This is a genomic window from Anaeromicropila populeti (genome assembly GCF_900112775.1).
GTDB lineage: Bacteria > Bacillota > Clostridia > Lachnospirales > Lachnospiraceae > Anaeromicropila_A > Anaeromicropila_A populeti.
This window is the reverse complement of record NZ_FOYZ01000002.1, coordinates 173,015-403,700: the sequence shown is the minus strand read 5'-3', so window position 1 is coordinate 403,700 and position 230,686 is coordinate 173,015. Positions and strand designations below refer to the sequence as shown.

Sequence of the window (230,686 nt, the reverse complement as noted above, 5' to 3'; positions counted from 1 at the left end):
TACGGTTTTATCATTACTTTTTGTTCACGTCAATTTAATGTATTACTATTTTACCACCCCTGAAGCACCTTCTTATAACTGAAGAGAAGTACCGATGCTGTCACTACCCAGTATATGCACTGGGACACCCACAATCCATGATTTCCTATGTATGGAATCAGAATCGTACCGCTTAGAAAAAAACATGCCATTGCCAGAAACGCGCCATTTCGTATTGGCTTAATATAAGTACATCCACTATAAAATCCTGTTAACACGTCCATAATGCAAGAAGCAACAGGACAAATAAAGATCCAGATTCTATATTCCACCAGTAACGCAAGTACTTCGGAAATATTTGTATACAAATGAAAAACTGGAATACAAAAAATTTCAAAACAAACAGCTAAAAACAGAGCCATGCTCACTCCTGTTTGTATCGCAATCCGCCATAGCTTCTGCAAACTCTTTTTATCTTTGCTTCCCCAGTACTTGCCTGCATAGTATGTAGATGTATTACCCAGTGCCTCTAAAGCATAAATGGTAATTGCATTAATTTGGCTGATAATTCCATTAGCGGCTAAAATGACAGTCCCCAGCCTGCTTCCATAGGCTAAAAATCCATTTCTTACCGTAGTATGAAAAAGAGTTCTCAAGAAAAAGTCAGAATTTAATTTCAAATAAGCAAAGATGTTGTTCCTATTCAAAATCAGCTCTCTATCAAAATCAATTCTTTTAAATTTTCCAAACACAGTCAGATAGATTATTTCTATTAGAATTGCTGTCAGCTGGGCAATAAAGGTTGCCCAGGCTACACCGGCTATCCCTGCATGAAGAACATTTACAAACACAAGATCCAGAACAATATTTAAAAGAGTACATCCTACTTGTATGAACATACATAGCACTGTTTTTCCCTGCCCTAACATCCATCCTCTGATAATATAATCAGCCAGCACAAAAAAACTTGCAAAAATAAGAATATTATAATATAGAGAGGCAGCCCTTGTAACACCTGCCTCTGGTTGAATAAACAGAAGAAAAAGAGAAAAAATCTGATTTCTAAAAAGCACCAGCGCTGCAAAAATAATAATTGCAAAGGCCAAAGGCTGTAAAAGAGCATTTAAACGCTCTTTTGGATTTCCAGTACCAAGTGACTGTGCACTTTGCCCTGAAGCAATATATCGTATGTTACCAAATACCCAATATAAAGTCTCTAGTATTTGGGTTCCGACAGAGACACCTGCAATAAAATCAGCATTGTTTAGATTTCCAATCACAGCTATATCCGCCATTCCTAATAAGGGAATAGAAATTGAAGCCATTATATTGGGAACTGCTTTTTTCAGAAAGCCCCGTTTCGATAAAGGTTCTTCCTCATTCATTTCACAATCACTCCTTTAAAAAAACTTATTCTTTGTATACGTTCAATGCCTCTAAAAAGTCATGAATTAAATCTTCAGCCTTTTCGATTCCCACAGAAATTCTAATAAGACCTAACGTAATCCCCATTTTCGCTCTTTCCTCCTCTGGTGTATCATAATGAGAAGAAGAGACAGGATGAGCTAATGTGGTTCGATAGCCCCCCAGCGTCATAGCATAATGTGCTAAATTCAACTTGCGCATAAACAGATTGATTTTTTCCATACTGTCCGGTAGTACAATACTTAACATTCCTCCACAGCTATATTCATTTCCAAATAATTTCATGGCAAGTTCGTGCTGGGGATGACTCATTAAGCTTGGATGATTTACCTTTAGTACATAAGGAGATTCCTCCAATGCTTTTGCAAGCTTTGCCGCATTTTTCATCTGTTTTTCTATGCGTAGAGACATAGTGCGCATTCCTCTTTGTACAAGCCATGATGTAAAGGCATCGGCTGTATTTCCAAGAAGCACCTGGTACCGGTATGCCTTCTGAATCAATTCCGCCTTTCCTGTAACACTACCGCACACCGCATCACTATGTCCATTGGCAAACTTTGTCAGGCTATTGATTACAAGGTCAGCTCCATGGGCAATTGGCCGAAAGGCAACCGACGTCATAAAGGTATTATCCACTACTAAGATACAATTATTATCATGAGCCAGTTTTGCCGCCCCATCTATATCCACCACAGTAATCATTGGATTAGAAACTGTTTCCGTATACAAAATTTTTGTCTCGGATTTAATGGCCCTTTCCACTTCCTCCAGCTTTGTAAAATCTACAAAGGTAACCTCTACTCCATAAGCTGGCAGCACTTCTTTAAAAATGTCAATGGTTTCCCCGTAAAGAGTCATATCCGACACAATATGATCGCCACACTTTACCTGAGAAAATATAGTAGTTGAGATAGCACCCATTCCAGAGCTGCATATAATAGAATCTTCGCCGCCTTCTGCATATGTCATTAGCTCAATTAAGGCATTTCTGTTTGGATTTCTATTTCTATTATAGCAAAAACCTTTCTTCTCGTAGCGGTCATACAAATCATCCAGATCTTCCACATTAAAGGCTGTTGTCAAATAAATCGGTGCTGTTTCTGGGTTACTTGCCAATGCGTTGATATATGCACCTTGCTTTAAAATTTCTGTTTCAAACGAAAATTCCTTTTCTGTCCTCTTAAATTGTTCCATATCCATCTCTCCTTCTATTGAAATACTTCAAGTGCATACATAAAATCCCTGATTAAATCCTCTCCTTCTTCGATTCCACAAGATACCCGCATAGTTCCATAGCTGATACCCATTTTCTTTCTGTCTTCTTCTGGCACATGATGATGTGAGGAATGAAGAGGATGAGAAAGGGTAGTTCTGATTCCACCTAAGGTTGGTGCATAACGAGCCAGCTTCAATCTGTTCATAAAAGCGTTAATTTTATCTTTATCATCTGGCATATCAAAGCTTAACATTCCTGTCATATGAGTATTATCTTTAAAAATCCGGCCTGCCAGCTCGTGCTGTGGGTTGGATGGAATAGAAGGATGATTTACTTTTAAAACAATGGGATGTTCCTCTAATGCTTTTGCCAGCTTTGCAGCATTTTCCATTTGCTTATTTACCCTTAAATGTACTGTCTGCATACCTCTGAATACAGTCCAAGCTGTATGGGGAGAAGCGGAGGTTCCTGTAAGCATTCTGATTTCATGAATTCTATCATATAAAGCACAGTCATCGACCGTAATCGAACCTGCAAGAGCGTCACTATGCCCATTCATAAATTTTGTCAGACTATTCAGTACAATATCGGCTCCTAACTCCATCGGTTTCACCGCCAGCGGTGTTGTAAAGGTATTATCTACCATAAGCCATGCACCTGCTTCATGGGCAATATCCGCCAGATTTTCAATATCCGCTACGATATCCGTAGGATTCGATACCACCTCCGTATAAAGCATTTTTGTATTTGGCTTTACTGCTGCCCTTACTGATTGCAAATCTGTAAAATCCACAAAATCTACTTCTACAGAGCACTTTTTTAACAACTGGTTAATGGCATCAAAAGTTTCACCATAGATATAGGAATTACAGATAAAATGATCGCCTGGATTTAATAAGGCAAAATAGGTTGTTGTAATTCCTCCCATTCCAGATGAAAAAATCAGCGTTTTCTTTCCATTTTCCAAAAATGAAATTAATTGAGCAAGTGCCTCCCGGTTAGGGTTTCTTGTTCTGACGTAGGTGTAGCCTTTTTCCTCATAGGTCTTGTCCACATCATTTAAATCTCCCATATTAAATGCTGTTGTATTAAACAGTGGAAATGCCTCTGGTGACATACTCATTCCCTTTATGGTGTGTCCCTCATACAATATCCGTGTTGCTTCACTATAATTTTCAAATTCCATTTTTATCCTCCATTCACAACTTTTTTTACTTGATATGTTTCTTTTTATCTATTGTAATATCTATACTAGTCATAGAGTCAATTCCTATATTTATCTGCCTTTCTAATAAACAACTCTCTCTTTTTTCCTGTATCTCCAGGAAACCCTTTCTGATACATTTCTATAACACGCTGGTAACATTCCGCAGTCTTCCTTAATTCAGCTGCTCTGATAAGCTGGCCAAGGCGAAAGCTATAGGCTTCCATGATTTCTCTCTGGTACTCATATTCCGAGAATTGTCCCTGAAATATTTCAAAATCCTTAAATATGGCTTCTTCCCAATGAGCATCATAAGCTTTTCTCAGGTATTTCCTAGCTGTAAGATAATCCTTCTCACATCCACCAAGTCCTTCTAAGCAAACTATCCCCAGTTCATAAAAGGCTCCTCCAAAATTGTCCTCTGCCGCTGTATAAAAACATTGGATAGCTTGATCCATTTCTTTTTTTACACCTATTCCTTCTTTATATAAAGTTCCCAGCCTGTAATAATCTTCTGCTGATTCTTTCTTTTCTCTATAATAAGAAAACACCGTTTTCCGTAACTCCTCAGCTTGTTTTTCTTCTCTGATAGTTTCCTGCTGCCTGGACATTCCCTTAAGATATAAATAGGCGGCTGGCATACTTCCGTTTTTCCATGCTCTTTCGTAATATACCATGGCTTCTTCATAGTCCTTTAACCGTTCCAGATATCTTCCATATTCATACTCTTTTTCTGGCGTATCTATACTTGTACTGTCCCAGTATATTGTTTGTTCCAAAGCACTTTTATGCTCCAAATCCGTATATTTACTCATATTAAAACCCTCTCGTTGCGCAAGGACCTGAACTGCACATGCCACAGCCCTGTTCACTATCACGTATGTTTTTCCCATCTAAGTAAGCATTACAGCGAAAACGGTTAAAGCTTCCATCGTCACTTAACGCTCCTGACGGGCATTTTTCCACACAAACCTTACATTTTCCACTTTTATAATATAAGCAAAATGAATCTTCTCTTGCCTTTGTCGGCTCAATCTCTGCATCAATTACTACGCTCCCAAGTCTTCCCGCAGTTCCCTTTTCTGTGATAAGTAAATGATTCAGCCCAAATGTTCCTATCCCCGCAATAACAGCCGTAGATTTATGAGACCATTTTGCAGAAAGATTAATGCTGTCATAGGTAGCATTGGTATAAGTAGGCGGCTCACTTTTGACTGTAATTCCATTTAACTCTAATTCTTTATGAAGATTTCTCCCAATATTACTTAATATTTCATTTGCATAAGTATATGACCTGGACCACTCCTTGGAAATTGCATTCTTTCCCTGAATGGTTTTTACTGTTTCCCTGGAAAATGGGATGAAGTATACAATTACTGTTTTTGCTGTCTCTAAAAATTCCTTGGGATGTACCTGTGGTCTTCCAATCAGTTCGTCCAGCTTATCATACAAAGGATTCTCTGCTGAGGCAAACCCTACAATAGGCTCTAAAAACATATTACTCTGCGAATGTTCTGCTGCTGTTCTTTTTATTATGTCTTCCACAAATTTCTTTAGCTCCGACACCGTATCACTTCCTTTTCCAAAATTCCAAAATAAAATTATAACAGCTATATACTCTGCTTCCTTACAGAATATATAGCTGTTTCACCTACACTTATCATAATGTCTATAGTAATTATAGAGTCAAGCCCTAAATTATATTATTATTACAAATCTTCATTAATTAAAATCTGTACTTCATAAGGACAGTTATGATACTCGCTTAGATTGTCCTCATGTTCATTTGCAATAATATATGGCGGATACTTTTCTAAATGCTCAAAATATTTTTTTAACAATTCCACGTCCCAGTCTTCCGTACAGATTTTTGCCCGAAAACAAAGATATTCACCTGCTGGTAATTCTCTATATTGTTCCTTTTCCAATCCGGCTGTATCTTTTATATAAATAAAATATTCTTGCCTGGTAAACTTTTTCACTAACAAATCTTTAAAATCCGCAATATAACCAAACTGTCTTAAAAAATGTACCTTTTCCATAGAAGGTCCTGTTTTTAATATTGCCAGTCTTGTTTCTACCGTTTCTACTGTATCTCCCTTTTCAAAAGGAATACTTAAAACAAACCTTTTTTCCAGATGCTTAATATACGGTATATTATCCAGATGATGGGTATCTAAATAGTTGAAATAATTCATATACCACTGGATATCTTCCTTAGTTTCCATTAATTCCTTAATTTCTTTTTCAATTCTTTGTTTTTGTTTGTCCAGATAATAAGACAGCTTATGAATATCGTTGCTTTTAAACACATCTTCAATTTCACTAAGCGATACACCAAGATTCCTTAGATATTTTATACGGTCAATATAATGAAATTGCTTGAACGAATAATACCTATACCCCGTGTTGGGATCGATATACTGCGGTTTTAGCAGTTCAAGATTTGAATAATTCCGCAGTGTTTGTACCGAAATCCCCATAATTCTAGCAGTTTCTCCAATAGAATATAATCCATCCACGTCTTCATACCTCCATTGTAAATTATCTTAAAGCATCAGGCGCATAATTTCAAGGAAATCTTATAGGCTTGCCTCTGTTTCCTGATTCATCTGTAGAATATGAAGTATTTTTTTATCTCTTTCATATTCCTCCTTCAGAGCCGATTCTAATGTATATTCATAGAAACCGCGCCCTGTGGAGATTCCAAGCTCACCATTTTCTGCCCGCTCCTTTAATAACCTGTTTTCCCTCTTTTCATCCGAAAGATCAGGGTAGAGATATTTTGCCACATTATTAAATACCTGGATTCCACCTAAATCTGCAATCCTAAATGGACCAGAGCACATATAACGAAGTCCGTTTCCATATTTCAAAGTTTTATCAATATCTTCTGGTGTTGCAACTCCACTTTCAACCAGATAGGAGGCTTCTCTTAACAGTGCAAACTGAAGTCTGTTTGATAAAAAACCTTTTACATCCTTTTTCAGAATAACTGGCTGTTTATGCATACTTTTATACAAGTCATATAATAATTCTGCCACCTTATCCGACGTGTAATCCCCCTTGGTAATTTCAACAAGAGGAATAATATGTGGCGGATTCAGCCAATGAGATCCACAAAATCGCTCTGGATATTGAACAGCCGTACTCAATTCATTAATAGAAATTGCTGATGTATTCGTTACCAGGATGCATTCGTTTGGAACCAGCCGCGAAATTTCATAGAAAACCTCTTTCTTTAATTCTAGCACCTCTGGTATTGCCTCAATTACTAAATCGGCTTTTGCAAAACAGCTTTTTTCCGTAGTATACACGATACTGTCTTGAACTTTCTTTGATTCTTCTTCCCCTATTACCCCATGTAAAACCAAAGTTTCCTGACAATTTCTGATGATAGTTTTTGCCCTCTCAAACTCTTTTGCATCGTTGCAGTAAATACTTGTATTTGTAACATATTCCGGAAATGATTGAGCAATAGAAGCTCCCATAAGTCCTGCTCCAATTACAACTACTTCTTGAATGTCTTCTTTTGTCATCTGTACGTTCTCCTTTAAAATAATAATTTTGAGTATTATACACTCTGCAACAATTATAGAGTCAATACTATTTTAAAGGGTTATCTTATCACTTTTCCCAGGACTTCATCTCTTTGAATCATACCATATGCCGACTGCCTGCTATCTAGTGAGTTGTCTAAATTATCTCCAATCACAAAATATTCGTCGTTACCTAATGTAACAGGATACGTAATATCACCTGGGTTGCCTACTTCCCTATCAAAATAGTTTTCTTCAAGTAATTCCCCATCAATATATAGTTTTCCATTTTTTAACTCTATTGTTTCCTCAGGAAGACCAATCACTCTTTTAATACTCAGCACATCATTGTGTGAAAAATAAATTATGTCCCCTCTCTTTGGTGAAGAAAATCGATATGACATTCTGTTTATTATAATATCCTGTTTGTCGGAATAAGTTGGTTCCATACTTGTTCCTGCTATTACGGAGATCTGGAATATCTGGGATAATACGATTAGTGCCAGTACAAATGCAGCGCTTACCCCAATCACAATATTTCTTTTTCTCCGCCGGAGCCGGTCCGCTATTTGCTTGATGTTTGCAGTCTCATTACTTATAGCGTTTTTATTATTTGAAACATTCACATTGCCTGCTTCTTTCAGTTCCTTCTTATACTGTCTACATCCTTCACAACCTTCTAAGTGTCCTTCAATAATCTTCTTACTTTCCTCACTTACTGCATTGTCACAATACAAAGGCAATATATCTCTTATTACTGCACATATTTTATTTTCCATAATAGTATCCCTCCAATTTTAATTTTAACATTTCCTTGCCACGATAATAAATTACCTTAGCCGAATTCTCACTGATATTCATGATTCGACCAATTTCGTTAAAATGCATATCAAAATGCAAACGATAAACCAGCACATCTCTATACTTTTTTTTCAATTGCAGAATACTTTTGTTTACAATTTCTATCAGCTCTTGTTTCATAAAATATTCTTCTGGCATATTGCCCCCCTTTCCCAAATTACTATTCTGAAATTCTTCTGTGTCAGTGCTGACTTGAATTGGATTTTTCTTGAAATACTTAAAACATGTGTTCTTTGCTATTTGACAAAGCCAGGTCTTTATTTCGCATTCACCACGGTAACGAGATAAAGAAATAAATGCCTGATAGAATGCTTCCTGGGTTAACTCCTCCGCCAGATCCGTTCTATAGCTAACAAGCTTTAAGACAAACAAGTAAATCTCATGAAAATATTTTTCATAAAGCATCTGAAACTCCTCGTTCATTTTACACCTCCTAATTGTTAGTACAGAAACAGGCAAAAAGGTTACAAAACTTCAAAAATTTACTGTTCTGCCTGCCGCTTTTTTATAGGAACAAGTAAATCCAGTTGTCTTGCCTTTGTTTCACCTTCCTTAATAGTCGTAAAAATATTTAGTACTTCCTCTAGACAGCCTCCCATTCCATAAAATCTTCAAATTTTATACAGTGCGTTAGAAATAAGTCCTCCTTCTATACTGATTCTAAGGTACAGCACGGTATCAAAGTCAAGATATATTATATCATTTCTACCTGTTCTACTGCATCGTTGCGAAATTATGTTCCGTAATCAGATTTACATACCAGTGGTATTACATGTGTCGTTTACAAACTATATTTTATTAAATAGTACTCTAGCATACGAATTCTTCTTTTTCAAAGGGGAAAAAATTTATAAATGTATTGACAAAATGTTTCATCTAACACAATAATAGATACATACTTCAACTTTATACATTCTTACCAATATTTTACCAATTTGTTTGGAGGTTTTAAACATGGACGTTCTTAAGATCGATAAATCTTTTAATAAGAAGAGGCAGTTTTTTGATGAAGGAAAAACAAAAGGCTATGAATTTCGAAAAGAAAATCTAATAAAATTAAAAAATGTAATTAAAAAATATGAATCAGAAATTATGGAGGCTCTTTATTTAGATCTTCATAAACCAGCATTTGAAGCATTTACCTCAGAAATAGGTATTCTATATGAAGAAATACGCTATACATTAAAACATTTAAAGGGATGGATGAAGCCAAAGAGAGTACATACTTCTTTTGTATTGCATCCCTCTTCCAGTTATCTTTACTCCGAACCACTGGGAGTCACTTTAATTATTGGTCCTTGGAATTATCCATTTCAGCTGCTATTTGCTCCCCTTGTTGGTGCAATCGCTGCTGGCAATTGTGCCATACTGAAACCATCTGATCAAACAAAGCATATCAGTAATTTAGTTGCAAAAATAATTCAGGAAACTTATGAGGATAACTACATTAGTGTCGTTCAGGGACCTGGCTCAATCATTGGTTCCCATCTCATACAACGGTTTCCGTTTAATCATATTTTCTTTACTGGAAGCCCCTCTGTTGGGAAAAAAATCTTATCTATGGCAGCAGACACCTTAACACCTGTCACCTTAGAATTAGGTGGAAAGAGTCCCGTTATCGTGCATAAGGATGCTAATATTGACATATCAGCAAGAAAGTTAACTTGGGCAAAGTTTTTTAATGCTGGGCAGACCTGTGTATGTCCAGACTATTTATTAATTCACGAAAGTATTAAGGATGTATTTATTGAAAAAATGATTTATTATATAAAAGATTTTTTTGGTGAAAATCCGATAGAAAGTGAAAATTTTGCAAGAATTATCAACAAAAAAAGATATGAAATTCTAGAAAACTGGCTGCACGAAGGTACTCTGCTGATTGGCGGACAATGTGATAAAAATTCCCTTTTTATTGCTCCAACCATAATAGATCAGATAACTCCCGAGAGCAGTATTATGCAGGATGAAATATTTGGACCTATTCTTCCTGTCATTACTTACAAGGATATCAACGAAATTGTTCCTATTATCCGAAAAAACCGCTATCCACTTTCCTTATATTTGTATACAAGAAACAAGGAACTAGAAAAGTTTGTCATTGAGACTTTTGAATTTGGCGGTGGCTGTATCAATAATGGCATTTTACATCTGGTTAATCCTAATTTGCCTTTTGGAGGAGTTGGCAACAGTGGAATGGGGCGCTATCATGGAAAAAGCAGTTTTGATGCCTTTTCTCATAAAAAAAGTATATTGAAAACAAAGCAATGGATCGATCCTCCTTTGCTCTATGCGCCATACAGTGATGGTAAATTAAAGTTTGTTAGAAAAATTTTTAAATAAACTGTTTTCAAAATAAAATCCGGGATGCGCACGTTTTACACTGTGCCGCATCCCTTTTTTAATTTTTTCTGTTAGTTACTTACTGAATTACTTTCATTATTCTAAATTTCATTTGTCATATCCTTGTAAATTAAATGGAAATGGTTACTTGAATAAAAACCATAATAATCCTTTTTATCCTTTGAATAAATAGAAAACAATGGTAACCACCATTTTGAAAACATTACTGTATTCATCCAGCTATTTGGCTCATTTGAATTACCTGCTACTTGAAAATATCTATCTTTAATATATTTAATTATATCCTTATTAGTATCATTGCCTGTACGGACTAGCATCGATAAAATTAAGGGATTTACCTCACTTTCATTAAAATCAGTTATATAATTGCTTATGTCAAGATTTTCATCGTATTTGCTCAAAATGTAGTAATGCCAGATTTGTAAAATAGAATCATGATATGTATCATTAATAAAACCGCGTTTATTCTTTAATTCATTAATAATTTTCTGATACCCCTCTTGTCCCTTTTGTTTTTCTAATATTTCCGAAATAACCTTATAACTTCTCGATACTAATAGCGGCTCCGTACATGCCAGCTGTATCATATAAAATGCAAGATACACGGCTTCCGATACTATACTTTCTTGATCAAAGACCAGTTTTTCTTGAGAAATTGCGCCTTTGAGCAAAGTAAGAAAGGCTTTAATTTCTGTTTTTTCATCTGCATCATATTTTTCCGAAACATAACTTTTTATACTATAAAAAATATCTTTATCTAACTTGACGTCTTCCGCCGAATCGAAATCAAAAAAAATAAACTTTTCTTTTATGGAATAGCTGTCCACATAAGACGTATTATAAATACTCTTTCTTTCCTGGGTTTTACTATTGTTAATTCGCAGTCTATATTTATTTAAAATCTTTTGAACCATTGGCATTTTAGAATGTATTTTTTCTAATGAATCTGAAAAAAATGTCAAATCATCAACATATCTTATATAACTAGCATTACTTCCAATTGCTTTATTAATATCATAGTCAACACAAAGCATCAATAACTCCGCTGATATTGTAGATGAAAATACTCCTGTAATGATTCCTTTTGTCTGATTATTATTGACTTTCATGTTATAGTAATCTAAAAACTCAAAAAATTCATCACAATTAATCTCTCCCTGAAAAGGTTCCATATCTTTAATCTTCCCTAAATAGTGTGTATAAATGTTAGGATAAAATGATTCTATATCAACTTTTACAGAATACAAATGAGATCCTTGTTTTTCTAAATATCTTGCATTATTTTCTTCATAAGCAAGCTGCCCTGTATTTTTGTTATTTTTAACAGCAAATTCTCCTGATTCTATTTCAACAGTTCCCCCATCATATTCTCTGTGAATATAAAAATTTCTATTAAAAATAATATATGAATTTGAATTTGCGATATATTTCTTAAAATTTTCTTCATTATATATTTTTTTAAACACTTCATCAAATACAGTAATGGAATTCAATACAAATGCACAATAGTATTTTAAATTGGGAATTTGTATTTCTCGTAGTGCACCGTTCTTTTTGAAATTGAAAAAAGTAATAGGTTCTATTCCATCATTAAATATATAAGGTGGCGCAAATGTATTTGAAAATTCTGTAATAACACCGTTAGAATTTTTCACAAAATCAGTATAAACATTGTTATCAATATTACTAATTACTGCCTTTAAACAAGGCAGCATACTCTGTATATCCAATATCGGAGGTAAGTCATCATCCCAATATCCTTCAAATAGTAATTCAATGTTCTTGGCTTGTATTTCATCTGATAAATTTATCATTTTTAAACCACTCCTTTAATTTGCTCAAGACACATCTTGTCCTCTCTACATTTTATTATATTGCCCTATCTTATAATATGTGTATATGTTTATTACGCATGTGATATCACAGAAAACATCCTCTTCTCTGTTTCCACCTGTTCTAAACTTTCTCCTATGATAAATAAAGTGGAATCTTCTACTTTATGTAGCCCGACCTCATACTCATCTTTATTTGTAGGTGTAAACCATAACTTAATCTCTGTTATGTCGCCATTCAGTGATACAGCAAACTGCTCCATATCAATTGCACTTTTGCTTATAATTTGATATACATTCAGTATTCCGGACTTGAAATCCGCAATCACATAGGCTTCTATGTCTGGCAGATAGTACACACTTTCTTTGTACTCTTCTGCCAGACAGAATTGATATAAACCAAGATTATCATACATAGAAAAACTGTCGTTTGGATTATGCTCTTTATTTCCTGCATCGTATTTCTGAATGACCTGGTACAATCTCTCACATGCATTTTGGTCAGATAAATCCACCTTCACTACTTGGTAACCGCTCATTTCTCCATCCGTTACTGCTTCTCTTCTCAATTTGAGGCTATACTCATATTCTTGAATCGGCCGAAATCCAAACTTAGGATAATACTCCAGAACGCTGTCGTTTCCAAATAAATAAAAACCGTCAACCTTTCCCTCATACTCTTCCAGTATTCTCTCCAGTATATATTTGTTAAGCCCCTGGCCGCGGTAATCCGGATCCGTCATAACCGTACCAAGCTGAATATAGTTTTTGATTTCTCCATTCACTTCAAACTTCATGAGATTAACTGATACATTGGATATCACTTTGCCGTTATCGACTAGAACATGTGGTATATATTTATCACTCCAATACCCCTTTTGATACCAGTCAATAAAATTAAACCCATAAACCTTCTGTGTCAGCTCATTGAAACTGGCACGAAGCTGTTCATCTTGTCTTACATTTCTACTATAATTATATTTCATATTTTCAATTTTCCTTTCTACGGAAGAAACGTCTTTAACGCATCGATCGTCTGTTGTATCAATTCGTCCAACGTCCAGCCAAGCATATCTGCCCCCCTTTGAATCACTTCTCGGGAACATCCTGCTGCAAACCCTTTGCTCTTATACTTTTTCTTTACAGACTTTAATTCCAGATCCTGCACACTTTTAGAGGGGCGCATGATAATAACCGCTCCTATCAATCCTGTCAGCTCGTCCACCGCATACAGCACCTTCTCCATCTGGTGTTCTGGTTCAATATCTACTGTAATGCCATATCCATGACTGGCTGTGGCGTGTATAATGCTTTCCCCAATGCCTCGATCACGCATAATCTCCTGGGACTTAATACAGTGCTGTTCAGGGAATTGTTCAAAGTCCAAATCATGAAGTAATCCAACGACTCCCCAAAAATCCTTTTCCTCACCATATCCCAGTTTTTCTGCAAAGTATCTCATCGTCTTCTCAACAACCTCCGCATGTTCCAAGTGAAATGCATCCTGGTTATATTCTGTAAGCAATGCCCACGCTTCGTCTCTTGTCATAATTCAAACATCTCCTATTCTATTCTTCTCTACATAATCTAACACATACCCTAATACACTTTCAGAAAAAATGTGTCTTTCTTCCATCCCCACTACGTTACTGCTAAACTGGAATTTCTCCATTAATGCCTTTGGGGCTAATCCCAAATCTGCCTCACGAAGCATGGAAACGTCAAATTCACTGTCTCCTGCTGCAATTGTCTGATTTGCACTCATGTATTGTTTAAATCTTTGCAATGCAATTCCCTTGCTCAATGCTTTCGGCACTGCATATACTTTTACCCCATTATGAAATACCTCTGTCTGGTTCAGATCTAGTATCTGTTTCAAATCAGCCACAACACTCTCTGGTTCATTGCATTTTGTAAAAATAAACAACTCCTTAATATTACGCACTTCAAATGTCCTTCTTGCATCCTTCTCCAAATATTCTTGTGCCTTTTTCAGTTCACTCTTACACCCCGAAATCATTTCCAAGGATTTATTATACCACTCCTCGTCCTCAATGCCGTCAACCAACAATACACCCCCATTACAAGTCAACGCATACTTAATCTTTCCAATTTGAAAATTAATCCGTTCATACTGTTCTTTTGTTCTGGTCGTAGTAGGTACAAATAAAACCTTCTCTTGAACCTGTTGAAGCAGTTCATATGTCTTTTCTGTTATAAAAGATATTTCTCTCCCTTGATATTGTTCAACATTTCTCTTATGTTCTCCTATATCATGTTTGTATGAAAATATCATGGTATTATCTAAATCAGAATTAAATATTATCATATGTTTCTCCTAAAAAATGTGTGATACAAAATATTGTATCACACATCCTGTAATAACAAAATATATTAGTTTCTACTTCCTATAGCTGCTTTTCTAACAATATCAACTGGTATCATAGTAACAGAAAGAAGTAATATCCAAATCCATCCCTGGATTCCAAACGGAACACAGCTAAACATATTTCCAATCCATTTGAAAGCAGTCAGTGGTACTAATGGTGCGTTAACGATAAATGCCTGTACAACAATAATGGCAAAGAATACTTTCAGGAACCCAGTATTTTGGTTCAAGCCTTTGAAAATACCAAATCCATCATCTCTTACGTTAAATCCATTAAATAAAGCACTTACAATGAATAGTACAAAGTATCCTGTCAAATGCTGCTCTTCATTTTCAAACAGTTCCTTAAAAAATGGTGCTTTTAAATAAATAAAACTGAGCGTGGTAAGCCAAAGACCCATCGTTAATATCTGTGCCATCATCTTTTTACTAATAATATTCTCGTCTCGCCGTCTTGGCTTATCCAGCATATATTTTGCAAGTGCTGGCTCGTTTCCTAGCATAATTGCCCCAAGACCATCCATTACTAAGTTGACAAACAACAGGTGTGTCACCTTTAATGGCTCCTCTACTCCAAAGAATGGAGCTATCGCACTTACAATTACAGCTGTTACATTAATCACAAGTTGGAACTTACAAAACTTTAAAATATTATGATAAATTGTTCTTCCGTATAAAATTGCATCCTTAATGGACTTAAAGTTATCATCCAGAATTACGATTTCACCAGCCTCTTTTGCTGCTTCTGTTCCACTTCCCATTGCAAAACCAACATCGGCTCTTTTCAGTGCTGGAGAGTCGTTAACTCCATCGCCTGTCATACCCACAACCATATTCATTTCTTGACATATTCTGACCATTCTTGATTTATCCGTCGGTAATGCCCTTGCAATTACTTTGATATGAGGTATGATTTTCTTAATCTCATCATCTGACATTTCATTTAACTGAGCTGAAGATAATGCTTTATCGCTTTCATTCTGAAGCAATCCTGCATCCTTTGCAATGGCAACCGCCGTCTCCAGTCTGTCACCCGTAATCATAACTACCTGAATACCAGCATCCTGAACTTCTTTAATTGCTTCCTTGGCTTCCGCCCTGACATCATCACGGATACCAACGAGACCGATAATTACCACATCATCATTAATTGTATTCTCAACCAGTGCTTTTTCAGAATAACCAAATGCAAGAATACGCATTGCTTTTGATGCCAGTTCATCAATTTTCTTATTTAAAGCAGCCATATCAATGGTCTGCAAATTGCCCTTATCATCTATATACTTAGTAGCAGATGCTAACAGCTTTTCTGGTGCACCTTTGTAAAAAGTCTTTCCTAGCTTTTCTATTCTGGCCTGGCTAAATTTATTGGCAGAGTTAAAACCCTGCTGCTCAGTAACAATACAATCTGCGTTTGACTCCAGTGCTTTAAAGGTGGATTCTCCAATAAACTTCATCAGTGCCTGATCCGTTGCATTTCCACCAATTACCCGATGTGAACCATCAAACATTGACTTTGTATTTTTACCAATAGCAAGATCAACTAATCCCTTAACCTTACTATGCTTGCTCAGTTCAGCTATCTCAATAGAACTCCCATCGCCTAAAAAGAAATTTACTACCTCCAGCATACCTTTTGTAATGGTACCTGTTTTATCACTAAAGAGAATATTTAAGGAACCTGCTGTCTCAATACCCTCTGCCTTCCGGACAAGTACATTATGATCCAGCATTTTACTTGTATTCTGCATTAATACAAGTGAAATCATCAGTGGAAGACCTTCAGGAACTGCACATACGATAATTACAATTGCTAATGAAACTGCTTCTACAATATCCTTAATTATGTTATCAGCCCCACTTGCAAAATATGGGGAAATGCCTCCTGCGTGAACAATAAAGTACACAAAATATAAAACAGCAATTACAATGGCTCCGATATAACCAAACGTAGAAATCTGTTTTGCTAATTTAGACAACTTGACCTTTAATGGAGAATCTGGCTCATCTTCCTGCATTTCTTCTGCCATTTTTCCCATCATGGTTTTAAGCCCTACTTTTCTGACATCAAGAACACCTTCTCCATCAAATACGACCGCGCCTCTAAAGAGAGAATGTGCATCCACAAAAGTATCTCCAGTAATGTCTTCCGCTAACTGAAAGCCTTCCTTTGCCTCAGACTTTTTACATTCTTCTGCTTCCCCATTTAACGCTGAGTTGTCTACACTTAATGAGCCCGAGATTAAAACACCATCTGCTGGAATTTTATCTCCTGATTGAAGCAGAACTTTGTCCTCTACAACAACATCATCCACATCAATTATTGTAACAATTCCATTTCTATAAACCTTACACTTATCTTTTTCTGTACTATCCTTCAATTCTCGATATTTTGTATCACTTGCAACTCCTGTTTTAGCCGAAACAAACGCTACGATCAAAACAGCTACGATCGTTCCAAGTGGTTCATATATTTCAGCATAGCCAAAAAAGAACATTACAATCATAAGCAAAGCAATAGCCAGCAATATTTTTATCATCGGATCGCCAAAGGTTTCCTTAAATTCCTCCCAAAACGTAGTTGGTTCCGAATCGGGTATCACATTGGAACCATACTTTGCCCGAGATTCTTCCACTTCTTTATCTACAAGTCCGTTATACTTCATATACCATTAATCTCCTTTATGTGTATATAATAAGGAGAAACCATATACTTTAGTTTCTCCTTATCCAGCTGGTAAACAGAATGTTGTTAGCGGTATCTATTGGTCAATTCTCCCAATCCTGGGTCATTCGTTCCCTGACCAATCGCACTAAACTTCCATTCACCATTATGCTTATATATTTCACCAAAAATCATGGCGGTCATTCCTGAATAATCTTCAGTAAGATTATATTTGCACATTTCTGAATTATTTCTTCCATCTACCAGACGAATAAATGCATTTTGAATCAATCCAAAATGCTGGCGTCTCTGAATGGCCTGATAAATATTCACAACTATAACAATTCTGTCGTAATCTGCTGGTACATTTGCTAAATCAACCACAATCTGCTCATCATCTCCATCTCCAGCGCCTGTCAGATTATCTCCCATATGCTGAACGGTTCTTGATGAGTGCATCAGGTTTCCAAAGTAAATCACATCACCTTTATCACAAAACTTTCCGTTTCTTAACATAATCGCTGAGGCATCACAATCAATTGCCTGTGGTTTTGGTGCAAAAAAACCTCCACGAGCCTGTTTAACCTCATCCCAGCCTAATCCAACAACAACTTTTGAAAGTCCAGCATTATCTTTTGATAAACTTACTTTCTGTCCCTTTTGTAAACTAACAGACATTTCTAATTTCCTCCTTGTTTGCTCTACTCTTTATGATAACTAAAACTATACTTTATCACTTATTCTACATCTACTCCATAATTTGCACAGAGTGCAGCCAGTCCACCTTGAAACCCACTGCCAATTGCATTGAATTTCCATTCATTTCCGTTCTTGTACAATTCACCAAACACTGCTGCTGTTTCAATTGAGAAGTCTTCTCCCAAATCATATCTTAGCAGTTCATCACCTGTTACTTCGTCATATATTCTGATAAATGCATTATTAATCTGGCCAAAGTTCTGTCTTCTCTGCTCGGCTTCATATATGGTAACTGTAAATGCAATCTTTGTAATATTTTCAGGAATGACAGAAAGATTTATTTTCATTTGCTCATCATCTCCATCTCCAGCACCTGTCAGATTATCCCCCATATGCTGTACACTTCCTGAAGGATGATTTAAATTACCAAAAAATACAAAATCTTCACTTCTGGAAACTTTACCTGAATCTGTTAATAAAAATGCTGCTGTATCCAAGTCAAACGATCCACCTGTATCAAACTGATTCACATCCCATCCAAGTCCTACAACTACCTTACTTAAACCTGGATTATCTTTTGTCAGACTTACCTTCTGACCTTTTTGCAAACATACTGGCATATTACTTTCCTCCTTATGCTACCTCAATACCATAATGACCACAAAGTGCCGCAAGACCACCCTGGAATCCGCTTCCAATTGCATTAAACTTCCACTCGCCATTATTTCTATATAATTCTCCAACTACTACAGCTGTTTCAATTGAAAAATCTTCTCCTAAGTCATATCGTATCAGCTCTGTATTGGTTGCTTCATCCACAATGCGGATAAAAGCATTTGAAACCTGTCCAAAATTCTGTCTTCTTGTTTCAGCATCATAAATCGTTACTGCAAAAGCAATTTTTTCAACATTCGCTGGTATCTTACTTAAATCAATCTGGATTTGCTCATCATCACCATCGCCTTCACCAGTCAGATTATCTCCCATATGTTTTACTGCTTCACTTGAATGTATTAAGTTTCCATAGAATACAAATTCTTTTTCTGTTGGACATTTTCCATTTGCTCCTGCCATAAAAGCGGATGCATCTAAGTCAAATGCTGCTCCTGAATCAAACTGGTTTACATCCCAGCCTAATCCAACCATAATATTTTTTAATCCTGGATTTCCCTTTGTCAAATCTACTTTCTGACCTTTTGATAAATTAATTGGCATAATCAATTCCTCCTTTTCTATTTTGCATCTTTATTCGGCATATGATACCTTTTATTGAATTCTTGTTTAATATTTTCCAACCTTGCCTGATCATCAATACGCTGTTTTCTTGCATTCTCCTGAATTTGCTTTGTCTCATCAATGCCGTTAACAATGGTTCTCCATGTTGTTTCCAGCGTTTCAATTTTAACGGAACTGCCTGAAGCTAATCTTGCTGTCATTTTTGATTGTTCTACTGTATTTCTTGCATTCTTGATAAGCAGCTCATTGGTCTTTTCATCTAATGCAGACATAGCTTCTGCCTGAATTTTTTGTCTTTTCAGCATAATGGCTTGGGCAAGTGCCTGTTTAAATACAGGTAATGTAACAATGAAGGCTGAATTAATTTTTCTAACCAGGTTCATGTTACTAAATTCCATTGTTTTAATCATAGGAACTGATTGAATTGCTACATTTTCAGCTGTTCGCAAGTCTTGTGTTCTCTGCTCTAACATCATCAGTGCCTGCTGAAGGCTTGTTAATTCAAACTGAATAGAATTGTCTCCCGTCGCTTCCATATCAGCCTGCCTCTGTGCGATATACTCTTCAATTTCCTTGCATCCCTGCTCACCAGCTAATATATACTTAACTAATTGATGGTAATACGCTACATTGGCATCAAACATTTGATTTAACTTTCTGTTTGACTGCTTAATTTCTGACTCATACTGCTTCAGCTGAACATAAATCTTGTCCACTTCATCTCCCATAGTATGATATTTTTCAAGAATTTTATCAAGCTGTTTTCTAAGATTTCCAAACAGCTTATTAAATAAACCAGGATTCTCTTGAATTTCTTCAATATCAAACTTTGACATGATATTGGCCAGCGTTTTAAGCATTTCACTAGAATCATCCAACTGTGACATACTCATGCTGTTCAATACTACATCGGAAGCCTTTGAAATTTCTTCTGCCGCTTCTGCACCAAATGAAACAATAGTTTCAAGGTTATTTACTTCAATTGTACTTACAAGTGCATCTACTTCAGCAGAATTAACTAGTTCCGCACTCATTTGCTGTCTATCTGCAACAATGTCATACTGTTCCACTACTGCCAGTTCATCCTTCGTTTCTGGCACAGTGGTTGTTGCTGCTTGTTGTGTTGGTGTTTTACTAAAATCTAGTCCCATAGTCATGTACCTCTCTTAAATATTTTTTTTCGCCAGTTTGATAGTGTATTTGATGTAATACTGTCCCAATTAGGAATCTGCAAGTCGTAAACGTATTCTCCAATCTGGTGTTCTTCCATTAACTGTCTGCTAAAATGTTTTTCAACATTTTGATATCCGGTAGGAACAAAAAATGCCACATCAAATCCTACCAGATTCAGGAAAGCAACAAGTATTGAATCCTCTAGGGGAATCATACTTTCTCCTGTATTGATATATATTAATTTAGGATTTTTCTTTGTAAAATCAAACTTTTGAATCATCCTTAATATATCCTTTGGTAAATTCAGAACAGTTGAAACAATTGTGTACTCTGTTCCGTTTTCAAATGTGCCTCTTATTACTTTCTGGTCAATCAGCAGCTGTAATTTATCAAGTATATAGTTTTGTATTTCTTCTCTCAGAAACCCATATTGATAATTAGAATTCCCTTTTATTTTTGCCTTTTGGACTTTTCCATTTTTTAAAAATTCTGTTGTATGTGCCTTCATTGGATTTGCCGCTGTTGGCTCTATAAATGGTACCTTTTTTATTATAAAGGTATTCTCTTCTATTAGTGCTTTTATTCCTGACCAGTATTGGGGAACCACCCCGTCCTTTACGCCAGAAACCTTTGCAAATATCGCTGGAATATTTACTACCTCATCTACAATGCTGAAATGTGGTCTGTATTTTAATTCTTCCTTCCAAAGCAGCGCTATTTCCTCATACATGGTCTGCAATGTTACTGTATTGGCTTTTGTGTACTGTTGATTCCGATACATTCCTGAATCCTGATACATTAATGTATCTAGTTCCCTCTCTGCGTGATATGCTGCTGTGCCAATATGCACATCCGAGTTTTCCTGTGGAAATTTATTCACAACTAGTGTTTGAACAAAATTTTGCTCATATAGAAGTTGATCTTCCAGACAGCACTTGCAATTAAGGTTTGGATTTAAAATTAATACATCCACTGGAAGTCTTGCCAAAAACCTTATAAACATAGCCTCATTTTCATTTTTGCAGCCACCCATATAAATGAAACAACTAATATCTGGCATCTTCCAATTTGAAAATAACATGGACTGGTATCTTTTTATCCAGCATACAAGGTAAACTGCTTTATTGGTAAGCTTGTTCAAATTCATACCTGGTATTTTAGCCTCATCCAGAATAACATCCACAAAGGATTGAATCATTAGCCGCTGAAGCTCTATATTTGCCGTATACTGAATATTGTTTGACAAATCCATCAGCATTTGATCTTGTTTGGAATAATTCTTACGGTTAATAGAATTTATCTCTTCCATTGATGGCTGTGGTATTATTTCATCTACCACAACAACCTTTCTTTTACTGTTTTTCAGTTCTAATTGAAACTGATACAAATCATTCATATAAGTCAGCTTGTCTTCTACACCATTGATACGGCAATAACAATTATAAAACAGTTTAGAATCACTGCCACGATTTGCAATACTTGTTCTAATGTCATCCAGACCTTTGCCTTGAATCCATGCATTAGTACAATTTGAAATCTCGGGCCTTCGTCCATACAGCCTTTCATTATTCATGGCATTTAGAATTTCACTTTGAATCCATTTTAAGTTAAATGTCTCTGGAAAAGCTTTCATATCAGACACAGCTAAATTATTGGAAAGTACTGAATCTGGATCTAACTTCAAATAACTTTGATCCCCGCCATATTGCAGTAATACAACATCGCATCCAGCATTTGATAAAACCGAAATAAGCATCAGTTCGTAGCTGCTTATTTCACCTTCATACAAAATCTTAGGTATTTTCTCTTCACCTAATTGGTTCACTATGCGTTCAAATTTATAATAAAGCCAGCACATAAATTTGATATACGCATTTTTTAACATATTTTCATTTTTTCCTGCTTTTCGCAGTGAGTCTAGTGAATCATAGATAGAACTGGCTACATTATTTCTCTGATAGTCATTCATTCTAGGCAGCCATTTCATTAAACTCGATGTAAAAAAACCTAAACTCATCTGAAAATTCATTCCCATAATCTCATTATAATATGACAAGTTTTTTTCATCTGGATTTGGTATTTTACCTTCAATAATTACACCTGACACCCTTGCTGCCTCATAATACTTCCGAATAAATTGACAAATCTCGTTATTAAAGCCGTTAATTCTATAAAAAAATACACCTTTACTCTGCCTGCTGCTAAGTTCAACAAAAAAGTCATTTAAATTTGATATCTCTTTATGTTCAAACATAGATTTTTCACCCTCAATATCTGCTCATTTTGTTCCTATTCATCATATAGCCAAGACTGGCTCCGACAATCCCGCCAAGTATATGAGTCAGGTTGGAAACATTGTCCATAACAAACAATCCATCATAAACCTGCTTCCCAATGTAAATTACAGCAACAAGAATAAATGTTAATGGTATACGCCCTTCCTTAATACTGGTAAAGGATGACAACAATATTAATGCAAATACAACTCCACTAGCTCCCAACAACTGGACATTTGAAAATAACATGCAATTAGCTATTCCTGTAACCAAAGCCGTTGCTAAAATTACAAATACCATGTTTAATGAGCCATACTTTTCTTCTAAAAGAGGTCCTACCACAAGAATCAACATAATATTTCCAATAAAATGCTCCCAGCCAGCATGTCCAAATATATGTCCCACTAATCTGACATAGGTCAAGGGGCTAAACAAGGAGGAACGATAAACACTAAATATTGCATTATTTGAAGCACCATTTGTAACATAGCTTAATATCAGTGCTGCAAAACATATTAGCGTAAAGCCTAATATTACTGGAGAATTGAATGATATTTTTATTTTTTTACCATTGCTTTTCATTTCATATACCTCCCTTAATGCTTATATTTAAAATCATACCACATTTTATCAGTTTTTTGTTACCCTTTTTATCATATTTCACACAAATCCCTGAATAAACATATTGATACCTTCATAACCCATTGCCAGATTTATATTTTGCCCACTATCAATGCCTGCTGTACTAATACCAATTACCTCTCCCTGCATATTCAGTACGGCTCCTCCTGAGCTTCCATGAGAAATGGGTGCAGTAAACTGAATCATATCAACATTATTAATTGTTCTAAAACCTGAAATAATACCATCTGACACAGAATTGAACAGCCCCAGCGGACTGCCGATTGCAACAACCTTTTGCCCTCTCACTAATTTCATTTTTCCCTTGTAGACTGGTATGGGATTCAATTCTCTGTTTATCCTAAGTATTGCCAAGTCCAGCACCGTATTATATTTTATAACTTCATCTGTGGAATAAATCTGTTGGTCCTCTTCTATACGTATGGAATAAAACCTGCCGCCACTGGCAACATGGCTGTTTGTCAATAAATATCCTTTCTTTCCAACCATAATTCCTGACCCTGTACCAATTACTTCACCGTTCCCGTCATGAATGGAAATCATAACTACGGAAGATGCCAGCAAAGCCAGTTCCTCGAAGCTTTTTTCCATGCTGTCAGGAGGCTTGACTACAGTAGTTCGTTTGGTAACCGTTGCTCTTTCTGGTAATTGCAATTTCACCCTTTCACAAGAAAAGAACTCTGGTGTCTGTAGTTCACCCAATTCTCCCAGCACAAAACCTGACGACAATTTCAGTAATTCTTGTCCCTTTTCCAGATCTTTTTCAGCTTGTATTAAAAGAACATCTGCTCCAGTAAGTGTCAGCATATAATAAAACAGGTATTCCTGCTCATTTGTAACATTATGTGCTACAATCTTAACTACACTTCCCCCGTTCCATTCACAGAATACATCCTTCATTACATAATCATACCAGTAAGTTAATTTTGCAATAAAATTTTTTTCCATTGATTCCGTTATATTTTTCTTTAACTCCATATACTTTTTTAAGACGAAACTGCACGCACTTCCCAATATCTCTGCAAGCCTTTCATCTCTTGAAAACACTTTGGTTTTCATCCTTTTACGGCTTGTTTCCATCCATTGAGCGTAATAACCTGAATATGTATCTGCATCTTCTATTGAACTAAGTCTAGGCAGCCCTTGTATCCGCTTATACCGTATTTTCCCTGTCTGCATAAGGGAACAAGCTTCTTGATCCATCTGTTTTATATCCTGCAACAGGCCATCTTTTCTTCCAATGGCCCTTGCAAAATAGACGTCTTTACAATTGTTATTAAACCCGCCTTTTATGTTTATAAATGCATGTAATGAATGAATCTCCATTACATTGTGTCTAAATATAACCGTTTGTTCGTACATCCTATCATTTCACCTACAATATAATATTTATCAGACCTATCAAGAAGCCGATAGCAAAACCGATTACCACTAGAGAATTTAATTCCTTTCCCATTACCTTCAGAACCACTTTCTCCAGTTCTTCCATTTTCATCTCATTGATACTATTTTCAATAATTCCACTTATATTAATTGTCTCAAATATAGAAACAAATTTTTCTTCTACAATTTCCTTATACTTATTGCGAATAACGGCTTCAAATTCCATGGAATCTATCTTATATCTTTCTAAAACCTCCAAAATCGTTAACTCTGAAACCTCTTTTATTTCCATTTCAACTGCATCGCTAATCTTTCTTTTCCCATCAGTATCTACATATTCTTTTACTCTCTCACCAACAGAATTACAAAAATCTTCCTTCATTTTTTCATTTATTAATCTTGAAAAAATGATATTGCCGCTTATCTTTGCAGTAATGTATGCCTTCAATTCTTCTGAAACTATTTTGTCTATTCGGATACTACAAATAGCACCTGACACAACCTCTCCAATTTTCTCGCTTTGCTGGTCACTCAGACTTACTTTATAATTAAGCACACCCGATACAATTCGGTCAGATACCTCCTGACTGCATAATATTTCTGTTATCTGGCTGATGTCAATTAAATGTTCTGCCACTACTTGGCCAACAGCCCGGGCGATTGTGTTCTTTCTTCTGGATATAATTCCTGGTGTAAAAGGCACCTTTATTTTCCCAATATATTTTTCCTCATATGGTCTAAATAGCATTAATATTGCCAAATAATTTGTAAAACCTCCGATTACTGCACAAATAAGTGGTTCGAATATCCAAGACATATTAGTCCCTCCTATTTCTTCTTGTTATTTATAGTAACACTATAATTTGGTTCCAAAAACATTCGCTAACATAATGGTCTGAAATGCCCAGTTGGTATGAGTTTTGTATTCATTCATACGTTCCCTTGTAATGTTCCCAGCCACCAGAGAATTTGATGTCTGATCCCAGTTTAAAATAGCTTTTGCATCTGCAAGATCTTGTACATCTACCTTGTAGGATTCATTGACAACTTCTATCTGGTTGGGATGAATTACTGTTTTTCCTATAAAACCACATAGCTTATCATCTTCAAGTTCTTTTTCTAAGCCCTGCTGCCAGTTGGTTCCGTTATAATATTCCCAAACCGGACCTGATATGACATATTCCATGCCGTATACGGTTATGATATCTGAGAAAATATTAGATATTGGCTTAATTTGATGTATGGATTCATGATTGTGTCTTCTGAAACCAAATAAATGACACAAATCATTTCCACCAACCCTGATGTTTAAAACCAGCTCCTGAATGGCTTCCAGCTTGTCCTTAAGCTTATAAAGAATTTCATATCTAGAACGTAAATCTACAATAGAAGCGCTTTCATAAATAGGCATAGCGTAAACAGGTTTTGAAAATCTCTCATTTATTTTCATTAAATTTTGTATATAGCTGTCAGCATTTTCGAGAGAAAACTTTGGAATAATAAATCCCGTAATAATGGAAGAGCATGATTTAAGCCGTTCAGACAAATGAAGCATCTGCTCCGCAGTTCTCACTCGAATAAATATCTTTGGAAGATAAAAAGAATATATGTTTCGATTATTATTTATTTGTTCCAGGGTATTAATTAGTTTGTTTTCAGCATCTAGTACACAGTCGTCTTGAATGGTATCTTCAAGGCAAAAAGCGAGCGAATAGTTACATCCAAATTTTTGGTCTAATATAAATTTAACAACTGTTTCGTTATTTGCAGGACAATATAAAAGAGCACCAACACTATAGTAAAGTATTGTATCTTTCATTGTTAAAAACTCCTTTTATTTTGTTAATGTGACATTTCTTTTACTATATCACATGCTAACTTAAAATGGTACAATAACTTACTTGAATTTTTGAATTAACTGTGGCAATTCAATATAGGATACCATTCTTTCAGTTTGATTTATTTCCCAGCTTATATCTCTTCCTATTAGTTTATTCAATGCAATATTAGGAATATTAACCTCTGCCGCCAGACAACTCATCTGCAATCCTCCTGACATCCTTGTATTAATCTCAAGAAAATATGGTATTTCATCTTTGATTTTATACTGAACATTACATGGATACTGTAACTTCGTTTTTTCTAATACAATTCTTGTCATTTCCATTATTTTTTCATCAAAAGCAACCTTTTCATGTCTTGCAGAACCCTTTACCCGGGCTACTGCTATTAAACCATTTGGAGTACTTAAGCAATCAACACTGATTTCATTTCCTGGCAGATAGGGCATTACCATTAAATCATCAAACTGATTTTTCGATTTTAAGGCATCTCTCACTACTTCAAATTCTATTTCCGCTCCTTGATAATATCTCAATCGATTAAACTGATCCACATGGTCTACGATTTTTCTAAAACTCATTCCACCTTCATCTTGTACAAATTTCATACAGATTTGTTCATGATTTTCTTTCAACTTCCCATATGCCGTTTCAAATCCTGCCCAGTCATTGACTATAGCATACTCAGGTATACTGATTCCTTGGCAACCTCTTAAGAACTCATAGGCTGATGCCTTGTCATTTAGAATTTTTAAAATGGAATAGTCATCTACTAACACTTTTACACCAATTGCAGAAAACCGTTCTTTGTTTTTACTTATCTCCACCATTTTTCTTCGTGGAACAAATACATCTACACTATGCTGCCTGCAAAATTCTAAACAGTACGTAATATAGTCTTCTCCGTCCAAATCAGGTTCTTCATACCATTCATCACATACATTTTGAATAATGGCATATCGTTGTCTGTTACTGCCAATCACATAGATTTCTTCGTTTTTATCCTCCTTCATCATTTCAATTATTTTATAAGAAGTACTAAACCAATGATTAAACCATACTCTTAACATATTTTCTCCTTAGGCATCTGCAAGTTTTTTTATAATTCCGCAACATTTGTAATTTTCAAGTGGCGCATATTCTACCGGTACATTTTTTTCTTCCGCCAGCCTAATAACATGGGCAAGTTCACTCTCTTCCCTGTGCCGCTGGTCAATTAATACCTTCCATGGTACTCTTCTTAAAAGAACACGTGTCGTTTCACCTATTCCAGGCTTTATCAGATTAATATCCCTAATATTATATTTTTCAGCAATTCCTTTTACTTCTTCAATGCCAAATCCTTTTCGAGTTTTCTCATTTACATAATACGGCATGTCAAAATAAGCTTCAATTGCATCAATAAACTCATAGGACAAATCAGCCTTTTCTAATTCCCCATAATAGACTGCTCCATGAAAGTCAGTTGTCCCAATAATATCATCTCGTAAAAAGGTTCTGCTGATTAATCCCGATATGGTGCTGTTTAAACAGGAGCTTGGTATTAAAATGTCATCGTGAGTTCCACAAAGCTCCGTCACATTTGCTGGATCTGCCACAACTGCGATTTCCGAAGAAACGCCTTTAAATTCGGCAACATCCTTCCTTAATTCATTTAAAATCGCACCTTTTCCAATCCACCCATCCACAAATAATAATTGTTCTGGCTCATATTGTTCCAGTAAATACTTCATTGCATTTCGGTCAATCCCCCGCCCTCTGATGATGGAAATAGAATAATGAGGTACACTTATCCCATACTTTTTCCTGATATACCGCTTTGCTAAAATTCCGATTGGCGTTCCAGCTCTTGCAAGGGATACCAACACAACCTTACTCCCTTTGGCTTCTATAATCTTGTCCGATAATTTTCCGATGGCATGTGCGGTAGGCAGTGAAAATTTTTCAAGAGCTTCCTTGTATACTGTCATATACTTTTCCGTAGGCACATACTCAATTGGAAGCATTTCGCAGTAATGCTTTCCAGCCTGAATTAGCTTTTCTCGTTCTTCTGTTGGCTGGGGGTCAACCAATCCTGTTATGTCCTTTAATAATAAAATAACATCCTCTTCTTTATATGAACTTCTCACTATTTTCGCCACCTTACCAACTGAATTTTTTTATTTCCTGCCAATTTCAGCCCATTTACTAATGTGTCAATTCCCGTTTTTTCTTCGCTTTGTGAATCTGTAATAATCAGCACATTATCGTACTTCGCCAAATCATATATAAATGTTTTTCTTTCTTTATCATATAAGCTTTTCAATTCGTATCTGCAATGTAAAGGGTATCCTTCTTCCTTACAAACTTCTATCGGGCTTCTTGTTGTAGAATGACATTTCACACAACTTCCTTTTTCTTCTATGCAGGATGCCACGTACAATGCCGGATACATAAATTCTTCTGTTCCTATCACAAGAGTAGAGGCGCTTATCTCCAACTCTTTTTCAATGGCTTTCCATAGGTCGGCACACGCATCCTTGTAACAGGCTGAATCTATCATTCTTCTTGCATCTAGCCAGCCAGAAACTGTCATTTCTTCATAGCTGCCTTCTGCACTTTGCAAATTTGGCTTTTTATATGCTCCATTATTTTCATAATTCTCAGCAATTTGAGTATAGCTTTCATGGTTTGTCTTTACCAGATAGTGAATGTGAATATCTCGCTGCCGATACCGTTCCAAAGCTTCTTCATCCATACCATTCAATAGTGAGGCAATGGAAAAATGTAAGCTTCCTGGATATAGTTTTTCCAGAATATTAATGATATTTAGAATTGTATTTCCCGTTGTAACCTCATCCTCAATAAAAATGATTCTGTCAATGTCCTGTATCGTACCCTCTATATCATCTTTAACTAATTTTTGTTCTGTTGCGTGACTATGTACTTCTGAAAAAAATAAGTACCCCACATCTGGTATCATTTCGCGGGTTGTCTGCATATATTTCCCACCCACGCTAATGGCAACCGCTGCTCCTATGGCAGTTGCTGTTTCCGTAAACCCAATCAGCAACAGCCTTTCCTTTGTATACTCCTGTTTCAGACTATCCGCTAATTCTTCAAACATTTTAAATGCATCCGATGGTTTAACCGGAACGTGCTTGCCTTGTAACTTATTTACTACTAAATATTTTCTCTTATTGTTGTTTTCCCGTCTGGCGATTTTGACTAAATCTTCTTCTCTGTACATATATAATACCTCTTCCCATTTCAGTCTCCATTTTATCTTTTAGCAAATTGTTGACTTGTCCTCTAAACTTAAGTGATTCTATCATAATCTTTTTTGATACGCTGGTCAACAGGTTCCTGGCATCTTGGGTAATCTATAATTGAATTTGATAGATATCCGCTTCTTCATTGTTAAAGGTAATGCTCCTCTCATATTTCCCACCGTTCTGCACAATTGTTTTTATGGAAGAAATATTTTCTTTCTCTACAGAAAGCTGTAGTTTATCAAGCCCTGCCCTTCTGGCAATGTTACAGATATGAAATAGCATTTCTGTTGCATAGCCTTTTCTTCGTTCTGATGGCCGGACACTATATCCACAATTGCCAAAGTCCTTAAGAAAATCGTTAAGCTCATACCGCAAGTCTATCATACCTACTATCTTTTGATCCGTTTTTCTACAGGCAAAATAAGTATCTGTTAATACCCAGTCAGCTGCTACCGTATCTCTCTCAGTATTTTTTATAACCTTTTCCATCCACTCTTCATAACAATCAATTTGATCAAACAACTCACTTCCGTTAATGATTCTTTCTCCACAGGCAAAATGCTCTGCTCTATATGCAAGTGCCTGTTCTTTTAATTCTATTCTTGGTTTTACTAACTCTAATATATTTGTACGATGCATTCGCATTACCTACTTTCTTATGAATTTGTTTTTCTGTAGTTACCAATGTCAGCTAAGTATTTATTATTAATTCTTTTTTCCAGATTGTCTGCTCTTTTCCTTGCCTCTTACATTTTTCAATTCTCCTGCGTCACTGCTATCATCATAATCTCCATACGTATAGGAAACCTTTACACCATCAGTGAACTTGCGGATAGCCTCCAGAAATGCTTCCCCATATTTTTCAAATTTGTAATCACCAAAACCGTTTACTTCCAGCATTTCATTTCTATCCATAGGGACCTTACAGCACATATCAATCAGCGTCTTATCTGAACAAATTATGTACGGAGGTACTGCCTGTTCTCTTGCCATCAAAAGACGTATTTCTCGAAGACAGTCAAATAACTCTAATCCCTTTGAGTTAAGAATATCTGAACTTCTGCTTTTTCGAACACGATTCTGCGTCTGTTCCTGATCCATTGACAAATCTTCCTTGGGAAACTTCATACTAATTTTTTGCTGATTCTCCAAAATCCTTTCACATGCTCTATTTAATTTCATAATCTGATATTTGTCTTTTGTTGCACTGATATATCCCTGTTTCTCCATTTCAAATATAACTGACTTTAAAATAGATCCCGACAACTGCCTGCAACGTCCAAAACAAGATAATTCATTTAGACCATAGCTTCGGATTTTAGCCATAGCTCTTCCTAAAAGCACATCCACAATTACGTTATATCCAAATCTTTGTTTTGTTTCTTCCATACACATAATTACATCTTTAGCCGTATCCGTAACATCTTTTTCTTCAAATTCAGCCTGACAGTTTCCACAATTATCACAATTTGCATTTGCATTTTCCCCAAAATAGCGTAAAATATATTGCCGCAGGCAGTCTCTAGTTAAGCAATAATTCCGCATCTGATTCAAACGCATTTCATCATTCTCTCGCAATATCTGTGCCTCTTCTGGTAGCATTTTCTGCATTTCTATTTTACTGTCAAGTAAGAACCGATTAATCATCAAATCCTGTGCTGAATAGAACAAAATACATTCTGCATTTTCTCCATCACGCCCAGCTCTTCCTGCCTCCTGATAGTAGTTCTCCAGACTCTGAGGCATGTTATAATGCAGCACATAACGAACATTAGACTTGTCAATCCCCATTCCAAAAGCATTGGTAGCTACCATAACTACTATATTATCATAGATAAAATCATCCTGATTCTGATTTCTTTCTTCCGTACCCATTCCCCCATGATATTTCCCCGCTTGAATGCCCTCCTGCCGTAACATCGCCCAAACCGCTTCCACATTTTTTCTAGTTGCACAATAAATAATCCCACTTTCTCTTGCATGACTTTTCACATAAGAAAGTATGTTAACATCTTTTTTGGTTTTTCCCTGTTGATGAATTACTTTGAAAAAAAGATTTTTTCGATCGTATCCCGTCGTAACCTGTTTTGGTTCAACTAACTGCAAAATACACATAATATCTTCTTGTACTGGTCTGGTTGCTGTTGCTGTAAACGCACAAACCACTGGTCGTTTAGGAAGCTTCTTTAAAAACCCAGCAATTTTTACATAACTTGGTCTAAAATCTTGTCCCCACTGTGAAATGCAATGTGCCTCATCTACTGCTACGATTGAAACCTCTGTCTCCATCGCAAATTCCATAAACTTTGCACTTTCTAAGCGTTCTGGTGCCACATAAATAATCTTATACCGCCCCTGCTTTGCATATTCTAAAGCTTTTACAATTTGATTTTCTGTAAGTGCACTATTAATATATGCTGCATGAATTCCTGCTTGATTTAATGATTTCACTTGATCAATCATAAGTGAAACTAGTGGTGAAATTACTACTGTAACCGCTGAAGACATTAATGCTGGAATTTGATAGCAAATAGATTTACCAGCACCAGTTGGCATAATCCCCAAAACATCACGTCCTTGAAGAACTGCATCAATTAGTTCTTCCTGTCCTTCTCTTAGGGAATCATACCCAAAATATTTTTTTAATATTTCATACTTGTTCATGTTATTTAACCTTCCCTATTTTCATTCTTCTATCTGAAATCAATGCTGCCAGCTGCCAATCGTTCCTTTAATAATGTATTGCGCTTTGTAACCGTAACATGGCTTATTGCATAGGCAAGTGCTTTTTTTGTTCCCACCATAACCAGTACTTTCTTCGCTCTGGTGATTCCTGTATAAATAAGATTTCTCTGAAGCATCACATAATGATTCATCAAAATGGGCATTACCACAATGGGATACTCAGACCCCTGCGCTTTATGGATAGTGGTAGCATAGGCATGAACAATTTCATCTAACTCCGTTATATCGTACACAATCTGTCTGCCGTCAAAATCCACTTTTAAGGAACGATCCTCTAGATCTATAGCGGTAATTATTCCAATATCACCATTAAAAACCTCTTTGTCATAGTTGTTTTTGATTTGCATCACCTTGTCATTGGTTCGAAAGACAGAACCACTTCGACGCAGTCCTTCTCCTGTTGAATTCAGTGCTTCCTGCAATGCAAGATTTAGATTTGCTGCTCCCACAACTCCTCGCTGCATGGGTGTTAAGACCTGAATTTGGGAAGACGGTGTTTTATAGTATTGGGGAAGGCTATTTTTGACCAGTTTTACTACTTCTGCAACTACATCCTCTGGTTCGTCCTTCTGAATAAAAAAGAAATCACTTTCCTTTCCATTGGAAATATCAGGCAGGTCACCTCTGTTAATTTTATGAGCATTTGTGATAATACGGCTGGTCTGTGCTTGTCTGAAAATTCTGGTTAGCCGAATTACTGGAAACTGTTCTGATTCAATCATGTCTCTTAATACATTTCCTGCTCCAACGGAAGGCAGCTGGTCAATATCTCCCACCAAAATCAGCCTCATATTAGGCGGTATTGCTTTTAATAGAGAATTCATAAGAATGATATCAATCATCGAACATTCGTCCACAATCAACACATCCCCCTCTAAGGGATTCTCTTCGTTTTTCTGATACCCCTCTGGTGGTTTACATTCTAACAGGCGGTGAATGGTTTTTGCTTCAAGGCCAGTTGCTTCGGTCATCCGTTTTGCAGCCCGCCCTGTAGGTGCTGCCAGCAAAATCTTCAGCCCATACGTGCGATAAGCCGCAATAATTCCCTGGGTGGTTGTCGTCTTTCCTGTTCCTGGACCACCTGTCAGTACCATTACTTTGGCAAGTGCCGCCTGCCTGATCGCATCCGCCTGAACCTCATCGTATTTCATATTAACAGCAGCTTCTATTCTCTCAACATCTACAGACAGTTCATTATTCCCCGTTTCATCTCTTGCCTTGGTAAGACGTACCCACAGCTTATCCCCTCCTGACTGTGCTGCAAGCTTTAACAGTTTATTTGCAGTTCCTGCTTCTGCATAATAAAACGGCGGCAGGTAAATTGCATTCTCTTCTTGAAGTAAATCCTTTTCTTTCAACATCTGATCCATGGTCATAATAATACATTCCTGCCCTGCTTCTAAAAGTGCCTCTGCCTTTTCAATTAATTGCTCTTTCACCGCAAAAACATGGCCTTCATCTGCAAGTTCACTAAGAGTATACATAATTCCGCTTCGTAACCGCACATAGGATTCCTTCCCAAATCCAAGCTTCTCTGCGATGCTGTCTGCTGTCTTAAAGCCAATTCCCCAGATATCGTCTGCAAGCCGAAATGGATTTTCTTTTACCTTATCAATGCTTTCGTTCCCATAAGCCTTGTAAATCTTGGCTGCAAAGGATGTACTAACGCCATGATCCTGCAAAAAGAGCATAATATTTTTTACTTCCTTTTGCCGCTCCCAGCTTTCCTTAATCATTTGCACACGTTTTATCCCAATCCCTTCTACTTCAATCAAGATGTCAGGATTATCTTCCATAATAGCAATTGTGTCCGTTCCATATTTTTGAACAATTCTATTGGCAAATTTAGGTCCTACCCCTTTAATCAGCCCACTCCCCAGATATTTTTCAATTCCATAAATAGTAGCTGGCATAGTTTCTTCCCATTTTTCCGCCACAAACTGCCTGCCATACTTGGTATCAATCTTCCAATTTCCATCAATCAAAAGAACAGAACCAACATTAGCATCCAAAAGGCTTCCTACCACAGTGACCAGTTCATCATAACCTTTGACATTCACTTTAAGAACAGTATAACCGTTCTCTGGATTCTGATAGGTAATTCGTTCTACTACGCATCGAATTTTGACCATCTGGCTCACCTCCACTCTTTTCCTCATCCTTATGAATTTTCTTTATTGATTTTGTCACTCTCTCTTAAATCATACCAATAACCTATTTTAGTATCCAAATCCCCTGCTATATCTGTTTCTTTGCCTGTGGAAAGATCGGTCACCACAACCCCCAATGTTGTTTCCTCTTCTACAGCATCATATTGCTCATATACCCGATACTCATATCCTCCATTTTCAAAGGTCAGGCTATCCTCATCATACCCACTGTTTTCAACACCACCGCCGCGGTGATAATAATCATATTTAAATTGATTCCATGAGTCTTCCTTATCCTCAGGATATTCTAAATCAATCTGATCTTTCGTTCCAAAACGATACACAATATAATCGTTATCCTTAGAAGTACAAATTGACAAAGTCTTTCCTGACTGTTTCGTCCTAAAACTTAGTATAAAATTTTCTGAATTTAGGCACAGCCTGTCGTTATATCGATTGTTTTGCATCACTGCATTATTTCCTGGCACTTCTACCAACATATAATCCCCAATTGCATGACTAATATCAATACTGATAACCAGTGAGTTCTCTGTAACATAAAAATTATCTTCACTTCTAAATATCAACATCCAAACGGTATCCGAATTAATATTCTTCACCTCGTCCAGTAAAATATCTTTGAATTCTGCCGCCTCCTTATCATCTGCAAATTCATCCAGTACTGGGTTTTTAACTGTTTTTGACTGTTTTAATAATTGTATCATTTCGTCGTCAATAGCAGTAAAATCAGAAAGATATAATTTCTTCTTATTTTTCAGGTCTATTGTAATTCCATGAAATACATTATTAGGATGTGCACCGCCCTCCACATAGAAATCTCCCGTATACATAATGCTAAGTATTTCATCTGTACTGCAAGTAACCTGATACTGTAAGTTTATAGTCAATTTGATTTCTTCGCCCTCATAATCTGTCAATACTTCTTGCACTTGACTATCCCAAATCTCCTTTTTAATCAGCTCATTTATTTCCTGTTCTGCTGCGCTATCTCCCCAGCCTTCTATTTGAGGATACGCAATGTTAATACCATCCTGGTCAAACTTAGCTGTATTTATTTGATAGGACAGGTTTTCTGGTGATTTCGTACTTTGTTCCTCTACTGTAGTTGTAGCGGTCTGAGGTGTTTCTTGTATTTCAGCCTGATTATCTTGTGTTTCCGTTACAGGTGGTGGCGTACTTTCCTGTTGATCCGTATCCTTTTTAACTGTATTTCTGCAACCTGTGAAAAGCATAGTAAATAGCATTGCTGACATAATTCCTTTCCACATAGCTGTCTGCTTCTTTTTAAACCTTATTTTCTCATCGCTTTCTTTTTTGTATATCATTCTCATAACGACAACTCCTTTTTAATGGCAATCTTTTAATTCGCTTACAACTATTTTACTACTTGCAAGTCAAAAAAGACAGATGAATTTTATCAACTATCCCTAATACACTTTCATTTTGCTTAACTCATCTATCTGTGTTACAATGCAAATGTATCTGTCAGATATAAAAGTATATGAAACAACAAATCCTATAGGAGACATAACACTATGAATTTTGTAGATCTTATGAATAGTTCAAAATATGACTTCTTGCGCACCCACCCACGCTTAGGTAATAAAATTATTCTTCTTGGTTTAGGTGGCAGCCACGCATATGGAACTAATATCACAACTAGCGACATTGATTTTAGAGGAATTACACTCAATAGCACTTCTGACTTGTTGGGACTTACCTCTTTTGAACAATACGAGGATAATAATACCGATACTGTTATCTATTCCTTTAACAAAATGATTAGACTGCTTTTAGAATGCAATCCCAATACCTGTGAAATTCTTGGTCTTGAGGAAAACCAATATCTGATCAAGACTTCCCTTGGACAGGAACTTATTAATCACACAAGTTTATTTCTAACCAAAAGAGCCGCTAAGTCTTTTGGTGGCTATGCAAGTGCGCAGTTACGCCGACTTCAAAATGCTGTTGCAAGGGATTCTATGCCCCCATCAAATCGAGAACAGCACATTTTCAACTCAGTGAAAAATGCATTAGATGATTTTAATCGAAGATATGATAATTTTGTACAAGGTAGTATACACTTATATATTGACAACGGTGTAACGGAAGGCTTCACAAAAGAAATATTTGTTGATGCAAACTACACTCATGTTCCTCTTCGAGAATATGAAAAAATGTTTTCTACAATGAATGCAGTGATTCGAGAATATGATAAAATTGGCAAACGCAATAAAAAGAAGGATGATAACCACCTGAATAAACATGCCATGCACCTGATCCGACTATTTATGATGGCGATTGATATCCTAGATAACGGAATAATTAAGACTTATCGTGGGAATGACCTTGAATTATTACTTAAAATCAGAAATGGTGGTTTTCAAAATGAAGATCATACATTTTCCACTGAATTTTGTGATATATTGGCACATTATGAAAAGGAATTAGAACGTGCAACAAAAGAAACTTCCTTACCCGATAAGCCTAACATGGAACAGGTAGAGGCATTTGTAGAATATGTAAATAGAAAGGTAATTGATGGTGACTACTCATGAATATGACAACTATAATACAAGAAAATTTAAAAGAAATCGAAACCGTGGAACATGTTAAAATCTTGCTTGCCGTAGAATCTGGTAGCCGCGCTTGGGGTTTTGAATCTCCTGATAGCGATTATGATGTCCGATTTATCTATGTAAGACCACGTTCCGAATACTTACGCTTAGATACCCAAAAAGATATTATTGATTGGCAACTGGATGATGTTCTTGATATAAATGGCTGGGATCTGAATAAGTGCTTGATTCAATTTCGAAAAGGAAATGCTACTCTTTTTGAATGGAGTAATTCTCCTATTGTCTATATTCATACGCCTGAATGGGATGATATTTACAATATTGCAAAATCTTATTTTTCAGCAAAGGCTAGTATTTATCATTACTATGGCACAGCAAAGAACACTTTTTTAAGTTATCTTCAGGGCGAACAAGTGAAGTACAAAAAATACTTTTATGCATTACGTCCACTGCTTGCCTGTAAATATATTGAGGAGTATCATTGTCCCCCACCAGTAGTATTTGATGAACTTTTAAATCTCAATCTTCCTGATAGCCTAAGAACTGGCATTGATGAGCTGCTTAAAATCAAAAAGATTACTGATGAAAAAGATTTAAATCCACAGATACCTGTTATTTATGAATTTATTAAAAATGAGCTTGAAATTCAAAAGGAAATTTCCCAAACTCTTGAGGATGACCATAATAAAGATTGGCAGATGCTAAATACTGTTTTTATGAATACCTTAAATGGTTCTGTGTAAAGCACTTCTTGGTAAAGTTGGAGTTTATCCTTATCTTTTTGACTTGAGTATAATAGCATTTATCTAAAATGACCGAATAAAAATTGTATAAAAAATTGTTGACAATCCAAAGTGTTGACAATCCAGATAGATTGAATGAAAAATCATTTTCTTCTTCAAATTGCTATATGCTAGTAATCTCTGCTTATTATCTGCCTACTCCTTCTGACTGCGCACATCCTCTAGCTGAATGCTACCTAACTTGCAACTATCCATGCCTACAAGTACAAAATCCACTTGCTATTCCATTTTCTCAATTCCTTTCCATGGTTTCATAATATCATTCCTCAAAATGCCACCAAGGTTCTTTGGACAATGCTACACCTCTAAATCATTCTTTAAACTTGGCACTGAATTTCAGTGTTATTCGTAGATATTACTTCCTGCATAAACAGTAAAGTAATGGATTGAATGATGTCTCAGGCATGATTTATACAGGATATATTTGAAATATCTACTAGGAAAATTGAGTACCTATTTAAATTTTCCACAACATTTTTTATATTTCTTCCCTGATCCACATGGGCATGGATCATTGGGATATATTTTTTTCTCCATATTAACTGCTTGTCCATTTAAACCATTTGGATAAAATGACGTCTGAATCGTATCCGCTCCTCCATTCACATCAACTGGAAACCCCATAGCGTGTAGTTGTGGCTCAGCTTCTCGCAACATTGCAGCTGCATTGCTACTGGCTGGTACAATGGTCGGCATTCCTCCTTTGAATACATCCTTACTCAACTCATCTGGTTTATGTCCACGATTCTCTTTCAATCTGGTGCTATTATAAGCATTCATAAGCAATCCAACAAATTCATTTAATATTTTATCACTGCTAAAACTGATGTTTGCTTCTGACAAATGGTTAAGAATATCTGTTGGAGAATTGCCATCATAACTGTTAGCCCAGATTTGTAAACACAATGACACTGCCTGTTCATAATTCAGACTAAATCTCTTCCTTATAAATGATTCCAGTTTCTGATACGCCAGAGAACTTACTTCGTATCCACTTCTGCAAATTTCGTCTATTATTTTTTCAGAAGGTACAAAGAAGTCTTTTTCTGCCTGCTGACGGAGTAAATAACCGAATTCCTTGCTTTCTAATAATGGAATGTGTATCAATAATCCATTTTTTGAATATAACGGTGAGTCCATAGGCCAATCCTGTATTCCAATCATATCCATAGAAAAAATGCATGATTCAATAATATCCATTGGCATTCCTTCCAGTATGCTCACCATTTCATCTAGAGAACACTTTATTTTCTGTTTATACATCTCATAAATAACTTCTACTGGAGCTATTCCATAGTAGTTAATAAAGAAACAGACGCATTTCATCATCCACCCTTTTCTACTATTTTCCTTTTTGAATGCTTCATCATCTATTTTTCGAAATGCATCTGCCACATCGTCAAATACACACAAATTGTCCGTAGGTTCTTCAAAATACCCTAACCAATACCGATTTAACTGTATTGCATCCATAACTTGATTAACTGAAACAGCTGTAGGTGAAATACACGCTTTACGATACAAATCCATTTGTTCTTTTGTTAAGCACGCTAATCTGCTTCGTAACATTTCCTCTGAGCAAAAACAAGTTACAATTCTATCTATTAACTGTTCTTTCCTAAGCCTTGAACACTTTTTCAATTCAAAACTCCTTGCCTGATCCAATAATTCTTGTTTTGTACTATATTCTAATTTTTCTCTTAGCTGCATCATATCTCCTTCTAATACTATTTTTCAAATTCTTACGTCCCAGTTCTTCCCAAAATATTATTCTCTAAAAATCTCTAACCTCATCAAATGTATCTAAGACAGTATTTTTGTTAAATTTTATATCACCCGTTTCCAGCTCATCAATTTCATATTTATCCGGAATCCTAAAAGTACGCGGATCTTCGTTGTGTTCTTCAACAACATTTTCAAGTGTAAAATCGTATTTCATAATCTAATCTCCTTTAGGTTTGCTGATGAAGCATTCCAATAATACTGCAATTCTGACAAATCTCAAAAATAATGTTCCATCGCCGTTACCAAACTTTGTCCAATGAAGTTATGCAAAATACTTCATGGGTTTTCCACAAACAGGGCACGTTAAGTATGTGGGGTCTTGAACCCAATTTGCATACCGCCTATCGTACTAAATGTATCTTCATGACACCCAAAGAAAGGATTTACTTTCTTTGGAGAAAGAACAAATCCATTCGTTTGAAATTCTTCGATATCCTCTTCCGTCATATAGCTTTCGTCAGAGCCTGCTTCGTTTGGTAGAATCTCACTTTCACCGTATATTGTGTATTTGCAGAAATAACTGTCTGACATCATAACACAGTCGGGGCAGACCTTTGCTTTGATTGTGCCTTCTATCTCGAGGAATTTCAGACGCTCATCTCTTCCGTCAATCGTAAGAATATCAAATAGCTTTCCTCCGCATTTTTCACAGGTAAGTTTTAGAATCTCCTGACACTGGTTCATGTTTTTGCAGTCATAGCATATTCCTTCAAAATACAATGTTCTGCCACATTATGGGCAGTTGTAAACTTGAATTGACATTGTCACCCTCCAAAAGTATTTTGACTTGTTCGGTCACTTGATTCCATGATACAGAGTTATTTTCAATGGCTTAGGAAGCATGAATCCTACGAATACGATTATCCCTTCGAAGTCTAGGGTTGTTACTCACATTATCATTTATTGTAAATTTTGCACTACGCTTTCAACGACTATTAATTAAAGTACTTGTACATAATTATATCGTGCAAGTTCATATATTGCCACTCATTTTGAATTATTTTGCAAACGAATTATTGGAAATGCTGTATAATTAAACTAGACAACTTATTCTCGTATGTTTTGATAAATAATAAAGAGAATAAAGAGGTACTCGCATGGCACGCAAACAACGTCAGTATGATACAGACTACAAAATTCAATCAGTAAAATAATCCAAGGAAATTGGACTAACAAAAGCCGCTAAGGAGCTTGGTATTTCAACAAGTACTCTTAATGGCTGGGTCAAAACTTCTAAGGAAGGAAAACTAGTTCTGGGGTTGGGTTCTCAAACTCTAGACAGTGCAATGTCTTTAACAGAAGTATTAATTTCCTTAGAAAGCAACTAAAAGAACAAACTAGAGAAATAGGTAATTACGGCTTTCTTGCTAACTGCAAATCAATTGTATCATATATAGTAATTTGTCCACCAAAAGAATCAATAACAGCTTCGATTTCCGATAAAAAACTCTTTCTGTTTTTTTCTTCTATAGCTATGTGATCTGAATATGTGCCAAGCAATTCAATATATTCTTTTGAAGTAAATGTTCGAGTTCTGTTATATAGCTTATACGAAATATCTACAAAACCATATTTATTCGCAATATTTGCTCTATCCATTGCTTGTTGCTCACTATATTCATCGGGTTCAAGTGACCCTGGCAAATAAACAGCATATACCTCTTGCATTGCCTCGTGCAAACCATTTCTACCTTTATCTTTGAACGGGTGATTTGCAAATCTAGCAAAAACACCACCGCTTTTTAACAAGTTAAAGACTTTTTGATACCCTACGTCTTCAGGTATCCAATGAAATGCTGAAGCAGAATATATCAAATCATATGAATTTTTTTCAAAGCAAGCATCCTCAAATTTACCAACTACAGCTGAAAAATTGGAATAATCCTTAAATTTTTCACAACAAACCTGAGCTAAATTCTCGCCATACTCGACAGCAATTAAGTTACATCCTGTTTTTAATACCGGTAGTGTTGCTTGTCCCCCACCTATACCTATTTCAATTACATTGCTATCTTTGTTAATGTTCATCATATCAAAAATATCATTATATAATTCACCAACATAACCTGGACGCATTTTTTCATATTTTTTAGCCTCGGTATTAAATGTCCATTCCAGTCCTTTTAATATTGACATAGCAAAACCTCCAATAATAAAATATAAATACTTCACTATTCCACAATCCATTCATTCCACAGAATAAGATCTCTTTTCTACAAAAACAATTATACAATACTATTTGTAAAATCGTATCTTTTTTTAAATATTCTTAAATATTCACCACAACGATTCGACGATATTATTATATCGTGCTTCTAAATTTTGCTGACGCAAAAACTGGGAGTCCGCTTATTTAGCGGGCTCCCAGCGTTTCTAGGTTACTCAAACTCTATCGTTGCTGGTGGCTTTCCAGTGCAGTCATACAGCACTCGGTTAACCGACTTCACTTCATTCACAATCCTGTTAGAGCATTTTCCAAGAATATCCCATGGAAGCTCCGCTGCCTCAGCCGTCATAAAATCCGTTGTGGTAACAGCACGAAGCGCAATAGCATAATCATAGGTTCTCTCGTCACCCATAACACCAACAGAGCGCATATTGGTCAGTGCTGCAAAATACTGTCCAATTTCCTTATTCAGCCCTGCATTTTCAAGTTCCTGGCGGTAAATAAAATCCGCATCCTGCAAAATAGCAACCTTTTCTGCTGTAACCTCACCGATAATACGAATTGCCAAGCCTGGCCCAGGGAATGGCTGTCGGTATACCAGATATTCAGGTAACCCAAGTTCAAGTCCTGTCTTACGAACCTCGTCCTTAAATAAAAGACGCAATGGCTCAATAATCTCCTTGAAATCAACATAGTCTGGCAATCCACCCACATTGTGATGGGATTTGATAACCGCAGACTTGCCAAGACCACTTTCAATAACATCTGGATAAATTGTACCTTGCACTAAAAAGTCCACTGTACCAATCTTCTTTGCCTCTTCCTCAAAAACACGGATAAACTCTTCACCAATAATTTTACGCTTTGCCTCTGGCTCTTCCACACCAGCCAGCTTACTATAAAACCGTTCCTGAACATTGACACGAACAAAATTCAAATCAAGAGAACCCTCTGGTCCAAAAACCTTCTCTACCTCATCACCTTCATTCTTACGAAGAAGACCATGATCTACAAAAATACAAGTTAATTGCTTTCCTACTGCCTTTGATAACAGCACTGCCGCAACAGACGAGTCCACACCACCCGATAAGGCACAAAGAACCTTGCCGCTGCCTACCTTATCACGAATCGCCTGAATAGACTCCTCCACGAAGGAAGACATGATCCAGTCTCCTGCACAGCCACATACCTCGTACAAGAAGTTGCGGAGCATTTTTGTTCCCTCCTGGGTATGCACTACTTCAGGATGAAACTGAACTGCATATAAATTCTTTGCTGCATGCTCCATAGCAGCAACTGGACAAGAGTCCGATTTTGCAGAAACAACAAATCCTTCTGGTAATTGCTCAATTCGATCCGTGTGGCTCATCCAACAAATCGAATTCTCCGTAACATCCTTGAAAAGCTTTGAATTTACATTTGCACTAACTTCTGTCTTTCCATACTCCCTTACATCTGCACTTACCACCTGCCCACTTAACAAATGTGTCATAAGCTGTGCACCATAGCATATACCTAGAATAGGAATATTCAACTCAAAAATTTTCTTATCACAATGTGGTGCTTCCTCTGCATAAACACTGGCAGGTCCTCCTGTGAAAATAATTCCTTTTGGGTTCATTTCCTTAATCTTTTCCACACTTAGGTTATAAGGCAGCACTTCACAATAAACGTTACACTCTCTGACTCTTCGTGCAATCAACTGATTGTACTGTCCGCCAAAGTCTAAAACAATAACCATTTCCTTTTTCACAAAATGTCCTCCTGTTCTTGTATATGAAAATTATCATCCGATTCTTCTAAAATCTCTTCGAAAACAGAGACTTCACAACATAACAGCTACATTTTACAACATTTCTTTTTTGAAAACTAGTACTAAAATAAAATATTTCTAAGAAACTCAGCTTAATTCATCCAATGTAAGTGAATAGGATGGCAAAAAAAGTTCTATAAATATCTCTGCTTCTCTGAGATGCATGTCCGAAACAGCCTGCCACAATGCTTTCTCTGCCTTGGCAAACTCACTGTTTCCCGCCTTTCTTTCCTCGATGCATTTAACTAAAGCTGACAGCTTATCTGCGGCCTTCTTTAACTTCCATAGATACTCATCTTCTTCTGCCTGAAAGAATACACTTTCATAAGCCCCTTTCATATCTGCTGGCAGCAAATCCAAAAGCCTATTGGCTGCCAGCTCTTCCATTTGCAAAAATGCCTCCTGCAATTGGGTATTATGATACTTGACCGGAGTTGGCAAATCTCCCGTAATAATCTCAGTACAATCATGGTACATTCCGATCAGAGCCGCTTTTTCAACATTTAATGAATTCCCCATACGGACATTGCTAATTACAGCAAGGGCATGGGTAATCATTGCCACCTCCAGCGAATGCTCACTTATATTTTCATTTACAGAATTACGCATAAGTGACCACCGCTCAATGTACTTCATCCGAGACATCATCGCAAAAAAATGATAATTCATATTTGTCCCCTTTTCCTCAACCTATACCTGAACATCCTTCTCTAACATTTTCTTTATATATGCACCTGTAAAGGATTTCTTATTTTTTGCCACCTCTTCCGGCGTTCCCTTTGCTACAAGAGTGCCGCCCTTATCGCCACCTTCAGGACCGATATCTATAATATAATCTGCCGTTTTTATTACATCCAGATTATGCTCAATTACAACAACAGTATTCCCGCCCTCAGCCAGGCGGTGCAAAATTTCAATTAATTTATGCACATCTGCAAAATGAAGACCTGTTGTCGGCTCATCTAGAATATAAATCGTCTTGCCAGTACTTCTTTTACTTAATTCTGTTGCCAGCTTAATTCTCTGGGCTTCTCCACCTGATAAGGTTGTGGATGGCTGTCCCAGACGAATATAAGAAAGTCCAACATCATACAGTGTTTCTACCTTCTTGCGGATTGTTGGTACATTTTCAAAGAATTTTAGCGCCTCTTCAATAGTCATATCCAGTACTTCATAAATATTCTTTCCCTTATATTTTACCTCTAACGTTTCACGGTTATATCGTTTTCCTCCACAAACCTCACATGGCACATATATATCTGGCAAAAAATTCATTTCTATTTTGATAATTCCATCTCCGCTGCACGCTTCACATCGACCGCCTTTCACATTAAAGCTAAAACGCCCCTTTGCATACCCCTTTGCTTTTGCCTCTGCTGTACTGGCAAACAAATCCCGGATCATATCAAACATCCCTGTATAGGTAGCAGGATTTGATCGGGGTGTTCTTCCAATTGGCGACTGGTCAATAGAAATCACCTTATCTAGCTGCTCCACTCCCAGAATCTCCTTATGCTTTCCAGGAATACATCTTGCCCGGTTCAGCTTTTTAGCCAAAGTCTTATACAAAATCTCATTAATCAGAGAGCTTTTTCCCGAACCAGAAACACCAGTTACACAGGTTAAAACACCTAAAGGAACCTCCACATTAATTCCCTTTAGATTATTCTCTCTAGCACCAGAAATTGTTAAATAACCGCTAGGTATCCTTCTTTTTTCTGGAACTGGAATTCTAATCCTTCCACTTAGATAAGCTCCTGTTATGGAATTCTCATTTTCCATAATCTCCTTTGCCGTTCCTTCTGCTACTACTTGCCCACCTGCTTCTCCAGCCCCTGGACCAATATCCACAATATAATCCGCTGCAAACATGGTGTCCTCGTCATGTTCCACTACAATCAAAGTATTTCCCAAATCCCTTAAATCACACAGGGCATTTAAAAGCTTATCATTATCTCTCTGGTGAAGACCAATACTAGGTTCATCCAAAATATATGCTACACCTACCAGTCCTGAACCAATCTGAGTAGCCAGCCTAATTCGCTGGGCTTCGCCTCCTGATAGAGAACCAGTTGATCTTGCCAAAGTCAGATAATCTAATCCTACATTAACTAAAAAGCCAACTCTTGCCTTAATCTCTTTTAACACCAGTTCACCAATTTTCTTCTGCATTAGACTTAGCTGTAAACCCGAAAGAAACTTTTTCAAGTCAGCAATCGAGTACTCTGTCACTTCGGCAATATTTTTGTCACCTACCGTAACAGCAAGAGCTTCTTTTTTTAACCGTTTTCCTCCACAAGATTTACACGGAATTACTCTCATAAAGGACTCATATTCCTGTCGCTGGCTCTCAGAACCTGTTTCCCGATACCTTCTTTCCATGTTTTTAAGCAATCCTTCAAAGGTCACATCATACACGCCTTCTCCCCGCTGACTCTTATAATAAACCTTTACTGACTTTCCATTTGTTCCATGAATCAGCATGTTCTGTATATCTTCTGGATACTCTTGAAACGGAGTATTTAAATCAAACTTATACTCCTTTGCCAATGCTGTCAGTGTAGCCCCTGCATAACTGGTAGGATCGGTGCAGGACTGCCAGCCATGAGCTGCAATAGCACCCTCCGCAATACTTAATGATTTATCTGGAATCATTAAATCCTCATCAAATTCCATTCTGATTCCAATACCATGACAGTCTGGGCAGGCACCAAAAGGATTGTTAAAGGAAAAGATTCGAGGTTCAATCTCATCTATGCTGATTCCACAATCTGGACAGGAAAAGCTCTGACTGAAATTCATTGGTTCACCACCGATTACATCTACAATGAGCAGTCCCTCCGAAAGCTTCAGCACATTTTCAATAGAATCCGTTAGTCTCTTCTCAATTCCTTCTTTTACAACCAGCCGGTCTACAATCACTTCAATATTATGCTTTTTATTTTTATCCAGTACAATTTCCTCAGAAAGCTCATACAATGCACCATCTGCCATAACCCGGACATAACCGCTCTTTTTCATCTGCTCAAAAAGCTTTGCATGAGTTCCCTTTCGTCCCCGGACCACTGCTGCCAGAAGCTGAATCTTCGTTTTATCTGGTAGTTTCATAATCTCATCTACCATTTGGTCTACTGTCTGCTTTTTAATTTCCTTACCACACTTTGGACAATGTGGTACTCCAATCCGGGCATACAGAAGTCTGAAATAATCATAAATCTCTGTAACAGTCCCCACAGTAGAACGTGGATTTCGGTTAGTAGACTTCTGATCAATGGAAATAGCTGGCGGAAGGCCTTCTATGCTCTCCACATTGGGTTTCTCCATCTGTCCCAGGAATTGTCTTGCATAAGAGGATAAAGACTCCATATACCGACGTTGTCCTTCTGCATAAATGGTATCAAAGGCAAGTGATGATTTCCCCGAACCACTCAGCCCCGTTAACACTACAAATTGATCTCTTGGTACCTTCAGGTTAATATTCTTTAAATTATTTTCTTTGGCACCCCTTATTGTTATATACTTTCTGGTATCGCTCATCTTACATGTCCTTTCTCTCTGCTTATGCTGCAATCTATTGTTCATTTAAATGCTTCTTCAGCACGATTAGCTGATCCCTTAACTGGGCAGCCATCTCAAAATTCAGCTCTGCGGCAGCCGTATGCATCTGCTTGGTAATCTTTGAAATCATCGTTTCTAATTCTTTCTTTGTCATGGATTCTGGATCTTTCTCCATATCAACCGTATTGGTATCTACCTTCTTGGATATACGAATTAAATCTCTTACAGCTTTTTTAATCGTTGTTGGCGTAATTCCATGTTCCTCATTATACTTCTGCTGAATCTCTCTTCTTCGGTTTGTTTCACTAATTGCATGATTCATGGAATCCGTAATTTTATCCGCATACATAATTACCCTTCCTTCCGAATTCCTTGCAGCCCGTCCGATTGTCTGAATCAAGGATGTCTCCGATCGAAGAAACCCTTCCTTATCGGCATCTAAAATGGCAACCAGCGTAATTTCAGGTATATCCAGACCCTCTCTTAGTAAATTAATCCCTATTAAAACATCAAAAACATCTAATCTCATATCCCGGATAATCTCGGATCGCTCTAATGTATCAATATCAGAGTGAAGGTATTTTACACGAATACCGATTTCTTTCATGTAATCGGTCAAGTCCTCCGCCATCCTCTTGGTCAGCGTTGTAATCAGTATTTTATTATGCTTATCAACTTCCTTATTCACCTCTGCCACCAAATCATCTATCTGTCCTTGTACAGGACGTACATTCACTTCTGGATCTAAAAGACCAGTTGGGCGGATAATCTGCTCCACCCGCTTCAGCTCATGCTCCCTTTCATATACATTTGGTGTAGCAGACACAAATAATAATTGGTCAATCTTCCCTTCAAACTCTTCAAAATTTAATGGTCTGTTATCTTTGGCAGAAGGCAGACGGAATCCGTATTCAACCAGTGTTGTTTTTCGGGACTGATCCCCCGAATACATTCCTCTGATTTGCGGTATGGTAATATGAGACTCATCCACAATAATAAGAAAATCATCTGGAAAGAAATCAATTAAAGTATATGGCGGCTTTCCTGCCTCCAACCCAGCTATATGCCTTGCGTAGTTCTCCACCCCTGAACAAAACCCTGTTTCCCGCAGCATTTCAATATCATAATGGGTTCTCTCTGAGATTCTTTGGGCTTCCAATAACTTTTCTTCACTTTTAAAATATTTTAACTGTTCCTCCAGCTCTTCTTCGATTGCATGAATGGCTGTTTCCATATATTCGGGATGAACTACATAATGAGTTGCTGGGTAAATATGTGTATGATCTAACTCGTATAGCACCTTTCCTGTCAGAACATCTATCTCGGTAATCCGTTCTATCTCATCTCCAAAAAACTCTACTCTTACCGCAGTATCTGTTGCACTGCTCATAAAAATCTCCAGTACATCTCCTCTTACACGGAATGTACCACGCTTAAAATCTATATCATTCCTGTTGTATTGAATTTCAATCAACTTAGCAATAATCTCATCTCGATCCCTGATCATTCCCGGACGCAGTGACAATGTCATCTTACTATAAAATTCAGGACTACCTAATCCATAAATGCAGGAAACACTGGATATTACAATAACATCCTTTCGTTCCATCAAAGAAGCTGTTGCTGAATGACGCAGCTTATCAATCTCTTCGTTCACCGCAGAATCCTTTTCTATATAGGTATCTGTGGATGGAACATAAGCTTCTGGCTGATAATAATCATAATAGCTGACAAAATACTCTACTGCATTTTCAGGAAAAAACTCTTTAAACTCTCCATATAGCTGTGCTGCTAATGTTTTATTATGCGCAATAATTAACGTAGGCTTATTCAATGCCTGAATTACATTTGCCATGGTAAATGTTTTTCCAGAACCAGTAACTCCCAATAGTGTCTGGAACTGATTACCATCTTGAAAACCTTGTACCAGTTCTGTAATAGCTTCTGGCTGATCGCCTGTAGGTTGAAATTCTGATACTAACTTAAACTGTTCCATATTTGCCCTTTCTTCTTATACATGTTTTCCCAAATCCGTTCTATTATGTCTAGACATTATATCATAACCATATTTATTATTCAATATTTTTTCGAACTTTTGTTCTTATATTTTGATTAAGAAAAAAAGGTACCTCACAGAGAACTACTCTGCCTGGCACCCTTTACAATTCTTTTATTTCTTTTCATTTATCAATAATTTAATTGCCTCCTGAAGCTGGTTATCTTCCTCTGGCGGAACACTTGTCACAGCTTTCAGACTCTCATCCAATTCAACCTCCACATCAGGTAAAATTCCAATTTCGTGAATATTTCTTCCCTTCGGTGTATAATACTTGGAAGTTGTCAGCTTAATGGCTGATCCATCCTCCAATGGAAAAACTGATTGCACAATTCCTTTCCCAAAAGTCTTTGTTCCAACCAACGTTGCTAATTCATAATCCTGCAATGCTCCCGCAAAAACCTCCGAAGCACTGGCACTATTTCCATTTACAAGTACTACCATGGGAATATCCAGCGATTCTTCCCCTGTAGACTTATATTCTTCGCCTTCTCCATTTTTATCCATCGTGTATACAATCATTCCTTCTGGCAAAATCCGGTCCAGCATACTCACAACAGCCTTTAATGCGCCTCCCCCATTATCTCTTACATCAAAAATAAGGGATGTCATTCCTTCCTTCAGCAGTTCATCTATTGCCTGTTTAAACTGATTCACTGTCGAATCTTTAAAAGAACTGATTCCTATATATCCCACTGAATGTTCTAACATAGAATACGTAATCGTTTCAGCTTCTACCGCCTGCCTTGTTACTACAATTTCTATAGGTTTGCTTTCATCACCCCTCAATACTTCCAGGGTAACCGCTGAATCCTCTTCTCCCTTAATTAAACTAATAACCGCATTCAAATCCATGCCAGATATACTTTCTCCATTCACCTTACTGATGATATCTCCTGGCTGAATGCCAGCATCATAGGCCGGCCCATTTTCATATGGTTTTATAATTGTAATAACACCCGTTTCCGCGTTTTTTGCCACATACGCACCAATTCCCACATAAGTTCCCTGGGTTGATTCCATTACAGACTGATACTCCTCCTGGGAATAATAGGTGGAATAGGGATCGTCCAAACTGCTGACAAGTCCTTTATAAATGCCATTAGCAATATCCTGCTCAGAAATCTCATTTAAATAATACTGATCAATATATTGCTCCAACAGAGTCAGCTTTTCTCCTATCTGTTCCTTTTCTTCTCTTGTAATACTATGCTCTCTAGTTACTGAGCCATTCAAAGAATCTTTTAGTAAGAAAGAGAATTTCTCAATATGAAGTACCGTATAAATTACAACTAAGGCTGCCGTTATTCCTGTTAAGAAACCAACGAGAAATTTTTTATTTTCCATGAATCTCATCCTTTTTTATGGTTTAGAAACATAAGTCAGTGGATTCACATAACTTCCATTCACAGAAATACCAAAATGCAAATGCGGACCTGTAGATACTCCTGTAGAACCTACCGCCGCAATCACTTCCCCTTGGGAAACCTCCTGCCCTACCGATACATATACAGCAGAACAATGCATATACACTGTATAAATGCTGTCTCCATGATATATCATAATATAGTTTCCTGCTGCTGCCTGATAGGCGGATGTTACCACTGTTCCACCTGCTGCCGCTACAATGGAAGTGCCTGATGACACAGCAATATCAATACCCTTGTGATATGTACTGGCTCCAGCAGTTGGTGCTGTCCGATACCCGAATTGCGAAGTTATGGTTCCACTTACATTTAATGGCCATCGAAAACCCTCGGAAGATACTACACCACTATCACTAGTATCGTCCTGATTGGTGCTGTCATTGTTTCCATTATTATTCTGAAGTTCTTCTTGCCTGCGTTTCTCTTCTTCCTGTTTACGTTTTTCTTCTTCCTTTCTTATCTGTTCTTCAATTCTTTTCCGCTCTTCTTCCAGCAGCTTTTCGACTAATTCTTCCTGCTCTGCAATTGCCTTCTCATAGTTATTCACTTCATCCTTTGAAACAGCAATGTTATCTTCAAACTTTTTTAGCTCACTTGTTTTATTAGAAACAAGCTTCTCCACTCCATCCTGCTCAATTTCTAGTTCTTCCTTCATGGCATTCAATGTGTTCAAAGTACTTTCCAGTTCTGATTCCTTCTGCTCTACCAGTTTCTTACTTGCCTGATATTCCTTTAACAGATTATCATCATACTCTGCAATCTTTGATACATATTCAACCCGGTTCAACAAATCTGAAAAGCTGGAGGAATTTAATATAATATCTAAATAGTCTTCAGAACCATGCTCATACATATATTTTATTCTTTTTTTCATGGTTTCATACTGATTACTTTCTGTTTTCCTGGCTTCCTCTAAATCAACTCTGGTATTTTCAAGTTCTGCCTCTGTTCCTGTAATATTTTCCTGCATTTTCTGTATTTCCACCATTAAGCTGTTTAATTCTTTATCTAGCTTTTCAATATACTGAACTACATCTTCCTTTTCCTTTTCCAGCTCAGTAATTCTTTTCTCCATTTCCTCTTTCTTATCAATCAGACTTTCCATTTGCAGTTGGGCATCTTTAATTTCTGTTGCCATTGCACTTCCTGAAAAAAGAATACAAAATGCAGCTATAAAAACAGCTGATACCGTTATTTTTATTTTACGCTTCACACTTTACTCCTTTCAAAAACTACACCTTTAAATGACGCCGTACTGTTATATAGCTTCCAATAAAACCAATCCCTACTCCAATTGCCATTGAAACAGGCGTAAGAGAAGCAAAAACCTCTTTGACTGGTAAAAATGTCAAAAAGCTTCCTAAATCCCCACTCTTCTGAGCAATGTACGAAATAATTTTTTCATATACGGCAAATAATATTAGTAATGGTATAACCGCACCAATCAAACCAACAATTAATCCTTCTACAATAAATGGAGCTTTTACCAGAAAATCGGATGCCCCTACTAAACGCATAATCTTAATCTCATCTTTCCGTGTTGAGATTCCCATTGTAACCGAGGTATGAATCAAAAATACAGCCACAGCAACCAGTATAATAATAATAGCTGCTGAAATATACGCAACCAGCGAATTAAAACTAATTAATCCACGTACTGTTAATTCTGAATTATTCACCTGCCGTACTCCGGCCAGTCCCTCTACATACTTCACAAATTGATCCTGTTTTTCAATATTCTTTAAAAATACTTCATAAGAGGCCGATTCTTTTAATGGGTTATCCTCATTAAATGTGTCCAGCAGCTCCTCCTGTCCCTCAAACACTGTTTCCTTATAGTTCTCCCATGCTTGCTCCGCAGAAATGAAATTCACTTCCTTAACTTCCTCCCTTGCCTTGATTTGATTACCAATCTCATCAATAGCCTCCTGAGAAATCCCTTCATCAAAAAACACAGTTACCCCAACTGAAGTCTCTGCGTTTTTTATCATATATTGAAGATTGCTTATTACAAAATAAAATATTCCAAATAAAAATAAACATGCTGTTATGGTTCCAATGGAGGCCCATGAAAACATTCTATTACGGTTAAAATTTTTTAATCCCTGCACAATAGAATACCATAATAAACTAATTCTTTTCATAGCTGTATCCACCCTTTTTCTCGTCACTTACTACGATTCCTTTTTTCATGGTAACAACCCGTTTTTTCATCCTATCCACAATTTCCCGGTTGTGGGTTACTATAACCACCGTTGTTCCATTCCTGTTAATCTCTTCTAATAAGGACATGATTTCCCATGAATTCTTTGGATCTAGATTTCCTGTTGGCTCATCTGCCAAAAGAATAGATGGCCTGTTTACCAGTGCTCTTGCAAGTGCTACCCTCTGCTGTTCACCGCCTGAAAGCTCCTTAGGGTATGCCTCTGCTTTCTCAATTAGTCCAACTGTGGCTAATATATCTGGAACTTTTTTTAAAATCTCATGCTTACCAGCACCTATTACCTGCTGTGCAAATGCAACGTTTTCAAATACAGTTCTGTCTTTTAATAATCTGAAATCCTGAAATACAATACCTAGAGTTCTCCGAAATGCTGGTACTTGTCCACGTCTCAGCCGGGTCAGTTCCTTTCCATTCACATAAACCTTCCCTATGGTAGGTTCAACCTCTTTTAACATAAGCTTAATCAGAGTTGATTTCCCCGAACCGCTGCTTCCGACTATAAAAACAAATTCACCTTTCAGAATTCTCAAGCTGACATCCTGAAGTGCCTTCGTTTCAGAAGCATATGATTTTGACACATTCTCTAATGCGATAATTGGTAATTCATCTTCGTCATAAATAGTCATTCCGTAACTTCCCTTCTTACCTTACCTCATTATCAGTCCAGCTTTTCCATGTACTTCATGTATTTCACAACCATCAGCGCGATTTTAAAGGTTATGGCATCTTCAAATACACGCAAATCCAGATTTGTGCTCTTTTGAAGCTTATCTAAACGATACACCAGTGTATTTCGGTGAATATACAATTGCCTTGATGTTTCAGAAACATTTAAACTATTTTCAAAAAACTTATTAATCGTTGTTAAAGTCTCTTCATCGAAGCTGTCTGGTGATTTTCCGTCAAAAATTTCTTTAATAAACATTTTACATAGCGGCATTGGAAGCTGGTAAATCAATCGTCCAATTCCTAAATTATTATAGGCAACCACGTTTCGCCCACTATAGAAAATTTTACCTACATCCAGTGCCATCTTTGCTTCCTTATACGAACGGGAAACATCTTTAATTTCGTTTACAACAGTACCAAATGCTACATGAACCTTTGTCATAGCCTCTGTATTCAGCATATCCACAATAACCTTAGCTGTTTTATTTAAATCTTCATAGGTTTCATTCTGTTTTAATTCTTTCACCAGAATAATATTCTTTTCATCTACAGCTGTAATAAAGTCTTTTGTTTTACTTGCAAATAAGCTCCTGACTGTCTCTAGCGCATTGACATCCTTTTCATTCTTGGTTTCAATTAGAAATACAACTCTCCTGATTTCGGTATCAATGTGCAGCTTTTTTGCACGATTGTAAATATCCACTAGCAAAAGATTGTCTAATAGTAAATTTTTAATAAAGTTATCTTTATCGTAACGTTCTTTATAAGCAACTAAAAGGTTTTGTATTTGAAAAGAAGCAATTTTACCAATCATATAAACATCTTCACTATCGCCTTTTGCCAGTATTACATATTCTAACTGATGTTCATCAAACACCTTGAAAAACTGATATCCCTGCAACACCTGACTATCTGCCGGAGATTCCACAAAAGCCATAACTGCTTTTTCATACTCTTCCGCATTGGAAATCGTTGATGCCAATGCTTTTCCTTCTGTATCCATAACACAAATATCTGTTCTGGTAATTGACTTTAACCCCTCGATAGTATTTTGAAGAATTTGATTTGATATCATTCACTACACTCCTTTTAGTTCATTCTTTTATTTCAATTTATGGCTATTTTCCATGTAATTTTATCACTATTTTAGGGAAAAGTAAATAAAAAAAATAGAATCAACAATACTGATTCCACTTAACCTGTTCCTCACAACACATTTAAAGGGGGATACCTTACGGTATCCCCCTTTGTTCTTAATGGCAAATAACCATTTCTGTTTCCTTGTCAAATACATGAATCTTAGATAAATCAAACGCAAGCTTAATAGTATCTCCAGGTCTTGCATTAGTACGTGGATTTACACGAACTGTTAATTCAAACTGATCAATTGAGAAATACAAGAATACTTCTGCACCAAGCATTTCATAAACCTTGATTGTTGCTTCAATAACACCTTCTGGAGTGCTGTTAATGAAGATTTCTTCATCTTTAATATCTTCTGGACGAATTCCAAGTATAACTGTTTTATCCTCATATCCTTTATCCAAAAGAATCTTTCCTTTTGCATCTGGAAGCTTAATGGAATGAGAACCAAACATCAACATTACGTCATTTCCTGATTTTACAACCTTGGATTCAATAAAGTTCATCTGAGGTGAACCGATAAATCCTGCAACGAATAAATTGTTAGGTTTTGTATATAAATCAATTGGAGAATCTACCTGTTGTACAAGACCATCTTTCATAACTACGATTCTAGTACCAAGAGTAAGTGCCTCTGTCTGGTCATGTGTTACGTAGATAATAGTTGTTTCCAGTCTTTGATGTAACTTAGAAATTTCAATACGCATCTGTACACGTAATTTAGCATCCAAGTTAGATAGTGGCTCATCCATAAGGAATACTTTAGGATTACGAACGATTGCACGTCCCATGGCAACACGCTGTCTCTGTCCACCAGATAATGCCTTTGGCTTTCTGTCTAATAAATGTTCAATATCAAGAATTTTTGCTGCTTCATGCACTAACTTGTCAATTTTGTCCTTTGGAGTTTTTCTTAATTTAAGGCCGAATGCCATGTTATCAAAAACTGACATATGTGGGTACAAAGCATAATTTTGGAATACCATGGCGATATCTCTATCTTTAGGTTCTACATCATTTACTAACTTATCTCCAATCCATAACTCACCTGATGAAATTTCTTCCAAACCTGCAATCATACGAAGTGTTGTAGATTTTCCACAACCTGATGGTCCAACGAAAATGATGAATTCTTTATCTGCGATTTCAAGATTGAAATCTTTTACGGCAACAAATCCATTTGGATATGTTTTATTAATATTCTTTAATGATAAGCTTGCCATTATATTTCCTCCCTAAAACTGTATTGTGGTACATCAATACCTTACTATAAACCATATGATACACTATTTGTCTTCTTAAAACCATATCCCAATTAACCAAATAACTTTTTTCCCTTTTGTATATTTTGTATACTATCAAGAATATTTGACCAATTTTATAGTGATTTCACGAGAAACATGACTTATTACTGTTTATATTTTATAAAACCTTCTCCCATAACCTCTCTGGCATCGGTAACAATTAGAAAGGCTTTTTCATCTTCTGCTGCCACAATCTCCTTTAATTTAATAATTTGCTTTTTGGATACTACGCACATCAGCATATTTTTTTCTCTTTTTGTGTAGCCACCTTCTGCACGTATGAGAGTAACCCCCCTGCCCATTTTTTTCATAATGGCATAACTAAGTGCATCATGGTTATCCGATATAATATATGCAAGCTTGGCAAATTTTAGACCTTCCAGAATTCCCTCCATTATCCGGGATGTAAGATAGGCGGCGATTACGGCATACATTGCCTTGCCGGCCCCGAAAACAAATGCACCTGCTGTAATAATGGCACCATCCACCAAAAGCAGCAACTGGGCAACTGAATACCGGTGAACATAATGATTTAAAATGGCTCCCAGCAAATCTGACCCTCCCGTTGAAGTTCCTGTATAAAAAACAAGTCCTAATCCAGTTCCACTAAGCACTCCGCCAAATAATGCCGCCAGTAGATTATCCATCGATTCAATGGAGTAACTAGGCACAACAGCAAGAGCAAACGTATAACTCACCGTTGCGAATAATGTTTTTGCAAAAAATTTTTTACCTTTAATTTTATATGCAAATAAAAAAAGAGGTACATTTATAACCGCAGTAGTAAGCCAAACTGGAACTCCACCAGGTAAAATGCCCTCACTTATTTGTTTGATAACAATTGCTAAGCCTGACACCCCGCCTGGTACCATGTTCATCGGCTCATAAATTATATTTACCGTAGCGCCCATTAAAAATGTACCAATTATTATTAATCCTATATTCTTCCAATTAAATTGCTGACTTAGTAATATTTTAGACACACTATTCACCTTTTTTATTTTTATAGTGTGCTATTTTTCTTTTAAATATTCTGTTTTGCATTAATTTTTTTATTCTTTGTGGAATCCACAAAATAACGTCAAAATAAAATCTCTCCATCTTCATTTTTTTTATCAAAGCAGGAGCACTTTTATGTTTTCCCAGTAATTTATCAATAATTCCACCAATTCCAATGCATAGTTTTGCATTAATGGTTGCAGAATTTTCTATAATCCAGTTTTCCTGCTCTGGTGAATCCAAAATTACTGTTAAAATATCTGGATTTGCTCCATTGATTTCATTAATAACCAGCTCCACATTTATTTCAGGATTAATGCAGTATGCTCCCAAAATCTTTGTTCCTGGGTAAATCATATGGCAGAATTCCATAAATTGCTTTATTTTTTCTTCTGATGAGCCTACCACATACATTGTCTTATGTTCACCTTTAATGCCGTCCAGCAATTGGTACATGCACCTATAGTTGGTTACAATCCCCGTCTCTCGTAAAGCCTCAACATGAAATTCACTGAGCAGTGCTTCCTCACCTGGAATGAGCATATGTGCTTTTGACAAAATATCTTTATATTCCTCAACCTCCATTGCATCATATACCATTTTAGTCGAAAGCAGAAAAATAATATTTAAGTAGTCATTTGTTAAATACTGTTCTATCCTTGATGAAAACGAGTCTGTACTTATCAGATCTACATCCAGCCCCATTATACTTACCTTTGCTTCCATAACTGTCATTCCTTTTCATTTACTAATAATCTTGCGTTTACCAGTAATTAGTTTCCCCCTGAAAGTTGATCCATTGTTCCCAAAACAATTTCTATTTCGACATTTTCTGGCAGCCCACCACTGACTTCTATTGAAGCATCTTTAAAATATGCCAGCAAATCCTTTCCATACTGCGAATCTCTTACATAAATAATTGTATTTGTTAAAATTCCAGAGTTATAGTTTCCAAGCCCTATAACATTATACCCGTCTGCAACCAATTTTTCTTGGTATGCAGCTGCCAAACCTGCAATGTTGCTTCCATTCAAAATTTTAATGGCAAGTCCTTCTGATGTGACATCGTAATCACCAATGTCCTCACGTATTTTTTCTTCCTCTGTACCGTTTTTAATATCTGCCAATAGGGTATTACATTTTTCCACGTCCAGAGAAAAGGAATCCCCCGACTCATTTCCTGGCATCTGATAAAATGACACATTCTCCATCTTGGTTTTGTATAAAGCTGGTGTATATAAAAGCTTATTTTTTAAACTAATGTTTGTAAAACTGTTGCTGTACTGTTCTTTTATATATTGGATTATGTCCTGTTCACTTGACCATTCACGAATCTGTTCTTTAAAACTATCTTTAAATATAAGATATGACTCACCTTTTTTCATTTTGAATAGAGTCTTAAAATCTGTTGTATTCATTACTGTATAATAACTGATATCCAGTTCCAAGGCACTTTCTAAAAACTGAATCACACTGTCATATCGGATATCTTCGTCTAAGTATTCATGTACTTCATTCAGTCTGATTATCTGAGGTATCTCTGGGTTCACGGTGTACAGCTTCTGATAAAAATCTTGTGACAGTGTAATCTCTGAATTTACAGGTATTGTGATATAGCTTAGTGTATATGTATCACTATGAAATATCTCAAGCAGCATATACTTAATAGCTCCTGTTGTGTTATTTACTCCAAATATTAGGTTGTGTGCTACAATATCCACCTGAGCTTCTGTCAAAATTCCCTGTTTATCTGCTGCTGATTTATTTTTCAAATCATCCTTTGTACGATTATAATAAGCCTTAGTCGCCATATAGCTTCCAGAAAACAATGCTACAAAAAGGCTTATATAAATAAACGTTCTAGCAAATCCTCTTAAAAAAATTTTCAAAGGAGTCTTTTTCATATCTGACCTCATTACTCTTTCATACTGTTTCATGTCACAGAATTGACATTATTTTATTGTCTTAGTATAACAGATACATCCAATAAGATCAATTGATTTTGCGTTAAGCTATATAGAAACCCCTATAAAAGGTATTTCACTTCCATAGGGGTTTCTATTATTTTTACTTAGTCTATGCTTTTGTGTATCCAATTAAGTTATCTACATATCTTGTTCCTTGAACAGCAGCATTGTTTGTACACTCTTCTGTTACTGTTCCAACACAATATCCAATAATTCCTCCCACATAAATGTTTCCTGTAACACTTCCGTCATTACTGCAATAGCTTGCTGTGCCACCATAGGTATAACCTGCAATTCCTCCTACATAAGTTCTTCCATTTACAGTAGCAAAAGAATCTCCATTTGTAATAAGTGCAGTCTCATTGTTTTCTTTTATCAGCTCTAATACGTTTCCATCTGCTTCTGCTAGATTACTACAAATTTCTATTGTTGCTCCATTGTTATAGCCTATGATACCGCCTACGTAGCTTTTCCCGTTGACACTGGTAAAACTGTTACAGTCTGCAACCATTCCTAAGTTGCTATAGCCAGCCATGCCGCCCACATAATAAGTTCCAGTAATTGTTGAGATACTTTCACAAGAAATGATTGTTCCTGTGTAATTGTATCCTGCAATACCTCCCGCATAGCTTACTCCATTAATGTCTTGTAAGCTAAAACACTCTTTTACGCTTCCTCTGTTGTTATAGCCGACGATTCCTCCTATATAATTAGAACCACTGACAATACCATCCATGCTGCAATTTTTAATAATACCCTCTGAATAACCAGCTATTCCTCCTACATATGAATCTCCTTCTATTACACTGTCAATCACATCACAGCCTTCTATAACTGTACTGCTTCCCATTACAGCTCCGACAATACCACCAACTTTATTGGCACCGATAATGTGTACATTCTTTAGCACCAGATTTTTAATTTCTGCACTATTTACCACACCAAAGAAACCAACATAATCCGCTGTTTGATTGCTTATAACAAAATTCTCTATTGTATATCCATTTGCATCAAAATATCCAGTAAAAGATTTTGTAGAAGTTCCAATTGTTGTCCATTGTTCGCCTTGAAAATTAATGGAGCTGCCTAGTTTGTAATATCCATCTAATTCATATCTGATGTTGACCAATTCCTTTGTTGTCTTTAAAATATATGGATCTTCTAATGTTCCTCCACCTTCTGGTATTCCATCCGTAATAATTCCATGAATCAGCTCTGGTATCGGAAGTGGTCTTAAATATGGATAACTGGTACCCTCATCTATTGCCCACACACTGGTGAAATCCCATCCTTCATAAGTTGACATTCTCATCATACCGCCAGTCAACTTACAATAATCAATTGCAAGCCCTGGATTTACTCCTGTTAAAATACCATCGTAAAAACTCTTTGTAACTTCAATAAATAATTCTGTGGAGCACAAACCACCGACAAAGGTTCCAGTTGCTGTTATTTTACATGCAACATAGCAGTAGCTGATATAGCTTGTAGATTCTGAAATTCCTATTATACCAGCTACATATTCCTGTCCGCTTATTGAGCCGAGCACATGACACTCTTTTACCAAAACACTCCAGCTATATCCACATATTCCACCTACATAATACGTTCCTGTAATAATTCCAGCAGAATAGCTGATTTCTATCGTAGTATTGCTTGCATATCCTGCAATACCTCCTACATAATAAGCCCCTGTCACATTACCTGTCGTATAACAGCTGCTGATTGTCCCGTCCATGTATCCAATTAATCCACCAATATAATTTTCGGTGACTGACACCTGAACAAACGTAGAGCAGTTTACAACCGTTGCTGTTCCTTCTCCTTCAAGCTTACCAATTAGGCCACCAACATAACTGATACCTGTTACTGTTCCCGTTTTGACATTACAGTTATAAACAGATACCTTTTCTCCTACTGCAAGACCAATTAAACCACCAACATAGCTTCCGCCTGTAATGGTTACTTGTGTAATGGTTACATTTTTTATAACTGCATTCTTTACTACCCCAAAGAAGCCTATGTAACTAGTATTTGTCTGTTGAATTAACAAGTTAGAGATTGTATAGCCATTTCCGTCAAAACTTCCTGTAAATGGAAGTTCAACTCCACCCAAAGGAATCCAGTCAATCCCTTCCAAGTCAATGTCTGCCCCTAATACAAAATATGCGTTTAATTCATATCTTATATTAATCAACTGGGTTGCTGTCATAATTACATATGGATCCTCTTTTGTTCCAGCACCTGTTGGCGAATCTGTGCCATCTGGATTTACAACCCCCTGTGGTTTATCCAGATCTCGCAGATATGGATAGGAACTTCCTTCCTCAATACACCACCATGAGAAATCCCATCCTGTAAAATTCACAGCTTTTTTCATTCCATTTGTAAGCTTACTTGTGTCTGTAGCTGTTTTAGGTAAAATGGTACTTACAATTCCGTCATAATAACAACTTGTAGTTGTAATGTTTTGAATACTTCCATAAATTCCGCCTGCATAGCTTCCTGTGGCTGTTATTTTAGAAGCAGCATAGCTGCTGTATAAATAGGTTGTTTCTCCACTAATTCCGATTATTCCGCCTACATACTCTGCACCAGTGACACTTCCCAGCACAAAGGTATTTATTATTGTAATGCTGTAGCCATATCCAACAAGTCCGCCTACATAATTCACACCTGTCACCTGACTGTCCGAGTAGGACATGCTTATTCCACCGGTTGTATATCCTGCAAGTCCACCAGCATAATCACTAGTTGCTGTAACAGTAACAGAACTGGAGCATTTTACAATAACCGCTTTTATAGCGTCTTCTATTTTACCAACAAATCCTCCTACATAACTAATACCACTGATAGAACCAGAAAGTACCTTACAGTTTTTAATATACGTACTATTGCCTTTTGTTAAGCCAGCAAATGCCCCTACATAACTTCCTGCTTTTATATTAATATTATTCAACGTAATGTTTCTGATTAAAGCATTTTCTGCCACACCAAACAAGCCACAGTAATCCATAGTCGTCTGATTGATTGTTAAATTCGATATGGTAAATCCATTTCCGTTAATATTTCCTGTAAATGGAGTTTCTGCTGTACCGAGAGGTACCCATTCCATACCGCTCAAGTCGATATCATTAACTATTTCATAGTAAGCTGTCAAATCATACTGTATACTTACCAACTGCTGTTTATTTTTAATGATGTAAGGATCTTCTGCTGTACCAGAACCCTCTGGTAAATCATCAGCTACTGGTCCTTCAATTCCCGTAGGAATCTCCATATCTATTAAATATGGATAGCTCTTATACTCATTAATTTTCCAGATTGTATCAAAATCCCAGTCTGTAAAATTAGCCCTTCTCTTTAAAGCACTTGTATAGCGGGCATTTTCCTCCACTACAGTTAATCCTGCATTAATTGTTCGATTATAATAACTGCTTGTGACTACAAGACTTCCTTTTGTTCCATACAGTCCACCTACATAGCTTCCTGTTCCTGTAATCACAGCCGCCGTATAACAGTTTGTAAGATATACCTTTGTAGAAGATACACTTCCTACAATACCACCCACATAGTTTGTTCCTGTAACAGTCCCAAGATTATAACAATTAACAATGGAACCGCTAGTTTTGTATCCAACTAATCCAGCTGTTCTTACTGCGCCAACTACATCTGCCACCGCATAGCTTTGGATAATGTCTCCTGTTTCATCATATCCCGTAAGACCACCAACATAATTAGCACCTTGTATATTACCTTTTACATAGGATTTTGTAATTGTTCCTTCAAAGCACCCTGCAAGACCACCTATCCGATCTCCGCTGCCAATTACCTCTACTTCTGCTGATGACTGAGTCATTGCATTTGGACTTGCATATACTACATATCCCAGCAATCCACCTATGTAACCAACACCTGCAATACGGGAATCTGCAATATGACAGTTCTCTATTGTCCATGCATTTCCTAACAAATAACCAACTAGTCCTCCGACATAGTTTAAGCCTGTAACCTTTGCATTTTCTAACGTTATATTTTTGATACATGCATTATTTGCTATTCCGAAAAATCCCACGTAATTTGTTGTACTTTTACTGATTGAATAATTACTAATGGAACAGCCATTACCATTAAAACTTCCAGTAAATGGTGCGTTTGTGCTTTTACCAATTATATCCCATTCTGTTCCATTTAAATCAATTGAATTTTCCAATACATAGTCTGCCGTAACTTCATATTTTATCATTTGAAGCTGGGCTGCTGTTTGAATCTTGTAAGGATTTTCCTCTGTTCCATTTCCTGATGGTAAGTTTGTGCTAATATCTGCGATTACTCCATCTGGTTTTTCCAGTTCCTTAAAATAAGGATAGGTAACACCTTCTTCTATTGTCCAGACAGCTTCAAAGTCCCATCCTTCATAGGATGCTTTGTGAATCAGCCTGTTAGTTAAGCATGATTTATCATATGCTGTATTCGGTATGATTGTACTGACTGGTCCATCATAATAACTGGCTGTTAGTACAATATTGGAGTTGGAAGTACACAAACCGCCTACAGACGTTCCTGTTGTATGAATTGCTACTGTACTATAACAATTTGTAATGTAAGTCTTTCCACCTACACTTCCTAAAATTCCGCCTATGTAATTAGTTCCTATAATTGAACCTATTGCATAACAATTGGAAATGGTTCCATTTAATTTGTAACCTGCTATTCCTCCCACATAGGTACCATCTGTCACTTTTACATTGGAATAGGATTCTTCAATAACTCCTGCATTGCTGTATCCGACAAGTCCTCCCACATAGCTGACAGCCTCAACTGTACCCTCTGCCCAACATCGCTGAATTCCGCCGTATAAGTATCCGATCAGATTACCTACATATTTATCCGTTCCAATTACCTCTGAATTAGAAGAACACTTTAAAATTGCTGTTGTACCAGCCTTAGCAACATAACCGGCCAACCCACCAACATATGCTGTTCCACTGATTCTTGCATCTTCAACATGACAGTTATCAATTGTATTTCCTGTGCCTAGTACTTCTCCAAATAATCCACCTACATAATTTTTTCCATTTATCTTCAAATTACTAAGAGTCAAATTTTTTACAGATGCATCACTAATTACACCAAAAAAACCAATATAATTAACCGTTCCTCTGCTCACTGAAAAGTTACTAATAACAAAACCCTTACCATCAAATTGTCCTGAAAATGGTTCTGTTGTTGTTCCCAGTGGTTCCCATTCTCCAGCTGTTAAATCAATATCATTGGCTAGTACGTAAGATGCTGATAATTCCCATCTAACTGCCTGTAGCTGCTCTTTGGTTTTTATCACATACGGATTTTCTGTCGTTCCTGTTCCTTCCTCAAAAATATTTTCTGTACTTCCAGTTACCTGTTCTGGCTTTGGCAAGCTTCTTAAAAATGGGTAGGTTACTCCCTCTTCTATATCCCAGGTAGTTTCAAAATCCCATCCAATATAAGTTGCTTTTCTCTTCATAGCATCCGAAACTCTACTCAGACCTGAACTGTTTGAATTAGTTATACCACAGACTACTCCATCGTAAAAACTATTTATTGCCGTTACATTTGTGACTCTTCCTGCCAAACCTCCTACTGTAGTATTTACAGCAGATACAGCAGCAGCCACATAGCTGTTTGAAATAGTCAAAGCTGCATTTGAAATTCCTGCTATTCCTCCTATGTAACTAGTTCCACTTACATTTCCCAGTGTATAGCAGTTAATAATACTGGATGCACTGTAATTATATCCTACAATGCCTCCCACATTTGTAGTACCTGTTACTGATGCAGCGGAATAGCAATTGACTACATTGGATATTGTCGTATGATACCCTGCTATTCCTCCCACACTTGTTACACCCTGCACATTTCCTTTTGTATAACAGCTTGAAATTCCTCCATAAAGATATCCGATAATTCCTCCCACATAACTTCCTGATGCAATAATTTCCGTATTGGAAGAACATTGCTGAATTTCATAGGTACTAATTGACGTTGTATTTCCTACTATACCTCCTACATAGGATGTACCTGTTACAGAACCACCTTCCACATGACAGTTTTGTATCCATAAATCTGCTCCTGTGGCACTACCAGTAAATGTACCTACATAATTTTTTCCTGTGATATAAGCATCTTTTATGGTCAAATTCTTAATACTTGCATTGCTGATTACGCCAAAGAAACCAACATAACTTGCTGTACTTTGGTTTATGGTAAAATTACTTATTGTATAACCATTTCCATCAAATCCACCTGTAAATGGCACTGCACTGGAACCAACTGGTGCCCATTCTGTTCCATTTAAATCAATATTATTTCCTAAAACATAATAAGCAGATAATTCATATTTTATTGTTTCCAAATCTGCAATTGTATTAATAATATATGGATCTTCTAACGTACCTGTTCCCTGTTGCAGGCTGCCCCCGCCACCAGTATTTACATTATCTGGTTTTGGCAGACTTCTTAAATATGGATAGGTAATTCCTTCTTCTATACTCCATATAGTTGTAAAATCCCAGTTTACATAACTTATTTGTTTTTTTAATGCTGTTGTGGTTTTACTTACCTGAATAGTACTAGTAGACACCAGTCCGCTTACTGTCCCATCATAATAACTATCCACAATAGTCAAATAAGAGGTACTACCCGCGATTCCTCCTACCGTTGATGCTTTTGCACTAATTTGTGCAGCCCCATAACAATTAGTTATTGTTGTAGCTGCACCAGCAGCTCCTGTGATTCCGCCTATAATACCATTACCGCGAATAGAGCCTGCAACAAAACTATTGGTAATGGCTCCTTTTCCGCGATAACCTGTCAGACCTCCTGCATAATTATCAGAAGCTGTAATGTCAGCAACGCTATAACACTCTGTTATATCTGTTTGTCCATTGCTGTATCCAGTTAATCCTCCAACATAACTTGTTCCTGAAATAACACCTGCTGTGTAAGAATATTGTATATTTCCATAGCTATTTCCTATTAATCCACCAGTCCTTATTCCCGTTGATACTATGGTTGTATCTGAAGAACAATGGCTAATTGGATTGACACTACCCGCCGCTATCGTTCCTACAAGTCCTCCTACATAAGATGCACCTGTTACTGAACCACTGGCAGCAGCCACATATTCCATATCCCATGTGGTTCCCTGTACAATACCTGCTACTGTTCCTACGTAGGACTTACCTGTAATAACTGCATGATCAAATGTTATATTTTTAATAACTGCATTGTTTACTGCACCAAAAAAACCCACATAATTTGTTGTTGATTTTGTAATAGTAAAATTACTAATACTGTATCCATTTCCATCAAGACTTCCTGTAAATGGGTCTGCTGTAGTTCCAACTGGCTCCCATTCAATTCCACCTAGATTAATGCTGTTTCCCAATTTATAATAATCACCTAAGTTATTATAAATTATAAGAAGCTGCTTTTTAGTTGTTATAATATACGGATCTTCAATGGTTCCTGTTCCTTTCAGTTCTTCCTCAATCGGAGGTCCCGCTACCTGTTCTGGTTTTGGCAATATATTTAAATAAGGATAGCTTTGTCCTTCTTCTATAGACCAGACTGTGGAAAAGTTCCAGTTTTCATAAGTTGCTCCACTTCTCATTTGCATGGTTGTCTTTCCTGCACTACTAGTTGCCTGAGCATCCAGTTCACTTACGCTGATATCAAAAAAGCTGTTGGAAATATCTAAGTTGTCTTCCTTACTACATAATCCTCCCACGTTGCTGTCATTCGCTAATATCAATGCAGAAACATAGCAGTTGGTCAGGTATGTAATTGTTGTACATTGTCCAATCATACCTCCAACAAAACTATTTCCCTGTATATTGGATATAACGTAGGAATTCTCTACAATTCCTCCATTACTTTCCCCCAGTAATCCTCCAATGTAATTATTACCGTTTACACTTTTTAAGCTGTAGCATTGTTCAAGAGTACCCCCACTCATAAATCCGACTAAACCACCAATGTAATTATTTCCTTCTATACTTCCTTTTGTATAACAGGCTTCTATTGTACCTCCTGTACTATGCCCGCTGATTCCACCCACATAGTCAAATCCCGTTACAGCATTTGCTGCATTACTGCCGACAATACCACCTTTTATACTTCCTGCCACTCCACCTGCCTTGTTGCCTGTCGCATTAACATCTGCCGTAACACTACAGTTTCTTATTATGATACTGCTCACTGTGCTTGTACTGTCTGTTGCACCAATTAATCCGCCTACATAATTATTTCCTTTTACTGTTCCAGCCTCTATCCTGCAATTTTCTATGTACTTAGACGAACCCTTTGCAAAACCAGCCAGTGCACCTACATAATCCTTGCCTTCTATAATAGCATTATTAATTGTAACATTTTTAATAGCTGCATTATAAATGACACCAAATACACCTGTGTAATCATTTTCAGATTGTATAATTACATTGCTCATGGTAAAACCATTTCCATCAAATACCCCTTCAAACGGAGCATCTACTGAACCAATTACCGTAAAGTTAATGCTACTAAAATCAATATCATTTCCTAAACGATAGTGTTCTGTAAGATTTTCACGAATAAAGTCAAATTGGTCTGCGTCTGTGATTATGTAATACTGATCTTCTGCCAATTCAGGTATTCCAGATGGTTCCGGAGTTGGCGTTGCTGCCAATTCCGTTTCCGTTGGCTCTGGTGTCGGTGTTACTGCCAATTCCGTCTCGGTTGGCTCTGGTGTCGGTGTTACTGCCAATTCCGTCTCGGTTGGCTCTGGTGTTGGTGTTGTCGCCTGTTCCGCCTCTGTTGGATTTGGCGTTACACTAATTTCTGACTCCACCGTTACACCCGACTCAGGACTATCACCTAGTTCTGCTGCCTGAACATTGGTACACATTGACATGATCATAGTAAAACACACCACATATGCCCAGATTTTTTTAAGTAGCTTTCTGTTCATTCTCATTCCTCCCTCAAAATTTATACATTGCTTCCTGTCATAATACACAATGTATCATCACACTCTGTACAGTTTCCTTCATTGCTATACCCTATTAGTCCACCTAAGTTTTCATTTCCTTCCAAGGTTCCCAGACTCCTACAGCTTTTTAAGTTGCTAAAGTCACAATATCCTGCAATACCCCCTACATAAGAATCTCCTTTTACGGTAGCCAAACTGGTACATTCCGATATTACTGGTATAAATGGCAACCCATCTCTTGTTGCCCCATTGTTATAACCAATAAGACCTCCTACTTTACTGTTTCCCACCAGTGTAGCTATACTCTGGCTGGTTTCTATCCAGTTTCCATCACTATACCCAAGGATACCTCCCACGCAGGTTACTCCGGTAACGGTTGCCGCACTGACACAATCTTTAATTATAATTCCTTTTCCATGTCCAATCAGCCCTCCTACAAAGGTTTTACCATAAATACCAGCCTCACTGGAACAGTTTCCCATGCTTCCTCCTTCCATCATTCCAATTAATCCACCTACTGCAATATTTCCCTCTACATTGACTTCTTCAACCGAGCAGTGAGATATGGACAATGCTTCTCCTTTTGCATAGCCTGCAAGAACACCTACATATTTTCCTCCTAAAACAGATACTCCTGTAAAATTAATTTTGGTTATGGTACTATTTTCTATTACACCAAAAAAACCAATATACTCACTTCCAGCACTATTCATGGTGAAATTGCTTATTGTGCATCCATTTCCATTAAGCCCTCCTGTAAATGGAGTTTTCTCACTTCCTAACCCTATCCATAGTTTACCTCCCAGGTCTATGTTTTCTTCCAGCCTATAATAAGCACTTAAATCATATTTTATACTTTCTATCTGTTCAACACTTCTAATTATGTAAGGTGTGTCTATTGTTCCTTGTCCTTCTGGAAAAATAAATCTTTTGATAATATAATCTGCAATTTCTATAACTGATGCAGCATAATTTCCATTATCTACAAAAATACCGTTCTTATTGTTTTCTGATATAAATTGTAAGGATTGCTGTTGATTTACACTAGTTCCCCATCCTATGTAGTGTGCTCCTGCTGCTTTTGTCTTTGTAACCATTGCAGCTCTTTTTCCTGCATCACTTAAATCCTCCTCCAGCGTATCATTTAAGTTAATAATAAAACGAGCAGAATTATCTGACCAGACTGTTGTATCCAGCACCTCACCAAGTGTCTGAGTATTTTCACATACAATCGTTACATCCTTATACATGGCATCTGGCTGACTAAAGGAGAAGAACCCATAGGATCCTGTTATAATAGGATTGTTATTGTCTGTATAATCAATCAACAGTTCCTCATTCTGATATACCTTAATATTATTTCCCTTAGCAACTAGATGGTATCGGGTCCAGCTATTTCTTTCCCATACGGCACTGACTTCCTGTAGCAAAGTAACAGTCGTATATTCAAATGGCTTGTTCACAATTTTATATAGTCCGCCGCCGCCATATTGGGTTTGAACTCCACCACCATTATCGCCTCTATCCAGGCTAAACACATATGTTGTAACGGTTCCATCTGCATTGCGGTTAAATTTAATCATAGCTCCCATTACATCGTCATCAGCATTAGTAGTATTATTGTAATAGGTAAAATCAATGTCCCTGTAACTAAAATTATTTGGATAATAAAAACCTGTAAAGTTATCTGTATTTTCCGCATTTTTAATTACCTTTTCGACACTGTCAAAACTCCATTGGCCAGTCCATCCTATGCGCCCCCATTTATTAAAAATATCAGCTGCATCTTCCATTTCTGTGGAAACCGTTGTTTGCTGTGTTGTCATAATATTAAAATTAGTCGTATTAATTCCCCTTCTTTGAAGCTCGGCATACAAATCCTCTTTAAAGCTGTCTATGTTGACTGCTGTATCTCCTACTGCTAATTTAATATCAACCTTTGGTTTGATACATTGAATTAACGCAAGACGTTTTAAAAGAGCCAGCTTTACTTCTCCTTCACTTAGTTTACATACCACTAAATAAGCTGCGTCAATGTCTGTCTGGTTTTCACTGAGTTCTGCCTTTTCTACCAAAGAAACCGCAGCCGCTTCCTGCTGATAGGTAAGCTGAAAGGTAAAAGTATACACTTCACTTTCATTTCCCATATTATCAACAGCCTTAAGCTCCAATATATAGGTACCGTCTTCCAACTCAGTCAAGTTAATATTTCCTTTCCATGTTACCCAGTCAGATCCATTTAATCTATATTCATATTGGCTAACACCTGACTCTAAATCCTGACTGGCAATCAGAATTAACTGTTTTTCTATTATCTTTGCTTTTGGCATCGTAGGTGCTGTCAAATCCGACAATTCATAATGAAGTGTTTCAGAAGCATTCCCAGCCTTATCTAAAGCTTTTATATGAATATAACCCTTCTGCGTAAAACTGAAATTTTGAGTAATACTTCCACTACTGCTGTCCACAATATTATCAGGAATTGTATTTGACGATTGATTGATTATGTAAGAATAGCCACTTAATCCACTTTCTAAATAAGCACCTACTTTGGAAGAAGTCAGCACCTGTTGTGTTCCTGGCGCAGTTGCTTCAATATAGTAATGATACTGATCCCCTACATCTGTTGAAGATGCTTGAAAGCTGATTTGTCCACTAGTATTTGCTATAGACAAGTGGGATAATTCTGGTTTGGACGGACCTGTCAAATCCTGTGCCATATGATCTTCCCATGATGTAGTGCTGGTTTTTTGCGCCAGATAAAACAACGTATTCATAATCAGCTTTTGTTCGTCCACCGTTGCTGCACCACTGGAATGTCCTGTCTGTATTAATGCACAGTTATTCCATGTCGTCAAATAGGCATTATATATTAAATTAGTTCCTGTGGGAAAAGTCATCCACACATCCCCCAATGCCTTTTGTCCAACTGTATGCGCATTGGGTATAGTCAGCACAGTTCCAACATCCCCAATCTGGTAAGGATAGTTGGTTAACAGCCCCTTTTTTTGAATAGTAACCGTTGTACCACCACAGGAATATGCCGGCCACGTCCATCCCGAAGTATACGGTGACAATTCTACATTCACATACCCCACAAAGTTATTAAATACCCTTACAGATGCTTTATTTCCAGCGACTGTATCATGTCCAAAAAGCACCCCATATCCCTGTTCAATGTATTGTTTCAATACTGCTGCACTGGATGCTGTAAGATCCTTTTCATTATTAGAATCCCAGAACCCAAATGCAATGACATCATAATTCCAAATCATACTTGGATTTGCATTAAACGCTTCAATGGTTGTTGCCGTACAGGTTATCTTTCCCTGTCCATAAGACCCAACCCATCCTGTCAGAGTTGAAACTTTGGGGTAGATTTCCAGCACCTTAACAACATCCTTTGCAGGAATGCTTTGATAAACCGCATTTTCATCTGCTCCTCTCTGCTGATAAATCATATAAGAATAATTTGTTTCTGCATCGGGAGCTGTCCAGTTTAATGACACACAATTATTAGTCACGTCTGGTGTAGCTGTCAAAATAAAACTATCCGCATAACTTGTTATTGCCGTACCAAATATAACAAGCAACAGCAAAAAAGCAGCAAAAAGAATTTTCTTTTTCATGTTTCTCTCCTTTCCATTACATTATACTTTTTTGCAAGGCATTACTGCACCTTACTATTAAATTAGCAATTAAATGCCTCTCCCCATACTCACTTCACCTCCAATTTTTTATAAATGTGTTCTTATATGTAAAAATTTATCAGTACATATTTATCTTAACATTATAAGGTATAGAAAACCATACAAAGTTGTTTATTTTTTTCAACAAAATACTTTATTTAACTTTTTTAATAAACACCAATTTCTTTTATTCAACAAAATATTCAACCACATTTTCCCTTGACTCCTTTCCACAATTCTTATAAGATAAAAAGTACCATTAAATATTTGGGGAGTGACCGAACAAAATGAGTAATAGAACAGTATTAGTAACTGGCTCTTCCCGTGGAATAGGGAAAGCAATCGCATTGAAATATGCCGAAGAGGGCTATGACGTGATTATTAACTGCAAGAAAAATAAAGAGCAGTTAGAAGTTGTCAGAAAAGATATAGAAGCCTTTGGAGTATCCTGTCTTAGCGTGCTGGCAGACGTATCACAATATCAAGAGGTGAACAGACTATTCCAGTCTATCGAGAACAAGTTTGGAAAACTAGATGTATTAATTAATAATGCAGCAATTTCTCATATTGGATTATTGCAGGATATGACACCCGAACAGTGGAATGAGATTATACAAACCAACCTTTCCTCCGTTTTTTATTGCTCCAGACTGGCTATCCCCTATATGCTTTCTTCCAAATCTGGGAAAATCATAACCATTTCATCCGTATGGGGATTGGCAGGTGCTTCCTGTGAAGTGGCATACTCTGCGGCCAAAGGCGGCATACACGCATTTACAAAAGCACTGGCAAAAGAACTTGCTCCAAGTAATATTCAGGTAAATGCTGTTGCCTGTGGAGCAATTGATACAGAAATGAATCACTTTTTAAGTGAAGAAGAACGAGAAACCTTAAAAGAAGAAATACCAGCCAATCGGCTTGGACAGCCTGAAGAAGTGGCAGAACTGGTATATTCCATTACACAAAAAAATGAGTATTTAACTGGACAGATTATTTCCCTCGACGGAGGCTGGATATAGACCTCTACTTTCTATATCCAGTATCTTATCCTACTCTATCTCCACTGGCTTGCATCCGTCGCCGATTCTAAAATATCAACTGCCCGCTGAATTTTTTCACTTATTTCCTTACTATCCTTACATTCCCTTAGATCCTTATTTAAGTTTCTCAAGTATTGAAAGCGGTTTTTATCTCCAACTCTGACTTCCCAGTCTTTTCCTACAAGTTCAGGCAAATCCCACAGTTCCTTAATTCCTGTCATTTTCATAGTGTACTTGGTTACAGTTCCTTCTTCTATTTTTGTCCGGATAACAGAGCCCTTTTTAAACAAACTGAATTGCTGGGGCACTGGATTGTCACTTTCCATCCTCTTACGTGTGGCCTCTTCATATTCTTGTCTAGCCTGAGCTTTCTTTTCCTCCTGAGCCTGCTTAAACCGCTTTTCCCGTTCCTGTCTTTCTAGCAACGCTGTCATCGCAGAAAGTTCCATTTCCTTAAACTCTTCATAGTCACAAATCCATTCGCCCTGCTCACTCAGCTGTAGTTCTTCAATGCAATACTCCTTTGCAAGCAGCCTGGTTTCCTTATGAACAGAAAGCTGACATTTTTCTTTTAAAATAATAAGATTATTTTCATAATCTATGAAATTTAAAACAGATTTATATTTTGTCATCATATATTCAAATGTTGTGGGTTTTTCCATCTGATATCTTTTGCTGTTTAAAAACCAAATATCTATTATGTTATTTTTTTGGTAACATTCATGCTTATGCTCCCACTCCTCTAGCTTTATTTCATAACTTAAATACTCTAACGCCAACTGCCCTCCTCCATTTGTCGTTACCAGTAAATCTACTGTTATCTTATCTTGTATTTTTTTATTAAACTCAATCACTGCCTCTGGAAAGCTGGATTTCGCAAGATGAAACAACATTCTTCTGGCAGCTATATTTCTTCGGTTGCCAGCCTCACTCCGGTTAATGCACGCCGAGTTTTCATGATGCTTAAAAAATGGCTCCATGATCAGCCCAGCACACAAAATCAGCCGTTCCCCGCAATCAGGACAAATAAATTTATTTTTCTGACTTTCCTTTCTCATAAAAAGCCTGTATTCTTCCTTATAATTTCCCCTTGTATCCTTTAATTCATAAGCACACCACAACTTCCCATTATAGTATGCCGATTCATTTATAACCATTGTCCATCCCCCAATATTCTTACGTAGTATAAATGTATTTTACCGAATACCGTAGCACAGTTCAATAACGATCTACACAATTTCTATTTTCACCCCAGCTGACATATAATTCTTCTATCCCTGTAACTTGCTGAAGCACTTGCAGAAATGTCTTTTTAGTGGCAGACTGTTTTCTCTTATTTTTTATAAATACAATATTTCCCTGTGGTTGATTAAGACAAGTAATTGCTAGTGCTGGTTTTATAGAAAATCCACTGTTTTTCACTCGTTCCAAATCGTTATCCACATTTTCCTTTAACATAGTAACATCCAAATAGGCAAAACGCAGTTTTCCCTGATATTCGTTGGGCTGATTCGTTAAATCAACAATATTTTCATATGGTTTCTCCTTTAATTCACCAGGCAGGGGCCCCGCCCCATGTCTTGTCAAATACGTTCTGGTAACATACACTGCCTCTATTTCAGATATTTCACTTTTTAGTGGTGTCAAAAGTTCCACTACGTTCTCCATACCTGTGTTAGAAGGGGTTACATGAGGAAAATAACGATAGCTTTGATGCAGCATCAGCCCTTGTGCCCCTTCAAATAGTAGTGTATCAAAGTCCTTAACCGCTGTTTCAAAATTAACTACTCTAACTTCATCCACAAATTGTCGCATCTGCTCTAAAGAATCCTCTAACAACCCATCCGATTGTAAAACAGATAATAAATTATCATCCACCATCGTTATTCCCAATTGACAAAAACGCTGTTTTACATAGCTTTGACGGATGAAATCCAGCTTTTTTCTTATTTTGTATCTTCCTTCACTTCCCTTCCTTTTTAGATCCAACAATTCCTGCACCGTAAGCTGGTATTCCGTTTTTTGATTTCGCAAAATTGTTTCGTAAAAACCCAGTCCACAGCTTCCATGACGGCCTGCCCCACGTTGACTTTCTACCACCTGGTTAATCAACATATCATAGGGTGTTGTAACCATACAGTTTTCTGAAACCATAACCTTCGGAAAAACTGGATTCTTTTTTCTGCAAAAACACAATTTTAATTCTTCCCATTCCTTAAAAAATATCAATGGATTCACAGCAAAGAACTGGCTTAGGTAGGTTGGCACTCCCAGGAGACTTCCAGCTCCGAAGTGACTGAACACATGTCTTGTTCCTTGAGTCGTTACTACTGTATGCCCTGCCTGTGCGCCTCCGTTAAACCGGATAACAATTGGATTCTTACTGTTTGCGCCAAAATAATCGGTCATTAATCCTTTTCCCTCATCTCCAAAATTAGCTCCTATCACTACCTTAGCCATCTTCATACTGTTTCCTCCTAAAATTTTATTAGATTTCTAATTCCTTTCTTATTAACCTGCAAGTTCCGGACTGCCTTTTCCAATACCAGAGCAGTAGACTGATCCCAGCTGTTCATTATAGTTTCACAGCTTTCTCCATTCATTATCTGTAAGGTAGAGACAATAAGCTCTGCCATTTTTTCGTGATCTGGAAGCAGCAAGGCGCGCTGTCCTAACACGTTTCTCCATTCCCCCACTACTTTATCCTTCCTTGATGAACAGTAAGAACCTTCTTCTACAATAATATGAAACACTTCATATTGACGGCTCACCAGATTTAGCAGCTTTTCTGTAGAAATTTTTTCAAACTCCGGTTGATATCCCAGCACCCGGAATATCTCTGTTTTTAAAATCTCTTGGGGTGGACATTCATCTCCAATGGTAAAGAGGTATCCCTTTTTCCCTCTTTTTGTGTAATTATCACATTTAGTATGCATAGCTGCAAACCACCACGGCAATGTATAGCTTTCTGAATTATTTCCACCACCTCCCTGCTCCAGGTATATTTTAGTAAGCTGATCCGCAATTCGGATATCTGCCTCAAATTGAGTAATCTGAAGTGGAGCCCTGTCGCATTTTACATCACCTATCCCCATAAACATCAAGTGAGGATCTGGAATTGGCACTCTGTCATAGATTGCTGTTGCCAATTTTTTCAGTCCTTCCCTTGCCATACTCTCTAGAATAAATCCCATAGAACCTGTCACATCCAGTCCTACTATTACAGGGGTTGCACAAGGATTAATCTTGCTATCCACACTTTCCCGGAATACTACCCCTTTGGGATCTAGTTCGGGTGCCAGTGCTGATGCCCTGTAAATGTCCTTTACATTTTTCTTTCCATCAATATTTTTCTTTGCATATACTTCCCAGTCCTTATTTGTCCATCTTCCATATCCCATTTTCCATACCTCCTGCTTTTCTTTCAAATTCTAAGGGCGTGAACTCCATTGAAACAAATCGCCTAGCTCCAAAGCTTGTTGTTAATACTTGTTCCCATTCTTCATACTCTTCCCATGGATTTTCTCCAGCAGTTCCTCTAAGCCATCTTACCATTGGTTCTGGAATGCCCGTTTTATCCACCAGACTAATGCCCGTTTCATCTCCTGCCAGCTGACGTCCTATCCTGCGGACAGATTCCAAATCCAGCTGAATATTACTTAATTTATTCCCCTGCATGGCATAGGGCATAATTTTATAAATTTCCTCACTGACTCCCAACATCCTTTGCTTTTCTTCCCTGCCATACCACCAGCCTCCCAGCAATGCACCATAATGTTTTTCTGGTGAAATAAAATAATTTTCTATTGCAATTCCGTTGTGAGTCATGTTGTTATAGGCCAAAAGACAAATAATATTATACAAACTGCTTAAAATCCAGGCTATGCTTTCTGCGTTCAGACAGCCCCCATAGTACCAGAGAATTTCCTTCAGGCAATATAAATCTGATTGCTTTCTTACTACAATACAATGCTTGTTATTTTGTGACGTAAAATTTGTAATAATATTAGGTAAATACTTGTCAAATTCTGTTTTCATTTCATCATTTACAAACTGTATTTTTCTTCTTGCACATAAATAATTTTGTGCAAATTCTGTCTGTTCTTCTTCTAACGCATAAAGCACTACGTTATTTCCAAAAAACATTTCTCCTAACTCAAAGGAATACTTTCTTTTATAGTTCATTTCATGGACTTTCCCCTCCTTTCCCTTCCATCTGATATAGCCTGGTGCACTCCAGCTTCCCTCCATTAATTGTTTTACAGCCTTTTCATATAACTCTTGAATAACCACTACCACTTCCTTTCTCCTCATATCCTTAGAACTTATATCTGGATGAAATAATTTCAGTAACTGGTTTCTTTTCTCCTTTGCCTGAATTAGATTTCCTTCAAAAAGCTCATAGGGTTCCTTCATATTTAGTATTTCATCAATAGAATACATGTTTTCACCTCCGACTTTATATCAAAATGATACTAAGTATGTTTTTAAATAAGTCTGCTGCAAATATGTTTGCAACAGCCTTTTTTTAAAACTCATGTTCCCAATTTTCATTAAACTTATATACTTGTGCAGGGCGAAATGGCCTTCCTTCTATTATTTCATCCGTTTCCACTATCATATCTCCAATTTTTCTTCTGAAATTAGTAATTTCTCTTCCCAGAATTGCCTCATACACATATTGCAGTTCTTTAACTGTAAACAGCGGTGGAAGCAAATATACTGCGATTGGTGTATACTCCACCTTATTACGCAATCTGCTTATGGCATGATCTAAAATGGAATAATGATCAAATGCCAGTCGATGGGTACTCTCTTCCAGCAATTGATAGGAAACTTCCTTTTCTCGTAAAATAGACTTTTTGATCCTTTCCATAACTTCATATTCCATCACAACTTTATTGTCTTCCGAAATAAGACTTAATTGGTACTTCCGTACAAAGTGGTGGCTGGTTTCGGCCTGCTCCTTCTGTTTCTTTTCCATCCAAAACCAATTAGTTTCATACTTGTTATTTTCCTGTACTACTATATTTTCTTTCGGAACTAGAGCCATGTTTGCCACGGTAATAACCCTGGTTCTTGGATCTCGTTCTACAGTTCCGAAAGTGTACAGCTGTTCAATATAAACATTTTTTATTCCGGTTTCCTCCTGAAGCTTTCGATAAGCCCCTTCCATCAAGCCTTCCTTTACATCCACAAACCCTCCTGGAATAGAATAGCAACCCTTTTCTGGATGCTCCTTCCTCTTCAGCAGTAACACCTGCATTCCCTTTCTTGGAAGCTTCCGTATATTTTCTTCTTCCTTATTCTCTGTGGTAAGTATAATGATATCATTGGTAACACTAGGACGTTCATATTGGGAACTGTCATAGCTTTCAAGAAACTCCTGTTCGGTCATTTCTAATGATTCCTGTTTTTTCTTACTCATTTGCACTATTCCCTCTTACTTAGTATCATTTTGATATTATGTATATAGTATATGCTTTATTTGCTTTTTTGTAAAGAGGTTTTTAAAGATTTTTAGCAAAACATTTTTGGGACACACAAAAATCTAGGCAGCAGAAAATTCGTTTCAAATTTCCTGCTGCCTATCATTCACTTATCTTAATCCAATTCCTTCTTTTCCCAACAAATCAAGTATTTCAGCTGTCATATCATTGATTTCCTGACTTTCCAAAGTACGCTCTTTGGAACCAAATTCAAATCGAACAGTAATACTCTTCTTATCTTTCAGCACATTTGCATCTTCATAAGCTTCTACAAAACTGTACTGAATTAAATTTTTATTTTCATATTGATTTAAATAACTTTGCAGTTCTTGGTATTTCATGGTTTTGTCCACAAGAAAACTCAAATCAACTGTACTTCCAGGGTATTTTGATACCTCATCAAAGGTCATTGCTTTTGGCAGGTACTCTTCAAAATTTTCCAAATCAATTTCAGCAAATACCATCTTTACTTTTTTATCAATTTTTTGCTCAATTTTCGGATGAATACAACCAAAGCATCCTATTTCTATATTATTTAAATAAACATTTACTACATTCACAGGATGGGCATAACTTGGAACAGCTTCACCGCTTATTTCACTATAGTGTAACTGGCTGCTTTTAATATTCATTGTCAGCTGTTCTAATACTTCTTTCATTAAGAAGTAAAGTTCCTTCTCTGACTTTTCTTTACTTGCCAGTAAAATTCCTAAATGCTTTCTTTCATTACATAATCCGTCATTTTTAAGACCTTTTACAACACGTCCAATTTCAAATATTCTTACGTCAGAATAGGTATCCAGGTTCTTACTCGCCCCAATAATAAGACTAGGAATCATGGTAGATTTAATGGTATCGTTATCTGCCATTTCCGAATTCATTATTTTTACATTTCGATCTGTTTCAATTCCAAGCTGCTTATTCAATTTATTATCGTACCAGATGTAGCTGTGAACCTCATTCATTGCATAATGCTCTGCCAAATACATTTTCATTTTGTACTCATTTTCACGCTGATACATTGGTTCAACTGGCTTAAGCATACTTGCGGTTGACTTTAATTCAAAGTTATCATAACCATAGATTCTGGTGATTTCTTCTATAATATCTGCCTTAATGGTTACGTCCTTTGTTACTCTGTAGGATGGTACCACAGCCTTAAAATCATCCTCATTTCTTGTTACATGAAAGCCCAGTGCCGTTAAGGTTTCTTCAATTTGGTCTGCACTAATGTCTATACCAGTATATTTATCTACATATTTTTTGTCAAATTCAATGGTAACCGAATCATACTTTTTCACATAGCAGTCTGTTAATGCTGACGTTACTTTTACATCTGGATCAATGGATACTAACAGCTTTAGAAAACGCTTGATTGCAGGTACCGTTAGTTCTGGATCTAGAATTTTCTCATATCTGGAGCTTGCATCGGTACGAAGTCCTAATTTAACAGCTGATTTTCGGACAGAAACCCCATCAAAATTAGCAGATTCCAGTAAAACGGTTGTGGTATCTTCTGTAATTTGAGAAGACGCTCCTCCCATTATACCAGCAATGGCTACTGGTTCACTTCCATTACAAATCATAACTGTTTCTGGCTCTATCGTCCGCTCAATATCATCTAAGGTAGAAAAAGCAAATGTATTTTCAAAATTCTTTACAACGATTTCTTTTACAATAGAATTATCAAAGGCATGCATTGGCTGACCCAATTCAAGCATAAGATAATTTGTCAAATCTACTAATAAGCTGATTGGACGAATTCCACAATACGTTAAACGAATTTTCATGTTTACTGGTGATACTTTTTTTGTAATATTAGCAATACTTATGCTGGAATAACGATAAACCTTATCGCTTTGTACCTCCACTGAAATTTTATCAAGAGAATCATATTCTTCTGTTTCAAATACATCTAATGGCTTTAACGGGCGTTTTGTTAATACAGAAATTTCTCTTGCAATTCCATAGTGTCCCCAGAGATCGGGTCTGTTAGTTAATGATTTATTATCCACTTCAAAAACTGTATCTTCCAACTGCATAAATGACTTAATATCTGTACCTGGATTATACTCCTTACTTAATATCATAAGGCCAGAATTATCTTCACTAATTCCCAGTTCCTTTTCAGAGCAACACATACCATTACTTAGGCAACCCGCAATTTCCGCACTTTTAATTTCTAAAGTGCCTACCATTCCTCCTACTTTTGCAAATGGAACATAGGCACCCACAAAAACATTTGGTGCTCCACAAACGCAGTCCACAATTTCATCTCCTACATTTACTTTTAATAAATGTAATTTCTTTGACTTAGGATGATCAGCTATTTCCAAAATCTCTCCTACCACTACATTATTGACATTTCTGCCAACTTCATAAATATCTTCTACTTCAGCAGTAGACAATGTAAATCTTCCGATTAATTCTTTATAATCTATTCCAGACAAATCTGTAAAATCTGAAATCCAATTCATTGATATTAGCATAATTAAACCTCCTTATTTCTTCGAAAACTGCTTTAACGCTTTCAGATTTGCACTATTAAATACACGAATATCCTTAATTTCATATTTCATCATTGCTAATCTTGTCAATCCCAGCCCGAACGCAAATCCTGTATATTTATCTGAATCGATTCCACCCATCTCTAATACATTTGGATGAATCATACCGCATGGAAGTAACTCCAGCCATCCTGACTGCTTACACGTAGAACAGCCTTCTCCACCACAAATAAGGCAGTTAACATCTAATTCAAATCCTGGTTCTACAAATGGGAAAAATCCTGGTCTTAAGCGAACCTTTACATCTCTTTGAAAAACCTCTGATAATAAAACCTTCATAAAATATATTAAATTGGATATCGAGATATTTTCTCCAATCATCATTCCTTCCATTTGAAAAAATGTATTTTCATGGCAAGCATCAATATTCTCATTTCTAAAACATCTTCCTGGAAATAGCACCTTTAAGGTTTCCCCTGGCTTTGGTGCCCCATATTTTTTCATAATTGCATTTTGAGCCGCAGAAGTATGTGTCTTTAATAACTGTCCGTTTTCCAAATAATAGGTATCCTGCATATCTCTTGCTGGATGATGCTTTGGAATGTTTACTGCCTCAAAGTTATTGTATTCTGTCTGCACTTCCAATCCATCTTCAATAATAAATCCCATACTCTTAAATATATCTTCAATCTGCCTCTGAATTATAGTAATCGGATGTAATGAGCCTGTGTTCAGTTTAGAAGGTATGGAATAGTCAAACTTCTCTGCTGAGGCAATACTATTTAGCAAAGCTTCCTCTTCAATTCTCTTGCCATTTGTAATCAGTGCTTCCTCAATGGAATTTTTTACAAGATTAACTTCTTTTCCTGCTACCTTCTTCTCTGCTGCATCTAGATTTTTTAAGCCCTTTAAAAGTTCTGTGACAATTCCTTTTTTACCGAGATAATTAATTCTCAGCTGTTCTAACTCATCTTTACTCTGTACTTTTGTAATTGCTTCATCAAAATCAGCCTTGATTTCGTTTAGTTTATTATACATGTTATACCTCCTGTTTCAATTTCAATCTGTACTAGCTGTTCGGAATTTCCCATTGTTATATGGGGTGCCTGTTATTTGCAGATAATTACTCCGTATTTCTTGCAAATAAAAAAACCTCCATCCATAGGGACGAAAGTTCGTGATACCACCCAAGTTTAAACCTGTATTACATAGTTTCTGTAAACAAGCTCCTCAGTACAATAACGGTGTATTCCGACTCATCTTCTATAATAAAAAATTATATTTTATGAGTAACTCCAGTGCCGAATTTCATTCTATACCTGAACCTGTATACACTCTCAGCCGGTGATGTATTTTCCTGTCAGGAAAGCATAGACTACTTAATCACTTTCGCAGTTTTTAACAATTTTTATTTATTTTTCATACTATACTAGTATTTGTTCTTTGTCAAGTTCTTTTTGACTGCAAACTTAAAAAGCTGCTGCACAATAATCCATGTGCAACAGCCTTCTCTCTTTTATTCAATTGCAATATATCTGCTTTCTTCCAGTTTTTCTTTTACTTCCTGTTTAGGAACCACTACTTTTAAAATACCATTTTCAAAACTAGCCTTAATATCCTCTTGGGTAATATGTTCCCCAACATAAAATCTTCTTTGGCATTGTCCTGTATATCTTTCTTGACAAATGTATTTACCATTCTCATTCTTTTCAGTATGCTCCTCTTCCTTCTTTGCACTAATGCTTAAATATCCATTTTTAAGTTCTGCCTTAATGTCTTCCTTTGCATACCCTGGAAGTTCTATATCCAGCTGATACTGATCACCTGTCTCTTTCACATCTGTCTTCATCATACCAGAAAAATTTCCTTTCAGTTTAAAAGGAAAAGAAAAGAAATCCTGAAACACATCATCTACAAAATTATCTTGCAACATACTTGGTAGTAACATAACATATTCCTCCTTTTTACTTTTAAATCTGTTTTACTTGTTATATATGTACTATAACACATATTACTTATAGCGTCAAGTCTTTATTATAAAAATTTATTTACTTTACACCGCATTAAATATTTTTACATAACTAAATAGAAAAAGAGCGCTGCTTCTATAGTTAGCACACGCCCTTTTTCTATTCTACTAATTTCTTTTTCTATACTAGATTTTTTATTCCATCACAAATTCTTTTTGCTACAACAGGGTTGTTCATGGTGAAAATATGAATCCCATCCACATCATGAGCAAGCAGATCCACAATCTGATTGATTGCATATACCATACCTGCATCAAATAGTGCTTCTTTTTTGTCCTCATATTTCTGCATAATTCTTTTAAACTTTTCAGGAAGGGATGCCCCACACAGGGATACCATCCGTTCTATCTGTGCTTTATTCACAACTGGCATAATACCTGCTTCTACAGGAACCTCTATCCCTGCAATTTTACAATTTTCCATATAGGAATAAAATATAGTATTATCAAAAAACAGCTGTGAAATCAAATGATTTGCTCCGCTATCCACCTTTTTCTTCAAATTATGGATATCTTCAATCCGGTTCTTGGATTCTAAATGACATTCTGGATAGCACGCCCCACTAATTGAAAAGTCACCATACTCTTTAATATACTGAATCAGGTCACTGGCATAGCAAAAATCCTGCTTCGGCTCTACATCTGGATTCCGGTCTCCTCGTAGTGCCAGTATATTTTCAATCTCAGCCTCTTGAAGCTGTTGGAGAATCTGTTGTATTTCCGCCTTAGAATGATTTAAACAGGTCAAATGCACCAATGGCTCTATGTGATACTCCTGTTTGATTTTTTTAGCAAGCTCTACTGTTAGGTTATTGGTAACACTTCCACCTGCACCAAATGTTACACTAATAAAATCTGGATTAAGTTCACACAAAATAGCCAATGTCTCATCAATGCTTTGTATTGCCGTATCCCTTTTTGGTGGAAATATTTCAAAAGATAATACAGGTTTTTTCTTTAAAAATATAGAATCTATTTTCATCTTTTACTTCCCCTATCTCATATGTTAGTTACTTTTACTGGTACCATTATACCCTACCCCCAAAAAATTAGCTATAGATTAATGAAAGTTCTTTCCACTTCCCCTGCTTATACCGGATAAAACTAAACAGCCCTGTAATCAACCATGTTAAACCTGAAGTATACCAGATTCCCCATACTCCGATTACTGGAATTGAAACTAAAACAGTTGAAAATACAACTCTTCCAAATACTTCAACTAATCCTACCATCATAGCATAGGAAGCATCTCCCACTCCATTCAGCAGCCCCCTTGCCACGTATATCATTCCAAGTGGGAAATAAAAGCAGCTTGTGATCTTTAAAGCGGTACTGCCAAAATCAATTACTTTTTCTTTATCTACAAACAGCCGCATAATGCCACTGCTTGTAAACTGCATCACAACCAGCATGGCGAAACTAAATACAATCACAATGATAACACTTTTGTGAAAACCTTTGCAAACCCTGTCAACTTTTTTTGCCCCAATATTCTGACCAGAAAAAGTAGAAACAGCTGCACAAAGGGAATTAAACGGCTGCTGAATTAATTGTTCAATCCGAAGGGTTGCCGTATATGCCGCCATTACATCATCCCCAAAGGTATTTACGACTCGCTGTAAAACCACACAGGAAATGGATATAAATGCTGACTGCGCTGCAACTGGAATGCCTATCTTAATACTTTTTAAAATAATATTTTTTTCAAATTTCATGTCCCTTTTGCTAATTTTAAAATATGGATTTTTATATACAGCATAGATAATACAGGTAATTGCCGCTAATGCCTGGGACATCACTGTTGCAATCCCTGCACCAGCTACACCCCAGTGAAGCACGCATACAAACAGTAAATCAAGCAGAATATTTACCAAACTTGCAAAAACCAAAAACATAAGGGGCGTTCTGGAATCCCCCAGTGCCCTTAGAATGGCCGAAACCGCATTATAGGAAGCTACTGCAAGAATACCTCCACATACAATCCTCATATAGATTAGGGCATCCTTTAAAATATTGTCTGGTGTGTTTAACGCAACCAAAATATTTCTAGAAAACAGCACACTCAGACTGCTCATGAGCAAACCCGCTGCCAAGATTAGGTAAATTGAATTGGCAATTGCTTTTCTAATTTCTTTTTCTTGTTTTGCTCCAAAATACTGCGAAATTAATATACCCACCCCAGTTGCCATTCCCATACATAGAGAAAAAAAGAAGAAATGAAGAGAACCAGATGCTCCTACAGCAGCCAAAGCATCTGTTCCCACAAACTTACCCACAATGATAGAATCAGCCATATTATAAAGCTGCTGAAACACATTTCCAATTAACATTGGGTATGCAAATTTCATTAATAAAGGAAACTCTTTTCCCTTTGTCATATCATACACATTATTATTTGCCATTACTGCTCCTTACTGTTCTTTTCTTATGTCCAACTTGGCAATTTATCCAATGTTATTACATACTCATTGTGATATACTTCACGTAAATATTCTGGTGTATTTTGTTCCATAATGTGAATGGTATGCCATGTCATAAACCATGCCCATGGCACTTTAGACTCAGCCAGCTGAACTGGATTGGGAATTGGCCCATTTTCATGGTAGCAAATAGGTACTTCATCCCCAACAATGGCTGCAACCTTCTCATACATCTCTTCCCGAATTCCCTCTTCATAAGCATCCGCACCAATAAAATCCACATACTGGTCTCCTGGATACCATCCGTTATGGACATCTCCACAGTAGCCCAGTACCCATATCAGGTTATTCAAATGGTGATAGTTGGTATAACGCTCATACAGTAAACGCCATAAACGGATAAAGCATTCACTTCCTCCTTTTCCCCACCAGAACCAGGCTCCATCAAATTCATGCAAAGGTCTCCATAATACTGGCACCTTGGCATCCTGTAATACTTTTAATGCTTCTGCTGCCTCATCCATTCTGTCCAGCATCGCCTGATGTAAAGCCGTTCCTTCTGTTAATGCCTCTTCCATATCAATACTTCCCTGACTAGATGGGTATCCTATACCGTTTGGCGGAGTCCCCCAATGCCAGCATATTGTAACAATACCGCCCTCTTTCCACCATTTTATAGCACGCTCATTTACTCCTGCAAAATCATTATGGATATAGTCCAGTCCGCGAATTGCTGGCAGCTTACCCGTTTTTTCCATAATGTACTCCATTTCATTATCATGGCATCCCTCCCTTGGGTCCTCCTGCTGTCCAGAAATAATATGATTTCTGTATGTTCCACAGATATACTCATATACCTGCAATGCCTCTTTACTTATATTGGGGTTTAAAATTCTACACTTTTTCATTATTTAACCCTTTCCAAAATTATTTTTATGTTTTCTTTATTAATAACGATTATATAATTTTATTTTATAATCTGCTATCTACTATTTGCGATACACTGCTCATTTATTGCGTTTATTATTAATAAATTACATGAAATATTTTACTTTTCCCAAAAAATATGCTATGATTTCACTATGTTCCGCAATAATTGATATTAAAAATTTTTTAGAAAGGGTGTGGAAGTTTCAACATGCTAGGAAAAGAATTTTACGAAAATATTACCTTTGCCAACAATTATCCCTTTAATGTTACCATTAAAGGGATGTCTGAAACATTTCCAGCTCACTGGCATAATTATGCCGAAGTACTAATTGTTTTACAAGATTCCATTGAATATAACATAAATAGCATTCCATATAAATTAAATAAAAGAGATTTTCTGCTGGTACATCCTGGAGAACTTCATTCTTTAGTATGCAACCACAAAGATCTTTCTTCCTATATTTTAATTCAATTAGATGCTTCCTTTATTTTTTTACTTCCCGAATTCAAAAAGCATTACTATTGGATTAAAACTTTTCACTACCTTCCTTATGGAGAATGCCCCGCCTTATCTGACTATATGATTGAATTGGCATCTGAAATAAACGACCTGTTCAATAGCAATGCTTTATACAAGGATGCAAAAATATATGCCCGCCTTTTAGAAATGTTTGCGGGGATTGGAGAATATGTAATATCTGATTCTTATATTTCCCGCGCATTAAACCAGCGCTGGCTTTGTCCCTCCCGCCAGTCAGACAAAACCTCTCACCAATCAGAAATAACCCAGAAGATGATTGATGTTTGTTCCTACCTGTCCCAGAATTGCACAAAAGACCTTACACTTTTAATGGCAGCAAATTATGCTGGTTTTAGCAAATATCATTTTTCCAGACTTTTTTCTGAATTTACTGGATCTTCTTTTATTGAATTTCTTACGAATGAACGGCTAAAGCAGGCTGTTGAACTTTTACTAAACGAAAAACTGTCTATTACAGATGTTGCCATGATGTCAGGTTTTTCCAGTATTTCTACCTTTAACCGCTGTTTTCAAAAATACAAACATGACACGCCTTCCAATTTTAGAAAAAAGTATACTCCTATGAAATCTTCATAGGAGTATACTTTCCTGTTAACATTTAGTCACTGGTCTCGCTTCAATATATCCCCGATAACCCATTGGTGCAAGCTGAAAACGTGGAGCCACTTCAGGAGCCCACTGATATCCATATATTTCAGGATTAAATTGTTCAATGTGATTGAAAATTTCAGAAATTTCACTCATAAAATTGTCATCATCATAAGGCTCTCCCTGAAAAATCATCATTGTGCATGGCTCCAACGTGATTATTTCATAGCCCTCTGGAATTTCCTTATCATAATCCATTGGCAGCTCCACTCCCTGAACATATAGAGATGTGTTTTCAGGCATCAGCTTCTTTGGCATCCACATACCAATTGGTTCATAAAGGGCTTCCTTCACACTGGTTAATACACTCCACACATCACAGCCCACTTCTTCACAGTACGCAAAATATTCCTCTGCTTTAGTCCCTCTTTTTATTAAGCATTTTCTTTCTGGCGCTCCATAATTTGTACAAAAACTGATTTCATTCCACTTTCCATCCTTTCCTTTTTGTGAATAGCCCGATAGGTATCGTAAACCTTTTCTGGGAGAAACAGCTTGATGGGAGGAGTTTTCATTCGGTATTTTCCTGGCGTAATACCAAATTCTTTAGAAAATGCCCGGGTAAAGCCTTCTTGGCTGTCAAAAATAAAGTCAAGTGCTACATCCACTACTTTTTTATTTCCTTCCCTTAGTACAAGCGCTGCCTGTGTAAGTCTTCTTGAACGAATATATTCATAAGGTGCTTTTCCCGTAATCTCTTTGAACATTCTTGATACATACCAAGGAGAATACCCTGCAAAATCAGCAAGCTGCTTTAAGGTAATTGGATTTACTAAATGTAATTCAATATATTCCTGCATCCTCTGCACTACAGCCCTGGTTTCCCATTCGCTCATCTCTTTACACCTCATACAATATATTTATCGCCTATGTTTCTCCTGATAAAAGAATACTACATAGCAAAATAAATTTCTTGACCAGAATTGCGCTTATAGTATCCCGCTATGAATTATTTTCTGACACATCCTCTGGAAGGTTCCGAAAGAAAACTACCATAAATGGAATAGCAATAAAAAAAGTAAGAATATCTGATACCGCTTGTGACACTTCTACTCCTGTTAATCCAATACAGCCTGATAATATGAAAATAATCGGAATAAAAAGCAGTCCACTCCGCAATGTTGATAAAAATGTAGCCGCGCCATTTTTCCCAACACTTTGCAGCATCATATTCATACAGACTGATAATGGCTGAAAGAACAATGCTATTAGCTGTGCTCTTAATGCAAATGTTCCAATTAAAATCACCTGGGGATCGCTTCTGAAAAAGCCAACAAGCCTGTAAGATAGCAGCATACCAATAACAGCAAAACCTGCCATAAAAATTTCACCTGCTGCCCAGGTAAAGAAGAAACCTTTTTTTACTCTGGAATACTTTTTGGCTCCATAGTTAAAAGCAGATACTGGCTGAAAACCTTGTCCAATCCCTAGTCCTATGGCAAAAATGAAAAAACAGATCCGGTTTACAATGGTCATAGCGGCCACCGCAGCATCGCCATATATTCTAGCCTGACCATTCATAATCATGGTTGATATACTAGATAATCCTTGTCTGGTCAAACTTGGAAAGCCAGTATTCATAACTTTCAAAATATCACCCATGTCTTTTGACACAAACCGAAAAGAAATCTTGCTTTGTGTCTTACCTGACAAAAATAGATAAAGTAAAATTCCAAAGCTAATGACCTGAGAAATCGCTGTTGATAACCCAGCTCCTTCCATTCCCATGTTACATTTTTTCATAAACACCCAATCACCAAGAATATTCAGTATTCCTCCTGCAATTAAACCAATCATGGCACTGGATGCTCTTCCTTCATATCTTAGAATATTGTTCATTACAAAACTGCTTGTCATAAGAGGAGCCGCAAGTAAGATATAGAAACCATACGTTCGGGCAAAGAGCAGGATAGTGTTGGTGCTGCCAAGCAGCCTCATAAGAGGATTTAGAAAAACCAACCCTGATACACTAATCAGCATTCCAACAACAAAAGACCAAAAAAAGCTGGTGGATGCAAATTTAGTTGCACTATCCGTGTCCTGTTCTCCTAATTTTCTTGAAATAATACTTCCTGCACCATGTCCGAACATAAACCCAAATGCCTGTATGATTGCCATTAATCCGAATACAATTCCGACTGCACCACTGGCACTTGTTCCAATCTGCCCCACAAAATAAGTATCTGCTAAATTATAAATATTTGTTACCAGCATACTAATTGTTGTTGGTATTCCCAGTGTAATAATCAGTCTGGGAACCGGCGTCTCGGTCATTTTTTTATATTGCTTTCCTTCTTTTACTTGCATTTATCCTCAATCCATTCACTTTACTTTTTTAATTTCCTCTAAACGTTGATTAAACTGCTTATAGAAATCAATCTCCCTATTATATTCCTTCACATAAAAGGTATTTAGAATCAAAAGATTTCTATTCTTTATATAGTTCTCATCTTCTGTGCCTCTTATTTCTTGTTCTACTTCATTTAAAAAATAGTGCCAATCTATCAAAAACTTTTTATTTCTTTCAAAGTCAGGTGTGTCAATCCATTTCCCCACTTTTCTTTGTGTCCTTGAATTATTATGGCATTCGTTTACTTGTAAGATGTAGTTAAAATCCCCGTCTTCATAGTACCTGCCAAGAGGAAATATCCTGCATATCCCTGGGCGGAACTTATGAATGCTGCATCTGCCCTGCTCACTTAAAAAAGCACAGCATTCCGCCGAACCATTCATTCTAAGATTCGGCAGAATAATACCATCTACAACATTCAACTGGACTTTATCTACTAGCAATTTCTCAAACGTTGTATTCAAATTTATGGATAAACAGTAGCAATCATAGGGATCCAGTATAATAGAATTTCCCATTCCATGACAGCATGACGCCTTTCCCCCGCATCCATTACAGCTTACCTCTACTAAGTCATTTATTTCATACAGCTTTCCATCTGATATTTCATCTAGGCTACAATTCCGTTTCATTACCCTATCCTTCCTTAAAGAAAATCTACACTTTTCTATTTTACAACTTTACAATCTGAGTGGCAACCTTACTTTCAAAAGATTTATCATGTTCTACAAGAAGCATCGTTGGCTGATATTTTAAAATCAGTTTTTCAATTTGCATTCTTGAAAACACATCAATATAATTAAGGGGTTCATCCCATATATATAAATGTGCCTGCTGCAAAAGACTGCCTGTAATAAGAACCTTCTTTTTCTGGCCTTCTGAATAATCCTCCATATTTTTGTCAAACTGCACCTGTTCAAAATCAAGTTGTCTTAGAATTGCTTTGAATATCCTTTCACTAACCCCTAGTTTTTCAATATAATCTTTTAAACTTCCCGCAATATGAGAGGTATCCTGATTGATGTATGAAATCAGCAGACCACTTGCCACTTCCAAGTTCCCCTGCCTGTGTCTTTTCTCATGTAAGCTGTCTTCTACCAGTTCATTTAATACCCTGGCACCTGTTGCAGTCAGAATTTCTTTTATAATACTTGACTTCCCACATCCATTTTTACCTTCTAAAATAATCCGTTCTCCTCGTTTTAATTCCATATGAAATTCATGTACCACTTCTTTATTTTCATAAAAAATATTTAGGTTCTTACAGCAAATATACATTTCTTTATGGTGCGATAACGGCAATAATTTTAACTCTATAGGGTTTTCTATATTTTTTAACAGTTTAGTTTTGTCTTCAATGGCATTTTGCTGTCTGCGCTCTAGATTTTTTCTTCTCTGTTGCATCCGTCTTGATTTTTCTCCTAAATAGGCTCTTGTATCTAAAAAGCGATCATGCTCTTCTGTGGGATTAAATCCTATTTTGGATTTTTCCGTTTTATCAGCCCACTCTGCTGTTCTTCTGGCGGACTCCTTCAGTTTTCCAATCTCACGTTTTAATTTCTCATTTTCTGATTTTTCAAAATCATCCCTCTTTCTTTTATTTTCCCACCAAGAAGAAAAATTACCTTTTTCCACTTCTATATCACTCCTGTTCAATACCAGAACGTGATCGATACAAGCGTCTAACAGCCATCTGTCATGAGATACCAGAATAAATCCTTTTTTAGATTTTAGATACTCCTTTACAATTTCTCTGGTTGGCATATCCAAATGACTGGTTGGTTCATCTATAAGCAAAAAATAATTTTCTCTAGAAAATAGCATTGCCAGCATTACCTTTGTTCGTTCCCCATGGCTTAATGTTTCAAAGGGTTGATATAAAATTTCTGAATTTGTCTTTAATAAATCCAGTTCCATGCAAACCTTCCATAGTTCATAATCTGGATGAATATACTCCAATACGTCTATTGTATTTTGTTTCATTTGTTTCTTGCCTATTTCATAGGGAAAATAATCAAAGCATACTGGTCTGCTGATACTTCCCTGGTATGCATACTTTCCTAGTAACAGATTTAGAAATGTTGTTTTCCCTTTTCCATTCCTTCCTATAAATCCAAGCTTCCAGTCTGTATCAATACAAAAGGAAACATTTTCAAATACGTTATCATAACTCCCTTCATAGCAGAAGGTTAATCCACATACATTTATTTGAGCCATTCTTTCACTCTCCTATCACATAAAAAAAGAACCGTCAGTTACCAAACGATTCTACTGCGGCTCAAACAAAAAACTATGCTTCTAATATATAGAATAACCCAATTTTTTGAAGTGGCACGAATGTAATCTATCCTTTGGCAACATGACAAACCAACCAATACATAAAATGCACTGGCAATTCGTTTTCTGTTACATGCTTTCAAAAGTAGATTATCTCTTCATCCCTGCACCTCTCTTTCATACTGATTCTAACATAACATACTATTACATAAAATGCAATCCACAATTTTTTTATTACTTTTATTATAACATTCTTAATATTTTATTATTTGTGTTGATTTTTATCTCATTTTGTTGTAGTCTACTGTATTATATTGCAATATAAAAACTTGAAATTGAAAAAGGAGATATGATATGAAAAAAATAGTAAGAAGAATCAATATTATTACATGCTTACTTGGTTTAGTTGCCGCCATTGGATGCTTTGATCAAATTACAATGCTTCCTTCCGTATTTCACTCCAACACAGTTTATGCCGCAACCACGCTGACCTCTGATGATGGCCTATGGACATTTACTGCGGATGGTAAAATACAAAACTATCTGGGTACTGATACTCAGGTGACAATTCCAGCACAGCTTACATCTAACTCTGTTACCTATGATATTACTGAGATTCCATGGACCGCATTAAGTTGGAACACTTCTATTACACAGGTTAACATTGGATCCAATATTTCAAAGATAGATAATTCTTGCTTTATTAAGATGACTAGTCTGGTTTCCATTGAAGTAAGCGATGACAATCCAAACTACTGTGATATAGATGGTATTCTATATAATAAGGCTCAGACAAAACTACTACGATTACCGCAAATGAATACCTGTAATACGCTGAATCTGCCAGATGGCTTTACTGAATCTTCCATCAATGGTATTGAAACCTGTCCTAACATACATATTATTAAAATACCTGCAAGTTACACAGGAAAATCAAGCTATACAGGCGACCCTCTAGAGAAAATTAGCTTTCCAAATCTGGAAGCCGTTGAAGTTTTACCAGGAAACACTTTTTTCTCCAGTGAAAACGGGGTTCTATATAATTTAGATAAAACTGTACTTCTTTGGTATCCTCAAAAAAAGGCTGCAACTGATTTTACAATTCCTAACAGTGTCACTACCATTGGCACATATTCCTTTACAAATGTATCTCTTTTACAAAATCTGAATTTAACAGCAAATATTGAAACCATTGATGCCTCTGCATTTAGAGGCTGTCAAATAACTTCAATTAATAACATTACAACAAGAGCCGATTATGTAAACTGGACTCCTGCTATTAAATCAGTCTTTCAAGATAATATATATGCATTTGAAGATGTACCTGTTGCAATTTCATTAGTTGAGCAAGAGGTGCAATATGCTGTAGATACTTACATAGAAGATGGTATGAATGACTATCAAAAAATAAAAGCCCTCTATACTTATGTTGTAAATAAAGTAGCTTATACCAGTGGCGAAACATCTGATATGAAAAACCATTGCATTAGTTCTATCTTTCTTGGAGACACCACGGTATGTGAAGGTTATGCCTTAGGTATGTCATTATTACTGGATAAAGTGGGTATTACTAACTGTCCCGTTTCCGGTTCAAACCATGCCTGGGTTGTGGTACAGCTAAATGGAATCTGGTTGGAAATTGATCCAACCTGGGATGACTGTGGAAGCTATGCTGGCACAACTTACTTTTTAAAGACAGCTCAAGAATACTCCTCTATTCATCCAGCATATGTGGATTTATGTAATAATTCCTTTACAAAATACAGTTTTGGAGTAAATAAATCGATGTACGCAGTTAATCTGCCTATATGTGATACCATTATAGGTGATCTTAACCATGATGGAGAACTTACCCAATATGATTTAAACTGTATGGCAGATGAAGTACGTGGATATGCTATGTACTCTATAGAAGGCTATTACAATGTTTTAGCAGATATGAACCGAGATGGAGCAATTAATACAGATGATTACAACTTACTTTATGATTTAGTATATTAAACTAGCAAAAAGATGCTGTTACACTGATAATTTAAAATTATAAGCTGGGCAGCATCTTTTAATATATATTAAAATAATTTTTCCGATACTCCTTTGGTGTACACTCAAAGAAACGCTTAAACATTTTTGAAAAATTGCTTGGACTATCAAAACCACATTGAATAGAAATATCAGCAATGCTGTCCTCACTGTTGTTTAACAACATGGAAGCTCCCTGCATGATTCGATATTTAAGCAAATACTGCATTGGTGATGTCTGTATAACCCGCTGAAAACATCGTAGACATTCCCTCTGTCCAATGTCTGCTGCTTCTGCAATCTGTGATAACATCAAATTTTCCATGTAATGTTCATGAATAAAATCTATCATTTTACGGATACGCATTTTATCTGGCTGAGTTTCCACATGACTCCTGTTAATTTCCTTTTCATATTGAAAATACAGTAAAATACAGCTTTGTGACAAATGCTCTCTCACCAAAAACTCGTATCCTGGTTTATCTGAATACATTGCATCAAATGCCAGACTAAAATGTGAAAGAATCTTATTCTGCCACTCCTCTATAGGACTAAGCAGACATCCATCTAACACTGGACACCGGCTTAATGGCTCTATGTACTTTTTAGCAAAAACTGATTTTTCATTTCCTGCTACTAGTGTTGCAGAAAATACAAAGGAATGGATTTCACAGCATGGTTCTGCCACCCCTCGGTGCAAAATACCAGAATTAATAAAAATACCTTCTCCTTCTTTCATGTGAAATGTCTTTCCTGGAATTTGTACCTGCATATTCCCATCCATTATATAAATCATTTCTATTTCTTCGTGATAATGCCATGGAATTTCATCCGCAGTCCGGCTTGTATATTTTGAAGAATAACCTGCACAGGGAAACTCAATTGTTCCATGAGGTCTCAGTTCTCTGCCAGAACGATCCAAATTTAATGTACATTTTTGTAATGCCATACTCATCTCCTTTTGGTCTTTTTTGTTATATTATACGTCCATTTTTGTATTGTTTCAATATATAAATGACGTTATTCTTATAACATAGTTTGCTTTTTGAAAAGGGGAAAAAAATATGACAGCTACGTTATTATTATTAGTCATTTATATTGCATTTATCAGTCTTGGCTTACCTGATTCTCTTCTTGGCTCTGCCTGGCCTTCTATGTATGGAGAATTAAATGTACCTGTTTCTTATGCTGGAATTATTAGTATGATTATTGCGGCTGGAACCATTTTATCCAGTCTGTATAGTGATAAAATCATTCGGAAATTTGGTACAGGAATTGTTACCGCTGCCAGTGTTGCCATGACCTCCGCTGCCTTATTAGGCTTTTCGTTTTCACATTCCTTCTGGCTGTTGTGTCTATGGGGAATTCCATATGGAATGGGGGCGGGGAGTGTAGACGCTGCCTTGAATAATTTTGTAGCATTACATTACAAAGCACGGCATATGAGCTGGTTACATTGTTTCTGGGGTATTGGTGCTACTGCCGGTCCTTATATTATGGGCTTATGTCTGACCAATGGGCTGCGATGGAATTCTGGATATCAGTTTATTGGTCTGATGCAGTTAGGTCTGGTTCTTTGCCTGCTGCTTTCACTTCCTCTATGGAAAAAAAATAGCCCTTCTGAACAATCTGAATCTCAACTAAAAAAGGGGCTTAGCCTAAAAGAAATTATAGAATTGCCTGGTGCGAAAGCAATTTTAACTGCTTTTTTTTGTTACTGTGCCTTAGAAGCCACTACTGGTCTCTGGGCCAGCAGTTACATGGTTCTTCACAAAGGAATTGATGCTAAAACCGCTGCAAAATGGGCATCCTTGTTTTACTTAGGTATTACCCTTGGACGCTTTATCTGTGGTTTTATTGCGGATAGGTTAGGCAATAAGCTTATGATACGTATGGGGCAATGTATGGCCGCCATCGGATTGGTATTATTACTGGCAGCCCCTGGTCAATCTGCTACTTTAGTGGGACTGATTCTTACAGGTATCGGCTGTGCTCCTATTTACCCAAGCTTACTTCACCAGACACCTGGCCATTTTGGTTCCGAAAACTCTCAGGCCATTATGGGGGTACAAATGGCATGTGCCTATGTAGGAACTACCTTTATGCCACCTGTGTTCGGTTTTCTTGCAGAACACATTACCATCCGCCTGTATCCTGTCTACCTGATTCTATTTGTTGTTCTTATGGTAATCATGGTGGAACGAATGAATTCCTACCAAAGAACAAAAAAAAGATAGTTATCTTACTTATTTTAATGACTAAAACTGCTGGGTACTTGTTTCACAATATCCAGCAGTTAGTTAGATTTATTCTATTTATAATATCTATTTTTTCTTCTTCCAGGCAATAATATTGATATAGTAATCATTGTAATCCTTATCTGTTGCAGCTCCAATACAAAAATTATATCCACACGCAATTACATTAGAATTTGTATCTACCATATTATACGAATTAATACTTTGCTTAATGTCTACCCCTCTATCTGGAATATCAATTTCAATACAAAGGTTTGCTTTTCCTTGATAAACTGCTGAGCTTTGAGCTAAAGATACAATCCGTTCATCATCCGTTCCTTTTCTTACAGAAAAATACTCCTTCTTATTGTCTTTTAACGTAATCGTTCCATGTGTCCCCGTCTGAGCAAAAACTGACCAAAACATAATATTTCCATTTTCAAAATTATTTAGTTGGAAAGTTGCTGTATTCGCCATTTACAATCCTCCACCTCAATTTGCATTACAATAAATTATATTCTTAACTATAAAAAATATAGCAAATGCCTGATACCTTTTACCATATAAGACCTATAGATTTATGCAACCTGGTGCTTTTTAAACACTTTGAAAGCCCAAATATTTAATAATACAACTGCTGCTAATGCAAATAAAGGTATGAATATATATGTGGGAACAATAACATTATTTATACCATACATATAATGACAAAAAACATTCCATTCCTGGGTCATGCAAATAGGAAGCAAGCGATAAATGGAATTGAGCATCCGATATTGCTCTGGTATATCCAAAAACATAGGTATAATTATAACCATAAAACAAATGACAATAACCCCAAATGGAGATTTCAACTTGGCTGATAACAAACTAACAATTGCCGTTAAAAATAATACTGCAAGAATGACACATAACACATAAATTCCAATTGCTTCTATTTGGTTAAATGGAAAAACAATTTGTGTTAAGCTCCAGAACTGAATTGGATTTTTCCAGCCATCGGCCCCGTAAATTAACATAATCTCTAGTAATTGAATTCCCAAAAGTACAGTTGTGACGCCAATTGTAAAAGTAACTGCCATAATTAATTTTGCTTGAATCACTTTACTTTTGCCATACTTAGAGGAAAGTATTAATGCATCCATTTTACTGGTATACTCTCCCCCAAAAACAGGTGCCAGGCAAATTGCCAATGCCAGCATCAAAAATACACTGAGCGAATACAATAAAATTTCATATCGCATCCATCCTGCACCATAGTTATATATAAATGGTGTTTTAATTTGTTGTTGATAATCTAATAGTTTGCTCTCTTCTTCTTTGGTTAGGAAAAAGTATTCCTCCCATAATTGCTTCTGCTTCTGCTTTAACGTTTCATAAAATTGATTTCTGTCATCTTCTGTTAAATCTAAAATGAATTCTTGGGAATTATACGAACCTGTATATACTTGAGACAATATTTCCATGATTGGCTCGTATTTTTTTACTGTATCCTCATAAAGCTTTTCCTTTTCCTCTTCATCACTGATTTCCTCTGCCTGTGAAAAATATGACCTATATGCCTCCTGCACCTCCTGTATTAATGCCGCATCAATGGTTCTTCCTCCTAACGCCCTGGCATTCTTTCGTTCCGCCTGCATCTCTTCATACCTGGTTCCAGTTACTTCTCCTTCCATATCATAGGTATTTCCCAAAAGCATTGCAACACTTCCAAGCATGCTCAGTCCGAATAGTCCAGCCAAAATAAACCAAAGAGACTTTTTCTTAAACATTTTATAGTATTCAAATTTTATTAGATTCAACAGTTCTCTCATGGCTGCCCCTCCCCTTCGCTTATCTCATCACTAAAATAATAAAGATATAAATCTTCCAAAGATGCGGTACATATAGATGCTGTTTCATATGGCATATGTTCACAAACCAATCGGAGAAATATCCCCTCTTTTTCATTTCGGATATTAATAACTGGAAATTTCCTTTCCAAATCCAATGCTGTTTTCTCTGGTACTACACATTCCCACACCTTTCCATCGATACTTTTCAATATGTCTTCTCGTGCTCCTTTATGTATAATAGTACCTTTTTTCATAACCATGATATAATCCGCAATATATTCCACGTCTGAAACAATATGGGTAGATAACAAAACAATTCTGTCTTTTCCCAACTCGGAAATCATATTCCGAAACTTAACTCTTTCCTTCGGATCTAATCCAGCGGTAGGTTCATCCAACACAAGCAGATTAGGGTTATTTAATAAAGCCTGTGCAATTCCTAGGCGCTGCTTCATACCACCCGAATAGGTCTTTATTTTTTTCTTTGCCACATCTTTTAAATTCACCTGTTCTAAAAGCATTGCTGTCTTTTCCTTTGCTCTTATTTTGGGAATTCCTTTTAAAGATGCCATATACATGAGAAATTCAAGGGCAGTAAAGTCTGGATAATATCCAAAATCCTGCGGCAGATATCCAAGCACATCACGATACTGCTCTTCTTCCATGCTGATTCCATCTAATGCTATTGTTCCACTATCTGGAACCATTAACCCGCACATCATACGCATTAATGTTGTCTTTCCTGCTCCGTTTGCTCCCAGTAATCCATACACGCCTTCCTTCAGCTTCAGAGATACGTGATCCACTGCTATTTTATTTTTAAACTGCTTCGTTATCCTGTCAATGACAAGTTCCATAGAATACCTCCTGAATTTTTAATTATCTGAACGATTTTTTGAACCAGCACCAACATGAGCACCCCAACTGATAAAAGCCAATACACGTCATACTTTGCACTGTAAATATCTATGACCAAAGCATCCGTAAAAAGACAGCTGACTGACACAATGCCACAAACAAATCCACAAAAATAGGTAATCTCTCTGCTTTTAAACAGACTGGCCAGAATTAGGGTTAAATTGCAAGTTAGTAAAAAGGGAACTAACAAATAAATTCCAATTCGAAAAAGTTTTATATCTGTCTGGAACCGTAGGAAAATGCTGCATCCACTTAGCAAAAGCAGGTTCAAGATTCCCAGCAAGATCATTTTTACCAACAGCAATGTTCCAAAAGAAAACCGGCAGGTCATCTCTAATTCCTTCATTCCATACTGCTTAGAACGTGCTGTTTCTGCAACTGCTGCCAATACAAAAAATGGTACAAACGCAGATGCTGCTTTTATTGCACTAACATTCATATTATAAAAGCTGCTTAATTCTATTATAAACAACGCACTCACAAACAATAGTATGGAGACAAGCCATGTTCTCAGTCTGATATACTGGATTTGCCCAATAAAAAATTCCTTAAAAGACAGCTTGGGGTATTCAGCCTTTTTCAAAAAATCTGGCTTGTTTTTTGGAACCAGAGGTTCATAGCTCTCTTTTACTAGCTTTACTATTTTTCTATTATCTGACAGGTTCATGAAAAATCCTCCTCTCTCAACACTTCTTTTAACCGTTTCAACGCATCTTTGATTCTCCGGTTTACTGCAAAACGAGATAGTTCCATAAATGCTGCAATGTCTTTTACAGGTACTTCATTTACAAAACGCAATAATACAATCTCCTGCAAATCCTTGGGCAGCATCTCAACTGCCTGTCTCACAGTCAGCTTCATATCCGTATCTCCCTCTGTATACGGCACATCGTCCTTTAATTCTTCCCAATATATCTGTTTACTAAAATAATCGTTGCACAAATTTCTTGCAATGGTATACAAATATGCAGTCTGTTTCCCCAGTTCTATGTACGTGCTTTGGCTAAAATAGCGGAGAAAAGTTTCTTGGGTTAAATCTTCTGCAATTGCTGTACGCTTTACCTTTAAACAGCAGTAGCGAAATATTTTGTAATACTGTTCTTCTAAATCCATCTGCTTCTGATTCCTCCCTTTCTGACTTTTCACCGTTCTATTTATTATAACTGTTTTTATGAGCAAAATGTGCGGATTAATTTAATAATTTTTTGCTAGGGATTTATAATGTCCATTCAACGACGTTCTTCCTGTACAAAAAAAGCCAGATACTTTATTTCCAGTACCCAGCTTTTTTCTATTCTTTTTACATAATTCCTTTATTACCCTTTCTTCCTCCAAGCAACAAGATCTATGTAATAATCGTTATAGTCATTATCCGTTGAATCTTCAATACAATAGTTATATCCATATCCAACAATATTGGAACTTGGATCTGTTATATTATACGAATTAATACTTTGCTCAATATCTGCATTTGGATATGTAACTTCAACTTCAAGACGTAGATTGTCTCCTCCTTGATAAATTGCATAGGCTTGCGCTAACGACTGTAAATTCCAATCGTCTGTGTCCTTCTTTGCAGTAAAATATGTCTGCTGATCATCTTTCAGTGTTACAACTCCATGACTGCCACATTGTGTACAAACAGACCAAAACATAATGTTGCCTTTTTCAATATTACCTATTTTATAGGTAGCTGTGTTTGCCATTTAAATTCCTCCATTTCATATTTATTGTATTGCATTGTAAATTATATACATTTTATTCTTGCTTGTCAACTTTTTTTAACCAGTAATTCTTCAGCGCACTCCATAGTATCACTGTCATTCCGCTTCCCAATAAATAAATTCCTCCTATCAGGAAACAAAGCCTTCTATAGTCTTCTATACTAGTAAGTGTTTTTAGAATTCTATACAAACCAATGTCCATACATACCAGGCTAACAGCATGCCCACATAGAAAATAGTATGCATAAGATTTTTTTATAATACATACAGCTCCATAAAAGAATACTATTGCACCGATGCTAATGCCTGCGCATAAAAATTTTGCTACAAATGGGCCCATCTCATAAGCTTGTAGATTAAACGGATATACTTGACTGGCTGTCCAGGAAAATGTTCTATACGTAATAAAAATATTAGTAATTGCAGCTATTCCTACAATTCCCTGTCCTGCCCATAAATCATATTTAACTTTTTTGACTGCCTCAAAATTTTTATAGCAAAGCAATCCTCCCGTTAGTATGGCAAGTGTAAGTATTCCATACGATAAATAAATACTCCTATCCATATTTTTATTATAATTCCATATAATTTTAAGTAGTAATACGGTAATGCATACAAATACAGCCAAGCTAATAACAGCCTTTTTATCTTGTGATTTTCTTATTTTACCCAAATACATTAAATCATTCTTTTCCTGCTTTCTTCTGTTTTTTTCTGCTGTTTTCTCAAATGAAATTTCTTCCTTCAGATCATTATACAGCTTTTTACACCCATCACACTCTTTCAGATGCTCCTGAATATCTTGACTGGTATTTGTGCTTGTTAAGTTTTCAATATAAGCTGGCATTAAATCCTCTACTATGTAACAATTCAATTTCATTTTTAATCACCACTTTCCATATTATCTATATATTCCTGCAATTTCTTTTTGGCTCTAAAATAATTAGTCCTGGACCATGTTTCGCTTTTATTCATTATTTCTCCTATTTCTGAAAATTTTAATTCATCTACAACCCTTAAAATAACTACCTCCTGCATTTCTTTTGTCAATTGTTTTAATGCATTGCAAAAAGTATTTTTTTCTTCCTTTGCAAGATAAGCATTAAGTGGATCAAAAGATTTTTCCTGGGGAATTTGTTCTAGAAGTTTTTCTATGGGATAACACTCCCTTTTCTTTCTTTGATACTGTCTCCATACATTTTTTGCAATCTGGTACAACCAGGTGGAAGCCTTACATTCTCCCCGGAAATTATCATAAGATAGAAAAGCCTGATAAAATGTTTCTTGCGTTAGTTCCTCCGCAAGTTCACGATTTCCAGTCCTAAAATAATGAAAACGATATATCATCTGACTATGTTGCTGGTATAACTTATCTATATTGTCTTTTTGCAACAAACCACCTTCCTTCAGAAACATGTTTCTGTTTAATTAGTGTATTCATAATTGGTTTCGTTACATGTTTTCTTAAAATTAATCCAAAAATAAAGAGCCCTTTCCTATAGGACTCTGTACCTTTAAATGATTTTATCCCTATAAAATGGCACTAATGCCATCTAATTTGCCCAAAATTCCCATTATATTTGTGTAAGATGGTTTAATTACTAAATAGGTATGTTTTGCGATAAGCAGGGGACTTCCTTGTTTATATTTTTTTGTATTAATAAACATGCCAAAAGTGTTGTAAAATCCATCTAGTCCAGTACTATCTGCTTCCGTTAAAACTACAGCACTAAAGTCTTTTTTCCCTTTACTGCCCTGTTTTAATTTTAGATTTTTTTTATATTTGTCATAAATCATATAATACTTAATCCATTCTGCAAACTCATCCTTTTTACTGTCAATAACTGCATTTGGTACTTGCGAGGGATCTGCATTATATGGTTCTGAAGGTTCCTTTAGTGGCACATCTCCTACATTTATCCAATTTCCTAAGGCGTACGCTACTTTTTCAGGATTTACCGTCTTTGATGTTGTTTTGGTTTTCTCACTATTATGTAATGTAGCATTTTTTTTTGCAACATTGGTCAAATCAGTTAATATGTTGATAATCCTGACTTCATTATCAGCTACAACAAATACTTTTTTTGGATTATCTATATCTTTAAATAATGTTTTAAGTCTATTATATATACCAAGCAGTGTGTCCATCTGTGGGTTTATTCCTGCATCTTCTGGTTTTACAGATTCTACATAACCACCATAATCAAATTCATCCGATTTACCAAAATCATCCACACGCAACGTACAGCTTGGTCCGATAAAAATATTTCCATACATCCACTCGCAAAGTGAAGCTTCATCCTTATCCTGCTTCTGCCGCTTATCATCCACAAGGTTTTCAGCTGCGGCATCCTTCCATTTTGTAAATTCGCTGTTAATATTAACTGTCGCATTAGTTGTAAGCCATTTAAAAAAAATGGATAGCATATCATCTGGAATGATATGATGGCAGGTCATTCCAAGTTCTTTTAAATTACCTTTATCGTAATACTTAGCAGGCGATTGTCCAAATGACTGTGGTTCTAGTTTATTATTTTCATGCCGTTCCATTTGTATCACAATCTTGTCATCTTCTTTTCTTTGCACAAATTGGTCCGCAAACGCATTTGGCTGATTTAGCTTTCTAAAAGAACGATACTCTTTTTTTTCTGGCCCATTCACTTTATTCTCCAGTGTTTTTTGGAGTTCCGGGTCCATAGATTGTTGCAGCATTTGGTGCATTTTACCTTCTCCTTTATTTTTTCTTATTCTATAAATTTATTATAATATCCCATTATTTTCATGTCAACAAATGTCAGCATTTTAAATACCAGAAAAAACAGCCTGTCCTAATAGACCAAGCTGTTTTAAAATAAGAATTTCTTTTTTGCTTATCCTTCTGAAACCATTACTTTACACACCAAACTGCTCCATTGCTGTATATGTACCACCACTGATGCTTGACCATATACTACTATTTATAGCAGCTTCAATTGTTCCATTACCCATGCATCTTGAAGTACATCCACAACTGCATGCACAGCTGCATCCAAATGCAAGTACTGTATTTGGTGCTAATTGATTTCTTTTTGATAGTTTTTTCATAATTCACACCTCCTTTTTTAGATTTTTAATTTATATGTAATCATTTTTACAATGAAACATATCTACGAAAAGGTCTCCTCTATATCTTGCGCTACCCTTTCATTACAAATATCCATTTCCTTATAGCTCAATATAACTCCGTCTGTACAAAGTAATTTACTATAATCATAATCTGCTTTATCAGTATTCTGTAAGACTACGGCATCGAAAAAATGTGCCATTTCATCCTCAAGATAAGGCGGCTTTGTATACCAAAAAATAATGTCTGGCTGTGCTGTCCAGCATATCACTTCGCATAAAAGCTTAAAATCCTCTTTTAAAACCGACCGTTTCATCAATTTCCATTTAATACAGGTATTTATTTCCAATTCAACTGCCGTATACTGATTTTGATTAAACCAATCTGCTAATCCACGTATTCTCTCATCTGCAATCACACAGATGTGAATGGGATTGAGAAAATCATTTTTGGATAACAGGTTTTTGTAGTAATTATTATCAAATTTTTCTTTTGTCATGTAGGCAGTTGTTTTCAGCCAATTCTGAACATTTTCCAAGGATACCGTTTCTTTTGTAAATGCGTTGCTGATAAGAGCTGCCATATAAGGAACAGCAAAACTATTACAGGAAGCGACCTGACTCGTTTTGTCTCCTAGATTTTTCAATACTGGATTTACAACAATATTGGTTCCGATTAATTCATTCTCAAGAAAAGCGTATTTTCCAGGAGGCAGTTCATTTTCCTTATCATATCTTACTGCTATGATTCCTTCCTTGCCTGCTGGATATGTTAATCGATTATTGTTGTTGATTGCTGCCACAATAACAGCTTTCCTATCCATTAATTTATTTAATACCGCTTCGTATTTCCAAAATTCATTCACATAGGAAGTGCCCAGGCTTAAAGATATTAGATTCATTTCGTTGTCACAACACCATTCTAATGCAGTCAATAGTTTGTCACTGTTAAGCCTGCCTGCTGAATCATAATCCCCTACTTTTATACTGATACATTGTTTATTATGAGCAATACTGGAATATATGTTGTAGCATTGTGTCCCATGATTAGAAATACATTGCTTGTGATTTATCTGCATTACTGTATTATTTTCGGTGACGCTGTACGAAAGAACACCACTTGCATATACCCCATCATCTACTATTGCAACTTTCAATTTATTCATATGTATTATTATTCCTGCACTTCTTTTTGGTTGGTGCTGCATACTTTTATTATGGCATCCGTCAAATTGGATAATTTCCAGATAGTATAATCATTTTCAGCAAAAATCTCATATAGCCCTTTTCCATATATTTTTTCCAATCTTTCCACTATGTATATTGCATATGCAACAGGATACTTATGATGGCACCCCAGTATATTATCATTTTCATCCTCAATATTTATTCTTAGCACTTGATATACAATGGTTCTTATTGTATTCATTACTTCATTTCTGTCCATGCGTCCTCCTTTATACTAACTCAATATTTTCTTCCAGTTCACATATGATAGAATCTAACATTTGGCTTTTCTTCTCCTCATCTAAGCAATGGCAAAATTTAATATCATCGTCCTTGATTTCTGGAATACTTTTTATACAATACTGCCTGTCCAATTGAAAATACTCTATCTGATGACTTTCTGGTATTCGATACTGCTTGTCAGACATATAAAAATAATCACTGAAGCATCCTATTTTTCCTTTGCAATATTCACGAAATTCTTTCAATTCCTCAACTTTCGCCTGATCATTGTGATATATGCAAATTACATTTATATCAATATTCAGTGCTGATGAGATAATAAACGTAATTTCCCCAAAGTGATTTGATATGTACTGATCAAAGGGCAGGATTCCCCCTGCTCCCCCTATTACGATCACGTCATAGTTATCTTTTAACACTTCTCTGTTTATATAATAATTAAACATATGAATTTTGTTGACTATTGATAAATCCTCTGCCATAAGAAAGGATGGTAATTTCTTAAACCCAAAAAGTTCACAGTAATCCTTTGTACCAAATTGCAATACTTTATATCCCTTTTCCATAAATTTTTTTCTTAGCTCAAGCTGTGCCTCAAACTTATTACAATTCTCTCCTAATGACATAACTGCTGCTACTGGAATGTCAGGCTGTACCAACCTTTTTTTATATACCTGCTGACGAAGTTCCATTTCCAAACTATTATCAAAAATAACAATATTTGAACTATCGCCTATTAATTTCTGACATTCATCGTATATAGTTTGATTCAGCATAATGACCTTGTTTTTTAATAGTGCCGATCCCATTTTTTCAATATAGGTATCTTTGTGTTCCAAAAAATGATACTCTAAAAATAGCACTGCATCACATTTATCCATTTCACCTTCATAGTTTTCTGTAATTAAAATGCCTGCTGACGTATCCTTCTGTACGCCCGCAAATTTTCCATTTTCATTTGCTCCTTTGAGGCATACCAGACTAACAATTTCGTATTGTTCCAACATACTTCTATACTCTGCCAGACAACTGTCACCTTGATTATATGGATAAACCAATACTCTATACATAAAGTTCCTCCTTACCGAATTTATAGCCAAATTCTTTTAGTACACATAAATTTAACAGTTTATCCTCCGCACCCAATATGGCCTGTGCACAATTAGCCTTTTTGGTTGCAGCATCAAATTGTCCATTTTTTTCAACATATAGCGCACACATGGAACACCAGTTAAGTGCCCAGCAATTTTTACAGTCCTTTTCTGAAATGCTTCCTATGTTCATTGCTTCCGAAACCTTCTGAACGTCTATCCCTGTTTCTATCTCTCCGATTCTCATTACTTCACTGTATTCAGAAACCTTCTCACAAGAATATATACCACCATCTGTATTTACAAACATTCTTGTAGCACCTGGAATGCATGGTCCTGAATGGTGGCATGACTTTGACAAATACCTGTTATCTTCTATCGACGAGTAATCTAAATCAAATCCGCTTTTTAATTCCTTTACAAAACCAGGCAGTGATACGCCATTTGCTTTTTTCAATAATGAAATTAATAAAAGAAAAAAATCATATCTCCGCTGATTCACAAATTTATCTGCAAATACAATATCTTCTTTACTATTAATCGATTCCACTAAACCGATTCCAATACTTGCATCACATACAATATCTTCAGAAAGAAAATAATTTCTTACTGTCCCATAATCCGATTTGGTGTTTAACACGGTATTAAATCTTACCTTGTCAATGAAGTCTTTATTATGTTCTGCTATTCTTTTTATGTTTTCCATAATAATATCAAAGCTGCCCCGACCGTCTGCAAACTTTCTATTTGCATCATGATCCTTCTTAGATCCATCCAAACTTATTGTAACAGAAAAATTATTGATAAAAAGAAATTCTGCTGCCTCCAGGCTTAATAGTGTTCCATTTGTGGTCATGCCAAATGACGTTTTTCTGTCTGCATACGTTTCTTTTATGTATAACACACATTTTTTTATAAAATCTAAACAAAGCAAAGGTTCTCCTCCATAAAAACTGACGGTGACCTCGTCCATTTCACTTGAATGCTCATATAAATAATCAATTGCTTTTTTCGCCGTTTCCCAAGTCATAAATTTGTTGGAATGAACTCTGTTCTCATAATTTCCCGAAAAGGAACAATATTCGCATCTTAAATTACAGCTTTGCGTAACCTGTAAAATCAGCATTCGTACTCTGTTGTTTAAAAAATGATTGATATATTTCGTTTCTGGATGCTGAATTTCTTCCACAATATTTTCCTGCAAGTACCCATTCTTCTGAAATTTCTTCAAACAGCTTACTTCACTTTCAGATATTTCATTTTTTTTCAGCATACTTAATTCCAAGTAATCTGCCTCACTAATGTTTAATATTTTATTTTTGTTTCGATCATAAACATAATAATTATCTGGTGTTTTTAATAACTTATAAACGATCATGACTTACATCCTTTCTTATATCACCGACAATGGTTCCATCCTCCATTTTTATTACTCTGTTAACAAAATGACTTCTATTCAAATCGTGAGTAATAACAATCGTAATGTCGTAATTGCTGTTTTGTAATATTTTATTTACTACAACAGTAGTTTCCTTGTCACAGTTGGAAGTACCTTCATCAATAATTAGTACTTTACCACCTTTCTTAAGGGTTCTTACCATTGCAACGCGCTGTTTTTCACCTCCTGACAAATTATTACCATTTAAACCTGCCACTTTCTCCATTCCTTCTGGTAACTTTTCTATAAATCCCAGAAGTTCTTTTTGACTAGCATCCAATTGCAAATCCATACTTTCAAACAGAGTAATGTTATCCTTTATAGTCTCATTAAATAAAAACACATTTTGATTCATTACCGCAAACTGTTCTCTATAAGAGATAACCGAAACCTTTTCAATATCTGTACCATTAAATAAGATTTTACCTGCACTGGGATTGTATAATTTCAATAACAACTTTATTAAACTTGTTTTTCCGCTTCCATTACTTCCTGTTATTGCAATTTTATCCCCTGTTTCAAACTTAAGTGATATGTTTTTTAGAATATTCTTTTTCCCTATTTCCAAATACACATTTTCAAACTCAATTTCCGTCTTCTGGTTGTCTATTGGAGTTATTTCAATCATGTTTTCCTCTGGCTTTTCCATTAATTCTATGTAATTACCAACTGATGGTACAATTCCAGCCAAAGAATTTTTAATTCTTGTATACCATTCAATTGGTTGAAAGAAAAAATATATGTAGGACGAAAACACCAAAATACCGCCTATTGAAATTTTTCCTGCTAACATCCAGATAGTTCCTATGTAATAAACAAAGTAGCTGCTGACTTGATCTATATACAGCATAAAAAACAGATTTCCCTGTGTAATTTTATTTAACTCAATTTCCGCCCCTGCCCGGTTCTTTGTATTTCTATAAAAAACAGTTTCTACTTTGGAATATAAATTTAATAATTTGATTTCATATATACCATCTATGATTCCACTCAGCCATTTTGTATTATTTTTTATTACCTCCAGTATTTTCTTAAACTGGGCTTTTAATCTCTTATTTATAAATCTATTAAAAAATAATTTAATTGGTACTGTTACTAGTAATATCAAGGTCAGCTGCCAGCTTATATAAAACATTACGATAAAACATGCTATTAACTTAAAGAATTCCTGTATCATACCTAAAAAATCATTGCCAAACAATTCACATATTTTATTAATATCATATTCCGCATTGTTTAATATTTTATAAAGCCCTTCTTTCTCGAATTCAACAGCATCTAGTCTAATAGCATGAGCAAACACCTGGTTATTCAGCTTTACCTGATACTTTGTTTTTATTTTTGTCTGATATATTTGAAGCCAATATTTTATGATTCCATTGATTAATTGAATCCCACATAACAGGAGTGAGATTTTCATAATGATATTCAGATTTCCCTTTATCAAGCCATCATCTATTAGCTTTTTACTTAACAATGGACTTACTAATTCTATACAGCCTAATATTATGGATATGGCTGATGTAACTATTATTACTTTTTTGGATTGTTTTAACACACCAATTATAAAATCTCTTTCTTTCATTCGTAATATAACCTCATTTTATAATTCTTTTCGTCAAAATATAGAATTTTATAGTTTGTCATTGCCATAGTGTTATTCCAAAATTATACTCCTGTAGTCGTTTTATGTCAACGGTCAAATATTTTTTACACAAAAAGGATGTTCTCAAGTAGAACTTTCTACTGAAAACATCCTGTCGAATCATTTCTTATTTTATAAAAATTACAACCCAAACTCTGTCTTTGTTTCTTCTAACGCTTCTTCCATTCTCTGAATGACTGCCGCAATTTGCTCTTCTGTAATAACAGCTGCTGGCTCAAAGCGGATGCATTTTGCATTTACTAAGGTTCCAGCTGTCATAACGCCTCTTTTAAACATTCCTTTGGCAATACTATAACCAATATCAGAAGATACAAATTCAACTGCAAGCATTAGCCCGATTCCTCTGACATCATCTATAACCGTTGGGTACTTTTTCTTCAAGGATTCCAATCCCGCCTTAAGTATTTTGCCTTTTTCTGCACATTGTCCAGGTATATCTTGATCAATCATATACTTGATTGTTGCAATTGCTGCTGCACAGCACACTGGATTTCCACCAAATGTAGGAGATCCCAGAAGCCATGGATTATTAACTAGTTCCTCGGTCCACATATTAGGTCTGCATATAATACCAGTGATCGGCATGATTCCGCCTCCAAAAGCTTTTCCAAAGGTCATAATATCTGGTGTAACACCTTCGGCTTCACATCTCCACATAGTACCTGTCCGACCCATACCGCACTGGATTTCATCAAAAATCAAGGCCACACCATATTCATCACAAATTTCACGAAGTTCTTTTAAATAGCCTTCTGGCGGAATCATAACCCCAGATTCTCCTTGAATTGGTTCTACTATGACTCCTGCAACCTTTTCACCAACTGCAACTAAATTTTTTATTGCTTTCCTTGCATCCTCTGCATTACCGTATTCCACATGCTGTACCTGCTGTACCATCGGGGTATAAGGAACACGGTACGTATTCTTTCCTCCCATGGAAATAGCTCCCATTGACTTTCCATGAAACGCACCTACCGTTGAAATATACCATCTTCCTCCAGTTGCAATACGCGCAAGCTTTAATGCCATTTCCACTGCCTCTGCACCACCATTTGTAAAAAAGCAATACTGAAGATCTCCTGGTGTAATATCAGCTACTGCCTTTGCAAGATAACCACGAAGCGGATCTAACAGTTCCTGAGAATGTAATGCCTGATGATCTAATTGTGCTTTAACGGTATCTAGTATTTCTGGATTACGGTGTCCACAGGTATAAATACCAAACCCGCCAAGACAGTCAATAAATTCTTCTCCATAAAGCCCTTCACAGACTCCGTCATGATCGGTCCATTCTACTACTGCTGAATTGGTGGAAACAGACTTGCGGTACTTTAGCCAGCCTGGACTTACATAATGATCAAAATAGTGAATTGTGTCCTTCGTAATCTGTTCCCTTTCAGCATCTTCCAAATTTTCTGAGTGAATATACCCAATTACTTTCTCCAAATCTTTGCTTGTCTCTAAAAAATTCATATTTATTTCCTCCCAGTGATTTATTAATGTTCATACCAGCCTACAATTCCAGGGGTTAAATTCATATTGATTTGTTTTACCTCCTGATACTCTTCCAGACCATGTATCCCCAGTTCCCTTCCAATTCCACTCATTTTGTATCCGCCCCACGGTGCTTCATTATAGGTTGGATTATAACAGTTAATCCAGGTAATTCCTGCCCGTATTTCTTTTATGACACGAATTGCTCTTGCTCCATCTGAGGTGAATACTGCCCCTGCCAATCCATAAATCGTATCATTTGCCAGCTTAACAGCTTCTTCCTCTGTCTGAAAGGTCTGGATGGCCACAACTGGACCAAAGATTTCTTCCTGAACAATTCTCATGTCTGCGGTACAGTTATCAAATATAGTTGGTCTTACATAATAGCCTGTTGCACATTCTCCTTCTGTATAACGGAAACCTCCACATACTAGGGCTGCCCCTTCTTCTTTTCCAATCTCAATATACTTTAGTACACGATTCATGTGCTTTTCAGAAACCAGTGGCCCCATATCAGGATTGTCCAGTGGATTTCCAAGGGTCATGGCATTGGCTCGTTCTGCAAGGCGTGCAACAAATTTTTCCTTGACAGACTCTTCAATAATAATTCTGGAACCTGCCGAACATACTTCGCCTTGATTAAAAAAGATTCCTATCATAGCCCATTCTACAGCACCTTCCAAATCTGCATCTGCAAAAATTACATTTGGCGATTTGCCACCTAGTTCAAGACCAATCTTCTTTACGTTTTCAGCGGCAGCCCGCATAATACTTTGTCCTGCTTCCGTACTTCCTGTAAAGGTAACCATATCCACATCTTTACTTTTTGCCATCAGATTTCCTACCGTTGCCCCTGGTCCCATGACAAGGTTTACGCATCCCTTAGGCAATCCCGCCTCTTCAAACACTTCAAATAATTTAATAGTAGACAGCATAGTTTCCGAGCTTGGCTTAAAAACAATACTGTTGCCAGCTGCTAGTGCTGGAGCCAGTTTCCATACTGCCATAAGAAATGGATAGTTCCATGGCGTAATCTGTGCACAAACCCCCACTGGTTCATGTACCGTATATGAATGCATCGTTCCAAAATTACCATTTACATCATATACGCCACCATATGGTGCCTTTATTAAGCCAGCATAATACCGAAAAGTGTGAATTCCATCGTCTACATCCCCTTCTGCTTCTCTAAGAGGTTTTCCATTATCCAATGCATCCAGCTTTGCAAACTCTTCTGCCTTTTCTTCGATTAAATCTGCAATCTTCAGCAACATATCCCCTCTCTGTTGGGAATCCATATCCCGCCATTCCCTGGTCTCATAAAAAGACCGCTTTGCTGCCAAAATAGCCTTTTGTGTATCCATAAGACTGCTTTCACAGACTTGGGCAAAGGTTTCCCCATTTGCTGGGTTTACAACAGCAATTGTTTTTCCAGAAGTTCCCTCTGTCCACTCACCGTCAATAAACATTTTTTTTATTTCCATACAATCCCTCCTATTGTTTTAAGTCGGTCCACATTTTATCATAAACCGCCAACGTGTCTGTATCCAGACTTAATACATATTCTCCAGCTTTCATAACCTCTTGTGGCGGATTCTTTGCCTCATTTTTTGTATACTCACTCCCCATTGCCTCAACCGCAGAGGTATTTGGATTTAAATAAGGATATTCCTCCATTACCATCTGTGCCGGCTCGGTACCCAGCATATAATTAATAAATTTCATGGCATTATCATAGTTTTTTGCACCCTTTGGAATGCACCAGTTATCCATAAATTTATATGCACCTTCACTTGGAAATACAATTTTTATGTCCGAATTTTCTTCCATTGCCAAAGCAATTTCTGCGCTCCAGCAAAAAGCTGCTGTACAGTCTCCAGAAATCAAAGCGGATTTTGGACTGTCACTGTCATAAAGCTTAATATTATTTTTTAAAGTTAATAATTTATCCTTAATTTCACTTAGAACAGCAGTATCCGTTTCATTCATGCTATATCCCATGCTTCGGGCTGTCATGCCAATTACGGCACGATAATCATCTAGAACTACCATGGAATTTTTAAATTCTTCTTTAAATAAATCTGCATATGAGGTAACATCTGTATTGATTTTAGTCGTATTCACTGCTATAGCAGCCACTCCACCCTGATATGGTACCGAATATACATTGCCCAAATCGTAATTCTGATTTAAATACTGTGGGCCAATATTACTTAAATTTGTTAATACAGACTGATCCAACTGTTCCAACAGCCCCTGTTCATACATCTGCGTTACCATATAATCACTTGGCAGTACAACATCAAATGCTCCCTCTGATTCAGATTTTACCTTTGCAAGCATATCCTCATTTGTAGAAAAAACAGACACGTTTACTTTAATTTCATATTCCTCTTCAAATTTTTTAATTACAGAATCTGGAACGTACTCTGTCCACACATAAAGATTTAATTCACCATTTTTATAGTTCTTTTTTGCGCTTTTGCAGCCAGTTACTGCAAACATAGCTAGTATCATGGTAAAAATCAGCACTGTTCTAAACATTTTCTTTTTCATACTTTCCTCCGTTCTGCTGACATTACAGCTTCAATCCTTCTTATTTCTGTTAAAAATTCCTGACTGCGTCAAGACAACCAGCAATGTGGTACCAAGTAAAATTAATACAGATAATGCATTTACATCTGGGGAAACACCGCTCTTAATGCTTTCCATAATCATTAACGGAAGTGTCATGGTCTGCCCATTTGTAAAATAACTAACAATTACATCATCAATGGATAGTGTAAATGCTAAAAGTGCACCCCCTCCAATCCCTGGAGCTAATACAGGCAATGTGATGAAAAAAAATGTCTTAATTCTGTTTGCCCCTAAATCCATAGACGCCTCCTCAATAGAATTATCATATCCTGCCAGTCTGGCACGAATATTAAATATTACATAGGGGATGCAGAAGGTTACATGAGCAAAAACTAATGAAATCATGCCCCTTGGGATTTCTGCCTTTGCAAATAAGGTTAGTAACGCAATACCTAAAACAATTTCTGGAATCACAACCGGAATATAGAGAAGTGCATCTATGGCACTTTTACCCCTGAACTTATATTTATACATTCCTACTGCCGCCAGCGTTCCCACTATAGTTGCCAATATAGTACTGGTGACTGCAAGAACCATTGTATTTTCAAAGGAATGAATTAACGTTTCATTTTCCAGCAGCTTTCCATACCAATCAAGCGTAAACCCTTTCCATGTAAGGTACGGCTTAGAGGTCGTTGCATTAAATGAGTTGACAATAATAACTATAATAGGAAGAAATAGAAATATATAAATTATTGTGCAATATATTTTTCCTGTTACGTTGGTTATTGCTTTTTTCCTTCCTCTATTCATATATCCACTCCTTTCTAAACACCTAGATTTTCCATGTCACCGCCGCATTTCTGATACAGTTTTACAAGTAAAAGTGTTATGGCAATTAAGATAATAGATAATGCAGCTCCCAACGGCCAGTTGTTTCCACTTTGAAACTGCCTTTGAATTAAATTACCTATCACATCTGAATTGCCGCCTCCTAAAATATTAGCTACAAAGAAATACCCCAATGATGGTATAAATACCATAATAGATCCAGAAAAAATTCCACTTACCGTCAACGGAAAAATAACAGTTAAAAATGTCTGGTATTTTTTTGCTCCTAAATCAGACGATGCTTCTAATAAATTGACATCTAGTTTTTCAATAGAAGTGTACAATGGCAATACCATAAATGGAAATAAGCAATACACCATTCCAAGTATGGTGGTTCCCCTGTTAAATAAAAATTCTATTGATCCATTGGTTACGTGCAGATACTGCAAAATGTGATTCAGCCATCCATTGGTTCCTAAAAAGGTTCTCCATCCATAAATGCGAATCAGTGAATTTGTCCAGAAAGGAATAATAACTAACATGTACAATAACTTTTTATATTTGCTTTGGCTTCTTGCAATGTAAAAGGTAAAAGGATATGCAAGACCAATGCAGATTATTGTTGTAATCAATGCAATGATTAGCGATTGTACATATATATGAATATAATTGGAATCCAACAGCCCCTGGTAATTGGACACTGTAAATTTAAATACTACATTATAATGGGAATCCAGACTACAAAAACTCATTATGAATACATATAAAAGAGGAATTATTATGAAAAACCCCAGCCATAAAACTACGGGACCTATCATAATGGCAGATGGCACAATTGATGATTTCCATTTTCTTCTGCTCATACCACTCCCTCCTGTCCCATCTGAATATTTTCTACTGCGTGAAAGAATATTTGATCTGCTGTATGAATCAATTTTGCATCTTCCTGATTCCAATATAAATATACGGTTCCATCCATTGGAAGTGGTTCCCCTGCAAGGCGTTCTATTTTAATTTCATTTCCATTTCCTATCATCACTATTGTTTTTCGTATGGAACCTACATACACCTGTTCTTTCACTTTTCCCTTTAGCTGAAAGCCTTCCACTGGTACTAATGAATACTGCATACGCTCTGGTCTTACAGATACTGCAATCATTTCATTTTCTACAAAGCTTTCTCCTGTTCCTCTGATTGTTCCCGACTCAATTACCACCGAAACCTCTTTCTCCTTAATCTCCTTCACATAGCCTTCAAAAAGATTGGTTTCCCCGATAAAGGTTGCTACAAACTTTGTTGCTGGTTTTTCATAAATTTCCCATGGCTCTGCTACTTGTTCCAGCACTCCGTCGTGCATAATGGCAATCCGGTCACTCATGGAAAGTGCTTCCTCCTGGTCATGTGTAACATAAATAAAAGTAATATTCAACTTTTTCTGAAGCCGCTTTAATTCTAACTGCATTTGCTTACGTAGTTTTAAGTCCAGTGCTCCTAAAGGTTCATCCAAAAGCAGTACCTTGGGCTGGTTAATCAATGCTCTTGCAATGGCAACCCTCTGTTTTTGCCCGCCTGACAACTGGGACGGGTAGCGGTTTTCAAAGCCCCCCAGCTGAACCAGTTCAAGCATATCCTTAACCTTGCTTTTTATTTCATTCTTTTTTATTTTTTTCATTTTTAACCCATATGCTACATTATCAAAAATAGTCATATGAGGAAATAATGCATAACTTTGAAAGACTGTATTGACATTTCGCTCAAAGGGCTCTTTCCTTTCAATGTTCTCTCCCTCAACTAGAATAGTTCCTGAGGTTGATTCTTCAAATCCCGCAATCATTCTTAATGTAGTAGTTTTACCACATCCAGAAGATCCGAGAAGCGTTAAAAATTCTCCTTCATATACTTGTAGATTTAAGTTTTTTACCACCTGATTCGTGCCACCATAAATTTTATTTACCTCTTTTAGCTCAACAATTACTTTTTTATTTTCAGCCATATGGATTCACCTCTTTTTCTTACAGCACTTTGTCTCCTCGCTCACCAGTGCGGATACGAACTGCATCCTCAATATTACGGATAAATATCTTTCCATCACCTACATGACCTGTTGCTACACGTCCTCTGATTTCTGTTATGATTTCCTCGACTTTCTTGTCTGGGACAACCACTTCCACACGGATTTTCGGGAGAAGATTTATATTTGTTTTAAATCCTTTTATCTGATTAATCCCTTCCTCATTAAGCCCCCGCTGTACACCACAACCCATAACACTGGAAATGGTCATGCCTCCACAGCTTTTTTCATCTAATATATTTTTAACAGTTTCTAATGCCTCAGGACGAATAATGATAGCTAATTCTTTCATAGTATTTACCTCCTTGACCAATAGGATTGTGGTGCTCGCTCCTATCATAAAAAAAACGGAGCCGTCATTGGACAGCTCCGTTGCTTCATTTGTTTGTTACACTTAATATACCCCCATTGAAAGTATTTTGCAATATTCTAAAATTAGAATTTATCTACTTATTTTTAAGTACTTCACTACACTAATTAAGTATTCTATTCACTTTCCCTTATCATTTTAAACATTTGAACCCGGTTATTAATTCCTAATTTTCTGTAAATATTGAGAACATGCTTTTTTAAAGTGTTTACCGTTATCACCAACTCCCTGCTGATAGTTTCGCTATCCTCTCCTTTCATAAGCAGCCTTAGTATGGTTTCCTCTCTTTTTGTAAGATCATACTGTGATGCAGCCTCTGAAACACTGATTTTGTTAAGGCTGTTTATTTGACGTTTCACTTCTGTACTGAGCCTGTAAGCAATATGGTCTTTTAGCATGTCCAGCAGAAAAACATCACCGTACTCAAAATTTTCTTTTCCAATTAATCGATATAATGTAATTACACCAAGAAATTTTTTCTTTCTTGCTAAAATAATCTGAAGTGAATAATGCCAGCTATTAGGCTTGTATACTTTTTTGTAATACTCTGTGTGAATCCGGTTATCATCCGAGATAATATCTGTTTCCCGGTATACAATACTTTTTCCACCGTACATAATCCCTCTGCTATAATCCAATTCGTCATACTTGATTGAACGCTCACTATCGCAATTAAACGTAATAGGGCTACAAAGTCCGTTGGTGCCCTTACTAGTTGCCAGAAAGAAATCCGCACTATCAAAATGCACTACCATGCGAAGCTGTTCCAAAAGCTCTTTTCGCATCTCATCAAAATTATCGGTAGTATATATTTTATATATCATATTATTGATTAAAAGCCATTCATTGGTTTCAAACTGTTTCATAACTTCGCTCTCCCTTTTATAACCTTTCTTTCGTACCTTTGATAAAAAATTACTCTACCGAAAAAAATGTCTGATCTCCCAACAACTCAAACACATATTTTCCTGGACTCTGGGAAATTTCCTGAAAGGCAAGAATATCGTGATATATTTTTTCTGAACCTGGATACTGGATGTTCACCAACATACTAAATGATTTTTCTGACTGACCTAAGGCTAATAGCTCTGTGCTTACTTTACAGTCATCTGTCACCTCATACTTAGGATTATTAATAACCAGCACCACCTCACAAAAAGCCTGAATAAATTCGCCCAGAAAATCATCTTCTCTTGTATCAGCTGGAAATACAGTGGAATACCCGCCAGCCTGCTCTATAAAAAGTTCTCTTGCTCCCTCTGTTAGTTCCATATAAATTTGTTTTGGTATTCGTAACGTACATACTATTTGTTCTGTTTTTTCCATTTGTCTACCTCCAACAGCAAATTGTCAAGTTTATATCAATAGTATAATTGTCAAAAATACAAACCTCAATGAATGAATTGTTAAGATTTTCTTTCCTTATGTCCTGCATTCTTTAGTAGAAATAAACAAAAGGCTGCTGCACCCGGTATTAAAACCAGCAGTGCACAGCCTTTTACTAATATGTACAATTAAAACATTGTACTTTTTATTCCATTACCCTTTTCTTTCAGCATCCAAAAAATGCATACGTACCCCAGCTTTTTTAGGACGCTCGCCAATATGACAATCTTCAATGCACATTTCTCTCTTGATTTCATTTGTTAACGAGTCTGCACACTCCCTGCACAGTCTTCCAAACTTAATGTTGGTGCCACAATTTTCACATTCAATAAAAATTGGGGAACCATCTGGTATGATTAATCTGCCTTCTCTAAGAAATGATCGGATTCTTCTTACACTTACTCCAGTATTCAGCACGGTATCCTTCACTGTTGCAGATGGATTATCATAAATATATTCTTTTACTAAATTAAATTCTTTCTCATCTATTTCTTTACATTTTTGGCAAATATTTAATCCAATTCCAGAATATTGAAACAATTTTCCACATCGGGCACAAGTGCTAATATTATTAATCCCATTGACTCCTACATTCATAAAATCACTTCTCTATCCTTTTATATTTTTTGATTATAAATTTTATAAAGTTTTTAGATTTTATTTGCTATATATACTAATATAAGCCACTTGGCCTACTTTGTCAATGACTACTTGCCCATCTGAAAATAATTACCACTTTTCTACTTTAACATGGGTTTATGCCTATGGAATGAATTTTATATTGTCTAAAGAAATATCGTCGCTGTCTGATCCAACAAATAAAATCATGTTGGTTACTGTACTGTCAGAGGCATCTGCTGCTATGGTGCTAAAGTTCGGACTGTCTGCTGTAGATATTGTCAATGTTGCTTTATAAGTACCATCTGATTGTGCGGTAAAATTACCTGTCCAGACACGTATGGCTCTTGTAGGATTAGCCCAGCCATGACTGCTGCTTTGGGGAATAGCCGCAATGGATACATTGGCTGGTGATGGTGCTATGATGTCCATTGTTAATTTTGTATCTCCGTATATGTTAATGGACTGTCCCCAAATATCAGCTGAAAGCCGGACATTTGCCCAATAGTTGTTTTCTGACAGGTCATTGCTTCCCTTGGTATTAAGCCCTGTAATACGTAATGCATTATTTTCATTTGCAACAGTTACTGCTGTAATAGGACTGTCTGCATTGATCCCAAATCCTTGTGTTGTCCCATCGTTAAAGTCCCAATAGCCTGATGAAAAATCGATAGGCGCCGTTGGCTCGCTTGTTGAAGGGTCTTCTGGGGTTGCATAATAAATTCCCTTAATACGGGCACGCACATATTGGCCTGAGGTTGTTAGCTCACTCTCTGACCAAACATAGTCTGAACCAGGATCCATACTTGTCGAACTGGTTAGTGCAGACGCTATTTCATCCTTATTGCTAATGGAGAAATTACACCAGCTTATGTTGTTCTCATTTAAGAAGTCTAACCAGGCATCTGCCTTTCCTAAATAAGGTCCCGTAGTCCCCGTTGCCAAACTAGTTCCCCACTCTGTGGCAAAAACAGCAACACCATGATTCAGTGCATATCTAACATTGCTCATAGCATTGTCTCTATTGGTATCTACTGTAGAAACAGGATTTGTACCGCTATAAAAATGTACAGAATACATTGTATTCACGTCATTAATAGGGTTATCTGCTGCCAAATCTGGTCTCTGACTCCAGAATGGATTTCCTACAATAATTATATTCTGATTTCCTTTTTCACGCAAGGATTGAATGATAGGCTCCGCGTAAGATTTTACAGCTGCCCAGCCAGTGGCATCATTGGATACTCCACCATTTTCACTATTTGGCTCATTGCACAATTCATAAATTATGTACTTACTATTGGGATATAAATCAGCAATCGTATTAAAGAAAGTCTGTGCGCCTGTATATACACTGGCGTTTGGATCTCCTGGATTCAATGTATGCCAGTCTACAATTACGTACATATCATTTGCAATTGCATAATTGATGCCATTAATAACCGTCTGCATGATGGATGAGTTAGATGCATATCCGCCTTCTGCAACGTACATGGCAAGACGTATCACATTAGAATCCCAGTCATTGGACAGCGTCACAAATGCATTCTGATTCACAATTCCTGGAAACCACTGCAACCCGTGTGTACTCATGCCCCGTAATTGAATTAACTCTCCACTTTCATCGCATAATGTTTTTACACCATTCTTTTCAAGTACCTGCAACCTTCCTCCCACTGAAGGTTTTTTTACATTAGAATTACCTAATAAATGAGAATAATTTGATTCTGCTGCGGCTACTACACTTGGAACAGCCACAAATAACATAGCAATTAATACAATAATAGAACAAAATCTTTTTTTCAATTTTTTCATCATAGTATCCTCCTTAAACAAAATTCACGGTTCAAAACATTACATGCATGTAATTTATATAGATTGTCTTCCAATCTATTCAATTATATTACTACCGCATACATCTTTTGTAAAGTTAAATGTAAATTATTTTTATTGTCATAATTCATGAAATTTAACCCCAATTTCTTTCTTAACATTAAAAAAGTCACAGCACACTTTCTGCTGCAACTTTTTTTTATGCATATTTTAAAATTAAGACATAATTGGTTTCAAAAATTCATACACAATTTCATTAATCGCATCCGGATTATCCATTCCTCCTATGACTAGTAAAACAGATAATCATAATGTACACTTTCTTACTAAGTCTTCTATTTTAACAATACCTGCATTTTGACCCGTAACGATATTGGACATATCTCATTACATCTTTTACAGCCAATGCATTTATTGTAATATTCATCCAAGCACTGTTTTTCCATGTTTTCTGATAATTCATTGGGCACTTCTAAGTTCATTTTGAGATACACAATGTACTTAATTGCCCCTAAAAAACTATGGTCTTTTTGATATATGGGGCAAACTTCCAGGCAGCATCCACACGTTAGGCACCTGGACGCCTGATATCTCAAATCATGCATATCTTCTCTAACATAATACTTATCTGACAGACCTTCCTTTGAAATAATCCTTTTTATTCCCTCTTGTATGACAGAACGATTTACCTTTAAATCTTTTACTAATTCAAAAGATTTAAGTGGTGCCAAATGAATCGTATTTTCCTTATCTGCCACTTTTACCAAAAAACTGCTGCATGCTAATTTTGGCCTGCCATTAATCAGCATTGCACACGCTCCGCATTTCTTTTGGTTACAGCTACACTCCCAGCTTATTAACTCTGCCTCTTTTCCCTGCTCATTCAACAGAATTTCTCTGTTATTTAGCTCATTCAATGCATCTGCAACTGTTTTGTCCTTTTTGCCCTGAACAATAAAACTTTCTTCATAAAAAAAGTTCTCTTGCTGATTAAATCTTTTTATAACAATTTTATACTCCATCTTTTGTACTCCTCAATTAATGTCCACAAAATCAATTTGTATTGTTTCATTAACATAAGAAGCTACTGTTGTCTTTCTAAAATGCTTATCATTGGAATCTGGATAATCCTTTCTAAAATGAGCTCCTCTGCTTTCTTTTCTATCCCTTGCACTATATAACATGGCAAGGCAAAGTATTACTTCTTTATAAAACATATATTGTGTATACAGATCTGCTCTTGGATCATATCCTTGTTCTGTCTGTTTTAAAATATCATGTATGATACCAATTGCATATTCAATCCTATCCTCATCTCTTACGATTCCCATACATTGATTCATAACTTCATTTTTGTGCTTTTTCAATTTATTAATTGATATGTAATTTGGATGCTCTTTTATTCCCTGTACTTTTTCAATATATTGACTTATGTAAGAAGCCGAATACGTTCCTACTTCTTCCGTATTTCCATCCTCCAAAACTGCCTGTGCAACAATTTTCCCTCCGTAAACGGTACTTAATAAAGAATTTCCGCCTAGCCGGTTGGCACCATGATACTGGCAGGCACATTCTCCTATAGCATACACTCCTTCAATATTTGTCCTGTGCTTTGAATCAACATATATTCCACCCATAAAATAATGAATTGCTGGATATACTGGCAAATATTCTGTCATAGGATTAATATTTATAAATTCAATGCATGAATCCACAAAACCAAATAATTTACTTCGGAAAACCTCCTCACATACCTGGGTCATGTCCAGTAATACATACTCAAGATTATATTCTTGACAAACATTATATATCTCAAGGGAAAGTTCATCTCTTGCTATCAAATTTTTCATTTGTGGATACTTTTCCTCAAGAAAATACCATTTCTCGTTATTACGGTAAATAAAGAGCCTGCCTCCTTCTGCTCTTGCTGACTCGCTAATTAAGAATAACCGGCTCTGAGTTCGATAGGTAGTCGGGTGATATTGTATCATTTCTAAATTAGCAGCTTTTACTCCATGAAAAAATAAATCGGCTGTAACCACACCAGTATTTAAACTGGAGCCTGTAGTAATTCCAAACAGCCCATTCATTCCACCAGATGCAGCCACTACTTTTCCATATAGCACTTCGATTTTATCAGAATATTCATCCTTAATAAGACATCCGATACATATCATTTTCTCATTTAATATGATTTCCTGAAAACAGTGATGTGGATATCTTTTTATCAAACCTAGCAATTCATACCTTCTGGTCTGCTCAATCAAAGCAGCCATTACTTGTTTTCCCGTATTGCTCATTGCAAAAGCTGTTCTTTTCTTTTTTTGACCTCCAAAATTTCTTAACTCTATATTATAATTTTCATCTAAATTAAATGCTGTTCCAATGGAATGAAGCCACCTTACGACTTCTTCTGCATTTTCCGTCATATTCCAGACTGCTTCAGAATCTGCCAGATACATGCCAGACTTGATGGTTTCTTTAAAGTGTTCTTCACTACTATCATTTTCTCCTTTTGTATTCAAGCTTGCATTAATTCCACCAGCTGCCATAACAGATTGTGTACATTCTGAACCCATTTGGGATACTAATATGACATTACAGTTATTCTTAGCCAGATTAATTGCTGCCGTTAATCCAGACAAACCACTTCCAATTATCACCACATTATCCCTCAATGTTCTTTTTCCCCTCTATTTGTATATTTCCATTATACATACTGTAAGTTATATTGTTAAGTTATTTTTTTATTAAAGCCAAATAATTAAATGCACCTAAGGCTAAGTTAACCCCAGGTGCATTTTTCGTATAAGGTTTGTAGTTCCAACCCTTAACTCTATGCTTTTCTTTTCAATTCATTATTCCAGTACATATGTAAAATCACTTGCAGGTGCACCTACACCTTGAAAACCAAAATTTACTGTACCCCCTGCACTAATTGTCTGATTCCATGACATTGGAGTAATAATATAAGAATCCCCTGATTCTGTTACTTGTGCACACCAGATATTTGAAATGTTGAAATCCTCTTTATTAATAATTAATTTCCATCCATTTATAGCAGAACCTGATGTATTTTTTATATTTACATTCATCGTGTAACCAGTTGACCAAGCGTTAACTTCTGTTGATAATTCCAGCGTATCACCCGATACTGGTGTTGGTGTTACTACTGGTGTTGGTGTTACTACTGGTGTTGGTGTTACCACTGGTGTTGGCGTTACTACTGGTGTTGGTGTTACCACTGGTGTTGGCGTTACTACTGGTGTTGGCGTTACCACTGGTGTTGGTGTTACCACTGGTGTTGGCGTTACTACTGGTGTTGGCGTTACCACTGGTGTTGGTGTTACTACTGGTGTTGGCGTTACCACTGAGTTCAACATAGTCGTTAATGTTTCATAATAATTATCACACATTTTTTGACTTCCAGATTCGTTTGGATGAATACCGTCATAGGTATCTACTTGGGCATCAAATCCTGTATATTGGTCACATAATAGGATTGGTGATTCATCAGTTGTCAAATTTGCTGCCCAACTAACCATTGCTGCATTCAGTTCTTCAATTGGAGCGCTATAATCATAAGAAGAACTATATATTGGTATAATCTGACAAACAACAATTTTCATATTCGGGTTGTTTGCCCTCATTTCACCAACAAGAGTCGTATATGCATTTAAAATTGCAGTCGTTCCAGGAAGACCAAACATATCATTTGTTCCATAATGCATTAATACGATATCTGGATTCGTAGTACTAAGCCATGTACTTAATTGACCAGAATTAGCAATATTAATAACACATGTTCCTCCATGCCCCTCGTGGTTTCCATATTGATTACCTACGCTCTGAACATCATAACCATTGTTTGCTAATTTAGTAAACAGCTTGGTCCTCCAAAAGTCACAGTCCGTAATCGAATCCCCTAGTGGCATTATTTTAACCGTTGTTGTCGCCGTTTCTGCTGAACAAACAGGTGTTATCGTCCCTTGAATCATTGCAAAGGCAAGTACTAACACAATTATCAGCCTGCTTAATAAACCACTTTTTGATTTTTGATGCTTAATCATTCTAATTTCCTCCTCACATTTTACTCCGTATCTTTATGATACAATTAATATTACCAACTTTTATAGTACTCTTGTCTATTTTATGTGTCAATTATCTATACCCATCATGTAGCATTTCTAATATTATCAGTAGTACATTTAAAAACTTTATATCATTTCTTATTCTTACCTGCACTAAACAACAGAATTTGAAATTTAATTATACTTCGTGTACCAAACTGGTTTTAATAACTTAAACTTATCGTAATGTGCAAATATTCTTTTACAAATACACACCATATGCTTCACGTCATTTTGTCCAAATTTCTCTGCCCATTTTATAGAATATAAGGCCGCATGAGCCACATAAACCGCAAGTACCTCCCAAAATAAATCTGGCACATTATCATTGAAATATGCATCTATCTGGCCAATGCAATATGGTATGCTTACCTCTGTTCCAAAGCTTTCTAGTTTATAAAATTCTTCATAGGGATCGCCCACTTCCCATCGATTAAAATCAATCACGCCAATTCTTTTGTCTGGTGTCAAAATCAGGTTACCTGGATGAAAATCTCCGTGTTGATAAACAGGTAGGACACTCCACATTTTATTTATATTTTGCTCAATATACTGTATTACTGATTTATCCTCTTCTATGCGAATATCAGATGACACATATGCCTCCAGCTGTTTTAATTTTTTCTGTACCTTAGTTGTAGAAGGAAGATCATACGGCATCACTTTAATACTATGAATTTTTTTTAATATTTCTCCTGCCATTCTACCCAAGGCGTATTGCTCCTTCTTAGATAATTCTGGCAATGCTTGTTCTAAATCCACGCCTTCCACCCAGGTCAACAGCATATATACTGATTTTCTATTATTACAAATTCCAAACTCTATAGGCTGTGACATTTCTATCCCTAACTGAGCATATTTATTTATCACCTCAAATTCCTTCTCTTTTTTCTCCATTTTTGAAATATCTGATATTCTTAGCAGTAGTTTTTTCCCATCCGCCGATTCTACATAATATTTAGCATCTTCAGACCAGCCCTTTTCAATTGGATTTATTACTTTCCATCCACTTGACAACTTGATATCTTGAAACAAATTCATTTTGTCCCCTCCCGATCACATAATTACTTTATCTCCAGCAGATATTTTAACTCTTCTCTCTCTTCCTCTGACGCTTTATTTTTACGTCCTTTCGTTCTGCTGACCAAGTGCATCCCTAACTTTTCCATTACTCTGTAGGATCCCGTATTTTCACTATCACAATGTGCAATGAATCTTTTGATTCCTAATTCATCTTTTGCAAATGTTAATATCTCTCTTGCTGCTTCTGCCACATACCCATTACCCCAGTAATTTTTTCTTATTATCCAGCCAAGTTCTCCTTCTGTCCTATTCTGATTCAAATAAATACTAACGGCTCCAATGTGCTCCCCCCCTAACAAAATTGCAAATTCATAATAATCTGGATTTTCCTTTTTCCACTCAGCCTCTGCTTCTACTAGAAACTTTTTCGTTTCTTCTACACTATAATTTGGTAAATACATCATGTACTTTGTATTTTCAATGTCACCAGAATAAGCATGCGCAGACATGAGATGCTGCAATCCCAGCGGCTCTAAAATCAGCCTTTTTGTACAAATTTCTTTTTTTCTAGTGTAATATCCAATCTTGGCAAATAGAACAGGAGTAATTGCTGTATATGTAAGATTTTCTGGCAATACATCAAATTCCCTTACTTCCGCCATTTCACTTTCTGGAATTTGTCCAAGCTTATCAATATTGGCTAAAAACACTTTTCCATTTGCCCCCTGGTTAGAATCTGGATCTCCTGCCCAGTAATCACACATTGGTTCAATGGAAAACTCCAAGGCTCCCGCCTCCTCATATAATTCTCTATTTGCTGCCTCTAGAGGAGTTTCACCTGCTTCAATATGCCCTCCTTGGGTTTCCCAGGTTGTCCGTTCCTTATGGCGGCTTAACAATATCTTTCCATTATATTTTGACAATATAACAACAAACTGATATTGTTGCAACGTATCACTTTCAAATGTTCTGCATATCATGTGTGTATTCCTCTCCCTTCAAACTCATTCGCTATATTCTTCCGCATTACCAACAGTTTATTGCCTCCTTTTTGAAATTCATAAGCTGTTTCAACTATATTTGTCTTACAATACTTTTCAAAATAATCTCTTATTTCGTTTACCAATTCCGTCCCTTTTGAATCCAGATTCAGTATAGGAAAAATACGAATTTCCTTACATATCCTTAACATTTCCGATATAGCATTTATATGAAACTCAACTCCTAGTTCTGCATAGAGCAGAAGAAAATGGGAGCTAATTCCTACGTCAAAATAATTGTCTGGAACTGAAAGTCTTTCAGGTAGTTCATGATAAACATATCTGCCTTCAGATTTTCCTCTTTCAAAATCCTCCAAAAATATATTCATTGCTCCCATGCGTATTTTTTCCAGCTGCTCCAAGTCCCTTATTTTTGTCCACACAAAATTTTCCTGGTTGTCTTTCATTTGCTTCATGACTATTTTTCTTACTTCATCTATTCTGAGGCTTATCTGATCTTTGGAAAATTGATAGATAGGATCAAAAGATGTAACGGAATACCCTGCATTATTTGCTTCCCAGTTAAAGCTGGCAGGCCCATCTCCAAAACCTGCAATTTTTACCGATTTGTCTAATTTACTTATTTGAAACATCATATCATATTCTTCAAAGGTTCTTCCCCACGGTACTACGTTATCTAATCTAAATGCCATCTTAACCTCCAACAACGTTTTTTATTTAAATATACCATAAATTACTTTATAAGTACATTAACGAATGCATTAGCTAGAAAAAACTCCCGTTCTAATGTTTCCAAAAGAACGGGAGTTAATCGCACGTTATTATTTTGAATTTAATATTTTATATGCCATTTCATTATTATAATCTGTCATAAATGGTATCTTCGTTTCCAATTCTGTTTCTCTATTAGCTGAGAATAAATCCGTTCTGGACAATTCGTTTAATGAAAACTTTCTTGCTCCTGCCATAAGCTGCTGAAGTCCTGCTGCCAGCTTATCAGAAAGAGTCCATACACCTAAAGCTCCCAATGGTATATTCTTCATCTCGTCAGCTCCAACCTTCTTCTGCACGTCATAGTAACCAGCAAAAAGTTCTTCTGCTGAACTTCCAAATTCTTTCACAATATGTGCAGGAAGAGCATCCCAGTTTCCATTGATTCGTTCTCTTCTATCAGGATAAAGAACGCCCTCAATATTAGCACCTACAAATGCAGGTATCATCAATGCTCTACCCATACAAACCAACTTTGTAAAAGGTGCTCCTAAGGATAATGCTTTAAAAATGTGATCTTCTCTAGCAAGTCCACCAGCAAAAGCCATGTCTACAACCTTATGTCCCTGCGCTGCCAGAACAGACGCGTATTCATATGCCTTTGAATGCAGATGAATAGAAGGCACGCCCCATGTTTCCATCATATTCCAAGGACTCATTCCTGTTCCACCGCCTGAACCGTCAATTGTCAGTAAATCCAGTTTCATTTCTGTTGCAAACTTAATTGCCATAGCCAATGCTTCCATTCCATAGGAACCTGTTTTCAAAGTAATCCTCTTATATCCTAAATTTCTTAAATAAGCTACCGCAGAATAAAAATCTTCTTTCACCTGCTCATAGTTACTTAAATTAGTGTAACCAAGTCTGCTGTGTCTTGCAAATGCTTTAATAGAGCCATGGTTAAAAGCCTCAATTACTTCTGGTTTTGTTGGATTCGGATCTACAATATAGCCACGTCCATGAAGAAATGTTGCATACTCCAGACTTGTAACCTGAATTTCTCCTCCGATATCCTTTGCGCCTTGTCCCCATTTTAATTCTATAATTGCCTTATCTCCGTACTTTTCAATCACATACTCAGCCACGCCATTTCGTGTATCTTCAACATTCATCTGAATAATAATTGCGCCATATCCATCGTAATATTTCAGATAGGTATCAATTCGGCGATCTAATTCAGGCGCCTGTTTAATCTTTCCGTTTTCAATTACTGCCTGTTTGTCAATCCCAACAACATTTTCACCAACTACAATTGGAAAACCTACTAATGCTGCACCAACAGCAAAGGATTCCCAATACTTCGCTGCAATAAATGTGGAACCGAGTGCTCCTGTCATAATTGGTACTTTTACTTTTGTCTTTACTTCATTACCAAACTCAGTCTCCAGATTTACATTTGGAAAAATGCAATTGTCTGCATCTTTTGATGACTCATCAGGCATACCCTGTGCACCATAATTAAAGCCCTGTATTCTCAGGTTATTATAACAAACACCTACATGATTCACATTGGAACTTCCTGCCGTTACTGTACCAAAGTCTCGTGGATAGAGCATCTTTCTACCTTTTAAACTGGATAAAAATGTTTCACAGCGGCCGGTACAATCCGCACGACATAATGTACAAAGACCTGATTCTGCTGGATTACCTCTGTTCACTGTTCCCAATACGTCATTTTGTTTTGCGTATTCCATACTATAATTCCTCCTATAATCTGATTTGTTGATAAATAAATCATCCAAAATTTTGGCGTATATTTTTATGTACCTATTACGTACTTAATAATTATAAGTTATTTTATGATTTTACGCAATATAATTTAGTATCAATATGTTTCGACTTTATTTTATTAAGTTTGTCAAAAAAACCCCACAAACATTACTTTTGCAGGGTTATTATCTCTTTCAGTACTATTTCTATGATTGACTTTATAATCTGAATTGTGAAACCAGTAAATTTAACTTTTCTGCCAGTTCAGCCTGTACACTTGTCGCTTTTGTCACTTCTGTAATGGCAGAACTTGTTTCTGTAATTTTCTGTAAAATCTCAATTGAACTTGCAGATGTTTCTTCTGCTGTTGCGGAAGCATTTTGAATTGCATTTGTCACTTCCTCTATTGTAATCTGCATATTCTTTGAAGCTCCTGCAATTTTTACTGATAAATCATTTACAAGAAGGGCATCCTTTTCATACTGCATGCCTGTATCAATCAACAACTGATAATCTGCTTTTACATCCGTTGCCAAATATTCTAATACATCCAATGCATTATCTGATAATAATTGAAAGGCTTCTTCAATTTCCCCAATAATACTTTGTATTTGAACTACCGATTCTGAGGATGCCTCTGCTAGTTTCTTAACTTCTTCAGCCACTACTGCAAAGCCTTTTCCAGCGTCGCCAGCCCTGGCCGCTTCAATCGCAGCATTTAATGACAATAAATTGGTTTGTGCAGCAATTGACGCAATGGCATCAGACATTACACGTACCTCACTCACAACCTTTCCAGTCTCTATAGCTTTGGAAATACTTTCTTGTTTTGCAGAATACATCTTTTGCGACACTTCCATTGATTGCTGTCCTTTGCTTTTAATGTCCAGTGCTCTAGTTCTGATTTGACTGGAGGATTCTTCACTTCCGTCTGCCATATCAGCTAATTCATGTGCAGAAGATGAAATTTCTTCTGCCGATGCATTCACTTCTTCCACAGTTGCACTTAAATCTTCAGATGCACCTGTAATCTCTTTTGTTGATTCAGTCACACTCTCCATTCTTTGACCTATTGCTTCAGCAGTACTTGATATTTCTTCACTATTTGCACTTAATTCAGTTGTAGATATCCCAATCTCTGAAACCAGATTCCTTAGATTTTCAATTGCTTTATTCAAGGAACGAAGCAGCATACCAATTTCATCCTTGGAAGGGTTCTCAACTTGAACTGAAAGATCTCCTACTCCTAATTTTTCTGCAACTCCCAGCGCTTTTTTAATTTGATAGTTAATTCCAAGTGTAACAAAACTGCCCAGTCCTACTGCCAGAATAAATGAAACAATTATTACAATCAGCATTATTGTTCTAATACTTGAAAAATCATTTGCATTTTCTGACATAATCGCTTCCATATTAACATCTGTCTGCTCTATCAGAAGACTTATTGTATTTGTCACTTGAGCGCGGTATCCTGCAACACTGTCTGAATCTACAGCTGCTTTCTCAAAATCATTTTTTGAAACATCTTCTAAAACCAAGTCAACAGCTGTTCGAAATAATGACATTTCTTCTTTTAAAGTGTTATATATCTGGCTTTCTTCTTTTGTCAACATTTGTGTTTCAAATTCTTGAAATAAAGATTCATTAATATTTCTTAAGTCCTGAATATCCGTTTTCGTTGATTCTAACTTAGTAGAATCTCCGGATTCTACTAAATTTATTACATCAATTCGAATTAAGAGCATATTACTTTTTACTGTTTCTAGATTCACCAATGTTGATTCACTTTTACTATACACCATCTCTGTTGCACGATTAAACTTTTCCATATAGTTTAACCCCAACAAACCTACTACAACGGTAATCATGGAAATAAATACAATGCAAGAAATTAATTTGACCGATATTTTAATATTTTTGTACCAATTCATAGTCTTACTCTCCTTTAATGGAATTGTTCTTCTTAGTTGCTATGGTAAATACTTTTTATGAATTTGAAATAAATCATATCATCAAATTAATATATTTTCAACTGATTCCTTTCATTCTGAGATAATAATTTTAATAAGTTACAGAATTAATCGTATTTACATCAGAAAATTCATCCACTATTTATTTTTATACTCTGCACGTTTTTAACTTTGCATTATTATTTATATGCAAGGTAATACTATCATTGAAATGAGTAATAAATTTATAGATTTTTGAAAGGAGGTTCTTAACATGTCCAGTTACACTGGTGTAGTGAAATGGTTTGATAATGAAAGAGGCTATGGCTTTATTTCAGCCCAGGATGGTCAGGATGTTTTCGTACATCATTCACAAGTAAAAGAAAATACGCATAATAAAGATTTACATGAGGGTGAATCTGTCAATTTTGACATCCGGCAAGAGGACAAAGGCCTATGTGCTTTTAATGTCCATAAAATATAAATCATATTCTAAAGGAGTGGCTTATGAACAAAATTCACTATAATATATCAGGTATCCAAAATTCTGAGATTAAAACCCAGCTTAAAAATGCATTATCTAAAATAGATGGAATTTCAATGGTCAATATTGATGCTGGAAGAGGTTCGATTGAAGTAGGCTACAATCAGTCAACAGATGAAAATACCATTAAATCATGTATCGAAAATGTTGGTTGTAAAATAGAGAGCCTGTAAATAAAAATTCGTAAATTCATGTATAAAACATGTGTAATCTACACATAATATAATTGTAAAACCAATATGAATGCAGGAGGAAACCACGGTGATAAATCATAGTAACCAAATCATTCAATCCACAGAGGCTAACGAAGACATTGTTGTTGGAGATGAGCCGATTGGCACGTAAGGCTTATAAGACTTAACTGTTTTATCGTCTTATAAGCCGTAAGGTTTTATACTAAATAAGGATTTACTTACTTGACATTTTATTATGTTCATTTAAGTAAATCCTTTCTAAATTAAATCTAATAGGCTTATTAGTCCTTCTCACATTGATGTTTCAGCTCCTCGATTTAATTCTTTATTCCATTTCTTTAATAGAGAATAGCAACTTATAAAATTAATAATCATTACTTATTGATTTTTATAAATTTCTTCTTACCAATTTTAATAACGTCCTCATTTATCAAAACTCTATTTAATTCATCTTCTTCGATTTTCTCACCGTTGATTTGAATTCCCCCTTGTTTTATAAGACGAATAAATTCGCTTTTACTCTTCACATAGTCCATTTCAATTAATTTTGATATAATATCCCTAAGTATATCCTTCTCATCTTCCAGAAGTAGTATTGGTATATCATGGGGAATTGCCTTTTTACTAAATGCCATCTCATAGTAAGAAATAGCTTTTTGCAATTCGTCCTCGGTATGGTAAAGTGATGTGATAACTTTTGCTAATCTAAACTTGATATCCCTTGGATTTGTTCCATTAGAAAGTTCCTCTTGAACCTTATCAATTTCATTAGGATGCTCATCTGTTGCTAATTCAAAATATTTCATTATTAAATTATCAGGTACTTCCATTACTTTTTTAAACATAATTTCTGCTGGCTCACTAATCCCAATATAATTCCCTAAACTTTTACTCATTTTTTCAACACCATCAATGCCTTCCAGGATTGGCATAAATAACGCAATTTGTTGTTCTACCCCCATTGCTTTTTGAAGTGTACGTCCCATTAAAATATTAAATGTTTGATCGGTACCGCCTAATTCAATATCGGCTTTCACTTCTACTGAATCATACGCTTGCATTAGCGGATATAAAAACTCATGTAAGCCAATTGGAACACTATTTTTATAACGATTTTTAAAATCCTCTCTTTCAAGCATTCTTGCTACAGTCGATGTTGCAGCAAGCTTAATGATATCTTCAAATGTTAATTTTGCAAGCCAGTCACTGTTAAATCTTACTATTGTTTTTTCCTTATCTAATATTTTAAATATTTGTTCACAGTATGTGTGTGCATTCTCTTTTACCTTCTCATCTGTTAACGCTATTCTCCCCTTTGACTTTCCTGTAGGGTCTCCTATTTTCCCTGTAAAGTCGCCAATAATAATAACGGCTTGATGCCCAAGTTCTTGCATCTGTCTGATTTTCCTTAACACAACAGCATGGCCCAGATGAATATCTGGTGCTGAAGGATCAAGTCCTAGCTTAATGGTCAATGGTTCTTTCTTGTCATAGGATTTCTTTAGTTTTACTAATAACTCTTCTTGATTCACACATTGATGAACCCCCTTACAAATTATTTTTATTTGTTCTTTTGGTGTTAACATAGTTCCATCTCTCCTTGAAATATTATTATTTATATTTGCAATTTCTATAAGAAACCTTGAAAATAAAGAGCTTAGTTCTATCTAATAACTAAAAAAACTCCCGTCCTAATGTTTTCAAAAGGACGAGAGCTACTCTCGTGTTACCACCTTAAGTTTATAGACAATTCACACTGTCTACCTCATCGAGTACGGCCTTAGCGATACTCTTGCACTTGATTACGGTGTGCTCTCCGTCGTAGCCTACTTCTTCAATCGGTTCGGTACGCAGCTCCAAGATGTATTCACATTTTCTATCCATGAGCCTCTCATCAACCGGCATCTTTCTGTTTGGATTCGAAAATGCTACTCTTTCTTTTCATAGCCTTTTCTTATACTCCGAATTATATCATAATTCTTAGTAGTGCAAATATTTAATTAAAAAGATGTTATCATGTTTTTATATTATCGTCAAGGCAAATTAAATCTTTTGAAACCCATGTTAATTCCTTTCCTTACTTGATTCTTTATCCCATAACTCTTTAAACTCATGATTTCCTATATTATATACATATTTCATTCTCCTAAATAGCTGGTTAAATTTAAAGTTGTAAGCTACTATCCATTTTCAAAGGTAAAACAACACAGATTCTAATTGTGTTTATACTGCTTACTATATTAATAATCCCAATAAGCTAATGTTCTCTTAATTATGTTGATTAAATCTGAATTCCGATAGGTTGCTTCTTGATTTGATGAAAGTAGTTGCAAAGGATTAACTAAATCTCTAAATAGTGATAACTCAACCCAATTTTCTGGAAGTTTCCCAATTGCAAATGTATTATAGACTTTCTCAAAAAGTCTATAATGAGTGTCTTTAAAAAATGAGCGGTATCTAAAAAATTGGCCTATATCTGCCAAAGAATGTCCCATACATGCAGCTTCCCAATCAACAAAAAATACTTGTTTGTTTTCGTCAACAAGCATATTTGCAGGTCTAAAATCACAATGGATAAAAGATTGGTATTTATCTATTTCTGTGATTAGTTCTTGTTTATCTAACACCAATCGCTGAATCCTTTCACATAATTCAGTATCTAATTGGGTTCTTACAATTGGATTTTCTAGAAAATATTGATACCACATTTTAAAAGGTGGTAGATCAAATTCTGACAAACTTTTAGTTTTTTCTTTCGCAGTATTATGAATGATAGCAGCAGCTCTAGCAACTTGTTCCAATAAAGCGCGGTCACATTGATTGTATTCAATAATATGCTTTTGCATTGAAACACCGCTAATATACTGATATATAAAAATCTCCACTCCATTCCTCGTGATGTAATACAACAGCCTGGGTACATTAATCTTATCCTGTACTAATTCATACGCAAGCATTTCGTTATTAATGCCACTAATATTAGCTAGCCTTAATAAATATTTTCCTTTATTAGTATTAACAACAAAGTTGCTATTTCGACATCCTAATGGTATCGTACTAAAGCCTATAATTGATATTTCCTTATCGTATTCCGCAAATATATTTTTTAATTCCTCTAGTTTTACATCTATAACTGGTATTGATCGTTCCCATTCTAAATCTAACACATTATTAACTCCCGTCTACATAATATTAAATAGCTCTTATTCACATCACGCTTTACAATTTTTCCATCTGGTGCATTATTCCAAGTGGTCAAACCCCTGTGTTCCTTTGTTGCATCTACTCTATTTACAATCACCTCTGCTGCTGTATGTCCATGAATCGCAAAGTGGAGTTTATTTTGTACAATAGTAAAAATTTCACTGATCGTGTTGAATTACCCTTAAATCCAACAGAAATAAATCTGTTTTCGCACAAAAGTGCTTATAGTTCTATTATATCAAAACGATTTGAAACTACAACAAAATTTTACATTGGCTTACTTTATGATTTTTGTTCTCGTAAAGTAAAACTCCCAAACCAGACATTCGGAAGCCATGTCTTTGACAGAAAAAGTGAATACCCACTTTGATGTACAAGAGTTGGTAAAGGCTATTAACCTAATCTAATCCCACAATACAAATTTCATATCATATGGAACTTGAAATAAGGAGTGCAAAATGAACAATATGATTATTCCTGAACCTTTTCCAGAATTTGTGGTTTGAACTCCAACAAATTCACATCAAAAAAAGGATGTTCTCAACACCCAAAGGCTTTGAAAACATCCAATATTTTGGTTAGTTGTGTATTAGATACCGTATCCAATCCACGCCTTTTCACGACATTCCAGAATTTCAAGAAGCCAGTAAATATGCGGTTTTGAACGATTCCAAATACAGCACAGTCTATCTCTTTGTCAACCGTTCTAAGCTCAGAAATGCCCGGAAATGCAAGGTTTTTAGCATTCAATGTTGCACATACGTTTCGCACCCACGACATTTTACTACGTCACAGGACGTTTCATGCTTAATATAGTATTTACTATAATACTTTTTCTAAATCACGTCTATTATATAAAAATCTACGTACTTCCATTATTGCAATATTACTATCACTTTCATCAGTAATCACCACATAAAATACAATAAAATTCTTTACATATATCCGATAATAAGGATGTTTACGTTCTTTCATAGATTGAAATTTTTCAAAAGATTCTGGAGCATTTAACCTTTCTTTAATTTCCATTTCAGTTAAATTAAGTAATTCTTCTGCTGCCTGTTCATTCTTTAGCTTCAACATAATATAATTAACTGCTTTCAACAAGTCATCATAAAATAAAGGAAGATAACTAAGCCTGTATTGCTTTTGAACCATGCAATACCTCCCTTATTCCTCCAAAAACCTCATCATTTGAATATCTAATACTGGACTCATCCGCAAATCTATCCGCTTCGTCCAACTTTAATTCAATTTCATCCGTAAGCTCTGAATATTTTTCTAAGCTCATAACAACCATCGTTCCGTATCCATTTTTAGTCAAATATACTGGTTCACCTTTATTCACTTCTTTCTCTATCTCAGTAAATTTATTTCTTAAATCAGAAATCGGTCTAATTTGTATCATAAGATTCGCCTCCTTGATTTGTTATATGCTACAGTTACTTTTTATTATCATTATTTTATCATTATTATGCCATTTGTTCAAGAAATTTATTTATTACTATATAAAAAACCTCCAAAGACACAATGTCTTGAGAGGTTCTTAGTTGTTTTAATATATCCTGCGTTGCTGAAATAATTATCTCTTTGATAGGTGTATGCGAACTGTAGAACCGCATAAATGCTGGATTCTTTTAGTCTAGTGTTAGTTACGTGCTTGTTACCCATAGCAACATTTTGCTATCTTACGCCTTCATTAGAAGTTCAAAATATATCAGTATATTACTTATCACCATAATGATATCTACAAGCCAATATATAAATATTTTCCTGGTCAATTTTATAAATCAGCCTATCTTTATCATTAATTCTTCTACTCCAAAAGCCAGCCAGATTTCCACTTAATGCTTCGGGCTTCCCAACTCCTTCATTTCCATTTCTAGCGATATCTTCATTTAATTGATTTATTTTTCTTAATGTTTTTTTATCTTCCGTCTGCCAATAAATATAATCATCCCATCCATTTTTCGTAAATACTTTATTCATCAGCTTCTGCCTCAGGAAGAGCATGTACAGATACCATTCCATTTTCTAACTGAGCCTTTGATTCCATCAACCAATCATAATTACTACTATTTCCCATTACATATATATTTTCCATCATATTGTTATAGGACTCTTCTGATATCATAACAACATTTTTATTGTCCTTCCTTGTAATTATCATTGTCTCATAGTCATCGGTAATTTTATCCATATATGTCTTCATATTTTCTCTTAACGTTGTATAGTTAACAGCTAACATAAAAGCACCTCCTTACGTACACTTTTCTGTACACTAATTATAACGTACAATAAGTCGTACGTCAATAATAGTATATGCTAAATAATAGAGTAGAGAAATAATTGCTAAGAATTATTTCCCTCTCATTGAACCGTACGTACGGGTCTCGTATACGGCTCTACAACTTATATTCCAACATTTCTTAGATAATATTTTAAAGGATTGAGCAAACCAGCTCCGTCCTTTATTTTTGTTTCAAGCAGTGTAGGACTTAAAATGTAGTTTACTACATCCATACTACATCTTTTGTACCAACCTAATCTTGAATTAGCAACTTTGAAGATACTTTCGTTATTAAATCCATTCTTATGTTTTCTATTTAGATAAGCTAAATTTCTGAAAATGGTTTTAGGCTTTTTCCATTGTTTTATAACAATTACTCTTATTTTATGTCTTAGCCATTGTCCAAACTCATCTATAAATTGTTTCATCATTCCAATTCGAAAATAATTAATCCAACCCATAACGATTTGATTTACTCTTTTAATCGTAACTGCTAAGGGTCTTGAAATTGCTTTTCCTCTTTTAAGATACTCACGTAATACCTGATATAACTTCACTTTCTTCTCATTTGTAGGCTTTACTTTCCATTCTCCACCATTCTTTAAGAACGTGAATCCTAGATACTTACTTCTCGTCGGTCTGACTACTTTGGATTTTGTTGCATTTACTTTCAAAAATAGTTTTCTCTCTATCCAACTTGATATGGAAGCCATAACTCGATTGGCTGCAACTTCACTTTTCGTGAATATCAGCACATCATCTGCGTATCTTACGAAACGCAGACATCGTTGCTCCAGTTCCTTATCTAGCTTGTCAAGATACACATTTGAAAGTATAACTGAAATAGGTCCACCTTGAGGTACGCCGGTTTTGGTGGCTTTGATTATTCCTTTTTCCATTACTCCTGCTCGTAAGTATTTACGAATGAGATTTAGGACACTGCTATCATTTACTTGCTCTCTAAGAATTTGAATTAATTTATCGTGATTTACTTTATCAAAGAACTGTTCAATATCTATATCTATTACCCATTCATATCCACTGTTCAAGTATTCCAGTGCTTGTTTGATTGCATCGTGACAACTTCTGTTTGGTCGAAAACCGTAGCTGAACTCACTGAATATCTTCTCATAAATATCCGATATTGGCTGTGCTACTGCTTGCTGAATTGTTCTATCTAATGCAGTTGGTATTCCTAACGGTCTCTTTTTACCATTACTTTTGGGTATATACACTCTGCGTACTGGTTTTGGAAAATAAGTCCTGTTTCTAAGCGAACTTATAATTATTTCTTGATTTTCTCTGATATAGTTTCCCAATTCCTTTACTGTAACTTCATCTATCCCGCTTGCACCTTTATTAGCAACTACCTTTTTATACGCTCGGTTTAGATTTTCCTTTGTTACTATCACTTCCATTAATTCCATTGTTGTTACTCCTCTTTCTACTATAAGATTCCTACACATCGCCCCTCCCAATATAAATAATATCCCTCGGTTACGTTCCTACTCTTCTTATTCATCTGATTTCTGGCTAATGTATTATTTTATAAGTAGCGATTTGTACTATAAATCGCTTCAGTCCTTCAGCTGTTATGCCTACTATAACTTCATCTGACTCCCTCCCCAAACCTTTTTCGCCCATATCTGAAAGGAGATTTATCTCCATGATATGTGGGTAGGGTCTCCCAGGGTAAGACACTAATCTTTCATTCCACAACCTCTTGATTTACAACTTCGGTTTACGTTTACCTTTTGGGCTTAGATTTGCTATGCAACCTCACCCACCTAATCGCCTTATCAAGTTTCTGTTCGTAGGCTCAAGAACTTCGTTACACCACTTCCTTCATCTATACCATTACTGGCACCAACTTGTGGTTCACTACACTTGGCGGTAAATACCCGTGGCTAGACTTTCACTAGCTAGATTAGTGCCATGCCTGGCACACATAAAAAAAATCCCCAAAACATTTCTGTCTTGAGGATTTGAATTTTGTAATTGAAATCTCGTAAAAGACGACTATCTCTTTGATAACCTAGAACCCTTTATAATTAGCATTTTATATGGTGGTTGTTCGCTTCTTGTTCTCTACTGAGGTGTTGTGACATGTTTACAAACTGATTTTTTAAAACACTATACATCCTGAATTTTTGAGGGCATTTATACTTTAGGCAGCCGTATGATAATTCATAATAAATACCTTACTTGAAACCTTTTCAATGCGCTCTAGAATTTCATCTATTTTTTCCATGACCGATACCGTAATAAATTCTTCCCCACATTGATCACACTTCTTGCAAGGGACATGTTCGATAATAACATAACAATTATTCAACTGGGCAAAATATGTTGTACTTGCATCAATCATTCCTTCTGTTTTACAACTCATACACCTCATAATTGTCACTCCTTCTTGTTTTATAATCATCTTTCCATTTTTCTATTGATGGATTATATGCTGTGATGATTCTAGATGCGGTTTCTTCATCACTCAGTACAATGTGTATTGGTCTTTTATCTGATGTATACCCTAATATCAAACAGCTTGGAAAGGGAAACATATCAAAAAGTCTCATATCTTTTCGTTTATGCAGTTCTATCATCTATCGCTTGTAATGCATAAAGTGTTTCAGGATCAATATCAATACACTTGCTGACATCCCTATTACCTGCCAAATCCCATGCTAATGTATCGTTTATTATAGTATATGCATTTATGAAAAAATTCTTATCTTTTAATGGTTGAAACATCTCTTTCTCCAATAATTGAGAAATGTCATATAAAACAGCCTTTCCATCTTCAAAATAAATTGTAACTGTGTAATTTTCATTTGGAACCACTTGAACTATTTCTGGAAACATAGTTTTTCACCTCCGACTTATACCAGTGGACTTATTCTATTCAATGGTTTTCCATCTTTCGATAATTCCCAATTTTGCATTAATTCATCTTGATGAATTACACACCATGCTAAAATCAATTTAAGTTGTCTGGAAGGCAATGTGCCTTTAATTATTCTAGCATAACAATTATCAACAATGGCTTGAGAGGTTCTTAGTTGTTTTGATATATCCTGCGTTGCAGAAATAATTATCTCTTAGAAAAGAGAATGTGGGGCTGGAAGTGGCTTAGATACTTCTTTTTGGATCTACTCTTCTAAATATCTTTTTAATTCTTCAACCAATTTATAAACCATTGTTCCTGGATCATAATCTGATGGTTTATCATATTCTTCTCTAAAATCAGCCATTCTACGTTTAGCATTTTTAATAGCTGTATTTACTCCATCGTTTAAACTTAGCAACTGATATATATCCTCGTAATTTTTTTATACTTTCCATCTTTCAACTTATTTTGATCAAATATTTCATCCAACTTCTTATTCCATTCGTGTCGGTGCAACGCAGCATCACTATAATTGAAATGTAAATAAATCCAGTATTCAAAAGATTGATTACTCCATGCAACCTTATACCCTTTTTCCATTCCAGATTTTATGGCTTGGTTAAAATCCTCAAAATCGTCTTTATCAAAAACGACCCAGACATTTTGATACATAATATTTGCCTTTTTAACTATTTCGTCCGTTCTTTCTATTAATGTTCCTGTAGAACATCCTTCTCCATGTATGTCAATAGTCGGAAGTTCAATAACTTCAACCGCTCCTCCAATTTTTAATTGAATTATTTCCTTTATTCCTTTAAAATACAAAGGCTCTGTTCGTTCTCCTTCTGTAACAATAAGAAACGAATTTGCCTTGGGTGACTTGAATGCAAAATTTCTTTTCTTACGATCCTCTCTACGTTTTTTAAACAAATTATCGGTTCCCACTTATTCACCTTCCTTCATTTCAAATTCCTTAATAAGTGGAATACCTCCATAAACTCCCGCCAAATAATCTTTTTCAAATGAGGCATCTGGCCTTACTTTAAAGTCAGATAAAGCCAGTAATTCTGAATATCCAAATTCATCTTTCTGTACAAACCAAACTTGGTCTCTCCTGAAAAATCTTTTATCTAATAATGTAGTATCGTGAGTGGTGTATATCAGCTGAGCAGTTGAACCATTGTCATAAAATAAATCCACAATAAATTTTAGCAATAGTGGATGTAGTTTTATATTTAACTCATCTATAAAAAGAGAACGATTATTCTTTATTGCTATTTGAGCATATATAAAAATCATTATACTTTTTATCGTACCTTCTGATTCATCATATAAAGTTAATGTGTAATCATTTCCATCCTTTCCCAAATGTGTTGTATAAAACTCAATTTCTTTTTCGCTAGATTTATATGAAATATCTTTTATCCCCGTATCAATTGCCATTAAAAATTTCACTAATTTTTCTTTTTCTTGTTCAATTACGTTTGGCAAAATACGTTCTAAAATTTCTGTATCTTCACAAAAATTAGTTGGTACTGCTAACGTATCCAAAATTGCAGAGTATACAATTTTATATATATCAGATTTCAATTTTAGTTTATTAAAAAAAGATAGAACCAATGTTTCTGGTGGAATTTGATCTTTATATACATCACAGTATTTTTTTACCGAAGCGCCAAATTCTACAAAATCCTTTGACCTTTCAAAAATAATAGAAGTTCTATTTGTTTTAGTATTCTTTCTATATAGCCATTCGTTTTCAATATATTCATTATTATACTCAAAACCATACCTATATTCATATTCATCTATAATCTCGACAATTTGAAATTCTGAATTCTCTGTGTTGTTTTCTAAAGAAAATGGGCAATAATATTTTTTAATTGCCGTTACATTACCATTATCAACATTATTAAGTGATTCAACAATAATTCTCTGCAAATACTTCATTGCTAAATATAAATTAGATTTTCCACTTGCATTTGCACCATATATTGCTGCTACTCGAAGAAACCTTTCCTTTGTTCCTATATCAATTAAATTCATTTCATGTTCCTTATACGCATTAATTGACGTCAAATCTAATATTGTTTCATTCCTAAAAGATAAAACATTTTTCAGTAAAAACTGCACTAACATATTTTAGCACCTCCTTTTTATATTATATCCGCTTTTCTTATTCTATGTCAAAGTATTTTCGATTTTTTCTCAATTTTATTAATATAGAATTACTTTTTAATTATGGTTACATTTTTTACACCCATTGATTTCAGAATAAGTACAGCCAGAAATGAATTTTGGCTAAAGAAAGTGTAGCCACATGAAATATATGAGGGGTTTTAGGGCATTTTATCCCCTGAAAAGTTGCAATAATACCTCGACGTCGCTATCGCGTGTCTTGCAGTACACTAGACTCAACTTTTTGTAGCAATTCTATGATCCACATAAGAAGAATTTGCTTTCAAAACAGGAATTGGACTTTCTAGTCTAAAAAAGTACATTCTGGTAAAGTTTTTTATTCCATTGATACATTGAAATTAATAGAAGAAGCTCTAGATTGCTCTTATGATTTTCTTCTTGGTAAAAGTAAAACTCCGAAACTAGAATTACATGAAGCAAAGGAATTAACCAGACTACATGACAAGGTCAAAAATTTCTTCATAATATAATCGTTTGTTAGCCATTTGGCATCCTCCTCAATGTTGTAGTAAACGTCTCCAGCATTGAATGAGAAACTTCAGGATAGTTGGAGTGATTATCTCTAATTATGGCATGAATTTTTGAGGAATGCTATCCGGGGGCAGATTAGGCGCTTACTAAAATTATGTTTTGTTCCTTGCTTGTTCTCTAACTGTTCTCTCCTGTATTAGTTTTGATTGTTTCATCTTACTTTTTCACTTTATTATATGTAAAAAAACCTTGCAAACATTTTGTCTGCAAGGTTTTGAATAGCTTTGTATGATTTTTTCTTATCTCTTTGAGAACTGTGGTGCACGACGAGCTGCTTTTAAGCCGTATTTCTTTCTTTCTTTCATTCTTGGATCTCTTGTTAAGAAACCAGCTTTCTTTAAAGCAGGACGGTAATCAGCATCAGCTTGTAATAACGCTCTTGAAATACCATGACGAATTGCACCAGCCTGTCCAGTGAATCCTCCACCATGAACGTTTACTAATACATCAAACTTATCTGAAGTTTCTGTCAGCTCTAAAGGCTGGCATACTACTAATTTTAATGTTTCAAGACCAAAATACTCATCCATATCTCTTTTATTAATAGTAATCTTACCTGTACCAGGTACTAAATATACTCTTGCAATACTGCTTTTTCTTCTTCCTGTTCCATAATACTTTGCTTTAGCCAATGTTATTTCCTCCTTTCACGCTCTCATTAATATCTTTTCTTAATTTCATAAACTTCTGGTTTCTGAGCTGCATTGTCATGCTCTGGACCTGCATATACATGTAATTTAGTAATCATGGATCTGCCTAAAGGTCCTTTTGGAAGCATACCCTTAACTGCAAGGTAAATAACATCCGTTGGCTTCTTTGCCATTTTCTCTCTTAATGTAGTTTCTCTCATACCACCTACATAATCAGAGTGATTATAATAGATCTTCTGATCCATTTTCTTACCTGTCACTTTAATTTTATCTGCGTTAACAACAATTACATAATCACCAGTATCAACGTGTGGTGTAAATGTTGGTTTATTTTTTCCTCTTAATATACTAGCAATTTCAGAACTTAGACGTCCTAATGTTTGACCTGTTGCATCAACAACATACCATTTTCTATCCAATTTATCCGGATTAGCCATAAAACTCTTCATCGGTTTACCTCCTTGAAAATACTACCTTAATAAAAATATTTATATGTTAAAATACTATTACCGGGGCATGGATTTAGTATTTTCGCATCAATTATCGGAATGCATCCAAAATTTTTCAGATAGCATGCCACAGTTAAATATTATACGACAAACATAGGCTTGTGTCAATACCCTGTATTGCTTTTCCATGACATTTTTTATAAATTTATCGTCCTAATCTTACACTTCATATCTAATTTCGTTCAGCTGAAGTCCTTTTGCTGGTGCCGTTGGACCAGCTGCTTTCCGATCCTTCAGCTCCAAAATCTCTCTGACATGTTCTGGCTGATAAAAGCCCATACCTACTTGAACTAAGGTTCCTGTTATGATACGTACCATATTATATAAAAAACCATTTCCACAAATAATGATGTGGATTAAATCCTTGTCCTGCTTCCACTCAATACTATAAATTGTGCGGACTGTACTTTCCACTTGGGCGTGAATGGAACAAAAACTTTTAAAGTCATGCTCCCCTACTAAAAATGTTGCCGCTAGTTTCATTTTTTCTAAATCCAGCTTTTTATAAACAAAGTACGAATAAAGGCGGTGTGTTGGACTGGGAAAATCACTGTTTAAAATTTTGTATTCATAAGTTTTTACACAATTACAGCGTCTTGGATGAAACTCCAAAGAAGTCTCTTCCGATTTCTGAATCACAATATCCTCTGGAAGCCGCTGATTCAATGCATAACTAATTTTTTCAGCAGGAATAGGAGAACAGGTGTCAAATACAGCAACATTTCCTTTGGCATGCACACCTGAATCCGTCCGGCTGGCACCAATTACTCTTATTTCCTCTTTTAACAAGCTGGTTAATGCTTCGTTTAAAATACCTTCTACTGTTATGGCATTAGGCTGTTGCTGCCACCCACAATAATTTGTACCATCATAGGCTACAATTAATTTTACTCTTTTCATAAGCACCCTTCGTTACCATTGATTTATTTAAATAATATAATTCTCAATAACAAACACAATTCCCAGATAGGAGGCTACTAAAGAATATCCTACATAATCCAGTCTTTTATATTTTAAAGGCTTCATTTTTGTACGACCTTCCCCTCCACGATAGCATCTTGCCTCCATTGCCATGGCCAGATCATTTGCCCGGCGAAAAGCAGAAATAAATAGGGGGACTAGTAATGGAACTAGTCTTTTTGCTCTGGTCATAAGATTTCCTGTTTCAAAATCAGCTCCTCTTGCAGATTGTGCCTTCATTATCTTATCTGCTTCCTCTAATAGAATAGGAATAAATCGTAAGGCAATTGACATCATCATGGCAATCTCATGAACTGGAATTTTTAGTCTATTCAACGGCGCCAGTGCCTTTTCTAATCCATCTGTAAGCTGATTTGGTGTAGTTGTAAATGTCATTAAGGAAGAACCTAATATCAGATAAACCAACCGTATTGCCATAAAGCATGCTAGTTCAATTCCCTCTACTGTAATACTAATCACTCCATACTTTACAAGCTGATGTTGGCCATGAGAAAAAAATACATTAAAAAATACTGCAAACATCATGACAAATACTACACTTTTTAATCCCTTTACAATGTAGGAAAAGGGAACGTGGGATGCTTTTATTGTCAGAAGAAGAATAAGTCCAGCCAATACATAGCCTGACAGACTTTCAAATATAAATAAAGAAATAATGTATAAAAAAGTTCCTGCTAGTTTAACTCTTGGATCTAAACTGTGTAGTACTGATTTGGCAGGATAATATTGACCAATTGTAATATCACGAATTATAATATCACCCCCTCTTTCCTTGCCCAAACCTTGATTGCCTCATAAGCTTCCTCTACCGTTACTGCATCCGTTTCAACCTGAAACCCGTTATCTTTTAACTGGTTCATCACATAAGTAACCTGAGGAGCAGCAAGTCCAATCTTTTCTAACTCCCTGTAATTCTTAAATACTTCCTTGGGTACTCCATCAAAAGCTATCTGACCATGATTCATCACAATAATTCGATTCACATATTCTGCAACATCCTCCATGCTATGAGACACAAGCAGTACTGTAATATGCCTTGTCTCATGCAGCCATCTTATTAATTCAAGAATCTCTTCCCTTCCCTTAGGGTCTAGCCCAGCTGTAGGTTCATCTAAAATTAAATAAGACGGCTCCATTGCCAGCACGCCAGCTATAGCGGCTCTTCTCCGCTGTCCACCTGAAAGTTCAAAAGGAGAGGCTTCAAATAAATCTTCTCCTATTCCAACTTGCATCAGTGCCATTTTTGCTCTTTTTTCGATTTCATCCTTTGCCAATCCCATATTAGCTGGCCCAAAGGAAACATCCCTTATAATAGAAGTTTCAAATAACTGATGCTCTGGGTATTGAAAAACTAGTCCCACCTGCCCTCTCAGCTGACGCATATCAAACTTCTTATCATATATACTTTTATCATTATAATAGATATGACCATCCGTTGCTTTAATTAATCCATTTAACAACTGGGTCAGTGTTGATTTTCCTGATCCTGTATGCCCAATAATTCCAATAAATTCGCCACTTTCAATTGTAATATTTAAATCCTTTACGGCATGCTTTTCATAAGCCGTTCCAGAAGAATATACATAATTTACATGTTCTAGACGTATTGACATTTTTTCACCATCCTATTTTCTATTAACACATTGGGATGTCTTTTTCCATTTTATAAGTTCCTCTATTAGCTCATCCACAGAGAGAATTGCTTTATTATTTATTAAAAGTCCGCCCTTTTCCAACCTATAAGCCAGTTCTGTAACCTGTGGAACGCTTAACCGTAGTTCCTGAAGCTTTTCCACCTGCTGAAAAATTTGTCCTGGTGTACCTTCCATTACTACTTTACCTTTATCCATTATAATAACCGAATCCGCATGAATTACTTCTTCCATATAGTGAGTTATTAAGATAATTGTTATTTTTTCTTTCCTATTCAAATCTAATAATGCTTGCAATACTTCCTTTCTTCCATTCGGATCTAACATGGCTGTTGGCTCATCCAAAACAATGCAAGATGGCTTCATAGCCAGAATCCCAGCTATAGCAATTCGCTGCTTTTGACCACCTGAGAGCCTATTAGGTGAATGATAACGATATTCTGTCATTCCAACGGCCTTTAGACTTTCGTCTACCCGCTTCCAAATTTCTTCTGTAGGTATTCCCAAATTTTCTGGTCCAAATCCCACATCTTCCTCTACCACATTAGCAATAATCTGATTATCTGGATTTTGAAATACCATTCCTGCTGTCTGTCTGATATCCCAGATAAGGCTTTCATCCTTTGTATCCTTTCCATCAATCCATATGGTTCCCTCTGTAGGTACTAAAATAGCATTTAATTGCTTTGCAAGTGTAGATTTTCCAGAACCATTATGCCCCAAAATAGCAACAAAATCGCCTTTTTTTACGGTTATATTTACATCATCGACCGCTCTCTTAACTGCTTCAATCGACCCGTCTTCCCTCTTTCGAATATATTCATATACTAATTCCTTTGTTTTTACAATATCCATCTTGGTCAACCTATCCTTTTCTTAAATAGGAATCTTTCTTAAACCTTTGCATGCAGAATGCAAATTATGCTGACATACTAAAATAGACAGGTAAGATATTCCTCACCTGTCCATTATAAATGTTTTATTATACTAATTCAATAAGAACTTCCATTGCTGCATCGCCCTTACGTGGTCCAATTTTAACAATTCTAGTATAACCACCATTACGGCTTGTATATTTTGGAGCAATTTCATCAAACAATTTCTGTGTCATATCCACTTTCTTTGTGTTCTTCTTTCTTCCAGCGTTATCCTGTGGAACTTCAGTAACAGCATAAAGTGTTTTTAACATTTGTCTTCTAGCGTGTAAGCGGGATGGCATATCCTTTTTAATTTCTTTTTCAACTTCATCATATACAGTTACTTTCTTTCCATCAACTGTATCTTTCACTCTTTTGCCATCTTTATCCTTACGAGGTACCTTTGTCATAACTGTAACAGTCTCAAAATTATCTTTTTCCTTTACAGCTAACGCAATCATACTCTCAGCTATTCTACGAATTTCTTTCGCCTTTGCTTCTGTAGTAACAATTTTTCCATTATAAAGCAAATTTGTTACTTGATTTCTAAGCAAAGCTTTTCTTTGGCTTGATGTTCTACCAAGTTTTCTATAGCCTGCCATTTGAGTGCCTCCTTCTATTTATTATTCGTCACCTAAGTTTAATTGTAAACCTAATTCTTTCAATTTTGCTAAAACTTCTTCTAATGACTTTCTTCCGAGATTTCTAACTTTCATCATGTCTTCCGCAGTTCTATTCGTTAATTCCTCAACCGTATTAATACCTGCTCTTTTCAGGCAGTTATAAGAACGTACAGAAAGTTCTAACTCATCAATGTTCATTTCAAGTACTTTTTCTTTTTCATTGTCTTCCTTTTCAACCATAATTTCAGCTGTTCTTGCATTCTCTGACAGGTCAATAAAGGAATTCAAGTGTTCACTGAGCACTTTAGCAGCTAAACTAACTGCTTCATCTGGCTCAAGTGTACCATTTGTAAACACGTCTAAAGTAAGCTTATCATAGTCTGTAATTTGTCCTACACGAGTATTTTCCACAGTAAGGTTTACACGTTCAACTGGAGTATATATTGAATCAACTGGTATTACACCGATTGGTAGGTCAGGGTTTTTATTCTTGTCTGCACTGATGTAACCCCTTCCCTTTGTAATTGTTAATTCCATATATAACTTGCTATCCACTCCGCTTATTGTAGCTATTACCAAATCTGGATTCAGTATTTCAATATCTGGATCAACTTGAATATCACCAGCAGTTACAACACCGTCCCCTTCAAACTCTATATATGCGGTTTTAGGTTCGTTTGTTTCACTAGTATTTTTGATTGCCAAGCTTTTAATGTTCATAATAATTTCAGTAATATCTTCTTTAACACCAGGGATTGCACTGAACTCATGAACAACTCCATCAATCTTTACTTGACTGACTGCTGCACCAGGCAAGGATGAAAGCATAATTCTTCGTAAAGAATTACCCAAAGTTGTACCATAACCTCTTTCAAGAGGTTCTACTACAAAACGTCCGTATTTTTTATCTTCAGAAATCTCTGCAATCTCAATTTTGGGTTTTTCAAAATCAAACACGAATGGACCCTCCTTTTGGGTTTATATGCTGTTAAAATCACGTTGTTACACAGATTACTTACTATATAACTCGACGATAAGCATTTCATTTACAGGAACATCAATTTGTTCTCTTGTAGGAATTTCCTTTACAGTACCAGATAAATTTGCATGATCAGCATCTAACCATGCTGGTACTACTTTGCTGTCTGTCATTTCAAGGATATCTTTATATCTTTGAGCTGATTTGTGCTTTTCTTTTATCTCAATAACATCTCCAACTTTTACTGTGTAAGATGGAATGTTAACTTGTTTACCATTTACTAATACATGCTTATGATCTACAATTTGTCTTGCTTCTCTTCTAGTTCTTGCATAACCTAATCTGTACATTACGTTATCTAATCTTAACTCAAGAAGAATCATTAAGTTTTCACCAGTTGTACCAAATTTCATTTTCTGAGCTCTTGCAAAGTTATTTCTAAAAGGTTTCTCTAATACTCCATAAATAAATTTTGCCTTTTGTTTTTCTTTTAACTGAAGACCATACTCACTTTGTTTTTTTCCTGTTCTGGCATTTCTGTTGGATTTCTTTGAAATTCCCATAAAAACTGGGTCAAGACCAAGAGATCTACATCTTTTAAGAACTGGACTTCTATCAATTGCCATCGAATTTACCTCCTAATTTATATTCACAATATCGAACTGCGCAGCGACTTCGATGTTACGCTGCCGTCAGACTTCCTTGATTTTTATATCTGTACAAATCATATTGCTTTACAATAAATTCGTATCTATTCTTGCTACACCAGTATTATACACGTCTGCGCTTTGGTGGTCTACAGCCATTGTGAGGAACTGGAGTTACGTCGCGGATGCTTGTAACCTCAATACCACATGCCTGAAGTGCACGGATAGCTGCTTCTCTTCCTGAACCTGGTCCTTTTACCATAACCTCAACGGATTTTAAACCGTGTGGAATTGCTGCCTTTGCTGCTGTTTCAGCTGCCATCTGAGCTGCGTATGGGGTAGACTTTCTAGAACCTCTGAAACCTAATCCACCTGCACTTGCCCAAGATAAAGCATTACCTTCTGAATCTGTCAGCGTAACGATTGTATTATTAAAAGATGACTGAATATGTGCTTGTCCGCGATCGACGTTTTTCTTAACACGTTTTTTAGTCACTTTTTTTGCTACTTTTTTAGCCATTGACAAACCCTCCTATTGGATTTTATTTATTTTATTTGTCTGAATTTTTCATCATTTAAACTTCATCAATTGCACAGTAATACACTGCGCATTATTTCACTAACTAAGAATTATTTCTTCTTATTAGCAACAGTACGCTTAGGACCTTTTCTGGTTCTTGCATTTGTCTTTGTTTTCTGACCACGAACAGGAAGTCCTTTTCTATGACGGATTCCTCTATAGCATCCGATTTCCTGAAGTCTCTTAATATTAAGCGCAATTTCTCTTCTTAAATCACCTTCAACAGTATAAGAAGCATCAATTACGTCACGAATTTTCGCAACTTCCTCGTCAGTCAAATCCTTCACACGAGTGTCAGGACTAACGTTTGCTTCTGCTAATATACGGTTGGAACTCACTCTACCGATACCATATACATACGTAAGACCGATTTCTACACGTTTTTCTCTTGGTAAATCTACACCATTAATACGAGCCATGTACGTTAACCTCCATTAATAATTAAGTTGTTTTGATTGATTATAAATGTAATGACAACATATCCGAGCGTGCCATTACATCAGCCGCTTTAAACCATGAAAGAATATCGCATTTTCCTGCGTATTCCTCTAAAATCTTTTCATGACGGTGAAAATATTTTAGTCAGCTAATCAGGCTGTTCACAGTATCACATCCGAGTATTCTGATGGAATACTCTTCGTATGCAAATCATACGTGCCCTAAGGCATTGTAACACAAAAAGCAAGACTATCTATATATTGAATGTATCTACGAATCATCCAATCATAAACAATGATTTGTCTTAGCCTTGTCTTTGTTTGTGTCTAGGATTTTCGCAGATTACTCTAACGCTTCCTTTTCTTTTAATGATTTTGCATTTTTCACAAATTGGTTTTACAGATGACCTTACTTTCATCGTAATTCTCTCCTTTCGCAAAAGTCCACTTGCTATTTTAGCATAACGTAAAAATAAATGCAAGAAGAAATTTACATCCTAGCAATTTTTTTCTCTACTTATTTATCTCTCCAAATAATTCTGCCTTTTGTTAAATCATATGGAGATAATTCTAATGTAACTTTATCTCCTGGCAGGATACGAATAAAGTTCATTCTTAACTTTCCACTAATATGAGCTAATACTCTGTGACCATTTTCAAGTTCTACCTGAAACATTGCATTTGGTAACTTTTCAATTACAGTTCCCTCGATTTCAACAACATCAGATTTTGACATCTCTTAACTACCTCCTAAAACATACATACTATTTCATTCACAACCAGCATCAAACTTCTTAATCAGCTTGCGCACATATGAATCATTAAGCTCCTCATTCTGCTTCCCATTTATATTTTCATCTACATAATTTGTAATCTGTATGTGCTGCACTTTTTTCTTTTTGGGCTTACTCAGAGTTTTTTGCTTACCATTAACTAAATAAACATATTCATTTACTACTTCAATTATTACAAATAATTCATTTTTGTCATGTCCAGCTTTTGACCGTACAAGCATGCCTCTCTTTAAGTCTGCCATCCTATTACCTCGTTATAGATAAAATTTCTGGTTCACCATGAGTAATCAGAATTGTATTTTCATAATGAGCGGATAACGAACTGTCCTTTGTAACAACTGTCCAGTCGTCCTCTAGCCACCAGACATCGTATTCGCCAGCATTAACCATCGGCTCAATTGCTAGTGTCATACCTGCCTGAAGCTTCATTCCACGTCCCTTTGGCTTAAAATTTGGTATTTGTGGCTCTTCATGAAGATTTGTTCCAATTCCATGCCCTACCAGATCTCTTACCACGGAACATCCATTTGCTTCTACATAATCCTGAATTGCTTTTGAGATATCATGTAAATGATTCCCTTCTTTGGCATATTTAATACCTTGAAAAAAGCTTTCTTTTGTAACATCCATTAAATGCTTTGCTTCTTGGCTGATTTCACCTACACCATGCGTTCTTGCTGCATCTGAATGATACCCTTTGTAAATAACACCTGCATCCAGACTTACGATGTCCCCTTCCTGAATAATTCTATCAGCAACAGGAATGCCATGTACCACTTCATCGTTCACTGACACACAAATTGATGCTGGATATCCATTATAATTAAGGAAAGAAGGTATACAGTCATAACTGCGAATAATTTCTTCGCCCTTCTTGTCAATATCTAATGTAGAAATACCAGGTCTTAAAAATTTTTCCAACTCATCATGCACAATAGCCAGAATTTTCCCAGCCTCTCTCATCAGTTCTATTTCTTTTTCAGTTTTAATTGTCACTGACATACTTTACTCACCTAAAACCTTTACAATTGCTTCAAACACTTCTGACATATCCTTGGTTCCATCTACTTCTACTAAAATACCTTTTACTGTATAATAGTCAATAAGTGGCTGTGTCTGTTCATGGTATACTGTAAGACGCTTCTGAACTGTTTCTGGTTTGTCATCCTCTCTTAATACAAGAGTCCCTCCACATGCATCACAGATTCCCTCCACTTTTGTAGGAATATGCACAATATGATAAGTACCGCCGCAATTTAAGCATGCCCGGCGTCCAGCCATTCTATTTACAATGTTTTCATCTGGCACTTCTACATTAATTGCAAAATCTACTTTTTCACCTATTGCTGCTAATGCCTTATCTAATGCCTCTGCTTGTGGAATGGTACGTGGAAAACCATCTAAAACATATCCATTTTTCGCATCATCTTGAGCTACTCTGTCTACCACTAAATCTACTACTAATTCATCTGGCACCAATAACCCCTGGTCCATAAACGTCTTTGCTTTTATGCCTAATTCTGTTCCGTTTTTAATATTTGCTCTAAAAATATCACCTGTAGATATATGTGGAATATTATACTTATCAGCTATTTTTTTTGCCTGTGTCCCTTTTCCAGCACCAGGTGCGCCTAACATTATTATTTTCATAAAATATTTACCTCCGATTTCAAATCTTACATAACTTACTTTACAAAAACTTTTAGCTGTAGTTTTCACTACAGCTAAAACATAAAGCTTATCTTATTAGTCATTCAAGAAGCCTTTGTAGTGACGTACAAGCATTTGAGATTCGATTTGTTTCATTGTTTCAAGTACAACACCAACAATAATGATTAATGATGTTCCACTGAAAGATACATCTGCGCCAAATACTCCCTGACAGAAAATAGGTACTACTGCAACAATTGTTAAGCCTACAGCACCAATGAAAATGATATAGTTTAACACTTTTGTTAAATAATCAGTAGTTGGCTTTCCAGGACGAATACCAGGAATAAACCCACCTTGTTTCTTCATATTATTAGACACTTCAATTGGATTAAAAGTAATGGAAGTATAAAAATATGCAAAGAATATTACTAATATAATATAAACTACTAATCCTAATGAATACTTAAATTCACCAAAATTTTTGAAGTTTAACCACGCATTTTGACTACAAATCTTTAATAACTTCTGAATAAGAGTTGCTCCTGCTCCAGATGCAGGATCCACTGAGGCAAATTTTGCTATAATAATTGGAGTTGACAACAAGGAACCCGCAAAAATTACTGGAATAACACCAGCAGTATTAACTTTTAATGGAATATTAGTAGACTGTCCGCCTACCATTTTTCTACCTTGCACTTTTTTTGCATACTGAACAGGTATTCTTCTTTCACCACCTGATAATACAACAATAAATGCAACCATTGCCACGATAACACCGATAATAACCACTCCAGAAATTACTGCATTTGCAACTGTAGCATTCTTGATAAACTGATTGTATAAAGTTATCATATCTTGAGGAATTCTTGATATGATATTAATTAATAAGATAATGGAAATACCATTTCCAACTCCCTTTTCTGTAATTTGCTCACCTAACCACATTAAAAATGCTGAACCAGCAGTCATGGCTACAACTACAACAAGGACATTTGTAAAAGTGATTCCACCTTCTAAGTAACCTTGGTTACCAAAACCGATTACCATTGCTAAACTCTCTACAATTGATAAACCAATTGTCAAATAACGAGTAAACTCGGCTATTTTCTTTCTTCCGTCTTCTCCATCTTTTTGCATTTCTTCCAGCTTAGGAATCGCTATTGTTAACAATTGCATAATGATGGAAGAAGTAATGTATGGCGTAATATTCAATGCAAAAATTGACATGGTGGTAAAAGAACCACCAGTCATTGCATCAAAAAAGCCCATTGCTGTTCCACTAGTACCGAATTGTTGCGCAAAGAAACTAGCTACATAATCCCTGTCCACACCAGGTACAGGAAGCTGGCAGCCAATTCTCACGATAACTAAAGCTACAAAAGTATAAATTAACTTATTTCTGATATCTTTAACCTTTAGAGCGTTTCGGACCGTCTTAAACATCCCCTAAATCACCTCAGCTTTTCCACCAAGTGCTTGAATTTTTTCTACTGCAGATGCACTAAAAGCATTTACTTTTACATCAAGCTTCTTAGTTAATTCCCCATTTCCCAGAATCTTAACTCCATCCTTTGGATTTTTGATAATGCCGATTTCCATTAAGCTTTTCACCGTAACTTCAGCACCATCTTCAAATCTATTTAATACATCAACGTTAATTCCAATAATTTCTTTTGTGTTTCTATTTGTGAAGCCTCTCTTAGGAAGTCTTCTATATAAAGGCATCTGTCCACCTTCAAAACCTGGTCTAGGAGCTCCTGAACGTGCCTTTTGACCTTTGTGGCCTTTACCGGCAGTTTTACCATTTCCTGAACCGTGTCCACGACCTCTTCTGAAATTATTGCTTTGTTTAGAACCTTCAGCAGGTCTTAATTCTGATAAATTCATCGTGTGCACCTCCTTACAAAGTTTATTATTAAATTTCTTCCACTTTTACTAAGTGCTTAACATGCCATAACATACCTCTGACAGCATCGTTATCTGGTAATTCAACTGTTTTGTTAAGTTTTTTAAGCCCTAAAGCTGCAACTGTTGCTTTGTGCTTAGGTATTGCACCGATAGTGGATTTTACTAATGTTACTTTTAAACTATTTGCCATTTTTATTTCCTCCTAACCCAAGAGCTCTTCTACAGAGAGTCCGCGAAGCTTAGCTACTTCTTCTGGAGTTTTTAATTGATTTAAGCCTTCAATTGTTGCTAATACAACGTTTTGTTTATTATTTGATCCTAATGACTTAGTACGGATGTTTTTAAATCCAGCTAATTCCAATACGGAACGTGCAGGACCACCCGCGATAATACCAGTACCTTCAGGGGAACGCTTTAATAATACACTTGCGCTTCCGAATTTACCAACATAATCATGAGGAACACTGCCATTTTCGTCAATTGGTAAGGAAATTAAACTCTTAATTGCATCTTCTTTCCCTTTACGAATTGCTTCTGGAATTTCAGACGCCTTACCTAAACCTGCACCAACGTGTCCGTTCTTGTCTCCGACTACTACTAAGGCTGTAAATCTAAAATTACGTCCACCTTTTACTACTTTCGTAACACGTTTGATTGATACTACTTTATCTTCTAACTCTAATTGGCTAGCATCAACGATTGTACGTTTCATTTATTCTCCTCCTTGCCTAGAATTGTAGACCAGCTTCTCTAGCTGCATCTGCTAATGCTTTGATTTTACCTTGATATATAAAGCCGCCTCTGTCAAATACAACAGTGTTAATACCCTTTTCTAATGCCTTTTTAGCAATAACAGTACCTAAATATGCTGCAGCTGCTACGTCGTTCGTTTTTTCAATTTCAGCCTTAACTTCTTTTTGAAGAGTAGACGCAGAAACTAATGTATTTCCAGCTGTATCATCAATAATCTGTACATACATATGGCTATTACTTCTAAATACAGCTAGACGAGGTCTTTCAGCAGTTCCGGCAAAACGATTACGAATTCTTCTATGCTTATTTTCACGAATTTCACTTCTTGATTCTTTACTAACCATCCTGATTCACTCCTTTATCTATTTCTTACCAGTCTTACCTACTTTACGTCTGATTACTTCATCAGCATATTTGATACCTTTACCCTTATAAGGTTCTGGAGCTCTCTTTTCTCTGATTTCAGCAGCGTATTGACCAACTTTTTCTTTATCTATACCTTTAACAATAATCTTATTTTGTCCTTCAACGACAACTTCAAGACCTTCTGGATCTTCCATGTTTACAGGATGTGAATATCCCAAAGAAAGATTTAAAACATTTCCTTGTTTTGCAGCTCTGTAACCAACACCGTTGATTTCAAGAACTTTCTGATACCCAGTTGTTACACCAACAATCATATTATTAAGCAATGTTCTGGTTAAACCATGCAATGATTTCATTTTCTTCAAATCATTAGGTCTGGAAACAGTGATTTCATCACCTTCCCTAGTAATAATCATTTCTGAAGGTAATACTCTTTCAAGTGTTCCCTTAGGACCTTTTACAGTCACTTTATTATTTTCTGCAATATCAACAGTAACATCTGCTGGTACCGCGATAGGCATTCTTCCTATACGTGACATGCCCGCACCTCCGTAATTTTATTTTCTATAATTTATTGCTTGGTACTACCAAATAAATGCTAGTACTTCTCCACCAACATTAAGCTTTCTAGCCTCTTTATCAGTTACAACACCTTTATTGGTTGAAATAATTGCTACTCCAAGTCCACCAAGAACCTTTGGCAGTTCTTCGCTGTTTGCGTATACACGAAGACCTGGTTTAGAAATTCTCTTAAGTCCGGAAATAACTTTAACGTTTTTATCCTGACCATATTTTAATGTAATATGAATCGTCTTGAAACCACCGATTTCTTCTAAATCGTATTTTTTGATATAACCTTCTTTATATAAAATGTCTGCAATTGCTATCTTCATTTTTGAAGCAGGTACATCTACTGTATCATGTTTTGCAGTATTTGCATTACGAATTCTTGTAAGCATATCTGCGATTGGATCACTCATTGTCATTTAAGTTTGCCTCCTTCCTTTTATCTTACCAACTTGCTTTTTTAACACCTGGAATTTGTCCTTTATATGCTAATTCACGGAAACAGATTCTACAGATTCCGTATTTTCTCAAATAAGCATGTGGACGTCCACAGATTCTACAACGGCTGTATTCTCTAGTAGAGAACTTAGCTGGGCGTTGTTGTTTTACTTTCATTGAAGTTTTAGCCATGATACATCCTCCTTATTATTTTTTAAATGGCACACCAAATTGAGTTAATAGTTCACGTGCTTCTTCATCTGTATTTGCAGTTGTTACAAATATTACATCCATACCTCTTACTTTGTCTACTTTATCGTATTCGATTTCAGGGAAAATTAATTGCTCTTTAATACCAAGTGCATAATTTCCTCTTCCGTCAAATGCGTTAGGGTTAACACCTCTAAAGTCACGTACTCGAGGTAAAGCTAAGTTGATAAGACGATCAGCAAATTCATACATCTTTTCGCCTCTAAGTGTAACCTTACATCCAATTGCCATACCTTCTCTGATTTTAAAGTTAGCTACAGATTTTTTTGCTCTTGTTAAAACAACTTTTTGACCCGCAATAATTTCTAAGTCTTTCACAGCTGATTCTAAAACTTTAGCATTATCTTTTGCTTCGCCAACGCCCATATTTATTACAATTTTATCAAGCTTTGGTACCTGCATTACGTTCTTATAACCAAACTTCTTTGTCATATTATCAACAATTTCACTCAAATAAGTTTCTTTTAATCTACTCAACGTACAAAACCTCCTCTCTCCAATTAGTCAATTACCTTGCCAGTTGATTTAGCAAAACGAACTTTTTTGCCATCTTCTATTTTAAATCCGATTCTAGTTGCTTTTCCCTGATGAACATACATAACATTAGACATATCAATCGCTGCTTCCTGATGAATAATTCCGCCCTTTGGATTTACCTGACTAGGTTTTGCATGCTTTGTAATCGTGTTAACGCCTTCTACTAAGACCTTACCATCTTTTACAGAGATAACTTTTCCTTCTTTACCTTTATCTTTACCTTTATCTTTACCAGCAATCACTTTTACAGTGTCGCCCTTTTTGATCTTCACAGTTGCCATTCTCGACACCTCCTTATAATACTTCTGGTGCTAATGAAACAATTTTCATAAATTGCTTTTCTCTTAACTCTCTTGCAACAGGTCCAAAAATACGAGTTCCTTTTGGATTTTTATCTTCTTTGATGATAACAGCAGCATTTTCATCAAATCTAATATATGAACCATCTTTACGACGGGTTTCCTTTACTGTACGAACTACAACAGCTTTTACTACATCACCTTTTTTTACAACACCACCTGGTGTTGCATCTTTGACCGTAGCAACGATAATATCACCTATAGCCGCATATCTTCTAGTTGAGCCGCCTAATACTCTGATACAAAGTAATTCCTTAGCACCTGTATTATCCGCAACTCTAAGTCTTGATTCTTGTTGGATCATGCTAATACTCCTTTCAGCACTATTTTGCTCTTTCAATAATTTCAACAAGTCTCCATCTCTTATCTTTTGATAATGGTCTTGTTTCCATAACTTTTACTCTATCACCAATGTTGCAATCGTTATTTTCATCATGTGCTTTTAATTTATAAGTTCTCTTTACGATTTTGTTGTAAAGTGGGTGTTTTACGTTATCAACTACTGCAACAACAATTGTTTTGTCCATTTTATCACTAACGACTTTACCTGTACGAGTCTTTCTAAGGTTTCTATCCACAACAATTCTCCTTTCTATACAATCTGCACCATACCATTAAACTGCTCTCTATTAGTTAGCAGCCTTTGCAGAAATAACTGTTTGAATTCTGGCAATATTTCTTCTTACTTCTTTAATTCTGCTGGTATTATCTAATTGATTTGTTGCGTTCTGGAATCTTAAATTAAAAAGTTCCTTTTTAGCAGCTACTAAATCTTGACTTAACTCAGCTTGAGTTTTAGCTGTCAACTCTTTATAAAAATCCTTATTCTTCACTGCCCGCACCTCCTTCTAAGTCTGCACGAGAAACTACCTTACACTTTATTGGTAATTTATGAGTTGCTAAACGCAACGCTTCTCTTGCTGTTTCCTCTGCGACACCAGAAATTTCGAACATAATACGTCCTGGTTTTACTACTGCAACCCAGTATTCTAAAGAACCTTTACCGGAACCCATTCGAGTTTCAGCTGGTTTGTTTGTTACTGGCTTATCTGGAAATATTTTAATCCAAACCTTACCACCACGTTTGATATAACGAGTCATCGCAATACGGGCTGCTTCAATTTGATTTGATTTAATCCAACCTGGCTCTAAAGCCACAATACCATATTCGCCGTAAGAAATTTGATTTCCTCTAGTTGCTTTTCCCTTCATGGAGCCACGAAACTGTTTACGACGTTTAACTCTCTTAGGCATTAACATTATTTATCGCTCCCTTCCTTTTTTGCTGCTTTTGTTGGAAGTACTTCACCGTGGTAAATCCAAACCTTAACGCCAAGCTTACCGTAAGTTGTATCTGCTTCTGCAAATCCATAATCAATATCTGCACGCAATGTTTGTAGTGGAATAGTTCCTTCGCTGTAAAATTCAGTACGAGCCATATCTGCACCGCCAAGACGGCCTGAAACTGCTGTCTTAATGCCCTTTGCGCCAGATTTCATTGCTCTGCCCATGCAAGATTTCATAGCTCTTCTGAAAGAGATACGATTTTCCAATTGTTGAGCAATATTTTCAGCAACTAATTGTGCATTATTATCTGGTCTCTTAATTTCTTTAATATCAACTAAAACTTTTTTGGTTGTATATTTAGCTAATTCAGTTTTTAATTTCTCAATCTCTGCTCCGCCTTTACCAATTACTACACCAGGCTTAGCTGTATGAACAATTACTTTCACTCTGTCAGCTGGTCTCTCGATTTCAATTTTAGCAATTCCTGAACTGAATAATTTCTTTTTTAAGAATTTTCTAATATTATAATCTTCAACTAAGTTGTCAGCAAAATCAGCTTCAGCATACCATTTAGAGTCCCATTCTTTTATAACACCGACTCTCAAGCCGTGAGGATTAACTTTTTGTCCCATGTTTGCCTCCTTATCTTTCATCAAGCACAACTGTGATATGGCTTACTCTTTTTTCAATACGATAAGCCCTTCCCTGTGCTCTTGGTCTGATTCTTTTCATAGTTGGTCCTTTGTCTGCATAGCAAGCAGCAACATAAAGATTCTGTGGATTCATTCCATTATTATTTTCAGCATTTGCAATTGCAGACTTTAATAATTTTTCTACTAATCTTGAAGCATATCTTGGATTATATGCTAAAATACCAAGTGCTGTTTGTACATCCTTGCCTCTGATTGCGTCTAAAACGAAACAAGCCTTTTGAACCGAAACTCTGGCGTATGATAACTTCGCTGAAGGTCTGGTTTCTTTCTGACTTTCATTTCTCTCTCTTTTTATCTGGGATCTATGTCCTTTTGCCATGGATGTAACCTCCTTTCAATTACTAAAACGTTCTATTCCGATGTTGCTATCTCATAAAGACATCACTCTCATAATGAGTACTATCTTCTTCCTTTTTTCTCGTCCTTACCATGACCTCTGTAAGTTCTGGTTGCTACAAACTCACCTAACTTGTGACCTACCATATCTTCAGTTACATATACAGGTATATGTTTTCTACCATCATGTACTGCAAGTGTATGTCCTACAAAAGTAGGGAAGATTGTAGAACGGCGTGACCAGGTTTTAATCACTGTCTTATCACCGTTTGCATTGGAAGCATCAATTTTTTTCAATAAATGCTCATCAGCAAATGGTCCCTTTTTTAATGAACGTGCCATAGGTTTTGACCTCCTTATACTTCTCGAAATAAACTTCTGCCATTATACTATTGTCTTTTGTAAATACTATAAGGCAAAAGTTCTCTATTATTTAGCTAACGCTTTACCGTCTCTTCTTCTGATGATCATCTTATTAGATGATTTGTGTTTCTTTCTTGTCTTCAAGCCAAGAGCTGGTTTACCCCAAGGTGTACATGGGCCGGTACGACCAATACCAGTTCTTCCTTCACCACCACCATGTGGATGGTCATTAGGGTTCATAACAGAACCACGAACAGTTGGTCTAATACCCATATGACGTTTACGTCCAGCTTTACCAATGTTAATTAACTCATGATCAATATTACCAACCTGACCCATAGTAGCTCGACAAATAATTGGAACCATTCTCATTTCGCCTGAAGGTAATCTCAATGTAGCAAACTTTCCTTCCTTTGCCATCAACTGAGCGCTATTACCTGCTGAACGAACTAACTGTCCGCCTTTTCCAGGATATAACTCAATGTTGTGTACCTGAGAACCTACTGGAATTGCTTGTAATGGAAGGCAGTTTCCAACTTTAATTTCTGCTGTTTCACCATTCATAACAGTCTGACCTACTTGTAAACCGTTTGGTGCAAGAATATATGCCTTTTCTCCATCTGCGTAAGAAATTAATGCGATGTTTGCAGTTCTGTTTGGATCGTATTCGATCGTCTTTACAATAGCTGGAACACCATCTTTTCTTCTTTTAAAATCAATAATTCTATATTTCTTTCTAGCGCCACCACCATGGTGTCTAACTGTAATTTTACCTTGATTATTACGACCAGCATTTTTCTTTATAGAAACAACTAATGATTTTTCTGGCTTATCAGTTGTAATTTCTGCAAAATCAGAACTAGTCATATGTCTTCTGGAAGGTGTATATGGGTTAAACTTTTTGATTCCCATTTTTTGCACTCCTTTCGATGTGATGCAACGCGCTCACGCGTATCATATCCAAAATTTATTCTTATCGGTTATAAATAACCATAATATCAAATATTGCTCTCTGATGAGAGACTTTTATCTACAGATTACAGACCTTCAAAAATTTCAATATCAGCACTGTCCTGACTTAACTGTACAATAGCTTTCTTTCTTTTTGCTGTCTTTCCTTTAGTAGCACCACGTCTGCGGCTTTTACCCTCTAAATTCATTGTGTTAACGCTTACTACCTTAGTACCTGTAAACATTTTTTCCACTGCTTCTTTGATTTGACCCTTTGTTGCTTCTGTATGAACATAAAAAGTATATTTTTTCAAGCTCATTGCTTCCATACTTTTTTCAGTTACAACTGGTTTAAGGATAACATCATAATATTTTAAATCTGCCATTATGCGTACACCTCCTCGATTTTTGCAACAGCTTCTTTTGTAATTACTACAGAATCGTATTTCAAAATATCATAAATACTTAAGCTGTTTGATAATGTTGTAGCAACTGTTGGAATATTTTTAGCTGATCCAATCACTTTTTCGTCTTTCTCAGCAACAACGATTAATGCTTTATTTACTTTTAAATTATTTAAAACTTCAACCATCTTTTTAGTTTTAAATTCATTCATTGTTAATTCATCTACTACGATAAATTTCTTTTCATTTACTTTTTCAGTTAAAACTGATTTAAGAGCAGCAACTTTTTCTTTCTTATTCATTTTGAAAGAATAGTCTCTTGACTTTGGAGCAAATACAACTCCACCGCCAGTCCATTGAGGAGCTCTGATAGAACCTTGTCTTGCATGACCTGTTCCTTTTTGTCTCCATGGCTTTCTACCGCCACCACTTACTTCAGAACGTGTTTTTGCATTTTGTGTACCTTGACGTTTATTAGCTAATTGAAGCACAACTGCCATATGCACCAAATGCTCATTTACTGGTGCAGCAAAGATTTCATCATTTAAGTCCATAGTTCCTACTTCTTTGCCTTCCATATTAAAAACAGATACGTTTGCCATCTGTGTGTTCCTCCTTCCTCAAAGCCTATTACGCTTTTACTGACTCTCTGATTTCTACCATAGATTTCTTAGGTCCAGGCACAGCACCCTTTACTAAGATCAAGTTGTTTTCAATATCTACCTTTACAACCTCAAGATTCTGAGTTGTAACCTGAACAGCTCCCATGTGTCCTGGCATGTGTTTACCTTTAAATACTTTTGAAGGATCAGAACATGCACCATTGGAACCAGCATGTCTATGGAACTTAGAACCATGACCCATAGGTCCTCTTGATTGACCATGTCTTTTAATAGCGCCTTGGAATCCTTTACCTTTTGATGTTGCAGTAGCATCAATTTTGTCACCCTCTTTAAAGATGTCAGCTTTGATTTCCTGACCAGCAACATACTCTTCAGAATTTTCGAATTTAAATTCTTTTACATATCTTTTTACACTTACACCGGCTTTTTTGAAATGTCCTGTTTCAGGTTTGTTCACTAACTTTTCTCTGATTTCGCCAAAACCTACCTGCACTGCACTATAACCATCATTTTCACAAGTCTTTACCTGTGTAACCACACAAGGACCTGCTTGAAGTACAGTAACTGGAATTAAAACTCCTTCATCATTAAATATCTGAGTCATTCCGACTTTAGTTGTTAAAATCGCTCTCTTCATGCTTGCGCACCTCCTACTAATCTACAGCGGATCACATTCCATTGCTTTCCTGTGATCATCCTAGACGGTCTACAACCGAGTACTTGGTATCCTATAAACAATTCCTTTGTTTCTATCGTTGCTTGGACTCTATATATAAACCCTAAGGATTTTCCCTTAATATTTTTACTTCATCTTAATGTCAATGAATACACCAGCTGGCATTTCCAACCTTGATAATGCATCAACAGTCTTTTGTGAAGGTGTAATAATGTCAATCAATCTTTTATGTGTTCTCTGCTCAAACTGTTCTCTGGAATCTTTGTACTTATGAACCGCTCTAAGAATTGTTACTACTTCCTTCTTAGTTGGTAGTGGTACAGGTCCACTCACCTTTGACCCTGTCTTCTTTACAGTTTCAATAATTTTTCCAGCTGACTGATCGATTAATTGATGATCATATGCCTTCAATACAATTCGCATTACTTGACTTGCCATAAAAAAAGTCGCCTCCTTTTCGCACTTTGTGAAAATTCCTTTTCACGCTTTTCAGTACGACAAGCGGTGACTGTACACTCATCCGTGTGTATCACAAATTATCCTTTTTCAAGATCTTTTGTGTTAACACACATCCCATCTGCTCTCTCGATTATACGCAGAATATTATGTTCTTGTACAGTGACTTGTCGCCAGTTTCAAACTAAGCATTCGCTCCACGGAAAACCTTTATTTTAAATAAAGCAACCTCACGCTTCACAGCTATCAATGCCACAGCAATGCTTATTATACATTAGTTTTATATTTTATGCAAGCACTTTTTTATTTTTTTATATCATCGTATTACTGTTCCCATCGTCCAGAAGCTCCACATGGTAAAACCAGACCATTACTGGAAACAGGAAGTCCTATTTCATCGGACTGGACAATACCGCCAAAACGTTTTTTTACTGCTGTATTTAACATATAAGAAAGAACTGCTGGCTGCAAGCCAGTTGTGTAAGAATTCACCAAAAAAAACAATGGATTGTCGGATAGAAGATTTGTACACAATTCAATAAAAGGATAAATGCTCTCTTCCACTTTCCATATTTCCCCTTTTGGTCCTCTTCCATAGGAAGGCGGATCCATTATAATACCGTCATACTTTCTGCCTCGTCTGATTTCTCTTTCCACATATTTAATACAGTCATCTACAATCCAACGGATCGGTGCCTCTTCTAATCCTGAAGCCATAGCATTTTCTTTTGCCCATGTTACCATTCCCTTAGAAGCATCTACATGAGTTACACTGGCACCAGCCTTGGCTGCTGCAATAGTAGCACCACCTGTATAAGCAAACAAATTTAACACCTGAACCTTCCGACCTGCATGTTTGATTTTGTCACTAAACCAGTCCCAGTTCACTGCCTGTTCAGGAAATAACCCAGTGTGTTTAAAACTGAATGGCTTAAGATGAAAGGTCAGTTCTTTGTATTGAATGGTCCATTGCTCTGGTAAATTAAAAAACTCCCATTCACCACCACCCTTACTGCTGCGGTGATAATGTCCGTTTAACTGCTTCCACTGCTTCACTTCTCTAGGTGTATCCCAAATCACCTGGGGATCAGGACGCAATAAAATATACTTGCCCCATCGCTCAAGTTTCTCACCCCTAGACGTATCTATTACCTCATAATCCTTCCAGTCTTTTGCTGTCCACATACTTTTTACCAATCCTTATCTGATACATTTTTTCTTTTTATACTCATGCATTTTATCACAAATGGACTGAAATGTCTAACCAATCCAGTTTACCCTTTCCCGATACTCTCCAAAATAGAAGCCGCATTCTGTTTTCTCCAGTTGTTTATATTCTTCTGAATCTAATAATTCCGGAATGCTTTCCGTCATCTCTTGGGGCAGTTCCGTTAGCAGTTGGAAAATGTATGCTCTGCAAAACTCTGACACCTCATAGTCTAAAACACGCAGCTTTCTTTTTCTTAATAGCGCCGTAAAATATTTTATGTCCTCCTGGATAACAGGACGGTAGTATTTTGGCTCCCAATAGCCTCCCACCTCTGTCCTGTCCTCATAAAAGCTATCATCATAAAAATTAATTTGATACTCATAGGATTCCGTTAAAGCACTATGTCGAAGACAAAAAAAGCAAATTGCATGAATGCTTTTCTTCTGACCTTCCTTCTGAAGCTTTATACAATCCCTCATTATTTGCTTCATACGTTCTACAAACTCCTGACACAGCTTCCTTTTATCCAGTTCATAACTTTTTTGAAGCAGTTCTTTGGAAAAATGTATTCTTTCTCCAATCTCCTCTTGAAACTCCTCAAGAAACTCTTCTGCCCTCATTACTATCCCCCTATCTTATTTCCCCTAAGGCAAAGGCTTTAATAAAATATATTTTTCAGGTCTTCCCATTCTTTGCAAAATCCAAAAAAGCAAATCCAGCTCTATTTCAATTTTTTCGTTCTCATAATATAAAATCAATTCCCGGACACCCTGGTCATAGCAATATAATAAAACCTGTACCACCTGTCTGTAGCTGGAAGCAAAATTCCAATCCTCGGGCATTCCTTTTTGCTTATAATAAGAAAGAGCTTGCTCTTCCTCTGCAAAAAAAACTATTTTATTCTCCTCCTTAAACGGAATGAATTTATTATCTAAAATATCACCACCTAATGTTCCTCCTTGTGGCATTGTATACAGCTTCCGTTCCTCCTTCAGCACGTCCATGAATACCTTAATTATCTTTATCTGGTTTTTCTTCAAAAATTCAGGACGCTCCAGCTTTCTGTAACAAGCATTCACCCCATCCATACTTTGAAAAATACAGCTTTCAGAATTTTCATACCATACCGCCTCTTTTCCCCCATGCAGCGCATATTCCATTAAAATTGCAGCTAGTTCCTGGTGATTAATTTTTGCAATGGGAAATGCCTCTGCCTTACTTCTAGCATCTGTTTCCTTAGAAAAAAGAGAGAACTGCTTCTCCTCCTCTTCAACTATAAATGGAGGAAATTCCCCTTCCACTGGAGAAACTGGATTTAATATGATATACTTGTTTTCTATATCTATTATCTTTTGAATCTGTACTTCATAATCACTCATCCTGACATCCTCCAAATAACAAGCTCCTATACCCGCTCTAAAATTTCTTTTTTCCATGAATCCACAAATTCTTTTGTTGTTAAGTTACATTTCTCTGTCTCATATGATTGATAATCTGGTGGTAAATAGCGGTATACTCTCTGAACAAACAGTTCTACCTCCGTAATTGGTATAAGATAATCATAATAAAATCGGTCTCTTACATCATAGGACTGGTATAATGTTTTCAGTTTTGGATTTGTTGTATTTACATCTATTATCTTAAAATTATCTAATACCCGGTTCAACTGGACTTCTACACCAGCAATAACCGCATCATAAGCTACACCATAATAACCCTCGACTTCATCATACTCTACCTCTGTTACATACAAATCTTTCTGCACTTTATAAAAGCCAATCTGATACTGTTTTGTCCTCAGACGGACTATTCTCTTATCCCTTTCCACATCTGCATCGTATAGTTTTCCTTGATAAATAGCATTGTGACTTGTCATAACTCCTCCTATACTACTACAAATTTTTTATTATTTTTATCATAAGCAGCATAAAGCACTTCATTTCCCTCTGCATCTTTCTTAAAAATTGCGCCATCCCTAACTGGCTGATAAGTTTTATTTCCCCATTCAGGAATTAAAGTATCTTTTCCACCTAGCTGGCCATTTCCAGTCCATGGCGACGTATTTCCTTCTGCTTCATAAGAACCATCTCCTCCAAGCTCTATATTGTATGGAATATCAAAATTATCGTCGGAGTAAGCATCATTTTCTGCGACATATCTCAGCACAAACATCTCATCACCATTCTCCGGATATGGGATCTCTCCCTTAGAAAGATAATCCAGCCTCAGGCTTTCTCTGGCTTCCTCACAACTTTTTGTATCACAAAGTGCATCCTCCGCTTTTGCTACAAATCCTCCAACAGTTGCTGGCTTTGTCAAATCTGCCTCTGTTAGATAATTTAAAGAATCCTTATGTATTACCTTCTGCATTACCGTATTTTCATCTGGCCTTGACTCTAAATCCCTTGTCGTTCTCAAGACTGCAACTTCATCTTTATTATAAGATTCCCCGATTTGCTTTTCATTATAAGAATTATATTCCGGAGTTCTCTGGTTTTTTAGCTTTATAAAGGAAGATCTAGTCCTCATGTCATCCAGTTCTTTCCTGCTGGAAACAGGATTTCCTGCTGCCACTATATTGACTGCTGCATTAATATTCTGCCTGCGCTGTGAATCATCAAAAGAAAGCTTATCTAAAAGAGCATGTACAGAAAACTTCTGGATTGCTTCCTCTTCCCGTTTTTCCTTCTCTGCATTTCCAGCATCTTTTTTCTTCTCTGCCTTCGGTGCCGTTCCTGCGCCAAAAGACATCATAATAGCCACTTTTGAACCTTTAATATCAACCTGCTTATTTAATTCAATACCGTTGCTTTTCTGGCAAAGCAAAATATCTTTATCTGAAAGTGCCTTATATGATGCACTTTCAATTATCAAATTGCCTTTTGCCTGCATCTGAATTGGCTTATCACTTTTTAACTGAAGCATATTATCATCAAAAAGTCCCAGATGAGTTTTCCCTTCATCTTTTGTTTCATTAGAAAATCCCATGCTTTTTTCTTTGAAATAATATCTTTTATCCTTAATTGTAGTCATATAACGTTCCTTAAAGTTCTTCATATCCTTGCTCTTAGAGTCTTCACGCCTGATACAGTTAATTGCAATTGCTTCCCTCTCATCTTGTGCCCCTATGTACAAAGAAACCCTCATATCCTTTTCCGGCATACAATAAAAAATATTACCCGTATCTGGCTGCCAGTTATACTCATAAGCTTTACTTTCACTTTGACTTTTATCAATATCTAAATGTATCTTAACTAGCTCCTCGTTTACACTAAGAACTTTACCTTCTAACGCTCTTCCATGAAGTCTTTCATTATAAAAAGGACTTAATCCATTTAATGTTTCATGTCCTAATTGATAAGAGAACTCTATTTCCGAACCATTGGACTTTGCCCTTTTCTCACAAATCAGCAAACTCTCATTCTTATAGGAAGTTTCATTTCCAATGTTATAATTATGCATTGAAATAGCATCGTAGCTTTCAAAATCTTTTTCCTTTATAGCTGCTTCTTGAAAGCCAGTTTGTAGGTATCTTCCAAAATGTTTTATGTATGTATACTCTGTAGCCCGAAAGGTTGTCATTTTCACATTAATGCTGCCTTCCTTCCGCTCACTAACCTTTCCCTCTTTTACCAGTCCAAACATAATGGTGGCCTTTTCTGCTGTCTCAACAGGTATTATCTGACCATGCAAGTGACTAGCAATTCTTAATAGAAACTCCCAATCCGTTTCATCATACTGGATTAATGGTTTTTCAATCTTTACGGACTGAGCTTTTTTCATACATCCTTTACAAATACAGTCCATTTCTTTCACAAGGGCTTCGTAGGTGAATGAAACATCCTGAAAAGAACGACATTTTTTCTCCAAATCCATTTTAATAGTGGTAGAAATCAATTCTATTTCCGCTTCCATGTAATTATTTTCAGAATTTATTCCACCTTCGATACGGACACTGATTTGATTGACAAAACCTACAAAAAGTACCCCCTTATTTTCTTCAGCCGTACTCTTTATTGTAATTCTCTTATCAAAAAGCCCCCCGTAGACTTCCTCCGCTGTTATTTCGCACAAATATTTTACCACAACTCGTGCTGTTGCATGTTCATTCGGTTTTATGGACATCTGAAAATCATGCACTTCTACTTCCTTAGAAATTCCTTCTATTATAATACATTCGTGTGTTATTGAAGCCATTTTCTCACCTATCTTTCAATATAAACATTATTGACCCGAACTTTTAATACTGATTTTACCACCTCGCGCACACATTAAACAAGAGCTGGTAGTAAGTACTGGTATATTACATGCCGTGACCTTTGAATGAGGCTTCATCCACGGTCCAACTGGAGTTGGAATGCACGGCAAAGGAGGTGAAGAAATTTTACATACCCCGAATGGCATAACATTCATTAGCGGCACCATATCAACCTGTGTTGCAACAATTTTATTTTTGATTGTAAATCCCTTAGTCACTGGAACCATAAGAACAGAAGGAGTAGCGCCTAATGCACATTCCAACCTAGCTCCCATAACAACATATTCTTCTTTACCCATATCCATTCTCCTTACTCAAATAACATAACTTCATGAATCGTATTGACTTTTCTAACCTTAGCACCTCTTAACCCTCTGCGCAGTAAACTTTCTAGTAAGTCGTCCCTGACTACCACATGTTTCTTCCCAAGCCCTTCTAATACAAATACGCTTTTGTCCATGATTTTATGCAGGTCGATTTCTGCATGCTCCACTACACTTCGATCCCGGTTAACCTGACTTTTCTCCGTCAGACAATTATATTCTGCAAAATGAGGTATATAGTATTCACCAAATGCTTTTTGCTCCCCATGAAACAAATTGCAGTCTGTAAATGTCAAATTAGGTTCATATGCCTGCATTACAAATCTCACCATATTAGTTACAAGAAAAAATGGTTCACTTATAACATCAATAAAATCAACATCTGCATTTCCTCTGATTTTTAACAGATAGCTTTCTTTTAATAAAGAATAGGAACCCATTTTCATTTTTTCTACATCAATTTTTCCGAACCAGTTTAGTATATGTGGTGCATTGGTAAACATTTTATCCTGTTCAATTATATAATAACGCATTGCTCCTCCATAACTGCTTTTGGCTATTCCATATTTACATTGGCACCTTTAATATTTATTTTTCCTTTCAGTTCTACCGAGGCTCCACCTTGCTTAATCAGTACTTCCTTTGGTGAAGAGACTTCTAGCGCCTTTTTCCCTACCAGCTTTACTTCCTTACAGGATTCAATATTAATGTCCTTATCACTTACAATTGTAATTCCCTTGTCATCATCCAAACTAACAAACATTCCCTTATTGTTGGTGATACGAATGTATTTTTCATGGAATTCAACCTGCTTCAAATGCTTATTCATCAACGACTTACTATTTACATCACTTCGATCCTTACTGCCCGTCTTCAGATGAACTGCATTAATGACATAAGAATCCTTTTCCTGTTCTGTAGGAAAATAAAGCCTTACCAAATCATCCTTTTCTGGCATACAGTACCAACCTGTTCCGTCAGGTGAAGAGTATACAGTTGCATATGGAAATTCTTTAAAATCTTTTGGTTTATCCTTATCATCTGCCACACAGCTAATCTTCACTTTATCCTTTACCGATTCTTCTATTACCCCATCTAGAGACGCTCCTATCATCCCATAATTATATTCCTTTGGTACTTTAAAACGGTTTTTAGATGCCAGCACATAGGTATTAATAAATTCTTCGGAGTTATAAGAAGTATCTACCTGATAAACATAAAGATTTTCTCCATTCACCTTTACCTTGCTTCCTATTTCAAAACAATCTCTTCCTCTATAAGAAAATTCAACATAGTCGTCTTCTTTTGCCTTTTCTAATCCACATTTTTTAGAAAACATGAACTTATTCATTGACTTTATTCTGGCAAATTCCTGGGTTTCCTGTTTCAGACTCTCATTAATGGCTGGAAGCCCTATTTGAATTAGAACACCATCTGTCACCTGCTGATCAATAATGGTAATCAGCGGCTCGTTAAAATGAGAAGCAATCCTCTTAATAAACTGATAATCTGTTTCAAGATATTGAACGATAAGTTCCCCCTTATCTTCCTTGCCCTTACTCGTATCACTTTCATTAATTTTAAACTTCTGCCCTGCATAAACTTTCTTATTATCTCGAAGTACCCTCTCGATAATCTTTTCTACTTTTGTATCACTTTTCTGGAAGGTTCTGATTTTCTTATCGTAATCCAATAGACAGGACCCTCCAGAATATGTAATGGTAAGCACCACATCTCCACTTCTATTTTCCACTTTAAACTCTGTTATGATACCTGAAAAAATAGTCTTTTCTGTATTATTTTCATCCAAAATTTTAATCGCACCCCATGTAATATCATGGATACTGCTGATATAAGAATCTACTGCATCCTCATCGATTGTAAATTGCACCACAGCATAACCATGCTCATTGATTCCTTTGTGTATTTTACACTCCTTAACATCTAACTGCTCAAACCCAGATATTACAACCTTTACTTCCCTCATACACTACCTCCTCTACTTTAAATACTCCATCGACTCCATAATCTGTTCTGATACGTTTTCCCATATCGCTGCGTCATCTGCAAAACAGCCTATTATGCCTATAAATTGTTCTGTTCCAAGGTTCGTGATAAATACATAGGAATAGCACTGTCGTTCCTCTCTATCATACCCCTTAATTGTAACACGCCCAAAAGTTCTTCCTGCCAGCTGGCAAGCCTTTGTATCATAAAACACAATGGTCTCCTGCGTTTCTTCCATTGCTGCTTTCCATCTTTCAAGAGACTCTTCCAAGTTCCCCTGCTGCTCAGTCAGCATACAAACAAACCCACTGTTTCTATTTGTAAAAACATACTCCTCTGGGAAAAAATTACTTGGATAAATTTCGACTACCCCCCCAAATTGTCCAGTTTCAATCTCCGAAGGTAATAGTAATCGAATTTTACCATTACAGAGTGTTTTTCTTTCAAATATGCACCGTTCTTCTCTTATGTACAGCTTATCATTGATTTTTCCAGAAGCACCTGTTTTGGGCCGATTCAGTACCTCCATTACAATTAAATCAAAGAAATCCTGTTCTTCTTCTAGCTGCTCACTCCACTGCAATTATACGCCCCCTTTGTTTATCTTTAACAACTTCACCGTTCTAAATATATTATTATCCATATCTATCATATCACAATATTTTACTTTCTTACAAGCATTTTTCATAGCGTTAAACATAGTACCAATGGCTTAGATAGAAGCTTCCTTTTATTAAAAATTTATTTTTTTCTTGTAATTAAACAGTTTTTGTTGTACAATTATGCCTTATTATATTATTTTTTGGAGGTATTTCAATGAAAAAACAACACTACATTTTATTAATCTTATTATGCTTCAGCTTGGCAGCCTGCTCTTCTAAAGACAGCTCAGTCTCTACTGGAACTGAAGATTTTGAAAAGCAGATTAAAGAACTTAAGCAGCAGATTACTGATTTAGAGAGTGAAAATGAAGAATTAAAGGAACAGCTCGACACATTTTCCCTTGACGATTTTGACGGTTTTGACGGTTTTGACTTAGCGGAAGAAGAAAGCACCGAAGAAAGCACCGACGTAGATGAAAGTACAATGGAGGTTGTGGAAGAAGGCGACACAATTGTAACAGAACGCATGGAAATAAAACTGAATAAAGTGGAATTCTCCCATGATGTTCTTCCAGACAATGTAGATGGCATGTATACCCATTACGAAGCCGATGCTGATCATGTCTACATACATATTGATACAGATATTAAAAATATACTAAAACAAAAGATAGGTTGTGATGAATTACTTTCTGTTGAAGCAGATTATAATGATGGCTTCAATTATTCTGGATTTACTGTTCCTGAAAATGGTGATACCGACTTTACCTATGACAATATAACATCCATCGACCCACTGGAAACCAAAGGAATCAGATTTCTAATTGACTGTCCTCAAGAGGTTGAGGACACTGATAACTCACTTTTTGTGATTTTTGAGATAGATCAGAAAAAATATAAATACATAATTCGATAGCATTAAAAAGCACTTAGAAAATACTCTAGGTGCTTTGCTTTTTTGCTATTTACATCTACAAACTGATTCCATTCCATTAGAACACTTGCAGTATGCCTGTAAAATTTCTGCCAGTGCTTTTTCCTTTTCTGCACTAGAAACAAATAAACAAGTAACCATATCAATAATTTCTTTCAGCTCCTGTAAATTTTTACTTCTGTGAAGTTCGCAGATTACTTTTTCCACCACCTCGCAAAAAAGCTCAGCTTCACAACGGCTTACCGCAGCTTGACTACATAAAATACAAGTTTTACAATCTTCTACCATACAGAAGGTGCTTTCATTTTCTCCCTTTGTATTACAGCAAGACTTGCAAAAACTACAGGAGCTGCTTTGATTCATCCCCCTGCCATTCACATTTCTGGAATTGTTTTCTCTTACATTTGTTTCTCTTCTATTATCTCCATTCATCTCTATCAGCTCCATTTCATATCAATTATTTACATATAAAATATTGAGAAGCATATAACTATACTTCTCAATATTTTGCACAACAATCTGCCCGCCATTTTAATTAGCAGTCACATTTACAGCCTTCTGAGCTATCTCCACATGGTGAAATGCCTTTATCCGCTAAAACCAGGTCGGCAAGCGCATCAATTAATGTACCCATTGCTTTTTCCTTACAGGAATATGCACATAAAATTTTATTTACCAATTCTGTCTGCTCTGTAATATCTTCTATTTCATTTACCTCTGGGAAAAACTCATTGCATAAAAAGTCTGCTAAGCACTGTGCAATACCAGCTTCTGCTTCTGTAAGCGAATTAATTAATTGTGATTGTGATAAAGTTGGTGGTGAAACAATAGGAAATGCCATAAATAAAACCTCCAAAGATATAATTAAATAATTTCTACAAAACAATATATTCACTTCGTTCCACTTGGTGCATTATTTATCACAAGAATCAGAATCCAACTTATTTAACTTATTTAAGACACAAGCTATATTACATATTAAATTTGCTGAACATTTTTCTAATTTTGCAATGGTTCGGATTCTTTTTTCTAACTCTTCTATTGTTAGCGTATTCAGATCTAATGCATCTGGAAAAATTAATTGCCCAAAATGGACAAAGTTACTTTTATCGGATTCCAAAATATTTTTTTCCAGTATCCACATTTGGCACACATTACTTTTCATGCTGCAATTACCAGTGCATCCTGGCATACATAGATCATTTACAATTTCTATATTCTGACCATCCTTTAACCTTAATGTACCTGGCTGAAAACCAAATGTTACATCTTCTGGAAGGGTGAAAATTAAATGAAACTCCAGCTCTGTAATGGTATCCGCAGGATTCACTTCTACCTTTAAGCCTTGATAAAAACAACAGCTGTCTTCTTCACCAAAGTCATATTCTACATAAAAACGGTTAGGAGATGCTGACTGACAGCCAGAAGAAAAACATTCTGTAAAAGGCACTGGTGTTGTGGCTGGATTCCCAATTATTTCAACAGATGTATTACTACTAGAAATTTGTATTGTACTAACCTGACATTGAATGCAAAAAACTACATTACTAATTGCAGGATCTTGATTTGTTATGGTATATTGAAAATCATATTGACTTCCGTCTATTACAAGGGGTCCTGCCGTTATTTTTCTACTGTTAGACAAAAAGGCATGACAATTGCAACTGCAATTACAAACCTCATTTTCATTTGAACAAAGTATGGTTTCAGCCATGTTACTTTTCCTCCTCACATGTAACAAGTTCATCTAATATTTTGGAAATGCAGCAATCCAGCTCCGCTGTACTATCATTTAATACACATAGCAAGGTAACATATTTTAAAAGAACATCATGATTAGGTGTTACAGAAGTAAAAAACTCCGTCAACTTTTCCAGGATTCTGTCCTTTTCTGCTATGACCTCAGCTTCAATTTCTCCAATTAGACATTTCAATTGGCAGATACAATCATAAGCAAGTGAAAAATAATACAAATTATTTTTGTTTCCCTGCACAGACACCTCACTGCAAAAACAATTGGGCTTAAAACAGCATTTCGTAATTTGAACGGAATAATTACCAGCATCAATATCTGTAAAAATGTATGCTCCCATATAATCGGATTCGGTAGTCCCTATCAATACGCTTCCCTGATACAGCTCTATTTTAGCACCAGCAATTCCACTACCATCTTCTTTATTAATGATGGTTCCACTCAAAGTGGTAGTAAGCGCAAGGGGATCGGAAAAACTGTCATCAAAATTTCCTAATACATCCTTGTTAAAATTATTTTCATTGGTAGCCGTCAGATAAGTAAATCTCAGAGGTGCTTCATCTGAAATTCCTAAATAGGCTCTTAACGTGGATAATTCCATTGCAATATCAAGAAAATAGTTTTGTACCCCTCCTAATGTTGAATCTGCCATTACTGCACGAGCAATATCGAAGTTTGTTATTGGAAATAAAATAGGATTTCCCTCTGCCTGATCGTTAAAACCAGTTCCTGGAGAGTTCCTAATGAGATTTTCTTTTAGCAGTACTGCATTTGTATTTCCTGCTAAAGCAAGTTCCCACGCGTAGCTATACAGGGTAAGCTGCTGCTGAATGTCAAAAAGTATGACCCAGGCATAATTTTGAAATCCTGTCTGTGCCACATTTCTTGGATCCCCACGAAGCCGAAATCGAAAAAAGGCATACACATCATCTGTTGCAAAATATACCGCTGGAAATGCCAGCGTTCCCACAATATCAGTACCAGCCGGATTCTCATCTCCTACTGGATCCGTAAAAGGAACCCCATCCTTCTCCAACGCAATAAATTCCCCATTAATCGGGAAAGTAATACTCATACCTTCCCCTCCTTATATTCCTTAATGCTATTACTAATTATCTTATGTTGTTTTTCCTTCATTGTGCTAAGCCTTTCTTATACAAATTGTGGATTTTTCTTGACGTAATGGTAAAAAAATCATAAACTATAACTATCGTATCGTGTACGAAATATTTTTTATGCGGAGGGAATTATTTATGGGCATCTTAACACGTTTTAGGGATATTATGTCAGCTAATATTAATGCATTACTTGACAAAGCTGAGGATCCAGAAAAAATGATCGATCAATGTTTACGCAACTTAAATAGTGATCTTGGAAAAGTAAAAGCTGAAACAGCTACGGTTATGGCAGAGGAACAACGAGCAAAGAGAGAATTTGACGAATGTACTGAAGAAATGAATAAACTTCAGGCTTATGCAATAAAAGCATTAGAAGCTGGAAATGAAGCAGATGCAAAAGCATTTTTAGAAAAAAAGGCTTTTGTAGCTACCAAACATACTGAGTTAGAAAAAGCATATACACTGGCCAAAACCAATGCACAAAATATGCGGGCAATGCATGACAAGCTTGTAGGTGACATTGAAGAGCTTGAAAGCCGCCGTAGTACTATCAAGGCAAAACTTGCTGCTGCTAAAACACAGGAGCGTATTAATAAAATGACTAGTTCCTTAGATGGTGCAAACGATTCGATCGCTTCCTTTGAACGTTTTGAGGCACAAGCTGATAAAGCACTTGATGCTGCAAATGCTATGGCTGAATTGAACGCTGGACCAAAGGATGACATCAAAGAGCTTAAGAGTAAGTATGATATTGATTCTACTTCCATCGATGCAGAATTAGAGGCATTAAAGGCAAGTTTGAATAAATAATATCAGCCTTTAGGCTGTAGCACTTTGCTACGGCCTTTTTTCGTTTATTTCAAGATAATAGGAGGAATAAATTAATGATTTTACAATATAAATGTCCGAATTGTGGTGCTGACATGATCTATGACAGTCATTCTGGCATGCTGTCCTGCCAAAGCTGCGGCACTTCAATGAACATTGAGCAGATGCCAAAATCTAGTACAGGATCAACTACAAACGGTGACAGCTATCGAGAAGAGGGTGCCGATGCTGATGACATAAATGAAGAATATGGGGATTTTGAGGAATTTGAAACCCATACTGGTTCTGGCACCTTTTATGAAAATGAAGCGGTTCATTACCATTGCAATAACTGTGGAGCTGAATTAATTACAAATCCAGATACTACAGCAACTACTTGCAGCTTTTGTGGTTCGCCAATGGTCTTAGGAGATCGCCTGACAGGCAGCATGGCTCCAGCCAAAGTTTTGCCGTTCTGTATCAGCAAAGAACAGGCACAGGCAGCATTTAAAAAATGGTGTAAAAAAGGACGCTTAACTCCTCGTGGTTTTATGAATGCCGATCGTATTAAAAGTATAACTGGAATGTACGTCCCTTTCTGGCTATATGATGCCAATGGACGAGGTGAAATCCAGGCAACAGCTACCAAAGTACGTCATTATACCCGAGGTGATTACCGATATACAGAAACTAGATATTATGATATTTATCGTAAAGTAGATTTATTATTTGAAAAGATACCTGTAGATGCTTCCGAAAAAATGGATGACACCCTTATGGATAAGCTGGAACCTTTTCCTTATGACAACCTAAAAGAGTTTAATGCCCCTTACCTGTCAGGATATATTGCAGAAAAATACAATTATACAGATAGGCAGCTTTTTCCTCGTTTACAAGCAAAAACAGAATCGTTTGTAGATTCCTTTATTCGGAATTCTATTAGTGGATATACAAGTGTTACTTATAATCACAGCTGGATTGATATCAAACAACGCAATGCTGATTATACCTTATTGCCTGTATGGCTGGTATGTTATGATTACAATCAGTCTGAACATATTTTTGCCATGAACGGCCAGACTGGAAAGGTTGTTGGAAAACCTCCAATCAGCAAACAAAAAGTATTCCTTTGGTTTACGGGCTTAACTATTGCCTTTTTCCCTATTGTTTTTCTTATCTTAACAACAATAATGGGAGGCAGCTAACAATGTCAAATAATACTTACACCGCAAAAACAGCTGTACTTTGCAAACTTATTCTACTTGCTATTACAATACTTTTTGTTTTTGCAATTCCTTTAAAAATAAATGCAAAATCTACGGATACGAAAAAACTACATGATACCATTCATCTTTTTAACAGCAGCAATGCCAAAAAGGTACGCAGTGCTTTAACAAAAGCAAGTAACTCCAGTGGTTTGGATATTATCGTTGTTACCACCGATACCATTTCTTTTGGAAAAGGAGCTACCTACATAGAAAATTTTGCAAATACTACTGTAAAATCTTCTGCTGATTGTGTAATTCTACTAATCAATATAGAATCCGATGGCTATAGTTATGAAATGAAACCCTTCGGAAATGCGAAACTTTATTTAAATTCCTATCGAACCAATTTGATATTAGGTGATTTAAATAGAAAAGGCAGCAATTATGTTTCTGCTGTAAAGCAATTTGCCAGCAGTATTGTGGAGTGCTCTAAGCATCCTATCACATATTCTCCTGTTGGTAAATCTACTAAAATAAAAAAGTTATATGATAAAATAGAACTGTTTAACAAAACAAAAACCAACCGGCTAAAAAAACACTTAGCTATTACGAGCAAGCTTTGCGGATTGGATATCATTGTCATTACAACAGATGATATTACCTATGATCAGCAAATAGACTATCTCCAAAATTTTGCGGATACTACTGCGGCATCATCAAAAGATTGTGTTCTTATGTTAATTAATTTGAATCCGGAAGATCCAGGCTATGAGATTCAGGGATATGGTAAAGCACAAAAATATATGAACAATCAGACTATTTCCGATACTTTAGACCTTATATATCCTGCAATGAAGTCTAAGCGATACAGCTCTGCCATTTATCAATTTGCAGATCAAGTAGTCGCCTACACAACTGATGTTGACGAAAATAACCTTCCCATAAGACTGTATGATAATACCGATACCTTCGGCGTAATTGAAACAGAAACGCTCAATGATAAATTACTCCAAAGCAGTGACTCGACCGGTTTTGATCTTATTGTGATTATGGAGGATTCTCTCGATAAAGAAGCTCAAAAGGATTATCTGGATAATTTTCAAGAAAATGCTGGGAACATTTCTAAGAATTCCGCACTCATGCTAGTGAATATAACACCAGAAGCGGCTTCCTACACCATTCAATCCTCTGGAAGCGGAAATAAAATTTTTGGCAAAGAGCAAAAAGAAGAAACTATTGAAAAGCTTAAGCTAATTGAAAGTGATTATATGAAAGCAGTAGAAACATTTGCTGAAGATGCCATACACTACTCACGTATTTACTCTGATTCTGGTGATTCTAGTGCCTTTGTAGATGCCTATGGATATAATGAGTCTACTGCTCCTGTTTACATGATTATTTCATTGTTACTTTCTATGTTAATTGCAAGGCTTTTTATCTCCCAGATGAAACCTGGCAGACGAGGAAAGAGTTACAACCGTCCAGTTAACTATTTATCTCCTCAATCTTCTGTTTTTCTAGACAGAAGAGATGAACATGTGGATACTGTAGTTACAAAAGAAAGATTTCGATATCCAGAAGAACACAAAGATAACACTCATTCTCACCATCACAATGATTCTACGCGTAATGATTTTTTTGAGCGTAATGATTCATCCGACCATGATCATGACCATCACAATGACAATGACAATGACAAAAGGGATTATACCCCTCATAGTGGTGTTTCTTCTGGTGGACGCAGTCACTCTGGAGGCGGCCGCCGGTTATAATAACACTTATTTTGATTAATATCAGAAAGGATGGAAGCTGTATGACACAATGTTCAAAACATTTTCCTGTGCGGATACTGGTTTTGCTGTTACTGCTGTTTGTTTTAGGCTGCCCAATTAAGATATCTGCTGAATCTACCGATATACAAAAAGTATATGACACCATTGATTTATTTGGGAATGATGCTGAAGAACTGGAGAATTACTTAAACGAAAAGAGTCTTTCCAGTGGCTTTGACATTATTGTAATTACGGAGGATTCTATTACCTACAGTGAACAAAAGGAATATTTAGAGGATTTTGCAGATACTACTGCTTATTCCTCACCAGATTGTGTGCTAATGCTGTTAAATTTGAATCCACAAGATTCAGGATATGAGATTCAAGGTTACGGAAAAGCTGAGGACTATATTACAAATTCTAGAATAGACCAGATTGTAGACGATATATACAATAACTTGAAACAACATAATTATGTTGCTGCAATTAAGCATTATGCCGATAAAGTAGAAAAATACTCATCAAAAAAACCTGGTGCGCCCACGGCCATGACTTACTTATTAATGCTTGCCATTTCTATGGGAATTTCTGCTGTTGTTGTAGGTATTATGGTATTTAATTCTGGTGGTCGTATGACCACCTCATTTAACACGTATCTAAATCCACAAAACTCCCGAATTTTAGCAAGACGGGACCGGTATGTCCATACCACTGTTACAAAAACAAAAATTGAACGTTCCTCTGGAAACGGCGGTGGTCATGGCGGCATTTCTGCTGGCGGCAGAAGCCATTCTGGCGGCGGCAGACGTTTGTAAAAAGACACTAACTTAACATGATATATGAAAGGAATGAATTTATATGGGATTATTTTCAGGTCAGTTTTCTAACGTAGTAGAGTGGGATGAATTTCGAGAAGATATGATTTTTTGGAAATGGAGTAATAAGGAAATTAAGAAAGGCAGTAAATTAATTATTCGCCCTGGCCAGGATGCTATTTTTATGTTTAACGGCCGTATCGAAGGTATCTTTAAGGATGATGGTGATTATGATATTGAATCTCAGATCATTCCATTTTTATCCACTTTAAAAGGCTTTAAATTTGGCTTTAACAGCGGCATGCGGGCAGAAGTTCTTTTTGTCAATACAAAGGAATTTCAAATCAGATGGGGAACCAGAGCGCCTATAAATATTCCAAATCCTCAGCTTCCAGGAGGACTTCCAATCCGTGGTAATGGGACATTAACCTTTAAAGTAAATGATTATGTTGCCCTGATTGATAAAATTGCTGGGGTAAAACAGTCCTATTGCGTAGAAGATGTAAAAGAAAGAATTGTTGCTGTTTTAGATCAGCTTTTAATGAAATGGATTACAAAAGAAGGCAAAGATATTTTTAATCTTATGGCAAATGCATATGACATTTCCAAGGGAATTAAGACTGATTTGGATATGGAACTAATAAATACAGGTATGACTATTATGAACTTCACCATTGGAAGTTTTAATTACCCTGAGAACATACAGAAAATGATTGAAAAAAATGCTTCTCACAGTATGGTAGGTGACGTTAACCGGTATTCCCAGATTTCCATGGTAGACGGTATGACCTCGGGAAACATGAAAGGTGGTGGTGCTGCTTCTGATATGGCGAGTATGATGATGGGTATGCAGATGGCAAACCAGATGATGAATAATATAAACCAAAATAATCAGAATACTGCTTCTGCTCCTTCAAGTGGGGCAAAACCTAATTTCTGCCCTAATTGTGGTGCCAAAACAGGCGAAGGAAACTTCTGTTCCAACTGTGGGGCAAAGCTCGTTTAAAAACATAAATATAGACAAATAGAGAGGATGTCACTTACCGCTGTTATTCAGCTAGTATGTGGCATCCTTGTTTTATTATCTATGATTCAACCTTATCATTATAGATTGCATATTGATTTTTACCCATTTTTTTTGCTATATATAGTGCATTATCAGCATTTACAAACATTTCCTCATAGGAGTACTCTTTACCATCCTGAACAAAAGCACCTACACTAATTGATACTCTTCCCTTCCATTCTCTGCTTGTATGAATGCGTTCTATTTGTTGGCACAATCTTTGTGCCTTCTCTTTCACTTCGTCTTCTGTACCATTCGAGGTTATGTATACTAAGAACTCATCTCCACCAATTCTGCCAACCAATTCCCCGTCTGCAAAATTCTTCTTTAGTGTTTTTGCAATTTCTATTAAAACAGCATCTCCAAATAAATGACCATAATTATCATTTATTTTTTTAAAATTATCCACATCAATAATAAGCATGGCATTTTGCTTACTTTCATCCACCTGTATTAAATACTGATTGATTTTATTCTCAATCGCTTTCTTATTCAACAGCTTTGTCATGGTGTCCAGCTGTGACTTCTTCAATAAATGTTCTTTTTCCCTTTTCTCATAATCAATATTTACAATACGGCCAACTATCTTTACTTCACATCCATCCTCATCCAAAATAGTGGTGTGATAAATCCGAAACCACTCATAACCGTCTTGTGCCAAATTGAGCCTTAGCTCCGTATACTGCCTTTTATCACCTACATTTTTATGAAAGAATATTTCTTCAAATGCAGTCACATCTTTTGCAGCTACATTTTTCTCTTTCAAAAATACCTCTTTGAAATTTTGTATTACTCCATCACTTTTATAAATTTTTTCAAACTGAGGTCCAAAAACCATAGTATCTAAAATAATATCATATTCAAAATTAATATCGTTGGATATTTCAGAAATAATCCGATATCGTTCTTCTTCTACTTCTAATTCCTTTTGAATTACTTTAAAATCAGTTATGTCAAAAAGTACACCGCTATAACAATTAATCGTATCTTCTGTAGTGCTTTCTAAACGTTTTAAGTAAATTTTTAAATATTTGATTTCCTCTGATTGGGTAAAGATTGCAAATTCAATGTTTTCAACTAAATTATTCCGTACCATTTCTACCTTCTGTAAAAACAGTTCCTGTTCCTCTTCAAACACAATCTGCCTAAGACTGTTGCTCATATTTTCAAATTCCTGCTCATTATATCCAATCAGTTCGTAAAATACATCATTACCATATAGCACTGTACAACTATTATCGAGAACTATTTTAACGATGCCTACCGCTAAATTTTCAGCAACTGCTATCAAGTCCTCTCTCTCAAACAGCTCTTTCTTCATGTCTATTCCATCCATTTTCTATACCAACTGCCGTCATTGCAACCCACCAGGAACCAGATAGCTGGTCCTGGTGAAAACAAGAAAAATTATTTGTTAAGCACTATTTATATCCTATTAAGCTTTATTGACAGAACCAAATAACTCCATTTTTTCTTTTACTGTAGCTTTAATTGCTTCAAATCCTGGCGCTAAAAGCTTACGAGGATCAAAACCTTTTCCTTGTTGATCTTTACCAGCTTCTACATATTCACGAGTTGCTGCTGCAAAGGATAACTGACACTCTGTGTTAACATTAATTTTTGCAACACCAAGTGAAATAGCCTTTTTAATCATATCTTCTGGAATACCTGTACCTCCATGAAGTACTAATGGCATGTCTCCAGTTAACTTTTGAATAGCATCTAATGTATCAAAGCTTAAACCTGCCCAGTTTTCTGGATATTTACCATGAATATTACCAATACCAGCTGCTAACATAGTAACACCTAATTCTGCAATTGTCTTACATTCTCCTGGATCAGCACATTCTCCAGCTCCTACTACTCCATCTTCTTCTCCACCAATAGAACCAACTTCTGCTTCTAATGATAATCCTAAAACATCACAAGCATTTACTAAAATTTTAGTTTTCTCAATGTTTTCTTCAATTGGATAGTGTGAACCATCAAACATAACAGATGAGAAACCTGCATTGATACATGCCTTTGCTCCTTCAAAGCTGCCATGATCCAAATGCAAAGCAACAGGAACAGTAATGTTTAACTCTTCTAACATACCGTTTACCATTCCAACTATTGTTTTGTATCCACACATGTATTTTCCAGCACCCTCTGAAACACCTAAAATTACTGGTGAATTCATCTCCTGTGCAGTAAGCAGAACTGCCTTTGTCCATTCCATATTATTAATATTAAATTGTCCTACTGCATATTTTCCTGCCTTTGCCTTTGTAAGCATTTCCTTTGCTGATACTAATGCCATCTTTCATTCCTCCATATCTCTTTGTATATTTCTAAAAGAAGCTTTTTCCTTCTATAGAATTCTTGTTTATTATAACCTATATCATCCAAAAAGAAAATAATATAGTAGTATCTACTTCAAAATATTTTTAGTGGCAGCTGCAATTGCACCCACAACCGCATCCTTCTTCTCCATCATGATTTCCACAGGTTGGAGAACTGCTTGCTATTGTTGCCCCATCTAAGTAGGCTGCAACTTGTACATCTGCATCTCCTTGTTGTCCAGGAACTATTACAATCTGATTACTCATAAGAATCTTCATGGCACTTTCTCCAATGCCCCCACAAATTAATGTCGTAGCATCTTGCTCTACTAAAAGCCTGCTGATTTCATCATGTCCTTTACTATTGGTTTCTATGATACTCTTGCTTTTTTGTACTCCATTTTCTATATCATAGATGGCAAATCTCTCACAAGAGCCAAAATGTTGATAAATATTTCCCTCTTCGTCCACTGTAACTGCTATTCTCTGATTTTGCATAGTTTTACAGCCACATTCGGACTGAATTCTGCCTGGATAATTTTCTTCAATTAGTGCTACTGCGTCATCCAGCCAGCTGCCCTCCAAGCCCTCTATGTTTTCACTATCTACAGCATTGGATATCTCTGGTGTTAATGGTAACTTGCCAAGTACTTTAATGTGATACTTTTCAGCTACTTCGTTTATATTACTTTTACCAAATACTTGAATCTGTTCCCCACAATTTCCACAACTTACATAGCTATAGTTTTCTACCAGTCCAATAATTGGAACATTCATAGCTTTTGCCATATTAACAGCCTTTCCAACAATCATGGAAACTAAGTCCTGCGGAGAGGTTACAATAACAATTCCATCTAATGGTATTGACTGAAATACTGTTAGTGGAACATCTCCTGTTCCTGGTGGCATATCAACAAACATATACTCTACATTTCCCCATACCACATCTGTCCAGAATTGTTTTACTGTTCCTGCAATAATAGGTCCACGCCAGATAACAGGCATTTCTTCTTCCTCTAACAATAAATTTACAGACATTACTTTTATTCCATTTTTACTATAACAAGGAAAAATACCCAGTTCGTTTCCTTTTGCTTTTTCATGTATACCAAATGTCTTTGGTATAGATGGTCCTGTAATATCAGCATCCAATATTGCTGTTTCATAACCTTTTCTATTTAATAGTACGGATAAATATGAGGTTATAAAAGATTTTCCAACGCCGCCTTTTCCGCTTACTACTCCGATTACTCGATTTACCTTGCTATATTGATTAACTGGTTCATATAGTTCTTCTTTTGATTGCTGCCTTGAACTACAGTCCTCTGAACAGCTTCCGCAGCTTCCACTACAGTTTTCACTTGCTTCGCTCATTTTTAATCCTCCTAATTAAACTTATAAATATTTGTTTGCCAAAAAAATAACACACTCGATTTCTATTATAACACATTTTGTAAAGAAATCCACTATTTACAGTAACTTTATTTGTTATGGTATTTTGACTATTCTTAATATTTTACCCATATTTATGTTATAATAGTAATGTTTTAAAATTTTAAAAAACCTATAGCATTCTTACAATTAATATGGTACAATGCTATTTGGTGACATTTGCGTCAAACGGCAGTAAATCCTTATGGAGGACAAATATGAGTGAAGCAGTTAAAATTTTTGAGCAGAAATTAAAAGATTTAGTTAGTTTTGCCAAAAAGAACAAGGGTGTAATTGAAGTTGAAAAGGTAAATGACTTCTTTAAAGAGTTAAATCTTAATGTGAATCAGATAGATAAAATTTACGAATACCTAGAAAGCCACAATATTGTAGTTTTAAATGTTGCGGATGATGATCCAGATGATGATGTCTTGTTACAGATTGAACAAGAAGACGATTTTTCTACCTTTAATGACTTGGCATCTAGTTACATGTCTGACGATCCAGTAAAGTTATATCTTAAAGAAATTGGCAATTATCCTTTACTATCCATGCAAGAAGAAATTGAACTTGCCAGAAAAATTGAAAATGGTGATGAATATGCAAAGCAGATATTAGCAGAGTCGAACTTGAGACTGGTAGTAAGCATTGCGAAACGTTATGTGGGAAGAGGTCTTTCTTTTTTGGATCTAATTCAAGAAGGTAATCTTGGACTAATTAAAGCTGTGGACAAGTTTGATTACTCAAAAGGGTACAAATTTAGTACATATGCTACCTGGTGGATTCGTCAGGCAATTACTCGTTCCATTGCTGACCAATCACGAACCATCCGCATACCAGTACACATGTCAGAAGTAATTAATAAAACCTATCGCGTTTCACGTACTTTGCTGCAAGAGCTTGGACGTGAGCCTACGGAGCAGGAATTGGCTGATGCAATGAATCTTCCGATTGAGAAAGTCCGTGAGATACTTAAGGTTTCATCTGATCCTATTTCATTAGATACTCCAATTGGTGAAGAAGATGACAGCCATCTTGGTGATTTTATAAAAGATGAATCTATTGTAGGTCCAGAGGATGCCGCTGCATATTCTGTACTTCAAGATCAAATTTCCAAGTTGCTAGATACATTGACTGAGCGTGAACAACGAGTTCTAATTTTGCGTTTTGGATTAAAAGATGGCCGAACCCGCACTTTGGAGGAAGTCGGAAAAGAGTTTAATGTAACACGGGAGAGAATTCGTCAGATTGAAGCAAAAGCATTGCGCAAGCTTAGACATCCCAGCCGTGCCAGGATGCTTAAAGGCTATGATATTAATTAACTATTTTTATACATTTGAAAAGACGCCCTTTCTGCTTCCTGGGCGTCTTTTATTATGTAGATTTTACGCATTAAACCATTTCTTCTATTTTTTTTGCTTGTATCCATTCTATTTCACCTGTAAAAAACTTGCTAAATACAATAGATGTTGCGCCTCTTAGGGCACTTAATGTACTAAAGGTTGCTATAACCACTTCTATCCTTTTCTCAGAGTGTACATGTAATACATTATTTACATTAGTAGAAATTAATTCTATAATTTCCTGAGGCAGCATTGCTCCTTCATGTCCTAAAATTACAAGCTCTAAATCAAATATTTTTGCCCAGTTAATTAAAGCAACGGAAATGATATGAATAAATTTATTTACTACTGCTACACATTTCAGATCCTTTTTCTCATATAACTCCAGAAGTTCCTCCATTGACTGGCAGCCACTTTCCTTCAGTAATACTGGCAGACTGGCATACAAATTCAGGCATCCTCTGTTACCACACTGGCATAGCTCACCATCAATGTTTACTGACATATGGCCTGCTTCTACAGCAACATTACTTTCACCCACTATTAGTTTCCCATTGCTTATTACTGACATTCCAATGCTTGTGGTAATACCAAGATACATGTATTTGGAATATTTCTTTCCATATCCATAAATCTCCTCGCCAATAATGGAGGCCTGCATATCATTTGCTATGTATACCGGATAATCAAATTGCTTTTTCACCACTTCCTTTAGTACATCTAAGTAATGATTTAAAAAAAGTTTATTGCGTAATAATATACCCTTTTCAGCTTCTATTGAAGTTGTTGATACAATTCCAATTCCTACAATACTAGAATTAAATTCCTTATCAAATTCCAATACTTTCTGAATCATTGTACAAACAACATGATTTAAGGTTTCCTGCTTACATTGTATGTCTACCTTCTCCTGATGGACAAAAAGTTCTCCAGCTTTTACATCTGACAGAGTACAGATGATTTTCTCTGCCAAAATATAAACACCTATGGACAATATTTTATTTTGCTTCACACTTAGCAAAATAGGTTTTGGACCCGTAGAGCCTATGTTCTCCCTTAAACATATATCTGACTCACATAGATATCCATACTTTTGAAGTTCATTCACTATGTTGGTAATTGTCATTTTAGATAATCCCAATTCTTTGGATAATTTAATTCTTGAACTATCTCCATGAATTGTCAAATAGCGCAGTACCTCTCTAGTATTATTTTCTCGCAGAAACCTTAAATTTTTCCCCGTTTTATTTTCCATTTTCACTACCTCATATCCATTATTTGGGGCAAGCTGCATGTTTTATTATAACTGTATAATTACTACTCGTCAACATGGTATAAATAATTACAATTTCATTTTGGTTTTTTTCTAAAATTACATTGATTTTACAATGAAATTTTTACAAATGCAAAAAATTTCACTAAAAAACCGCAATTCCTTATATTACAAGGAACTGCGGTATAAATTCATCATTGTCTATTTAGAATTACTCAACGATAGTAGCAACCTTACCTGAACCTACTGTACGTCCACCTTCACGGATAGCGAAGCCTAAACCTTGCTCCATAGCGATTGGATGAATCAGTTCAATTGTCATTTCGATGTTGTCACCAGGCATACACATTTCAACGCCTTCTGGAAGATCGATAACACCTGTAACGTCAGTTGTTCTGAAATAGAACTGTGGTCTATAGTTATTGAAGAAAGGAGTATGACGTCCACCTTCGTCTTTTGTTAATACATAAACCTGAGCCTTGAATTTCTTGTGGCAAGTGATTGAACCTGGTTTACATAAAACCTGTCCTCTTTCGATTTCTGTTCTTTGAACACCACGAAGAAGTGCACCAATGTTATCACCAGCTTGAGCTTCATCAAGAAGTTTACGGAACATTTCGATACCAGTTACAACTACTTTACGGTTTTCTTCTTTGATACCAACGATTTCAACTTCTTCAGATACATGAAGAACACCACGCTCAACACGTCCTGTAGCAACTGTACCACGTCCTGTAATAGAGAAAACGTCTTCGATTGGCATTAAGAATGGTTGATCAGTAGCACGTTGTGGATCTGGAATCCAGCTGTCTACAGCATCAAATAATTCAATAATCTTATCTCCCCATTCTCCTGAAGGATCTTCAAGAGCTTTAAGAGCTGAACCTTGAATAACTGGAGTATCATCACCAGGGAATTCATACTCTGATAATAAGTCTCTGATTTCCATTTCAACTAATTCAAGAAGTTCTGGATCATCAACCATATCACATTTATTCATAAATACAACGATATATGGAACACCTACCTGACGAGAAAGTAGGATATGTTCTTTTGTCTGAGCCATAACACCGTCAGTAGCAGCAACTACAAGAATAGCGCCGTCCATCTGAGCAGCACCAGTGATCATGTTTTTAACATAGTCAGCATGGCCTGGGCAGTCTACGTGTGCATAGTGACGTTTTGTAGATTCATACTCAACGTGAGCAGTAGAAATTGTGATACCACGTTCTCTTTCTTCTGGAGCCTTATCAATGTTTTCGAATGCTACAGCTTCACCAGTTCCTAATCTTTCATGTAAAGTCTTTGTGATTGCTGCAGTTAAAGTTGTTTTACCGTGGTCAACGTGACCGATTGTACCAATATTACAATGTGGTTTATTTCTTTCAAATTTAGCTTTAGCCATTTTAAAACGTCCTCCTTTAAAATAAATACATTTTCTTCTTTCCTGCATACGCAGATAACAAATTGGGATTATTATATTTCATTTGGCAATACTCCCACTAACTAGAAGTATTGCCGTATATGCCTAATTATATTTCATGTTAGAAATTTTTTCAAGCAAAAAAATCTTATTTAGAACTATTCTTAGCATTAATTACTTTTTCTTGAACTGACTTTGGAACTGGCTCATATTTTTCAAAGAACATAGAGTAATTTCCTCGGCCTTGTGTCTTTGAACGAAGGTCAGTAGAATAACCAAACATTTCAGCTAGTGGCACATATCCTCTAACGATTTTACCGCCGCCTAAGTCATCCATACCTTCAATACGTCCACGACGTGAGTTAATGTCACCAATAACATCACCCATGTACTCTTCTGGCATAGTAACTTCAACCTTCATAATTGGCTCAAGCAATACAGGGCTTCCTTTTTGCATAGCTTCTTTAAATGCCATAGAACCTGCAATGTGGAATGCCATTTCACTGGAATCGACTTCATGGTAAGAACCATCATATACATTGGCATGAACACCAAGTACAGGGAATCCTCCAAGAATACCAGCTTTTGTAGCTTCTTCAATACCTTCTCCAACAGCTGGAATGTATTCTCTAGGAATAGCACCACCAACTACTGTAGATTCAAATTTAAATGTTTCTTCTCCATTTGGATCCATTGGTGCAAACTTAACTTTACAGTGACCATACTGACCACGACCACCAGATTGTTTTGCATACTTACTGTCTACTTCAACTGGCTTTGTAAATGTTTCCTTATAAGCAACCTGTGGAGCACCAACATTTGCCTCAACCTTAAATTCACGAAGAAGACGATCCACGATGATTTCAAGATGAAGTTCACCCATACCTGCTATAATTGTCTGTCCAGTTTCCTGATCAGTATGAGCTCTGAAAGTAGGATCTTCTTCAGCAAGTTTTGCTAAAGCTTCACCCATCTTACCCTGACCAGCTTTTGTCTTAGGCTCAATTGCTAATTCAATAACTGGTTCTGGGAATTCCATAGACTCAAGAATAACTGGATGCTGTTCATCACAGATAGTATCACCAGTTGTTGTAAATTTAAAACCAACAGCTGCTGCAATATCACCTGCATAAACTTTATCCAATTCCTGTCTCTTATTTGCGTGCATCTGCAAGATACGTCCAACACGTTCTTTTTTGCCTTTTGTTGCATTTAATACATAAGAACCAGAATTTAAACTTCCTGAGTACACACGAATAAATGCTAACTTACCAACAAATGGATCTGCCATAATTTTAAATGCTAATGCTGAGAATGGCTCTTCATCGGAAGAATGTCTCACAATATCATTACCATCTTCATCAACACCAGTAATTGATTCAATATCTGTTGGTGCTGGCATAAATTCCAGAATCGCATCAAGCAACTTCTGAACACCTTTATTTTTATATGCTGAACCGCAGCATACAGGAATAGCCTGGCAAGCACAAGTTCCTTTTCTCAAGCCTGCTTTCAACTGTTCTACAGTAGGTTCTTCACCTTCTAAATACTGCATTGTTAGATCATCATCTAATTCGCAGATTTTTTCAACTAATTCACTTCTATATAATTCTGCATCATCTTTCATGTCTTCAGGAATGTCAACAATAGAGATATCCTCACCCTTATCATCATTATAGATATATGCTTTCATTTCAAACAGGTCAATAATGCCTTTAAATTCGTCTTCCTTACCAATTGGTAATTGAAGTACAATTGCATTTTTTCCTAACCTTGTCTTAATTTGTTCAACGGCACCATAAAAATTTGCGCCTAGAATGTCCATTTTATTAACAAATGCCATTCTTGGTACATTGTAAGTGTCTGCCTGACGCCATACATTCTCAGACTGTGGTTCAACACCACCCTTTGCACAAAACACACCAACAGCACCATCAAGAACACGCAGGGAACGTTCTACTTCAACAGTAAAGTCAACGTGACCTGGGGTATCAATAATATTGATACGATGTTCTAACGCACCTGGCTTTGTCTTGCAATTTTCTTGCAGCGTCCAATGACAAGTTGTAGCCGCGGAAGTAATTGTAATACCTCTTTCTTGTTCCTGCTCCATCCAGTCCATTGTTGCAGTACCTTCATGAGTATCACCGATTTTATAGTTAACACCAGTATAATAAAGAATACGCTCTGTTAATGTAGTTTTACCTGCATCGATGTGAGCCATAATTCCAATGTTTCTGGTTCTCTCTAACGGATATTCTCTTCCAGCCAAGGGATTTTCCTCCTTACTCAATTTATGCGAATGTAACGGTAGCAAAAACTACCGTTCAATCATTACTCTATTAGTACAAAAGCAACTCAGCAGTCTTACCATCTGTAATGTGCAAATGCCTTGTTTGCTTCTGCCATTTTGTGCATATCTTCTTTTTTCTTTACAGCTGAACCTGTATTATTTGCAGCATCCAAAATTTCATTAGCAAGTCTTTCTTCCTGAGTCTTTTCTCCTCTTTTACGAGAATAAAGAGCTAACCAGCGAAGTGCTAATGCCTGTCTTCTATCAGGTCTTACTTCGATTGGTACCTGATAAGTTGCACCACCAATACGTCTTGCTTTAACTTCAAGTACTGGCATAATATTGTTCATAGCTTCTTCAAAAACTTCTAAAGCATCCTTGCCTGTTTTCTCGGCTACTCTTTCGAAAGCACCATAAACAATTTTCTGTGCAACACCTTTCTTACCGTCTAACATAATGTTATTGATAAGCTTCGTTACGACTTTATTCTTGTAAACTGGATCTGCTAAAACATCTCTTTTTTGAATATGTCCTTTACGTGGCACGTTTCTTCCCTCCTTAATACTTATCTGTCCAACAGGACAGATCATTCATTAATTCATCGGTACTCACAAAAATTCATCTTATAAAGAGCAATTCTGCCCCATAACACACTTGTGTTCGCGCTCGTTTTAATTTCAGTAAGCTGTTCAGGGTATTCCCTGTACACACTAATCTATCTCTAAACGAATCTTGGTATCATCTATACCTGAACCTTCCAGGATAAGAAAACCAAATTGATTTCCTCTAAAGTCAAGCAAAAATTAACACGGCACTTTTTTTGAATTAGTGATATAACCTGATTCTTTAATTATTTTGCGTCTTTTGGTCTCTTAGCACCATATTTAGAACGTGCTTGTCTTCTCTTAGCTACACCAGCAGTATCTAGTGTACCTCTTACGATGTGGTATCTTGTACCAGGTAAATCCTTTACCCTTCCACCTCTGATAAGAACAACGCTATGCTCTTGAAGGTTGTGTCCTTCTCCTGGAATGTAGCTTGTTACTTCAATACCATTGGAAAGACGTACTCTGGCGATCTTTCTAAGAGCTGAATTAGGTTTCTTAGGAGTCGAAGTTCTAACAGCTGTACAAACACCTCTCTTTTGAGGAGCAGATGCATCAGTAGTCTTCTTGTTCAAAGAATTGTACCCTTTTTGCAAAGCTGGAGAAGTTGATTTCTTCTCAACTGTCTTTCTTCCTTTTCTTACTAATTGGTTAAAAGTTGGCATTAATTTTCACCTCCTGTGGTAATAATTCATTAAGTTAATCATTTTTTTGCACACAAAATCGCATGCTTGATCATTATAACGCGGTTTTTTCATCTTGTCAACACATAAAAAACTATTGCACAGTTTGGGGTAATTCATGCGCAATAGTTTTCAAATTGGGGTTTTGATTGATAAGAGTTCTGCTTGTATCATAAATAACTTTTTGCCTTTTTTATCATAGCACATTTTGATGTTGAATTCTCTTCAATGTAACTATTGACGCTTAAAATGTAATGTTTCATTTGGTACTTTTCTTATATAACGTTTAGCTCGGTTTATCTTACTTTACTATAGTTCTTTTAACCAGTTCCTTACTAATGGAATCCACATTTGACAAGCTGTCAGAATGTCCTCTCTTCCTTCCAGTATAGAGGTTTCCTCATTTGCTAATGCTAATCCATGCCCCCCTTCTGGAAACATGTGAAATTCAACAGGCACCTGACTTTCAATGCAAGCCTCCATAAATAAAATGGAATTTTGTACAGGTACCGCTCCATCCGTCAGCGTATGCCAAATAAAGGTTCTTGGTGTATCCTTTGTCACCCTTTTTTCTAAAGATAAAAACTCTTTATTCTCTTCGGCTTTTTCACCTAGCAGGGCTTGAAAGGAGCCTTTATGTGCGTAAATCCCTGAAGAAATTACAGGATAGCATAGTATCAATCCATTAGGCTGAATATCTTCCGGTTGAACAGACAGCGCAGCCGAAAGCCACGGTTCCTTCCAAAGAGTCCCCAGACTTCCTGCCAGATGTCCTCCTGCTGAAAAACCACATAGGACAATTTTATCCTTTTCAACATGCCATTCTTGTGCATGCTCCCTGATTATCGATACCGCCTTTGCCAAATCCAGCTGAGGAGCAGGATACACATCTGGTTTCACACTATATTGAACTATAAAAACATGATATCCCATTGCAGTAAATTGTAAAGCAATTGCTTCTGCTTCTCTCTCTGACCGATACTCATAGCCTCCTCCTGGACATATTACAATTGCCGGACGATAGCGCACAATTGTATGCTGCGTATAATCGTCTAAAATATACGTCACCATAGATGCTTTTTCCTGACTTCTCTTACATCCTGATTCCCCGTATGGAACATCAAAAAATATTTTTTCATGTATCATTTTACTACATTCCTCTCTATGCCTTTACAAAATGCGTCAATATTTAAAAACACTTCTTTCATCAACCGCCCTCTGGCTTCTATGCTGGCCCAGGCTATATGTGGTGTTATAATTAACTTACCACTGTCCTTTATTTTTATTAAGGGATTTCCTTCGCTCATAGGTTCTTCTGTCAGCACATCCAATCCAGCACCTGCAATTTCTCCTTCTTCCAAGGCTTTTTTCAATCCTTCTTCTTCCACAATTGGGCCTCTTCCCAAATTTAGAAAAAAACAGTTCTTTTTCATTTTCTGAAATACCTCATAGGTAAAAAGCTTATCAGTCTGTTCTGTCAGCGGTGCATGGACAGAAATAATATCACTTTCCTGCAATAATTTCTCAAAATCCACTTCCGTATACTCAAAATTATGATTGTTTCCAGAAGTAGAGTAGTAAATCACATTACACCCAAAGCCTCTGGCAATCCGCGCCACTCCTTCTCCAATACTGCCAAGTCCAACAATTCCCCATGTCATTCCACATAATTCATGGAATTCTTTACCCAAATGCGTAAACATTGGGGATAGGGTATATTCTTCTTGCTTAACATAATTATCATAATAAGGCAGCTGTTCCATCAAATAGAACAGTAATGCAAAGGTATGCTGCACAACGGCAGCTGTAGAATAACCCTTTACATTAGTTACTGTAATATTTCTTGATTGTGTAAAAGCAAAATCTACATTATTTGTTCCTGTTGCTGTAATACAAACTAATTTTAAATTCTGTGCCTCTCCCAAACATTTTTCATTCACAGGCAGTTTATTGACAATAACAACTTCTGCACCCAAAACACGTTCCCTTATTTCATTCTGTCTGGTTAATTCATACAATTCCACTTCTCCAAACCTCTTAAACGGTTCAAAATCAATGGTTTCCCCCAATGTCTGGGTTTCTAAAAATACTATTTTCATACAATCACCTTCTCTTATGCTCTACATATAATGTTCTAGTGTATCTGGTCTGCCTAATCCAAAGCCCTGTCCAAAATCAACTCCTATTTCTTTTAAACAGCTAAATATTTCATCATTTTCTACATACTCTGCAATTGTCTTTTTTCCCATCAAATGAGCAATTTCATTTATAGAAGAAACCATTGCATAGTCAATCTTATTATGTTCCATTTCTCTTACAAATGTACCATCAATTTTTATATAATCTACTGGAAGATACTTCAGATATGTAAAGGAAGACAAGCCACTTCCAAAATCATCTAATGCAAAACTGCATCCCATATCCTGTAGTTTATTAATGAATTTTGCGGCATCAACAAAATTTGATACTGCGCTGGTTTCCGTTATTTCAAAACAAATTGTATTAGGCGGCACTTGGTGATTCGTAAATTCCTCCATGACAAAATCTAGAAAATCATCTGTATTTAATGAAGCACCTGAAATATTAATATTAAACAGCACATCATCCCCATCAAAATGTCCCTCAACCTGCTCCTTATAAATTTTAAAAAAATGATGAATTACCCATCTGTCAATATTCGGCATCACATTATAACGCTGGGCAGCCGGCAGAAATATACCTGGCGCAATTATATTTCCCTTGTCATCCACCATCCGGATTAACACTTCAAACCAATCCCTTGAACTACCGCCTTTTGTAGATACAATCGGCTGATAATGTAAAACAAATCGGTCTTCTTCAAAAGCTTTTGTAATCCCTGGCATAACATTCATCTCTTCATGGCGTTCCAGTAGTTCCTTATCATCCTCGTCAAATACCTGAACACGATTTCCACCCTTATCCTTTGAAATATAACAGGCTCGGTCTGCTGAACTTAGCAGTACCTGGACACTGGTTACATTTGAATTAAGCTCAACTGCACCAATGCTTACACCTAGCGTAAACATATTATCGTTCCACACGAAATGAAAATCCCGAACTACTTTACATAATCTCTCTGCTATTTTACAGCCCTCACTAATATCCGTATTAAATAATAGTATACCAAACTCATCTCCGCCTATTCTGCATAGAATAACATCAGGCTGTAGTGTCTGCTTCATCATTAGTGCTAAATGTTTTATCAGCTGATCTCCTGCATGGTGTCCGCAAACGTCATTTACAACTTTAAACTTGTCCAAATCCAGGGACAAAAAGGTATGTGGCGTTTCGTTTGTATCAAATTCCTTCAAAACCCTTGTAATTTCATTTTCCATGTAATAACGATTTGGAAGTCCTGTCAACACATCAAAATTTGCCTGGTAATACATTAAATCTTCTGCTTTCTTTGCTTCTGTATTATCACGGACTGTACAAACAATATACGCTACATTTTTTTCATTGGATTTCATCACAGAACAGGAAAACAGCACTGGTATGCTCTTTCCACTTTTTGTACAGCCTATTGTCTCATAATTCTTCAACTGTCCCTGTTCTTTTACTTCATTCACCCATTCTCTTGAAAAAATGGCAAAATCCTGATCATCAAAAATAATGCTTACTGGCTGATTCAATAGCTCTTCCTCTCTATACTCCAATAAAGAAAGTGCTGCTTCATTTACTGTCTCAATTGTATTATTTGAAGAAACTACTATTACTGCATCTGTCATACTAGAAATAATATTGTCTACAAACAACTTGGAGACTGTGGTTTCCTTAAGTTTTGTAACCATAAGGTTAAAGGATGTTGCAAGCCGCCCTATTTCATCCTTTGTTTTCACATGAACTGTCTCAATAGAGTCTGTTCCCTTATAGAATATTTCTCTTGTGGCATGATATAAGCTTAATATGGGTTTTGTTACCCAGAAATTTAAAAAGAATCCAATTAATAATAATACAAGTAAAAAAAGTGCCCATCCCATAATAAAGAAAGATTGTAATAACTTTGTAACAGGTCCTGTAATCGTTTCCTTGGTATAACTTAAAAATACAGCACCTAAATGCTCTGATTTACTATTATATACAGGCAGAAAGAAACCGTAGTAGGTTCCTGTCTCATCTTTATAAAGAACGGTATTGTCCTCCACACTTTTTGCAGCCTCTACCAACTCCTCATTCTCTATAAAAGTATTGAGCCTGTCAAAATCACTACTATAGAGAATTTTTCCTTCCAAGTCTACAATCTCTGCATATTGAATGTCATCCTTCGTAGAAACTACATCCTGACAAATGTATTCAAATCCAGCCAGTTCATCTAGATCTCTTGGAAGAATAAGAAGGTTATCAATCTGCATTTTCAAGATGTCCCCAGTAGTAAAAGCTCGATCAGTTATTGCATCCGTTAGTACATCTTTTAAAATGGAATTACTCATAAAATAATTCGCACTAACCGTAATTGCCAATGCTATAAATAATAAAAATATAATCTTAACCTGAAGCTTATTAAACATTTATTCCTCCCAATAATATTTATTTATTACAGTTGAACTTAATAAGGTTTTACTATCAATATCCAGATTCAAATCATTTGCCCTTTTCAGATTAATTGCTGCTACCCCCTTTTCTGTTGGCGTCATAGGAAAATCAGAAGGTGTTTTACCATTCACTAAAATTTCCTTAGCCATTTTGCCAGCTGCAAATCCCTGTTCATAACCTGAAATAATTGTCCCGCAAAGTGTCCCATAATTAATGCTATCTATCCAAAAGGAAAAATCCGGTATCGAGCTGTTCTCTCCTGTCCACTTTAAAACCTCTTCATAAGGAACATTCTCACCACTATCATCCTTAAATTCATAAATGCCAGCCAGGCACATACCATCTACCTTTCCTTCATTTTCTTTCACAATTTCTTTATATTCCTTATATGTTTTAATTGGTTCTAAAAAAGTAAACTCTATCTCAGGAAATTCCCTTGCCTGTTCCTTCATTCTTTTTCTAGATGCTTCCCAAATTGAGGAAGTATCAAAAACCACTATAATCTTTTTCACATCTCCAACTATCATTTTAAACAGCTCTACACTACTTGCAAAATGTTCTAACTCTAAAACCCCTGTAATATTATCTGCTGCTTCAAATCCATACTGCTTCTTTACCTCATTCACACCACTAAATACAAATGGTGTTTCCGTATTGACAAAATACTTTGTTACATAATCTAGTGCTTCCTCATCGCTGGTATAAACCAAATCAGGCTTTAATTCCTGAATTTTATTTCTTGCCTCTTCTCCTGCTTTTTCCATCCATGCTTTTGTGCTTTTATTCTTGGCATCAAGAGAAAACACTTCATAATCCACATTAACGTCTGCCATAGCATCCTGAAACCCCTTAAACTGGCTTTCTGTCCATTCCCACGACATCTGGTAGCTCATAATATGTAATATCTTAAAAGTTTTCTCTGGCATGCTGTTTCCTTCTTCTGATAATTCGATCTCTTCTTGTTCTTCCTTTTTTTCACCTGCATTTTCCCCGAAGTCCCAATCACCAAAACTACACCCTGTGACTACTATAATAAAAACCAGCAGCAGGGATATAACCTTACAGCGATTCATAATACCCTCCTATTTTCTTATAAAATTCGGCAGCCGCTGCTTTCTAATACATGTTGCAGAATCATTTCAAGTCAAATAAAAAAAGTACTGAAGGCTTCGGTACTTTCACAAGATAGCAACCTGGCAATCATTGAAAATTCTTTAGACCCATGGCTTTGCGTCCTTATCTTTCGATAAGTTTGCCCAAACTTTATTTGTTGTATTGTTAAATTATTATACTTGAATTTACTACAAATGTCAACGCGATAAGATTAAGCATTTGAACTCTATAGCCCATTTTACACAATACTTTGTTTTATTGCAAGCTATAGAGTTCTACAATAGCATTCCTACTTTAACTCACTCATAACAAAAATCAATGGTGAGTTCCAGTATATAGTAACTTCATTGGTGGAGTAGCTGGCATGATTATCTACATAACACATTGCCGGAGGTGCATCCTTTAAAACAGCCGCTGCGTATGGATCACCAAAATCTTTATTGGGTCCTCCCACCAACATTCCTTTCATAGTTTCTTCTAACGCAGCTGATGGTCTATGATGTACATGAACTGGTGACACAGTTCCATAGCCTGTAACATAACTAATCGACAATGGATTTGCCCCAAAACAGTAATGCAGATGTTCTCTGGCATAAACCACATAATCCTCTTTTGGCTCCAGCCTGTTTGCTAACAACATTATCATTGCATTACTTGCCACATCTAGATTACTTCCCCATACATACTCATTGCCCAGTGAAATAAAATACCCATCACTTTTTGATTTTTCAACAAGTTGATCTGCTTCTTTTATAAACGCTTCCTTTAGCTGCTTATAAACCTCAAGTCCTTCTGCTGGCTTATAGGACAAAACGGCATATGTGCCATAACCACCCACCGACTGCCAGCCAAAGCCTGTTGGTATTTCATTTTTTACTATTGCTTCAACCAATTCAAGATACTCTGTACTCCCTGTTACCTTGTATAACTCAGCAGCAGCCCAGTATCTCTCATCTCGTGTCGTTGAGTCACCATACTCACCTGTTGAAACGCCCTGCGGATTTTTAAAACCACTCTTATTATCTGTCGTCTCTGCATATTCCATAGCTCTTTTTGCCTGTTTCAGGCACTTTTCAGCAAAATCATTATCGTATTCCTTGTACATCGTACTTGCCTTTGCCATAACAGCTGCAAAATCATAGGTTGCTGTTAACGAGATTGGCGATACAATTAGTTCTTCTGTTTCATCTTGTGGTAAAACAGTATCTCCTGGAAAACTGGCACATGTAACCTTATGATATACTCCTCCTGATTCTGCGTCCTGCATTTTAAGCATCCATTCCAGTTCATATCGAACTTCATCTAAAAGATCAGGAACTCCATTTCCGCTTTCTGGTATTCCTATGCTGTCATTTTTCGATGCATCGGTATATTCCACTGCTAAAAGCAAATCGTTTACCGCCTTTGCTCCTGCCACAACATATCTTCCATAATCTCCTGCATCATGCCATCCCCCAGTTACATCAATTTTTTTATCTGTTCCATAAATAACTGCTTCACTCGTATGACATGCACTATGAGCAAACCTTCCCGCATATTTTTCTTCCAGTTCACACCCGCATCTTTGCAGATATAACATCTTTACTACGTCTATGTATGCGTCTTCATATATGCTGTCTCCTATTTTAAAATCGTAAGATGTTCCATGGTTTTTTGTTTGAATAAAATAGGTACCTGCTTCTGTAACAACACTAAAATCTCCATAATAATTTTTTTCATCCGCGGTGAAATTCATTTTTTCGCCTACAATATTTCCTGTATACACAATTTTATTTGTATCCTTATTCACAACATCGAATGTTTCATCCATTGAATCTCCTCGAAATATCGCTGTCTTCTGAGCAGATAACTGATATCCCACCTGATCCAAGTTAATATCAAGCAGCGTGCTTTCCTCTGCTTCTACTTTCACAATGTTTGAATCATCTATCAATTCTAAAGATACATTATCAATATAAATTTTATGTTCTCCAATTCCTTCTGTACCATCAAATTTCCCACAATTGAAAACCAGGCGCGGTGCAGGGTCTGTCGCTTCATTCATAGTAAATTCCAATGATTCTGTTACCATTTCTGTCTTTAATCCCAGCTTTTCTTTTCCTGCATAAGCATGGTAATCGCCACCATTTATCTGCACCCTATATTCAATTGTTCTTTCTGTGCTCGCACAAATATCAAATTGTAATCTGTAAACACCTCCCTGAACCAGTTCTCCAACATCCTGAAATAACTGTACCCCGTAGTTAACGTTTCCTGTTGTTGATATTGTCAGTACTCCCTGCTGATCCTTTACTGTAAATACCCCTGCCCCATCCTGCATATATACCTTCCATGCTTCTGGATTTTCATTGGGCATTTCAAAATCACCATTTTCAATTAACTTTGTATCCATTTCTTCTTCCTCAGCTTCTTCTGTCACTAACTCTACTGCCTCTTCTGTTTCCACACTTTTTATTACTTCCTGATTACTTTCCTCCTTATTCTTTGCATTACAGCCACACACACACAACATGACTGCCGCTAATATAATAAATAGCCCTCTCTTCATTATCCCTTTCCTCCTCTCAACGATATATAAACCATTTTAAATTCCCTATTTTCTGCTGTCAACGAAAATCTGCGAAAGTTTCTTATTATAAATAGAAAAAACTTGTTCAGTCGGAGCAATTTCTTTTCACATAAAAAAGACACCTACTATTGTAATAGCAGATGCCTTCGTCTTTATATATATAAGATTATTCTACTGTAACACTAATCCATGGATCAAAGCTTAATGTAACGCCTCCATCAAATTGAAGTGTCATGGAGTATTGATATGAACCACCTTCACCTTGGGTTTCCACAACTCCCTTCCACACTTCTGGATCATCAACCTCTTTCTTTGGCATACATACTCTGTCATTTACCATTTGTCCTGTAAATTCTGAAATTGCTACATCGCCGTCTGGATCAACAGACTCAACTCTCCAATAAATTGTCTGTGTATCATAACAAGCTGTTACTAATTCATTACCGCCCTCATTGTAAGAACCTAACTTTCCATTGGTATCTACCATATACAGGTGAGATTGAAGATCATTACTTGCTAAAGCTGCTTCAACATCTACTACTACTAAAACGCTAACTGATTTCATTCTATGTATCCTCCTTTTTTTCAATAATTGGATTATACCAGTTTGTATAAAATAGAGGGACAATTATGTCTAACGTGCAAAAATTACACTGCATCTATCAAAATGATTGTTTTATTGATCAAAAAAGATTCTGTCTTATTAAAAAGACAGAATCTCAACTTTATTATTCACTTAATAATTCATCCTCATCGAATTCCAAGAATGCATCTAATTTTTCATCTTGCTCATAATCTACTACTACTTCTTCATCCATGGTATCTTCAAGAATATCCTCGGAAATCATCAGTTCTTCTTCCTCTACTAAATCGGTATCCAATTTTACCGAACGGTATCTCTTCATTCCGGTACCAGCAGGAATTAGTTTACCAATAATAACATTTTCCTTCAGACCAATTAATGGATCTACTTTCCCCTTAATAGCAGCTTCCGTCAATACCTTAGTTGTTTCCTGGAAAGATGCAGCGGACAAGAAAGAATTAGTAGCAAGGGAAGCTTTTGTAATACCAAGCATTGTCTGCTTTCCATCAGGAGCTTCTTTTCCTTCTGCTGTAAGTCTCTCAATTTCATCATCATACTCCAGCGTATCTACCAAGGTACCAGGTAAAAATTCAGAGTCACCATTGTTCTCAATACGAACCTTCTTTAACATCTGTCGAACAATTACCTCAATATGCTTATCATTAATTTCTACACCTTGTAAACGATAAACTCTCTGAACTTCTTGAATCATATAATCCTGAACGGCACGAACACCTTTAATCTTCAAAATATCATGTGGGTTAACACTACCTTCTGTTAACTCATCACCAGCTTCAATTACCTGACCATCCATAACCTTGATTCTGGAACCATAAGGTATTAAATATGCCTTTGACTCAGCTGTTTCATTATTGGTCACTATAACTTCACGTTTCTTCTTCGTATCACTAATCGAAACCGTACCGCCAAATTCTGCAATAATAGCAAGTCCCTTTGGCTTTCTTGCCTCAAAAAGTTCTTCAACACGAGGAAGACCCTGTGTAATATCGTCACCAGCAACACCACCTGTATGGAAAGTACGCATTGTAAGCTGAGTACCTGGCTCTCCGATAGACTGTGCCGCAATAATTCCAACTGCTTCACCTACCTGAACAGCTTCACCAGTTGCCATATTTGCACCATAGCATTTCGCACAAACTCCAATATGCGATCTACAGGTTAAAATAGTACGAATCTTTATTTGTGCTTTATCACCAGCTTCAACTAGTTCTTTTGTATTCATAATCTTAGCTGCTCGCTTTGGCGTAATCATATGATTTGCTTTTACAATCACCTGACCATTATCATCACATATTGTATTGCAGGAATATCTTCCTGTAATTCTTTCCTGAAGGCTTTCAATCACTTCTTTTCCATCTGTAAATGCCTTAATCCACATACCTGGAATTTCTTTTCCCTCACAGCAATCTGTCTCACGTATAATTAAATCTTGTGAAACATCTACCAGACGACGAGTTAAATATCCTGAATCGGCTGTACGAAGTGCTGTATCAGAAAGACCTTTACGTGCACCATGAGCAGAAATAAAGTATTCCAAAACGTCAAGTCCCTCACGGAAATTGGATTTAATCGGCAACTCAATGGTACGTCCTGATGTATCGGCCATCAGACCACGCATACCTGCTAACTGCTTAATCTGCTTGTCAGAACCACGGGCACCAGAATCCGCCATCATATAAATATTATTATATTTATCTAAACCAGATAACAGCGCTTCCGTAATTTCATCATCGGCCTCTTTCCATGTTTCAATAACAGCTTTATAACGTTCTTCTTCTGTAGTCAGACCACGACGAAAATCTTTCGCAATTCGTTCAACTGTTTTTTCTGCTTCCTCTAAAATAGTTTTCTTTTTGGCTGGTACTGTCATGTCAGAAATAGAAACTGTCATGGCTGCTCTTGTTGAATATTTGTATCCAAGAGATTTAATATTATCTAAAGTCTCAGCTGTCTTTGTAGCACCATGTGTATTGATACATTTCTCAAGAATCTGCTTTAACTGTTTTTTACCAACATGAAAATCAACTTCTGGAAGCATAAAGTTTTCTGTTTTACTACGATCCACAAATCCAAGATCCTGTGGAATAATCTCATTAAAAATAAATCTTCCTAATGTAGTTTCCACATTTTTTGTTATCATAGTACCTTCTTCATCCATCTCTGTTCTTCTAACCTTAATTCTGGAATGAAGTGTTAAGAAACCATTTTCATATGCTAAAATTGCTTCATTTACATTTTTAAAATAATTTCCTTCTCCCATGGCACCTGGTCTTTCTTGTGTCAAATAGTAAATTCCAAGAACCATATCCTGTGAAGGTACCGCAACCGGACCACCATCGGATGGTTTCAGCAGGTTATTTGGTGAAAGAAGTAAAAATCTACATTCTGCCTGCGCTTCTACAGATAATGGCAAATGCACCGCCATCTGATCCCCATCGAAGTCGGCATTAAATGCCGTACAAACCAGTGGGTGAAGCTTAATTGCCTTACCCTCTACTAGCGTAGGCTCAAAAGCCTGAATACCAAGTCTGTGAAGAGTTGGCGCACGGTTCAGCATAACTGGATGTTCTTTAATAACCTCTTCTAAAACATCCCATACTTCAGACTGTAATCTTTCCACCATTTTTTTTGCGGACTTTATATTATGAGCAGTTCCCTTAGAAACAAGCTCCTTCATAACAAACGGTTTAAATAATTCAATAGCCATTTCCTTTGGCAGACCACATTGATAAATCTTTAATTCTGGTCCTACTACGATAACGGAACGTCCTGAATAGTCAACACGTTTACCAAGCAAGTTTTGACGGAAGCGACCTTGCTTACCCTTTAACATATCAGACAACGATTTTAACGCACGATTTCCTGGTCCTGTAACTGGACGGCCTCTTCGTCCATTATCAATCAAAGCATCTACTGCTTCCTGAAGCATTCTTTTCTCATTACGCACAATAATGTCTGGCGCCCCTAACTCAAGCAAACGCTTCAGACGGTTATTTCTATTTATAATTCTTCTATACAAATCATTCATATCAGAGGTTGCAAAGCGACCACCGTCTAACTGAACCATTGGACGTAAATCTGGTGGAATTACAGGGATTACTGTCATAATCATCCACTCAGGCTTATTTCCTGATTCACGGAATGCTTCTACTACTTCTAATCTTTTAATAATTCTAGCTCTCTTTTGGCCTGTTGATTCTTTTAGACCTTGTTTCAGTTCCTTAGATTCCTTTTCAAGGTCAATCGCTTGCAGCAATTCTTGAATCGCTTCTGCACCCATTCCAACTTTAAATTTGTTTCCGTATTTTTCGCGGGATTCCTGATATTCTCTTTCATTCAGTACCTGCTTATATTGCAGGTCACTCTCTCCCTTTTCTAATACAATATAGGATGCAAAGTAAAGCACCTTCTCAAGTGTTCTTGGTGATAAGTCAAGGATTAGACCCATACGGCTAGGTATTCCTTTAAAATACCATATGTGAGATACCGGAGCTGCTAATTCGATATGACCCATTCTTTCACGTCGTACACTTGCTTTCGTAACTTCTACACCACAGCGATCACAAACTACACCTTTATAACGAATCTTTTTGTACTTACCACAATGACATTCCCAGTCTTTGTTTGGTCCAAAAATTTTCTCACAGAAAAGACCATCTTTTTCTGGCTTAAGTGTTCTATAGTTAATGGTTTCTGGTTTTTTCACTTCACCTCTTGACCATTCCCGTATCTTCTCCGGGGAAGCAAGGCCGATTTTTATTTTATCATATGATAGCTGTTGCTCTTCTTGTTTACTGCTAACTTCTGGCATTATCTGGCGCTCCCTTCATTTCCAAATTCAAATAATTTTCAGGACCAATTTTATATATCATCCTCTAAATCCAATTCATCATCCGACAATTCTAATGGACTAGCCTCATCTTCAAATACATCAAATATTTCATCATCCAGTTCTTCTACAGAAGATTCCCTGAATCCTGCACTCTCAAAGCTGTCGCCCTCATCAAAACGGAACGAATCATCCCCTTCAATTAATGGTGTTAATTCCTCATCGCCATACTCAACACTTTCTGTCATTGGAATTTCATCACCATTCTCATCTAGCACAGTAACATCTAGTGCAAGTGACTGAAGCTCTTTTAACAATACCTTGAAGGACTCTGGTATACCAGGCTCAGATATATTATCACCTTTAATAATTGCCTCGTAAGTTTTTACACGACCTACAACATCATCAGATTTTACTGTTAATATTTCCTGTAAGGTATATGCCGCACCATATGCTTCCAAAGCCCAAACTTCCATCTCACCAAAACGCTGTCCACCAAATTGTGCCTTACCACCCAATGGCTGTTGGGTTACTAAGCTATAAGGACCTGTAGAACGAGCATGAATCTTATCATCAACCAAGTGGTGAAGTTTTAGATAATGCATGAAACCAACAGTTACTGCTCCATCAAAATACTCACCTGTTCTACCATCACGCAGACGGACTTTTCCATCCCGATTAATTGGAACGCCTTCCCATTGTTTCCGGTAATCTTGGTTTTCAATAAGATATTCCATTAATCCAGGATCTAATACATCCTTATATTTTTCTTTAAAATCTTCTAACGGTGTATTTACATAATCATTTGCCAGCTCTAACGTATCCATAATATCAAATTCGTTTGCCCCATCAAATACAGGTGTAGCAACATTAAAGCCAAGTACTTTGGAAGCCAGACTTAAGTGGATTTCCAACACCTGTCCGATGTTCATACGGGATGGCACACCTAGTGGATTTAATACAATATCAAGAGGTCTTCCATTTGGTAAAAATGGCATATCTTCAGCAGGCAGCACACGGGAAACAACACCCTTATTACCATGACGTCCAGCCATCTTATCTCCAACTTGAATTTTTCTCTTTTGAGCAATATAAATACGAACAGTCTGATTTACACCTGGTGATAATTCATCCCCATTTTCTCTTGTAAATACCTTTGCATCTACAATAATACCAAACTCACCATGAGGCACTCTTAATGATGTATCCCTTACTTCTCTGGCCTTCTCACCAAAAATAGCTCTTAACAGACGTTCTTCTGCCGTTAACTCTGTTTCTCCTTTTGGAGTAACTTTACCTACCAGAATGTCACCCGAACGAACCTCTGCACCAATTCGGATAATACCTCTCTCATCCAAATCTTTTAATGCATCGTCACCAACTCCAGGCACATCTCTTGTAATTTCTTCTGGTCCCAGCTTTGTATCACGGGACTCTGCTTCATATTCATTTATATGAACTGATGTATACACATCTTCTTGTACTAATCTTTCACTTAAAAGTACCGCATCTTCATAGTTATAGCCTTCCCACGTCATAAATCCGATTAATGGATTTTTACCTAATGCAATTTCTCCATTACATGTACATGGTCCATCTGCCATTACTTGACCTTTTTCTACTCTAGATCCATTATTAATAATTGGTCTCTGATTCATGCAAGTACCCTGGTTGCTTCTGCCAAATTTCTCAAGCTTATATGCTCTCTTGTTACCGCTATCCTCTCTGACAATAATTTCATTTGAAGATATTTTTTCTACAGTACCACTCTCTACTGCCAACACACAGTTTCCTGAATCTACAGCGGCTTTTCTTTCCATACCGGTACCAACCACTGGTGCTTCTGTTACCAGTAATGGCACTGCCTGACGCTGCATGTTAGAACCCATCAGCGCACGGTTAGCATCATCATTTTCAAGGAATGGAATCATGGCTGTAGCTACAGAAAATACCATTTTAGGAGAAACGTCCATTAAATCAATCTTGTTCTTCTGAAATTCAGAGGTTTCTTCTCTATAACGACCAGATATATTTGTTCCAACAAAATATCCTTTTTCATCTAATGCCTCATTTGCCTGAGCTACTACATATTTATCTTCTTCATCTGCGGTCAGATATACAACCTCATCTGTTACTCTTGGATTCACTGGATCTGACTTATCGACTTTACGATAAGGAGCTTCAATAAATCCATACTCATTAATTCTGGCATAAGTTGCAAGAGAGTTAATCAAACCAATGTTAGGACCTTCAGGTGTTTCAATTGGACACATTCTCCCATAATGAGAATAATGCACGTCACGAACCTCAAATCCTGCTCGATCTCTGGATAAACCGCCAGGACCCAGTGCCGATAAACGTCTTTTGTGAGTTAACTCACCCAGTGGATTATTCTGATCCATAAACTGTGACAACTGTGAACTACCAAAAAATTCTTTCACTGCCGCAGTTACTGGCTTAATATTAATCAGTGACTGAGGTGATACCCCTTCTAAATCCTGTGTTGTCATTCTTTCTCGAACAACACGCTCCATACGTGATAATCCAATACGATACTGGTTCTGAAGCAGCTCACCTACTGCACGAATTCTTCTGTTACCAAGGTGATCAATATCGTCTGCATTTCCAACACCATATTCTAAATGTATGTTGTAATTAATGGATGCAAAAATGTCTTCTCTTGTAATATGCTTTGGAATTAATTCTGATATATTTTTTACAATAGCTTCTTTCAGTTCTTCTTCATCAGAGTACTGATCCATTAAGCTTTTTAATACTGGATAATATACATCTTCTGTAATTCCAACTTCTTTTTTATCTATATCAACATGCGCACTTAAATCTACCATCTGGTTTGAAAGAATCTTTACCTTACGTTCTTCTGTCTGAACCCACACAAATGGTACACCGCTATTTTGTATATTAACTGCTACTTCCTCTGTAATTAATGTATCCTCTTCATAGATTTCACCCGTTGTAGCATCTACAGCCTGTTCTGCCAATCTGCATCCAACAATTCTATTTTTAAAAGCAAGCTTCTTATTAAATTTATATCTGCCCACCTTAGCTAAATCATATCTTCTAGGATCAAAAAACATACTTTCAATGAGACTCTTGGCACTCTCTACTGCCAATGGTTCACCTGGACGCAGCTTTTTATATAATTCAAGCAAACCGCTTTCATAGTCATTTGAAGTATCTTTTTCTATACTTCTCAAAATTTTTATTTCTTCACCAAACAATTCTGTTATCTCAGAATTGCTTCCAACACCTAATGCTCGAATTAATACAGTAATTGGTACTTTTCTATTTCTATCTACACGAACATAAAATATGTCATTCGAATCTGTTTCATACTCAAGCCATGCACCACGGTTAGGAATCACCGTACAAGAATAGAGTTCTTTTCCAATTTTATCATGACCAATTGCGTAGTAGATACCAGGGGAACGTACTAACTGGCTAACAATGACTCTCTCAGCTCCATTAATAATAAAAGTCCCAGTTGCAGTCATTAATGGTAAGTCACCCATAAAAATATCGTGTTCATTGATTTCTTCACTTTCCTTATTATGAAGTCTTACTTTAACCTTTAACGGCGCGGCATATGTCGCATCACGTTCCTTACACTCCTCGATGGAATATTTCACATCATCGGTACATAGTGTAAAGTCCACAAATTCTAAACTTAAATGACCACTATAATCCGAGATTGGAGAAATGTCTCTGAAAACTTCATGGAGTCCTTCTTCTAAGAACCATTTGTAAGAATCTGTTTGAACTTCAATTAAATTCGGCATTTCCAACACTTCTTTTTGCCTTGAAAAACTCATTCTTACGCTGTTACCAACTTTAACTGGACGAATTCTGTTTTTTTCCATTGACGCTCTTCACCCCTTGAACATTTTATGTGTATCTGAATAACGGGCTGTCCAGGCCTACTGTACATTTCAATCATGTTTTTAATACGTTATTCAAACAAATACTTTACTGATTTCAATTTGTATGTTATAATTATTTTAGATAATTCATAGCATACGACACCACAATAGTGCATTTTTCATCTTAGCATAACCTTGTCAAGATGTCAAGCCTTTTTATGGTGTTTTTTATTTTGTTTTCCTGATTTACGATTTTTAGGTTATATATCATAATGTTGGAATATATATAAACCTTTTTCTATGATTATATCCGAATAATAGATCGTTAAACAAATATTCCTTATCACATAAAAAATCTGGACCACTAAAATCCAGACTTAACATTCTCACTATTATATATTATGACTTATTCTGCGCTTGCTGTAATACTTCTTTATTTTCTCTTTTTCTAAAGCCGCTACTAAAACCCATGAAATCACAGCTTCCAAGACAAAAAATACCACTAACCACAATGTATATTTCATATTTACCACAGCGGCAATTGCATTAAACCAAGCATGATATACCCCACACAGTAAATTACTTTTTGTATATTTATGTATAGCCGAAAGAGAAAAACTAACTGGTACAGTCACTACAAAAATAAAATAGAAAATATTCATCTTCGCATGCATGTTTCCTGGAACAAACCAAACTGGAACATGCCATATGCCCCATATAATTCCTACCAATGCAGTTGCTGTCAGATAGGAAAACCTTTTTTCCATCAGCGGTTGTAAGCTCCCTCTCCATCCATATTCTTCTAGTCCTCCTCCAAATACAAATCCTACAATGGTATACAATAAAATTTTAAGTATTGAAACGGAATATGTATGTGTTAATTCGCATGTCATTATCATAGTAATTAATTTCCATGTCATATATGACATAATTATAATAACATCTCTATTTTTCAATTTTTCACCTATCAAAAAATGTTTTATGCTCTGTCCTCTCTTCAGCTTTTTATGCTTTCTTCTAATAATCAATGATGCCCCAAAAGGAGAACAAGCTCCAATAAACTGAAAGCATGCCCCAGCTGCTTTAAACAATACAGGAAGCTTATACAAAACAATTAGAATATAAAGTCCATAACACACCCATGTTGTTGCAAACGTAATTAGCAAGTACTCTATTACCATATTCTTTACTGTTTTCTTCATTACTGATTCCTCCTGTATTTCACTTCTGTCATTCGGCAGTTTCCCTCAAAAAAACTTTATTATAATCAATATTATACACAAATTTTATTATATTGTAATAAAATTACTTTGTCAACAATTTGTTATGCAATATTCCTATCACAAAAAAAGCCACGACTAAGTCGTGGCTTTTTTTGGTTACTTGATTATATAAATTATTTAAGTGTAACTTTAGCACCTTCTGCTTCAAGTTTAGCTTTGATATCATCAGCTTCTTCTTTTGTTGCAGCTTCTTTAACCATCTTAGGAGCTCCATCAACAACTTCTTTTGCTTCTTTTAATCCTAAACCAGTTACTTCACGAACAACTTTGATAACCTTAACTTTGTTTGGTCCTACTTCAGTTAATTCAACATCAAATTCAGTCTTTTCTTCAACTGCTTCTGCTGCGCCTGCTGCTGCTACAACAACACCTGCTGCTGCAGAAACACCAAATTCTTCTTCACATGCTTTTACTAAATCATTTAATTCTAAAACTGTCATACCTTTTATAACATCAATAAACTCTTGAGTTGTCATCTTAACATACCTCCATCATAATATTCATTTTATATTTTTTGTTATTTTTGCTAAATAAATTATTCAGCTGCTTCGCCATTCTTTTCTGCAATTTGCTTAAGAACACGAGCAAAGTTTGTAATTGGGGATTGTAAACTTCCAAGTAATTTTGAAATAAGTTCTTCTCTTGAAGGAATGCTTGCAAGTGCTTTACATCCATCTACGTCATATAAAGTACCTTCTACAACTGCTGCCTTAAACTCTAGAGCAGGAGCATCTTTCATAAACTTACTTAAAATTCTTGCAGGAGCTGTTGCATCCTCGATACCGAAAGCCACTGCTGTAGGTCCATCTAATTGTCCATCTAACTGTGCAAAATCAGTGCCTTCAAAAGCACGCTTTAACAAGGTGTTCTTGTAAACCTTGTACACAACCCCAGCTTCTCTTAACGCTTTACGAAGAGCAGTGTCTTGTTCTACAGTTAACCCACGATAATCTACTAATACAATAGAAGCTGACTTAGCAACATGTCCTTTGATTTCGTCTACAATAGGTTGTTTTAACTCTACCTTTGCCATTTTGGTTTACCTCCTTTTAGAATAATAACGCCGCCAACAAAACTCTTAAAATTTGTTTGTTTCAAGAAAAAAACCTCTCCATCGCAAGACAGAGAGGTAGAATCGTCATTTTAATCTAACAATTTCCTCGGTAGGCGTTTTCACCTTATGCCTTACGGCACCTACTGTCTTAGGCAGTTATAGCTTGTTTAAGCCTTAGTTAGATTAACATAATTTTATTGATTTGTCAAGTTAGTTTTTTGCAAATAATTTATTTACACTTCTTTTACAAGCAGCAATTGTCCACCATACACCTAATGCTAAGACAATAGAGCATAAAAATACAAATGCTACATATACAACATCATTTTTAACCATTACATCATCTGAATGTAAAAACTGAATAAACACATCATGTACTAAATACAATTCAAAGGATATTGTACCAATAAATTTTAGTGCTTTATTTGAAAATTTAACTTTCATTAAAATTAGTATGCACATTATAACAAAAACTATTTCTGCTGGAAGCTGCCATGATAAACACATCCAGGATTCTTTATATCCTGTAGTTCCCGGATTAATATATTGTGCCCAATAACTATATGTATTAAGCATATAATGTGTGCGGTAAAACAAAAGACCAAACAAAATTATGCTGACGGGTAATGCAATCCAATAGGTTTTTTTGAAAAAAGCAAGACATTTTTCCTCAAAGTTTGCATACAGCATACCAACAAAGAAAATCATTGCTGTATTGTACCACCATTCGCCTTGAAACCATTCATACCCATGCTTTTTTAATAAACAACCTGTTATATAGACACATAGAAATAAAAACATTCCTGTAAATGCAATTTTTTTATTTTTAATGAATCGAAATAAAACATAAAATACCAGATAGAATATAGTGATAGCAACTACGTACCATGCATTTCCATTAATTTGAGAAATACCAGATACTGCTTTTAATAATTGCATTCCCGAAAATTTTGTACCAAGTTCAACTCCTAGTAAGATATATATAATATTAATTACAAAAAAAGGAATTAATACTACTGACAGCCTATGTACCAAAAAACCTTTTAAGTAGTTTTCTTTTGTGTTATAGCTTTTTATTAAACCATAACCAGAATAGAAAAAGAAAATACTAACGCATAATACACCGATTTCTAACATGTACTTAAGTGACCCCGGATGCTCAACCGCTTGGGACAAGTGATGCAGCATAATAACAAGTGCAAAGAATCCTTTTATACCTTTACCATTTTCATTACTTAAATATTCCTCGTTCCATCCATGAACACCAAAAAACTGAATACCAACTAATAATAGTAATCCTAAAATAATATAATAAATAAACATTATAACAAAATCCTCCTAACCCCTTATATAATTTTTACTTTAGATAATAATTTAATGTATTATCCTTATCATATATTTGTATACTTCTGATTTCATAGGCAGTTTTGTCAACTGCAATCCAGATAGATTTACCATTTGGCAATTCTGTCTTAGTAACAACAACCTCATATCCACCTATTTCTCCGGCCACATATAACGTTACATTCAGTTTCTCAACATCCTCATTGTAAAGCCACGCTATACATTCTCTGGACTTTTCAATATAATGTTCCATTCCTCCTGACCGCTGAAATTTTTCCACCTCCTTATTTAATAATATTTCCATATCATCTTTTAATTCCTCCTGAAGTGCTTGAACCTGCTCTTCAATTTTATTAAATTTTCTCTTTCCCCTCCTTTCTACAGAACCAATTAGTATGTCAATTTCGTACAAGTCTTCTTCTGATAAACTTCCCTTTAATTTTTCATCTAACGTATTACTCCAGTCCTCCAGATTGCATTCATACTCATTACTAATTTTTTTTAAAAGCTGCTCTATTCTGTGGACGTACGCATTCCTTATGCCCAATAACGCACGATATTCCTCACTGACTTTTATTTTCAACAAATAATCTCCATTGTTTTCTTTCATTTGAATAAACGTGCATACTTCTCCTGTTGCTGCATTTACAGAAAACCGGTTAACTCTTCCAATCTCTTCATTTACGGCTGTCCCAACCCAGAAATTCTCAGAGTTAACCAATCCGCTATTGTATAAATATGTCATATAGAACATGTCGTCCTCAAAGCTTACATCATAAAAATTTTCTAAAAAATCTGCTCCAATCCTTACTGCTTCTGTAACGGAATAATCTGTTACTAGCGGTGCAAAAAAATCATCTTCTGTGAGCAATGCCCATTTTATATCCTTTTTGACAGTTTGTTTATTTTGATTAACATCATCTTCAAGAACTCTATTCTCTTCTATTTCATCAGGAACCAGTATCTTTTCCATCTTACTTATTGCCCGTTCCTGGCGTATTTGATCTAGACGAAACACTACTTCAAAAAATAAAATTCCCCCTATAAGTACAACAATAGTTACAAGCGTCAAAAAAATCATCGTATTTTTTTCTTTTATTTCATCCACCTCGCCAAAGTTACACATAAATAACTTTCTTTTATCTTAACATTTTACTATCATAAGGGAGTATTCGTCCTATTATAAAGTTGTAAAAACAATTTTCTTTAATATATTATAGTAATAGTAGTTCCCTCTCCTAGCTTTGATTTGTAAAACATATTTCCTTTATGACATTCCACAATCTGTTTTACTAGGGATAATCCCAATCCAATTCCACCTGAGTTCCGGCTTCTGGCTTTATCTATCCTATAAAAAGGTTCTGTTATTTTATCCAGCTCCTTTTCCTCCATTCCAATTCCATTATCACTCACACAAATACAAGTTTTATTATCTTCCATTTTTTTTATTATAAGAATAATTTTACCACTTTTTGTACATGCACGTAAAGAATTTTCTACAATATTATATAAAAGACTTTCCAAAAGCGGACCATTTCCATAAATTTTATCTATTTCGATTTTTTCCAAAAATGAAATGCTTTTTTGCTTAAATTTTAGAGAAAAAGTCAATCTTAATTTCTCTGCTAATTCCTCTGTACTATTTTCACACATTTCAATTTCATCCTTGCGCAGTTGAATTAAGTCCAATAAAATTCTGGACATCTTTTCTAACCGTTTTGTTTCGGTTATTATATAATCCAGCGCCATAAGCCTGTTTTCTTCATTCATTTGGGTCAGTTTAATAAGTTCTGCATAGCCAGATATTGTTGTAAGTGGTGTTCTCAGTTCATGTGCCAGGTTATTAATAAACAACTGCTTCTGTTCATCTGATTCTTTTAAACTCATTATTTTTTCGTCTATACTACTTGCCATATTATTAAAGTTTGCAGCTAATGTTGCCACTTCATCATTTCCAGAAACCTTAACTCTCTCTTGATAGTTACCCTGGGCAATAATATCTGCTGCCTCTGCAAGGGTTTCCAATGGCTTTGTCAAATTTTTTAGTGTGTAAATCAAGGCTAGCGTTAATACAAGTCCAATACAAAAACTGGCAACTCCAAAAAATGCACCAAGCACCCTCCATTCTCTTTGCATCTCTGTTAATGCATGTATGTAAATTAATGAATACTCTTCATAAGGGCTACCCAGGCTTCCCATTACTAGAATTCCTTTATTGCCCTTTTGGTTGTATATTTTTATACCAGCATCTTTATATTTAATCTCATTTTCTATTTTTACCCTTAATTCTTCTGAGGTACTACTGTATAAAATTTGTTTTTCCTTTATTAAAATTAAATAAACAGAACTTTTTTTATAATATTTACTATAATTATTAAACACACTTCTTATTGAATCCTCTGAAAATAGTTCTCGCTCCTCTAAAGACTGAAAATCTTTTTTTATGGAACCCGAGACAAAATACTGCCCTTCCACCGCTTTTTCGGATTCATTCTTCAACTGGCTGCTATACGAAATATGCGCAATACACAAAATTCCACAATTAAGACATATCATAAAAATCAGGAGTAAAATCAGAAATGTTTTTTGCCAAAATTTCATTTTTATTATACCTCCAGTCGATATCCCAGCTTATAGACTGTTCTTATACGTTCCTCCCAACCAAGTTTTTTTCTTAGTTTTTGAACATGTACATCTACTGTTCTTGTATCTCCCAAGTAAGAATAATCCCACGCAAGTTCCAGAAGCTTTTCTCTTGACAAAGCAATGTTTCTGTTTTGAATTAGAACCTCTAATAACTCATATTCCTGTGGTGTTAGTTCAACCAGTTCATTCTCATAGTAGACCTTATGACTGTCAAAAATCACCTGAACCTTGTCCAGCTGAAAGCTTTTAGTACAACCCTGCTGTCTACGCAATACCACATTCACTCTTGCAATCAGCTCCAGCATTTCAAATGGCTTCACAATATAATCTTCTGCCCCCAAAGAAAATCCATGTATTTTATCTTCAATATTTTCTTTTGCTGTCAAAAAAACTACTGCTGTATTTTCAATGTGCTTCATCAATTCAAAACCAGATACCGCTGGCAGCATAATATCTAAAATAATTAAATCGTACTTATAATTTTTAATCATATCCAACGCTTCGTTTCCATCAAATGCTTGATGGCATCTATGTCCCACTAACTGCAAATTACACTTCACCAATTCATTTATTGGAACCTCATCTTCCACAATCAGAATATTTGCCATATGCTTCACACCTGTCCCTTTTATCTTTCCAATACCAATTTCATATCTGTATAAGCTGATATTTTTTCCATAAATCCTAATTTATCATATAATGGTTTTCCAGCATCTGTAGCGGATAACTCAATATAAGATATATGCTTTTTCTTTGCTTCCTGAATAATTTGATTCATAATACTTGTTGCAAGCCCCTTTTTTTGATACTGCGGTCTTGTATAAACATTATACACTGTTCCCGTTTTTCCAGTCATGAACAATGGACTTGCTGGTTTTTCATTAACAATCATAAAACCTGTTGCTACAACTGCTCTGTCCTGCTCTGCAACATATGCTGTAAAATCAACATTAATATGTGTCTTAAAATATAGCTGCAACTGTTTTTTCAATGCCTCAATATCTTTTTCATCCATTCTTCCTAATGTTTCTTTTAGATATTCTATCCTCATAAATACCAATGAATTTACATCAGCACTTGTTGCTTTTCGTATAATCATACTACTCTCCTCCTATTAAGTGTTCTATTGCAGAAAAAAGCTGTCCCAAGATAACTCATTGTGCCTTGGTACAGCTTTCCCTTACATGAATAAATACTATATTAGCCTAATTTAGTTGTACTAACCTTCACACCAGGACCCATTGTAGAAGATAAAGTAACACTTCTCAAATATTGGCCCTTTGCAGCAGCTGGTTTTGCTTTTATAATAGCACCCATTAATGTTTCAAAATTTTCACTTAATTGTTCCTGACTAAAGGATACTTTTCCAACTGGCACGTGAATAATGTTTGTCTTATCTAATCTATACTCGATCTTACCTGCTTTAATATCTTGAATAGCTTTTGCAACATCCATTGTTACAGTTCCAGCTTTTGGGTTAGGCATTAAGCCCTTTGGACCAAGTACACGACCAAGACGACCAACAACACCCATCATATCTGGAGTTGCTACAACAACATCAAAATCTAACCAGCCTTCATTCTGAATCTTTGGAATCAATTCATCTCCACCAACAAAATCTGCTCCTGCTGCTTCTGCTTCTGCAACCTTATCTCCTTTTGCAAAAACAAGCACTTTCACAGTCTTTCCTGTTCCATGTGGTAATACTACCGCACCACGAACCTGTTGGTCAGCATGACGTCCATCAACACCAAGTCTGATATGCGCTTCAACTGTTTCATCAAATTTTGCAACAGCTACTTTCTTCACTAAACTTACTGCGTCTGCAGCATCATAAAGAGTACCTCTGTCAATTAATTTGGCAGCTTCAATATATTTCTTTCCTCTTTTCATTCTATTAACCTCCTGTGGTAGTATCGGGGACGTAATTAGGCTGTATCGCCATTCCCTCCCACTTATTACGATCTGCGGAATATTATCTTACTCTTGCTTAAAATATTGCATTTATTTTATATTACATTTGTTGCGTCTTGTTTAAATATTCTTAAAATTAATCTTCTACAACGATACCCATACTTCTTGCTGTTCCAGCGATCATGCTCATTGCACTTTCAATGCTGGCTGCGTTTAAATCTGGCATTTTTTGTTCTGCAATTTCTCTAATCTTTGCTTGTGAAATCTTTGCAACCTTTGTCTTATTAGGTACACCTGAACCAGACTGAATGTTGCATGCTTTCTTCAACAATACTGCTGCTGGAGGAGTCTTAGTAATAAAACTAAAGCTCTTATCTGAATATACTGTAATAACTACTGGTATAATCATACCTTCCTGATTTGCAGTTCTTGCATTGAATTCCTTTGTAAACTGTACAATGTTTACACCCTTCTGACCAAGTGCTGGACCAACTGGTGGAGCTGGTGTAGCCTTTCCAGCAGGAATTTGTAATTTAATATAACCGTCTACTTTTTTTGCCATAATAGCATACCTCCTGATTATTGTGGTTTTACCGAGAGTCTAATTTCGACGTAGAAACACTTTCTCTCTGCGCCATAACCTGTACACACCGCAGACAGACTGCCTCCACATTCTCTCCCACGCATATATAATTTATAACTTCTTAATATCCGTAAAACTGATTTCAACAGGTGTTTCACGGCCGAACAGATCAACATTTATTGTTACACTTTGCTTGTGATGATTAATTTGCTGTATTATACCAGAAGTATCTTTCCATACACCTGATGTTATTACAACTGTTTCACCTTCTTCAAAATCTACCTGTACATTCTGGCCATCCATAAGACCCATACTTTTCATTTCTTCTTCCGTCAAAGGCACTGGTTTCGACCCTGGTCCTACAAAGCCTGTAACGCCTCTTGTATTACGAACCACATACCACGTATCGTCATTCATAATCATGTTAATAAGAACGTATGCAGGAAACATCTTCTTTTGGACCTGTTTTTTCACACCATTCTTTACCTCTACAACATTTTGTAGTGGAATGGAAACCTCCAGAATTTGATCCTGAAGTTTTCTATTTTCGATTGTCTTTTCAATATTAGCTTTCACCTTATTCTCATATCCAGAATAAGTGTGAACTACATACCAATTCGCTTCTGACATATGATCACCTATCCTATTTGAAGAATCTTATCAACACCAAATTTTACTCCAAGATCAATAATAGAAATTATAAGCCCCAATACAACAGCTATTACTACCACTGCTGCTGATTGTTTGATAAGTGATTCTCTGTCTGGCCAGATAATCTTTTTGAACTCAGCTTTTAAACCTTTAAAAAAGCTCTTTTTAGGAGCCTTTTCTTTTGTGTTAGCAGTATCTCCCATATCTTCACTTTCCTTTCATGCAACCAGTTCTCACCTGATTGTACATCGGATTAAATTATTTGGTTTCTTTGTGTAACGTGTGTTTCTTACAGAATCTACAATATTTCTTTGTTTCCATTCTATCTGGATGTAACTTCTTTTCCTTTGTCATATTATAGTTACGTTGCTTGCATTCTGTACAAGCTAAAGTAATTTTAACGCGCACAACTGCCACCTCCGATTGTTCATTTTTATTACAATATTTTTAAGCATAAAAAAAAGACCTATTCCATCGCTAGTTAAATATAGCATATTTATTAAATAAAATCAATAGTTTTTTGAATCCTTACTCTTCGCCAATCCTTTTATCATTTTCTAAAATATGTTCAATCAGCCAGTCTGCTAAAAAATTAAGTATATCTAGAATTGCTGCATCCTGATTTTCATCTATGCTGTCCATATCAAATTCTTCTAATTTCTCAATAAACTTCTGGTGCTGTATTTTTTGAGTAAACATTCTCTTATAGTTAATGCTTTCCATATATGCTTCTTCATCTGCAAAATGCTTTTTTGTGTAATCTCTTAATTCGTTCAAAATCAAAGAAATATGATCGTACTTGTCAGGCAACAATTCATTGTGAAGCAACTGGTAAGCCGATTCTGCAATTTCAAATATTTTTTTATGTTCCTCATCGATTAGCTCAATTCCTGTTAAATATTCCTGTTTCATTTCATACATAAAAATCAGCCTTCTTTCTTTAATAAAACTATAATAGTTTTTTGTATTATACTATAATATTAATGCATCTGCAAGTAATAGAACTACGACTTTTATGAAAGGTACTACCAAATTACCTATCGACATTTTAATTTATATCGAATATAATTAATGATATAAAAAGAATTTGAAAAGGGAGGTCTTTTATGTTTCAGCTTATGAACAGTTACTCATATATCCATTATAAACTTTCAAGCAATCATTCTCCCCTTTTTTCTCATGGAAATGAAATCAGCTGCCTTTATAGTAAAATAGTAGATTTGAGCAGACAGTCACCTACCTATCTGATAAAGGTTACTCCTGAACTTTTTGATGTATCAATCGAGTTAAAAGAAGCTGCCTTACACTTGCATGATATTCTTGAGGTTTTAACAGCAGAGGAGAATGGTATCCCTTTCATATATCTTCAATCATCTATGGACTATAACAAGATAAAAAGTCTAATTGATCTTTTTATTCATAATTATAATCAACTGAGTGCTGTATCAAGCCCTGTGATGAACCAAAAACTACAGCGGGAATTTTTTTGTTCTTTAAGTCATTATTCTGATGCTCTTAATTCCTGTGGTATTGCTTTTGAAGAAAACGGACTCCTTTTTACAGAATCCTCTTTATTAGATGAGAGGATTCAGTCAGGTGCTGTTTCTACTCTTTTCTCTGGAAGTGAAAGCTTTGGATGTCACATCAAAAATCATGCTTATCAGATTTTACTTAATCCAATAGAATATGTGAATAAAAAAGTAGTGACCTATCCTGATCAGTCAAGTATTAATTTTCCAAACCCTTACCTTACTTCCTTTTATACAGGTTTGCTTTTTAGTGGCTATTGCTAAGTCCCTCTTTGTCCAATTTTATAAATTCTGAAGGCGACTTGCCCACTGTCTTTTTGAACAAACGACTAAAATAATTTGGATCATTATGCCCAACCAGATAACAAATCTCTTTAATTGTTTTATTTCCCTCCATTAGATACTCTTTTGCCTTTTCAATCCTCAGATTTGTGAGCCACTCCACATAATTAAAGCCTGTTTCCTCTTTAAATATTTTACTAAAATGCTGTGGTGTTACACCTACATAATTGGATACATCATCTAAAGTTAACTCACCTTGAAAATGTTCATTAATATATTGCAATGCTTCTTTGACAACATCAGATTTTCTATCGCTGCGACTGGTTCGTATTGCCTTAATAATGTATTCAAAATGCCTATAAACTTTCTCTTCTACCTCTTTCCATGACGCATTTTCAACTTCACGAAGAAAATCATAATAATTTAGGTTATCTGCCTCATTTTCACCCTGCATTCTAGCCTCATGACACGCTAATACTAACAACTCAAACAATTTATTTTTTCTTGCATCTATATTAAGAGGCTTCAACATGTCCAATATCTCACTAAACAAATCCAGCGATTCATCTTTTCCGTACTTAATACTTTGAAGCATCTTATTTTCGACTGTTATATAATCGTTATGTGAAGCACTATTAAAAAGAACGTCATTAACATGTATTACATTTCCTTTTTCCTTATATCGAAGACTCTTTATAGCTTCTTCATAAGAATCATGTATGGCTTCCAATTTTTTTGTGTTACCAACCCCAATTTTCACTTCCATGTTTAGACATCTTTTCATTTCCGCACACAGCTTGTTGGCAAGCTGAATATGTTCTTTATAATTTTCCTCTTGCGTTGATTCACTTATATAAATAATGATACGATTGCCTATAACAGGTCCCACTACGCAAACATGTTTATCCGACAATATGTCCTTTATGGTCTGATAAAGGATGCTTTTGTCTTTTTCCATACTTAAAACACACTCTGCTCCCAGAGAAACAATTTCTAAATTAAGCACATAGCCTCTGTTTCCTAAATTAAATAATGACTGATATCTCTTTATCTCACCATCCATTTTCCCATTCCACAAAAATGAATAGATAAAACTATAATCTGCAAATTCGTAAATCTGACTTCGAATTCTTTTATCAGTTCTCATTTCTTCTTTAAACAAATCACGCTGCCTTAACTCATCTAGAACCCTATCTAAAACATGAATCAAGTCATTTTTCTTCACTGGTTTTAATAAATAATCTGCTACTCCATAGTTAATAGACTCTCTGATAAAATCATAATAGTCATATTCCGAAAGCATAATAATGCTTATTTCACTATTATGTTTTCGAAGTCTTCTAACAACTTCCAAACCTGAAATGCCTTGAAGTGCAACAGAAATAATTAAGATATCTGGTGTCAATTCACTCACTAACCGAAGCACTTCACTCCCTGACTTAGGGTATCCAACAACCTCTATACCCTTAGCTGGCTGAGAAGTATACTCACTTATAATTTCTATGTACTCTTCTTCTTGTTCAGCAATTAACATTTTATACATGACAAACCCCTTCAATCCTGGTCTAAAATAACTTATTTTTACATATTATAACATATGTTTTTATTTTATACAAGCATATTCTTTTCTTCTTAAAACCTTCCTTGTCAAATAGTACTTTATTATACTCTATGCTGTTCCCAATTTTCAACTGCTTGTTTGCATTTTGCTCGTTAACATAATAAAAGGGTTCTCATTTATGCAATTTAAATAAATGAGAACCTTTTAGATTAGTTTGATAACTTAAATTTATCTACTATATTTTTAAGCGAATTTGCATATTCTATTGTCTGCTGCACCATTTTATAGGTATCATCTGTCATCGATACAATATCTGCATTTTTCTCAGACACATTTGTTACCCCTTCTGATACTTCAGATACAGAAATACTAATTTCAGAAATTGCTTTTGAGATATCCAACATGGTTGTATTTAATTTATTAATAGACTGATCAATATTATCCATGGTATGATTTACATAAGTTGCATCCTGACTGTATTTTTCACTCATCTCAATAAATTGAATATAATCTTTAACAACACTTGCATCTAAAAACTCAAGTATTTTGGTTAGACACTTCTCCATCTTCTTAACAGATAGATTCACCTCTTCTACAATGTCTGTAATATGAACAACCGTTCTAGACGACTGTTCCGCAAGATGACCAATCTCTCCTGCAACCACTGCAAATCCCCTACCCGCTTCTCCTGCTCGAGCAGCCTCTATAGATGCATTCAATGATAAAAGACTTGTTTCATCTGCAATTTCCATTATTGTATTAGCCAATTCATTAATTTTATCAACTGATCTTGATTGCAGCAGAGCTTCTGCCGTTTCAGCCTTCACAGACTCATATAGTACTTTTGTATTCTCATTTGCTATTTGCGTTGTACTTTTTAACCCACCTGCACGCTCCATAATAGTTGCAGAAAGTTCTAATCCATCTGCTGCCTTCTGACTGATTAATTGCGTACTTGCTTCTATTTTTTTAATATCTTCTGAAATCATCTGTGTACTTCTGGCGCTATCTTCCATTCTAACTGAAAGCTCCTCTGTAGTTGCCAGATTATCGCTTGCATTATCATTTACAGTATTTGCAATTCCTCTCAAACAGTCTGCACTTCCACTTAATGCTTCCGAACTCTGGCTAATACTATGCATCATTTCACGAAAAGTAGCCCTCATTTTCTGTATTGCTCTTGCCATTTCACCAACTTCATCTTTTTGTTTCATTACCTTCCGATATGATTCATCCACTGTTAAATCCAACTCTGATGTTTTTAAAACAATAGATGTAACTTTTTTAATTGGCACAGAAATGGTAGATGAAAATATATATGCAAATGCAGATAAAACTATAATAATGATCAGACTGCTTAGAACTGCATTTTTTTTCATATCCTCAATAGGTGCTAATACTTCTTTTTCTGAAATCCCTACACAAAAAATCCAATCGTTTACATCCGAAACACTATATGCCAAATACTGGCTTACCCCCTCAATCTTATTTTCCTCTACATCCGTTTCAGGCTGCTCCCCATTTTTTATTTTTTCAGCAAGTGCCTTTACAATAGGTATATCTGCACTTTTACCAACTAAACTTGCATCAGGATGATAAATATAGGTACCAGACTGATCGCATAAATATGCAAAACTGGTATCCGAATCCATTACCTTTAAATTAGAAATTGTATCTGCAAGCAAAGACACCTTTATAGTAATAAACAGAACCCCTGTTAATATTTCCTCATCAAAGTGGGACTGCTGCGGTACACCTAATGATATAAGCGCCTCACCTGTATCAGACAAAAATACATTACTTTGTGCCGGCTGTTTTGATTCAAGAATTTTCTGGACAAATGCCTCTTGCGAGTAATCTTTCATTCTAAGCTTTTCATCAGTGCTGGATACTGCCACACCGTTTTCAGCTGATACTAAAGTGATACTTTCATAGTCATTATTTTGAGAAATATATTTTTTTAATGCAGCACTTACTTCTAGTTCACGTCTTTCACCATTTGCCTGAACGCAGACAAACATATCTTCTGAACCATTCATGTACGACATGGATGCATTTACTTTTTCTATAGCCTTTTCAATGTAATCGCACTGTGAATCTACAATATTGCAAAGGCTGTCTTCAGTTGTAGTTTTTAACGTTGTATGGGAAGCATTAAAAATATAAATGAAATTTACAAAGACCGCCAATATAATAAATATTGTGACCAGAATTGTTACTTTTAACTTAATTGATAAAACGCCATGTGTTATTTTTTTATTTTTCACTCGAACCACCAGCTCCTTTTCAGTGGGAAATCTCTTGTAGATAGCGGAACAGGTGTCCACTTTAGTAAACTAAAGCAGACACCTTATAGGGGTGCGGAAATAATCCGCTGCAAGTTAAACCTGCAAAATAGGAGTAAATATATACCAATTACATTAGGTTATTTATTATTCTTTTACACCACCCAGAGCAACACCTGCAATGATGTATTTTGACAATGCAAAATATACTATAAAGATTGGCATAATAGTAATAACTAATCCGACATAAATGATACCATAATCTGTTCTAAATCTCTCTCCTCTTAGAAGCTGAACAAACATTGGCAACGTATATTTTGATGATGCAGATAACAGCAACGAAGGAGTAAACAGGTTATTCCAGGATAAAATGAATCCGAAAATTGCCTGAGTTGCAACAGCTGGCTTCATAAGAGGCATTGCAATACGATTAAATGTATTAAATTCTGAGGAGCCATCAATTCTGGCAGCATCAATAATTTCCAATGGCAACGCACTTTGCATATACTGTTTCATAAAGAACACTGTACTTGGCGCAGCAATTGCTGGAATAATCAAAGGAATATAGTTATTCGTTAAATGAATTTGTAACATAAATTTGTAAAAACCAATTGCTGTAACCTGCATAGGAATCATCATGATTGCTAAGATGAAAGTCCATGCAAATTTACTTCCCTTAAACTTATAAACAGATACACCATATGCCGTCATAGTAGAAAAATATACCGTCAAAATTGTGGAAAAACCAGATATAACCAAACTATTGATCATGTATCTCCATAACGGTACTGTTTTATTACATTGAACCAACAATTTATTTACATTGCTAAAAAAGTAGGTGGATGGCAGTAAAGTAAATTTGGATTGGATATCAACGTTGCTTCTTGTTGCATTTACAATCATAATCCAGAAAGGTATTAAACTTAATACACATAAGAATATGCATATAGCATTCCGAAGTATTTTCTGAATTAGGATACTTAATTGTGCCTGTTCACCTTTTTTTTCAATATCTACTTCCTTTTTACTCATGCTGCGTTTCCTCCTTTCTTCTGCGCTAATTTAATTGCTTTTTTCTCTTTAATTGCTTCTTTATCTCTCATAATATAGAAAAGAACCAAACTAATAACTAATGTTACTGCAAATAACACCATTGATGCTGCAGATGCCTTACCAACTTGTCTTGCACCTGTCAGTGCTAAATCCTTTATATACATCGTAATAGTTCTTGACGCAAAATCTGGATCTCCATAACCACTTTGTGTTAACAGTTTAGGAATATCATACATCTGTAAACCACCAATTGCAGATGTTACAAGAGAGAATAACATAATAGGTCTTAACAATGGCAATGTTACTCTAAAGAAAATTTGAGTACTGGTTGCTCCATCTACTCTTGCAGCTTCAAACAGAGATGGATTAATACCTAAAATACCGGCAACTAATACAATCATTGTATTTCCATACCACATCCAAAAGTTAATAAAGGCAACTAATAACCGTACTGCCCATTTACTTAACCAGAAATTGAATGGTTCATCCCAAATACCTGCATTAACAAATGCTTGGTTAATTGGACCCTGCGGAAAATTAAATAATGAATAAAACAATACCGCGATTGTTGCTGCTGTAATGATATTTGGCATAAATACCATGATTTTATATGCGCCTTGTCTCTTTAACTTAATCTTTGTATCCGTAAACCAGGCAGCAAGTAATGTTGCCAGCAGTAACTGTGGTAAAAAGTTCAAAAACCACATAATAAACGTATTGGATAAAGCGTCAATCGTCGGAGTATCTAAAAACTTCCCACTTGTACCAAACAAAACATCTTTATAGTTATCTAATCCATTAAAATCTGGTCCAATTTCCTTACCAAATGCATCAAATAAATTTCTGCAAAAACTTAATCGAATGGTATTAATTAATGGATATAACTGAAAAATTGCATACACAATAAAGAATGGCGCGATAAAGAAATAGCCATATCTTCCATATTCGACTGTTCTTCCTTTTTTCTTCTTATCTGTCCCAGCCAACTTTCTTCACATCCTTATTAATAATATTGAACATGCACGATAGCCGTTCACCCCAATATCATGGGTATTTTATAAAATCCAAATTCACTTTTGAATTTTATAAAATACCCAATCTATGGATTGGCTACTCTTTCTTACGATTAGCGCAATACTCTTTAATTATAAGCCAACTAACTTATTATGTGGAGAACATTCCCACAACTTAATTTGAAAATGTTCTCCTAAATATACCTTAAATTATTACTTATTCCACTGTTAATGTAGGATACATATCAGCTACACCAGCTTTGAAATCAGCAATTGCTGCATCTTTATCTTTTTCACCATTTGCATATGCTTTTACTTGGATATCTAATTGTTCATTGATCTTCTGATCATATGCTGACATCCAGGATACATCTACGTTTTCAGCTAAAGGAGAGAATACAGATAAGAAATCCTGTCCGCCTAAGAATTCATAAGGTCCTTTGCCTGCATCAATTAACTGCTGAACAGCTTCTTTGTTATTTACATAATCTAAAGTTTCATCAGCCATTTTGTTCATAGTCTCTGTATCACAAGTTAAAGTTTTCATAATTAATCCAGCAAGCTGTTTGTCACTACAGTTAGCAGTTGCAGCTAACCAAGTTCCACCCCAGTAATAAGGTGCTGGTCCTTGACACATAGCCCAATCTCCGTATGTACCTTCACCAACTTTTTCACCACCACAGTTTGCTTTAATTGTCCAGTGTAAGAACCAAGTACATCCAAAGTATGCAAAAGTACTGTCGTTTGCACAGTTTGCATTCCATTGCTCTGTCCACTGGCTTGTTTTATTCGTTAAATCTTCTTCTTCTAATGTCTTATAAGCATCAAAATATGCTAACATATTATCATCAATAGAAAATACGCTGTTTTCATCAACCCAAGGTTTTGTTTTTGTAGCTAAGTAAACTTTAACGATATCATCGTTACCTGAAAGTATCTTTGTAGCACCGCCAGATTTTTCATTGATTGTTCTAGCTGTTTCAAAGAATTTATCCCAGTCACTTACGAATTCCTGGACTTTATCTGGTTCATCTGTACCAAGATATGTTTTAGCTAAAGATCTTCTGTACATCATAGAACCTGGACATGCCTGCCATGAAAGTGCCTGAATTGCACCTGTTGATTGGTTTGTAGGAATTGTTAATGTATATGCATATTGGTTTGCATAATCATCAGCTGTAATTCCTAAATCAGCAACATCTAATGTATAATCGCTGTTTACATATTTCTTAATATAATCTGCTTCTAATGCAAAAAGATCTGGGTATTCAGCAGAATCAGGGCTTCCTAAAAGACCATCAATTTTTTCTTGATAGATTGCACTGTCACCAATGTTTACATATTGGATTCTGTCAGTATATTCTGGATATTTATCCTTAAAATACTGCAATCTGTCTTCTAACTCTGTGTTCCAAGAATAAATATAGAATGGTTCTGTTGAAGTAGAAACCTCTTCAGATGCTGCTGGTTCTTCACTTTCTGCTGCAGCGCTTTCTGTTACCTCTGCTGTTGGATCTGTTGAAGTTTTATCATCATCCTTCTTACATCCCCAAGCAGAAACAGCCATGATTACTACTAATAGTAATGCTAAACTTTTCTTAAATCTTTTCATTTCATTTCTCCTCCTTAAAAATTATTATGTTGCATCAAAGATAATCAGTATGATCGATTATTACACATCTATTTTCTTAACTGATCCACCTTTAATTAGCTGAACTTTTAAACATATATTCTCTAATGAAGTCGTCATTGGACTTTCAATTAGATTAATAAGCTGCTTAGCAGCTTCAGCTCCAATTTTGTCAACATCCTGCTTTACTGTTGTCAGTTTTGGTTCTAATGACTTGGTAAAGGTGATGCCATCATAACCTGCCACGCTAAGCTCGTCTGGAATCTTTATTCCCATCCTTGCTGCAACATTAAGAATTCCTAATGCCGCATAATCATCTGGCGCAATAATGCAGGTTGGTCTGTCGGACATACCCAGTAATTTTTCTGTCAGCCTCTCTGTTGTCGTAACACTACGGTATTTCCCCTCTAAAATAAAATCATTGTTAATTTCAATATTGTTTTCCCGCATCACAGTATTAAAGCTTACAAGCCTGTTATGCGTTACTGATGCCTTTGTCCCATGAATATAGGCAATTTTTCTATGCCCTTGATCAATAATATACTGTACCAGCTGCCTCATCCCATCTAAGTTATCCGAAAGAATTGAAATTGCTCCATTATACGAATGATCAATTGTTACAACAGGATAGTCACTATTCACCAGTTCCAGTACTTCTGGGTCATTAAATTCTGCCACACATGCAATACATACTCCATCAAAATTACGGTATCTGCAATGTTCCAGATATGACATCTTTCTATTCCCAATATTGTGGTCAATAAAAGTAATATCATATCCCCTCTTAGCAGCCTTTTCCTTAAAGGCAGCCAGAATGTGGGCAAAATACTCATTTCTCAAGCTTTGATTAGAAGTATCCATGTATAAGACACCTAGATTGCAAGTCTTTTTCATTTTCAAGGCTCTTGCATTCGCATCAGGAAAGTACCCCATTTCATTAGCATTTCTTATTACTAATGCCCTAGTCTCTTCACTAATGTCTTGATACCCATTTAACGCCTTACTGACAGTAGATACCGAAACACCACATTTTAATGACAATTCTTTAATCGTTGCCACTACTGTTCACCACCATATCTAATCATTCACTTGCTTTTACTAAAAACACTACTATATCGTTTTCGTATCATCATTATACAGCATATTTAACAAGAAATCAAGTTGATTTTATTATTTTTTATGAGATTTATCAATTTTACAACT

Annotated in this window: 220 protein-coding genes, 1 riboswitch and 2 other annotated features; of the genes, 17 read left to right on the top strand and 203 right to left on the bottom strand. The window is 36.0% G+C overall.

The window, feature by feature from the left end; genetic code table 11:
• Window positions 1–50 precede the first annotated feature (50 nt).
• The 9 genes from BM305_RS04020 to BM305_RS03980 all read right to left on the bottom strand — a co-directional run bounded on the left by BM305_RS04020 (window position 51) and on the right by BM305_RS03980 (window position 8,647).
• Window positions 51–1,364, bottom strand: coding sequence for an MATE family efflux transporter (locus BM305_RS04020; RefSeq protein WP_092559405.1), 1,314 nt, complete (start codon window positions 1,362–1,364; stop codon window positions 51–53).
• Between the two features lie 25 nt (window positions 1,365–1,389).
• Window positions 1,390–2,598, bottom strand: a complete 1,209-nt coding sequence (locus tag BM305_RS04015; RefSeq protein WP_092559404.1) for a trans-sulfuration enzyme family protein — start codon at window positions 2,596–2,598, stop codon at window positions 1,390–1,392.
• Between the two features lie 14 nt (window positions 2,599–2,612).
• Entirely contained in the window at window positions 2,613–3,806 is a 1,194-nt protein-coding gene (locus BM305_RS04010) for a trans-sulfuration enzyme family protein (RefSeq protein ID WP_092559403.1), read from the bottom strand.
• A 77-nt stretch (window positions 3,807–3,883) separates the two neighbouring features.
• Window positions 3,884–4,639 carry a tetratricopeptide repeat protein gene (locus BM305_RS04005; RefSeq protein WP_177214533.1) on the bottom strand — a complete coding sequence of 252 codons (756 nt, stop codon included), beginning with the start codon at window positions 4,637–4,639 and terminating at the stop codon, window positions 3,884–3,886.
• 1 nt (window position 4,640) lies between these two features.
• Window positions 4,641–5,390, bottom strand: coding sequence for an epoxyqueuosine reductase (locus tag BM305_RS04000; protein ID WP_207649455.1), 750 nt, complete (start codon window positions 5,388–5,390; stop codon window positions 4,641–4,643).
• A 143-nt stretch (window positions 5,391–5,533) separates the two neighbouring features.
• Window positions 5,534–6,346, bottom strand: coding sequence for a MerR family transcriptional regulator (locus tag BM305_RS03995; RefSeq protein ID WP_092559401.1), 813 nt, complete (start codon window positions 6,344–6,346; stop codon window positions 5,534–5,536).
• Window positions 6,347–6,406: 60 nt separating this feature from the next.
• Window positions 6,407–7,363, bottom strand: a complete 957-nt coding sequence (locus BM305_RS03990) for a 3-hydroxyacyl-CoA dehydrogenase family protein (RefSeq protein ID WP_092559400.1) — start codon at window positions 7,361–7,363, stop codon at window positions 6,407–6,409.
• Window positions 7,364–7,443: 80 nt separating this feature from the next.
• The gene (gene lepB, locus BM305_RS03985) at window positions 7,444–8,142 is read right to left on the bottom strand and encodes a signal peptidase I (protein WP_092559399.1); all 699 of its coding nucleotides are present in this window, start codon (window positions 8,140–8,142) and stop codon (window positions 7,444–7,446) included.
• Window positions 8,132–8,647, bottom strand: coding sequence for an RNA polymerase sigma factor (locus BM305_RS03980; protein ID WP_092559398.1), 516 nt, complete (start codon window positions 8,645–8,647; stop codon window positions 8,132–8,134). Before BM305_RS03980 ends, lepB begins: the two co-directional genes overlap by 11 nt.
• Before the next feature lie 531 nt (window positions 8,648–9,178).
• Here BM305_RS03980 and BM305_RS03975 point away from each other — a divergent pair.
• Complete coding sequence (locus BM305_RS03975; RefSeq protein ID WP_092559397.1) at window positions 9,179–10,564, top strand: aldehyde dehydrogenase; 1,386 nt, start codon at window positions 9,179–9,181, stop codon at window positions 10,562–10,564.
• A 101-nt stretch (window positions 10,565–10,665) separates the two neighbouring features.
• Here BM305_RS03975 and BM305_RS03970 read toward each other — a convergent pair whose 3' ends face one another.
• The 21 genes from BM305_RS03970 to BM305_RS03870 all read right to left on the bottom strand — a co-directional run bounded on the left by BM305_RS03970 (window position 10,666) and on the right by BM305_RS03870 (window position 36,222).
• Window positions 10,666–12,399, bottom strand: a complete 1,734-nt coding sequence (locus BM305_RS03970; RefSeq protein ID WP_092559396.1) for an RNA-directed DNA polymerase — start codon at window positions 12,397–12,399, stop codon at window positions 10,666–10,668.
• 92 nt (window positions 12,400–12,491) lie between these two features.
• On the bottom strand, window positions 12,492–13,523 hold the full coding sequence (locus BM305_RS03965) for a GNAT family N-acetyltransferase (RefSeq protein ID WP_092559395.1): 1,032 nt from the start codon (window positions 13,521–13,523) through the stop codon (window positions 12,492–12,494).
• Window positions 13,421–13,966 carry a hydrolase gene (locus tag BM305_RS03960; RefSeq protein ID WP_092559394.1) on the bottom strand — a complete coding sequence of 182 codons (546 nt, stop codon included), beginning with the start codon at window positions 13,964–13,966 and terminating at the stop codon, window positions 13,421–13,423. Before BM305_RS03960 ends, BM305_RS03965 begins: the two co-directional genes overlap by 103 nt.
• A gap of 3 nt (window positions 13,967–13,969) precedes the next feature.
• Window positions 13,970–14,746: an HAD family hydrolase gene (locus BM305_RS03955; protein WP_092559393.1), complete on the bottom strand. Its 777-nt coding sequence runs from the start codon at window positions 14,744–14,746 to the stop codon at window positions 13,970–13,972.
• Between the two features lie 65 nt (window positions 14,747–14,811).
• Window positions 14,812–17,472 carry a calcium-translocating P-type ATPase, PMCA-type gene (locus BM305_RS03950; RefSeq protein WP_092559392.1) on the bottom strand — a complete coding sequence of 887 codons (2,661 nt, stop codon included), beginning with the start codon at window positions 17,470–17,472 and terminating at the stop codon, window positions 14,812–14,814.
• 86 nt (window positions 17,473–17,558) lie between these two features.
• Complete coding sequence (locus tag BM305_RS03945) at window positions 17,559–18,149, bottom strand: TerD family protein (RefSeq protein ID WP_092559391.1); 591 nt, start codon at window positions 18,147–18,149, stop codon at window positions 17,559–17,561.
• Between the two features lie 59 nt (window positions 18,150–18,208).
• Window positions 18,209–18,790, bottom strand: coding sequence for a TerD family protein (locus BM305_RS03940; protein WP_092559390.1), 582 nt, complete (start codon window positions 18,788–18,790; stop codon window positions 18,209–18,211).
• 13 nt (window positions 18,791–18,803) lie between these two features.
• The gene (locus tag BM305_RS03935; RefSeq protein WP_092559389.1) at window positions 18,804–19,385 is read right to left on the bottom strand and encodes a TerD family protein; all 582 of its coding nucleotides are present in this window, start codon (window positions 19,383–19,385) and stop codon (window positions 18,804–18,806) included.
• Window positions 19,386–19,402: 17 nt separating this feature from the next.
• Window positions 19,403–20,557 (bottom strand): toxic anion resistance protein, encoded by a 1,155-nt coding sequence (locus BM305_RS03930; protein ID WP_092559388.1) that lies wholly within the window; start codon window positions 20,555–20,557, stop codon window positions 19,403–19,405.
• 2 nt (window positions 20,558–20,559) lie between these two features.
• The gene (locus tag BM305_RS03925; protein ID WP_092559387.1) at window positions 20,560–22,833 is read right to left on the bottom strand and encodes a YceG family protein; all 2,274 of its coding nucleotides are present in this window, start codon (window positions 22,831–22,833) and stop codon (window positions 20,560–20,562) included.
• Between the two features lie 13 nt (window positions 22,834–22,846).
• On the bottom strand, window positions 22,847–23,437 hold the full coding sequence (locus tag BM305_RS03920) for a rhomboid family intramembrane serine protease (protein WP_092559386.1): 591 nt from the start codon (window positions 23,435–23,437) through the stop codon (window positions 22,847–22,849).
• 78 nt (window positions 23,438–23,515) lie between these two features.
• On the bottom strand, window positions 23,516–24,823 hold the full coding sequence (locus BM305_RS19440) for a S1C family serine protease (protein ID WP_242940448.1): 1,308 nt from the start codon (window positions 24,821–24,823) through the stop codon (window positions 23,516–23,518).
• Between the two features lie 49 nt (window positions 24,824–24,872).
• Window positions 24,873–25,697 carry a DUF445 domain-containing protein gene (locus BM305_RS03910; RefSeq protein WP_092559384.1) on the bottom strand — a complete coding sequence of 275 codons (825 nt, stop codon included), beginning with the start codon at window positions 25,695–25,697 and terminating at the stop codon, window positions 24,873–24,875.
• A gap of 39 nt (window positions 25,698–25,736) precedes the next feature.
• On the bottom strand, window positions 25,737–26,699 hold the full coding sequence (locus BM305_RS03905; RefSeq protein WP_092559383.1) for an HpcH/HpaI aldolase/citrate lyase family protein: 963 nt from the start codon (window positions 26,697–26,699) through the stop codon (window positions 25,737–25,739).
• Window positions 26,700–26,777: 78 nt separating this feature from the next.
• Window positions 26,778–27,791: an ATP-grasp domain-containing protein gene (locus BM305_RS03900; RefSeq protein ID WP_092559382.1), complete on the bottom strand. Its 1,014-nt coding sequence runs from the start codon at window positions 27,789–27,791 to the stop codon at window positions 26,778–26,780.
• 9 nt (window positions 27,792–27,800) lie between these two features.
• Window positions 27,801–28,850: a cysteine protease StiP family protein gene (locus tag BM305_RS03895; RefSeq protein WP_092559381.1), complete on the bottom strand. Its 1,050-nt coding sequence runs from the start codon at window positions 28,848–28,850 to the stop codon at window positions 27,801–27,803.
• Window positions 28,850–29,950 (bottom strand): phosphoribosyltransferase domain-containing protein, encoded by a 1,101-nt coding sequence (locus BM305_RS03890; protein ID WP_092559380.1) that lies wholly within the window; start codon window positions 29,948–29,950, stop codon window positions 28,850–28,852. Before BM305_RS03890 ends, BM305_RS03895 begins: the two co-directional genes overlap by 1 nt.
• Window positions 29,951–30,083: 133 nt before the next feature.
• Entirely contained in the window at window positions 30,084–30,614 is a 531-nt protein-coding gene (locus BM305_RS03885; protein ID WP_242940447.1) for a GNAT family N-acetyltransferase, read from the bottom strand.
• A 66-nt stretch (window positions 30,615–30,680) separates the two neighbouring features.
• Window positions 30,681–32,639, bottom strand: coding sequence for a DNA helicase RecQ (gene recQ, locus BM305_RS03880; protein WP_092559379.1), 1,959 nt, complete (start codon window positions 32,637–32,639; stop codon window positions 30,681–30,683).
• A 29-nt stretch (window positions 32,640–32,668) separates the two neighbouring features.
• Complete coding sequence (gene recD2, locus BM305_RS03875; protein WP_092559378.1) at window positions 32,669–34,852, bottom strand: SF1B family DNA helicase RecD2; 2,184 nt, start codon at window positions 34,850–34,852, stop codon at window positions 32,669–32,671.
• A gap of 29 nt (window positions 34,853–34,881) precedes the next feature.
• Complete coding sequence (locus BM305_RS03870; RefSeq protein ID WP_092559377.1) at window positions 34,882–36,222, bottom strand: PdaC/SigV domain-containing protein; 1,341 nt, start codon at window positions 36,220–36,222, stop codon at window positions 34,882–34,884.
• Window positions 36,223–36,426: 204 nt separating this feature from the next.
• Here BM305_RS03870 and BM305_RS03865 point away from each other — a divergent pair, with 204 nt between their 5' ends.
• Together BM305_RS03865 and BM305_RS03860 are read left to right on the top strand one after the other, a co-directional pair.
• Entirely contained in the window at window positions 36,427–37,449 is a 1,023-nt protein-coding gene (locus tag BM305_RS03865; RefSeq protein ID WP_092559376.1) for a nucleotidyltransferase domain-containing protein, read from the top strand.
• The gene (locus tag BM305_RS03860) at window positions 37,446–38,213 is read left to right on the top strand and encodes a nucleotidyltransferase domain-containing protein (protein WP_330393413.1); all 768 of its coding nucleotides are present in this window, start codon (window positions 37,446–37,448) and stop codon (window positions 38,211–38,213) included. The genes BM305_RS03865 and BM305_RS03860 overlap by 4 nt, the downstream gene beginning before the upstream one ends.
• A 513-nt stretch (window positions 38,214–38,726) precedes the next feature.
• Here BM305_RS03860 and BM305_RS19435 read toward each other — a convergent pair.
• The 19 genes from BM305_RS19435 to BM305_RS03770 form a co-directional block, all read right to left on the bottom strand.
• Window positions 38,727–39,983 carry an SEC-C metal-binding domain-containing protein gene (locus BM305_RS19435; RefSeq protein WP_177214532.1) on the bottom strand — a complete coding sequence of 419 codons (1,257 nt, stop codon included), beginning with the start codon at window positions 39,981–39,983 and terminating at the stop codon, window positions 38,727–38,729.
• Between the two features lie 64 nt (window positions 39,984–40,047).
• Window positions 40,048–40,212: a hypothetical protein gene (locus tag BM305_RS18885; protein ID WP_177214531.1), complete on the bottom strand. Its 165-nt coding sequence runs from the start codon at window positions 40,210–40,212 to the stop codon at window positions 40,048–40,050.
• A 149-nt stretch (window positions 40,213–40,361) separates the two neighbouring features.
• On the bottom strand, window positions 40,362–40,742 hold the full coding sequence (locus tag BM305_RS03850; RefSeq protein ID WP_177214530.1) for a hypothetical protein: 381 nt from the start codon (window positions 40,740–40,742) through the stop codon (window positions 40,362–40,364).
• A gap of 669 nt (window positions 40,743–41,411) precedes the next feature.
• Window positions 41,412–42,194 carry a class I SAM-dependent methyltransferase gene (locus BM305_RS03845; protein WP_092559373.1) on the bottom strand — a complete coding sequence of 261 codons (783 nt, stop codon included), beginning with the start codon at window positions 42,192–42,194 and terminating at the stop codon, window positions 41,412–41,414.
• A 242-nt stretch (window positions 42,195–42,436) separates the two neighbouring features.
• Window positions 42,437–43,978, bottom strand: a complete 1,542-nt coding sequence (gene guaA / locus BM305_RS03840) for a glutamine-hydrolyzing GMP synthase (protein WP_092559372.1) — start codon at window positions 43,976–43,978, stop codon at window positions 42,437–42,439.
• Between the two features lie 147 nt (window positions 43,979–44,125).
• Entirely contained in the window at window positions 44,126–44,707 is a 582-nt protein-coding gene (gene yfbR, locus BM305_RS03835; protein WP_092559371.1) for a 5'-deoxynucleotidase, read from the bottom strand.
• Window positions 44,708–44,728: 21 nt separating this feature from the next.
• Window positions 44,729–47,575, bottom strand: coding sequence for an excinuclease ABC subunit UvrA (gene uvrA, locus BM305_RS03830; RefSeq protein WP_092559444.1), 2,847 nt, complete (start codon window positions 47,573–47,575; stop codon window positions 44,729–44,731).
• 34 nt (window positions 47,576–47,609) lie between these two features.
• Entirely contained in the window at window positions 47,610–49,592 is a 1,983-nt protein-coding gene (uvrB, locus tag BM305_RS03825; protein ID WP_092559370.1) for an excinuclease ABC subunit UvrB, read from the bottom strand.
• A gap of 174 nt (window positions 49,593–49,766) precedes the next feature.
• Window positions 49,767–50,999, bottom strand: a complete 1,233-nt coding sequence (locus BM305_RS03820) for a S41 family peptidase (protein WP_177214529.1) — start codon at window positions 50,997–50,999, stop codon at window positions 49,767–49,769.
• Between the two features lie 15 nt (window positions 51,000–51,014).
• Window positions 51,015–52,292, bottom strand: a complete 1,278-nt coding sequence (locus tag BM305_RS03815) for a murein hydrolase activator EnvC family protein (protein WP_092559368.1) — start codon at window positions 52,290–52,292, stop codon at window positions 51,015–51,017.
• 19 nt (window positions 52,293–52,311) lie between these two features.
• Window positions 52,312–53,223, bottom strand: coding sequence for a permease-like cell division protein FtsX (gene ftsX, locus BM305_RS03810; protein ID WP_092559367.1), 912 nt, complete (start codon window positions 53,221–53,223; stop codon window positions 52,312–52,314).
• Complete coding sequence (gene ftsE / locus BM305_RS03805; protein WP_242940445.1) at window positions 53,210–53,929, bottom strand: cell division ATP-binding protein FtsE; 720 nt, start codon at window positions 53,927–53,929, stop codon at window positions 53,210–53,212. The genes ftsX and ftsE overlap by 14 nt, the downstream gene beginning before the upstream one ends.
• A gap of 32 nt (window positions 53,930–53,961) precedes the next feature.
• On the bottom strand, window positions 53,962–55,047 hold the full coding sequence (locus BM305_RS03800) for a PucR family transcriptional regulator (RefSeq protein ID WP_092559366.1): 1,086 nt from the start codon (window positions 55,045–55,047) through the stop codon (window positions 53,962–53,964).
• A gap of 178 nt (window positions 55,048–55,225) precedes the next feature.
• Complete coding sequence (locus BM305_RS03795) at window positions 55,226–56,338, bottom strand: ABC transporter ATP-binding protein (RefSeq protein WP_092559365.1); 1,113 nt, start codon at window positions 56,336–56,338, stop codon at window positions 55,226–55,228.
• Between the two features lie 185 nt (window positions 56,339–56,523).
• A complete protein-coding gene (locus BM305_RS03790) occupies window positions 56,524–57,402 on the bottom strand; it encodes a YitT family protein (protein ID WP_242940444.1) in 879 nt (292 codons plus the stop codon).
• A gap of 1 nt (window position 57,403) precedes the next feature.
• Entirely contained in the window at window positions 57,404–58,144 is a 741-nt protein-coding gene (locus tag BM305_RS03785; protein WP_177214528.1) for a WecB/TagA/CpsF family glycosyltransferase, read from the bottom strand.
• 47 nt (window positions 58,145–58,191) lie between these two features.
• On the bottom strand, window positions 58,192–59,322 hold the full coding sequence (locus BM305_RS03780) for a LytR C-terminal domain-containing protein (RefSeq protein ID WP_177214527.1): 1,131 nt from the start codon (window positions 59,320–59,322) through the stop codon (window positions 58,192–58,194).
• Between the two features lie 172 nt (window positions 59,323–59,494).
• Window positions 59,495–68,374, bottom strand: a complete 8,880-nt coding sequence (locus BM305_RS03775) for a M26 family metallopeptidase (RefSeq protein ID WP_092559362.1) — start codon at window positions 68,372–68,374, stop codon at window positions 59,495–59,497.
• Between the two features lie 20 nt (window positions 68,375–68,394).
• The gene (locus BM305_RS03770) at window positions 68,395–72,024 is read right to left on the bottom strand and encodes an OmpL47-type beta-barrel domain-containing protein (RefSeq protein ID WP_092559361.1); all 3,630 of its coding nucleotides are present in this window, start codon (window positions 72,022–72,024) and stop codon (window positions 68,395–68,397) included.
• Window positions 72,025–72,371: 347 nt separating this feature from the next.
• Between BM305_RS03770 and ymfI the strand changes: the two genes are divergently transcribed.
• The gene (gene ymfI / locus BM305_RS03765) at window positions 72,372–73,103 is read left to right on the top strand and encodes an elongation factor P 5-aminopentanone reductase (protein ID WP_092559360.1); all 732 of its coding nucleotides are present in this window, start codon (window positions 72,372–72,374) and stop codon (window positions 73,101–73,103) included.
• A 35-nt stretch (window positions 73,104–73,138) separates the two neighbouring features.
• Here ymfI and BM305_RS03760 read toward each other — a convergent pair whose 3' ends face one another.
• The 11 genes from BM305_RS03760 to BM305_RS03710 form a co-directional block, all read right to left on the bottom strand.
• Window positions 73,139–74,281 (bottom strand): competence protein CoiA family protein, encoded by a 1,143-nt coding sequence (locus tag BM305_RS03760; protein WP_092559359.1) that lies wholly within the window; start codon window positions 74,279–74,281, stop codon window positions 73,139–73,141.
• Between the two features lie 61 nt (window positions 74,282–74,342).
• Window positions 74,343–75,590: an adenylosuccinate synthetase gene (locus BM305_RS03755; RefSeq protein ID WP_092559358.1), complete on the bottom strand. Its 1,248-nt coding sequence runs from the start codon at window positions 75,588–75,590 to the stop codon at window positions 74,343–74,345.
• Between the two features lie 11 nt (window positions 75,591–75,601).
• On the bottom strand, window positions 75,602–76,525 hold the full coding sequence (locus BM305_RS03750) for a hypothetical protein (RefSeq protein ID WP_092559357.1): 924 nt from the start codon (window positions 76,523–76,525) through the stop codon (window positions 75,602–75,604).
• Window positions 76,500–77,567, bottom strand: coding sequence for a hypothetical protein (locus BM305_RS03745; RefSeq protein ID WP_092559356.1), 1,068 nt, complete (start codon window positions 77,565–77,567; stop codon window positions 76,500–76,502). Before BM305_RS03745 ends, BM305_RS03750 begins: the two co-directional genes overlap by 26 nt.
• Before the next feature lie 85 nt (window positions 77,568–77,652).
• Window positions 77,653–78,552 carry an NUDIX hydrolase gene (locus BM305_RS03740; RefSeq protein ID WP_092559355.1) on the bottom strand — a complete coding sequence of 300 codons (900 nt, stop codon included), beginning with the start codon at window positions 78,550–78,552 and terminating at the stop codon, window positions 77,653–77,655.
• 171 nt (window positions 78,553–78,723) lie between these two features.
• Window positions 78,724–81,102, bottom strand: coding sequence for a phenylalanine--tRNA ligase subunit beta (gene pheT / locus BM305_RS03735; protein WP_092559354.1), 2,379 nt, complete (start codon window positions 81,100–81,102; stop codon window positions 78,724–78,726).
• Between the two features lie 12 nt (window positions 81,103–81,114).
• Window positions 81,115–82,158 (bottom strand): phenylalanine--tRNA ligase subunit alpha, encoded by a 1,044-nt coding sequence (gene pheS, locus BM305_RS03730; RefSeq protein WP_092559353.1) that lies wholly within the window; start codon window positions 82,156–82,158, stop codon window positions 81,115–81,117.
• Between the two features lie 478 nt (window positions 82,159–82,636).
• Window positions 82,637–83,068, bottom strand: a complete 432-nt coding sequence (locus tag BM305_RS03725) for an Hsp20/alpha crystallin family protein (protein ID WP_092559352.1) — start codon at window positions 83,066–83,068, stop codon at window positions 82,637–82,639.
• A 202-nt stretch (window positions 83,069–83,270) separates the two neighbouring features.
• Window positions 83,271–84,131, bottom strand: coding sequence for a methylenetetrahydrofolate reductase [NAD(P)H] (gene metF / locus BM305_RS03720; protein WP_092559351.1), 861 nt, complete (start codon window positions 84,129–84,131; stop codon window positions 83,271–83,273).
• A gap of 67 nt (window positions 84,132–84,198) precedes the next feature.
• Window positions 84,199–85,551: an MATE family efflux transporter gene (locus BM305_RS03715; RefSeq protein WP_092559350.1), complete on the bottom strand. Its 1,353-nt coding sequence runs from the start codon at window positions 85,549–85,551 to the stop codon at window positions 84,199–84,201.
• A gap of 23 nt (window positions 85,552–85,574) precedes the next feature.
• Window positions 85,575–86,477: a glycosyl hydrolase gene (locus tag BM305_RS03710; RefSeq protein ID WP_092559349.1), complete on the bottom strand. Its 903-nt coding sequence runs from the start codon at window positions 86,475–86,477 to the stop codon at window positions 85,575–85,577.
• Between the two features lie 230 nt (window positions 86,478–86,707).
• On the opposite strand from BM305_RS03710, the gene BM305_RS03705 reads away from it, so the two are divergent.
• A complete protein-coding gene (locus BM305_RS03705) occupies window positions 86,708–87,616 on the top strand; it encodes an AraC family transcriptional regulator (RefSeq protein ID WP_092559348.1) in 909 nt (302 codons plus the stop codon).
• 15 nt (window positions 87,617–87,631) lie between these two features.
• On the opposite strand, the gene BM305_RS19725 is transcribed toward BM305_RS03705, so the two are convergent.
• The 5 genes from BM305_RS19725 to abc-f all read right to left on the bottom strand — a co-directional run bounded on the left by BM305_RS19725 (window position 87,632) and on the right by abc-f (window position 92,255).
• On the bottom strand, window positions 87,632–88,015 hold the full coding sequence (locus BM305_RS19725) for a hypothetical protein (protein WP_330393412.1): 384 nt from the start codon (window positions 88,013–88,015) through the stop codon (window positions 87,632–87,634).
• A 47-nt stretch (window positions 88,016–88,062) separates the two neighbouring features.
• Window positions 88,063–88,524, bottom strand: coding sequence for a helix-turn-helix domain-containing protein (locus BM305_RS19720; RefSeq protein WP_330393411.1), 462 nt, complete (start codon window positions 88,522–88,524; stop codon window positions 88,063–88,065).
• 106 nt (window positions 88,525–88,630) lie between these two features.
• On the bottom strand, window positions 88,631–89,995 hold the full coding sequence (locus BM305_RS03695; RefSeq protein ID WP_092559347.1) for an MATE family efflux transporter: 1,365 nt from the start codon (window positions 89,993–89,995) through the stop codon (window positions 88,631–88,633).
• Window positions 89,996–90,010: 15 nt separating this feature from the next.
• Complete coding sequence (locus tag BM305_RS03690; RefSeq protein ID WP_092559346.1) at window positions 90,011–90,670, bottom strand: YkgJ family cysteine cluster protein; 660 nt, start codon at window positions 90,668–90,670, stop codon at window positions 90,011–90,013.
• A 40-nt stretch (window positions 90,671–90,710) separates the two neighbouring features.
• Window positions 90,711–92,255, bottom strand: coding sequence for a ribosomal protection-like ABC-F family protein (gene abc-f / locus BM305_RS03685; RefSeq protein WP_092559345.1), 1,545 nt, complete (start codon window positions 92,253–92,255; stop codon window positions 90,711–90,713).
• Window positions 92,256–92,669: 414 nt separating this feature from the next.
• Between abc-f and BM305_RS03680 the strand changes: the two genes are divergently transcribed.
• Window positions 92,670–94,316: a leucine-rich repeat protein gene (locus tag BM305_RS03680; RefSeq protein WP_092559344.1), complete on the top strand. Its 1,647-nt coding sequence runs from the start codon at window positions 92,670–92,672 to the stop codon at window positions 94,314–94,316.
• Between the two features lie 58 nt (window positions 94,317–94,374).
• Here BM305_RS03680 and BM305_RS03675 read toward each other — a convergent pair whose 3' ends face one another.
• Window positions 94,375–95,283, bottom strand: coding sequence for an AraC family transcriptional regulator (locus BM305_RS03675; RefSeq protein ID WP_092559343.1), 909 nt, complete (start codon window positions 95,281–95,283; stop codon window positions 94,375–94,377).
• A gap of 115 nt (window positions 95,284–95,398) precedes the next feature.
• Between BM305_RS03675 and BM305_RS03670 the strand changes: the two genes are divergently transcribed.
• On the top strand, window positions 95,399–96,571 hold the full coding sequence (locus BM305_RS03670; RefSeq protein WP_092559342.1) for an MFS transporter: 1,173 nt from the start codon (window positions 95,399–95,401) through the stop codon (window positions 96,569–96,571).
• An 87-nt stretch (window positions 96,572–96,658) separates the two neighbouring features.
• Here the strand turns inward: BM305_RS03670 and BM305_RS03665 are convergent, their stop codons facing one another.
• The 34 genes from BM305_RS03665 to BM305_RS03500 all read right to left on the bottom strand — a co-directional run bounded on the left by BM305_RS03665 (window position 96,659) and on the right by BM305_RS03500 (window position 131,561).
• Window positions 96,659–97,048 carry a hypothetical protein gene (locus BM305_RS03665; protein ID WP_092559341.1) on the bottom strand — a complete coding sequence of 130 codons (390 nt, stop codon included), beginning with the start codon at window positions 97,046–97,048 and terminating at the stop codon, window positions 96,659–96,661.
• Between the two features lie 101 nt (window positions 97,049–97,149).
• Window positions 97,150–98,385: a hypothetical protein gene (locus tag BM305_RS03660; RefSeq protein ID WP_092559340.1), complete on the bottom strand. Its 1,236-nt coding sequence runs from the start codon at window positions 98,383–98,385 to the stop codon at window positions 97,150–97,152.
• Entirely contained in the window at window positions 98,382–99,263 is an 882-nt protein-coding gene (locus BM305_RS03655; protein ID WP_092559339.1) for an ABC transporter ATP-binding protein, read from the bottom strand. Before BM305_RS03655 ends, BM305_RS03660 begins: the two co-directional genes overlap by 4 nt.
• Window positions 99,239–99,991 (bottom strand): hypothetical protein, encoded by a 753-nt coding sequence (locus BM305_RS03650; protein WP_092559338.1) that lies wholly within the window; start codon window positions 99,989–99,991, stop codon window positions 99,239–99,241. The genes BM305_RS03655 and BM305_RS03650 overlap by 25 nt, the downstream gene beginning before the upstream one ends.
• Complete coding sequence (locus BM305_RS03645) at window positions 99,988–100,470, bottom strand: RNA polymerase sigma factor (RefSeq protein WP_242940443.1); 483 nt, start codon at window positions 100,468–100,470, stop codon at window positions 99,988–99,990. The genes BM305_RS03650 and BM305_RS03645 overlap by 4 nt, the downstream gene beginning before the upstream one ends.
• A 170-nt stretch (window positions 100,471–100,640) precedes the next feature.
• Window positions 100,641–101,030, bottom strand: a complete 390-nt coding sequence (locus tag BM305_RS03640) for a hypothetical protein (protein WP_092559336.1) — start codon at window positions 101,028–101,030, stop codon at window positions 100,641–100,643.
• Between the two features lie 52 nt (window positions 101,031–101,082).
• Window positions 101,083–101,928 (bottom strand): zf-HC2 domain-containing protein, encoded by an 846-nt coding sequence (locus BM305_RS03635; protein ID WP_092559335.1) that lies wholly within the window; start codon window positions 101,926–101,928, stop codon window positions 101,083–101,085.
• A gap of 2 nt (window positions 101,929–101,930) precedes the next feature.
• Entirely contained in the window at window positions 101,931–102,443 is a 513-nt protein-coding gene (locus BM305_RS03630; RefSeq protein ID WP_177214526.1) for an RNA polymerase sigma factor, read from the bottom strand.
• Between the two features lie 135 nt (window positions 102,444–102,578).
• Entirely contained in the window at window positions 102,579–103,769 is a 1,191-nt protein-coding gene (locus BM305_RS03625; protein WP_092559333.1) for a hypothetical protein, read from the bottom strand.
• Between the two features lie 171 nt (window positions 103,770–103,940).
• Window positions 103,941–104,132 carry a CLI_3235 family bacteriocin precursor gene (locus BM305_RS03620; RefSeq protein ID WP_092559332.1) on the bottom strand — a complete coding sequence of 64 codons (192 nt, stop codon included), beginning with the start codon at window positions 104,130–104,132 and terminating at the stop codon, window positions 103,941–103,943.
• A 62-nt stretch (window positions 104,133–104,194) separates the two neighbouring features.
• Window positions 104,195–105,316: a S8 family serine peptidase gene (locus BM305_RS03615; protein WP_092559331.1), complete on the bottom strand. Its 1,122-nt coding sequence runs from the start codon at window positions 105,314–105,316 to the stop codon at window positions 104,195–104,197.
• A gap of 8 nt (window positions 105,317–105,324) precedes the next feature.
• Entirely contained in the window at window positions 105,325–105,597 is a 273-nt protein-coding gene (locus tag BM305_RS03610) for a hypothetical protein (protein ID WP_092559330.1), read from the bottom strand.
• 10 nt (window positions 105,598–105,607) lie between these two features.
• A complete protein-coding gene (locus tag BM305_RS03605) occupies window positions 105,608–106,690 on the bottom strand; it encodes a TIGR04066 family peptide maturation system protein (protein ID WP_092559329.1) in 1,083 nt (360 codons plus the stop codon).
• The gene (gene ccpM, locus BM305_RS03600; protein ID WP_092559328.1) at window positions 106,683–108,089 is read right to left on the bottom strand and encodes a Cys-rich peptide radical SAM maturase CcpM; all 1,407 of its coding nucleotides are present in this window, start codon (window positions 108,087–108,089) and stop codon (window positions 106,683–106,685) included. Before ccpM ends, BM305_RS03605 begins: the two co-directional genes overlap by 8 nt.
• Window positions 108,076–109,734, bottom strand: coding sequence for an ABC transporter ATP-binding protein (locus tag BM305_RS03595; protein WP_092559327.1), 1,659 nt, complete (start codon window positions 109,732–109,734; stop codon window positions 108,076–108,078). The genes ccpM and BM305_RS03595 overlap by 14 nt, the downstream gene beginning before the upstream one ends.
• Before the next feature lie 201 nt (window positions 109,735–109,935).
• Window positions 109,936–111,288 carry a putrescine aminotransferase gene (locus tag BM305_RS03590; protein WP_092559326.1) on the bottom strand — a complete coding sequence of 451 codons (1,353 nt, stop codon included), beginning with the start codon at window positions 111,286–111,288 and terminating at the stop codon, window positions 109,936–109,938.
• A 23-nt stretch (window positions 111,289–111,311) separates the two neighbouring features.
• Window positions 111,312–112,793 carry an aldehyde dehydrogenase family protein gene (locus tag BM305_RS03585; protein ID WP_092559325.1) on the bottom strand — a complete coding sequence of 494 codons (1,482 nt, stop codon included), beginning with the start codon at window positions 112,791–112,793 and terminating at the stop codon, window positions 111,312–111,314.
• A gap of 10 nt (window positions 112,794–112,803) precedes the next feature.
• On the bottom strand, window positions 112,804–113,865 hold the full coding sequence (locus BM305_RS03580) for an ABC transporter substrate-binding protein (RefSeq protein ID WP_092559324.1): 1,062 nt from the start codon (window positions 113,863–113,865) through the stop codon (window positions 112,804–112,806).
• Window positions 113,866–113,895: 30 nt separating this feature from the next.
• Window positions 113,896–114,699, bottom strand: a complete 804-nt coding sequence (locus BM305_RS03575) for an ABC transporter permease (RefSeq protein ID WP_092559323.1) — start codon at window positions 114,697–114,699, stop codon at window positions 113,896–113,898.
• Window positions 114,700–114,713: 14 nt separating this feature from the next.
• Window positions 114,714–115,580, bottom strand: coding sequence for an ABC transporter permease (locus BM305_RS03570; RefSeq protein WP_092559322.1), 867 nt, complete (start codon window positions 115,578–115,580; stop codon window positions 114,714–114,716).
• Window positions 115,577–116,710 (bottom strand): ABC transporter ATP-binding protein, encoded by a 1,134-nt coding sequence (locus BM305_RS03565; RefSeq protein ID WP_092559321.1) that lies wholly within the window; start codon window positions 116,708–116,710, stop codon window positions 115,577–115,579. Before BM305_RS03565 ends, BM305_RS03570 begins: the two co-directional genes overlap by 4 nt.
• 19 nt (window positions 116,711–116,729) lie before the next feature.
• Window positions 116,730–117,080, bottom strand: coding sequence for a P-II family nitrogen regulator (locus BM305_RS03560; protein ID WP_092559320.1), 351 nt, complete (start codon window positions 117,078–117,080; stop codon window positions 116,730–116,732).
• A 194-nt stretch (window positions 117,081–117,274) separates the two neighbouring features.
• Window positions 117,275–118,024 (bottom strand): helix-turn-helix transcriptional regulator, encoded by a 750-nt coding sequence (locus BM305_RS03555; RefSeq protein WP_092559319.1) that lies wholly within the window; start codon window positions 118,022–118,024, stop codon window positions 117,275–117,277.
• 49 nt (window positions 118,025–118,073) lie between these two features.
• A complete protein-coding gene (locus tag BM305_RS03550) occupies window positions 118,074–118,484 on the bottom strand; it encodes a hypothetical protein (protein ID WP_092559318.1) in 411 nt (136 codons plus the stop codon).
• A 213-nt stretch (window positions 118,485–118,697) separates the two neighbouring features.
• Window positions 118,698–119,141: a hypothetical protein gene (locus BM305_RS03545; RefSeq protein WP_092559317.1), complete on the bottom strand. Its 444-nt coding sequence runs from the start codon at window positions 119,139–119,141 to the stop codon at window positions 118,698–118,700.
• Between the two features lie 165 nt (window positions 119,142–119,306).
• Entirely contained in the window at window positions 119,307–120,977 is a 1,671-nt protein-coding gene (locus BM305_RS03540; protein WP_242940442.1) for a cellulase family glycosylhydrolase, read from the bottom strand.
• A gap of 353 nt (window positions 120,978–121,330) precedes the next feature.
• Window positions 121,331–122,017, bottom strand: a complete 687-nt coding sequence (locus BM305_RS03535) for a 2Fe-2S iron-sulfur cluster-binding protein (protein WP_092559315.1) — start codon at window positions 122,015–122,017, stop codon at window positions 121,331–121,333.
• A gap of 12 nt (window positions 122,018–122,029) precedes the next feature.
• Window positions 122,030–123,673 carry an FAD-binding protein gene (locus tag BM305_RS03530; protein ID WP_092559314.1) on the bottom strand — a complete coding sequence of 548 codons (1,644 nt, stop codon included), beginning with the start codon at window positions 123,671–123,673 and terminating at the stop codon, window positions 122,030–122,032.
• A gap of 180 nt (window positions 123,674–123,853) precedes the next feature.
• Window positions 123,854–125,065 (bottom strand): cellulose binding domain-containing protein, encoded by a 1,212-nt coding sequence (locus tag BM305_RS03525; protein WP_092559313.1) that lies wholly within the window; start codon window positions 125,063–125,065, stop codon window positions 123,854–123,856.
• A gap of 195 nt (window positions 125,066–125,260) precedes the next feature.
• Window positions 125,261–126,166: an aminoglycoside phosphotransferase family protein gene (locus tag BM305_RS03520; protein ID WP_092559312.1), complete on the bottom strand. Its 906-nt coding sequence runs from the start codon at window positions 126,164–126,166 to the stop codon at window positions 125,261–125,263.
• A 23-nt stretch (window positions 126,167–126,189) separates the two neighbouring features.
• Window positions 126,190–127,128, bottom strand: a complete 939-nt coding sequence (locus BM305_RS18880) for a GNAT family N-acetyltransferase (RefSeq protein ID WP_177214525.1) — start codon at window positions 127,126–127,128, stop codon at window positions 126,190–126,192.
• Window positions 127,125–127,841 (bottom strand): class I SAM-dependent methyltransferase, encoded by a 717-nt coding sequence (locus BM305_RS03510; protein WP_092559311.1) that lies wholly within the window; start codon window positions 127,839–127,841, stop codon window positions 127,125–127,127. The genes BM305_RS18880 and BM305_RS03510 overlap by 4 nt, the downstream gene beginning before the upstream one ends.
• Before the next feature lie 129 nt (window positions 127,842–127,970).
• Window positions 127,971–129,614, bottom strand: coding sequence for a glutamate synthase-related protein (locus tag BM305_RS03505; RefSeq protein ID WP_092559310.1), 1,644 nt, complete (start codon window positions 129,612–129,614; stop codon window positions 127,971–127,973).
• A 234-nt stretch (window positions 129,615–129,848) separates the two neighbouring features.
• Window positions 129,849–131,561, bottom strand: a complete 1,713-nt coding sequence (locus BM305_RS03500; protein WP_092559309.1) for a methyl-accepting chemotaxis protein — start codon at window positions 131,559–131,561, stop codon at window positions 129,849–129,851.
• Window positions 131,562–131,853: 292 nt separating this feature from the next.
• Here BM305_RS03500 and BM305_RS03495 point away from each other — a divergent pair, with 292 nt between their 5' ends.
• The gene (locus tag BM305_RS03495; RefSeq protein WP_092559308.1) at window positions 131,854–132,063 is read left to right on the top strand and encodes a cold-shock protein; all 210 of its coding nucleotides are present in this window, start codon (window positions 131,854–131,856) and stop codon (window positions 132,061–132,063) included.
• 23 nt (window positions 132,064–132,086) lie between these two features.
• Window positions 132,087–132,296: a heavy-metal-associated domain-containing protein gene (locus BM305_RS03490; RefSeq protein ID WP_092559307.1), complete on the top strand. Its 210-nt coding sequence runs from the start codon at window positions 132,087–132,089 to the stop codon at window positions 132,294–132,296.
• A gap of 395 nt (window positions 132,297–132,691) precedes the next feature.
• On the opposite strand, the gene tyrS is transcribed toward BM305_RS03490, so the two are convergent.
• From tyrS to BM305_RS03185, 63 genes are all read right to left on the bottom strand, one after another.
• Window positions 132,692–133,903 carry a tyrosine--tRNA ligase gene (gene tyrS / locus BM305_RS03485; protein ID WP_092559306.1) on the bottom strand — a complete coding sequence of 404 codons (1,212 nt, stop codon included), beginning with the start codon at window positions 133,901–133,903 and terminating at the stop codon, window positions 132,692–132,694.
• Window positions 133,904–134,018: 115 nt separating this feature from the next.
• Window positions 134,019–134,271: a binding site (T-box leader), on the bottom strand.
• Window positions 134,272–134,557: 286 nt separating this feature from the next.
• Window positions 134,558–135,484, bottom strand: a complete 927-nt coding sequence (locus tag BM305_RS03480) for an aminoglycoside phosphotransferase family protein (protein ID WP_092559305.1) — start codon at window positions 135,482–135,484, stop codon at window positions 134,558–134,560.
• Window positions 135,478–135,678, bottom strand: a complete 201-nt coding sequence (rhuM, locus tag BM305_RS03475; RefSeq protein ID WP_330393418.1) for a RhuM family protein — start codon at window positions 135,676–135,678, stop codon at window positions 135,478–135,480. The genes BM305_RS03480 and rhuM overlap by 7 nt, the downstream gene beginning before the upstream one ends.
• Window positions 135,679–136,061: 383 nt before the next feature.
• Window positions 136,062–136,271 (bottom strand): hypothetical protein, encoded by a 210-nt coding sequence (locus tag BM305_RS18755; protein ID WP_177214524.1) that lies wholly within the window; start codon window positions 136,269–136,271, stop codon window positions 136,062–136,064.
• A gap of 72 nt (window positions 136,272–136,343) precedes the next feature.
• A complete protein-coding gene (locus tag BM305_RS03470; protein WP_092559303.1) occupies window positions 136,344–136,679 on the bottom strand; it encodes a type II toxin-antitoxin system RelE/ParE family toxin in 336 nt (111 codons plus the stop codon).
• Window positions 136,654–136,929 (bottom strand): type II toxin-antitoxin system Phd/YefM family antitoxin, encoded by a 276-nt coding sequence (locus tag BM305_RS03465; RefSeq protein ID WP_092559302.1) that lies wholly within the window; start codon window positions 136,927–136,929, stop codon window positions 136,654–136,656. The genes BM305_RS03470 and BM305_RS03465 overlap by 26 nt, the downstream gene beginning before the upstream one ends.
• A gap of 317 nt (window positions 136,930–137,246) precedes the next feature.
• Window positions 137,247–137,510, bottom strand: coding sequence for a Txe/YoeB family addiction module toxin (locus BM305_RS03460; protein WP_092559301.1), 264 nt, complete (start codon window positions 137,508–137,510; stop codon window positions 137,247–137,249).
• Window positions 137,503–137,769 carry a type II toxin-antitoxin system Phd/YefM family antitoxin gene (locus tag BM305_RS03455; protein ID WP_092559300.1) on the bottom strand — a complete coding sequence of 89 codons (267 nt, stop codon included), beginning with the start codon at window positions 137,767–137,769 and terminating at the stop codon, window positions 137,503–137,505. The genes BM305_RS03460 and BM305_RS03455 overlap by 8 nt, the downstream gene beginning before the upstream one ends.
• Window positions 137,770–137,933: 164 nt before the next feature.
• The gene (ltrA, locus tag BM305_RS03450; RefSeq protein WP_242940441.1) at window positions 137,934–139,277 is read right to left on the bottom strand and encodes a group II intron reverse transcriptase/maturase; all 1,344 of its coding nucleotides are present in this window, start codon (window positions 139,275–139,277) and stop codon (window positions 137,934–137,936) included.
• Window positions 139,278–139,978: 701 nt separating this feature from the next.
• Window positions 139,979–140,209 (bottom strand): type II toxin-antitoxin system MqsA family antitoxin, encoded by a 231-nt coding sequence (locus BM305_RS03445; RefSeq protein ID WP_092559299.1) that lies wholly within the window; start codon window positions 140,207–140,209, stop codon window positions 139,979–139,981.
• Window positions 140,190–140,387 carry a DUF4258 domain-containing protein gene (locus BM305_RS03440; protein ID WP_092559440.1) on the bottom strand — a complete coding sequence of 66 codons (198 nt, stop codon included), beginning with the start codon at window positions 140,385–140,387 and terminating at the stop codon, window positions 140,190–140,192. The genes BM305_RS03445 and BM305_RS03440 overlap by 20 nt, the downstream gene beginning before the upstream one ends.
• A gap of 10 nt (window positions 140,388–140,397) precedes the next feature.
• On the bottom strand, window positions 140,398–140,673 hold the full coding sequence (locus BM305_RS03435) for a DUF2442 domain-containing protein (RefSeq protein ID WP_092559298.1): 276 nt from the start codon (window positions 140,671–140,673) through the stop codon (window positions 140,398–140,400).
• 17 nt (window positions 140,674–140,690) lie between these two features.
• Window positions 140,691–140,825, bottom strand: a complete 135-nt coding sequence (locus tag BM305_RS03430) for a DUF4160 domain-containing protein (protein ID WP_330393417.1) — start codon at window positions 140,823–140,825, stop codon at window positions 140,691–140,693.
• Window positions 140,826–140,960: 135 nt separating this feature from the next.
• Entirely contained in the window at window positions 140,961–141,116 is a 156-nt protein-coding gene (locus tag BM305_RS19430) for an RloB family protein (RefSeq protein ID WP_242940440.1), read from the bottom strand.
• Window positions 141,110–141,643, bottom strand: a complete 534-nt coding sequence (locus tag BM305_RS03425; protein ID WP_242940439.1) for an RloB family protein — start codon at window positions 141,641–141,643, stop codon at window positions 141,110–141,112. Before BM305_RS03425 ends, BM305_RS19430 begins: the two co-directional genes overlap by 7 nt.
• A complete protein-coding gene (locus BM305_RS03420) occupies window positions 141,644–142,744 on the bottom strand; it encodes an AAA family ATPase (protein ID WP_242940438.1) in 1,101 nt (366 codons plus the stop codon). It lies immediately after the preceding gene.
• Between the two features lie 923 nt (window positions 142,745–143,667).
• Entirely contained in the window at window positions 143,668–144,060 is a 393-nt protein-coding gene (gene rpsI / locus BM305_RS03415; protein WP_092559295.1) for a 30S ribosomal protein S9, read from the bottom strand.
• Window positions 144,061–144,086: 26 nt separating this feature from the next.
• Window positions 144,087–144,527: a 50S ribosomal protein L13 gene (gene rplM, locus BM305_RS03410; protein WP_092559294.1), complete on the bottom strand. Its 441-nt coding sequence runs from the start codon at window positions 144,525–144,527 to the stop codon at window positions 144,087–144,089.
• Between the two features lie 219 nt (window positions 144,528–144,746).
• Complete coding sequence (truA, locus tag BM305_RS03405; RefSeq protein ID WP_092559293.1) at window positions 144,747–145,487, bottom strand: tRNA pseudouridine(38-40) synthase TruA; 741 nt, start codon at window positions 145,485–145,487, stop codon at window positions 144,747–144,749.
• Between the two features lie 27 nt (window positions 145,488–145,514).
• Window positions 145,515–146,321 (bottom strand): energy-coupling factor transporter transmembrane component T family protein, encoded by an 807-nt coding sequence (locus BM305_RS03400; protein ID WP_092559439.1) that lies wholly within the window; start codon window positions 146,319–146,321, stop codon window positions 145,515–145,517.
• A complete protein-coding gene (locus BM305_RS03395; protein ID WP_092559292.1) occupies window positions 146,318–147,181 on the bottom strand; it encodes an energy-coupling factor transporter ATPase in 864 nt (287 codons plus the stop codon). The genes BM305_RS03400 and BM305_RS03395 overlap by 4 nt, the downstream gene beginning before the upstream one ends.
• Before the next feature lie 12 nt (window positions 147,182–147,193).
• Window positions 147,194–148,075, bottom strand: a complete 882-nt coding sequence (locus BM305_RS03390) for an energy-coupling factor transporter ATPase (RefSeq protein ID WP_092559291.1) — start codon at window positions 148,073–148,075, stop codon at window positions 147,194–147,196.
• 127 nt (window positions 148,076–148,202) lie between these two features.
• Complete coding sequence (locus tag BM305_RS03385) at window positions 148,203–148,739, bottom strand: bL17 family ribosomal protein (protein ID WP_092559290.1); 537 nt, start codon at window positions 148,737–148,739, stop codon at window positions 148,203–148,205.
• A gap of 21 nt (window positions 148,740–148,760) precedes the next feature.
• Window positions 148,761–149,717 (bottom strand): DNA-directed RNA polymerase subunit alpha, encoded by a 957-nt coding sequence (locus BM305_RS03380; RefSeq protein WP_092559289.1) that lies wholly within the window; start codon window positions 149,715–149,717, stop codon window positions 148,761–148,763.
• A gap of 54 nt (window positions 149,718–149,771) precedes the next feature.
• The gene (gene rpsD, locus BM305_RS03375) at window positions 149,772–150,365 is read right to left on the bottom strand and encodes a 30S ribosomal protein S4 (protein ID WP_092559288.1); all 594 of its coding nucleotides are present in this window, start codon (window positions 150,363–150,365) and stop codon (window positions 149,772–149,774) included.
• A 145-nt stretch (window positions 150,366–150,510) separates the two neighbouring features.
• Window positions 150,511–150,906 carry a 30S ribosomal protein S11 gene (gene rpsK / locus BM305_RS03370; RefSeq protein WP_092559287.1) on the bottom strand — a complete coding sequence of 132 codons (396 nt, stop codon included), beginning with the start codon at window positions 150,904–150,906 and terminating at the stop codon, window positions 150,511–150,513.
• Window positions 150,907–151,016: 110 nt separating this feature from the next.
• Window positions 151,017–151,385 carry a 30S ribosomal protein S13 gene (gene rpsM / locus BM305_RS03365; RefSeq protein ID WP_092559286.1) on the bottom strand — a complete coding sequence of 123 codons (369 nt, stop codon included), beginning with the start codon at window positions 151,383–151,385 and terminating at the stop codon, window positions 151,017–151,019.
• A 323-nt stretch (window positions 151,386–151,708) separates the two neighbouring features.
• Window positions 151,709–151,822 (bottom strand): 50S ribosomal protein L36, encoded by a 114-nt coding sequence (gene rpmJ / locus BM305_RS03360; RefSeq protein WP_073278632.1) that lies wholly within the window; start codon window positions 151,820–151,822, stop codon window positions 151,709–151,711.
• A gap of 98 nt (window positions 151,823–151,920) precedes the next feature.
• On the bottom strand, window positions 151,921–152,139 hold the full coding sequence (gene infA / locus BM305_RS03355; RefSeq protein WP_092559285.1) for a translation initiation factor IF-1: 219 nt from the start codon (window positions 152,137–152,139) through the stop codon (window positions 151,921–151,923).
• A gap of 33 nt (window positions 152,140–152,172) precedes the next feature.
• Complete coding sequence (locus tag BM305_RS03350) at window positions 152,173–152,439, bottom strand: KOW domain-containing RNA-binding protein (RefSeq protein ID WP_092559284.1); 267 nt, start codon at window positions 152,437–152,439, stop codon at window positions 152,173–152,175.
• Window positions 152,440–152,443: 4 nt separating this feature from the next.
• A complete protein-coding gene (gene map, locus BM305_RS03345) occupies window positions 152,444–153,199 on the bottom strand; it encodes a type I methionyl aminopeptidase (protein ID WP_092559283.1) in 756 nt (251 codons plus the stop codon).
• 3 nt (window positions 153,200–153,202) lie between these two features.
• Window positions 153,203–153,847 (bottom strand): adenylate kinase, encoded by a 645-nt coding sequence (locus tag BM305_RS03340; RefSeq protein ID WP_092559282.1) that lies wholly within the window; start codon window positions 153,845–153,847, stop codon window positions 153,203–153,205.
• 96 nt (window positions 153,848–153,943) lie between these two features.
• On the bottom strand, window positions 153,944–155,293 hold the full coding sequence (gene secY / locus BM305_RS03335) for a preprotein translocase subunit SecY (protein WP_092559281.1): 1,350 nt from the start codon (window positions 155,291–155,293) through the stop codon (window positions 153,944–153,946).
• A 3-nt stretch (window positions 155,294–155,296) separates the two neighbouring features.
• The gene (rplO, locus tag BM305_RS03330; protein WP_092559280.1) at window positions 155,297–155,737 is read right to left on the bottom strand and encodes a 50S ribosomal protein L15; all 441 of its coding nucleotides are present in this window, start codon (window positions 155,735–155,737) and stop codon (window positions 155,297–155,299) included.
• Window positions 155,738–155,765: 28 nt separating this feature from the next.
• A complete protein-coding gene (rpmD, locus tag BM305_RS03325; protein WP_092559279.1) occupies window positions 155,766–155,948 on the bottom strand; it encodes a 50S ribosomal protein L30 in 183 nt (60 codons plus the stop codon).
• A gap of 12 nt (window positions 155,949–155,960) precedes the next feature.
• Window positions 155,961–156,470 carry a 30S ribosomal protein S5 gene (rpsE, locus tag BM305_RS03320; protein ID WP_092559278.1) on the bottom strand — a complete coding sequence of 170 codons (510 nt, stop codon included), beginning with the start codon at window positions 156,468–156,470 and terminating at the stop codon, window positions 155,961–155,963.
• 16 nt (window positions 156,471–156,486) lie between these two features.
• On the bottom strand, window positions 156,487–156,855 hold the full coding sequence (gene rplR, locus BM305_RS03315; RefSeq protein WP_092559277.1) for a 50S ribosomal protein L18: 369 nt from the start codon (window positions 156,853–156,855) through the stop codon (window positions 156,487–156,489).
• Between the two features lie 18 nt (window positions 156,856–156,873).
• Window positions 156,874–157,416, bottom strand: coding sequence for a 50S ribosomal protein L6 (rplF, locus tag BM305_RS03310; protein WP_092559276.1), 543 nt, complete (start codon window positions 157,414–157,416; stop codon window positions 156,874–156,876).
• A 45-nt stretch (window positions 157,417–157,461) separates the two neighbouring features.
• Window positions 157,462–157,863 (bottom strand): 30S ribosomal protein S8, encoded by a 402-nt coding sequence (gene rpsH, locus BM305_RS03305; protein WP_092559275.1) that lies wholly within the window; start codon window positions 157,861–157,863, stop codon window positions 157,462–157,464.
• 25 nt (window positions 157,864–157,888) lie between these two features.
• On the bottom strand, window positions 157,889–158,074 hold the full coding sequence (locus tag BM305_RS03300) for a type Z 30S ribosomal protein S14 (RefSeq protein ID WP_022439391.1): 186 nt from the start codon (window positions 158,072–158,074) through the stop codon (window positions 157,889–157,891).
• 15 nt (window positions 158,075–158,089) lie between these two features.
• Window positions 158,090–158,629: a 50S ribosomal protein L5 gene (gene rplE, locus BM305_RS03295; protein ID WP_092559274.1), complete on the bottom strand. Its 540-nt coding sequence runs from the start codon at window positions 158,627–158,629 to the stop codon at window positions 158,090–158,092.
• A gap of 23 nt (window positions 158,630–158,652) precedes the next feature.
• Window positions 158,653–158,970 (bottom strand): 50S ribosomal protein L24, encoded by a 318-nt coding sequence (gene rplX, locus BM305_RS03290; protein WP_092559273.1) that lies wholly within the window; start codon window positions 158,968–158,970, stop codon window positions 158,653–158,655.
• 13 nt (window positions 158,971–158,983) lie between these two features.
• Window positions 158,984–159,352 carry a 50S ribosomal protein L14 gene (gene rplN, locus BM305_RS03285; protein ID WP_092559272.1) on the bottom strand — a complete coding sequence of 123 codons (369 nt, stop codon included), beginning with the start codon at window positions 159,350–159,352 and terminating at the stop codon, window positions 158,984–158,986.
• A gap of 19 nt (window positions 159,353–159,371) precedes the next feature.
• Complete coding sequence (gene rpsQ / locus BM305_RS03280) at window positions 159,372–159,626, bottom strand: 30S ribosomal protein S17 (protein ID WP_092559271.1); 255 nt, start codon at window positions 159,624–159,626, stop codon at window positions 159,372–159,374.
• A gap of 51 nt (window positions 159,627–159,677) precedes the next feature.
• Window positions 159,678–159,881 (bottom strand): 50S ribosomal protein L29, encoded by a 204-nt coding sequence (rpmC, locus tag BM305_RS03275; protein WP_092559270.1) that lies wholly within the window; start codon window positions 159,879–159,881, stop codon window positions 159,678–159,680.
• Entirely contained in the window at window positions 159,871–160,308 is a 438-nt protein-coding gene (gene rplP, locus BM305_RS03270; RefSeq protein ID WP_092559269.1) for a 50S ribosomal protein L16, read from the bottom strand. The genes rpmC and rplP overlap by 11 nt, the downstream gene beginning before the upstream one ends.
• Entirely contained in the window at window positions 160,308–160,967 is a 660-nt protein-coding gene (gene rpsC / locus BM305_RS03265) for a 30S ribosomal protein S3 (RefSeq protein ID WP_092559268.1), read from the bottom strand. Before rpsC ends, rplP begins: the two co-directional genes overlap by 1 nt.
• 10 nt (window positions 160,968–160,977) lie before the next feature.
• Window positions 160,978–161,367: a 50S ribosomal protein L22 gene (gene rplV / locus BM305_RS03260; protein WP_092559267.1), complete on the bottom strand. Its 390-nt coding sequence runs from the start codon at window positions 161,365–161,367 to the stop codon at window positions 160,978–160,980.
• An 80-nt stretch (window positions 161,368–161,447) separates the two neighbouring features.
• Window positions 161,448–161,726, bottom strand: a complete 279-nt coding sequence (gene rpsS / locus BM305_RS03255; RefSeq protein ID WP_092559266.1) for a 30S ribosomal protein S19 — start codon at window positions 161,724–161,726, stop codon at window positions 161,448–161,450.
• 87 nt (window positions 161,727–161,813) lie between these two features.
• The gene (gene rplB / locus BM305_RS03250; RefSeq protein ID WP_092559265.1) at window positions 161,814–162,659 is read right to left on the bottom strand and encodes a 50S ribosomal protein L2; all 846 of its coding nucleotides are present in this window, start codon (window positions 162,657–162,659) and stop codon (window positions 161,814–161,816) included.
• Between the two features lie 125 nt (window positions 162,660–162,784).
• Window positions 162,785–163,084 (bottom strand): 50S ribosomal protein L23, encoded by a 300-nt coding sequence (rplW, locus tag BM305_RS03245; protein WP_092559264.1) that lies wholly within the window; start codon window positions 163,082–163,084, stop codon window positions 162,785–162,787.
• Entirely contained in the window at window positions 163,084–163,704 is a 621-nt protein-coding gene (gene rplD / locus BM305_RS03240; protein WP_092559263.1) for a 50S ribosomal protein L4, read from the bottom strand. Before rplD ends, rplW begins: the two co-directional genes overlap by 1 nt.
• A gap of 28 nt (window positions 163,705–163,732) precedes the next feature.
• Window positions 163,733–164,362, bottom strand: a complete 630-nt coding sequence (gene rplC / locus BM305_RS03235) for a 50S ribosomal protein L3 (protein ID WP_092559262.1) — start codon at window positions 164,360–164,362, stop codon at window positions 163,733–163,735.
• Between the two features lie 165 nt (window positions 164,363–164,527).
• On the bottom strand, window positions 164,528–164,839 hold the full coding sequence (gene rpsJ, locus BM305_RS03230) for a 30S ribosomal protein S10 (protein ID WP_092559261.1): 312 nt from the start codon (window positions 164,837–164,839) through the stop codon (window positions 164,528–164,530).
• A 342-nt stretch (window positions 164,840–165,181) separates the two neighbouring features.
• The gene (locus tag BM305_RS03225; protein ID WP_092559260.1) at window positions 165,182–166,042 is read right to left on the bottom strand and encodes a class I SAM-dependent methyltransferase; all 861 of its coding nucleotides are present in this window, start codon (window positions 166,040–166,042) and stop codon (window positions 165,182–165,184) included.
• Between the two features lie 75 nt (window positions 166,043–166,117).
• On the bottom strand, window positions 166,118–166,687 hold the full coding sequence (locus BM305_RS03220; protein WP_092559259.1) for a hypothetical protein: 570 nt from the start codon (window positions 166,685–166,687) through the stop codon (window positions 166,118–166,120).
• A 24-nt stretch (window positions 166,688–166,711) separates the two neighbouring features.
• Complete coding sequence (locus BM305_RS03215; protein ID WP_092559258.1) at window positions 166,712–167,446, bottom strand: hypothetical protein; 735 nt, start codon at window positions 167,444–167,446, stop codon at window positions 166,712–166,714.
• Between the two features lie 26 nt (window positions 167,447–167,472).
• Complete coding sequence (locus BM305_RS03210) at window positions 167,473–167,943, bottom strand: hypothetical protein (RefSeq protein WP_092559257.1); 471 nt, start codon at window positions 167,941–167,943, stop codon at window positions 167,473–167,475.
• An 8-nt stretch (window positions 167,944–167,951) separates the two neighbouring features.
• Entirely contained in the window at window positions 167,952–170,264 is a 2,313-nt protein-coding gene (locus BM305_RS03205) for a hypothetical protein (RefSeq protein ID WP_092559256.1), read from the bottom strand.
• Between the two features lie 27 nt (window positions 170,265–170,291).
• Complete coding sequence (locus tag BM305_RS03200; RefSeq protein WP_177214523.1) at window positions 170,292–170,624, bottom strand: DUF4280 domain-containing protein; 333 nt, start codon at window positions 170,622–170,624, stop codon at window positions 170,292–170,294.
• 11 nt (window positions 170,625–170,635) lie between these two features.
• The gene (locus BM305_RS03195; RefSeq protein WP_092559254.1) at window positions 170,636–171,181 is read right to left on the bottom strand and encodes a hypothetical protein; all 546 of its coding nucleotides are present in this window, start codon (window positions 171,179–171,181) and stop codon (window positions 170,636–170,638) included.
• Window positions 171,182–171,204: 23 nt separating this feature from the next.
• Window positions 171,205–172,635, bottom strand: coding sequence for a contractile injection system protein, VgrG/Pvc8 family (locus tag BM305_RS03190; protein WP_092559253.1), 1,431 nt, complete (start codon window positions 172,633–172,635; stop codon window positions 171,205–171,207).
• Between the two features lie 12 nt (window positions 172,636–172,647).
• Entirely contained in the window at window positions 172,648–173,238 is a 591-nt protein-coding gene (locus tag BM305_RS03185) for a hypothetical protein (RefSeq protein ID WP_092559252.1), read from the bottom strand.
• A 233-nt stretch (window positions 173,239–173,471) separates the two neighbouring features.
• Between BM305_RS03185 and BM305_RS03180 the strand changes: the two genes are divergently transcribed.
• Window positions 173,472–174,173 (top strand): hypothetical protein, encoded by a 702-nt coding sequence (locus tag BM305_RS03180; RefSeq protein ID WP_092559251.1) that lies wholly within the window; start codon window positions 173,472–173,474, stop codon window positions 174,171–174,173.
• 45 nt (window positions 174,174–174,218) lie between these two features.
• On the opposite strand, the gene BM305_RS03175 is transcribed toward BM305_RS03180, so the two are convergent.
• The 4 genes from BM305_RS03175 to BM305_RS03160 form a co-directional block, all read right to left on the bottom strand.
• Complete coding sequence (locus BM305_RS03175) at window positions 174,219–174,623, bottom strand: hypothetical protein (protein ID WP_092559250.1); 405 nt, start codon at window positions 174,621–174,623, stop codon at window positions 174,219–174,221.
• Between the two features lie 103 nt (window positions 174,624–174,726).
• Window positions 174,727–175,032: a hypothetical protein gene (locus BM305_RS03170; protein ID WP_092559249.1), complete on the bottom strand. Its 306-nt coding sequence runs from the start codon at window positions 175,030–175,032 to the stop codon at window positions 174,727–174,729.
• Between the two features lie 72 nt (window positions 175,033–175,104).
• Complete coding sequence (locus tag BM305_RS03165; protein WP_092559248.1) at window positions 175,105–175,905, bottom strand: hypothetical protein; 801 nt, start codon at window positions 175,903–175,905, stop codon at window positions 175,105–175,107.
• Between the two features lies 1 nt (window position 175,906).
• Window positions 175,907–177,019 carry a carboxypeptidase-like regulatory domain-containing protein gene (locus BM305_RS03160; RefSeq protein WP_092559247.1) on the bottom strand — a complete coding sequence of 371 codons (1,113 nt, stop codon included), beginning with the start codon at window positions 177,017–177,019 and terminating at the stop codon, window positions 175,907–175,909.
• A 178-nt stretch (window positions 177,020–177,197) separates the two neighbouring features.
• On the opposite strand from BM305_RS03160, the gene BM305_RS03155 reads away from it, so the two are divergent.
• The 5 genes from BM305_RS03155 to BM305_RS03135 all read left to right on the top strand — a co-directional run bounded on the left by BM305_RS03155 (window position 177,198) and on the right by BM305_RS03135 (window position 182,670).
• On the top strand, window positions 177,198–177,872 hold the full coding sequence (locus BM305_RS03155) for a PspA/IM30 family protein (RefSeq protein WP_092559246.1): 675 nt from the start codon (window positions 177,198–177,200) through the stop codon (window positions 177,870–177,872).
• Window positions 177,873–177,946: 74 nt separating this feature from the next.
• On the top strand, window positions 177,947–179,074 hold the full coding sequence (locus BM305_RS03150; protein ID WP_092559245.1) for a TFIIB-type zinc ribbon-containing protein: 1,128 nt from the start codon (window positions 177,947–177,949) through the stop codon (window positions 179,072–179,074).
• A gap of 2 nt (window positions 179,075–179,076) precedes the next feature.
• Window positions 179,077–180,849: a TPM domain-containing protein gene (locus BM305_RS03145; RefSeq protein ID WP_092559244.1), complete on the top strand. Its 1,773-nt coding sequence runs from the start codon at window positions 179,077–179,079 to the stop codon at window positions 180,847–180,849.
• Between the two features lie 11 nt (window positions 180,850–180,860).
• Complete coding sequence (locus tag BM305_RS03140) at window positions 180,861–181,664, top strand: TPM domain-containing protein (protein WP_092559243.1); 804 nt, start codon at window positions 180,861–180,863, stop codon at window positions 181,662–181,664.
• A 43-nt stretch (window positions 181,665–181,707) separates the two neighbouring features.
• Window positions 181,708–182,670, top strand: coding sequence for an SPFH domain-containing protein (locus BM305_RS03135; RefSeq protein WP_092559242.1), 963 nt, complete (start codon window positions 181,708–181,710; stop codon window positions 182,668–182,670).
• A 79-nt stretch (window positions 182,671–182,749) separates the two neighbouring features.
• Here BM305_RS03135 and BM305_RS03130 read toward each other — a convergent pair whose 3' ends face one another.
• The 3 genes from BM305_RS03130 to BM305_RS03120 all read right to left on the bottom strand — a co-directional run bounded on the left by BM305_RS03130 (window position 182,750) and on the right by BM305_RS03120 (window position 186,428).
• Window positions 182,750–184,066 carry a diguanylate cyclase domain-containing protein gene (locus BM305_RS03130; RefSeq protein ID WP_092559241.1) on the bottom strand — a complete coding sequence of 439 codons (1,317 nt, stop codon included), beginning with the start codon at window positions 184,064–184,066 and terminating at the stop codon, window positions 182,750–182,752.
• 99 nt (window positions 184,067–184,165) lie between these two features.
• On the bottom strand, window positions 184,166–185,032 hold the full coding sequence (gene fba / locus BM305_RS03125) for a class II fructose-1,6-bisphosphate aldolase (RefSeq protein ID WP_092559240.1): 867 nt from the start codon (window positions 185,030–185,032) through the stop codon (window positions 184,166–184,168).
• A gap of 127 nt (window positions 185,033–185,159) precedes the next feature.
• The gene (locus BM305_RS03120; RefSeq protein WP_092559239.1) at window positions 185,160–186,428 is read right to left on the bottom strand and encodes a P-loop NTPase; all 1,269 of its coding nucleotides are present in this window, start codon (window positions 186,426–186,428) and stop codon (window positions 185,160–185,162) included.
• 275 nt (window positions 186,429–186,703) lie between these two features.
• On the opposite strand from BM305_RS03120, the gene rpoD reads away from it, so the two are divergent.
• Window positions 186,704–187,807: an RNA polymerase sigma factor RpoD gene (gene rpoD / locus BM305_RS03115; RefSeq protein ID WP_177214522.1), complete on the top strand. Its 1,104-nt coding sequence runs from the start codon at window positions 186,704–186,706 to the stop codon at window positions 187,805–187,807.
• A 70-nt stretch (window positions 187,808–187,877) separates the two neighbouring features.
• Here rpoD and BM305_RS03110 read toward each other — a convergent pair whose 3' ends face one another.
• From BM305_RS03110 to BM305_RS02980, 27 genes are all read right to left on the bottom strand, one after another.
• Window positions 187,878–189,083 (bottom strand): ROK family transcriptional regulator, encoded by a 1,206-nt coding sequence (locus tag BM305_RS03110; RefSeq protein WP_177214521.1) that lies wholly within the window; start codon window positions 189,081–189,083, stop codon window positions 187,878–187,880.
• A 229-nt stretch (window positions 189,084–189,312) separates the two neighbouring features.
• Window positions 189,313–190,506 (bottom strand): elongation factor Tu, encoded by a 1,194-nt coding sequence (tuf, locus tag BM305_RS03105; protein WP_092559236.1) that lies wholly within the window; start codon window positions 190,504–190,506, stop codon window positions 189,313–189,315.
• A 166-nt stretch (window positions 190,507–190,672) separates the two neighbouring features.
• Window positions 190,673–192,796 carry an elongation factor G gene (fusA, locus tag BM305_RS03100; RefSeq protein ID WP_092559235.1) on the bottom strand — a complete coding sequence of 708 codons (2,124 nt, stop codon included), beginning with the start codon at window positions 192,794–192,796 and terminating at the stop codon, window positions 190,673–190,675.
• Window positions 192,797–192,891: 95 nt separating this feature from the next.
• Window positions 192,892–193,362, bottom strand: coding sequence for a 30S ribosomal protein S7 (rpsG, locus tag BM305_RS03095; protein WP_177214520.1), 471 nt, complete (start codon window positions 193,360–193,362; stop codon window positions 192,892–192,894).
• Window positions 193,363–193,667: 305 nt separating this feature from the next.
• Window positions 193,668–194,087 carry a 30S ribosomal protein S12 gene (gene rpsL, locus BM305_RS03090; RefSeq protein WP_092559233.1) on the bottom strand — a complete coding sequence of 140 codons (420 nt, stop codon included), beginning with the start codon at window positions 194,085–194,087 and terminating at the stop codon, window positions 193,668–193,670.
• Between the two features lie 327 nt (window positions 194,088–194,414).
• Window positions 194,415–195,251 carry an alpha/beta hydrolase gene (locus tag BM305_RS03085; RefSeq protein WP_092559232.1) on the bottom strand — a complete coding sequence of 279 codons (837 nt, stop codon included), beginning with the start codon at window positions 195,249–195,251 and terminating at the stop codon, window positions 194,415–194,417.
• A complete protein-coding gene (locus BM305_RS03080) occupies window positions 195,248–196,204 on the bottom strand; it encodes a D-2-hydroxyacid dehydrogenase (RefSeq protein ID WP_092559231.1) in 957 nt (318 codons plus the stop codon). The genes BM305_RS03085 and BM305_RS03080 overlap by 4 nt, the downstream gene beginning before the upstream one ends.
• 21 nt (window positions 196,205–196,225) lie before the next feature.
• Complete coding sequence (locus BM305_RS03075) at window positions 196,226–198,634, bottom strand: EAL domain-containing protein (RefSeq protein ID WP_092559230.1); 2,409 nt, start codon at window positions 198,632–198,634, stop codon at window positions 196,226–196,228.
• Window positions 198,635–199,732, bottom strand: coding sequence for an ABC transporter substrate-binding protein (locus BM305_RS03070; RefSeq protein WP_092559229.1), 1,098 nt, complete (start codon window positions 199,730–199,732; stop codon window positions 198,635–198,637).
• A gap of 111 nt (window positions 199,733–199,843) precedes the next feature.
• Window positions 199,844–199,926, bottom strand: a riboswitch (cyclic di-GMP riboswitch).
• Between the two features lie 135 nt (window positions 199,927–200,061).
• Window positions 200,062–202,320 (bottom strand): glycoside hydrolase family 9 protein, encoded by a 2,259-nt coding sequence (locus BM305_RS03065; protein ID WP_092559228.1) that lies wholly within the window; start codon window positions 202,318–202,320, stop codon window positions 200,062–200,064.
• Window positions 202,321–202,507: 187 nt separating this feature from the next.
• Window positions 202,508–202,906, bottom strand: a complete 399-nt coding sequence (gene makC, locus BM305_RS03060; protein WP_092559227.1) for an alpha-pore-forming tripartite toxin MakABE regulator — start codon at window positions 202,904–202,906, stop codon at window positions 202,508–202,510.
• Between the two features lie 163 nt (window positions 202,907–203,069).
• Window positions 203,070–206,756: a DNA-directed RNA polymerase subunit beta' gene (gene rpoC, locus BM305_RS03055; RefSeq protein WP_092559226.1), complete on the bottom strand. Its 3,687-nt coding sequence runs from the start codon at window positions 206,754–206,756 to the stop codon at window positions 203,070–203,072.
• A gap of 50 nt (window positions 206,757–206,806) precedes the next feature.
• Window positions 206,807–210,655 (bottom strand): DNA-directed RNA polymerase subunit beta, encoded by a 3,849-nt coding sequence (rpoB, locus tag BM305_RS03050; RefSeq protein ID WP_092559225.1) that lies wholly within the window; start codon window positions 210,653–210,655, stop codon window positions 206,807–206,809.
• A gap of 392 nt (window positions 210,656–211,047) precedes the next feature.
• Window positions 211,048–211,857, bottom strand: coding sequence for a CPBP family intramembrane glutamic endopeptidase (locus tag BM305_RS03045; RefSeq protein ID WP_092559224.1), 810 nt, complete (start codon window positions 211,855–211,857; stop codon window positions 211,048–211,050).
• 194 nt (window positions 211,858–212,051) lie between these two features.
• Window positions 212,052–212,414 (bottom strand): 50S ribosomal protein L7/L12, encoded by a 363-nt coding sequence (gene rplL, locus BM305_RS03040; protein WP_092559223.1) that lies wholly within the window; start codon window positions 212,412–212,414, stop codon window positions 212,052–212,054.
• Window positions 212,415–212,473: 59 nt separating this feature from the next.
• Window positions 212,474–212,971 carry a 50S ribosomal protein L10 gene (gene rplJ / locus BM305_RS03035; RefSeq protein ID WP_092559222.1) on the bottom strand — a complete coding sequence of 166 codons (498 nt, stop codon included), beginning with the start codon at window positions 212,969–212,971 and terminating at the stop codon, window positions 212,474–212,476.
• 58 nt (window positions 212,972–213,029) lie between these two features.
• Window positions 213,030–213,163 (bottom strand) — a sequence feature (ribosomal protein L10 leader region).
• A 39-nt stretch (window positions 213,164–213,202) separates the two neighbouring features.
• Window positions 213,203–214,315, bottom strand: a complete 1,113-nt coding sequence (locus BM305_RS03030; RefSeq protein ID WP_092559221.1) for an acyltransferase family protein — start codon at window positions 214,313–214,315, stop codon at window positions 213,203–213,205.
• Window positions 214,316–214,349: 34 nt separating this feature from the next.
• A complete protein-coding gene (locus tag BM305_RS03025) occupies window positions 214,350–215,462 on the bottom strand; it encodes a hypothetical protein (RefSeq protein WP_092559220.1) in 1,113 nt (370 codons plus the stop codon).
• A gap of 80 nt (window positions 215,463–215,542) precedes the next feature.
• Window positions 215,543–216,937, bottom strand: a complete 1,395-nt coding sequence (locus BM305_RS03020; RefSeq protein WP_092559219.1) for a sensor histidine kinase — start codon at window positions 216,935–216,937, stop codon at window positions 215,543–215,545.
• Between the two features lie 5 nt (window positions 216,938–216,942).
• The gene (locus BM305_RS03015) at window positions 216,943–217,590 is read right to left on the bottom strand and encodes a response regulator transcription factor (RefSeq protein WP_092559218.1); all 648 of its coding nucleotides are present in this window, start codon (window positions 217,588–217,590) and stop codon (window positions 216,943–216,945) included.
• Window positions 217,591–217,610: 20 nt separating this feature from the next.
• Entirely contained in the window at window positions 217,611–218,081 is a 471-nt protein-coding gene (locus BM305_RS03010) for a GNAT family N-acetyltransferase (protein ID WP_092559217.1), read from the bottom strand.
• Between the two features lie 101 nt (window positions 218,082–218,182).
• Window positions 218,183–218,875: a 50S ribosomal protein L1 gene (gene rplA, locus BM305_RS03005; protein WP_092559216.1), complete on the bottom strand. Its 693-nt coding sequence runs from the start codon at window positions 218,873–218,875 to the stop codon at window positions 218,183–218,185.
• A 157-nt stretch (window positions 218,876–219,032) separates the two neighbouring features.
• Window positions 219,033–219,458 (bottom strand): 50S ribosomal protein L11, encoded by a 426-nt coding sequence (gene rplK, locus BM305_RS03000; protein ID WP_092559215.1) that lies wholly within the window; start codon window positions 219,456–219,458, stop codon window positions 219,033–219,035.
• A 132-nt stretch (window positions 219,459–219,590) separates the two neighbouring features.
• Window positions 219,591–220,109, bottom strand: a complete 519-nt coding sequence (nusG, locus tag BM305_RS02995; RefSeq protein ID WP_092559214.1) for a transcription termination/antitermination protein NusG — start codon at window positions 220,107–220,109, stop codon at window positions 219,591–219,593.
• Between the two features lie 8 nt (window positions 220,110–220,117).
• Window positions 220,118–220,333, bottom strand: coding sequence for a preprotein translocase subunit SecE (gene secE, locus BM305_RS02990; protein ID WP_092559213.1), 216 nt, complete (start codon window positions 220,331–220,333; stop codon window positions 220,118–220,120).
• Window positions 220,334–220,388: 55 nt separating this feature from the next.
• Window positions 220,389–220,538: a 50S ribosomal protein L33 gene (gene rpmG, locus BM305_RS02985; RefSeq protein WP_092559212.1), complete on the bottom strand. Its 150-nt coding sequence runs from the start codon at window positions 220,536–220,538 to the stop codon at window positions 220,389–220,391.
• 120 nt (window positions 220,539–220,658) lie between these two features.
• Window positions 220,659–221,051, bottom strand: coding sequence for a bacteriohemerythrin (locus tag BM305_RS02980; RefSeq protein ID WP_092559211.1), 393 nt, complete (start codon window positions 221,049–221,051; stop codon window positions 220,659–220,661).
• Window positions 221,052–221,236: 185 nt separating this feature from the next.
• On the opposite strand from BM305_RS02980, the gene BM305_RS02975 reads away from it, so the two are divergent.
• Window positions 221,237–221,923 carry a hypothetical protein gene (locus BM305_RS02975; protein ID WP_092559210.1) on the top strand — a complete coding sequence of 229 codons (687 nt, stop codon included), beginning with the start codon at window positions 221,237–221,239 and terminating at the stop codon, window positions 221,921–221,923.
• Here the strand turns inward: BM305_RS02975 and BM305_RS02970 are convergent.
• From BM305_RS02970 to BM305_RS02945, 6 genes are all read right to left on the bottom strand, one after another.
• Complete coding sequence (locus tag BM305_RS02970) at window positions 221,907–223,484, bottom strand: helix-turn-helix domain-containing protein (protein WP_092559209.1); 1,578 nt, start codon at window positions 223,482–223,484, stop codon at window positions 221,907–221,909. The two genes, BM305_RS02975 and BM305_RS02970, sit on opposite strands and share 17 nt — an antisense overlap.
• Window positions 223,485–223,711: 227 nt before the next feature.
• Entirely contained in the window at window positions 223,712–225,769 is a 2,058-nt protein-coding gene (locus tag BM305_RS02965) for a methyl-accepting chemotaxis protein (RefSeq protein ID WP_177214518.1), read from the bottom strand.
• Between the two features lie 165 nt (window positions 225,770–225,934).
• Window positions 225,935–226,819: a carbohydrate ABC transporter permease gene (locus BM305_RS02960; RefSeq protein ID WP_092559207.1), complete on the bottom strand. Its 885-nt coding sequence runs from the start codon at window positions 226,817–226,819 to the stop codon at window positions 225,935–225,937.
• Window positions 226,816–227,826, bottom strand: coding sequence for a carbohydrate ABC transporter permease (locus BM305_RS02955; RefSeq protein WP_092559206.1), 1,011 nt, complete (start codon window positions 227,824–227,826; stop codon window positions 226,816–226,818). The genes BM305_RS02960 and BM305_RS02955 overlap by 4 nt, the downstream gene beginning before the upstream one ends.
• Before the next feature lie 244 nt (window positions 227,827–228,070).
• Window positions 228,071–229,465, bottom strand: coding sequence for a hypothetical protein (locus BM305_RS02950; RefSeq protein ID WP_092559205.1), 1,395 nt, complete (start codon window positions 229,463–229,465; stop codon window positions 228,071–228,073).
• A gap of 60 nt (window positions 229,466–229,525) precedes the next feature.
• Entirely contained in the window at window positions 229,526–230,542 is a 1,017-nt protein-coding gene (locus BM305_RS02945) for a LacI family DNA-binding transcriptional regulator (RefSeq protein ID WP_092559204.1), read from the bottom strand.
• Window positions 230,543–230,686 lie beyond the last annotated feature (144 nt).

Excerpts from the sequence above, each read along its gene's own strand:
- BM305_RS04020 (WP_092559405.1), bottom strand. The coding sequence starts at position 1,364 with ATGAATGAGGAAGAACCTTTATCGAAACGGGGCTTTCTGAAAAAAGCA.
- BM305_RS04015 (WP_092559404.1), bottom strand. The coding sequence starts at position 2,598 with ATGGAACAATTTAAGAGGACAGAAAAGGAATTTTCGTTTGAAACAGAA.
- BM305_RS04010 (WP_092559403.1), bottom strand. The coding sequence starts at position 3,806 with ATGGAATTTGAAAATTATAGTGAAGCAACACGGATATTGTATGAGGGA.
- BM305_RS04005 (WP_177214533.1), bottom strand. The coding sequence starts at position 4,639 with ATGAGTAAATATACGGATTTGGAGCATAAAAGTGCTTTGGAACAAACA.
- BM305_RS03990 (WP_092559400.1), bottom strand. The coding sequence starts at position 7,363 with ATGACAAAAGAAGACATTCAAGAAGTAGTTGTAATTGGAGCAGGACTT.
- lepB (WP_092559399.1), bottom strand. The coding sequence starts at position 8,142 with ATGGAAAATAAAATATGTGCAGTAATAAGAGATATATTGCCTTTGTAT.
- BM305_RS03980 (WP_092559398.1), bottom strand. The coding sequence starts at position 8,647 with ATGAACGAGGAGTTTCAGATGCTTTATGAAAAATATTTTCATGAGATT.
- BM305_RS03975 (WP_092559397.1), top strand. The coding sequence starts at position 9,179 with ATGGACGTTCTTAAGATCGATAAATCTTTTAATAAGAAGAGGCAGTTT.
- BM305_RS03970 (WP_092559396.1), bottom strand. The coding sequence starts at position 12,399 with ATGATAAATTTATCAGATGAAATACAAGCCAAGAACATTGAATTACTA.
- BM305_RS03965 (WP_092559395.1), bottom strand. The coding sequence starts at position 13,523 with ATGTTCCCGAGAAGTGATTCAAAGGGGGGCAGATATGCTTGGCTGGAC.
- BM305_RS03960 (WP_092559394.1), bottom strand. The coding sequence starts at position 13,966 with ATGACAAGAGACGAAGCGTGGGCATTGCTTACAGAATATAACCAGGAT.
- BM305_RS03955 (WP_092559393.1), bottom strand. The coding sequence starts at position 14,746 with ATGATAATATTTAATTCTGATTTAGATAATACCATGATATTTTCATAC.
- BM305_RS03950 (WP_092559392.1), bottom strand. The coding sequence starts at position 17,472 with ATGAAGTATAACGGACTTGTAGATAAAGAAGTGGAAGAATCTCGGGCA.
- BM305_RS03945 (WP_092559391.1), bottom strand. The coding sequence starts at position 18,149 with ATGTCTGTTAGTTTACAAAAGGGACAGAAAGTAAGTTTATCAAAAGAT.
- BM305_RS03940 (WP_092559390.1), bottom strand. The coding sequence starts at position 18,790 with ATGCCAGTATGTTTGCAAAAAGGTCAGAAGGTAAGTCTGACAAAAGAT.
- BM305_RS03935 (WP_092559389.1), bottom strand. The coding sequence starts at position 19,385 with ATGCCAATTAATTTATCAAAAGGTCAGAAAGTAGATTTGACAAAGGGA.
- BM305_RS03930 (WP_092559388.1), bottom strand. The coding sequence starts at position 20,557 with ATGGGACTAGATTTTAGTAAAACACCAACACAACAAGCAGCAACAACC.
- BM305_RS03925 (WP_092559387.1), bottom strand. The coding sequence starts at position 22,833 with ATGTTTGAACATAAAGAGATATCAAATTTAAATGACTTTTTTGTTGAA.
- BM305_RS03920 (WP_092559386.1), bottom strand. The coding sequence starts at position 23,437 with ATGAAAAGCAATGGTAAAAAAATAAAAATATCATTCAATTCTCCAGTA.
- BM305_RS19440 (WP_242940448.1), bottom strand. The coding sequence starts at position 24,823 with ATGGAGATTCATTCATTACATGCATTTATAAACATAAAAGGCGGGTTT.
- BM305_RS03910 (WP_092559384.1), bottom strand. The coding sequence starts at position 25,697 with ATGTCTTGGATATTCGAACCACTTATTTGTGCAGTAATCGGAGGTTTT.
- BM305_RS03905 (WP_092559383.1), bottom strand. The coding sequence starts at position 26,699 with ATGAAAGATACAATACTTTACTATAGTGTTGGTGCTCTTTTATATTGT.
- BM305_RS03900 (WP_092559382.1), bottom strand. The coding sequence starts at position 27,791 with ATGTTAAGAGTATGGTTTAATCATTGGTTTAGTACTTCTTATAAAATA.
- BM305_RS03890 (WP_092559380.1), bottom strand. The coding sequence starts at position 29,950 with ATGTACAGAGAAGAAGATTTAGTCAAAATCGCCAGACGGGAAAACAAC.
- BM305_RS03885 (WP_242940447.1), bottom strand. The coding sequence starts at position 30,614 with ATGCATCGTACAAATATATTAGAGTTAGTAAAACCAAGAATAGAATTA.
- recQ (WP_092559379.1), bottom strand. The coding sequence starts at position 32,639 with ATGAACAAGTATGAAATATTAAAAAAATATTTTGGGTATGATTCCCTA.
- recD2 (WP_092559378.1), bottom strand. The coding sequence starts at position 34,852 with ATGGTCAAAATTCGATGCGTAGTAGAACGAATTACCTATCAGAATCCA.
- BM305_RS03870 (WP_092559377.1), bottom strand. The coding sequence starts at position 36,222 with ATGAGAATGATATACAAAAAAGAAAGCGATGAGAAAATAAGGTTTAAA.
- BM305_RS03865 (WP_092559376.1), top strand. The coding sequence starts at position 36,427 with ATGAATTTTGTAGATCTTATGAATAGTTCAAAATATGACTTCTTGCGC.
- BM305_RS03860 (WP_330393413.1), top strand. The coding sequence starts at position 37,446 with ATGAATATGACAACTATAATACAAGAAAATTTAAAAGAAATCGAAACC.
- BM305_RS19435 (WP_177214532.1), bottom strand. The coding sequence starts at position 39,983 with ATGCAGCTAAGAGAAAAATTAGAATATAGTACAAAACAAGAATTATTG.
- BM305_RS18885 (WP_177214531.1), bottom strand. The coding sequence starts at position 40,212 with ATGAAATACGATTTTACACTTGAAAATGTTGTTGAAGAACACAACGAA.
- BM305_RS03850 (WP_177214530.1), bottom strand. The coding sequence starts at position 40,742 with ATGAACCAGTGTCAGGAGATTCTAAAACTTACCTGTGAAAAATGCGGA.
- BM305_RS03845 (WP_092559373.1), bottom strand. The coding sequence starts at position 42,194 with ATGTCAATATTAAAAGGACTGGAATGGACATTTAATACCGAGGCTAAA.
- yfbR (WP_092559371.1), bottom strand. The coding sequence starts at position 44,707 with ATGAATTATCATTTTTTTGCGATGATGTCTCGGATGAAGTACATTGAG.
- uvrA (WP_092559444.1), bottom strand. The coding sequence starts at position 47,575 with ATGAGCGATACCAGAAAGTATATAACAATAAGGGGTGCCAAAGAAAAT.
- uvrB (WP_092559370.1), bottom strand. The coding sequence starts at position 49,592 with ATGGAACAGTTTAAGTTAGTATCAGAATTTCAACCTACAGGCGATCAG.
- BM305_RS03820 (WP_177214529.1), bottom strand. The coding sequence starts at position 50,999 with ATGGAAAATAAAAAATTTCTCGTTGGTTTCTTAACAGGAATAACGGCA.
- ftsX (WP_092559367.1), bottom strand. The coding sequence starts at position 53,223 with ATGAAAAGAATTAGTTTATTATGGTATTCTATTGTGCAGGGATTAAAA.
- ftsE (WP_242940445.1), bottom strand. The coding sequence starts at position 53,929 with ATGACTATTTATGACGAAGATGAATTACCAATTATCGCATTAGAGAAT.
- BM305_RS03800 (WP_092559366.1), bottom strand. The coding sequence starts at position 55,047 with ATGATATCAAATCAAATTCTTCAAAATACTATCGAGGGGTTAAAGTCA.
- BM305_RS03795 (WP_092559365.1), bottom strand. The coding sequence starts at position 56,338 with ATGGCAAGCTTATCATTAAAGAATATTAATAAAACATATCCAAATGGA.
- BM305_RS03785 (WP_177214528.1), bottom strand. The coding sequence starts at position 58,144 with ATGGAAGCAAAGGTAAGTATAATGGGGCTGGATGTAGATCTGATAAGT.
- BM305_RS03780 (WP_177214527.1), bottom strand. The coding sequence starts at position 59,322 with ATGAAAAAGACTCCTTTGAAAATTTTTTTAAGAGGATTTGCTAGAACG.
- BM305_RS03775 (WP_092559362.1), bottom strand. The coding sequence starts at position 68,374 with ATGAACAGAAAGCTACTTAAAAAAATCTGGGCATATGTGGTGTGTTTT.
- BM305_RS03770 (WP_092559361.1), bottom strand. The coding sequence starts at position 72,024 with ATGAAAAAGAAAATTCTTTTTGCTGCTTTTTTGCTGTTGCTTGTTATA.
- ymfI (WP_092559360.1), top strand. The coding sequence starts at position 72,372 with ATGAGTAATAGAACAGTATTAGTAACTGGCTCTTCCCGTGGAATAGGG.
- BM305_RS03760 (WP_092559359.1), bottom strand. The coding sequence starts at position 74,281 with ATGGTTATAAATGAATCGGCATACTATAATGGGAAGTTGTGGTGTGCT.
- BM305_RS03755 (WP_092559358.1), bottom strand. The coding sequence starts at position 75,590 with ATGAAGATGGCTAAGGTAGTGATAGGAGCTAATTTTGGAGATGAGGGA.
- BM305_RS03750 (WP_092559357.1), bottom strand. The coding sequence starts at position 76,525 with ATGGGATATGGAAGATGGACAAATAAGGACTGGGAAGTATATGCAAAG.
- BM305_RS03745 (WP_092559356.1), bottom strand. The coding sequence starts at position 77,567 with ATGTATTCTATTGATGAAATACTAAATATGAAGGAACCCTATGAGCTT.
- BM305_RS03740 (WP_092559355.1), bottom strand. The coding sequence starts at position 78,552 with ATGAGTAAGAAAAAACAGGAATCATTAGAAATGACCGAACAGGAGTTT.
- pheT (WP_092559354.1), bottom strand. The coding sequence starts at position 81,102 with ATGCTAATATCAATGAATTGGATTTCAGATTTTACAGATTTGTCTGGA.
- pheS (WP_092559353.1), bottom strand. The coding sequence starts at position 82,158 with ATGTATAATAAACTAAACGAAATCAAGGCTGATTTTGATGAAGCAATT.
- BM305_RS03725 (WP_092559352.1), bottom strand. The coding sequence starts at position 83,068 with ATGTTACTACCAAGTATGTTGCAAGATAATTTTGTAGATGATGTGTTT.
- metF (WP_092559351.1), bottom strand. The coding sequence starts at position 84,131 with ATGAAAATAGATTCTATATTTTTAAAGAAAAAACCTGTATTATCTTTT.
- BM305_RS03715 (WP_092559350.1), bottom strand. The coding sequence starts at position 85,551 with ATGGCAAATAATAATGTGTATGATATGACAAAGGGAAAAGAGTTTCCT.
- BM305_RS03710 (WP_092559349.1), bottom strand. The coding sequence starts at position 86,477 with ATGAAAAAGTGTAGAATTTTAAACCCCAATATAAGTAAAGAGGCATTG.
- BM305_RS03705 (WP_092559348.1), top strand. The coding sequence starts at position 86,708 with ATGCTAGGAAAAGAATTTTACGAAAATATTACCTTTGCCAACAATTAT.
- BM305_RS19720 (WP_330393411.1), bottom strand. The coding sequence starts at position 88,524 with ATGAGCGAATGGGAAACCAGGGCTGTAGTGCAGAGGATGCAGGAATAT.
- BM305_RS03695 (WP_092559347.1), bottom strand. The coding sequence starts at position 89,995 with ATGCAAGTAAAAGAAGGAAAGCAATATAAAAAAATGACCGAGACGCCG.
- BM305_RS03690 (WP_092559346.1), bottom strand. The coding sequence starts at position 90,670 with ATGAAACGGAATTGTAGCCTAGATGAAATATCAGATGGAAAGCTGTAT.
- abc-f (WP_092559345.1), bottom strand. The coding sequence starts at position 92,255 with ATGGCTCAAATAAATGTATGTGGATTAACCTTCTGCTATGAAGGGAGT.
- BM305_RS03680 (WP_092559344.1), top strand. The coding sequence starts at position 92,670 with ATGAAAAAAATAGTAAGAAGAATCAATATTATTACATGCTTACTTGGT.
- BM305_RS03675 (WP_092559343.1), bottom strand. The coding sequence starts at position 95,283 with ATGGCATTACAAAAATGTACATTAAATTTGGATCGTTCTGGCAGAGAA.
- BM305_RS03670 (WP_092559342.1), top strand. The coding sequence starts at position 95,399 with ATGACAGCTACGTTATTATTATTAGTCATTTATATTGCATTTATCAGT.
- BM305_RS03665 (WP_092559341.1), bottom strand. The coding sequence starts at position 97,048 with ATGGCGAATACAGCAACTTTCCAACTAAATAATTTTGAAAATGGAAAT.
- BM305_RS03660 (WP_092559340.1), bottom strand. The coding sequence starts at position 98,385 with ATGAGAGAACTGTTGAATCTAATAAAATTTGAATACTATAAAATGTTT.
- BM305_RS03655 (WP_092559339.1), bottom strand. The coding sequence starts at position 99,263 with ATGGAACTTGTCATTGACAGGATAACGAAGCAGTTTAAAAATAAAATA.
- BM305_RS03650 (WP_092559338.1), bottom strand. The coding sequence starts at position 99,991 with ATGAACCTGTCAGATAATAGAAAAATAGTAAAGCTAGTAAAAGAGAGC.
- BM305_RS03640 (WP_092559336.1), bottom strand. The coding sequence starts at position 101,030 with ATGGCAAACACAGCTACCTATAAAATAGGTAATATTGAAAAAGGCAAC.
- BM305_RS03635 (WP_092559335.1), bottom strand. The coding sequence starts at position 101,928 with ATGAAATTGAATTGTTACATAGTAGAGGATTTAATGCCAGCTTATATT.
- BM305_RS03625 (WP_092559333.1), bottom strand. The coding sequence starts at position 103,769 with ATGCACCAAATGCTGCAACAATCTATGGACCCGGAACTCCAAAAAACA.
- BM305_RS03620 (WP_092559332.1), bottom strand. The coding sequence starts at position 104,132 with ATGAAAAAACTATCAAAAAGAAATCAATTAGCACCAAATACAGTACTT.
- BM305_RS03615 (WP_092559331.1), bottom strand. The coding sequence starts at position 105,316 with ATGAATAAATTGAAAGTTGCAATAGTAGATGATGGGGTATATGCAAGT.
- BM305_RS03610 (WP_092559330.1), bottom strand. The coding sequence starts at position 105,597 with ATGGACAGAAATGAAGTAATGAATACAATAAGAACCATTGTATATCAA.
- BM305_RS03605 (WP_092559329.1), bottom strand. The coding sequence starts at position 106,690 with ATGTATAGAGTATTGGTTTATCCATATAATCAAGGTGACAGTTGTCTG.
- ccpM (WP_092559328.1), bottom strand. The coding sequence starts at position 108,089 with ATGATCGTTTATAAGTTATTAAAAACACCAGATAATTATTATGTTTAT.
- BM305_RS03595 (WP_092559327.1), bottom strand. The coding sequence starts at position 109,734 with ATGAAAGAAAGAGATTTTATAATTGGTGTGTTAAAACAATCCAAAAAA.
- BM305_RS03590 (WP_092559326.1), bottom strand. The coding sequence starts at position 111,288 with ATGAATTTTTTAGAGACAAGCAAAGATTTGGAGAAAGTAATTGGGTAT.
- BM305_RS03585 (WP_092559325.1), bottom strand. The coding sequence starts at position 112,793 with ATGGAAATAAAAAAAATGTTTATTGACGGTGAGTGGACAGAGGGAACT.
- BM305_RS03580 (WP_092559324.1), bottom strand. The coding sequence starts at position 113,865 with ATGAAAAAGAAAATGTTTAGAACAGTGCTGATTTTTACCATGATACTA.
- BM305_RS03575 (WP_092559323.1), bottom strand. The coding sequence starts at position 114,699 with ATGAATAGAGGAAGGAAAAAAGCAATAACCAACGTAACAGGAAAAATA.
- BM305_RS03570 (WP_092559322.1), bottom strand. The coding sequence starts at position 115,580 with ATGAGCAGAAGAAAATGGAAATCATCAATTGTGCCATCTGCCATTATG.
- BM305_RS03565 (WP_092559321.1), bottom strand. The coding sequence starts at position 116,710 with ATGGCTGAAAATAAAAAAGTAATTGTTGAGCTAAAAGAGGTAAATAAA.
- BM305_RS03560 (WP_092559320.1), bottom strand. The coding sequence starts at position 117,080 with ATGAAAGAATTAGCTATCATTATTCGTCCTGAGGCATTAGAAACTGTT.
- BM305_RS03555 (WP_092559319.1), bottom strand. The coding sequence starts at position 118,024 with ATGAAACAGTTTGAAACCAATGAATGGCTTTTAATCAATAATATGATA.
- BM305_RS03550 (WP_092559318.1), bottom strand. The coding sequence starts at position 118,484 with ATGGAAAAAACAGAACAAATAGTATGTACGTTACGAATACCAAAACAA.
- BM305_RS03545 (WP_092559317.1), bottom strand. The coding sequence starts at position 119,141 with ATGAATGTAGGAGTCAATGGGATTAATAATATTAGCACTTGTGCCCGA.
- BM305_RS03540 (WP_242940442.1), bottom strand. The coding sequence starts at position 120,977 with ATGAAAAAATTGAAAAAAAGATTTTGTTCTATTATTGTATTAATTGCT.
- BM305_RS03535 (WP_092559315.1), bottom strand. The coding sequence starts at position 122,017 with ATGGAGTATAAAATTGTTATAAAAAGATTTAATCAGCAAGAGAACTTT.
- BM305_RS03525 (WP_092559313.1), bottom strand. The coding sequence starts at position 125,065 with ATGATTAAGCATCAAAAATCAAAAAGTGGTTTATTAAGCAGGCTGATA.
- BM305_RS03520 (WP_092559312.1), bottom strand. The coding sequence starts at position 126,166 with ATGAATTTGTTTCAAGATATCAAGTTGTCAAGTGGATGGAAAGTAATA.
- BM305_RS18880 (WP_177214525.1), bottom strand. The coding sequence starts at position 127,128 with ATGATATGCAGAACATTTGAAAGTGATACGTTGCAACAATATCAGTTT.
- BM305_RS03510 (WP_092559311.1), bottom strand. The coding sequence starts at position 127,841 with ATGGCATTTAGATTAGATAACGTAGTACCGTGGGGAAGAACCTTTGAA.
- BM305_RS03505 (WP_092559310.1), bottom strand. The coding sequence starts at position 129,614 with ATGGAATACGCAAAACAAAATGACGTATTGGGAACAGTGAACAGAGGT.
- BM305_RS03500 (WP_092559309.1), bottom strand. The coding sequence starts at position 131,561 with ATGAATTGGTACAAAAATATTAAAATATCGGTCAAATTAATTTCTTGC.
- BM305_RS03495 (WP_092559308.1), top strand. The coding sequence starts at position 131,854 with ATGTCCAGTTACACTGGTGTAGTGAAATGGTTTGATAATGAAAGAGGC.
- BM305_RS03490 (WP_092559307.1), top strand. The coding sequence starts at position 132,087 with ATGAACAAAATTCACTATAATATATCAGGTATCCAAAATTCTGAGATT.
- tyrS (WP_092559306.1), bottom strand. The coding sequence starts at position 133,903 with ATGTTAACACCAAAAGAACAAATAAAAATAATTTGTAAGGGGGTTCAT.
- BM305_RS03470 (WP_092559303.1), bottom strand. The coding sequence starts at position 136,679 with ATGGTTCAAAAGCAATACAGGCTTAGTTATCTTCCTTTATTTTATGAT.
- BM305_RS03465 (WP_092559302.1), bottom strand. The coding sequence starts at position 136,929 with ATGATACAAATTAGACCGATTTCTGATTTAAGAAATAAATTTACTGAG.
- BM305_RS03460 (WP_092559301.1), bottom strand. The coding sequence starts at position 137,510 with ATGAATAAAGTATTTACGAAAAATGGATGGGATGATTATATTTATTGG.
- BM305_RS03455 (WP_092559300.1), bottom strand. The coding sequence starts at position 137,769 with ATGTTAGCTGTTAACTATACAACGTTAAGAGAAAATATGAAGACATAT.
- ltrA (WP_242940441.1), bottom strand. The coding sequence starts at position 139,277 with ATGTGTAGGAATCTTATAGTAGAAAGAGGAGTAACAACAATGGAATTA.
- BM305_RS03445 (WP_092559299.1), bottom strand. The coding sequence starts at position 140,209 with ATGAGGTGTATGAGTTGTAAAACAGAAGGAATGATTGATGCAAGTACA.
- BM305_RS03440 (WP_092559440.1), bottom strand. The coding sequence starts at position 140,387 with ATGAGACTTTTTGATATGTTTCCCTTTCCAAGCTGTTTGATATTAGGG.
- BM305_RS03435 (WP_092559298.1), bottom strand. The coding sequence starts at position 140,673 with ATGTTTCCAGAAATAGTTCAAGTGGTTCCAAATGAAAATTACACAGTT.
- BM305_RS03420 (WP_242940438.1), bottom strand. The coding sequence starts at position 142,744 with ATGAATTTAATTGATATAGGAACAAAGGAAAGGTTTCTTCGAGTAGCA.
- rplM (WP_092559294.1), bottom strand. The coding sequence starts at position 144,527 with ATGAAGAGTTTTATGGCTAATCCGGATAAATTGGATAGAAAATGGTAT.
- truA (WP_092559293.1), bottom strand. The coding sequence starts at position 145,487 with ATGAAAAGAGTAAAATTAATTGTAGCCTATGATGGTACAAATTATTGT.
- BM305_RS03395 (WP_092559292.1), bottom strand. The coding sequence starts at position 147,181 with ATGTCAATACGTCTAGAACATGTAAATTATGTATATTCTTCTGGAACG.
- BM305_RS03390 (WP_092559291.1), bottom strand. The coding sequence starts at position 148,075 with ATGGATATTGTAAAAACAAAGGAATTAGTATATGAATATATTCGAAAG.
- BM305_RS03385 (WP_092559290.1), bottom strand. The coding sequence starts at position 148,739 with ATGGCAGGCTATAGAAAACTTGGTAGAACATCAAGCCAAAGAAAAGCT.
- rpsD (WP_092559288.1), bottom strand. The coding sequence starts at position 150,365 with ATGGCAATTGATAGAAGTCCAGTTCTTAAAAGATGTAGATCTCTTGGT.
- rpsK (WP_092559287.1), bottom strand. The coding sequence starts at position 150,906 with ATGGCTAAAAAAGTAGCAAAAAAAGTGACTAAAAAACGTGTTAAGAAA.
- rpsM (WP_092559286.1), bottom strand. The coding sequence starts at position 151,385 with ATGGCTCGTATTAATGGTGTAGATTTACCAAGAGAAAAACGTGTAGAA.
- rpmJ (WP_073278632.1), bottom strand. The coding sequence starts at position 151,822 with ATGAAAGTAAGGTCATCTGTAAAACCAATTTGTGAAAAATGCAAAATC.
- infA (WP_092559285.1), bottom strand. The coding sequence starts at position 152,139 with ATGTCAAAATCTGATGTTGTTGAAATCGAGGGAACTGTAATTGAAAAG.
- BM305_RS03350 (WP_092559284.1), bottom strand. The coding sequence starts at position 152,439 with ATGGCAGACTTAAAGAGAGGCATGCTTGTACGGTCAAAAGCTGGACAT.
- map (WP_092559283.1), bottom strand. The coding sequence starts at position 153,199 with ATGTCAGTGACAATTAAAACTGAAAAAGAAATAGAACTGATGAGAGAG.
- BM305_RS03340 (WP_092559282.1), bottom strand. The coding sequence starts at position 153,847 with ATGAAAATAATAATGTTAGGCGCACCTGGTGCTGGAAAAGGGACACAG.
- secY (WP_092559281.1), bottom strand. The coding sequence starts at position 155,293 with ATGTTTAAGACGGTCCGAAACGCTCTAAAGGTTAAAGATATCAGAAAT.
- rplO (WP_092559280.1), bottom strand. The coding sequence starts at position 155,737 with ATGAATTTATCAGAATTAAGACCTGCTGAAGGTTCTAAACAAAGCAAT.
- rpmD (WP_092559279.1), bottom strand. The coding sequence starts at position 155,948 with ATGGCAAATAGTTTAAAAGTAACATTAGTAAAATCCACTATCGGTGCA.
- rpsE (WP_092559278.1), bottom strand. The coding sequence starts at position 156,470 with ATGAAACGTACAATCGTTGATGCTAGCCAATTAGAGTTAGAAGATAAA.
- rplR (WP_092559277.1), bottom strand. The coding sequence starts at position 156,855 with ATGGTTAGTAAAGAATCAAGAAGTGAAATTCGTGAAAATAAGCATAGA.
- rplF (WP_092559276.1), bottom strand. The coding sequence starts at position 157,416 with ATGTCACGTATAGGAAGAATGCCTATCGCGGTACCAGCAGATGTTACT.
- rpsH (WP_092559275.1), bottom strand. The coding sequence starts at position 157,863 with ATGACAATGAGTGATCCAATCGCAGATATGCTTACAAGAATTCGTAAT.
- BM305_RS03300 (WP_022439391.1), bottom strand. The coding sequence starts at position 158,074 with ATGGCTAAAACTTCAATGAAAGTAAAACAACAACGCCCAGCTAAGTTC.
- rplX (WP_092559273.1), bottom strand. The coding sequence starts at position 158,970 with ATGGCAACTGTGAAGATCAAAAAGGGCGACACTGTAAAAGTGATTGCT.
- rplN (WP_092559272.1), bottom strand. The coding sequence starts at position 159,352 with ATGATCCAACAAGAATCAAGACTTAGAGTTGCGGATAATACAGGTGCT.
- rplP (WP_092559269.1), bottom strand. The coding sequence starts at position 160,308 with ATGTTAATGCCTAAGAGAGTTAAACGTCGTAAACAGTTTCGTGGCTCC.
- rpsC (WP_092559268.1), bottom strand. The coding sequence starts at position 160,967 with ATGGGACAAAAAGTTAATCCTCACGGCTTGAGAGTCGGTGTTATAAAA.
- rplV (WP_092559267.1), bottom strand. The coding sequence starts at position 161,367 with ATGGCAAAAGGACATAGATCCCAGATAAAAAGAGAGAGAAATGAAAGT.
- rpsS (WP_092559266.1), bottom strand. The coding sequence starts at position 161,726 with ATGGCACGTTCATTAAAAAAGGGACCATTTGCTGATGAGCATTTATTG.
- rplB (WP_092559265.1), bottom strand. The coding sequence starts at position 162,659 with ATGGGAATCAAAAAGTTTAACCCATATACACCTTCCAGAAGACATATG.
- rplW (WP_092559264.1), bottom strand. The coding sequence starts at position 163,084 with ATGGCAGATTTAAAATATTATGATGTTATCCTTAAACCAGTTGTAACT.
- rplD (WP_092559263.1), bottom strand. The coding sequence starts at position 163,704 with ATGGCAAACGTATCTGTTTTTAATATGGAAGGCAAAGAAGTAGGAACT.
- rplC (WP_092559262.1), bottom strand. The coding sequence starts at position 164,362 with ATGAAGAGAGCGATTTTAACAACTAAAGTCGGAATGACTCAGATATTT.
- rpsJ (WP_092559261.1), bottom strand. The coding sequence starts at position 164,839 with ATGGCAAGTCAAGTAATGCGAATTGTATTGAAGGCATATGATCATCAA.
- BM305_RS03225 (WP_092559260.1), bottom strand. The coding sequence starts at position 166,042 with ATGTGGACAGCAAAAGACTGGAAGGATTATGAGGTAATAGATACGTCT.
- BM305_RS03220 (WP_092559259.1), bottom strand. The coding sequence starts at position 166,687 with ATGAGGGCAGAAGAGTTTCTTGAGGAGTTTCAAGAGGAGATTGGAGAA.
- BM305_RS03215 (WP_092559258.1), bottom strand. The coding sequence starts at position 167,446 with ATGAGTGATTATGAAGTACAGATTCAAAAGATAATAGATATAGAAAAC.
- BM305_RS03210 (WP_092559257.1), bottom strand. The coding sequence starts at position 167,943 with ATGACAAGTCACAATGCTATTTATCAAGGAAAACTATACGATGCAGAT.
- BM305_RS03205 (WP_092559256.1), bottom strand. The coding sequence starts at position 170,264 with ATGGCTTCAATAACACACGAATGTATTATAATAGAAGGAATTTCTAAG.
- BM305_RS03200 (WP_177214523.1), bottom strand. The coding sequence starts at position 170,624 with ATGGGTAAAGAAGAATATGTTGTTATGGGAGCTAGGTTGGAATGTGCA.
- BM305_RS03195 (WP_092559254.1), bottom strand. The coding sequence starts at position 171,181 with ATGCGTTATTATATAATTGAACAGGATAAAATGTTTACCAATGCACCA.
- BM305_RS03190 (WP_092559253.1), bottom strand. The coding sequence starts at position 172,635 with ATGAGGGAAGTAAAGGTTGTAATATCTGGGTTTGAGCAGTTAGATGTT.
- BM305_RS03180 (WP_092559251.1), top strand. The coding sequence starts at position 173,472 with ATGAAAAAACAACACTACATTTTATTAATCTTATTATGCTTCAGCTTG.
- BM305_RS03175 (WP_092559250.1), bottom strand. The coding sequence starts at position 174,623 with ATGAATGGAGATAATAGAAGAGAAACAAATGTAAGAGAAAACAATTCC.
- BM305_RS03170 (WP_092559249.1), bottom strand. The coding sequence starts at position 175,032 with ATGGCATTTCCTATTGTTTCACCACCAACTTTATCACAATCACAATTA.
- BM305_RS03165 (WP_092559248.1), bottom strand. The coding sequence starts at position 175,905 with ATGGCTGAAACCATACTTTGTTCAAATGAAAATGAGGTTTGTAATTGC.
- BM305_RS03160 (WP_092559247.1), bottom strand. The coding sequence starts at position 177,019 with ATGAGTATTACTTTCCCGATTAATGGGGAATTTATTGCGTTGGAGAAG.
- BM305_RS03155 (WP_092559246.1), top strand. The coding sequence starts at position 177,198 with ATGGGCATCTTAACACGTTTTAGGGATATTATGTCAGCTAATATTAAT.
- BM305_RS03150 (WP_092559245.1), top strand. The coding sequence starts at position 177,947 with ATGATTTTACAATATAAATGTCCGAATTGTGGTGCTGACATGATCTAT.
- BM305_RS03145 (WP_092559244.1), top strand. The coding sequence starts at position 179,077 with ATGTCAAATAATACTTACACCGCAAAAACAGCTGTACTTTGCAAACTT.
- BM305_RS03135 (WP_092559242.1), top strand. The coding sequence starts at position 181,708 with ATGGGATTATTTTCAGGTCAGTTTTCTAACGTAGTAGAGTGGGATGAA.
- BM305_RS03130 (WP_092559241.1), bottom strand. The coding sequence starts at position 184,066 with ATGGATGGAATAGACATGAAGAAAGAGCTGTTTGAGAGAGAGGACTTG.
- fba (WP_092559240.1), bottom strand. The coding sequence starts at position 185,032 with ATGGCATTAGTATCAGCAAAGGAAATGCTTACAAAGGCAAAGGCAGGA.
- BM305_RS03120 (WP_092559239.1), bottom strand. The coding sequence starts at position 186,428 with ATGAGCGAAGCAAGTGAAAACTGTAGTGGAAGCTGCGGAAGCTGTTCA.
- rpoD (WP_177214522.1), top strand. The coding sequence starts at position 186,704 with ATGAGTGAAGCAGTTAAAATTTTTGAGCAGAAATTAAAAGATTTAGTT.
- BM305_RS03110 (WP_177214521.1), bottom strand. The coding sequence starts at position 189,083 with ATGGAAAATAAAACGGGGAAAAATTTAAGGTTTCTGCGAGAAAATAAT.
- tuf (WP_092559236.1), bottom strand. The coding sequence starts at position 190,506 with ATGGCTAAAGCTAAATTTGAAAGAAATAAACCACATTGTAATATTGGT.
- rpsL (WP_092559233.1), bottom strand. The coding sequence starts at position 194,087 with ATGCCAACTTTTAACCAATTAGTAAGAAAAGGAAGAAAGACAGTTGAG.
- BM305_RS03085 (WP_092559232.1), bottom strand. The coding sequence starts at position 195,251 with ATGATACATGAAAAAATATTTTTTGATGTTCCATACGGGGAATCAGGA.
- BM305_RS03080 (WP_092559231.1), bottom strand. The coding sequence starts at position 196,204 with ATGAAAATAGTATTTTTAGAAACCCAGACATTGGGGGAAACCATTGAT.
- BM305_RS03075 (WP_092559230.1), bottom strand. The coding sequence starts at position 198,634 with ATGTTTAATAAGCTTCAGGTTAAGATTATATTTTTATTATTTATAGCA.
- BM305_RS03070 (WP_092559229.1), bottom strand. The coding sequence starts at position 199,732 with ATGAATCGCTGTAAGGTTATATCCCTGCTGCTGGTTTTTATTATAGTA.
- BM305_RS03065 (WP_092559228.1), bottom strand. The coding sequence starts at position 202,320 with ATGAAGAGAGGGCTATTTATTATATTAGCGGCAGTCATGTTGTGTGTG.
- makC (WP_092559227.1), bottom strand. The coding sequence starts at position 202,906 with ATGAAATCAGTTAGCGTTTTAGTAGTAGTAGATGTTGAAGCAGCTTTA.
- rpoC (WP_092559226.1), bottom strand. The coding sequence starts at position 206,756 with ATGCCAGAAGTTAGCAGTAAACAAGAAGAGCAACAGCTATCATATGAT.
- rpoB (WP_092559225.1), bottom strand. The coding sequence starts at position 210,655 with ATGGAAAAAAACAGAATTCGTCCAGTTAAAGTTGGTAACAGCGTAAGA.
- BM305_RS03045 (WP_092559224.1), bottom strand. The coding sequence starts at position 211,857 with ATGAAGAAAACAGTAAAGAATATGGTAATAGAGTACTTGCTAATTACG.
- rplL (WP_092559223.1), bottom strand. The coding sequence starts at position 212,414 with ATGACAACTCAAGAGTTTATTGATGTTATAAAAGGTATGACAGTTTTA.
- rplJ (WP_092559222.1), bottom strand. The coding sequence starts at position 212,971 with ATGGCAAAGGTAGAGTTAAAACAACCTATTGTAGACGAAATCAAAGGA.
- BM305_RS03030 (WP_092559221.1), bottom strand. The coding sequence starts at position 214,315 with ATGTTTATTTATTATATTATTTTAGGATTACTATTATTAGTTGGTATT.
- BM305_RS03025 (WP_092559220.1), bottom strand. The coding sequence starts at position 215,462 with ATGTGTAACTTTGGCGAGGTGGATGAAATAAAAGAAAAAAATACGATG.
- BM305_RS03020 (WP_092559219.1), bottom strand. The coding sequence starts at position 216,937 with ATGAAATTTTGGCAAAAAACATTTCTGATTTTACTCCTGATTTTTATG.
- BM305_RS03015 (WP_092559218.1), bottom strand. The coding sequence starts at position 217,590 with ATGGCAAATATTCTGATTGTGGAAGATGAGGTTCCAATAAATGAATTG.
- BM305_RS03010 (WP_092559217.1), bottom strand. The coding sequence starts at position 218,081 with ATGATTATACGAAAAGCAACAAGTGCTGATGTAAATTCATTGGTATTT.
- rplA (WP_092559216.1), bottom strand. The coding sequence starts at position 218,875 with ATGAAAAGAGGAAAGAAATATATTGAAGCTGCCAAATTAATTGACAGA.
- rplK (WP_092559215.1), bottom strand. The coding sequence starts at position 219,458 with ATGGCAAAAAAAGTAGACGGTTATATTAAATTACAAATTCCTGCTGGA.
- nusG (WP_092559214.1), bottom strand. The coding sequence starts at position 220,109 with ATGTCAGAAGCGAATTGGTATGTAGTTCACACTTATTCTGGATATGAG.
- secE (WP_092559213.1), bottom strand. The coding sequence starts at position 220,333 with ATGGGAGATACTGCTAACACAAAAGAAAAGGCTCCTAAAAAGAGCTTT.
- BM305_RS02980 (WP_092559211.1), bottom strand. The coding sequence starts at position 221,051 with ATGTATGAAATGAAACAGGAATATTTAACAGGAATTGAGCTAATCGAT.
- BM305_RS02975 (WP_092559210.1), top strand. The coding sequence starts at position 221,237 with ATGTTTCAGCTTATGAACAGTTACTCATATATCCATTATAAACTTTCA.
- BM305_RS02970 (WP_092559209.1), bottom strand. The coding sequence starts at position 223,484 with ATGTATAAAATGTTAATTGCTGAACAAGAAGAAGAGTACATAGAAATT.
- BM305_RS02960 (WP_092559207.1), bottom strand. The coding sequence starts at position 226,819 with ATGAGTAAAAAGGAAGTAGATATTGAAAAAAAAGGTGAACAGGCACAA.
- BM305_RS02950 (WP_092559205.1), bottom strand. The coding sequence starts at position 229,465 with ATGAAAAGATTTAAGAAAAGTTTAGCATTACTATTAGTAGTAATCATG.